At 65.3% G+C, this 229,615-nt stretch carries 202 protein-coding genes, 5 tRNA genes and 3 pseudogenes (1 of these 210 cut by a window edge); 113 read left to right on the plus strand and 97 right to left on the minus strand.

From position 1 onward, the window contains the following. Positions 1 to 592, minus strand: a 592-nt coding sequence (locus GTZ99_RS04230) for a hypothetical protein (RefSeq protein WP_201742376.1), incomplete at its 3' end; no start/stop codon positions are given. Between the two features lie 352 nt (positions 593 to 944). Here GTZ99_RS04230 and GTZ99_RS04235 point away from each other — a divergent pair. Continuing rightward, entirely contained in the window at positions 945 to 1,520 is a 576-nt protein-coding gene (locus GTZ99_RS04235; protein WP_161717070.1) for a response regulator, read from the plus strand. A gap of 31 nt (positions 1,521 to 1,551) precedes the next feature. Then, positions 1,552 to 3,336, plus strand: coding sequence for a hybrid sensor histidine kinase/response regulator (locus GTZ99_RS04240; protein WP_161717071.1), 1,785 nt, complete (start codon positions 1,552 to 1,554; stop codon positions 3,334 to 3,336). A gap of 39 nt (positions 3,337 to 3,375) precedes the next feature. Here the strand turns inward: GTZ99_RS04240 and GTZ99_RS04245 are convergent. Together GTZ99_RS04245 and GTZ99_RS04250 are read right to left on the minus strand one after the other, a co-directional pair. Continuing rightward, positions 3,376 to 3,451: transfer RNA gene (locus GTZ99_RS04245), tRNA-Thr, on the minus strand. Between the two features lie 68 nt (positions 3,452 to 3,519). Then, on the minus strand, positions 3,520 to 4,860 hold the full coding sequence (locus GTZ99_RS04250) for a replication-associated recombination protein A (RefSeq protein ID WP_161717072.1): 1,341 nt from the start codon (positions 4,858 to 4,860) through the stop codon (positions 3,520 to 3,522). 186 nt (positions 4,861 to 5,046) lie between these two features. Here GTZ99_RS04250 and GTZ99_RS04255 point away from each other — a divergent pair, with 186 nt between their 5' ends. Then, positions 5,047 to 5,427 carry a hypothetical protein gene (locus tag GTZ99_RS04255; protein ID WP_161717073.1) on the plus strand — a complete coding sequence of 127 codons (381 nt, stop codon included), beginning with the start codon at positions 5,047 to 5,049 and terminating at the stop codon, positions 5,425 to 5,427. Between the two features lie 11 nt (positions 5,428 to 5,438). Here GTZ99_RS04255 and GTZ99_RS04260 read toward each other — a convergent pair whose 3' ends face one another. Next, entirely contained in the window at positions 5,439 to 6,605 is a 1,167-nt protein-coding gene (locus GTZ99_RS04260; RefSeq protein WP_161717074.1) for a glycosyltransferase family 4 protein, read from the minus strand. Between the two features lie 193 nt (positions 6,606 to 6,798). Between GTZ99_RS04260 and GTZ99_RS04265 the strand changes: the two genes are divergently transcribed. Continuing rightward, positions 6,799 to 7,740, plus strand: a complete 942-nt coding sequence (locus tag GTZ99_RS04265; protein WP_161717075.1) for a DUF808 domain-containing protein — start codon at positions 6,799 to 6,801, stop codon at positions 7,738 to 7,740. Positions 7,741 to 7,759: 19 nt separating this feature from the next. Here the strand turns inward: GTZ99_RS04265 and GTZ99_RS04270 are convergent, their stop codons facing one another. Then, complete coding sequence (locus tag GTZ99_RS04270; protein ID WP_161717076.1) at positions 7,760 to 8,158, minus strand: PilZ domain-containing protein; 399 nt, start codon at positions 8,156 to 8,158, stop codon at positions 7,760 to 7,762. Positions 8,159 to 8,650: 492 nt separating this feature from the next. On the opposite strand from GTZ99_RS04270, the gene GTZ99_RS04280 reads away from it, so the two are divergent. After that, a complete protein-coding gene (locus tag GTZ99_RS04280) occupies positions 8,651 to 9,664 on the plus strand; it encodes a DUF6976 family protein (RefSeq protein ID WP_161717078.1) in 1,014 nt (337 codons plus the stop codon). A gap of 198 nt (positions 9,665 to 9,862) precedes the next feature. Here GTZ99_RS04280 and GTZ99_RS04285 read toward each other — a convergent pair whose 3' ends face one another. Beyond that, a complete protein-coding gene (locus GTZ99_RS04285; protein ID WP_161717079.1) occupies positions 9,863 to 11,284 on the minus strand; it encodes a glutamate ligase domain-containing protein in 1,422 nt (473 codons plus the stop codon). 54 nt (positions 11,285 to 11,338) lie between these two features. Between GTZ99_RS04285 and GTZ99_RS04290 the strand changes: the two genes are divergently transcribed. The 5 genes from GTZ99_RS04290 (at position 11,339) to GTZ99_RS04310 (ending at position 16,072) form a co-directional block, all read left to right on the plus strand. Then, the gene (locus GTZ99_RS04290) at positions 11,339 to 12,172 is read left to right on the plus strand and encodes an LD-carboxypeptidase (protein ID WP_161717080.1); all 834 of its coding nucleotides are present in this window, start codon (positions 11,339 to 11,341) and stop codon (positions 12,170 to 12,172) included. A 47-nt stretch (positions 12,173 to 12,219) separates the two neighbouring features. Next, positions 12,220 to 13,155, plus strand: coding sequence for an ACP S-malonyltransferase (fabD, locus tag GTZ99_RS04295; protein WP_161717081.1), 936 nt, complete (start codon positions 12,220 to 12,222; stop codon positions 13,153 to 13,155). 3 nt (positions 13,156 to 13,158) lie between these two features. Next, positions 13,159 to 13,899, plus strand: coding sequence for a 3-oxoacyl-[acyl-carrier-protein] reductase (gene fabG, locus GTZ99_RS04300; RefSeq protein ID WP_161717082.1), 741 nt, complete (start codon positions 13,159 to 13,161; stop codon positions 13,897 to 13,899). A 384-nt stretch (positions 13,900 to 14,283) separates the two neighbouring features. Next, positions 14,284 to 15,402, plus strand: a complete 1,119-nt coding sequence (dnaN, locus tag GTZ99_RS04305; protein WP_161717083.1) for a DNA polymerase III subunit beta — start codon at positions 14,284 to 14,286, stop codon at positions 15,400 to 15,402. A 385-nt stretch (positions 15,403 to 15,787) separates the two neighbouring features. Further along, positions 15,788 to 16,072 carry a hypothetical protein gene (locus GTZ99_RS04310; RefSeq protein WP_161717084.1) on the plus strand — a complete coding sequence of 95 codons (285 nt, stop codon included), beginning with the start codon at positions 15,788 to 15,790 and terminating at the stop codon, positions 16,070 to 16,072. Between the two features lie 233 nt (positions 16,073 to 16,305). On the opposite strand, the gene GTZ99_RS04315 is transcribed toward GTZ99_RS04310, so the two are convergent. The 4 genes from GTZ99_RS04315 to GTZ99_RS04330 form a co-directional block, all read right to left on the minus strand. After that, positions 16,306 to 17,517 (minus strand): argininosuccinate synthase, encoded by a 1,212-nt coding sequence (locus GTZ99_RS04315; protein ID WP_161717085.1) that lies wholly within the window; start codon positions 17,515 to 17,517, stop codon positions 16,306 to 16,308. Between the two features lie 84 nt (positions 17,518 to 17,601). After that, positions 17,602 to 18,216, minus strand: coding sequence for a TMEM165/GDT1 family protein (locus GTZ99_RS04320; RefSeq protein WP_406818578.1), 615 nt, complete (start codon positions 18,214 to 18,216; stop codon positions 17,602 to 17,604). Then, positions 18,213 to 18,995, minus strand: coding sequence for an SDR family oxidoreductase (locus GTZ99_RS04325; protein WP_161717086.1), 783 nt, complete (start codon positions 18,993 to 18,995; stop codon positions 18,213 to 18,215). Before GTZ99_RS04325 ends, GTZ99_RS04320 begins: the two co-directional genes overlap by 4 nt. A gap of 66 nt (positions 18,996 to 19,061) precedes the next feature. Then, positions 19,062 to 19,715 (minus strand): hypothetical protein, encoded by a 654-nt coding sequence (locus GTZ99_RS04330; protein ID WP_161717087.1) that lies wholly within the window; start codon positions 19,713 to 19,715, stop codon positions 19,062 to 19,064. Positions 19,716 to 19,941: 226 nt separating this feature from the next. Here GTZ99_RS04330 and topA point away from each other — a divergent pair, with 226 nt between their 5' ends. Continuing rightward, complete coding sequence (topA, locus tag GTZ99_RS04335) at positions 19,942 to 22,578, plus strand: type I DNA topoisomerase (RefSeq protein ID WP_161717088.1); 2,637 nt, start codon at positions 19,942 to 19,944, stop codon at positions 22,576 to 22,578. A gap of 60 nt (positions 22,579 to 22,638) precedes the next feature. On the opposite strand, the gene GTZ99_RS04340 is transcribed toward topA, so the two are convergent. The 6 genes from GTZ99_RS04340 to lepB all read right to left on the minus strand — a co-directional run bounded on the left by GTZ99_RS04340 (position 22,639) and on the right by lepB (position 29,132). Beyond that, a complete protein-coding gene (locus tag GTZ99_RS04340) occupies positions 22,639 to 23,265 on the minus strand; it encodes an SEL1-like repeat protein (RefSeq protein ID WP_161717089.1) in 627 nt (208 codons plus the stop codon). A gap of 4 nt (positions 23,266 to 23,269) precedes the next feature. Continuing rightward, entirely contained in the window at positions 23,270 to 24,781 is a 1,512-nt protein-coding gene (locus GTZ99_RS04345) for a glycosyltransferase family protein (RefSeq protein ID WP_161717090.1), read from the minus strand. Between the two features lie 17 nt (positions 24,782 to 24,798). Continuing rightward, positions 24,799 to 26,241 (minus strand): ArnT family glycosyltransferase, encoded by a 1,443-nt coding sequence (locus GTZ99_RS04350; protein WP_227711100.1) that lies wholly within the window; start codon positions 26,239 to 26,241, stop codon positions 24,799 to 24,801. A 337-nt stretch (positions 26,242 to 26,578) separates the two neighbouring features. Next, positions 26,579 to 27,529: a GTPase Era gene (gene era, locus GTZ99_RS04355; RefSeq protein ID WP_161717092.1), complete on the minus strand. Its 951-nt coding sequence runs from the start codon at positions 27,527 to 27,529 to the stop codon at positions 26,579 to 26,581. Between the two features lie 14 nt (positions 27,530 to 27,543). Beyond that, the gene (gene rnc, locus GTZ99_RS04360; protein ID WP_227711154.1) at positions 27,544 to 28,203 is read right to left on the minus strand and encodes a ribonuclease III; all 660 of its coding nucleotides are present in this window, start codon (positions 28,201 to 28,203) and stop codon (positions 27,544 to 27,546) included. 74 nt (positions 28,204 to 28,277) lie between these two features. Continuing rightward, complete coding sequence (lepB, locus tag GTZ99_RS04365; RefSeq protein ID WP_161717094.1) at positions 28,278 to 29,132, minus strand: signal peptidase I; 855 nt, start codon at positions 29,130 to 29,132, stop codon at positions 28,278 to 28,280. A 300-nt stretch (positions 29,133 to 29,432) separates the two neighbouring features. Here lepB and pgi point away from each other — a divergent pair, with 300 nt between their 5' ends. The 8 genes from pgi to GTZ99_RS04410 all read left to right on the plus strand — a co-directional run bounded on the left by pgi (position 29,433) and on the right by GTZ99_RS04410 (position 42,462). After that, positions 29,433 to 30,971, plus strand: coding sequence for a glucose-6-phosphate isomerase (gene pgi, locus GTZ99_RS04370; protein WP_320076630.1), 1,539 nt, complete (start codon positions 29,433 to 29,435; stop codon positions 30,969 to 30,971). Between the two features lie 120 nt (positions 30,972 to 31,091). Beyond that, positions 31,092 to 33,062, plus strand: a complete 1,971-nt coding sequence (locus GTZ99_RS04375) for an alpha/beta hydrolase family protein (RefSeq protein WP_227711101.1) — start codon at positions 31,092 to 31,094, stop codon at positions 33,060 to 33,062. Between the two features lie 119 nt (positions 33,063 to 33,181). Beyond that, positions 33,182 to 34,528, plus strand: a complete 1,347-nt coding sequence (gene gorA, locus GTZ99_RS04380) for a glutathione-disulfide reductase (RefSeq protein WP_161717097.1) — start codon at positions 33,182 to 33,184, stop codon at positions 34,526 to 34,528. A 235-nt stretch (positions 34,529 to 34,763) separates the two neighbouring features. Continuing rightward, the gene (locus GTZ99_RS04385; protein ID WP_161717098.1) at positions 34,764 to 36,290 is read left to right on the plus strand and encodes an acyl-CoA carboxylase subunit beta; all 1,527 of its coding nucleotides are present in this window, start codon (positions 34,764 to 34,766) and stop codon (positions 36,288 to 36,290) included. A gap of 268 nt (positions 36,291 to 36,558) precedes the next feature. Next, a complete protein-coding gene (mce, locus tag GTZ99_RS04395) occupies positions 36,559 to 37,011 on the plus strand; it encodes a methylmalonyl-CoA epimerase (RefSeq protein ID WP_161717100.1) in 453 nt (150 codons plus the stop codon). A 1-nt stretch (position 37,012) separates the two neighbouring features. Next, positions 37,013 to 39,142 carry a methylmalonyl-CoA mutase gene (gene scpA, locus GTZ99_RS04400; RefSeq protein WP_161717101.1) on the plus strand — a complete coding sequence of 710 codons (2,130 nt, stop codon included), beginning with the start codon at positions 37,013 to 37,015 and terminating at the stop codon, positions 39,140 to 39,142. A 57-nt stretch (positions 39,143 to 39,199) separates the two neighbouring features. Further along, the gene (gene bioB, locus GTZ99_RS04405) at positions 39,200 to 40,303 is read left to right on the plus strand and encodes a biotin synthase BioB (RefSeq protein WP_161717102.1); all 1,104 of its coding nucleotides are present in this window, start codon (positions 39,200 to 39,202) and stop codon (positions 40,301 to 40,303) included. Positions 40,304 to 40,440: 137 nt separating this feature from the next. Next, positions 40,441 to 42,462 carry an acetyl-CoA carboxylase biotin carboxylase subunit gene (locus tag GTZ99_RS04410; protein WP_161717103.1) on the plus strand — a complete coding sequence of 674 codons (2,022 nt, stop codon included), beginning with the start codon at positions 40,441 to 40,443 and terminating at the stop codon, positions 42,460 to 42,462. Between the two features lie 76 nt (positions 42,463 to 42,538). On the opposite strand, the gene aroB is transcribed toward GTZ99_RS04410, so the two are convergent. Together aroB and GTZ99_RS04420 are read right to left on the minus strand one after the other, a co-directional pair. Next, positions 42,539 to 43,660 (minus strand): 3-dehydroquinate synthase, encoded by a 1,122-nt coding sequence (aroB, locus tag GTZ99_RS04415; protein ID WP_161717104.1) that lies wholly within the window; start codon positions 43,658 to 43,660, stop codon positions 42,539 to 42,541. After that, positions 43,657 to 44,301 carry a shikimate kinase gene (locus GTZ99_RS04420; protein WP_161717105.1) on the minus strand — a complete coding sequence of 215 codons (645 nt, stop codon included), beginning with the start codon at positions 44,299 to 44,301 and terminating at the stop codon, positions 43,657 to 43,659. Before GTZ99_RS04420 ends, aroB begins: the two co-directional genes overlap by 4 nt. Before the next feature lie 94 nt (positions 44,302 to 44,395). Here GTZ99_RS04420 and GTZ99_RS04425 point away from each other — a divergent pair, with 94 nt between their 5' ends. From GTZ99_RS04425 to GTZ99_RS04440, 4 genes are all read left to right on the plus strand, one after another. Next, entirely contained in the window at positions 44,396 to 44,599 is a 204-nt protein-coding gene (locus tag GTZ99_RS04425) for a hypothetical protein (protein WP_161717106.1), read from the plus strand. Then, on the plus strand, positions 44,596 to 46,518 hold the full coding sequence (locus tag GTZ99_RS04430; protein ID WP_227711102.1) for a hypothetical protein: 1,923 nt from the start codon (positions 44,596 to 44,598) through the stop codon (positions 46,516 to 46,518). The genes GTZ99_RS04425 and GTZ99_RS04430 overlap by 4 nt, the downstream gene beginning before the upstream one ends. Before the next feature lie 38 nt (positions 46,519 to 46,556). Then, positions 46,557 to 47,453, plus strand: coding sequence for a tyrosine recombinase (locus GTZ99_RS04435; protein WP_320076632.1), 897 nt, complete (start codon positions 46,557 to 46,559; stop codon positions 47,451 to 47,453). Between the two features lie 62 nt (positions 47,454 to 47,515). After that, complete coding sequence (locus GTZ99_RS04440) at positions 47,516 to 48,481, plus strand: acetyl-CoA carboxylase carboxyltransferase subunit alpha (protein ID WP_161717107.1); 966 nt, start codon at positions 47,516 to 47,518, stop codon at positions 48,479 to 48,481. A 183-nt stretch (positions 48,482 to 48,664) separates the two neighbouring features. Here GTZ99_RS04440 and GTZ99_RS04445 read toward each other — a convergent pair whose 3' ends face one another. Both GTZ99_RS04445 and GTZ99_RS04450 read right to left on the minus strand, forming a co-directional pair. Continuing rightward, the gene (locus tag GTZ99_RS04445) at positions 48,665 to 48,844 is read right to left on the minus strand and encodes a Flp family type IVb pilin (RefSeq protein ID WP_161717108.1); all 180 of its coding nucleotides are present in this window, start codon (positions 48,842 to 48,844) and stop codon (positions 48,665 to 48,667) included. Between the two features lie 510 nt (positions 48,845 to 49,354). Beyond that, complete coding sequence (locus GTZ99_RS04450) at positions 49,355 to 49,549, minus strand: Flp family type IVb pilin (protein WP_161717109.1); 195 nt, start codon at positions 49,547 to 49,549, stop codon at positions 49,355 to 49,357. Between GTZ99_RS04450 and GTZ99_RS04455 the strand changes: the two genes are divergently transcribed. From GTZ99_RS04455 to GTZ99_RS04465, 3 genes are all read left to right on the plus strand, one after another. Continuing rightward, entirely contained in the window at positions 49,548 to 50,084 is a 537-nt protein-coding gene (locus tag GTZ99_RS04455; protein ID WP_320076633.1) for a (deoxy)nucleoside triphosphate pyrophosphohydrolase, read from the plus strand. The genes GTZ99_RS04450 and GTZ99_RS04455 overlap by 2 nt on opposite strands. 123 nt (positions 50,085 to 50,207) lie before the next feature. Continuing rightward, positions 50,208 to 50,284: transfer RNA gene (locus GTZ99_RS04460), tRNA-Arg, on the plus strand. Positions 50,285 to 50,327: 43 nt separating this feature from the next. Next, positions 50,328 to 50,404 (plus strand) — tRNA-Arg (locus tag GTZ99_RS04465). Between the two features lie 201 nt (positions 50,405 to 50,605). Here GTZ99_RS04465 and GTZ99_RS04470 read toward each other — a convergent pair. Both GTZ99_RS04470 and GTZ99_RS04475 read right to left on the minus strand, forming a co-directional pair. After that, positions 50,606 to 52,378 carry an IlvD/Edd family dehydratase gene (locus GTZ99_RS04470; RefSeq protein WP_161717110.1) on the minus strand — a complete coding sequence of 591 codons (1,773 nt, stop codon included), beginning with the start codon at positions 52,376 to 52,378 and terminating at the stop codon, positions 50,606 to 50,608. Between the two features lie 10 nt (positions 52,379 to 52,388). After that, positions 52,389 to 53,960, minus strand: coding sequence for an aldehyde dehydrogenase (NADP(+)) (locus tag GTZ99_RS04475; protein WP_161717111.1), 1,572 nt, complete (start codon positions 53,958 to 53,960; stop codon positions 52,389 to 52,391). A gap of 140 nt (positions 53,961 to 54,100) precedes the next feature. On the opposite strand from GTZ99_RS04475, the gene GTZ99_RS04480 reads away from it, so the two are divergent. From GTZ99_RS04480 to GTZ99_RS04495, 4 genes are read left to right on the plus strand one after another with little or no spacing between them, the layout of a single operon-like run. Further along, positions 54,101 to 55,231 (plus strand): fumarylacetoacetate hydrolase family protein, encoded by a 1,131-nt coding sequence (locus GTZ99_RS04480; RefSeq protein ID WP_161717112.1) that lies wholly within the window; start codon positions 54,101 to 54,103, stop codon positions 55,229 to 55,231. After that, positions 55,228 to 55,977 carry an SDR family NAD(P)-dependent oxidoreductase gene (locus GTZ99_RS04485; RefSeq protein WP_161717113.1) on the plus strand — a complete coding sequence of 250 codons (750 nt, stop codon included), beginning with the start codon at positions 55,228 to 55,230 and terminating at the stop codon, positions 55,975 to 55,977. Before GTZ99_RS04480 ends, GTZ99_RS04485 begins: the two co-directional genes overlap by 4 nt. 5 nt (positions 55,978 to 55,982) lie before the next feature. Next, complete coding sequence (locus GTZ99_RS04490; RefSeq protein ID WP_406818579.1) at positions 55,983 to 56,840, plus strand: SMP-30/gluconolactonase/LRE family protein; 858 nt, start codon at positions 55,983 to 55,985, stop codon at positions 56,838 to 56,840. A gap of 23 nt (positions 56,841 to 56,863) precedes the next feature. Continuing rightward, positions 56,864 to 58,273, plus strand: coding sequence for a sugar porter family MFS transporter (locus GTZ99_RS04495; RefSeq protein WP_161717115.1), 1,410 nt, complete (start codon positions 56,864 to 56,866; stop codon positions 58,271 to 58,273). A gap of 12 nt (positions 58,274 to 58,285) precedes the next feature. On the opposite strand, the gene GTZ99_RS04500 is transcribed toward GTZ99_RS04495, so the two are convergent. Both GTZ99_RS04500 and GTZ99_RS04505 read right to left on the minus strand, forming a co-directional pair. After that, positions 58,286 to 59,347 carry a LacI family DNA-binding transcriptional regulator gene (locus GTZ99_RS04500; RefSeq protein WP_161717116.1) on the minus strand — a complete coding sequence of 354 codons (1,062 nt, stop codon included), beginning with the start codon at positions 59,345 to 59,347 and terminating at the stop codon, positions 58,286 to 58,288. 50 nt (positions 59,348 to 59,397) lie between these two features. After that, positions 59,398 to 61,488: a beta-glucosidase gene (locus GTZ99_RS04505; RefSeq protein ID WP_161717117.1), complete on the minus strand. Its 2,091-nt coding sequence runs from the start codon at positions 61,486 to 61,488 to the stop codon at positions 59,398 to 59,400. A 251-nt stretch (positions 61,489 to 61,739) separates the two neighbouring features. Between GTZ99_RS04505 and GTZ99_RS04510 the strand changes: the two genes are divergently transcribed. Next, positions 61,740 to 63,083, plus strand: coding sequence for a spinster family MFS transporter (locus tag GTZ99_RS04510; RefSeq protein ID WP_161717118.1), 1,344 nt, complete (start codon positions 61,740 to 61,742; stop codon positions 63,081 to 63,083). Positions 63,084 to 63,095: 12 nt separating this feature from the next. On the opposite strand, the gene GTZ99_RS04515 is transcribed toward GTZ99_RS04510, so the two are convergent. Together GTZ99_RS04515 and GTZ99_RS04520 are read right to left on the minus strand one after the other, a co-directional pair. Next, on the minus strand, positions 63,096 to 64,124 hold the full coding sequence (locus GTZ99_RS04515; RefSeq protein WP_161717119.1) for a LacI family DNA-binding transcriptional regulator: 1,029 nt from the start codon (positions 64,122 to 64,124) through the stop codon (positions 63,096 to 63,098). 86 nt (positions 64,125 to 64,210) lie between these two features. Further along, positions 64,211 to 65,803, minus strand: coding sequence for a carboxylesterase/lipase family protein (locus GTZ99_RS04520; protein ID WP_161717120.1), 1,593 nt, complete (start codon positions 65,801 to 65,803; stop codon positions 64,211 to 64,213). A gap of 250 nt (positions 65,804 to 66,053) precedes the next feature. Between GTZ99_RS04520 and GTZ99_RS04525 the strand changes: the two genes are divergently transcribed. Beyond that, entirely contained in the window at positions 66,054 to 67,676 is a 1,623-nt protein-coding gene (locus GTZ99_RS04525) for a DUF1593 domain-containing protein (protein ID WP_201742377.1), read from the plus strand. A 4-nt stretch (positions 67,677 to 67,680) separates the two neighbouring features. On the opposite strand, the gene GTZ99_RS04530 is transcribed toward GTZ99_RS04525, so the two are convergent. The 3 genes from GTZ99_RS04530 to GTZ99_RS04540 are packed head-to-tail and all read right to left on the minus strand — an operon-like array spanning position 67,681 to position 71,010. After that, the gene (locus GTZ99_RS04530; RefSeq protein ID WP_161717121.1) at positions 67,681 to 69,162 is read right to left on the minus strand and encodes an FGGY family carbohydrate kinase; all 1,482 of its coding nucleotides are present in this window, start codon (positions 69,160 to 69,162) and stop codon (positions 67,681 to 67,683) included. Positions 69,163 to 69,169: 7 nt separating this feature from the next. Further along, entirely contained in the window at positions 69,170 to 70,123 is a 954-nt protein-coding gene (locus tag GTZ99_RS04535; protein WP_161717122.1) for a transketolase family protein, read from the minus strand. Then, entirely contained in the window at positions 70,120 to 71,010 is an 891-nt protein-coding gene (locus tag GTZ99_RS04540) for a transketolase (RefSeq protein WP_161717123.1), read from the minus strand. Before GTZ99_RS04540 ends, GTZ99_RS04535 begins: the two co-directional genes overlap by 4 nt. A gap of 185 nt (positions 71,011 to 71,195) precedes the next feature. On the opposite strand from GTZ99_RS04540, the gene GTZ99_RS04545 reads away from it, so the two are divergent. From GTZ99_RS04545 to GTZ99_RS04570, 6 genes are read left to right on the plus strand one after another with little or no spacing between them, the layout of a single operon-like run. Further along, positions 71,196 to 71,858 (plus strand): DUF2291 family protein, encoded by a 663-nt coding sequence (locus tag GTZ99_RS04545; protein WP_161717124.1) that lies wholly within the window; start codon positions 71,196 to 71,198, stop codon positions 71,856 to 71,858. Beyond that, entirely contained in the window at positions 71,858 to 73,375 is a 1,518-nt protein-coding gene (locus GTZ99_RS04550) for a sugar ABC transporter ATP-binding protein (RefSeq protein ID WP_227711159.1), read from the plus strand. The genes GTZ99_RS04545 and GTZ99_RS04550 overlap by 1 nt, the downstream gene beginning before the upstream one ends. Positions 73,376 to 73,415: 40 nt before the next feature. Further along, positions 73,416 to 74,465, plus strand: coding sequence for an ABC transporter permease (locus tag GTZ99_RS04555; protein WP_201742378.1), 1,050 nt, complete (start codon positions 73,416 to 73,418; stop codon positions 74,463 to 74,465). A 5-nt stretch (positions 74,466 to 74,470) separates the two neighbouring features. After that, positions 74,471 to 75,298: a DeoR/GlpR family DNA-binding transcription regulator gene (locus GTZ99_RS04560; protein WP_161717634.1), complete on the plus strand. Its 828-nt coding sequence runs from the start codon at positions 74,471 to 74,473 to the stop codon at positions 75,296 to 75,298. A gap of 20 nt (positions 75,299 to 75,318) precedes the next feature. Beyond that, entirely contained in the window at positions 75,319 to 76,269 is a 951-nt protein-coding gene (locus GTZ99_RS04565) for a D-ribose ABC transporter substrate-binding protein (RefSeq protein WP_161717126.1), read from the plus strand. Between the two features lie 39 nt (positions 76,270 to 76,308). Next, positions 76,309 to 77,283, plus strand: coding sequence for a sugar phosphate isomerase/epimerase family protein (locus GTZ99_RS04570; RefSeq protein WP_161717127.1), 975 nt, complete (start codon positions 76,309 to 76,311; stop codon positions 77,281 to 77,283). A gap of 65 nt (positions 77,284 to 77,348) precedes the next feature. Here GTZ99_RS04570 and GTZ99_RS04575 read toward each other — a convergent pair whose 3' ends face one another. Then, positions 77,349 to 78,419: a 3,4-dihydroxy-2-butanone-4-phosphate synthase gene (locus GTZ99_RS04575; protein WP_227711103.1), complete on the minus strand. Its 1,071-nt coding sequence runs from the start codon at positions 78,417 to 78,419 to the stop codon at positions 77,349 to 77,351. 234 nt (positions 78,420 to 78,653) lie between these two features. On the opposite strand from GTZ99_RS04575, the gene GTZ99_RS04580 reads away from it, so the two are divergent. The 5 genes from GTZ99_RS04580 (at position 78,654) to maiA (ending at position 84,367) form a co-directional block, all read left to right on the plus strand. Next, positions 78,654 to 80,927: a TonB-dependent receptor gene (locus tag GTZ99_RS04580; RefSeq protein ID WP_161717129.1), complete on the plus strand. Its 2,274-nt coding sequence runs from the start codon at positions 78,654 to 78,656 to the stop codon at positions 80,925 to 80,927. A 162-nt stretch (positions 80,928 to 81,089) separates the two neighbouring features. Beyond that, positions 81,090 to 81,890 (plus strand): IclR family transcriptional regulator, encoded by an 801-nt coding sequence (locus GTZ99_RS04585; protein WP_161717130.1) that lies wholly within the window; start codon positions 81,090 to 81,092, stop codon positions 81,888 to 81,890. 103 nt (positions 81,891 to 81,993) lie between these two features. Next, positions 81,994 to 83,040 (plus strand): gentisate 1,2-dioxygenase, encoded by a 1,047-nt coding sequence (gene gtdA / locus GTZ99_RS04590; protein ID WP_161717131.1) that lies wholly within the window; start codon positions 81,994 to 81,996, stop codon positions 83,038 to 83,040. Beyond that, positions 83,037 to 83,729, plus strand: coding sequence for a fumarylacetoacetate hydrolase family protein (locus GTZ99_RS04595; protein WP_161717132.1), 693 nt, complete (start codon positions 83,037 to 83,039; stop codon positions 83,727 to 83,729). The genes gtdA and GTZ99_RS04595 overlap by 4 nt, the downstream gene beginning before the upstream one ends. A 5-nt stretch (positions 83,730 to 83,734) precedes the next feature. Next, a complete protein-coding gene (gene maiA, locus GTZ99_RS04600) occupies positions 83,735 to 84,367 on the plus strand; it encodes a maleylacetoacetate isomerase (RefSeq protein ID WP_161717133.1) in 633 nt (210 codons plus the stop codon). A 72-nt stretch (positions 84,368 to 84,439) separates the two neighbouring features. On the opposite strand, the gene GTZ99_RS04605 is transcribed toward maiA, so the two are convergent. Next, positions 84,440 to 85,930 (minus strand): carotenoid oxygenase family protein, encoded by a 1,491-nt coding sequence (locus tag GTZ99_RS04605; RefSeq protein WP_161717134.1) that lies wholly within the window; start codon positions 85,928 to 85,930, stop codon positions 84,440 to 84,442. A gap of 299 nt (positions 85,931 to 86,229) precedes the next feature. On the opposite strand from GTZ99_RS04605, the gene clpP reads away from it, so the two are divergent. Continuing rightward, positions 86,230 to 86,913 carry an ATP-dependent Clp endopeptidase proteolytic subunit ClpP gene (gene clpP / locus GTZ99_RS04610; protein ID WP_161717135.1) on the plus strand — a complete coding sequence of 228 codons (684 nt, stop codon included), beginning with the start codon at positions 86,230 to 86,232 and terminating at the stop codon, positions 86,911 to 86,913. 111 nt (positions 86,914 to 87,024) lie between these two features. Further along, entirely contained in the window at positions 87,025 to 88,278 is a 1,254-nt protein-coding gene (gene clpX / locus GTZ99_RS04615) for an ATP-dependent Clp protease ATP-binding subunit ClpX (protein WP_161717136.1), read from the plus strand. Positions 88,279 to 88,366: 88 nt separating this feature from the next. Here the strand turns inward: clpX and rarD are convergent, their stop codons facing one another. The 3 genes from rarD to GTZ99_RS04630 form a co-directional block, all read right to left on the minus strand. Then, on the minus strand, positions 88,367 to 89,248 hold the full coding sequence (rarD, locus tag GTZ99_RS04620) for an EamA family transporter RarD (RefSeq protein WP_161717137.1): 882 nt from the start codon (positions 89,246 to 89,248) through the stop codon (positions 88,367 to 88,369). A gap of 87 nt (positions 89,249 to 89,335) precedes the next feature. Continuing rightward, positions 89,336 to 90,799 (minus strand): aldehyde dehydrogenase family protein, encoded by a 1,464-nt coding sequence (locus GTZ99_RS04625; RefSeq protein ID WP_406818580.1) that lies wholly within the window; start codon positions 90,797 to 90,799, stop codon positions 89,336 to 89,338. Positions 90,800 to 90,880: 81 nt separating this feature from the next. Then, the gene (locus tag GTZ99_RS04630; RefSeq protein WP_161717138.1) at positions 90,881 to 92,323 is read right to left on the minus strand and encodes a protein adenylyltransferase SelO family protein; all 1,443 of its coding nucleotides are present in this window, start codon (positions 92,321 to 92,323) and stop codon (positions 90,881 to 90,883) included. Positions 92,324 to 92,407: 84 nt separating this feature from the next. On the opposite strand from GTZ99_RS04630, the gene GTZ99_RS04635 reads away from it, so the two are divergent. The 5 genes from GTZ99_RS04635 (at position 92,408) to GTZ99_RS04655 (ending at position 98,364) form a co-directional block, all read left to right on the plus strand. Then, positions 92,408 to 93,280: an alpha/beta fold hydrolase gene (locus tag GTZ99_RS04635; RefSeq protein WP_161717139.1), complete on the plus strand. Its 873-nt coding sequence runs from the start codon at positions 92,408 to 92,410 to the stop codon at positions 93,278 to 93,280. Between the two features lie 5 nt (positions 93,281 to 93,285). Continuing rightward, on the plus strand, positions 93,286 to 94,458 hold the full coding sequence (locus GTZ99_RS04640; RefSeq protein WP_161717140.1) for a glycosyltransferase family 4 protein: 1,173 nt from the start codon (positions 93,286 to 93,288) through the stop codon (positions 94,456 to 94,458). 120 nt (positions 94,459 to 94,578) lie between these two features. Continuing rightward, positions 94,579 to 95,550 carry a tetratricopeptide repeat protein gene (locus GTZ99_RS04645; RefSeq protein WP_227711104.1) on the plus strand — a complete coding sequence of 324 codons (972 nt, stop codon included), beginning with the start codon at positions 94,579 to 94,581 and terminating at the stop codon, positions 95,548 to 95,550. Between the two features lie 28 nt (positions 95,551 to 95,578). After that, entirely contained in the window at positions 95,579 to 96,940 is a 1,362-nt protein-coding gene (locus tag GTZ99_RS04650; protein ID WP_161717141.1) for an outer membrane protein assembly factor BamB family protein, read from the plus strand. Positions 96,941 to 97,014: 74 nt separating this feature from the next. Beyond that, on the plus strand, positions 97,015 to 98,364 hold the full coding sequence (locus GTZ99_RS04655; protein ID WP_227711105.1) for a methyltransferase family protein: 1,350 nt from the start codon (positions 97,015 to 97,017) through the stop codon (positions 98,362 to 98,364). Between the two features lie 12 nt (positions 98,365 to 98,376). On the opposite strand, the gene GTZ99_RS04660 is transcribed toward GTZ99_RS04655, so the two are convergent. From GTZ99_RS04660 to GTZ99_RS04670, 3 genes are all read right to left on the minus strand, one after another. Continuing rightward, the gene (locus GTZ99_RS04660) at positions 98,377 to 98,676 is read right to left on the minus strand and encodes a putative quinol monooxygenase (protein WP_161717142.1); all 300 of its coding nucleotides are present in this window, start codon (positions 98,674 to 98,676) and stop codon (positions 98,377 to 98,379) included. A 3-nt stretch (positions 98,677 to 98,679) separates the two neighbouring features. Next, entirely contained in the window at positions 98,680 to 100,068 is a 1,389-nt protein-coding gene (locus tag GTZ99_RS04665; RefSeq protein WP_161717143.1) for a glutamate--cysteine ligase, read from the minus strand. Between the two features lie 129 nt (positions 100,069 to 100,197). Further along, on the minus strand, positions 100,198 to 100,968 hold the full coding sequence (locus GTZ99_RS04670) for a 16S rRNA (uracil(1498)-N(3))-methyltransferase (protein ID WP_161717144.1): 771 nt from the start codon (positions 100,966 to 100,968) through the stop codon (positions 100,198 to 100,200). 47 nt (positions 100,969 to 101,015) lie between these two features. Here GTZ99_RS04670 and ubiA point away from each other — a divergent pair, with 47 nt between their 5' ends. After that, the gene (gene ubiA, locus GTZ99_RS04675; protein WP_161717145.1) at positions 101,016 to 101,927 is read left to right on the plus strand and encodes a 4-hydroxybenzoate octaprenyltransferase; all 912 of its coding nucleotides are present in this window, start codon (positions 101,016 to 101,018) and stop codon (positions 101,925 to 101,927) included. 67 nt (positions 101,928 to 101,994) lie between these two features. Here ubiA and GTZ99_RS04680 read toward each other — a convergent pair whose 3' ends face one another. The 4 genes from GTZ99_RS04680 to GTZ99_RS04695 form a co-directional block, all read right to left on the minus strand. Next, positions 101,995 to 105,438: a chromosome segregation SMC family protein gene (locus GTZ99_RS04680; RefSeq protein ID WP_161717146.1), complete on the minus strand. Its 3,444-nt coding sequence runs from the start codon at positions 105,436 to 105,438 to the stop codon at positions 101,995 to 101,997. A gap of 10 nt (positions 105,439 to 105,448) precedes the next feature. After that, positions 105,449 to 106,207 carry a thioredoxin domain-containing protein gene (locus tag GTZ99_RS04685; protein ID WP_161717147.1) on the minus strand — a complete coding sequence of 253 codons (759 nt, stop codon included), beginning with the start codon at positions 106,205 to 106,207 and terminating at the stop codon, positions 105,449 to 105,451. Positions 106,208 to 106,309: 102 nt separating this feature from the next. After that, a complete protein-coding gene (locus GTZ99_RS04690) occupies positions 106,310 to 107,062 on the minus strand; it encodes a DsbA family protein (RefSeq protein WP_161717148.1) in 753 nt (250 codons plus the stop codon). Then, the gene (locus tag GTZ99_RS04695; RefSeq protein ID WP_161717637.1) at positions 107,059 to 107,685 is read right to left on the minus strand and encodes a DUF721 domain-containing protein; all 627 of its coding nucleotides are present in this window, start codon (positions 107,683 to 107,685) and stop codon (positions 107,059 to 107,061) included. Before GTZ99_RS04695 ends, GTZ99_RS04690 begins: the two co-directional genes overlap by 4 nt. A gap of 29 nt (positions 107,686 to 107,714) precedes the next feature. On the opposite strand from GTZ99_RS04695, the gene GTZ99_RS04700 reads away from it, so the two are divergent. The 3 genes from GTZ99_RS04700 (at position 107,715) to GTZ99_RS04710 (ending at position 110,453) form a co-directional block, all read left to right on the plus strand. Then, complete coding sequence (locus GTZ99_RS04700) at positions 107,715 to 108,803, plus strand: A/G-specific adenine glycosylase (RefSeq protein ID WP_161717149.1); 1,089 nt, start codon at positions 107,715 to 107,717, stop codon at positions 108,801 to 108,803. A 15-nt stretch (positions 108,804 to 108,818) separates the two neighbouring features. Beyond that, positions 108,819 to 109,724: an NAD(+) diphosphatase gene (nudC, locus tag GTZ99_RS04705; protein WP_161717150.1), complete on the plus strand. Its 906-nt coding sequence runs from the start codon at positions 108,819 to 108,821 to the stop codon at positions 109,722 to 109,724. Between the two features lie 99 nt (positions 109,725 to 109,823). Further along, positions 109,824 to 110,453: a hypothetical protein gene (locus tag GTZ99_RS04710; protein ID WP_161717151.1), complete on the plus strand. Its 630-nt coding sequence runs from the start codon at positions 109,824 to 109,826 to the stop codon at positions 110,451 to 110,453. A 9-nt stretch (positions 110,454 to 110,462) separates the two neighbouring features. Here GTZ99_RS04710 and GTZ99_RS04715 read toward each other — a convergent pair whose 3' ends face one another. Further along, on the minus strand, positions 110,463 to 110,897 hold the full coding sequence (locus tag GTZ99_RS04715; RefSeq protein ID WP_227711106.1) for a DUF1489 family protein: 435 nt from the start codon (positions 110,895 to 110,897) through the stop codon (positions 110,463 to 110,465). Positions 110,898 to 110,907: 10 nt separating this feature from the next. Further along, a complete protein-coding gene (gene mgtE, locus GTZ99_RS04720; protein WP_161717152.1) occupies positions 110,908 to 112,356 on the minus strand; it encodes a magnesium transporter in 1,449 nt (482 codons plus the stop codon). Between the two features lie 147 nt (positions 112,357 to 112,503). Between mgtE and GTZ99_RS04725 the strand changes: the two genes are divergently transcribed. After that, positions 112,504 to 112,971, plus strand: a complete 468-nt coding sequence (locus GTZ99_RS04725) for a peptidylprolyl isomerase (protein ID WP_161717153.1) — start codon at positions 112,504 to 112,506, stop codon at positions 112,969 to 112,971. 324 nt (positions 112,972 to 113,295) lie between these two features. Then, the gene (locus tag GTZ99_RS04730; protein WP_161717154.1) at positions 113,296 to 115,203 is read left to right on the plus strand and encodes a methyl-accepting chemotaxis protein; all 1,908 of its coding nucleotides are present in this window, start codon (positions 113,296 to 113,298) and stop codon (positions 115,201 to 115,203) included. A 148-nt stretch (positions 115,204 to 115,351) separates the two neighbouring features. Here the strand turns inward: GTZ99_RS04730 and GTZ99_RS04735 are convergent, their stop codons facing one another. The 5 genes from GTZ99_RS04735 to GTZ99_RS04755 form a co-directional block, all read right to left on the minus strand. Beyond that, on the minus strand, positions 115,352 to 116,239 hold the full coding sequence (locus tag GTZ99_RS04735; protein ID WP_161717155.1) for a LysR substrate-binding domain-containing protein: 888 nt from the start codon (positions 116,237 to 116,239) through the stop codon (positions 115,352 to 115,354). Between the two features lie 4 nt (positions 116,240 to 116,243). Further along, entirely contained in the window at positions 116,244 to 117,164 is a 921-nt protein-coding gene (locus tag GTZ99_RS04740; RefSeq protein ID WP_161717156.1) for a hemolysin family protein, read from the minus strand. Positions 117,165 to 117,228: 64 nt separating this feature from the next. Further along, positions 117,229 to 117,732, minus strand: coding sequence for an rRNA maturation RNase YbeY (gene ybeY / locus GTZ99_RS04745; RefSeq protein ID WP_161717157.1), 504 nt, complete (start codon positions 117,730 to 117,732; stop codon positions 117,229 to 117,231). A 36-nt stretch (positions 117,733 to 117,768) separates the two neighbouring features. Beyond that, a complete protein-coding gene (locus GTZ99_RS04750; protein WP_161717158.1) occupies positions 117,769 to 118,140 on the minus strand; it encodes a hypothetical protein in 372 nt (123 codons plus the stop codon). A gap of 22 nt (positions 118,141 to 118,162) precedes the next feature. Continuing rightward, the gene (locus GTZ99_RS04755; protein ID WP_161717159.1) at positions 118,163 to 119,197 is read right to left on the minus strand and encodes a PhoH family protein; all 1,035 of its coding nucleotides are present in this window, start codon (positions 119,195 to 119,197) and stop codon (positions 118,163 to 118,165) included. 243 nt (positions 119,198 to 119,440) lie between these two features. Here GTZ99_RS04755 and GTZ99_RS04760 point away from each other — a divergent pair, with 243 nt between their 5' ends. Continuing rightward, positions 119,441 to 119,938: an RcnB family protein gene (locus tag GTZ99_RS04760; protein WP_161717160.1), complete on the plus strand. Its 498-nt coding sequence runs from the start codon at positions 119,441 to 119,443 to the stop codon at positions 119,936 to 119,938. Positions 119,939 to 120,026: 88 nt separating this feature from the next. On the opposite strand, the gene miaB is transcribed toward GTZ99_RS04760, so the two are convergent. After that, positions 120,027 to 121,373 (minus strand): tRNA (N6-isopentenyl adenosine(37)-C2)-methylthiotransferase MiaB, encoded by a 1,347-nt coding sequence (gene miaB, locus GTZ99_RS04765; RefSeq protein WP_161717639.1) that lies wholly within the window; start codon positions 121,371 to 121,373, stop codon positions 120,027 to 120,029. A gap of 126 nt (positions 121,374 to 121,499) precedes the next feature. On the opposite strand from miaB, the gene GTZ99_RS04770 reads away from it, so the two are divergent. Then, complete coding sequence (locus tag GTZ99_RS04770) at positions 121,500 to 122,105, plus strand: YiiX/YebB-like N1pC/P60 family cysteine hydrolase (RefSeq protein WP_161717161.1); 606 nt, start codon at positions 121,500 to 121,502, stop codon at positions 122,103 to 122,105. Between the two features lie 39 nt (positions 122,106 to 122,144). On the opposite strand, the gene GTZ99_RS04775 is transcribed toward GTZ99_RS04770, so the two are convergent. The 5 genes from GTZ99_RS04775 to GTZ99_RS04795 form a co-directional block, all read right to left on the minus strand. Beyond that, complete coding sequence (locus GTZ99_RS04775) at positions 122,145 to 122,570, minus strand: Fur family transcriptional regulator (protein WP_161717162.1); 426 nt, start codon at positions 122,568 to 122,570, stop codon at positions 122,145 to 122,147. 166 nt (positions 122,571 to 122,736) lie between these two features. Then, positions 122,737 to 123,177 carry a MucR family transcriptional regulator gene (locus GTZ99_RS04780; protein WP_161717163.1) on the minus strand — a complete coding sequence of 147 codons (441 nt, stop codon included), beginning with the start codon at positions 123,175 to 123,177 and terminating at the stop codon, positions 122,737 to 122,739. 169 nt (positions 123,178 to 123,346) lie between these two features. After that, positions 123,347 to 123,820 (minus strand): GNAT family N-acetyltransferase, encoded by a 474-nt coding sequence (locus GTZ99_RS04785; protein WP_320076634.1) that lies wholly within the window; start codon positions 123,818 to 123,820, stop codon positions 123,347 to 123,349. Between the two features lie 10 nt (positions 123,821 to 123,830). Then, positions 123,831 to 124,496 (minus strand): tRNA (adenosine(37)-N6)-threonylcarbamoyltransferase complex dimerization subunit type 1 TsaB, encoded by a 666-nt coding sequence (gene tsaB / locus GTZ99_RS04790; protein ID WP_161717164.1) that lies wholly within the window; start codon positions 124,494 to 124,496, stop codon positions 123,831 to 123,833. Between the two features lie 113 nt (positions 124,497 to 124,609). After that, a complete protein-coding gene (locus GTZ99_RS04795; RefSeq protein WP_161717165.1) occupies positions 124,610 to 125,197 on the minus strand; it encodes a NifU family protein in 588 nt (195 codons plus the stop codon). A 156-nt stretch (positions 125,198 to 125,353) separates the two neighbouring features. Between GTZ99_RS04795 and GTZ99_RS04800 the strand changes: the two genes are divergently transcribed. Together GTZ99_RS04800 and GTZ99_RS04805 are read left to right on the plus strand one after the other, a co-directional pair. Next, positions 125,354 to 128,296, plus strand: coding sequence for a M16 family metallopeptidase (locus GTZ99_RS04800; RefSeq protein ID WP_161717166.1), 2,943 nt, complete (start codon positions 125,354 to 125,356; stop codon positions 128,294 to 128,296). 338 nt (positions 128,297 to 128,634) lie between these two features. Continuing rightward, complete coding sequence (locus GTZ99_RS04805; protein WP_161717167.1) at positions 128,635 to 130,005, plus strand: class II 3-deoxy-7-phosphoheptulonate synthase; 1,371 nt, start codon at positions 128,635 to 128,637, stop codon at positions 130,003 to 130,005. A 66-nt stretch (positions 130,006 to 130,071) separates the two neighbouring features. Here the strand turns inward: GTZ99_RS04805 and GTZ99_RS04810 are convergent, their stop codons facing one another. Both GTZ99_RS04810 and GTZ99_RS04815 read right to left on the minus strand, forming a co-directional pair. Beyond that, on the minus strand, positions 130,072 to 131,049 hold the full coding sequence (locus GTZ99_RS04810; RefSeq protein ID WP_161717168.1) for a quinone oxidoreductase family protein: 978 nt from the start codon (positions 131,047 to 131,049) through the stop codon (positions 130,072 to 130,074). Positions 131,050 to 131,112: 63 nt separating this feature from the next. Further along, positions 131,113 to 132,156 (minus strand): Gfo/Idh/MocA family oxidoreductase, encoded by a 1,044-nt coding sequence (locus tag GTZ99_RS04815; protein WP_161717169.1) that lies wholly within the window; start codon positions 132,154 to 132,156, stop codon positions 131,113 to 131,115. A gap of 198 nt (positions 132,157 to 132,354) precedes the next feature. Between GTZ99_RS04815 and GTZ99_RS04820 the strand changes: the two genes are divergently transcribed. Next, positions 132,355 to 133,968: a long-chain fatty acid--CoA ligase gene (locus GTZ99_RS04820; RefSeq protein WP_161717170.1), complete on the plus strand. Its 1,614-nt coding sequence runs from the start codon at positions 132,355 to 132,357 to the stop codon at positions 133,966 to 133,968. Between the two features lie 42 nt (positions 133,969 to 134,010). On the opposite strand, the gene GTZ99_RS04825 is transcribed toward GTZ99_RS04820, so the two are convergent. From GTZ99_RS04825 to GTZ99_RS04845, 5 genes are all read right to left on the minus strand, one after another. Then, positions 134,011 to 134,907: an HpcH/HpaI aldolase/citrate lyase family protein gene (locus GTZ99_RS04825; protein WP_227711107.1), complete on the minus strand. Its 897-nt coding sequence runs from the start codon at positions 134,905 to 134,907 to the stop codon at positions 134,011 to 134,013. 174 nt (positions 134,908 to 135,081) lie between these two features. Beyond that, the gene (locus GTZ99_RS04830) at positions 135,082 to 135,513 is read right to left on the minus strand and encodes a chemotaxis protein CheW (protein ID WP_161717171.1); all 432 of its coding nucleotides are present in this window, start codon (positions 135,511 to 135,513) and stop codon (positions 135,082 to 135,084) included. Positions 135,514 to 135,631: 118 nt separating this feature from the next. Continuing rightward, the gene (locus tag GTZ99_RS04835; RefSeq protein ID WP_161717642.1) at positions 135,632 to 136,081 is read right to left on the minus strand and encodes a flavin reductase family protein; all 450 of its coding nucleotides are present in this window, start codon (positions 136,079 to 136,081) and stop codon (positions 135,632 to 135,634) included. A gap of 176 nt (positions 136,082 to 136,257) precedes the next feature. After that, complete coding sequence (locus GTZ99_RS04840; protein ID WP_161717172.1) at positions 136,258 to 137,319, minus strand: carbonic anhydrase family protein; 1,062 nt, start codon at positions 137,317 to 137,319, stop codon at positions 136,258 to 136,260. Positions 137,320 to 137,429: 110 nt separating this feature from the next. Beyond that, on the minus strand, positions 137,430 to 139,754 hold the full coding sequence (locus GTZ99_RS04845; RefSeq protein ID WP_161717173.1) for an ATP-dependent helicase: 2,325 nt from the start codon (positions 139,752 to 139,754) through the stop codon (positions 137,430 to 137,432). 122 nt (positions 139,755 to 139,876) lie between these two features. Here GTZ99_RS04845 and GTZ99_RS04850 point away from each other — a divergent pair, with 122 nt between their 5' ends. Further along, positions 139,877 to 141,169, plus strand: coding sequence for an MFS transporter (locus GTZ99_RS04850; RefSeq protein ID WP_161717174.1), 1,293 nt, complete (start codon positions 139,877 to 139,879; stop codon positions 141,167 to 141,169). A 32-nt stretch (positions 141,170 to 141,201) separates the two neighbouring features. Here the strand turns inward: GTZ99_RS04850 and rsmD are convergent, their stop codons facing one another. Next, on the minus strand, positions 141,202 to 141,765 hold the full coding sequence (rsmD, locus tag GTZ99_RS04855) for a 16S rRNA (guanine(966)-N(2))-methyltransferase RsmD (protein WP_161717643.1): 564 nt from the start codon (positions 141,763 to 141,765) through the stop codon (positions 141,202 to 141,204). Then, on the minus strand, positions 141,765 to 143,414 hold the full coding sequence (locus GTZ99_RS04860) for a pseudouridine synthase (protein ID WP_161717175.1): 1,650 nt from the start codon (positions 143,412 to 143,414) through the stop codon (positions 141,765 to 141,767). The genes rsmD and GTZ99_RS04860 overlap by 1 nt, the downstream gene beginning before the upstream one ends. Before the next feature lie 323 nt (positions 143,415 to 143,737). Between GTZ99_RS04860 and GTZ99_RS04865 the strand changes: the two genes are divergently transcribed. Next, entirely contained in the window at positions 143,738 to 145,456 is a 1,719-nt protein-coding gene (locus GTZ99_RS04865; RefSeq protein WP_227711108.1) for an AmpG family muropeptide MFS transporter, read from the plus strand. On the opposite strand, the gene GTZ99_RS04870 is transcribed toward GTZ99_RS04865, so the two are convergent. Genes GTZ99_RS04870 through trpB form a run of 4 tightly spaced genes read right to left on the minus strand, consistent with a single transcriptional unit; the run spans position 145,453 to position 149,678 of the window. Beyond that, positions 145,453 to 146,781, minus strand: coding sequence for a bifunctional folylpolyglutamate synthase/dihydrofolate synthase (locus GTZ99_RS04870; RefSeq protein WP_161717176.1), 1,329 nt, complete (start codon positions 146,779 to 146,781; stop codon positions 145,453 to 145,455). The two genes, GTZ99_RS04865 and GTZ99_RS04870, sit on opposite strands and share 4 nt — an antisense overlap. 22 nt (positions 146,782 to 146,803) lie before the next feature. Then, the gene (gene accD / locus GTZ99_RS04875; protein WP_161717177.1) at positions 146,804 to 147,664 is read right to left on the minus strand and encodes an acetyl-CoA carboxylase, carboxyltransferase subunit beta; all 861 of its coding nucleotides are present in this window, start codon (positions 147,662 to 147,664) and stop codon (positions 146,804 to 146,806) included. Further along, a complete protein-coding gene (trpA, locus tag GTZ99_RS04880) occupies positions 147,661 to 148,461 on the minus strand; it encodes a tryptophan synthase subunit alpha (protein WP_161717178.1) in 801 nt (266 codons plus the stop codon). Before trpA ends, accD begins: the two co-directional genes overlap by 4 nt. Beyond that, on the minus strand, positions 148,458 to 149,678 hold the full coding sequence (trpB, locus tag GTZ99_RS04885; protein ID WP_161717179.1) for a tryptophan synthase subunit beta: 1,221 nt from the start codon (positions 149,676 to 149,678) through the stop codon (positions 148,458 to 148,460). Before trpB ends, trpA begins: the two co-directional genes overlap by 4 nt. A gap of 302 nt (positions 149,679 to 149,980) precedes the next feature. On the opposite strand from trpB, the gene GTZ99_RS04890 reads away from it, so the two are divergent. Further along, positions 149,981 to 150,451: an outer membrane protein gene (locus GTZ99_RS04890; RefSeq protein WP_161717180.1), complete on the plus strand. Its 471-nt coding sequence runs from the start codon at positions 149,981 to 149,983 to the stop codon at positions 150,449 to 150,451. A 60-nt stretch (positions 150,452 to 150,511) separates the two neighbouring features. On the opposite strand, the gene GTZ99_RS04895 is transcribed toward GTZ99_RS04890, so the two are convergent. The 7 genes from GTZ99_RS04895 to radC all read right to left on the minus strand — a co-directional run bounded on the left by GTZ99_RS04895 (position 150,512) and on the right by radC (position 156,472). Then, entirely contained in the window at positions 150,512 to 151,150 is a 639-nt protein-coding gene (locus GTZ99_RS04895) for a phosphoribosylanthranilate isomerase (RefSeq protein WP_161717181.1), read from the minus strand. Between the two features lie 10 nt (positions 151,151 to 151,160). After that, positions 151,161 to 151,652 carry a GNAT family N-acetyltransferase gene (locus tag GTZ99_RS04900; protein WP_227711109.1) on the minus strand — a complete coding sequence of 164 codons (492 nt, stop codon included), beginning with the start codon at positions 151,650 to 151,652 and terminating at the stop codon, positions 151,161 to 151,163. A 17-nt stretch (positions 151,653 to 151,669) separates the two neighbouring features. Next, entirely contained in the window at positions 151,670 to 152,347 is a 678-nt protein-coding gene (gene pyrF, locus GTZ99_RS04905; protein ID WP_161717183.1) for an orotidine-5'-phosphate decarboxylase, read from the minus strand. A gap of 2 nt (positions 152,348 to 152,349) precedes the next feature. Then, complete coding sequence (locus tag GTZ99_RS04910; protein WP_161717184.1) at positions 152,350 to 152,676, minus strand: LapA family protein; 327 nt, start codon at positions 152,674 to 152,676, stop codon at positions 152,350 to 152,352. Between the two features lie 183 nt (positions 152,677 to 152,859). Then, positions 152,860 to 154,173: an adenylosuccinate lyase gene (gene purB, locus GTZ99_RS04915; RefSeq protein ID WP_161717185.1), complete on the minus strand. Its 1,314-nt coding sequence runs from the start codon at positions 154,171 to 154,173 to the stop codon at positions 152,860 to 152,862. A 217-nt stretch (positions 154,174 to 154,390) separates the two neighbouring features. Next, positions 154,391 to 155,374, minus strand: coding sequence for a division plane positioning ATPase MipZ (locus GTZ99_RS04920; protein WP_161717186.1), 984 nt, complete (start codon positions 155,372 to 155,374; stop codon positions 154,391 to 154,393). 243 nt (positions 155,375 to 155,617) lie between these two features. Further along, positions 155,618 to 156,472 (minus strand): RadC family protein, encoded by an 855-nt coding sequence (gene radC, locus GTZ99_RS04925; RefSeq protein WP_161717187.1) that lies wholly within the window; start codon positions 156,470 to 156,472, stop codon positions 155,618 to 155,620. Positions 156,473 to 156,606: 134 nt separating this feature from the next. Between radC and GTZ99_RS04930 the strand changes: the two genes are divergently transcribed. The 8 genes from GTZ99_RS04930 to GTZ99_RS04965 all read left to right on the plus strand — a co-directional run bounded on the left by GTZ99_RS04930 (position 156,607) and on the right by GTZ99_RS04965 (position 163,546). Then, entirely contained in the window at positions 156,607 to 159,834 is a 3,228-nt protein-coding gene (locus GTZ99_RS04930) for a YdbH domain-containing protein (RefSeq protein WP_161717188.1), read from the plus strand. 47 nt (positions 159,835 to 159,881) lie between these two features. Then, on the plus strand, positions 159,882 to 160,088 hold the full coding sequence (locus GTZ99_RS04935; RefSeq protein WP_227711111.1) for a YnbE family lipoprotein: 207 nt from the start codon (positions 159,882 to 159,884) through the stop codon (positions 160,086 to 160,088). After that, positions 160,088 to 160,483, plus strand: a complete 396-nt coding sequence (locus tag GTZ99_RS04940; RefSeq protein WP_161717189.1) for a YdbL family protein — start codon at positions 160,088 to 160,090, stop codon at positions 160,481 to 160,483. The genes GTZ99_RS04935 and GTZ99_RS04940 overlap by 1 nt, the downstream gene beginning before the upstream one ends. 400 nt (positions 160,484 to 160,883) lie before the next feature. Next, positions 160,884 to 161,204 carry an AtpZ/AtpI family protein gene (locus tag GTZ99_RS04945; RefSeq protein ID WP_161717190.1) on the plus strand — a complete coding sequence of 107 codons (321 nt, stop codon included), beginning with the start codon at positions 160,884 to 160,886 and terminating at the stop codon, positions 161,202 to 161,204. A gap of 102 nt (positions 161,205 to 161,306) precedes the next feature. After that, positions 161,307 to 162,065, plus strand: coding sequence for a F0F1 ATP synthase subunit A (locus GTZ99_RS04950; RefSeq protein ID WP_161717646.1), 759 nt, complete (start codon positions 161,307 to 161,309; stop codon positions 162,063 to 162,065). A gap of 43 nt (positions 162,066 to 162,108) precedes the next feature. Then, on the plus strand, positions 162,109 to 162,336 hold the full coding sequence (locus GTZ99_RS04955; RefSeq protein WP_161717191.1) for a F0F1 ATP synthase subunit C: 228 nt from the start codon (positions 162,109 to 162,111) through the stop codon (positions 162,334 to 162,336). 168 nt (positions 162,337 to 162,504) lie between these two features. Next, a complete protein-coding gene (locus tag GTZ99_RS04960) occupies positions 162,505 to 162,996 on the plus strand; it encodes a F0F1 ATP synthase subunit B family protein (protein ID WP_161717647.1) in 492 nt (163 codons plus the stop codon). Then, positions 162,989 to 163,546, plus strand: coding sequence for a F0F1 ATP synthase subunit B family protein (locus GTZ99_RS04965; RefSeq protein ID WP_161717192.1), 558 nt, complete (start codon positions 162,989 to 162,991; stop codon positions 163,544 to 163,546). The genes GTZ99_RS04960 and GTZ99_RS04965 overlap by 8 nt, the downstream gene beginning before the upstream one ends. Before the next feature lie 76 nt (positions 163,547 to 163,622). On the opposite strand, the gene gloB is transcribed toward GTZ99_RS04965, so the two are convergent. The 6 genes from gloB to aroA all read right to left on the minus strand — a co-directional run bounded on the left by gloB (position 163,623) and on the right by aroA (position 169,814). Continuing rightward, the gene (gene gloB / locus GTZ99_RS04970) at positions 163,623 to 164,381 is read right to left on the minus strand and encodes a hydroxyacylglutathione hydrolase (protein ID WP_161717193.1); all 759 of its coding nucleotides are present in this window, start codon (positions 164,379 to 164,381) and stop codon (positions 163,623 to 163,625) included. 392 nt (positions 164,382 to 164,773) lie between these two features. Then, positions 164,774 to 165,445: an EcsC family protein gene (locus tag GTZ99_RS04975; protein WP_161717194.1), complete on the minus strand. Its 672-nt coding sequence runs from the start codon at positions 165,443 to 165,445 to the stop codon at positions 164,774 to 164,776. 168 nt (positions 165,446 to 165,613) lie between these two features. After that, positions 165,614 to 167,317, minus strand: a complete 1,704-nt coding sequence (gene rpsA / locus GTZ99_RS04980; RefSeq protein ID WP_161717195.1) for a 30S ribosomal protein S1 — start codon at positions 167,315 to 167,317, stop codon at positions 165,614 to 165,616. Positions 167,318 to 167,593: 276 nt separating this feature from the next. Then, positions 167,594 to 168,214, minus strand: a complete 621-nt coding sequence (locus GTZ99_RS04985; RefSeq protein WP_161717196.1) for a (d)CMP kinase — start codon at positions 168,212 to 168,214, stop codon at positions 167,594 to 167,596. Further along, positions 168,211 to 168,477, minus strand: coding sequence for a CBU_0592 family membrane protein (locus GTZ99_RS04990; protein WP_161717197.1), 267 nt, complete (start codon positions 168,475 to 168,477; stop codon positions 168,211 to 168,213). The genes GTZ99_RS04985 and GTZ99_RS04990 overlap by 4 nt, the downstream gene beginning before the upstream one ends. Further along, complete coding sequence (gene aroA, locus GTZ99_RS04995) at positions 168,474 to 169,814, minus strand: 3-phosphoshikimate 1-carboxyvinyltransferase (RefSeq protein ID WP_320076635.1); 1,341 nt, start codon at positions 169,812 to 169,814, stop codon at positions 168,474 to 168,476. The genes GTZ99_RS04990 and aroA overlap by 4 nt, the downstream gene beginning before the upstream one ends. A gap of 233 nt (positions 169,815 to 170,047) precedes the next feature. Between aroA and GTZ99_RS05000 the strand changes: the two genes are divergently transcribed. From GTZ99_RS05000 to GTZ99_RS05070, 15 genes and pseudogenes are all read left to right on the plus strand, one after another. Beyond that, positions 170,048 to 170,365, plus strand: coding sequence for an FYDLN acid domain-containing protein (locus tag GTZ99_RS05000; protein WP_161717199.1), 318 nt, complete (start codon positions 170,048 to 170,050; stop codon positions 170,363 to 170,365). A gap of 278 nt (positions 170,366 to 170,643) precedes the next feature. Continuing rightward, positions 170,644 to 170,719, plus strand: a tRNA-Ala gene (locus GTZ99_RS05005). Between the two features lie 23 nt (positions 170,720 to 170,742). After that, a tRNA-Ala gene (locus tag GTZ99_RS05010) sits at positions 170,743 to 170,818 on the plus strand. 206 nt (positions 170,819 to 171,024) lie between these two features. Continuing rightward, positions 171,025 to 172,545: a signal recognition particle protein gene (gene ffh, locus GTZ99_RS05015; protein ID WP_161717200.1), complete on the plus strand. Its 1,521-nt coding sequence runs from the start codon at positions 171,025 to 171,027 to the stop codon at positions 172,543 to 172,545. 26 nt (positions 172,546 to 172,571) lie between these two features. Then, positions 172,572 to 172,931, plus strand: a pseudogene (rpsP, locus tag GTZ99_RS05020) (30S ribosomal protein S16); the annotation flags it as partial. Positions 172,932 to 172,936: 5 nt separating this feature from the next. Then, a complete protein-coding gene (gene rimM, locus GTZ99_RS05025) occupies positions 172,937 to 173,443 on the plus strand; it encodes a ribosome maturation factor RimM (RefSeq protein WP_161717202.1) in 507 nt (168 codons plus the stop codon). 4 nt (positions 173,444 to 173,447) lie between these two features. Further along, a complete protein-coding gene (locus GTZ99_RS05030) occupies positions 173,448 to 173,762 on the plus strand; it encodes a hypothetical protein (RefSeq protein WP_161717203.1) in 315 nt (104 codons plus the stop codon). Positions 173,763 to 173,821: 59 nt separating this feature from the next. Then, positions 173,822 to 174,400 (plus strand): glycine-rich domain-containing protein, encoded by a 579-nt coding sequence (locus tag GTZ99_RS05035; RefSeq protein WP_161717204.1) that lies wholly within the window; start codon positions 173,822 to 173,824, stop codon positions 174,398 to 174,400. A gap of 37 nt (positions 174,401 to 174,437) precedes the next feature. Continuing rightward, the gene (locus GTZ99_RS05040; RefSeq protein WP_161717205.1) at positions 174,438 to 175,256 is read left to right on the plus strand and encodes a TIGR04222 domain-containing membrane protein; all 819 of its coding nucleotides are present in this window, start codon (positions 174,438 to 174,440) and stop codon (positions 175,254 to 175,256) included. Between the two features lie 64 nt (positions 175,257 to 175,320). Further along, positions 175,321 to 176,055, plus strand: coding sequence for a tRNA (guanosine(37)-N1)-methyltransferase TrmD (gene trmD, locus GTZ99_RS05045; RefSeq protein ID WP_161717206.1), 735 nt, complete (start codon positions 175,321 to 175,323; stop codon positions 176,053 to 176,055). A gap of 13 nt (positions 176,056 to 176,068) precedes the next feature. Then, positions 176,069 to 176,437 (plus strand): 50S ribosomal protein L19, encoded by a 369-nt coding sequence (rplS, locus tag GTZ99_RS05050; RefSeq protein ID WP_161717207.1) that lies wholly within the window; start codon positions 176,069 to 176,071, stop codon positions 176,435 to 176,437. 190 nt (positions 176,438 to 176,627) lie between these two features. Beyond that, positions 176,628 to 178,910: a S9 family peptidase gene (locus GTZ99_RS05055; RefSeq protein WP_201742381.1), complete on the plus strand. Its 2,283-nt coding sequence runs from the start codon at positions 176,628 to 176,630 to the stop codon at positions 178,908 to 178,910. Between the two features lie 85 nt (positions 178,911 to 178,995). Continuing rightward, entirely contained in the window at positions 178,996 to 180,021 is a 1,026-nt protein-coding gene (locus GTZ99_RS05060) for an aspartate-semialdehyde dehydrogenase (protein ID WP_161717209.1), read from the plus strand. 3 nt (positions 180,022 to 180,024) lie between these two features. After that, complete coding sequence (locus GTZ99_RS05065) at positions 180,025 to 180,639, plus strand: DUF2238 domain-containing protein (RefSeq protein ID WP_161717210.1); 615 nt, start codon at positions 180,025 to 180,027, stop codon at positions 180,637 to 180,639. Next, on the plus strand, positions 180,639 to 181,406 hold the full coding sequence (locus tag GTZ99_RS05070) for an alpha/beta fold hydrolase (RefSeq protein ID WP_161717648.1): 768 nt from the start codon (positions 180,639 to 180,641) through the stop codon (positions 181,404 to 181,406). Before GTZ99_RS05065 ends, GTZ99_RS05070 begins: the two co-directional genes overlap by 1 nt. 14 nt (positions 181,407 to 181,420) lie before the next feature. On the opposite strand, the gene GTZ99_RS05075 is transcribed toward GTZ99_RS05070, so the two are convergent. Next, positions 181,421 to 182,854, minus strand: a complete 1,434-nt coding sequence (locus GTZ99_RS05075) for an AMP nucleosidase (protein ID WP_161717211.1) — start codon at positions 182,852 to 182,854, stop codon at positions 181,421 to 181,423. A 207-nt stretch (positions 182,855 to 183,061) separates the two neighbouring features. Between GTZ99_RS05075 and GTZ99_RS05080 the strand changes: the two genes are divergently transcribed. Continuing rightward, the gene (locus GTZ99_RS05080) at positions 183,062 to 184,099 is read left to right on the plus strand and encodes an amidohydrolase family protein (protein ID WP_161717212.1); all 1,038 of its coding nucleotides are present in this window, start codon (positions 183,062 to 183,064) and stop codon (positions 184,097 to 184,099) included. 158 nt (positions 184,100 to 184,257) lie between these two features. Here GTZ99_RS05080 and rplI read toward each other — a convergent pair whose 3' ends face one another. From rplI to rpsF, 3 genes are read right to left on the minus strand one after another with little or no spacing between them, the layout of a single operon-like run. Next, complete coding sequence (rplI, locus tag GTZ99_RS05085) at positions 184,258 to 184,857, minus strand: 50S ribosomal protein L9 (RefSeq protein ID WP_161717213.1); 600 nt, start codon at positions 184,855 to 184,857, stop codon at positions 184,258 to 184,260. A gap of 12 nt (positions 184,858 to 184,869) precedes the next feature. Next, a complete protein-coding gene (rpsR, locus tag GTZ99_RS05090; protein WP_161717214.1) occupies positions 184,870 to 185,094 on the minus strand; it encodes a 30S ribosomal protein S18 in 225 nt (74 codons plus the stop codon). A gap of 3 nt (positions 185,095 to 185,097) precedes the next feature. Beyond that, entirely contained in the window at positions 185,098 to 185,460 is a 363-nt protein-coding gene (gene rpsF / locus GTZ99_RS05095; protein ID WP_161717649.1) for a 30S ribosomal protein S6, read from the minus strand. Positions 185,461 to 186,070: 610 nt separating this feature from the next. On the opposite strand from rpsF, the gene GTZ99_RS05100 reads away from it, so the two are divergent. Next, positions 186,071 to 187,456: a pentapeptide repeat-containing protein gene (locus GTZ99_RS05100; protein ID WP_161717215.1), complete on the plus strand. Its 1,386-nt coding sequence runs from the start codon at positions 186,071 to 186,073 to the stop codon at positions 187,454 to 187,456. Positions 187,457 to 187,533: 77 nt separating this feature from the next. On the opposite strand, the gene GTZ99_RS05105 is transcribed toward GTZ99_RS05100, so the two are convergent. After that, complete coding sequence (locus tag GTZ99_RS05105) at positions 187,534 to 188,499, minus strand: class I SAM-dependent methyltransferase (protein ID WP_161717216.1); 966 nt, start codon at positions 188,497 to 188,499, stop codon at positions 187,534 to 187,536. Between the two features lie 179 nt (positions 188,500 to 188,678). Here GTZ99_RS05105 and GTZ99_RS05110 point away from each other — a divergent pair, with 179 nt between their 5' ends. The 3 genes and pseudogenes from GTZ99_RS05110 to GTZ99_RS05120 all read left to right on the plus strand — a co-directional run. Continuing rightward, a complete protein-coding gene (locus GTZ99_RS05110) occupies positions 188,679 to 189,107 on the plus strand; it encodes a hypothetical protein (protein ID WP_161717217.1) in 429 nt (142 codons plus the stop codon). 110 nt (positions 189,108 to 189,217) lie between these two features. Beyond that, positions 189,218 to 190,696, plus strand: a complete 1,479-nt coding sequence (locus GTZ99_RS05115; RefSeq protein WP_227711112.1) for a cryptochrome/photolyase family protein — start codon at positions 189,218 to 189,220, stop codon at positions 190,694 to 190,696. 46 nt (positions 190,697 to 190,742) lie between these two features. After that, positions 190,743 to 191,259, plus strand: a pseudogene (locus GTZ99_RS05120) (AraC family transcriptional regulator); the annotation flags it as partial. Positions 191,260 to 191,472: 213 nt separating this feature from the next. Here GTZ99_RS05120 and GTZ99_RS05125 read toward each other — a convergent pair. From GTZ99_RS05125 to GTZ99_RS05135, 3 genes are all read right to left on the minus strand, one after another. Further along, positions 191,473 to 192,195: an SDR family NAD(P)-dependent oxidoreductase gene (locus tag GTZ99_RS05125; protein WP_161717218.1), complete on the minus strand. Its 723-nt coding sequence runs from the start codon at positions 192,193 to 192,195 to the stop codon at positions 191,473 to 191,475. A 1-nt stretch (position 192,196) separates the two neighbouring features. Further along, the gene (gene purF, locus GTZ99_RS05130; protein ID WP_161717219.1) at positions 192,197 to 193,669 is read right to left on the minus strand and encodes an amidophosphoribosyltransferase; all 1,473 of its coding nucleotides are present in this window, start codon (positions 193,667 to 193,669) and stop codon (positions 192,197 to 192,199) included. 274 nt (positions 193,670 to 193,943) lie between these two features. Then, positions 193,944 to 195,722, minus strand: coding sequence for a sensor domain-containing diguanylate cyclase (locus GTZ99_RS05135; RefSeq protein WP_161717220.1), 1,779 nt, complete (start codon positions 195,720 to 195,722; stop codon positions 193,944 to 193,946). Between the two features lie 221 nt (positions 195,723 to 195,943). Here GTZ99_RS05135 and GTZ99_RS05140 point away from each other — a divergent pair, with 221 nt between their 5' ends. From GTZ99_RS05140 to GTZ99_RS05165, 6 genes are all read left to right on the plus strand, one after another. Beyond that, positions 195,944 to 197,185, plus strand: a complete 1,242-nt coding sequence (locus GTZ99_RS05140) for a lipoprotein-releasing ABC transporter permease subunit (RefSeq protein ID WP_161717221.1) — start codon at positions 195,944 to 195,946, stop codon at positions 197,183 to 197,185. Positions 197,186 to 197,192: 7 nt separating this feature from the next. Then, positions 197,193 to 197,870, plus strand: coding sequence for an ABC transporter ATP-binding protein (locus tag GTZ99_RS05145; RefSeq protein ID WP_161717651.1), 678 nt, complete (start codon positions 197,193 to 197,195; stop codon positions 197,868 to 197,870). Between the two features lie 110 nt (positions 197,871 to 197,980). Next, positions 197,981 to 198,223 carry a hypothetical protein gene (locus tag GTZ99_RS05150; RefSeq protein WP_161717222.1) on the plus strand — a complete coding sequence of 81 codons (243 nt, stop codon included), beginning with the start codon at positions 197,981 to 197,983 and terminating at the stop codon, positions 198,221 to 198,223. Between the two features lie 5 nt (positions 198,224 to 198,228). After that, positions 198,229 to 198,720: a glutathione peroxidase gene (locus tag GTZ99_RS05155; RefSeq protein ID WP_161717223.1), complete on the plus strand. Its 492-nt coding sequence runs from the start codon at positions 198,229 to 198,231 to the stop codon at positions 198,718 to 198,720. A gap of 85 nt (positions 198,721 to 198,805) precedes the next feature. After that, positions 198,806 to 202,381 (plus strand): DNA polymerase III subunit alpha, encoded by a 3,576-nt coding sequence (gene dnaE, locus GTZ99_RS05160; protein WP_161717224.1) that lies wholly within the window; start codon positions 198,806 to 198,808, stop codon positions 202,379 to 202,381. 172 nt (positions 202,382 to 202,553) lie between these two features. Then, on the plus strand, positions 202,554 to 203,210 hold the full coding sequence (locus tag GTZ99_RS05165) for a TetR/AcrR family transcriptional regulator (protein ID WP_161717225.1): 657 nt from the start codon (positions 202,554 to 202,556) through the stop codon (positions 203,208 to 203,210). An 87-nt stretch (positions 203,211 to 203,297) separates the two neighbouring features. Here the strand turns inward: GTZ99_RS05165 and GTZ99_RS05170 are convergent, their stop codons facing one another. From GTZ99_RS05170 to GTZ99_RS05195, 6 genes are read right to left on the minus strand one after another with little or no spacing between them, the layout of a single operon-like run. After that, positions 203,298 to 204,650: a glycoside hydrolase family 1 protein gene (locus tag GTZ99_RS05170; RefSeq protein WP_161717226.1), complete on the minus strand. Its 1,353-nt coding sequence runs from the start codon at positions 204,648 to 204,650 to the stop codon at positions 203,298 to 203,300. Positions 204,651 to 204,677: 27 nt separating this feature from the next. Next, a complete protein-coding gene (locus GTZ99_RS05175) occupies positions 204,678 to 205,151 on the minus strand; it encodes a nuclear transport factor 2 family protein (protein ID WP_320076636.1) in 474 nt (157 codons plus the stop codon). Next, positions 205,148 to 205,534, minus strand: coding sequence for a C-glycoside deglycosidase beta subunit domain-containing protein (locus GTZ99_RS05180; RefSeq protein WP_161717227.1), 387 nt, complete (start codon positions 205,532 to 205,534; stop codon positions 205,148 to 205,150). Before GTZ99_RS05180 ends, GTZ99_RS05175 begins: the two co-directional genes overlap by 4 nt. A gap of 5 nt (positions 205,535 to 205,539) precedes the next feature. Beyond that, positions 205,540 to 206,442 (minus strand): alpha/beta hydrolase, encoded by a 903-nt coding sequence (locus GTZ99_RS05185; protein ID WP_320076637.1) that lies wholly within the window; start codon positions 206,440 to 206,442, stop codon positions 205,540 to 205,542. Continuing rightward, complete coding sequence (locus GTZ99_RS05190) at positions 206,439 to 207,452, minus strand: sugar phosphate isomerase/epimerase family protein (protein ID WP_161717228.1); 1,014 nt, start codon at positions 207,450 to 207,452, stop codon at positions 206,439 to 206,441. The genes GTZ99_RS05185 and GTZ99_RS05190 overlap by 4 nt, the downstream gene beginning before the upstream one ends. Before the next feature lie 25 nt (positions 207,453 to 207,477). Next, positions 207,478 to 208,683, minus strand: a complete 1,206-nt coding sequence (locus GTZ99_RS05195; protein WP_161717229.1) for an MFS transporter — start codon at positions 208,681 to 208,683, stop codon at positions 207,478 to 207,480. A gap of 611 nt (positions 208,684 to 209,294) precedes the next feature. Between GTZ99_RS05195 and GTZ99_RS05200 the strand changes: the two genes are divergently transcribed. The 8 genes from GTZ99_RS05200 to GTZ99_RS05235 all read left to right on the plus strand — a co-directional run bounded on the left by GTZ99_RS05200 (position 209,295) and on the right by GTZ99_RS05235 (position 218,209). Next, positions 209,295 to 211,475: a TonB-dependent receptor gene (locus GTZ99_RS05200; RefSeq protein ID WP_161717230.1), complete on the plus strand. Its 2,181-nt coding sequence runs from the start codon at positions 209,295 to 209,297 to the stop codon at positions 211,473 to 211,475. A 149-nt stretch (positions 211,476 to 211,624) separates the two neighbouring features. Continuing rightward, complete coding sequence (locus GTZ99_RS05205; RefSeq protein ID WP_161717231.1) at positions 211,625 to 212,536, plus strand: LysR family transcriptional regulator; 912 nt, start codon at positions 211,625 to 211,627, stop codon at positions 212,534 to 212,536. 144 nt (positions 212,537 to 212,680) lie between these two features. Then, positions 212,681 to 213,796, plus strand: a complete 1,116-nt coding sequence (locus tag GTZ99_RS05210) for an FAD-dependent oxidoreductase (RefSeq protein ID WP_161717232.1) — start codon at positions 212,681 to 212,683, stop codon at positions 213,794 to 213,796. A 75-nt stretch (positions 213,797 to 213,871) separates the two neighbouring features. Continuing rightward, positions 213,872 to 214,774 (plus strand): VOC family protein, encoded by a 903-nt coding sequence (locus GTZ99_RS05215; protein ID WP_161717233.1) that lies wholly within the window; start codon positions 213,872 to 213,874, stop codon positions 214,772 to 214,774. 4 nt (positions 214,775 to 214,778) lie between these two features. Next, positions 214,779 to 215,954: an alpha/beta hydrolase family protein gene (locus GTZ99_RS05220; protein ID WP_161717654.1), complete on the plus strand. Its 1,176-nt coding sequence runs from the start codon at positions 214,779 to 214,781 to the stop codon at positions 215,952 to 215,954. A gap of 24 nt (positions 215,955 to 215,978) precedes the next feature. Further along, complete coding sequence (locus GTZ99_RS05225; protein ID WP_161717655.1) at positions 215,979 to 216,434, plus strand: hypothetical protein; 456 nt, start codon at positions 215,979 to 215,981, stop codon at positions 216,432 to 216,434. A gap of 18 nt (positions 216,435 to 216,452) precedes the next feature. Further along, on the plus strand, positions 216,453 to 217,244 hold the full coding sequence (locus GTZ99_RS05230) for a cyclase family protein (protein WP_161717234.1): 792 nt from the start codon (positions 216,453 to 216,455) through the stop codon (positions 217,242 to 217,244). Between the two features lie 5 nt (positions 217,245 to 217,249). Further along, positions 217,250 to 218,209 (plus strand): fumarylacetoacetate hydrolase family protein, encoded by a 960-nt coding sequence (locus tag GTZ99_RS05235; protein WP_161717235.1) that lies wholly within the window; start codon positions 217,250 to 217,252, stop codon positions 218,207 to 218,209. Between the two features lie 60 nt (positions 218,210 to 218,269). Here GTZ99_RS05235 and GTZ99_RS17105 read toward each other — a convergent pair whose 3' ends face one another. From GTZ99_RS17105 to GTZ99_RS05245, 3 genes and pseudogenes are all read right to left on the minus strand, one after another. Next, entirely contained in the window at positions 218,270 to 218,659 is a 390-nt protein-coding gene (locus GTZ99_RS17105; protein WP_406818583.1) for a tannase/feruloyl esterase family alpha/beta hydrolase, read from the minus strand. A 156-nt stretch (positions 218,660 to 218,815) separates the two neighbouring features. After that, positions 218,816 to 219,901 (minus strand): annotated as a pseudogene (locus GTZ99_RS05240) (tannase/feruloyl esterase family alpha/beta hydrolase); the annotation flags it as partial. A gap of 166 nt (positions 219,902 to 220,067) precedes the next feature. Continuing rightward, entirely contained in the window at positions 220,068 to 220,925 is an 858-nt protein-coding gene (locus GTZ99_RS05245) for a cupin domain-containing protein (RefSeq protein WP_161717237.1), read from the minus strand. 361 nt (positions 220,926 to 221,286) lie between these two features. On the opposite strand from GTZ99_RS05245, the gene GTZ99_RS05250 reads away from it, so the two are divergent. The 7 genes from GTZ99_RS05250 to GTZ99_RS05280 form a co-directional block, all read left to right on the plus strand. Beyond that, positions 221,287 to 222,375, plus strand: a complete 1,089-nt coding sequence (locus GTZ99_RS05250; RefSeq protein ID WP_161717238.1) for an HlyD family secretion protein — start codon at positions 221,287 to 221,289, stop codon at positions 222,373 to 222,375. Beyond that, the gene (locus GTZ99_RS05255; RefSeq protein WP_320076638.1) at positions 222,372 to 223,934 is read left to right on the plus strand and encodes a DHA2 family efflux MFS transporter permease subunit; all 1,563 of its coding nucleotides are present in this window, start codon (positions 222,372 to 222,374) and stop codon (positions 223,932 to 223,934) included. Before GTZ99_RS05250 ends, GTZ99_RS05255 begins: the two co-directional genes overlap by 4 nt. Continuing rightward, positions 223,934 to 225,343: an efflux transporter outer membrane subunit gene (locus GTZ99_RS05260; protein ID WP_161717239.1), complete on the plus strand. Its 1,410-nt coding sequence runs from the start codon at positions 223,934 to 223,936 to the stop codon at positions 225,341 to 225,343. The genes GTZ99_RS05255 and GTZ99_RS05260 overlap by 1 nt, the downstream gene beginning before the upstream one ends. A 506-nt stretch (positions 225,344 to 225,849) precedes the next feature. Beyond that, complete coding sequence (locus GTZ99_RS05265; protein ID WP_161717240.1) at positions 225,850 to 227,334, plus strand: flavin monoamine oxidase family protein; 1,485 nt, start codon at positions 225,850 to 225,852, stop codon at positions 227,332 to 227,334. After that, a complete protein-coding gene (locus GTZ99_RS05270; protein WP_161717241.1) occupies positions 227,334 to 228,200 on the plus strand; it encodes a DUF1838 family protein in 867 nt (288 codons plus the stop codon). The genes GTZ99_RS05265 and GTZ99_RS05270 overlap by 1 nt, the downstream gene beginning before the upstream one ends. Before the next feature lie 118 nt (positions 228,201 to 228,318). Further along, entirely contained in the window at positions 228,319 to 229,476 is a 1,158-nt protein-coding gene (locus GTZ99_RS05275; protein ID WP_161717242.1) for a DUF3089 domain-containing protein, read from the plus strand. After that, on the plus strand, positions 229,476 to 229,615 hold the 5' end (the start) of the coding sequence (locus GTZ99_RS05280) for an alpha/beta fold hydrolase (RefSeq protein ID WP_161717243.1). It continues 850 nt past the right edge of the window; 140 of the gene's 990 nt are visible here — the first part of the coding sequence; the start codon lies at positions 229,476 to 229,478; the stop codon falls past the right edge of the window. The genes GTZ99_RS05275 and GTZ99_RS05280 overlap by 1 nt, the downstream gene beginning before the upstream one ends.

Genomic DNA, 229,615 nt, shown 5'->3' on the forward strand with positions numbered 1-229,615 from the left:
CGGCCGAGACCGAAGCAGCCGTCACCGCGTTCGTGACCGAGACCGAGCCAGCGTTGACGGTCGTGCTGGACACCGTGCTTGCCGACAGCGATACGGTGTTGACGGAGGCGGCCACCACGCCGTTGGTATAGACGTTGTTGCTGGCGGTGACGTCAAAGGTGTTGACGAAGCCGGTCGTGACGGTGTTCGACGAAACCGTGCCGGCCGAGACCGAAGCAGCCGTCACCGCGTTCGTGACCGAGACCGAGCCAGCGTTGACGGTCGTGCTGGACACCGTGCTTGCCGACAGCGATACGGTGTTGACGGAGGCGGCCACCACGCCGTTGGTGTAGACGTTGTTGGTGGCCGAGATGTCAAAGGTGTTGACGCGGCCGGTCGTGACGGTGTTCGACGAAACCGTGCCGGCCGACACGGTACCGACATTGGTGATGTTGCCGCCGCCCATGTTCAGCGGATCACCGGCCGTGCTGGGCCCGGTGGTGGTCTGGACGGCATCGCCGCCCACGGTGACTTGCGCCTGTGCAGTCGGGACCAGCACCGAGAAGCTGATCGCCGTGCTCGTCAAGATCAAATGCTTAAATTTCAATTTCATGCCCCTAAACCCCACGGTCAGAAATTTGACGCGCGCCCGGACTCGACGCGCGCGCAAACGCGACCAGCGGTGCTGATCAGGCGGCATGCATCGAATATAGACCTATGTGGATTGCCAGATCCTGTTAACCATTCAATCCGACAGAGGGACCGGTTGGCGGTCAAACGCCGGTCAAAATTGACCGCAATAAGGATATTCAATGCGGCCATATTGCGAATCATTTTCGTAATGATGCAAAGCGGTTATCGGGCACGGTCGATCGAGTAGTGCGGTTTTTGGGGGGTAAGTCTCTTTTTCCGCTCGCTAATTTGCCGATTGAAAAATGGGGGTTGTTTCCCTCTAAGGGTAGTCAATGGCTATTGTTATTGTTGATGACCATCATCTATTTAGATCAGGCATTTCGCATATCATCCAAAGTGATATGCCGAACATGCGGATTTTTACGGTAGATTCGATTAGCGCGCTGCTGCAGATTAACGAATTCACACCATTGTTAATTATCATGGATCTGCATTTGCCCGATGGCGATGCCTTGGGCGCGATGCCCACCATCCGCATGCGCTGGCCCGATTGCCGCTTGATGGCGGTAACCTCTGATGGTGATCCAACCCGAATGCAGCAGGCATCGCAATGCGGGATGGAGGGCTATGTCGTCAAATCCGAACCGCCCGAGCGCCTGTTGCAGGTGATCCGTTACCTGTTGCCTGATGCCGGTGAACAGGCCGATGGCGGGCAATTGACGCGCCGCCAATTGGAAATCCTGCGGTTGATGGCGCAGGGCCTGTCGAACAAGGCGGTCGGACGCGCGCTGGATATCTCTGAATTCACCGTGCGCGGCCATGTGCAGGCCCTGTTCAAGGCATTGCAGGTCACGCGCCGGGGCGAGGCGGTGCATGTCGCGCAAAAAGCCGGGTTGTTGCAGGTTTGACCCGCGATCCCGGCCTGATCGGCCCCGCCCGATGAGCAGCGCCCCGGTCGACACGCCCGATTATGCCCGCCGCATGTTGATCGCCCAGTTGCGGCTGATCCATGACATGCTCTCGGGGGCGTCGTTCTCGACGTTGCTGTTGTCCTGCTTCATGGCTTGGGCGCTGCGCGATATCGGGCTGGCGATCTGGCTGTGGCTGTTCAGCCAGACGGCGCTCAAATGCGCCGAAATTGTCGCTATGCGGCAGCCGATCGACGATGCGGCGCTGCAGCGCCACCCGCGACGCTATCTGACGCGGCTGATCGCCGGGCAATCGGTGCACGCGCTGGGCTGGGCCAGCCTGATCTGGATCACCGCCCATTATGGCACCCTGACGCATTTCACGCTCAGCCTGCTGGTGCTGGGCGGATTGCTGGGGGCATCGGTCACCACCTATGCGCCGCATCTGGGGGTGTTCAGCGCCTATGTCGGGGTCTATGCGATGATGGGCGTGGTGACCTTCCTGTCGCTGAAATTGCCGCCTGATTCCAGCCCCTTCCTGCGCTATGCGCCGATCGAGATCCTGTTCTATTGTGGGGCGATCTGGCTGAATGCGCGGGCGTGTGACCGCTGGCACCGACAGATGATCGAGCTGGGCTTTGTCAATGCGCAGCTGGCCGATGATCTGCGTCAGGAAGTGGCGCGCACCGCCATCGCCCACCAAAGCGCGGTGGACGCCAACAATGCCAAGTCACGTTTTCTGGCGGCGGCCAGCCATGACCTGCGACAGCCGATCCATGCGCTGGGGCTGTTTCTGGCGCTGTTGCGGCGCAGCAAGTTGACCCAGGATCAGCAGGCGATGCTGACCGATGCCCAATCGGCGCTGACGGCCTCCAGCGGCATGCTGGACACGTTGCTGGACTTTTCCCGCGCCGAGGCGGGCGTCATCCGTCCCCATATCGCGCCGTGCCGGGTGCAGGATGTGTTCAACGATCTGGAAGACACGCTGGCGATCGAGGCTGACGCGGCTGGACTGGTCTATCGCGCCAGTGAATGCCCGGCGGTCATCGCCACCGATGCCAATCTCTTGCGCATCATCCTGAGCAATCTGGTGACCAATGCCTTGCGCTATACCCGGCAGGGGGGCGTGCTGGTGGGCAGTCGGCGGCGCGGCGACCAATTGGTGATCGAGGTGTGGGACACCGGAATCGGCATCCCGCCCGAACGCTGGGACGACATTTTCGAAGAGTTCTATCAGTTGGGCAACCCCGAGCGTGACCGCAACAAGGGGCTGGGGTTGGGGCTGTCGATCTCGCGGCGGTTGGCCGATCTGATCGGCGGGCGGATCACGCTGGCCTCGCGGCCGGGGCGGGGCAGTGTGTTTCGCCTCAGCCTGCCCGGAGCGGCGCCACACGACGCGCCACAGACTTTGGCTGCGGTGGCCGCATTGCCGCCCCTGGCGGTGCCTGCGCGGCCGCGCCGCATCCTGATCCTGGACGATGATGATGATATCTGCCGCGCCATGGCGGGCCTGTTGCGGCAGGATGGCTATGTGGTGGATATCGCCAATACGATCGCCCAGATGGAGGCGTGTGCCCGGCTGGCGCCCCCCGATTTGCTGGTGTGCGATTTCCGGCTGCGGGACCATGAAACGGGCCTTGAGGCGTTGCGCCGATTGCGCGCGATGCGGGGCGCGGACCTGCCGGCGTTGATGGTGACCGGCGACACCCACCCTGACCGCCTGATAGAAGCCAGCAGGGAAGGGGTCGCCCTGTTGCACAAGCCGATCAGGTTCGAGGTGTTCGTGCAGGCGGTGTCGCAAATGTTGCGCAGGTAGCGGCCGCTGTGGCCGTCACGTGTACGGTTGCGGCGAAAATGGTGCCGGCTACAGGATTCGAACCCGTGGCCCCCTGATTACAAATCAGGTGCTCTACCAACTGAGCTAAGCCGGCATGGGGCGCTGGTGTGGCGTCCTCTTTGCCGCCCATAGCGGCAAGCGGGCCCCGCCGTCCAGCCCCCTTCAACCGTCGCGACGTTCTTGACGTTTCTTGTCCCACCATTCCAGACGGCGCAACACCTCGCGTTCGAAACCGCGTTCGACGGGGCGGTAAAAATTCTGTGGTCGCATGCCCTCTGGCCAGTAATCCGCACCGGAAAAGCCATCCTGCGTGTCATGGTCATAGGCGTAATTCTTGCCATAGCCGATGTCTTTCATCAGCTTGGTCGGGGCGTTCAGGATGTTGGCGGGCGGCATCAGCGATCCGGTCTCGCGCGCGCTGGAAAAACTTTCCTTCATTGCCATATAGGCCGCGTTTGATTTGGGCGCCGTGGCGCAATAGAGGCACGCCTGCACGATCGCCAATTCGCCTTCCGGGCTGCCCAGAAAGTCATAGGCGTCCTTGGCCGCCAGGCATTGGATCAGCGCCTGCGGATCGGCCAAGCCAATGTCTTCGCTGGCAAAACGCACCAGACGGCGCAGGACATACAGCGGTTCCTCGCCCGCCGTCAGCATCCGCGCCAGATAATACAGCGCGGCCTGTGGGTCCGATCCGCGCAGCGATTTGTGCAGCGCGCTGATCAGGTTGTAATGGCCATCGCGGTCCTTGTCATAGACGGCCACGCGCCGTTGCAGGAACGCGCCCAATTCGGCCGGGCCCAGAACGGCGGGGATTTGCGCGGTGTACAGCGTTTCGATCTGGCCCAGCAGGAACCGCCCGTCGCCATCGGCAGAGGCGATCAGCGCCTCGCGCGCGTCCTTGGTCAGGGGCAGGGGCAGGCCCTCGGCGTCCTCGGCGCGGGTCAGCAACTGGCCCAGTGCGTCTGCCGACAGGCGGTGCAGGATCAGCACCTGCGCGCGCGAGAGCAGTGCCGCGTTCAGCGCGAAGGACGGGTTTTCGGTCGTGGCGCCCACCAGAGTCACCGTGCCCTTTTCCACAAAGGGCAGGAAACCGTCCTGCTGTGCCCGGTTGAAGCGGTGGATTTCGTCCACAAACAACAGGGTGGGGCGGCCGTGCAGGCTCAGCGCGCCCTCGGCCTCGGCAAAGGCCTTTTTCAGATCGGCGACGCCCGAAAAGACCGCTGAAATGCTGGTGAAACGCATCCCCACGCTGGCGGCCAGCAGGCGGGCGATGCTGGTTTTGCCGGTGCCGGGCGGGCCCCACAGGATCATGCTGGACAATCGCCCAGCGGCCACCATCCGGCCGATCGCGCCCTCGGGGCCGGTCAGGTGTTCCTGCCCGATGATCTGGTCCAGACTGGCCGGGCGCAGTCTTTCGGCCAGCGGCATTGATCCCAGCCTGCGCGGATCGGGTTGGGCGGGGGCCGTGGGCGGCGGGTCGTCATGGGCGAAAAGGTCTGCCATCGCCCCCTTGTACCGGGCTTGCTGGGCGTTTGCATCCCCCCGCGTAAATGCTTAGAAGGCGATGTTGAAGATAAGATGTCACGAGGGTCAGAGGTGCGCGAGCAAGGCGGGCAAGAGGTCGGTGCGCGATCGTCCGATGATGAGGGGGTGATTCCCTCGGCGCGGCGTCTGCGTCAATTCTATGCGATGACTGCGCTTTTTCTGTTGTGGAACCTGTATGCCGCAGCCGAATTTCTGGCGCATTGCCGGGACGCGCAACTGAACGCCACCGATACGCCGCAGGGCGCGTTTCTGACCGCCTGCCCGACTTGGGCGTTGCTGGGCTGGGGATTGGGGGCGCTGATGGGGGTGGGCGGATCGATGCTGATGGCGCTGCGCCGCCGTGTCGCCGCGCTGGCCTTTGCGCTCGGCTTTGTCGGCTATCTGGTGCATGGGCTGTGGCGCTTTGACGCGACGCCCGCGCATGCGCTGCAGACCAGCGCGCTGTCTGTCGCGCTGGTGCTGGCCATGGCGCTGGCACAGATGGGGCTGGCCCGGCGCCTGTTCTGGGCGGGTCTGTTGCGCTGATCGGCGGTGGGTTAGCGCCGCGCGCCCTTTTGCCGGATCAGCCGCAGATAGGTATCGGCCACCGACTGGTTGATCCGGTCCCACGAAAAATCGCGCGCCCGCATTTCGCCCGCCGCGCCATGGGCAACGCGCATCTCGGGATTTTCGACATAGGCCTGCAGCGCCTTGGCAAAGGCGTGGATCGCGCCGGGGCGGATCAGCCGCCCGGTCACGCCATCCTCGACCAGACTTTCGCTGCCGGTGGCCTCGGCACAGACGGCGGGCAGCGAACTGGCCATCGCCTCCAGCGTGACATTGCCAAAGGTTTCGGTGATCGAGGGGAAGAACAGCACATCCATGCTGGCCACCGCCCGGCCCAGATCCTGCCCCGCCTGATGCCCGGCAAACACCGCCTGCGGCAGGCGCGCCTCGAACCAGTGGCGGGCCGGGCCATCGCCCACGATCAGCACCCGGTGCGGCACGCCACTGGCGACCAGTTCGTCGATCGTGTCGGCGAATACGTCCAGCCCCTTTTCCATGACCAGCCGGCTGAACAGGCCGATCACCACCTCGTCATCGGCAATGCCCAGATCGCGCCGCCAGCCCATGTCGCGGTGGCTGGCGTCAAAGATCGTGCGGTCCACCCCGCGCGACCAAAGCGAGATGTCATAATTCATCCGCTGATCACGCAGCACCTGCGCAAAGCTTTCCGATGGGGCGACCAGCGCGTCACAGCGGCGGTACAGGCGGCGCAGGATCGCCGTCAGCAAAGGTTCGGCCCAGGCCATGTTGTAATAGCGCGGATAGGTGTCAAACCGGGTGTGGACGCTGCCCAGCACCGGAATGCCGTGTTGCCGCGCCCAGGTGACCGCACGATGCGCCCCCGGATCGGGCGAGGAGATATGCACGATATTGGGCGCGAAAGCCTCCAGATCGCGCCGGACGCGCGCGGGCAGGCCGGTCGCCACGCGGTATTCCTGACGCCCGGGAATGGCAAAACTGGGCAGGCTGACCAGATCGCCCGCCGGTTCAAAGGCGGGGTTTTCAATGGTCGGCGAATAGACGCGCACCTTGACACCCTGACGCAGCAAATAGCCGACCAGTCGGTTGAGCGCCTTGTTGGCGCCATCGGTGACCATGTTGTAGTTGCCGCTGAACAGCGCGACGCGCAGGCCCTGATTAAGATCGGATGCAGACATGGCCCGCCAATAGCCCGCGTTTCCCCCTTTGGCGAGGGGGCACAGTGCCCTGTTGCCCGCTGCGCCCGGCAAATGTCTGCCTGATCGGATAAAAGGCGCATAAAACCGGGGGCGGCGGGGTGGCTTGGCGCTTGATCGGCGGCGCGGCTTGGCCCACATCGGGCGCGTTGCGGTGCAATGCAAAGGGGTGGCGATGTCTTCGGGTCTGGTGGCACTATTTGATGACGTGGCGGTGATCGCCCGGATGGCGGCGGCCTCGCTGGACGACATCGGCAGCGGCGTGGCCACCGCCGGGACCAAGGCGGCCGGCGTGGTGATCGATGATGCGGCGGTGACGCCCGCCTATGTCAACGCCTTTACCCCCGACCGCGAATTGCCGGTGATAGCCCGCATCGCGCGCGGCAGCCTGTTCAACAAGCTGGTGATTCTGTTGCCGCTGGCGCTGGCGCTTTCGGCGTTTCTGCCGTGGGCGATCACGCCGCTGTTGATGCTGGGCGGTCTGTTCCTGTGCTATGAAGGCGCGGAAAAGATCATGGAAAAGCTGGGCGGGGAACAGCATGGCGACACGCTGGACGATCCGATCACTGATCTGGCCGCCTTTGAGGCCGAGCGCGTGTCGGGTGCGGTGCGCACCGATCTGATCCTCTCGGCCGAGATCATGGCGATCGCGCTGGCCGATGTCGCGGCGCGCCCGCTGGTGGAACGCGCGGTGGTGCTGGCGATTGTCGCGGTGGCGATCACGGTGCTGGTCTATGGCGCGGTGGCGCTGATTGTAAAGGCGGATGATATCGGCCTGCATCTGGCCAAGGGGCGCAGCGCAGTGATGCGCGCGTTTGGCCGCGGGCTGGTGCTGGGGACACCCAAAGTGCTGACGGTGCTGGCCGGTGTCGGCACGGCGGCAATGCTGTGGGTGGGCGGCGGCATCCTGCTGCATGGCGCGGATGTGCTGGGCTGGCACGCGCCCTATGGTTTTGCGCATCACCTGTCGGATGCCGCCGCCGCGCTGGTACCGGCGCTGGCGGGGTTTGTCGGCTGGCTGACGGGGGCGGTGGTGGCCGGCATTGCCGGTCTGGCGGTTGGTGTGGCGGTGGCCTTTGCCCTGCACACCGTGCCGGGGTGGTTCCGCCGGGGCTGATCGCCCGGCGTATCAGGCATTAGTGGCGGCGGCCGTATTCCACCGGGTCATTGTTGACGCGGCCATCGACATGCAGCAGGCGGTCGGTGTCGGTGCGTTCGCGGCGGCGGCCGTGATGCAGCACCAGCTCTTCAAAGATGTCGGGGTGCAGCGGGCGCTCGAACTCCAGCCCGGCGGCGTGGCCCATCGTCCACACCACGGTGGCCTCCTTGGGCTTGAGCGAGGGCAGGTTCAGCGTCACCATGTCGCCCACCCGCAGACCGTCGATCCCCTCGACGCGGGCGCCGCCGCAGGTGAGGTTCTTGAGCAGCACCGTGGCACGCAGACCTTCAAACCGGTAGCGGACCATCATGTCAAAGCTGACACGTTCGGCGCGGGGTACATAGACAACCGAATCGTTGAAGGAATTCAGGAACATGCTTCGTCTCCGCTGGTCATCGGCGAGTACCTGAATGAACGGTTGGCGCGCGGCGGTTTTAAGCCTTTGGCAGGATTTTGGCGGCGTAAAAAAATCTTTTCGCCCGGCCCGTTCCCACCCCTTTACTGCGGCCAGATCCTGCCGTTCTGATGCGCCTGTCTTCCGGGAAAATGCCGGGGTCGGCCGCAAAGCTTTGGTACGGCAACAGGCGTATGACAGCCTTGGGACCAACAGGAAAGTCTTGCGGCCTGTGCGCTTCGCGACGCGGACCTCAAGGGGGCCCGCCAAAGCACGCGAGGCAGACAATGTCGTTACCACCCCGTACCGCCACATGCTGGCAAAGGCTGGCCACTGGCGGACTTAAGCAATTGAAGACAAGCAATCTTGGCGCACAGATGTTGGGCCAGCGGCTGGAGATGAGCAAGCTTTCGGCCGCGCAGAAGGCCGATGAGATCTATGCCTTCTTCGTGAAATGGGAAAGGGGCCTGACCAATGAAATCAGTCAACTTGCAGGCCTGTGACGGCGCGCGGCTAAGCGCGCTGATGCAGATTGCCGATGCTGCCGCATTGATCGCGGCGGGCGCGCCGCTGGGCATCGCGGGCCGGGCCGAGGCGCTGGACCAACTGCCTGCGGGCAATTGGGTCGGCGGCACCACCCCCTACTTCATGACCGAGGCGGGCGGGCGGATCATCGGCGAAGATCAGGTGTGGGTGCGCGATTTCTCGGGCCTGGGCGCGGTGCGCTTTGCCGCCTATGACGTCGATCATCTGGAGCAGATCACGCAGGAAGCCCCCGAAAACGGCTTTTCGCTGACGATCATTCCCTTTCAGTCGGAATGCCATCAGCGCTTTGCCCATGATGCGGCCACCTATCCGCTGGCGTTTTTGCGCCCGACGGTGGGGTGGATCGCCGGGTTTGATCTGGGGCAGGCGGGCGGCAAGGCCTATGTCTATGACGGCCGCACCGCCACGCGCCATGCCGACCGCGCCGTCGTCGCCCATATCGAACTGCCCGCCGACCAGATGGCCAGTGTCGAGATCGTCAACCTGTTTGCGCCCGATGGCGTCGACACCATTCGTTTCGATACCGAAGGCTTTGCCATTACCCACGCCATCGTCAACGGCGCGCGGGTGCCTTTTGCCGATTACGTCAACGCGCGCGGCATGGCCGATGGCCGCCTGCCACTGGTGGGCGATTACTCGGGCGCGTATGTCAATGCCTCGATCAAGCGGGTCGATGGCGAGACGGTCCATCTGTATGCCCCGGTGTTTCCGGGGGTGGACTATGCCTTTGCCGCGCCGGTGGCCGATTTTGCCGCCGCTTTCCGCGACCGTCTGGACGGCGTGTCGCAGGAAGGCGCGGCCTGGTCGTGCAATTGCATCCTCAACTTCCTGTACGGCGATCTGGAAGGCAAGACCATCGGAGGGGTTGCCGGTCCGGTCACCTTCGGCGAAATCGCCTACCAGCTGGTGAACCAGACGTTGGTACAAGTTCGCGTCCAGTGAGGCGAGAGTACCAGGAATTGCGCGCCTGATAGCGGCGCGTGGCAGGGTGTGCCGGGACGGGCGCGGGCGGCTTTGGCCATCCGCGCCCGTTCTTTGTGTTAGAGCGTTTTCCGATCATTCAGGATCGAAAAACGCGACCAGCCCGCGCGGCGATTGAGCGTCGCTTTTCCGTTCGCGTCAGCTTGAACGGAAAACGCTCTAGGCCAGCGCCGCCAGCAGATCGCGCGCGAACAGCGAGAGCGTGTCGTCCCGCGCGCCCATCACCGCGATGCGGTCGCCCGGCTGGGCCATGGCGGCGATGGCGGCGGCGCAATCGGCGCGGGCGGGGATGTAATGGGTCTGCGGGCCCTTGCGCTTGGCAGCGATCAGGTTGATGATCCGCTCGCTGCCCTCTGACCGGTCGACCGTGCCACCGAAATAGACCGGATCGCACAGCATCACCACATCCTCTGGCCCCAGCAATTTGGCAAAGGTCTGGGCCAGTTCGGCCCCCATCTGGCGCAGCGGACCATATCCGTGCGGCTGGAAAAAGGCGATGACGCGGCCCTCGTGGCTTTTCAGCGTTTTGAGCGTGGCGGCCACCTTGTCCGGATTGTGGCCGAAATCGTCGATCACGGTGATCCCGCCCGCGCTGGTGCCGACAATGTCAAACCGCCGCGCCAATCCGGCAAAGCTGTCCAGCGCCGCCACCGCATCGCCCAGCGAGACGCCCGCCGCCTCGGCCGCCGCCACGGCTGCCAGCGCGTTTGACAGATTGTGCCGCCCCGGCTGATTCAGATGCAGCGCATGGGTGGCGCCGTGCCGCCGGTCGATCAGCGTGGCCGCGATGCTGGTGGGGGTTTCAACGATGCTTTTGGGGACGATGCCGATCATCGCCTTTTTCGCGGTGATGCCAAATGTCACCAGCTCCAGCGCGCGCGGGGCCAGCGCGGCGGCTTCGGCATCATCCAGATTGACCACGCCCACATCGGCCCGGCGCAGGAAATCGCCAAACAACGCGCGCAGTTCCTCCAGACTCTTGTGGTCCAGACTGACGTTGTTCAACACCGCCACGCCCGGCTGATACAGCGCGATGGAACCATCGCTCTCGTCCACCTCGGAGACAAACAGCCCGCCCGCGCCCACCTTGGCGCTGGCAAAGGGGGCGTCGGGGGTGGCGTAATTCTTCATCACCGCGCCGTTCATGATGGTCGGGCGCTTGCCCACGCGGTCCATGATCCAGCCGATCATGCCCGTGACCGTGCTTTTGCCGCTGGTGCCGCCGATGGCGATCGACTGGGGCGCGGCGTTGAACAGGCGCGAAAGCAGCTCGGCGCGGCTCATGCGGGCACAGCCCAGTTCGGTCGCGCGCACCACCTCTGGCACGGTGTCCTCGACCGCGGCGCTGGCCACCAGTGTCTGGGCCGCGCTGGTGATGCCGCTGCCGTCCTGCGGGTGCAGGGTAAAGCCAAGCCCTTCGAGCCATGCGAATTTTTCGGGCGTGCGGCCTTGGTCCCGGCTGCGGTCGGAACCGGCCACCTGCGCCCCCATGCCCCGCAGGATCAGCGCCAGCGGCAACATGCCAGAGCCGCCAATGCCGCAAAAGAACCAGGGGTGCGAGGTCAGCGAAGTATCGGTCATGGCTATGGGGTTAGGATGTGGCGCGGCGTCGTGCAAGCGGCTATGCCTCCACCCATGACCATTCGCATCGCCATTTGCGCGCCGGCCACCCCCATCCTGCCACAGGACGAGGCGCGGTTGCGCGCGATTGCCGCCGGCTTTGACGTGGACCTGCACCTGCATCCGCAATGCTTTGTCAGCGAAGGACATTTCGCCGGAAGCGACGATGTCCGGCTGGCGGCTTTGCTGGATTGCGCCAATGATCCGGGGTTTGACGCGGTGTGGTTTGCGCGCGGGGGCTATGGCAGCAACCGCATCGCCGCGCGGGCGGTGGCGGGCATGAACGCGCTGGCCGGGGCCAAGGCCTATCTGGGCTATTCGGACATGGGCTATCTGCTGGGGGCGCTGTATGGCGCGCGGATTGGCCGGGTGGCGCATGGGCCGATGGTGGCCGATGGCCGCCGCGCCGCGGGCGAGGCGGCGCTGGCGCGCGCGCTGGGCTGGCTGACGGGGGCAGGGGACGGGCTGGAGCCTTCGCTGGCGGGGGAAAGCCATCCGGTGGTGGCGTTCAACCTGTGCACGCTGGCGATGCTGTGCGGCACGCCCATGATGCCGGGGCTGGCCGGCCATGTGGTGATGGTCGAGGAGGTGAGCGAGCATCTGTACGCCATCGACCGGTTGATGTTCCATGCGACCGCGCATCTGGCCAGCCTGCCTGAGCCCATTGCGGGGCTGCGGCTGGGGCGCGTGTCCGATGTGCCGGAAAACGACCGCCCCTTTGGCAGCGATGTCACGGCCATCGCCCGCGATTGGTGCGCGCGCCACGCCATCCCCTTTCTGGGTGCGGCCGACATCGGCCATGATGCGGACAACAAGATCGTGCCCTTTGGTCTTGCCACGCGCGGATAACCGCAATAGTCCGACCCGCCAAAGCCATTGGATGGGGTAATCGATTTATGCGGGCTTTCGTTTTTCCGGGGCAGGGCAGCCAAAAGGTGGGCATGGGTGTGGAACTGGCGCAGGCCAGCCCCATCGCCCGCGAGGTGTTTCAGGAAGTGGACGATGCGCTGGGCCAGAACCTGTTCGCCATCATGGCGGAAGGGCCCGAGGACGCCCTGACCCTGACCGAGAACGCCCAGCCCGCGATCATGGCCAATGCCATCGCCACGCTGCGCGTGCTGGAAAAGGAAGGCGGCATCAGCCTGGCTGACAAGGCCGATTTTGTCGCGGGCCATTCGCTGGGCGAATATACGGCGCTGTGCGCGGCGGGAGCGTTTTCGTTGGCTGATACGGCGCGCTTGCTGAAACTGCGCGGGCAATCGATGCAGGCCGCCGTGCCGGTGGGCGTGGGCGCGATGGCCGCCCTGCTGGGCGCCGACATCGACAAGGCCACCGCGCTGGCCGACGCCGCCGCGCAGGGCGAGGTCTGCACCGTTGCCAATGACAATGACCCCGGTCAGGTCGTGCTGTCGGGCCACAAGGGCGCGATTGACCGCGCCATCGCGCTGGTCAAGGAACACGGGATCAAGCGCGGCGTGGCGCTGCCGGTGTCGGCCCCGTTCCATTGCCCGCTGATGCAGCCGGCTGCTGACGCCATGGCCGCAGCCTTGGCCCAGACGGCGCCGGGCGCGCTGTCGGTGGCGCTGTTTGCCAATGTCACCGCCGCCGTGGTGACCGATCCCGAACTGGTGCGGGCGCAACTGGTCGAACAGGTGTGCGGCCGCGTCCGCTGGCGCGAAAGCGTGATCGCCATGCAGGCGGCCGGCGTTGCCGAATTCGTCGAACTGGGCGGCAAGGTGCTGGGCCCGATGATCGGCCGCACCGTCAAGGACGTCAAGGTAACCAGCGTTGTGTCGATGGCCGACATCGAAGCGCTGTTGAAGGAGATCTGAGCGATGTTTTCACTGGAAGGTATGACCGCGCTGGTAACGGGCGCGAGCGGTGGCATCGGGTCGTCGGTGGCGCGGGCTTTGGCGGCGCAGGGCGCGCGGCTGGCGCTCTCGGGCAGCAATGCGGCCAAGCTGGAGGCCTTTGCGGCGGAACTGGGCGGTGACCACGTCTGTGTCGTCGCCGATCTGTCGGACGCGGCCAGCGTCGAGGCGCTGATCCCCGCGGCCATTGAAAAGCTGGGTAAGCTGGACATTCTGGTCAACAACGCCGGCATCACCCGCGACAATCTGATGATGCGCATGAAGGACGAAGAGTTCGAGGCCGTCATCCGCATCAATCTGGAAGGCGCGTTCCGCCTGATGCGCGCCGCGACCAAGCCGATGATGAAGGCCCGTTTTGGCCGCATCATCAACATCACATCCGTGGTGGGCGCGACCGGCAATCCGGGGCAGGTGAACTATGCCGCCGCCAAGGCCGGTCTGGTGGGCGCGTCCAAGTCTTTGGCGCAGGAACTGGCCAGCCGCAACGTGACGGTCAATTGCGTTGCGCCCGGCTTTATCCGCACCGCCATGACCGACGTGCTGCCCGATGCGCAGAAGGACGCGCTCAACAGCCGCATCCCGATGGGCCGCATGGGCGAGGGCGAGGACATCGGCGCTGCCGTTGCCTATCTGGCGTCAAAGGAAGCCGGCTATGTCACCGGCCAGACGCTGCATGTGAACGGCGGCATGGCGATGTTCAGCTAAGGCTGGGCTTTGCGATGCAAAGGAGGGCTGGCGCTGGCGCGCTGGCCCTTTTTTGTGTCCGGGCGGGGGATTGGCAAGTTCTCCACCAACTTGTCCACAGGCATCAAGAAAGCCTTAACCATTTGGCAATCGCCGTCCCATATCGGGAAAGCAAGTCAGCGGCTGTTCGGCGTCCGTTATCCGATCTGCCACCGGCGAGTTTGGAAAAATACCGGAATTATCCCCAGTTTCGCCCTGTGCGTGGGCTAAAGCGCTTGCCGCCGCGCATCGGTGCGTTAATGAAGATGGTCCGAATTCGCCGCGCAAGGCACCGACTCTGGTGCTTTGTCGGCAAGACAGCGAAAATCCTCTGGGGCGATATCAGGCACGGGATCGGATACAGCAATGAAAGCCACCATTGAACGCTCGACGCTGCTGCGTTGCCTCAGCCACGTCCAATCGGTGGTCGAGCGGCGCAACACCATCCCCATCCTCTCCAACGTCCTGATCGAGGCGAGCAGCGATGGGCTGCTGCGAGTCATGGCCACCGACCTGGACTTGCAGGTGGTCGAACATATGGCCGCCGTCAGTGTCGAGGCGCCCGGCGCCATCACCGTGTCGGCCCATCTGTTGTTCGACATCGCGCGCAAGCTGCCCGATGGGTCGCAGGTCAGCCTGCAAACCACCGAAAACCGCATGGTGGTCAAGGCCGGGCGCAGCCGCTTCCAGCTGCCCACGCTGCCGCGCGATGACTTCCCCGTGATTGTCGAGGGCGATCTGCCCACCAGTTTCGAGGTGCCCGGCAAGGTGCTGGCCGAGCTGATCGACCGCACGCGCTTTGCCATTTCCACCGAGGAAACGCGCTACTACCTCAACGGCATCTTCCTGCACGTGACCGAGGAAGAGTTGAAGGCGGCGGCGACCGATGGCCACCGTCTGGCCCGCTTTACCCTGGCCAAGCCCGAGGGCGCCGAGGGCATGCCCGATGTCATCGTGCCGCGCAAATGCGTCGCCGAGCTGCGCAAGCTGCTGGAAGAGGCGCTGGACACCAGTGTTCTGGTTGACCTGTCGGCCAGCAAGATCCGCTTCTCGCTGGGGGGGGAGAATGGCGTGGTGCTGACCAGCAAGCTGATCGACGGCACGTTCCCCGATTACAACCGCGTCATCCCCACCGGCAATGACAAGCTGCTGCGGCTGGACCCCAAGAGCTTTTACGAGGCGGTCGACCGCGTCGCCACCATCGCCACCGAAAAGACCCGCGCGGTCAAGATGGCGCTGGAAACCGACCGCGTGACGCTGTCCGTAACCTCGCCCGACAACGGCACCGCCGCCGAGGAACTGCCCGCCGACTATGGCGCGACCGGCTTCGAGATCGGCTTTAACGCCAATTACCTGAAAGACATTCTGGGCCAGATCGATGGCGACAATGTCGAACTGCATCTGGCGGACGCCGGCGCGCCGACGCTGATCCGCCAAAGCGAAAAGGCCCCGGCGCTCTACGTGCTGATGCCGATGCGCGTGTGATGGGCTGACACAATTTCTGAAACTGGCGGAACGGGTTGGGCCGAACCGCCGGCGCCGGATTGGAAAGGGCGGGGGCGCTGATGCGCTGTCCCGCCCTTTTTGCGTGTTTGGTGTGTGGGGTGGGGAAGGGGAGGAGGTGCCTCCGGCGGGCAAAGGGAGGCGGCCCTTTGCAATCCCGGTACTGGCGGCGTGGCGTCTTGCTTTCGGCGGTGCGGAAGGTTGTGGGGCTTATGGTTAAGCCGCTTCGCGGGAAGAAATGTGCAGGTTCGGATATGGCGCTGTTGGGGCCGTTGTCCAAAGGTGCTAATCTTCGCCAATGAAGTTCCTATGCCTATTGGCTGTGTGCATTGTTCTGGCGGGATGCAGCAATACGTCTTGCTACGGAATGACGGACGCCGAAGTTTTTGCCGACATTCAGCACGCTTATGCGGATGCCCGAATGACGCCCGAGATGGCGAGAGTCTCTCGCCTTGACCGGGAACGACTGGTCGGCGTGGAGAGGTATGGCGAAAAGGGACAAGATGCGTTTGTCGGAATGGTCTTTCGTCAAGATAACGGAACGCTGCTGAGCATCCGTCTCTTTGAGGATTGCACGTATCAAACGTCTGGCGATATTCCGCTGTCGGATTTAAGGACTTGGGCGTATCCTTTGGCACGGCCTCGCTTCTGAACAGTGATCGATCGGGCCCCTTGATTTTTCCGCATTCCCCGCCGCGAAGCGGCATTTTAAACCAGCCACGCGGCATCATGGCGCAAGCTGTCCGCCGTGACGCCGCCACCTATTAACGGGATTGCAAAGGGCCGCCGCCCTTTGCCCGCCGGAGGCAAATCCCCCTCAACCCCAAACACAAAAAAGGGCGCCAGCCGCAGCCAGCGCCCCATTTCTAACGCAAAGCCAAAAGCTTACTTCTGGTTCGCCAGCAGCTTCAGGCGCAGGGCGTTCAGCTTGATGAAGCCGGCGGCGTCCTTTTGGTCATAGGCGCCCGCATCGTCCTCGAACGTCACGTGGCGTTCGGAATAGAGCGAGTAGGGCGACTTGCGGCCCACGACATAGGCGCCGCCCTTGTAGAGCTTGAGGCGGACGGTGCCGGTGACCTTGGCCTGGCTGTGGTCGATGGCGGCCTGCAGCATCTCGCGCTCGGGCGCGAACCAGAAGCCGTTGTAGATCAGTTCGGCATAGCGGGGCATCAGCTCATCCTTCAGGTGAGCCGCGCCGCGGTCCAGCGTGATCGATTCGATGCCGCGGTGCGCGCGGGCATAGATTTCGCCGCCCGGCGTTTCGTACATGCCGCGCGACTTCATGCCGACAAAGCGGTTTTCGACCAGATCCAGACGGCCGATGCCATGCTTGCGGCCCAGATCGTTCAGTGCCGCCAGCAGCGTTGCGGGCGACATGGCCACGCCGTTCAGGGCAACGCCATCGCCGCGCTCGAAATCGATCTCGATATATTCGGGCTGGTCGGGGGCGTCCTCGGGGTTGACGGTGCGGCTGTAGACGTAATCGGGCACTTCGCCCCACGGGTCTTCCAGCACCTTGCCCTCAGAGCTGGTGTGCAGCAGGTTGGCGTCGGTGCTGAACGGGCTTTCGCCGCGCTTGTCCTTGGGGACGGGGATCTGGTGCTGTTCGGCCCACGCGATCAGCGCGGTGCGGCTGGTCAGGTCCCATTCGCGCCACGGGGCGATGACCTTGATGTTGGGCTCCAGCGCATAGGCCGACAGTTCGAAACGGACCTGGTCGTTGCCCTTGCCGGTGGCGCCATGTGACACGGCGTCCGCGCCGGTTTCGCGGGCGATCTCGATCAGGCGCTTGGAAATCAGCGGGCGGGCGATTGAGGTGCCCAGCAGATAGTCGCCCTCATACCGGGCATTGGCGCGCATCATCGGGAAGACGAAATCGCGCACGAATTCCTCGCGCAGGTCGTCGATATAGATGTGCTCGGGCTTGATGCCCATCAGCTCGGCCTTGGCGCGGGCCGGTTCCAGCTCCTCGCCCTGACCCAGATCGGCGGTGAAGGTCACCACTTCGCAGTTATAGGTGACTTGCAGCCACTTGAGGATGACCGAGGTGTCGAGGCCGCCCGAATAGGCGAGAACGACGCGCTTGATGTCCGACATGATGCGCTCCGTAGAAGAACAGGGATTTGGCGCCGCGCCTAGCAGGCGGGCGGGCATTTGCAAAGGGGGCGGGGGCTGGCGCGCTTAGATCCAGCCCAGCGTTACCGCCAATTGCCACAGGCCGATCACCGCAAACAGCCCGGCCGCCACAATGCGCGCCACCGACAGCGGCACAATCCGCACCAGCTTGTCGCCCAGAAACACGGCCGGGGCGTCCGCGATCATCATGCCCAGCGTCGTGCCGGCGGCCACGGCAAACACCTGCGCGGGGAATTGCGCGCCCAGCGCAATGGTGGCGATCTGCGTCTTGTCGCCGATCTCGACCAGAAAGAACGACACCAGCGTGGTCAGGAACGCGCCCATTGCGCCCTTGCCACCCTTGCCCTTGACGGCTTGGGCGGCCTCGTCCTCGTCCAGCTTGTCGGGGACCAGCGTCCATGCCGCCATCGCCAGAAAGCCGATGGCCACCGCCACGCGGAACCACAGCGCTTCGAGCAGGCCCGCCACCTGCGCGCCGATAAAGGCCGAGATCAGGTGATTGACGACCGTTGCGGCAAAGATGCCTGCCACAATCGCCCAAGGGCGGCGCAGGCGGGCGGCCAGAATGATGGCCAGCAGCATGGTTTTGTCACCAATTTCGGCAAGCGTGACAACGGCGGTGGACGACAGCAGGGGCGTCAGAAAGGCAGGCAGGATCATGACCGCGCCAGATAGAGGACATCTCGCGGTTGCGAAAGCAAATGTTGGCCGGAATCGACGAATACGGTTTCGCCACTGGCCAGCCAGCCCTGCGACAGGAACAGCGCGGTGCTGGCCAGATCGTCCAGTTCGGTCAACCGGCCCAGCAGGTTCATCCGGCCCGAGGTCTGGTGTTCGTGCGGGGCCTGATCCCAACTGGGCAGCATCGCGCCCGGCGCCAAGCCATAGACCCGGTCGTCCGGCCTGCGGGCCCCGCCATCCTGCGCCGCCATCGCTAGCATCCGTACCGTCGCGCCCAGCGCGTGCTTGGCCATGGTATAGCTGAAGAAATCGGGGTTGGGGTTGGCCAGTTTCATGTCCAGCAGGTTGATCACCCGCCGCCCGCCCCGGCTTTGCGCGCCACCCTGATCGGCCGGCGCCAGAAAGGCCTGTGCCAGACGGGTGGGGGTGATGGCGTTGACGGCCATCGCCTCGGCCATGACGGAGGGGTCGATGCCCGCCGCGCCATCGTAACGGAACACCGCCGCGCAATTGATCAACACCCGCCAATCGTCCAGCCGCTGTGCCAGCGCATGGGCCATTTCGACCGCCGCATCGCCATCGGCCAGATCGCAGCGGGCGATTTCGGCGCTGGGCAGGCTGGCGGCCAGCGCCTGCGCCGCGTCACGCGATTGGCCGTAATGGATCACCACATGCCACCCCGCGTCGCCAAAGGCGCGGGCCAGATGCGCGCCAATCCGTTTGGCGCCGCCGGTGATCAGAACACTGGGTCGGGTCATTGGCCTTCTAACAGCACAGACCGCTTGCAGAGGAAAGGGCACAAAAGGGCAGGATCCCCGCCGCCCCTATCCCAGCGCGATGTCGTCCACCCCGTCGCCAAACGCCGCGCCACCTGCCGCATCGGCGATGAACAGGCGGAAAAAGCGGCCCGCGTGGAACACCCATACCTCGTCAAATACCCCGCGCGCCGGGGCGCAGGCAGCCTCCCACCAGTCCAGCGGGGGATCGGCCAGCCCGATGATCCATGCCGCGTTGGACCGCAGGATGATCCCGTCACAGCGCGGATAGTCCTTGGCCGCCTTTTTCCGCATCAGCCGGGCGATTTCGGCGGCATAGACATCCGGTTCGACCGAGGCCCCGGCATCGCTTAACGGATCGCCGCCATGGGTGAACCGGCGGCAGAAGGCCTCATAGCTCTCGTTGCGGCGGTGTTCGGGGGCGTCGGCCTCGGTGTTTTCAAAGATCAGTTCGGCCCCATCGACGCGGATGGCGAAATCGGGCGTGTCATGCGCGGTTTCCGACAACAGCCGCACCGCCTCTGCCCCGCGCACAAGGGCGAAACGGGCGGCCATGTAGCCTTCGCGAAAGGGCTTGCCACGCTGGCTGCGCACTTCGCATTCGCGGTCCAGCGCTTCGCCCACCTGCTGTGCCAGCGCCAACAGTGCGGATGGGCTGAACCATGTGTCATAGGGGATGGTGGCGGGCAGGCTGGGGGTCATGGGTGGCGAGGTGTGGCACGATCACGGGCGGCTTGCCAAGGGGGGACGCAAGGGGGACGCCCTGCGCGCCTGTTCACCTTTCGTCGGAGGCGTGGCGAGGGGGGTTGACGAAGGGGGGCATGCCGCCCCACCCTCGCACGCACGTATGAGGCATGGGCCGGGGGGCAGCCGAAACGCGGCGCACCCCATGGCCTGTCGCCCGCGCATTTGGGTAAAGCGTCCGAACATGCAGCTAGTTATTGTCGAATCCCCCGCCAAGGCGAAGACGATCGAGAAGTACCTTGGTAAGGATTTCAAGGTTTTGGCCAGCTATGGCCACGTCCGCGATCTGCCGGCCAAGGATGGCTCGGTGCGCCCGGACGAGGACTTTGCGATGGACTGGGAACTGTATGGCGACAAGCAGTCCCGCGTGCGCGAAATCGCCGATCTGGCCAAGCAGGCCGACCGTCTGATTCTGGCGACTGACCCTGATCGTGAGGGGGAGGCCATCAGCTGGCACGTGCGCGAACTGTTGCAAAAGCGCCGCGCGCTGCCCAAATTGGTGTCGCGCGTGACGTTCAACGCCATCACCAAGGACGCGGTCACCACCGCGATGCAGCACCCGCGCGAGCTGGATCAGGACCTGATCGACGCCTATCTGGCGCGCCGCGCGCTGGACTATCTGTTCGGCTTCACGCTCTCGCCGGTGCTGTGGCGCAAGCTGCCGGGGGCCAAATCGGCAGGCCGTGTGCAGTCGGTGGCGCTGCGCCTGATTGTTGAGCGCGAGCGCGAGATCGAGGCCTTTACCCCGCAGGAATATTGGCAGGTCGTGGCCAAGATGCTGCATGATGGCACCGGCTTTGCCGCGCGTCTGGTCAAGTTTGAGGGGCAAAAGCTGGACAAGCTGAGCCTGGGCGATGCCGGCACCGCCGCCCGCGCCAAGGCGGCGGTAGAAGGCGGCGCCTTCCGCGTGGAAGAGGTGGAGACCAAGCCGGTCCGCCGCAATCCCTATCCGCCCTTTACCACCAGCACTCTGCAACAGGAGGCCGCGCGCAAGCTGGGCTTTTCGGCCAGCCACACGATGCGCGTGGCCCAAACGCTGTATGAGGCGGGCGCGATCACCTATATGCGTACCGATGGCGTGCAGATGGACCCCAGCGCCATCAGTGCCGCGCGGGTGGAAATCACCAACCGTTTTTCCGGGCATTTCGTGCCTGAAAAGCCCCGCCATTACGAGACCAAGGCCAAGAACGCGCAGGAGGCCCACGAGGCCATCCGCCCGACCGAGTTCAGCCGCGACCGTTACGGCAGCGGCGATGAAGGCCGCCTGTATGACCTGATCTGGAAGCGCGCGCTGGCCAGCCAGATGGCCACCGCGCAACTGGAGCGCACCACGGTCACGCTGCGCGATGGTACCGGCATGCATGAGCTGCGCGCCACCGGCCAGGTGGTGAAATTCCCCGGCTTCATGGCCGTGTATGACGAAAGCCGCGACCAAAAGCCCGACAGCGACGAGGAGGACGCGAACCTGCTGCCGCTGATGTCCAAGGGCGACATGCCGGTCAAACAGGACGTCGAGGCGACCCAGCACTTTACCCAGCCCCCGCCGCGCTTTTCCGAGGCTTCGCTGGTCAAGCGGTTGGAGGAGCTGGGCATCGGCCGCCCGTCGACCTATGCCGCGACGTTGCAGGTGCTCAAGGACCGCGCCTATGTCCGCACCGAGAAAAACCGTTTCTTTGCCGAGGAATCGGGCCGCCTGTTGACGGCCTTTCTGGAACGCTTCTTCCCGCGCTATGTCGCCTATGAGTTCACCGCCGGGATGGAGGACGAGCTTGACGATGTGTCGGGCGGGCGCGCCGGATGGAAGGCCTTGCTTGAGGCCTTCTGGAAGGACTTCAAGCCCAAGTCTGACGAGGTGATGGAGAAGAAGCCCTCGGAAGTGACCGAGGCGCTGGACGAATTCCTGTCCGACTATCTGTTCCCTGCCAAGGAAGACGGGTCCGACCCGCGCAAATGCCCCCAGTGCGAGGCGGGCCGTCTGGCGCTGCGCGGTGGCCGCTATGGCGCGTTCATCGCCTGCAACAATTACCCGGAATGCAAATTCACCCGCAAATTCGCCCAGCCCGGCGGCAGCGCCGATGCGGGCGAAGAGGGCGAATTGGGCAAGCACCCCGAAACGGGTGAGCCGATCCTGCGCAAGGTGGGCCGTTTTGGCCCCTATGTGCAGATGGGCGAGGGCGAGACCAGAAAAATGGCCAGCATCCCCAAGGACATCGGGGAAATGACGCTGGACTGGGCGGTCAAGCTGCTCAGCCTGCCGCGTGCCATCGGCCCGCATCCCGAAAGCGGCGAGCCGATCACCGCCAGCATTGGCCGCTATGGCCCCTATCTGGCGCATAATGGCAAATACGCCCGGCTGAAATCCACAGCAGAGGTGTTCGAGACCGGCATGAACATGGCCGTGTCGAAACTGGCCGAGGCGGCGGCGGGTGGTGGGCGTGGCCGCGCCAGCGCCGAGCCGTTGAAGGTTCTGGGCGCACATCCCACCAGCGGGGGCGAGATGAAGGTGATGGCGGGCCGTTTTGGCCCCTATGTCACCGATGGCACCACCAACGCCACGCTGCCCAAGGGCACCGAACCGGCCGATCTGACCGCCGAGCAGGCCGCCACCTTGATCGATGAGCGCGCCGCCAAGGGCCCGGCCAAGGGCAAGAAAAAGGCGCCCGCGAAAAAGGCCGCGCCGAAAAAGGCCGCCAAAACCGAGGCCAAGGCCGACGATGGCGCGGAGGCCAAGCCGAGGAAGGCTCCGGCCAAGAAGGCGGCGGCGAAAAAGCCCGCCGCCAAGAAAGCGCCCGCGAAAAAAGCCGCCACACCGGGCGGTTGACCTTCAAGCTCTTGCTTGAGCCTTGGGGCGATTTACTGACCACCCGAGCACGAAATCGCCCTAATGCTGCATAAGTTCGGGTTTTGGGGCCTGGTCGATCATGGCCAAGGCCTGCGCCATGGCGGGATCGTCCTCCTTTTTTGAGTCCAGCCATGCGCGGAAGTCGGTGATATTTTCCGGCGGGACGCGGCCACCCACCCATGCCGTGGCGATGATTTTGGCCGCCTGCGCGCTGCCATGGTGTGCGGCGCGGATGAAGTAGGCCAGCGCCTCATCGGGCATCAGCAGGCCTGCATCATAGTCCAGCGCACGAGCCAGACGCATTTCCGCGATTGGCTGGCCGCTGCTCACCGCTTGACGATACCAATGGATCTGGCGCACAAACAAGTCGGTAGCGCCCGCTTTGCCCAGCTTGGCTTCGCGGATCAGGGCTTGTCCATAAGCATCGCCTAAGGCCATGGCAGCGGCCTGATTGCCCGCATTGGCGGCCTTTTCCAAACATCTGGCCACTGCGCTTTCCAGAGCAACACTTGCGCCTTGCGAACAATCAGGCAGGTGCAGCCCCTGTCTGATCTGTTGTGCCGATGGCTCGGCTGGTGGACCAGCGGAGGGGGCATAGGACAACGCCATCGGCTTGCAGGCCCATAGCGCAAAAAGGGGAGCGAAGAGAAGAGCGGGCCTTTTCATGAATTCAGTGCCCCAGCCTGCTCAAAGATGCGTTATAGTCGAAATCCCTGCTGACGCCCGGGCAAAGGCCGGGGCGTTTGAAGATGCAGTAATATTGGTCCTTGGCACGTTTGTGGGGAAATTCGCATCGTACCAGGCGATAGGAGTTGGGCAATTCGGTTTCGGCGTAACGCGGCGCAAAAGCCATGTTGAAGGAGGAGGCATTGGCCGCGGCAACCAGTTTGGCATTAGGCCCATCGATCAGCAAAATCGGGACTGATCGCCCCAACAGCGCATAGGACGCCGTGGGATGATGCGGCGCGCGATAGATGGCCAAGCCGCACAGGGCAGGGTCGCCGCTCGCCAAGGCCATCGAATGAAACAGGGCGCGCCCCTTGCCCCAATTGTCGACGAAAGGCGTGATCAGCGATGTCGTCATGGCCAGAGCAAACCACAGGGGCATGACGATAGCGTAAATCCGGCTGCTTTCGAAAGAGCTCCAGCGGATCTTTTGAAAGATATCGACCGTCCCGATGGCGGCAAGAAAGATCAGCTGAAGCTGGCCCAAGAGGATGAAGCGATATTCCTTGTGCGGGATCAGGCTATGCGTGACGATGGTAATCAGGCCAATCGCCAGCAGCAGCGGAAACCTCCTTGCCGCGATGACGATGGCGGGAATGAAGACAATCGTCCCAATCGACCATGTACGGATGATCTGATCGCCATACCACCATGCAGGCTGCGTCCCGAAAAATGCGCTGCGATTCTGGCTCAGATTCATCGAGAAATTGGTCATCAGCCAGCCAAAGGGCGGTTGGCCAGCGGCCAGATCCGCTGCCGCGCTCAAAGCGAGACCGGCCGCCGCGCCGATGAACATGCGCGCGCTCTTCTGCACAGAGCACTGTGCATAAAGCGCGGCAAGACCAAGGACGCCGATCGCGGGCAAATACTGGAAGCGAATGGCCGCGGCCAAGGCAAGCGAAAAGCCGATCCAGATGGTTCTGAAGGTTTCCTTGCGCGGGTTTGCATAGAAGGCAAGAATGGCCGACATTATCAGGATGGTGGCGAGATTTTCGCCCGAAGGCCTTGTGCTGAAATAGAAAACCTCCGGCCAGATGGCGCCCACCCATCCCGCGACAATCGCGTGAGAGGCGCTGATTTTGGCGCCAAGCCGCCAAAATGTGTAAGGAATGACCAAGGAGATGAGGCCGATAACCAGCCGCAACAGCGCAAGATCGATCTGCGCGCCGGGCGCAATGGCCTGCGCGGTGGCCAAGATCGGGCGAAACATCATCGGCACAAGCCAGCCACGCAGCCCGACATGGAATTCCCATGTCGCAATCCAATGACCTGTTATCCAGCCCCATGCCGGCTCGACATACTGCCAGATTTCGTCAGGCTGGTGAAAGCCAGGTTGGCAAGCCATGGCCACGCGAAACAGGATTGCGGCCAGGGCGACAAGGCCGACAAGCCGGTTTTTGGACAGCCAAAAACCACGGCTGCGCAGCGACATTCGCGCCGCTTGAATAAAAGTCATAAAAAATATGGCCTGTATTAGGGGCGCGTTACCATAGGCAGTACCGGCTTGTTCGGAGCCGCTTGCTGATATCGGTAGACGAGGAGATTTCTCCAGCCGACATTGACCGATCCCACCAATTGGTAATCGCGCTTCATATGCTGGAAGAGCATCGCACGGGTTTTCCAATTGACTGGTAAGGCGGAAGGGACAGCCGAGGTTATGACGACCGAAGGATGGCGTGCCAAGGTTCGCGCAAATTCTCCGGCGGCATCGACGCCCAAGGCCTCTTCATCAACCATCCCGTTCAAATGGTTGGGAAAGATATAGGGCGTCACGAAACAGGCATTGGTCAGGTAATAGAGGATCGGGTCGCCCTCGTTGATATAGACGCAACCGTTTTCGCCACGCGCCTGATCGATCAGCGCGGCGGCCTTGTAAACCTGTTGGGCGGTACCGTGGTGGCGCACATTGAACTGCATCACCATGCCGGCCGCGATTGCGCCCAGGCCGATCATTAGCCGCGTATACCACCGCCACGGCGCCGCCTGGCCCAGCGCGGGCGCGGCGCAGATCATCAGCGGCACCAGCAGCGGCGCGACATAATGGTCATACCATGTGCCAAAAATCAGGAAGCCGACCACCGCCGCCCCCGCCCAATAACGCAGGAACAGCAGCGCCTGGGGGTTGACGCCGGTGAACAGGCCGGGGATGCGGCGCGGCGCCAGGAAAACCGCGCACCACACCGGGGTCAACAGCGCGACCTCCTTGGTCAGGCGCCACAGCGATCCGCCCAATGCCTCGTGTCGGCCAAAGATCGACAGGAAATTGGCCTGAACAAAGGCATCGGCATGGCCCATCGCGGCATACCAACCCAGCGCCGCCGCCGTCGGCAAGAGGGCCAGCCCCGCCCACAGCAGCCCGGCCAGCGCCATCCGCCCACGGTGCCATCCATGCGCATGGCCACGTGCCAGCAGTGCCAGCCCAAAGGCGCCACCCTCGAACACCACGGTATATTTGATCTGCATCGCGATGCCGGTGATCAGCATGATCACCGCGCCCCGGCGCAACAGCGCACCGGCGTCCGGCGCGGTATAGATGCGTAGCATGTACAGCCCCGCCAGCGCCACCAGCGGGTTGTAATAGACCGGCGCCTGTCCGCCAAAACAGAACACCGCCGCCAGCGCCAATTGATACGCCACGCCCGCCCAGAACGCCCCCAGCGGTGAGGCGATTTCACGCGCGGCGCGATAGATCAGCAGCGAGGTCAGTGCCGTGCAGCCCATCGCCACCAATTGATAGGTCACGATGCCATCGCCGCCCAGCATGCGGATGCCAGCGAACACGGCAAACAGGCCCAGCGGCTTGCGGTCCCAGATGTCGACAAAGGGCAGTTGGCCCTGCAACATGCGGTCACCCACCAGCAGGTAGAATTGCTCGTCGATGTGGATCACCGGATAGCCCAGAATGGGCAGGCGCATCGCCATTGCAAGCAGCAGGAACAACGCGGCGGCCAAAGCGGTGCGACTGGCCAATGCGGCCTCGGCCCATCCCCAAAAACCCGGGGATTGCCGAGGAAATGCCGTCCGCAGCCGACCTGGCAGCGTCGCGATGAATTCCACCATTCAACAGAACTCCGAATTCAGACCCAATTGCTGCAACATCCCTGTCCGGAAACAGGGTTCAGCGGTACGATTTTCCGGGTAAGCCCATTGGGTTGCTCCTGAATTTCGACCGTATGGCGTCCAGATTGCAGACGGTTGCGCTGCGTCCCAACGCGCTTGCCGAGCGCGAACATGCCTTAAGGGGCGCTTACCGTCAACGCACCCATTCCAGTCCGATTTCCTCGTAGATTTCGCGCGTTTCGGCCCATTTTTCGTCCACCTTCACATGCAGGAACAGATGAACCTTCTGACCCAGGATCTCGGCCAGCTCCTTGCGGGCGGCTTCGCCGATGGCCTTGATGCGCGCGCCGCCCTTGCCCAGCACGATGCTCTTCTGGCTGTCGCGGGCGATGACGATCTGTTGGCGGATCTCGACGCTGCCGTCCTTGCGCTGGGTATAGCTTTCGGGGCGGACGGTGCTGTCATAGGGCAGCTCGTCGTTCAACTGGCGGTACAATTGCTCGCGGGTGATTTCGGCGGCCAGCAGGCGCTCGCTGGCGTCCGACACCTGATCCTCGGGGAAGTTCCAGGGACCTTGCGGCATCATGCTGGCCAGATGGGCCTTCAACTGCGCCACGCCATCCCCGGTCGAGGCGGACACGAAATAGACCTCGGCAAAATCGACCAGTCCCGTCAGTTCCTGCGCCAGCACCAGCAGCGGCTCCTTGGCGATCAGGTCGACCTTGTTCAGCACCAACAGCTTGCGCTCGGGCCGGTCCTTCAGCGTTTCAAGGATCTCGAACAGCGCCTCACGCTTTTTGCGGGCGGCGTCGACCACCAGCAGGATGGCGTCGGCCTCGCTCGCGCCTTCCCATGCGGCGGCGACCATGGCGCGGTCCAGCCGGCGGCGCGGGGCAAAGATGCCCGGCGTGTCGGCCAGAATGATCTGGGCGTTGTGCGTGTCCGACTGCTCCAGCGCGATGCCCATCAGGCGCGCGCGCGTGGTCTGCGCCTTGGAAGAAACGATCGCCACCTTCTGCCCGACCAGCGCGTTGACCAGCGTCGATTTGCCCGCATTGGGCGCGCCGATCACGGCCACCAAGCCACAGCTTTCAGGGATGCCCGCGGCGTTGGTGGGGGTGGGCAGGGGAGGTAGATCGTTCATTCAGGGCGTGTCTTTCAACCAAAGGTGGAGAGGAATTGCGCGGCGGCCAGGGTTTCGGCCTCTTGCTTGCTGCTGGCGGTGGCCTGTGCCTCGCCCACGCCCTTGATCGCCACGCCCACGGTAAAGCGCAGCGCGTGATCGGGGCCGGACCGGTCGATCAGGCGGTATTCGGGGGTCTTGCGCCGGTTGGCGGCGGCCCATTCCTGCAGGGCGGACTTGGGATGCTTGACCTGACCGGTGCGCCCGGCGACCAGATCGGCCCACAGCCCGCGCACCATCGCACGCGTGGGCGCAAACCCGCGCAGGACAAAGCTGGCGCCGATCAGCGCCTCGGTCACATCGCCCAGAATGTTGTCCGAATCCGACCCGCCGTCATCGCGGGCCTGTTTGCCCATGCGGATATGCGGGCCCAGCGCCTGCGTGCGGGCGATGTCGGCGCAGATCGGCCGCGCCACCAGCGCGTTCAGCCGCTGAGACAGGCGGCCTTCGCTATCGCCGCCCAATTCGTGCAGCCATTCGGCAATCACCAGCCCCAGCACCCGGTCGCCCAGAAACTCCAGCCGCTGATAGTCGGGCAGGGCGGTGCCGGGGGCATAGCTGCCATGGGTCAGCGCCTCGGCCCATTGGGGGGCGTCGAACAGGTCGGCCGGGTCCTTGGGCCCGGCCAGCGTCATGGCGCGCAACAGCGCCACCGTGTCATCAGGCAGCGGCGCCGGTTTGGGCGCCACCTTGCCCAGTTTCGCTCGGCTCAAAACGTGCCCCCGATGCGGTTCCACCGCGCCGATGTCAGCCATGTCCAAGGCTTGTACCACACCACGCCGCCATCGGTCGACCACATCAGGATCGTCGCGCGGCCCACCAGATTGTCCTGCGGCACCAGATCGATCCCGCCCTCGAACGTGGAAAAGCGGCTGTCCATCGAATTGTCGCGGTCATCGCCCATCAGGAACAGGTGGCCTTCGGGCACCTTGACCGGGGGGGTGGTGTCCTGCGGCGTCAGGCCGAAATCCAGCACGTTATAGCTCTTGCCCGGCTGTCCGTTTTCACCCGGCAGGGTTTCGCGGAACTGGGGATAGCGGCAGACGTGGACGCCATTGGGCTTGACCACCTCGAACGGGCTGGCCTCACCCCCGCCAAAGCGGTAGCAGCCGGTGTTGTCCGACACGGCGATCTCGAAATCCTCGATCCGCACCTTGGGCACGGCCTGACCGTTCAGATAGAGCACGCCCTGACGCATCTCGACCGTGTCGCCGGGCAGGCCGATGGTGCGCTTGATCCAGTCCTGCTCGGTCCGGCCCGGCGCGCGAAAGATTACCACGTCGCCACGCTTGGGCTGGCTGGCCCAGATGCGTTCACGCGGCATGATCGGCAGGTCGAACGGCACCGAAAACCGCGAAAAGCCATAGGACCACTTGGCCGCCAGCAAATAGTCCCCGTTCACCAGCCGCGGCAGCATCGATTCGCTGGGGATGTTGAACGGCGAGAAGAAGAAGCTGCGGAAGATCCCGACGATCAGCACCAGCTTGATCAGAAAGACGAAGAAATTCTCTTCCTTGGGCTGCGGCTTGCCGTTGGGCGCGGGCGAGGAGGCGGGCTGGGTCATTGCGCATGTCCATGGTTGGGCGGTTGGTTCACGTCAAGGGGGCATCGCACGCCCGCCTGCCCCGCAATGAGGCGATATATCCGGTGTGTTATGCCTGTAATACGCTATGCCGCGACAATACTTGCCGCAGGATGAATGGCGCGCATTCCCGCCTGAAACCGTATGCGTTCATGCCGCGCCGCGCCCATCATGCTGCGATGCACCCTTGGCCCGCGCGCCGGCCCGGTGCATAGGGGGCGACAGATATCGACACGGGGCAGGCCCGGCCCGCCCCGGTTCCAACGCGGGAGTTGCGCAAACGTGTCCACCAATTCAACCGTTCAGGCCGCATGGGATCATCTCAAATCCCTGCCCAAGCCGACGCTGGCCGACCTGTTCGCCGCCGATCCGGCCCGGCTGGAGACGTTCTCGACCCGGCTGGAACTGGGCGAGGAGGCCGGTGGTGACGGCATCCGTTTTGACTGGTCCAAGACGCATCTGGACGCGGCGCATATCGCCGGGTTTGACGCGCTGGCCGCCGCGCGCGACTTTGCCGGGCGCCGCGCCGCGCTGTTGAACGGCGAAAAGATCAACAACACCGAAGGCCGCGCCGCCGAACACACCGCCCAGCGCGGCGTCGGGCGTGAAAGCAGCGTCGAGGAAGCCATGGCGCTGCATGGCCGCACCAAGGCGTTGGTCGAGGCGATCCACGAGGGCGCCCTGGGTCCGATCCACCACCTGATCCACATCGGCATTGGCGGCAGCGCGCTGGGCCCGGCGCTGGCGATTGACGCGCTGGCCCGGCACGGTGCCCACGTCCACGTCCATGTTGTCGCCAATATCGACGGCTGCGCGCTGGAAGCGGCGCTGGCCAAGGCGGACCCGGAAACCACCCTGATCGCGGTGGCATCCAAGACGTTCACCACCATCGAGACCATGACCAACGCCCATTCGGCGCTGAACTGGCTGAAGGAAGCGGGCGTCGAGGACCCCTATGGCCGCGTCGTCGCCCTGACCGCCAGCCCGGACAAGGCGGTGGAATGGGGCGTGGATGAAACCCGCGTCCTGCCTTTCCCTGAAAGCGTGGGCGGGCGTTATTCGCTGTGGTCCTCGATCGGTTTCCCGGTGGCGCTGGCGCTGGGCTGGGACGGGTTTACCGAATTTCTGGAGGGCGCGGCCGCCATCGACCGCCATTTCGCCAGTGCCGAGGGCGCCGAGAACCTGCCTTTGCGCGCGGCCTATGGCGATCAGTTCTACAGCCGCCTGATGGGCTGCCAGACCCGCGCCTGCTTTGCCTATGACGAGCGTTTGGCGCTTTTGCCCGACTACCTGCAACAGCTGGAAATGGAATCAAACGGCAAGGCGGTGACGTTTGACGGCGCGCCGGTCGACGGGCCGACCTCGGCGATCACCTGGGGCGGGGTGGGGACGGATGCTCAGCACGCCGTGTTCCAGTTGCTGCATCAGGGCACCCATGTCGTGCCGGTGGATTTCATCACCAGCATCGCCCCCGGCCATGATCTGGACCCGGCCCATCACCGCATCCTGCTGATGAACTGCTTTGCCCAAGGGGCCGCGCTGATGGCGGGGCGGCATTCGGACGATGGCGCGCGGTCCTACCCCGGCAACCGGCCCAGCGCGACGATGCTGATCGACGATCTCTCGCCCGGGACGCTGGGGGCGCTGATCGCGTTCCATGAACACCGCACCTTTGCCAATGCGGTGCTGCTGGGCATCAACCCGTTTGACCAGTTCGGCGTCGAGCTGGGCAAGGAAATCGCCAAGTCGATCGAGAAGGGCGGCGCCCAATTCGACCCCAGCACCACCGCGTTGCTGGCCGAAGCGGGGCTGTCGGCCTGATTGGACACAGCATTGGCCTAAGTACAAAAAGCGCCGCACGGGAAACTGTGCGGCGTTTTTCTTTGCCTGTTTTCACACATGCCCCTAATCCATCGCCAAACAGTTGGGGCGATGGTGATGATGGGTAAGGCGTTCGGGATGCGCATGGTGGTGGTATGCGCGCTGTTGGGGGCGGCCCCGGCTGCACTGCTGGCGCAAACACCAGCCCCCGCCCCCGCCGCGCCAGCACCCGCCGCGCCGCCCCCGGTCGAGGCCTTTGCCCAATTGCCCTTTGTCGCGCACATCGCGATGTCGCCCGATGGTCAGCGCATGGCGGGCATCTTCAATCTGGATGGCAAGGCATCGATGTGCATGATCAGCATCGCCGCCACCGCCGAGCCGCCACGCTGTTTGCCGGTGGATGCCAAGGGCGTGGTCCACTGGATCCAATGGGTCAACAATGACAACATCGTCGTGCGCGTTGGCGTGCAGATCCCGGTGGGCGAGCGGCTGTGGTATGTCGAGCGCCTGTTCGCCGTCAATCGCAAGACCGCCGCCGTGCAGCGCCTGTTGTGGGATCACGGCGGACAGCATGGCGCGGACCTGTTGTGGGTGGCCAACGATGGCTCACCGGACATCGTCATGGCAACGCAAAGCTCGGTCTATTCCGACGAGATCGGCTTTTTCCCGGCGGCGCATCGCGTCAATGTCGAAACCGGCGCGCACAAGGTGGTGCGCGCCTCGCAGGTGGATGTGTTCGACTGGGTGGCTGATGGCAGCGGTCAGGTGCGGGCCGGCTATGCCCTGGACGACCGCACCGGCACGGCGCGGGTCTTTTACCGCAGCGAGACGGGCGGATTGCGGGTGATCGATCGCGCCAATGTCCGCGCGCGCGAAAGCGTCGAGATGCCGGTGGCCTTTATTCCGGGCGGCGAGGGCGCGGTGGTGATCCGCAACGCCACGGACAAGCCCGCGCGGTTGGTGCAGGTGGACATGGCCACGCAAAAGGACACCGCCACCCTGTACACCGCGCCCGAGGGCAGCCGCATCGCCGCCGTGCAGACGGGCCGCGATGGCGCGGTGCTGGGCGTGCGGCTGGAGGGGGCGCAGGCTGGCTTGCGCTGGCTGGACCCGACGCTGGCCGAGGCGCAGGCGCTGTTTGCCAAGGTGCTGGGCGACCGGCGCGCGACGATCCTGAGCCATAGCGATGACCGGAAAAAGATGCTGGTGCGGGTGGACCGGGCCGATTCCCCCGGCGCGCTGTATTATTATGACTCGGGTGAAGGCGTGCTACGCCGCGTTGCCTGGTTCAACGAGCAATTGCAGAACCGCCGATTGGCCGATGTCTCGCTGGCCCGGTACAAGGCGCGCGACGGGCTGGAGATCGAGGCGGTGCTGACCCGCCCGCAAGGCACCGAGGGCAAGCGGTTGCCGGTGGTGGTGATGCCCCATGGCGGGCCTTGGGCGCATGACAGCAATAACTATGACTATTGGGCGCAATATGTCGCCTCGCTGGGCTATCTGGTGATCCAGCCCAATTTTCGCGGCTCCACCGGCTATGGCGAGGCGTTCGAGCGCAAGGGCGAGGGCCAGTTGGGGCTGGCGATGCAGGACGATCTGAACGATGCGCTGAACTGGGCCGTGGCGCAGGGCATGGCCGATGGCAAGCGCGCCTGTCTGGTGGGGGCGTCCTATGGCGGCTATGCCAGCCTGTGGGGCGTGGTGCGCGACCCGGGGGTGTGGCGCTGTGCGGTGGCGGTGGCGCCGGTTACCTCGTTGCGGCGCGATGTCAACGATATGGCCGATGGCAATTATCAGGCCAACCAGTCGCGCATCGCGTGGGAGCGGATGACGCCCGATTTCGGCGCGGTCTCGCCAGCCAACGGGGTGGCGCGCATCACCGCGCCGGTGCTGTTCATCCATGGGCGGCATGACACCACCGTGATGCCCAATCAGTCCGACATGATGGTGGGCCGGATGCGCGGCGCGGGCAAACAGGTGGACTATGTGCAACTGCCCGAGGCCGACCACTACTTTGCCCGTCAGGCCGACCGGCTGAGCCTGTTGCAGGCCACCGGGGCGTTCCTGCAAAAGCATAATCCGGTGCCATGAGGCGGCCCGCCATCCGGCGCAAACTTTGTCAGTAACGCATACAGTCGCTTGGCAAACGGGCATGGCTTCGCCATATCGGCCCACAACAGCGCGCAGGTGCGCAGCGGAGACTTTGGGCAATGGCTGAGTTTGATTATGACCTGTTTGTGATTGGCGCGGGGTCGGGCGGCGTGCGCGCCAGCCGGATCGCGGCCAGCCATGGCGCGCGCGTGGCCGTGGCCGAAGAGTTCCGCGTGGGCGGCACCTGCGTCATCCGTGGCTGCGTGCCCAAAAAGCTGCTGGTCTATGCCAGCCAGTTTGCCGAGGAACTGCACGATACGGCCAAGCTGGGCTGGACCTTTGGCGAAAAGACGTTCGACTGGGCGGCCTTGCGCGATTTCGTCGCCAGCGACGTTGACCGGCTGGAGCGCGCCTATACCAGCACGCTGGCCAACAATAAGGTTGAGCATTTCGCCGCCCGCGCCACCGTCACCGGGCCGAACAGTGTGGCGCTGTCGGATGGGCGGACGATCACCGCCAAATATATCCTGATCGCCGTGGGTGCATGGCCCGTGATGCCCGCCTTCCCCGGCAACGAACACGCCATCACCAGCAACGAGGTGTTCCATCTGCCCACCCTGCCGCGCCGTGTGGTGGTGCAGGGGGCGGGCTATATCGCGCTGGAATTCGCGGGCATCTTCAACGCGCTGGGCTGTGAGGTGACGGTCGTCAACCGTTCGGACAAGATCCTGCGCGGCTATGAGGAGGCGATGACCGAGCGCCTGTTGAAGATCACGGCTGAGCGCGGCATCCAATACCGTCTGGGCCACCCGATCACCGGCATTGAAAAGCACGCCGATGGCTCCATGACCGTCAGCCTGTCGGGCGCGGACCCGATCGAGGCTGATTGCGTGCTGGTCGCCACCGGCCGCAAGCCCAAGACCGATGGGCTGGGGCTGGAAACGGCGGGGATCACGCTGGGCGCCAATGGCGAGGTGCCGGTGGACGCCTATAACGCCACCGCCTGCCCCAGCATCTATGCCGTGGGCGATGTGACCGACCGTGTGCAACTGACCCCGGTGGCCATCCGCGAAGGCCATGCCTTTGCCGACACGGTGTTTGGTGGCGCGCCGCGCACCATCGCCTATGACCACATCCCCAGCGCGGTGTTCAGTCAGCCCCCCCTGGCGGGCGTTGGCCTGACCGAGGCACAGGCCCGTGCCGAAGGGCGCGAGATCAAGGTCTTTACCAGCGATTTCCGCCCGATGAAGAACATGTTCTTTGCCCGCGCGGAACGTGGGTTTTACAAGCTGATCGTGGATGCCGCGTCCGACAAGGTGATCGGCGTCCATATGATCGGCCCCGACAGCCCCGAAATCCTGCAGGCCGTGGCCATCGCGGTCAAGGCGGGCCTGACCAAGGCCGATTTCGACGCAACCGTGGCCCTGCACCCCAGCATGGCCGAGGAACTGGTGCTGATGCGCTAAGGCGCGCTGTGCCATTACGCGGGCAACAGGGGGCGTCGGGGCGATCCGGCGCCCCTTTTGCGTGGGTGGGGCCGGTGTTCGGCTGGCGGACAATCGCGCCAACCTGCGACTAAAGACAGTTTAACCGACCGATTAAAATTGTTGACGCGGCGGCCCCGGCGTGGTTTTGACGCGGCTGTCAACCGTGGCCCGCAACCCGTGGCCACGCGCCATTGTCAAAGGGATGTTTCGGGCCATGTCAGCCAATATCGCCGAAATGGAAAAGCGCCGCGCCGCCGCCAAGGCCGGTGGTGGCCAGCGCCGCATCGACGCGCAGCACGCCAAGGGCAAGCTGACCGCGCGTGAGCGTCTGGACGTCTTGCTGGACGCGGGCAGTTTTGAAGAAGTCGACATGTATGTCGAGCATAACTGCGTCGATTTTGGCATGCCGGGCAACACCATTCCGGGGGACGGCGTGGTCACCGGCAGCGGGACGATCAACGGCCGTCTGGTCTTTGTCTTCAGCCAGGACTTCACGGTGTTTGGTGGCGCGGTGTCGGAACGCCACGCGATGAAGATCTGCAAGATCATGGACATGGCGATGAAGGTGGGCGCACCGGTCATCGGCCTGAACGATTCGGGCGGCGCGCGCATTCAGGAAGGCGTTGCCTCGCTGGGCGGCTATGCCGAGATTTTCCAGCGCAACGTGCTGGCCAGCGGCGTGGTGCCGCAGCTCTCGCTGATCATGGGGCCTTGCGCGGGCGGCGCGGTCTATTCGCCCGCCATGACCGACTTCATCTTCATGGTGAAGGACAGCAGTTATATGTTTGTCACTGGCCCCGATGTGGTGAAAACCGTGACGAACGAGATCGTCACGCAGGAGGAACTGGGCGGCGCGGTCACCCACACCACCAAGACCAGCGTGGCCGATCTGGCGCTGGAAAACGACATCGAGGCGCTGCTCGCTGCCCGCGATTTCTTTGACTATCTGCCGCTGTCGAACCGCCATGACGCGCCCGAGCGCCCGACCAACGATCCGTGGAACCGCGAGGACATGAGCCTCGACACGCTGATCCCGGCCAGCGCCACGCAGCCCTATGACATGCACGAAGTCATCCGCAAGGTGGTGGACGAGGGCGAGTTCTTTGAGATCCAGCCCGGCCATGCCGGCAATATCCTCTGCGGTTTTGGCCGTATCGAGGGTAAGACCGTGGGTGTTGTTGCCAATCAGCCAATGGTGCTGGCGGGCGTTCTGGATATCAACAGCTCGAAGAAGGCCGCGCGTTTCGTGCGCTTCTGCGATTGCTTCAACATTCCCATCGTGACCTTTGTGGACGTTCCCGGCTTCCTGCCCGGCACCGCCCAAGAGCACAATGGTATCATCAAGCACGGCGCCAAGCTGCTGTTCGCCTATGCCGAAGCAACCGTTCCCAAGATCACCGTCATCACCCGCAAGGCCTATGGCGGCGCCTATGACGTTATGGCCTCGAAGCACCTGCGCGGCGACTTGAACTATGCGTGGCCGACCGCCGAAATCGCGGTGATGGGCGCCAAGGGCGCGGTCGAGATCATCTTCCGTGGGCTGTCGGCCGAGGAACAGGCCGAAAAGACCAAGGAATACGAAGACCGCTTCGCCAATCCGTTTGTTGCGGCCTCCAAGGGCTTTATCGACAATGTGATCTATCCGCATTCGACGCGGCGCCGGATCGCCTTGGGCTTGCGCAAGCTACGCAACAAGAGCCTCGAGAACCCTTGGAAGAAGCACGATAATATTCCGTTGTGAGGTGATGGGTGAATTTGTTTTCCGCCCTCTTTGCAATTGTCTGGACAGTTGCCGCTTATGGCATCGCGATGTCTGGGTGGCGGCAGGCAAGAAAATGGTGTGCAGACGGTGTGATTGATAACGGCGTGGGGGTCCGCATTCGTCGGGATGAGCGTCCGGTCGCTTTCGCGCTAGCATATCGAGGTGCGCAGGCTATTTCTTTGTTTGGGTTTGCATTTTTCCTTCCTGCCGGCGTTGTCGCCACATTCATTTGTATTGTGAGGCTGATATGAAACTCGGACGTTTGAACCATATCGGCGTGGCGGTGCCCTCGATGGCGGACGCCATTGCTTATTACCGCGATGTGATGGGCGCGCAGCTGATCACCGAGCCTTTCGACATGCCCGCACAGGGCGTGAAGGTGGCCTTTGTGAACACGCCTGACGCCCATGGCGAATTGTCCGGCACGCAGATCGAGCTGATCGAGGCGATCCCGCTGCCCGATGGTTCGGCCAGTCCGATCGCTGGTTTCATCGCCAAGAACCCCGCCGGTGGCCAGCACCACCTGTGTTACGAGGTCGAGGATATCGAGGCCGCCCGCGAATGGTTCACCGCACAGGGCAAGCGCATCCTTGGCCCCACGCGCATTGGCGCGCATGGCACGCCGATCTTTTTCCTGCACCCCAAGGACATGCTGGGGCAGCTGACCGAAATCATGGAAACGCCGAAGGGGCATCACTGACATGGCCGATATCAACGACTGGCAGGCGCTGGCGACCAAGGAGGTCAAGGGCCGCGATCTGAACTGGCAGACGCCCGAAGGCATCACGGTCAAGCCGCTGTACACGGCCGATGACGTCAGCGTTGATCCGGGCCTGCCGGGCTTTGCCCCGTTCACGCGCGGCGTGCGCGCATCGATGTATGCCGGGCGCCCCTGGACGATCCGCCAATACGCGGGCTTCTCCACCGCCGAGGAATCGAACGCCTTTTACCGCCGCAATCTGGCGGCGGGGCAAAAGGGCCTCTCGGTCGCCTTCGACCTTGCCACGCATCGCGGTTATGACAGCGACCACCCCCGCGTGGTGGGCGACGTGGGCAAGGCGGGCGTCGCCATCGACAGCGTCGAGGACATGAAGATCCTGTTCGACGGCATCCCGCTGGACCAGATGTCGGTCAGCATGACGATGAACGGCGCGGTGATTCCGATCCTCGCCTTCTTCATCGTGGCCGGTGAGGAGCAGGGCGTTGACCGCAAATTGCTGGACGGGACCATTCAGAATGACATTCTGAAGGAGTTCATGGTCCGCAACACCTATATCTATCCGCCCGAACCCAGCATGCGGATCATTTCGGACATTTTCGGCTATACCAGCCGCGAAATGCCCAAATTCAACAGCATTTCCATCTCCGGCTATCACATGCAGGAAGCTGGCGCGACGCAGGTGCAGGAACTGGCCTTCACCATCGCGGACGGCATGGAATATGTGAAATATGGCGTGGCTTCGGGCCTCGACATTGACAAGTTCGCGGGGCGTCTGTCGTTCTTCTTTGCCATCGGCATGAACTTCTTCATGGAAGTGGCCAAGCTGCGCGCCGCCCGCGTGCTGTGGCACCGCGTGATGACCAAGCTGGGCGCCAAGGACGAGCGCTCCAAGATGCTGCGCACGCACTGCCAGACCTCGGGCGTGTCGTTGCAGGAGCAGGACCCCTACAACAACGTCATCCGCACCACGATCGAGGCGATGGCCGCGATGCTGGGGGGCACGCAGTCGCTGCACACTAACGCGCTGGACGAAGCCATCGCGCTGCCCACCGATTTTTCGGCCCGCATCGCCCGCAACACGCAGATCATCATCCAGGAAGAGACCGGCATGTGCAATGTCGTCGATCCGCTGGGTGGCAGCTATTACATTGAATCGCTGACGCAAAATCTGGTCGACCGGGCGTGGGAAATCATCGAGCGCGTGGAAAGCGAAGGCGGCATGGCCAAGGCCGTGGCTGCTGGCTGGCCCAAGGCGATGATCGAGGAAGCTGCCGCTGGCCGTCAGGCCCGTGTGGACCGTGGCGAGGATGTCATCGTTGGCGTCAACAAGTACCGTCTGGCCAACGAGGACCTGCTGGAAACGCTGGAAGTCGACAATGTCGCCGTGCGCGAAGGCCAGATCGCCCGCATCAAGGCGGTGAAGGCTTCGCGCGATGAGGGCAAGTGTCAGGCCGCCTTGGCCGCGCTGACCGAGGGCGCGCGTGGCAATGGCAACCTGCTGGAACTGGCCGTAGAGGCCGCCCGTCACCGCGCCACGCTGGGCGAAATTTCCGACGCGATGGAGGCGGTGTTTGGCCGCCATGGCACCGTGCCGACCCCGGTCAAGGGCGTCTATGGCGCGGCCTATGCGGGCGACAGCCGCTACCAGCAGGTGCTGGATGGCGTGGCCGCCGTCACCCGCCGGTTGGACCGCGCGCCGCGCATGCTGGTGGCCAAGATGGGGCAGGACGGCCACGACCGTGGCGCCAATGTCATCGCCAGCGCCTTTACCGACATGGGCTTTGACGTGACCAGCGGGCCGCTGTTCCAGACGCCCGAGGAAGCGTGCAAGCTGGCGCTGGAAAAGGACGTTGACGCGGTCGGGGCCAGTTCGTTGGCTGCGGGTCACAAGACGCTGATCCCGGCGCTGATCGGCCTGTTGCGTGAGGCGGGCCGCCCCGACATCAAGGTGGTCGCCGGTGGTGTCATCCCGCCGCAGGACTATGACTACCTGCGTGAGGCCGGCGTGCAGGGCATCTATGGTCCGGGCAGCAATGTGGTGGAATGTGCCGCCGACATGTTGCGCCTGCTGGGCCACAACATGCCGCCGCTGGGTGAAACCACGGAATGATCCGTCCAAATGAAACGGGGGCCGGGCGGGGCTTGATGCAGATGGGCACACACGCCTATGCGGCGCAATCCTTCCCCCTCCCGGATTCTGGAGTACCCCACCGTGTCTGACACCCCCGCCACCGCCACCGCCCCGCGCAACGACTGGACGCGCGAGGAAATCGCCGCCCTGTTCGACCTGCCGTTCACCGAGCTGGTGTTCCGCGCGGCGCAGGTGCACCGGGACAACCACCCGGCCAACGAGGTGCAGCTCTCGACGCTGCTGTCGATCAAGACCGGCGGCTGTGCCGAGGATTGCGGCTATTGCAGCCAGTCGGCATCGGCCAACAGCGGGGTCAAGGCGACCAAGCTGCTGGAAGTGCAAAGCGTGTTGCAGGCCGCCGCCCGCGCCAAGGATCAGGGCAGCACCCGGTTCTGCATGGGCGCGGCCTGGCGCAACCCCAAGGACCGCGACATGCCCGCCATCATCGAGATGGTAAAGGGCGTGCGGTCGATGGGGCTGGAAACCTGCATGACTCTGGGCATGCTGGAGCCGCATCAGGCCGAGATGCTGGCGCAGGCGGGGCTGGATTACTACAACCACAATATCGACACCTCGCCTGAAAAGTATGAGGAAATCACCAGCACCCGCACCATGGGTGACCGTCTGGACACGCTGGCCAATGTGCGCTCTGCCGGGCTGAACGTGTGCAGCGGCGGGATCGTGGGCATGGGCGAAACGCGCGCCGACCGCGTGGGTTTCATCCACACGCTGGCGACGTTGCCGGGCCATCCGCAATCGGTGCCGGTCAACGCGCTGGTCCCGGTCAAGGGCACGGTGCTGGGCGATATGCTGGCCGATACGCCGCTGGCCCGGATTGATGACGTGGAATTCGTGCGCACCGTGGCGGTCGCGCGCATCACCATGCCGCAATCGATGGTGCGCCTGTCGGCGGGCCGCGAAAGCATGTCCGAAATGACGCAGGCCATGTGCTTTATGGCAGGTGCCAACTCGATCTTTACCGGCGACAAGCTGCTGACCGCGCCCAATGCGGGCGATGACAATGACGCGGCGATGTTTGCCCGGCTGGGGCTGAAGGCGATGGCCCTGACCCAGACTCAGGCCGAGGTCGAGGCGCTGAACATGCCCAAGGGCTGTGTGAAGCTGGAACAGGTGATCTGATTTTCCCTTGGGGCGCGCGCCGCCGCAAAGGGGTTCGAATGCGCCGGGGACATGCCCCGGCAACAGGGTTTGACAGTTTGGCAGCGGGCGGCGCGTTACAGGGCGCTCACCGCTGTGACCTTTGAGGAATGTGCGTGATGTTCAAGAAAATCCTCATCGCCAATCGTGGCGAAATTGCTTGCCGCGTGATCAAGACGGCGCGCCGCATGGGTATTGCAACGGTTGCGGTCTATTCCGACGCCGATGCCCGCGCGCCTTTTGTACAGATGGCCGATGAGGCGGTGCATATCGGCCCTTCGCCCGCCGCGCAGTCCTACCTGATCGCCGACAAGATCATCGCCGCGTGCAAGGCCACCGGCGCGGACGCGGTGCATCCGGGCTATGGCTTCCTGTCGGAACGCACCAGCTTTGCCGAGCAACTGGCCGCCGAGGGCATCGCCTTTGTCGGGCCGCCGGTGAACGCGATTGCCGCCATGGGCGACAAGATCGAGTCCAAGAAGCTGGCCAAGGCGGCGGGCGTCAATGTCGTCCCCGGCTTTGTGGGCGAGATCGAGGACACCGACCACGCCGTGCGCATCTCGGACGAGATCGGCTATCCGGTGATGATGAAGGCATCGGCCGGCGGCGGCGGCAAGGGCATGCGTCTGGCCTATAACGAGCAGGACGTGCGCGAGGGCTTCCCCGCCGTCAAGCGCGAGGGGCTGAACAGCTTTGGCGATGACCGCGTGTTCATCGAGAAGTTCATCCTGAACCCGCGCCACATCGAGATCCAGATTCTGGGCGATCAGCACGGCAATGTGCTGTATCTGAACGAGCGCGAATGCTCCATCCAGCGCCGCCACCAGAAGGTGGTCGAAGAGGCCCCGTCGCCCTTTGTCACGCCCAAGATGCGCAAGGCCATGGGCGAACAATGCGTCGCCCTGTCCAAGGCGGTGGGCTATTACAGCGCGGGCACGGTCGAACTGATCGTGTCGGGCGCGGACCCCAGCGGCGAATCGTTCTATTTCCTGGAAATGAACACCCGCCTGCAGGTCGAACACCCCGTGACCGAGGCGATCACCGGCATCGATCTGGTCGAACAGATGATCCGCGTGGCCGCTGGCGAAAAGCTGTCGATGACGCAGGATGACATCAAGATCGACGGCTGGGCGATTGAAAACCGCGTCTATGCCGAGGATCCCTATCGCGGCTTCCTGCCCTCGACCGGGCGCCTGACGCGCTATCAGCCGCCGGTGCAGGGCTGGGCCGATGACGGCGCCGAGAATGGCCGCCGCGGCATTGACGGCGTGCGCGTCGACGATGGCGTGTACGAGGGCGGCGAGGTCTCCATGTTCTATGACCCGATGATCGCCAAGCTGATCACTTGGGGCGAAACCCGCGACGAGGCGGCGGACAAGCAGATCGCGGCGCTGGACGCGTTCGAGATCGAGGGCCTTGGCCACAACATCGATTTCGTCAGCGCGATCATGCAGCACCCGCGCTTCCGCAGCGGCGAACTGACCACCGGCTTCATCGCCGAGGAATATCCCGAAGGCTTTACGGGCGCTGCCACCAGCGACGCGCTCAAGGCCGATCTGGCGGCCATTGCCGGCTTCATCGCCACCGCGCGGGCCGATCGCGCGCTGCAGGTCAGCGACCAATTGGCCAACACGCTGGCCCCCAATGGCGCGTGGGCGGTCACCATCGATGGCGTGAGCCATGACGTGGTGGTGGACGCCGATGGCGTGGCGGTGGACGGCACCGACATTGATCTGGCGATGGAATACACCCCGGGCGACCGCTTGGTCGAGGCCGAGATTGGCGATGAGATCATCACCATCAAGGTCGAGCCGATCCGCGCCGGTCTGAAGATGACCACGCGCGGCGCGATCCACAAGGTGTCGATCCTGCCCGCCCATGTCGCGCCGCTGGCCAAGCACATGATCGAGAAGATCCCGCCCGATCTGTCCAAGTTCCTGATCTGCCCGATGCCGGGCCTGCTGGTCGCGCTGAACGTGGCCGAGGGCGACAAGGTGGAGGCGGGTCAGCCGCTGGCCGTGGTCGAGGCGATGAAGATGGAAAACATCCTGCGCGCCGAAAAATCGGCCACGGTCAAGAAGATCAACGCCAAGGCGGGCGAAAGCCTGGCCGTCGACGCGATCATTCTGGAACTGGAATAAGGGGTGCGCGCGGCGGGGCCATCACGCCCCGCCGCGCCCCTGTCTCAACCCGCCCCTGTCTCAACCCGCCAATGTCTTAACCCGCCAATTGCCCGGCCAGAAACGCCGATACCTCGTCCAGAGTGACGTCCTTGGTCAGGAAGGTCTGGCCTATGCCGCGCAGCAGCAGGAAGGCCAGACGGCCCGCGTCGACCTTTTTGTCGTGCAGCATATGCGCCGCCAGTTCCTCGCCCGACACGTTCAGCCCCAGCGCCCGCACGTCAGCAGGCAGGCCCACAGCGGCGACATGGGCGGCGATGCGTGTCGCCTCATCGGCCCCCATCAGCCCGCGTGCGGCTGAAAAGCGCGCCGCCAGCACCATGCCCAGCGCCACCGCCTCACCATGCAACAGCCGCTCGCCAAAGCCGGTTTCGGCCTCCAGCGCGTGGCCGAACGTGTGGCCCAGATTGAGCAGCGCCCGCAGGCCGGTCGTCTCGAATTCGTCCTGGGCGACAATGTTCGCCTTGGCCGCCACGGAATAGGCCACCGCATGGGCGCGCGCCGCCACATCGCCCGCCAACAGCGCCGCGCCGTTCGCCTCGCACCAGGCAAAGAACGCCGCGTCATTGATCAGGCCATATTTCACCACCTCGGCATAGCCAGAGGCCAGTTCGCGCGGGGGCAATGTGGCCAGCGCGTCCAGATCGGCCAGCACAAGGCTGGGCTGATGGAACGCGCCCACCAGATTCTTGCCCGCGGGCGTGTTGATCGCGGTCTTGCCGCCCACGCTCGAATCGACCTGCGCCAACAGGCTGGTTGGCACCTGCACGAAATGGCACCCGCGTTTCAGCACACTGGCGGCAAAGCCCGTCAGATCTCCGATCACCCCGCCGCCCAGCGCGATGATGTGGTCGCCGCGTTCCACCTCCAGCCCCAGCAGCCAGTCGACCACCGCCACCAGATTGGCCCAGCATTTGGTCGCTTCACCGGCGGGCAGGATCTGCCACGCGGCCTGCTTGCCCGCTGCCTGCAATGACGCTTCGACCGCGCCGCCCCATGCGGCATGGACATTGGCGTCGGTGACAATCGGCACAACGGGCTTGCGCAGCCGCGCGCCGCATTGCCCCGCGATGTCCGCGATCAAGCCATGGCCCACGCGCACCTCATACGGGCGGCCGGCGATGTCGACGGGGATGGTGGCGGTGATCTGCGCGCTCATGCGATGGGTTCCTGCGTGTCCAGCCATGCGCCAACCGCGCTCAGCAATTTGGCCAAAGTCTTGGCATGGGGGGTGTTGCCGCTGATCACATGGATCGGCGCCTGCGCGTAAAACGGCGCGCGGGTGGTTTTCAGATTGGCCAGAATCTCGCGCGGGTTGCCCTGTTTCAGCAGGGGGCGGTTGTCCTTGCGGGCTGTGCGTTCGACCAGCGTGTCCAGATCCGCGTCCAGCCACACCGCGATTCCCCGGCGCAGGATCAGGGCGCGGGTTTCCTCGTTGATGAAGGCGCCGCCGCCGGTGGAAATCACCCGCACATCGCCCTTGGCCGGCGAGACGGGCGGCAGGGACAATTCCTTGAGCGCGGGGGCGGGCTCACCCAGCAGGCGGGCGATGACTCGCCGCTCGCCATCGCGGAAAAACGCTTCGCCATAGGTGGCAAAGATGTCGGGGATCGACATCCGCGCGGCCTTCTCGATCTCGTCGTCGGCGTCCAGAAAAGGCGCGTTCAACAAGGCCGCCAGACGCTTGCCCACGCTGGTCTTGCCCACGCCCATCATCCCCACCAGAACGATCGGGCGGTCAATGCGGGCGATGATGTCGGCCTGCGCCGCCAATTCGGGATTTGGTTGTTCGTGCTCCATTGCGGGCATGCCTATACTTTTGCTAACCGGCGGCGCAAGCGCGGGTGTGCATCGGGGTGTGTTTGCCCCATGTCCCGCCGCAATGGAGTGTTGGGTGAAAACGGTCCTCAGGCGCAGTAACCGGACGGCGGGCGGCAATGGCACGGGCGCGATGCGCGGCTGGGCGCTGGGATTGGGCGTGGCGGCCTTGGTTGCGGTTGGCCTGACGGGTCTGGCGTGGCACAAGGGCGCGGTGCAACCGGTGCATGAAATGTCCGTGGCCCTGCCCACGATCGAGGTCGGAGCCAGCGCGCAATGAGCCTGAAACACCCTATCCGCCGCCCGCTGCTGCTGGCTGGGCTGATGGCCACGGCCGCGTTTGGCGCATCGGGCTGGGCCCCCGGCGCGGCCATCGCGCAACAGGGGCCGGAGTCGCTGTTGCCGCCCGGCTATGACCGGCCCGCGCGTGCCCGCCCCACCGCCAGCCCGGCGCCGGTGCGCGCCGCGCCCGCCGCCGCGCCCGCCGTCCCCCGGATCGAGGCCGCCCCGGTGATCGCCCCCATGCCGCTGTTGCCCGAAGGCGGCGCGGCGGTCGAGCATGCCGCGCCCGTGGTCTCCGGGCCGGTGAGCCTGCCCAATGGCATCACCAGCTTTGACCAATTGCTGGCGCTGCCCGCGGCGCAGCTGGACCAATTATTGGGCCTGACGCCAAAATATGACATTCCCCCGGCCGCCCAGCGCAGCCTGCGCCATGTCGGCATCATCGCCGCCAGCGAGGGCGGCATGGGCCCCTATGCGCTGGTCAATCAGCCGGGCGCTTTGGTGCGGGCGGCGCTGGCGGGCAACAGCGGGCATCTGGTGTCGCGCTGGGGCCATATCCTGTTGCGCCGCGCGCTGGCCAGCCGGATGGATGCGCCGCAGGACATGAATCCGGCCGAATTCGTGGCTTTGCGCGCGGCTCTGCTGGTGCGCATGGGCGAGGGCGATGCCGCCCGCGCGCTGGTGCAGGACGTGGACCCCGGCAATTACGATGCCACGCTGACCCAGGCCGCGATGGAGGCCTATGTCGCCACGGCCGATCTGACCGGGTTCTGCCCGGTGATGGCGTTGCAGGGCTATAACCGGCGCGATGCGCAATGGATGGCGTTGCAGGGCATCTGCATGGCCTTTACCGGGCAGGCGGCGCAGGGGCTGGCGCAATTGGACGGTATGACGGCCAAGGGCGCGATGACCAAGATCGACATGCTGCTGGCCCAGAAATACGCGGGCGCGGCCGGTATGGCGGGCAAGGGTGGCCGCCGCGCGGTCAAGATCGAGTGGGAGGGCATCAGCGATATGTCGCCGTGGCGCTATGCCTTGGCGATTGGCGTGGGGCTGACCCCGCCCGCCAGCCTGATGGCCGATACCCATGGCCGCTATGACGCGATGACGGCGCTGGCGCCGATGGTCGGGCTGGGCTTGCGCGCCGATGCGTCCGACCGGGCCGGGGCGTGGGGCATCCTGTCGGCTGGCGCGATGGTCGATCTCTACAGCCAGATTTATTTGCAGGACGATATCACCGGCGGCCCGGCCGACCGCGCGCTGTTGCTGCGCGACGCCTATGTCGGGGATAGCCCCGAGGCCCGCGCCGATGCCATGCGCAAGCTGTGGGAGGGGGCAGGGGACGCCAATGCCCGTTATGGCCGGATGGTGCTGACCGCCTATGCCGCCGCGCGCCTGCCCGCCAGCGGCAATCTGGCATCAGGCGCGGGCGATGTGCTGGCCTCGATGCTGGCGGCGGGGCTGGACGCCAATGCGGCGCGCTGGTGGACGGTGGTGGATAAGGGCTCGGACGGCTGGGCGCAGTTGGCGCTGGCCATGCCACAGGCGGGCGCGGTGGATGGCGGCGCGATCGACAGCTTTCGTTCGGCCGACAAAAGCGACAAGCAGCACCGCACCGCCATGCTGGTGGCGGGGCTGGCGGGGCTGGGCCGGATCAGCGACTCAACTCGCCGCGATTATGAATCCAAGCTGGAGATGCGGCTGGACGGCAATTCGCGCTGGATCGCCGCCATCGATCAGGCAGCGGCAGTGAACAACGCGCCGCTGGTGGCGATGCTGGCCGGTCTGGGCATGCAGGGCGACAGCTGGGCCAAGATGACGCCGCGTTTCCTGTACCACATGGTCGCCGCGCTCAACCGTGTGGGCCTGAACGCCGAGGCGCGGATGATCGCCGCCGAGGCCGTGGCGCGGGGGTAAGGGGCATCGCCCGGCAGCCCGCCACCCTGCCGCCACAGGTGGAGGCCTTTCTGGCGGCCATGGCGGCAGAGCGGGGCGCGGCGGCCAATACGCTGGCGGCCTATGCCCGTGATTTGCGTGGGGCCGCCGATGCTCTGGCGCGTGCGGGTGTGGCCGATCTGGTGCGCGCCGGGCCGGACGATCTGGCGGCGCTGGGCGCGGGGTGGGGCGATCTGGCGCCTGCTTCCCTCGCGCGCAAATGCTCGGCGCTGCGGCAGTTCTATGGCTTTCTGGTGGACGAGGGGCTCCGCGCCGACGATCCCTCGCCCGCGCTGCCGCGCGTTTCGCCCCGGCGGCCATTGCCGCGATTGCTGGACCACGCCGACATCGCCACCCTGTTCACCCGTGCCGAGGAGGAGGCCAGCGGCGACCGGCGCGAGGCGCTGCGCACGCTGGCCTGTCTGGAATTGCTGTACGGATCGGGCCTGCGCGCGACCGAGCTGGTCAGCCTGACCATCGCCAGCCTGCCGCGCGACGCGCCATTCCTGACCATCACCGGCAAGGGCGGACGGCAAAGGCTGGTGCCGGTCAGTACCCGCGCGGTGCAGGTGTTGCGCCGCTATGCCGCGATAAGGGGTGCGGAAAAGGGGCCGGACAGCCGGTTCCTGTTCCCCTCCACCGGCAAGGATGGCCATCTGACGCGGGTGCGCCTGTTCCAATTGCTGCGCGAACTGGGCGCGCGGGCGGGGCTGGACCCAACGCGGCTGTCGCCCCATGTGTTGCGCCACGCCTTTGCCACGCATCTGTTGCAGGGGGGCGCGGATCTGCGCGTGTTGCAGATGCTGCTGGGCCATGCCGACATCGCCACGACGCAGATCTATACCCATGTCGATTCGGCCCGGCTGGTCGAACTGGTCAACGCGCGCCATCCGCTGGGCGGTGGTTCAGGGGCCTGAGCGCTCGTCCGATTTATACAAAGACTTGCCCTGATCGGCGCAGATGATTAGGGCCATGCGCCATGATCTCCTATCTCGAATTCGAAAAGCCGGTCGCCGCCCTCAAATCGCGCATTGCCGAATTGCGCGCCACCGCGCAGGAGGGCGACCTTGACATCTCGGCCGAGATCGGCCGGTTGGAGCGCAAGAGTGCCGACCTGCTGGAGAGCACGTACAAGGCGCTGACGCCGTGGCAGAAGACGCAGGTCGCCCGCCACCCTTCGCGTCCGCATTTCGTCGATTACGTTGCCGAGATTTTCACCGATTTCGTGCCGTTGGGCGGTGACCGCCTGTATGGTGAGGACCACGCCATCATCGGCGGCTTTGCCACGCTCAAGGGCCTGCCGGGGCAGCCGGGCCGCAAGGTGATGTTGATCGGCCATGAAAAGGGCCATGACACCGCCACCCGCATCAAGCACAATTTCGGCATGGGCAAGCCTGAGGGCTATCGCAAGGCGATCCGCCTGATGGAGCTGGCCGGGCGCTTTGGCCTGCCGGTGGTGACGCTGGTGGATACCTCGGGCGCGTTTCCGGGCGTGGAGGCCGAAGAGCGCGGTCAGGCCGAGGCCATTGCGCGTGCGACCGAGGCCTGTTTGGCTCTGCCGGTGCCGATGGTGGCGGTGATCGTGGGTGAAGGCGGCAGCGGCGGCGCGGTGGCTTTGGCCAGCGCCGAGCGCGTGCTTATGCTGGAACATGCCGTCTATTCGGTCATCAGTCCCGAGGGTTGCGCCTCGATCCTGTGGCGCACCGCCGAAAAGGCGGCTGATGCGGCCGAGGCGATGCGCGTGACGGCGCAGCATCTGCTGGACCTGAAGGTGATCGACCGCATCGTCCCCGAACCCGTGGGCGGCGCGCACCGCGACCCCGTGGCCGCCGCCAAGGCGCTGGGTCGCGTGCTGGGCGAGGAACTGGCCGCGCTCTCCAAGCTGAACGCGGGCGAGATCATCACCCGCCGCGAAGAACGCTTTCTGGCGATCGGCGGCGAATAAGCCGCCCTTAGCGCCGGCGAATAGGCCGCCACAGCGCCTTTCAGGCACAACAAAGGCCCCGCGAGCATCCCACTCGCGGGGCCTTTGCTTTGCGCGTCCTGCGGGGCGCGTTCAGCGCGCAAAAGGAAGGGGCGGCAGGTTGCCCTGCCGCCCCTCTTACCTCTTGCGTTAACGCGGCGGCGATTACGCGCCGGCGTTGGCGCCCGACATGGCCGACGAGGTGTTGTTGAACGTGGTCTTCAGCTGGTTGCCCAGACCGTTCATGGCGGTGATGGCGGCAACGGCGATCAGAGCGGCAATCAGACCGTATTCGATGGCGGTCGCACCAGCTTCGTCGCGGATCAGCTTGTTGATGAACTTCATGGTCAGTCTCCGTGTAGCAGTCGTTTCCGCCGGACCAATTTCCCGTCTCGGCTGGCGGTGATCCCTCTCTAGGCTGCAAGTCTTAACAATCCGTCAGCGCGGCGGCCTTTTCGCAAAGCGCTGAATTGCGGGAGAGGGGCGCGTGACAGGTTGTGGGGTGGGGGCAGGGGGCGGGTTTTTGCCGCCCGCCGGTCGCGTGAATCTGCGTATTTCCGCCCTATGGCAAAGTTAACGCCACCTTGCCGTCCGTGGTCGGCGGAGGCAGGCGGCCGGATCGGCCGGAAGATGTGGGTGCTGTCAATTTTCATTTTTTGTGACGGGGGCGGGCGCTGCCCTGTGCGGCCGATGGGCCCGAATCAGCCTGTGACAGAGAATCACCCTTTGCGGGCAAGGCCATGATTCGCGGAATTTTTCCTTGGCGCTGCCGAATCGCCGCGCGTGACGCCCATGAAAAAAGCCCGCCTCTGGTCAGGGGCGGGCGCAAAAGCCATCGGCGATGTTGGGGCGCGATCAGGGTGCCGATTGCGACACCGCGTTTTGCACCTGCGTCGACACATTGTTCCATGTCGTCGTGGCCGAACCGGCAAAGCCTTTGAGCCCGGCCACCATCACCACCACGATCAAACAGCACAGGAACGCATATTCCATCGCCGACGCGCCGCGCTGACAGCGCAGCAGGCGTTTGAGGATGGAGGGCAGGCGCATGAATCAGTCCGATCAGTTGGCGGCGATGGTCTTCCATGCCAAATCAGTCTTAAGGAATGATGTGGCGGGCAGTGGGTATCACGCAGGTGCCCGGCAAGGCGGTGATAGGGAGGCAGCCATGTTGGCGGTGGTGGCGGTGGCGTTGATTGGGGCGGACGGACAGGTGCTGATGCAGCGCCGCCCGGAAGGGCGCCAGCACGGCGGCCTATGGGAATTTCCCGGAGGCAAGGTGGAGCCGGGCGAATCGCCCCATCAGGCCGCCGCGCGCGAATTGACCGAGGAGTTGGGCGTGAGCGTGCCGCTGGCCGCGCTGGCCCCGGTGACCTTTGCCGCGCATCCTGAGCCGCCGGCAGGTGGGCGGGCGGTGACGCTGATGCTGTTTGCCGCGCGCGACTGGCAGGGCGTGCCGCGCGCGATCGATGCGGCCGAAATCGGCTGGTTTGCGCCCCATGATGTACCTGCGTTGACGATGCCGCCGCTGGATTATCCGCTGGCCGATGGGTTGATCGCCTGGCTGGGGCGTGGGGCGGCATAGCCTGTTCGCGAAAAAAGCGACTTATGCACAGGTACTTGCGCGTGAATGTGGGGCGTGTGGCAAAAAGTTGAAATTGGTGCTTGCCAACCCCGCCAATGAATCCTAAAGGCGCGTCTCCCAAGCGCACCCGTAGCTCAGCTGGATAGAGCATCAGACTACGAATCTGAGGGTCGGACGTTCGAATCGTTCCGGGTGCGCCAATTTCCCCACCGGGGTTGTTGGCTTGGGAGACATGATTGGTATGCACCCGTAGCTCAGCTGGATAGAGCATCAGACTACGAATCTGAGGGTCGGACGTTCGAATCGTTCCGGGTGCGCCATTCCCCAATCATCGTTGCAAACAGGCTCGCCGCGGCGGGCCTTTTTTGTGCGTGTTGGTCGCGCGCGGCGGTGGCGCGCGCGGTGGCGTGTTGATGGCGCGTAACGCGGTCCTTATTGCTATCATTGACAACAAAAAGGCCCGCGCCGGGTGGGCACGGGCCGTTTCGTCGCCATGGGTGGGTGTCAGTGGTTGTGCCCCCTTAGTGGTTATGTCGGGGCGTCTTGGCCGACAGGCCGCGATATTTCACCGCCATCTCCAGCACCGCGCCATCGGCCATCTGGCCGGTCTTTTCGCGATAGATCTCCTCCCACGGGGTTTCGCTGACCGGCACGGGGGGGATGCCTTCCGCCCGGCGGCGGGCGATTTCCTCGTTATCGACCAAGGCGTTACAGGTGCCGTTGGTGATGTCGATGCGGATGATGTCGCCATCGCGCAGCCACGACAGCCCGCCACCCACCGCGCTTTCGGGTGAGCAATTCAGGATCGAGGGGCTGTCCGATGTCCCCGATTGCCGCCCATCGCCCAGCGTTGGCAGCCATTGAATGCCGCGCTGGATCATGGCGGTGGGGGGCTGCATATTGACCACCTCGGCGCTGCCGGGCCAGCCCTGAGGACCAGCGCCACGCATCACCAAAATGCAATCTTCATCGATATTTAGCGCAGGGTCATCGATGCGGTGGTGGTAATCGTCACCGCCCTCAAAGATCACCGCGCGGCCCTCGAACACCCCTTGCGCGCCGGGGCGCGAGAGGTAGCGGGAACGGAAATCCTCGCTGATGACGCTGGTTTTCATGATGCCGAAATCGAACAAATTGCCCGAAAGCACCAGAAAACCGGCCTTTTCCTTCAACGGTTCGGCAAAGGGGCGGATCACTTCGCGGTCGCGCGCGGCCCGGCCATCGACGTTTTCGGCCAAAGTCCGCCCCGTCACCGTCAGGCAATCGCCGTCCAGCTTGCCCGCCTGCCACAGCTCCCACACCACCGCCGGAACGCCGCCCGCGCGGTGGAAACGCTCACCCAGAAAGCGCCCGGCCGGCTGCATGTCGACGATCAGCGGCAGGTCATAGCCATGCTCGGTCCAATCCGCATTGGTGATCTCCACCCCGGCGTGACGAGCCATGGCGACGATGTGCGGCTGGGCGTTGCTGGACCCGCCGATCGCCGTCACCAACCGGATCGCGTTCAGGAAACTGTTGCGAGTCAGGATCTTGGACGGGCGCAGGTCTTCGTAGGCCATCTCCACGATGCGCCGCCCGGTGGTGTACGCAATCTGCCCGCGCTCACGATAGGGGGCGGGAATCGCCGCGCATCCGGGCAGCGACAGGCCCAGTACCTCGGCCACGGCGTTCATGGTCGAGGCGGTGCCCATCGTGTTGCAATGCCCGGCCGAGGGCGCTGAATCGCAGGCGCGCTCCAGGAACTCGTCCTCGGTGATCTCGCCCGCGGCCAGTTTGCGGCGGCTGCGCCAGATGATCGTGCCCGATCCCACCAGTTCATCGCCGTTCCACCCGTCCAGCATCGGCCCGCCCGACAGCACGATGGCGGGGATGTCTACCGTGCTGGCGGCCATCACCTGACTGGGCGTGGTCTTGTCACAGCCGGTGGTTAACACAACGGCATCAATGGGATAGCCGTGCAGGATCTCGACCAGGCCCAGATAGGCCAGATTGCGGTCCAGCGCGGCCGTCGGGCGGCGGCAGTTTTCAAAGATCGGGTGGAGCGGAAACTCGATCGGGATGCCGCCCGCATCGCGGATGCCGTCCCGCACCCGCTTGGCCAGATCCAGATGGATGCGGTTGCACGGGGACAGGTCGCTGCCCGATTGGGCGATGCCGATGATCGGCTTGCCGCTGCGTAGTTCCTCTGGCGTCACGCCATAGTTCATGAAGCGCTCAAGATAGAGCGCCACCATGTCGGAGCGGGCCGGATCAGCGAACCAGTCCTGAGAGCGAAAACGGCGGGTTTCAGACATTGTCGCGTCCTTATGCCAGGCTCAACGTGCCATCGATGCGGCGCGGCGCGCCCCACGGATTGGCATCGGCCAGCGCGTCCGGCAACAGGCTGGCGGGCAGGTTCTGATAGCAGACTGGGCGCAGGAAACGCTCGATCGCGGCAGCCCCGACCGAGGTTGTGCGCCCGTCCGATGTTGCCGGGAAAGGTCCGCCGTGGACCATGGCGTGGCACACCTCGACCCCGGTGGGCCAGCCATTGACCAGAATGCGGCCCACCTTGCGCTCCAGAATGGGCAGCAGGGCGGCGGCGGCCGGTTCGTCGGCGGCGTCGATATGCAGCGTGGCGGTCAATTGCCCTTCCAGCGCGGCCAGAACGGTGGCGGCTTCGCCCATGTCGGAGACGGTCACGACCAGCCCTGCCGCGCCAAACACCTCATGCCCCAGCGCCTTGTCCGCCAGAAACGCCTGCGCACTGGTGACAAACACCGCGCCTTGCGCCTGATGCGGGCCGGTGGGGGTGGTGCCGCGCGCCAGCGTGGTGACGGCCGCGTGCCCATCCAATGCGGCAACGCCCGCCTGATAGGCGGCGTGGATGCCCGGCGTCAGCATGTCCTGCGGCGCGTTGACCGCCATGGCGGCGGCGGCGGCGGTCAGGAAGGTGTCCAGATCAGCCCCCGCCGGCGCGATCACCAGCCCCGGATTGGTGCAGAACTGGCCCGCGCCCATCGTCAGCGACCCGACATAGGCCGCGCCCAATGCCTCTGCCCGCGCGGCCAGAGCGGCGGGGAACAGCAGCACCGGGTTCACCGCCGACATTTCGGCATAGACCGGGATCGGTTGCGTGCGGGCGGCGGCGGCCTGCATCAGCGCCAGCCCGCCCACGCGGCTGCCGGTAAAGCCCACGGCCTGCACGCGCGGATCGGCCACCAGCAGGCCCGCAACGTCATTGGTGGCGTTGAGGTAAGAGAAGGTGCCTTCGGGCAGGCCGTGCGCTGCAACAGCGCGGCGGATGGCGCGGGCCATCAGCTCACCCGTGCCGGGGTGGGCGGGGTGGCCCTTGGCAATGACGGGGCAGCCGGCCGCCAGCGCGCTGGCGGTGTCGCCGCCCGCCACGCTGAAGGCCAGCGGAAAGTTCGACGCGCCAAACACCGCCACCGGGCCCAGCGCCACATGGCGGCGGCGCAGGTCGGGTCGGGGCAGGGGGGCGCGTTCGGGCAGGGCGGGGTCGATGGTGATCTGCGCCCAGCTGCCTTCGCGCAGCACGCTGGCGAACAGGCGCAACTGGCCCATGGTGCGGCCACGCTCACCCTCCAGGCGGGCGCGGGGCAGGCCGCTTTCGGCCATGGCGCGGGTGATCAGATCATCGCCGATGGCGGCGATTTCCTCGGCGATGCTTTCCAGAAAGGCGGCGCGCGCATCGGGCGAGAGCGCGGCAAAGGGCACGGCGGCAGCGTCCGCCAGCGCGGCGGCATCGGCCACATCCTGGGCCGTTGCCAGCGCGAAGGCGCCCTCCAGCGCGGCGCCGGTGGCCGGGTTGGTCGCGGCAAAGGTCTGGGCGCGCGCGACATCGGCGCTGCCAATCAAAAGCGTTCCGTGGATCATGTCTCTCTCCTGCGCACGGCGGCGCCGTATGGTTCGTAAAATGGGCTTATCAAAATCGCTTGACAGCGAGGCGACATTCATCATGTTAGCGTTAACAATATTTGTCAACGCCGCGCGTCGCGGCTTGAGAGGACTTTTGCATGCCGCTGAACATTCCCATGGGCGATCTGCTGCCCGCCGATTGGCGTGAGGGCCGGTTTCTGGGCCGTCTGGACCTGCCGGCCGGGCCGACCCCCATTCTGGTGGAGGGCGGGATCGCCCATGACATGAGCCGCGTGGCCCCGACCGTGTCGCAATTGGTGGAGATGCTGCCGCTGAACGCCGGGGATGGCGTGGCGCTGGGCGCGCTGGACGCGATTGACGCGCCGTTGCTGGCGCCGGTGGACCTGCAATGCGTCAAGGCCTGCGGCGTGACCTTTGCCACCAGCACGCTGGAGCGCGTGATCGAGGAGCGCGCCCGTGGCGATGCGGCGCAGGCCGCCGCCATCCGCGCCCGGATCGAGGAACGCGTGGGCGGTTCGATCCGCACGGTCGTCCCCGGTTCCGCCGAGGCCGAGGCCTTGAAGGCGCTGCTCATCGCCGAGGGGTTGTGGTCGCAATATCTGGAAGTCGCCATCGGCCCCTATGCCGAGGTGTTCACCAAGGTGCCGGTGCTGGCCAGTGTGGGCGCGTTGGCCGATATCGGCGTGCGCAGCGACAGCACATGGAACAATCCCGAGCCGGAGGTCGTCCTGCTGGTCAATGCCAGCGGCGCGGCGGTGGGCGCGACTTTGGGCAATGACGTCAACCTGCGCGACATCGAGGGCCGCAGCGCCCTGTTGCTGGGCAAGGCCAAGGACAACAACGCCTCCTGCGCGCTGGGGCCGCTGGTGCGCCTGTTTGACGATGGCTTTACCATTGATGACGTGCGCAATGCCGAACTGACGCTGACCATCGAGGGGCCCGAGGGCTATCGGCTGGAGGGCCATTCCAGCATGAACCAGATCAGCCGCGATCCGCTGGAACTGGTCCGCCAGACCTTGAGCGAGCATCAGTATCCCGACGGTTTCGCGCTCTTTCTGGGCACTCTGTTCGCCCCCACGCAGGACCGTGACGAGCCGCAGCGCGGGTTCACCCACAAGGTGGGCGATGTGGTGACGATCGCCACGCCGCGTTTGGGCGCGCTGATCAACCGCGTCACCACCAGCAAGGACGCCGCCCCCTGGACGCAGGGGATCGCCGCGCTATACGCCAATCTGGCCGCGCGCGGCCTGATCGGAGGCGCGGCATGAGCGGCAATCGCGCCATTTACCCCAGCCTGCGAGGCAAGCGGGTGTTCATCAGCGGTGGCGCCAGCGGCATCGGCGAAGGCTTTGTCGAGGCCTTTGCCGCGCAAGGCGCGCAGGTGGCTTTTTGCGATGTGGCGGTGGCGGCGGGCAGCGCGGTGGCGCTGCGCACCGGATCGCGCTTTTTTGCCTGTGACCTGACCGATGTGGCCGCGGTGCAGAGCATGATGGCGCAGGTTGAGGAGGCGCTGGGCGGGATCGATGTGGTGGTGAACAATGCCGCCAATGATGATCGCCACAGCGTCGCCGATGTCACGCCCGACTATTGGGATCAGCGCATGGCGGTGAACCTGCGCCACCTGTTCTTTGTCGCACAGGCCGCTGTGCCCGCGATGCAGCGTGCAGGTGGCGGGGCGATCATCAACCTCGGCTCGATCAGCTGGCATCTGGGCCTGCCCGATCTGGTGATCTATCAGACGGCAAAGGCCGCGATCGAGGGGCTGACGCGCGGATTGGCGCGCGAGTTGGGGCCGGACAACATTCGCGTCACCAGCATCATCCCCGGCAATGTCAAAACCCCGCGTCAGGAGCAATGGTACACCCCAGAGGGCGAGGCCGAGATCGTTGCGGCGCAATGCCTGAAGGGGCGGTTGCTGCCTGCGGATGTGGCGGCGCTGGCGCTGTTTCTGGCCAGTGACGATGCGCGGCTGATTACGGGGCATGAATATTGGGTCGACGCGGGGTGGCGCTGATGAGCATGACTGCTGTTTGGGAACTGGGCGCAACGCTGGGCGAAGGCCCGGTGTGGGTTGCGCGTGATGCGGCGCTGTGGTTCGTCGATATCAAGGCGCCGGCCATCCACCGCTTTACCCCTGCCACGGGCGAGACGCGCAGCTGGCCCGCCCCGGCGCAGGTCGGCTGGGTGCTGCCCAGCGCGCGCGGCGACATGATCGCCGGATTGCAGACGGGCATCTGCCGCTTTGACCCGGTGACTGGCTTATTCACCCCCATCGCCGCGCCAGAGGCGCATCTGCCTACCAACCGACTGAACGATGCGACCGTGGCGAGCGATGGCGCGATCTGGTGCGGGTCGATGGATGACGGCGAAGAGGCCGATACGGGGCGGTTTTACCGCATGGATGGCGCCGGATGCCTCGACGCCGGTCTGCCGCCGATCTGCATCACCAATGGTCCGGCTTTTTCGCCCGATGGGACGGTGATGTACCACAACGACACGCTGGGCCGCAGGTTGTGGGCCAGCGATGTGGTGGATGGCCGCATCACCGCCACCCGCCTGTTCGCCACCATCGAGGACGGCGCTGGCTATCCCGATGGTCCCACGGTCGATGCCGAGGGCTGCGTCTGGGTGGGCCTGTTCTGCGGCTGGGGCGTGCGGCGTTATGCGCCTGATGGGCGGTTGCTGACCACGGTGTCTTTGCCGGTGGCCAATGTGACCAAGGTGGCCTTTGGCGGGCCGGACCTGCGCACGGCATACGCCACCACCGCGGCCAAGGGATTGACGGCAGAGGAACGCGCGGCGCAACCTTTGGCGGGCGCGCTGTTTGCCTTTGACGCGGGCGTGGCGGGGCTGGCCGGAACGCTGGCCAACATCTGATAACAAGAACGGGAGTACGGGGCATGCAAAGCGGCGCAGCGCGCGCCAATATGGGGCTGATCGGCATGATCGTCGCGGTGGCAACGATTGGCGGCTTCATGTTTGGCTATGATTCGGGCGTGATCAACGGCACGCAAAAAGGGCTGGAGGCGGCCTTTGATCTGGGCAGTCTGGGCATCGGCATCAATGTCGGCGCGATCCTGCTGGGCAGCGCGATCGGTGCGTTTGGCGCGGGGCGTCTGGCCGATGCCATCGGCCGCCGCGCGGTGATGAAGCTGGCCGCGGTGCTGTTTCTGGTCAGCGCGTTGCTGGCGGGTTTTGCCGACACATCGGCGGTGTTCATTGTCGCGCGCATCATCGGCGGGCTGGGCGTGGGCGCGGCCAGCGTCATCTCGCCGGTCTATATCTCCGAAGTCGTCCCCGCCGCTGTGCGTGGCCGCCTGTCCAGCGTGCAACAGGTGATGATCATCACCGGGCTGACGGGGGCTTTCGTGGTGAACTATGTGCTGGCCTCCTATGCTGGCGGATCAACCGCGCCGCTGTGGGGCGGGATCGTCGCGTGGCGCTGGATGTTCTGGCTGCAAGCTGTTCCGGCGGCGGTCTATTTTGTGGCCCTGCAATTCATTCCCGAAAGCCCGCGCTATCTGGTGGCGCGCGGGGACCACGATGGCGCGGCCGCTGTGCTGACGCGGCTGTTTGACGCCGATACGGCGCGCGCCATGGTGGCCGACATCGCCGCCAGTCTGGCAGCCGACCACCACCGGCCCAGCCTGTCCGACCTGATCGACAAGGCGACCGGCCGCATCCGCCCGATTGTCTGGACCGGCATTGGCCTTGCGGTGTTTCAGCAATTCGTCGGCATCAATGTGGTGTTCTATTACGGCGCGACCTTGTGGCAGGCGGTCGGCTTTTCCGAGGATCACGCGTTGCAGGTCAACATCCTGTCGGGAGCGGTCTCGATTGCGGGGTGCATCGCCACGCTGTTGCTGGTTGATCGCGTCGGGCGGCGGCCGTTGCTGCTGATCGGCTCGGCCGGGATGGCGGTGACGCTGGGGACGGTGGCATGGGCGTTCTCGACGGCGGTGACGGGCGCGGATGGCGCGGTCAGCCTGCCGGGGCATAACGGGGTGATCGCGCTGATCGCGGCCAATGCCTATGTCGTGCTGTTCAACATGAGCTGGGGCCCGATCATGTGGGTCATGCTGGGCGAGATGTTCCCCAACCAGATCCGGGGATCGGGTCTGGCGGTGGCCGGCTTTGCCCAATGGATCGCCAATGCGGTGATCTCGGTCAGCTTTCCCGCGCTGGTGGTCTCGCCCGGACTGGCGGTGGCCTATGCCGGCTATACGCTGGCGGCGGCGGCATCGTTCCTGTTTGTGCGCGCCATGGTGCGCGAAACCAACGGCAAGACGCTGGAGGCAATGGAAGGGTAGGCGCCCGCGCGTTTAAGACTTGGGTGCGCCGTCGGACTGGCGGCGCACCAGCGCGTGATCCATCAGCGTGTGCTGTACCGGCCACGGCGCGTCAGGCTCGGCCCGGCGGGCGCGCAGCATGGTGGTCAGCATCTCGACCGCAGAGCGCGCCATGTCGCGGATCGGCTGGCGGATGGTGGTCAGTTCGGGCCAGATGGTGGTGGCCATTGGCGTGTCGTCAAAGCCGCAGACGGTCAGATCGCGCGGCACCATCAGCCCGCGCGCATGGGCCATCGCCAATGTCGCGGCAGCCATGTCATCGTTGCAGGCAAAGATCGCCGAGGGTGGGTTGGCCGCGTCCAGCAGCCGCGCCGATGCCGCCAGCCCCGAGCGATAGGTAAAGTCGCCCTGCGCCTCCAGCGTGGGGTCCACCGCCAGCCCCGCCTGCGCCAGCGCCGCGCGATAACCGGCCAGGCGCTGTTCGCTGGCGCTTTGGTCCGGGCTGCCGATGATGATGCCGATGCGCCGGTGGCCCAGATCGATCAGGTGGCGCGTCATGGTCTGCGCCGCGGCATAGTCATCAATGCCCAGCGCCGGCACCGTTTCGGGCATCATCCCCGCCGCCACCGCCACCACCGGCCATCCCGGCGCGCGCAGGGCGTCCAGCACCTGCGCATTGTTGCAGAGCGGCGCGGGCAGGATGATGCCGTTGACGCGGCCTGCCTGCATATGCGCCACCAGAGCGGCCGGGCTGCCCCCGCGCGGGAAATGCTCGATCGACAATTGGGCGTTCAGCGCGCTGGCGCCTTCCAATGCGCCCATCAGCAATTCGGACAAATAGGCCGCCGACGGGTTGGCATAGATCAGCGCCAGCCGCAGTTCCTCACCCCCCGCCAGCGTGCGGGCCGCCGCGCTGGGGGAATAGTCCAGCGCGGCAATCGCGGCGGTGACTTTGGCGCGGGTGGCGTCGCGCACGGCGCCATCGCCGTTGATCACGCGCGACACCGTCATGGGCGACACACCGGCGGCCTGCGCCACATCATTGATCGTCGGCCGGCCGCGTTGACGCCGGCTGCGGGGAGGAGTGGAGGCCATCACCTGTCTTTAGGCCGTGAGACGGGGTAAGGGCAAGAGCGCGGCACCGGTCAGCCGCGCGCCGAAACCCGCACGCCCGTTTCCAGCCCCGCGTCCGATGCGCCGCCCACCACCACGCGATAGACGCCGTCCTCCAGCCGCCAGCCATGCGCCGCCGGATCGCGCCAGCGCAGGCTGTCATAGGGCACATGCAGCCGCACAATCCGCGTCTCGCCCGGCGCCAGCTCCACCCGGTCAAAAGCGCGCAGCAGCTTTTTGGGCTGCTCGGCCGCGATGCCCGGCGCGCCGACATAGCATTGCACCACCTCGGCCCCGGCGACATCGCCCGCGTTGGTGACGGCCACCTGCACCGCAATGCCATCGGGCGCGGCCCGCGCGGTCAGCGCGGCATAGGTAAAGCGGGTGTAAGACAGCCCATGGCCAAAGGCATAGCGGGGCATGACGCCATCGCGCTCCAATTTGGTATAGCCGTGCCACAGGTCATAGGTGATCGCATCGGCGTCGCGGTCGAAATAGGGGTAATGCGCCGCATCGCGCGCCACGGTGAACGGCAGCTTGCCCGAGGGATTGACCGCCCCCAGCACCAGCCGCGCCAGCGCCGTGCCGCCTTCCATCCCGGCGTAAAAGCTGAACAGGATGGCGTTGGCCGCCGCGCGCCATTCCTCGACCAGCACGGCCGAGCCGGCGACGATCGCCACCACCACCGGCGTGCCCGACGCGGCGGCGGCGTGGATCAGCGCCACCTGATCGGCGGGCAGGGACAGGCTGTCGCGGTCGCCACCAATGGGCGTGGGGGACAGGCTGGGGCGGCCCGGCACCTTTTTCTGGTCGGCGCCCAGGGCGATGTCGCCCATGATATATTCGCCTTCCTCCTTGGCGGTATAGCCCACCACCACCAGCGCGACATCAGCGGCGGCAGCGGCGGCCGTGGCGGCGTCCAGATCGCTTTCGTCGGCATGCAGGATGGCCTCATCGCCCAGCGCCGCGCGCATCCCCTGCAAGGCCGTCACGACATAGGGTGCGCGCACCCGGCTGGAGCCATTGTCGCCGGTGTTTTCCAGCGCGGCCAGACGGCCCAGCACGGCCACCTTGTGCGGCGCGCGCAGCGGCAGCGTGCCATCGTTTTCCAGCAATACGGCGCATTTCTCCGCCGCCTCCAGCGCCAGCGCGCGGTGGGCCTCGCACGCGATCAACTCGGGGCCATAGGCGGGCAGGGGGTCTTGCCGCGCGGCAAAGGTCAGCTGTGTGGTCAGGATGCGCGTGACGGCGCGGTCGATCACGGCGGGTTCGATCGTGCCAGCCTCGACCGCGGCGATCAGGTGCTCGCCAAAGATCAGCGGTTCTGGGTTTTCTATGTCCAGCCCCGCCGCTGCGCCATAGACCTGATGCACGCCGCGCACCCAATCGGAATGGACAAAGCCGGTAAAGCCCCATTCGCCACGCAGGATATCGGTCAACAGCGCGCGGTCCTGACCGCAGAATTCGCCGTTCACCTTGTTATAGGCGGTCATCACGCTGGCGATCCCTGCGTCCAGACAATGCTTGAAATGCGGCAGGTACACCTCGTGCAGGGCGCGTTCGTCGGCGGTGACGTTCACCTTGAACCGGGCGTTCTCCATCGAGTTCAGGGCGAAATGCTTGACCGTGGCGATGATGTTGTGCGCCTGAATGCCGGTGCCCATAGCCGCGCCCATCACGCCCAGGTGATGCGGGTCCTCGCCATAGGTTTCCTGCGCGCGGCCCCATGCCGGGTGGCGCAGCAGGTTGATGCACACCGCGCCGGAAAAGTTGCAGCCCTGCGCACGGGCCTCGATCCCCATGACTTGCCCCACGCGCCATTCCAGATCGACGTCAAACGTCGCCCCGCGCGCCATGGTGCAGGGAAAGCAGGTGGAATTGCCCCGCGTCACTCCGCGCGGCCCATCGGTGAACCACAAAGGCGAAAGGCCGAGCCGTTCGTTGCCACCACCCGCGCGATAGGGGCGGGCGCCCCACACGCGGTCATCCTGCGCCAATGCCTCGAAAAAGCCCTTGCCCGACATCATCTCGACCTTTTCGGCCAAGGTCAGTTCCGCCAGCAATTGGGCGACCTGCGCCGCGATCTGGTCCTGCGGGGCGGGGGTGGGGGCGGGCGTGGTCATGAAAAGGCGCAATCCTGCATCGGTGGAACGGGTAATTGGATTATCGGTAAACTCAACCGCGCGACCTGTCGAGACGGATTGCGCCGAACCCCGCCATTTTCTGGGGGCGGTGCCGTAATTTTCCGCATGAATGGCGGATGTCGTGTTGACAATCGGTCGGGGCGGAGCGAGAAGTTGTGCCAGTTTAGGATAACGCTAAAATTGCCAAGAGTGCGCCGGGTATCCCCTGCCGCGCCCGGCAGGGAGCCGAGATGTCGCAAGCCCATACCGCAGAGCCTACCGCCGCACCCGAAACGCAACCGACCGGTGGCTTTGCCGCGTGGTGGGTGGCGATTGTGCTGATGCTGGCCAATACGCTGGCCTTTGTCGACCGTCAGGCGCTGGCGCTGCTGGTCCAGCCGATCAAGCGTGATCTGGCGATTTCGGACACGGCGATCAGCCTGCTCTATGGCCTCTCGTTCACGCTGTTTTATGTCGCGGTGGGCATTCCGATCGCGCGGCTGGCCGATCGCACCAACCGGCGCAATATCATTGCCGCCTCGGTCTTTGTCTGGAGCATCGCCACCAGCCTGTGCGGTCTGGCGCGCGGCTTTGCCTCGCTGTTTGCCGCCCGCGTGATGGTGGGCGCCGGTGAGGGCGGGTTGACGCCATCGGCCTATTCGTTGCTGTCCGATACCTTTCCCAAACAGCGCCTGCCGCTGGCGATGGGGATCTATCAGGTGGGGATCTATCTGGGCAGCGCGCTGGCGCTGGTGATCGGCGGGCTGATCTCGACGGTGATTCCGCCCAGCGAAACGGTGCTGCTGCCGGTGCTGGGCGCGCTAAAGGGGGGGCAGATCGTGTTCCTGCTGCTGGGCCTGCCGGGGCTGGTGCTGGCGCTGGTGATCCTGACCTTGCGCGAACCGGCGCGGGCCGGGGCCAGCGCCGGTGGTAAGGTCGAAAGCGTGCCCTTGGCCCAGTTCCTTGGTCATATGCGCGGTCGCTGGCAGGCCTATAGTGGGATCATGCTGGGCTTTGCGCTGATGATTTTGGTCGGCAATGGCACGGCGGTGTGGATCCCGGCCTTTTTCGAACGCAAATTCGGCTGGACCACGGCACAGGTCGGTTCGCTGTATGGCCCGGTGGTGTTCTTTTGCGGTACGGGCGGCGCGCTGATTGGCGGCTTTGTCGCTTCGTGGCTGCGGGCGCGCTGGGCGGCGCATGGCAATCTGGTCGCCTCGCTGGGCGGGCTGATCGCGCTGGTGCCGGTGACGATCGCCTTTCCGCTGATGTCGACGGCCTCATCCGCGCTGGCGCTGATCGGGCTGATGAATTTTCTGGCCGGGTTCAACTATGGCGGCGGGCTGTCCTCGTTGCAGGAACTGACGCCCAACCGGATGCGCGCGCAGGTGTCGGCCACCTATATGCTGGTGATCAACCTGATCGGCGCGGCGCTGGGGCCGACGCTGATGGCGCTGGTGACCGACTATTGGTTCCGCGATCCGCAGGCGCTGCCCTATGCGATTTCGATCGTGTCCTGCGTGGCTTCGCCGCTGGCGGTGGTGATGCTGTGGCTGGGCTTGCGCGATTATCGCCGCCATCAGGCGCAGGGCTGACCTGCCCCCAGGTCAGGCGCTTTCGCGCACCACCAGTTCGAACGGCATGCGCAACGCCTCTGCCGGGCCGGAAATGATGCCGCGCTGACGCTCGATCAGACGGCGGGTGGCAGCCTCGGCCATGGCCTCGACATCCTGCCGGATAGTGGTCAGCGGCGGCCAGATTTTCACCGCGATGGGCGCGTCATCAATCCCCACCACCGCCAGATCGGCGGGCATGCGCAGGCCGCGGCGGTGCGCCTGGGCGATCACGCCGGCGGCCATGTCGTCATTGCTGGCCAGAATGGCGGTGGGGGGCGTGGCGGCCGCCAACAGCACATCGGCCGCCGTCAGCCCGGAATCGAACGTGAAATCGCCCAGCGCCACCAGCGCGGGATCAATCGCCAAGCCCGCCTCGGCCAGCGCCGCGCCATAGCCTTCGAACCGCACGCGGCTGACCGAATGGGTGGCTGGCCCCATGACAAAGCCGATGCGGCGATGTCCGCGTGCCAGCAGATGGCGGGTGGCGGTGGCGGCGGCGGCTTTCTCGTCGATGCCGATGCTGTCCATGCCGGGCAGCGGGCGGTCACAGGCCATGGCCACCGCCGGCAGGTTCAGCCCGGCAAAGCCCGCATGGCCCGCCAGCAGATCATCATAGGGCGGTGCCAGCAGGATGGCGTTCGCGCCGCCCTTTTTCAGCTTGTCCACCGCGTCCAGCGCCTGTTCCACGGTGGGGGCGTCGCATTTGCGCAGGATCACCTGTGCCCCCGCGCGCGACGCGGCATTCAGCGCGCCCACCAGCATCGCCGACAGGAAGGCGTTGGAAGCATTGCGATAGACGATCCCCACCCGGCTGGCCTGCGCCGAGGCCAGCGAGCGCGCCGCCGTGTTCGGAACATAGCCCAGCTCCTCGACCGCGCGCAGCACGGCCTCGCGCGTTTCGGGGCGGACGTTTTTGGTGCCGTTCAGCGTGTGCGACACGGTCATCGCCGACACGCCGGCACGCTCTGCCACCGAACGGATGGTGACAGCAGCGGCGCTGCGTCTGGAACTACGGGTCATGGCCGGAAAAATGCCCCCTGCTGGCACGGATTGGGCGCAGCTAGGCCGCGCGCGCCCCGCTTGGCAAGAGGCATTTGGCCAAGCGGTCAGCCGCCTTGCAGAATGCGGCGCATCTGGCTGAGCGGATCGTTCTCGACATGGCTGGTCAGGTTGAAGATCATCGTCGCGCGGGTGGAGGCGTTATAGCGCGGCCATGGGGGAATAGCGGCGTGATCGGGCCGCCCCGTCCGGGCAAAGGCCACCCATGCCGGGTGCATCTGTGCCGAGAGCCGCGCCGGACCATCGCTGGGCCCGACGAAATTGCGCACATTGTCATAGGTGCCAAAGACAAAGGACAGTTCCAGCGCGTGGCTGGCCTTGAACGAACCGCCGCGCTCGGGCAGTTCCCAGTCCATGCGGTACATCCAGACCGGCGCGCCCTGCGGCAGCTTGCGCTCGGCCAGAGTGATCGCGTTCATCCAGAAGCTGCGCGCGCCCGCCACGATGACCGAGCGATAGCCGGGCGTATAATCCGGGTAGGCCGCCCGCACCGCCGGGATCAGCGCCTCTGCCTGCGCGGGATAGATGTCGCGGACATAGGCGGCGTGCTCGTCCTCGGTCTGGTTGCGGATCTTGGGATCGCCGATCAGGAACATGGTCATCTCGTCCTTGTTCGTGCCGATGATCAGCGGCACCGGGGCGGCCATGGCCTGCGCCACCGGGCTGAATGGCCCGCGCGGCAATTCGCGCCCGTCGATGCTGGGGACGAAACCGTCGATCAGGAAGCCCTTGGTCGCGGTGGATTTGACGGCGGCAATGGCCGCGTCCTGCGCGGCATAGACCTTGTCTGTGGGGACGGCGGCCAGCGCCGCGACATCGCCCGGCTTAACGCCCAGCTCTTGCGTCAGCGCCGCGCCCAGCCCCTGCGCATAGGCGCGCGGGGCGGCCTCCAGCATCGCGCCGCTCTGGATGATCGCCTTGTGGTACAGCCCCTTGGCCGAAGGCATCCCCAGCAGCAGCGACACCTTGGCCCCGCCGCCGCTTTCGCCAAAGATCGTCACATTGGCCGGATCGCCGCCAAAGCGGTCGATGTTGTCCCGCACCCAGCGCAGCGCCGCGACAATGTCCAGCATCCCGGCCAGCCCCGAGGAGGCATAATCCGGCCCCCAGCTGTCGGGCAGTTGGGTATAGCCAAAGACGTTCAGCCGGTGGTTGACCGACACCAGCACCACCCCGTCGCGGGCAAAGGCATCGCCCCAATAGGTCGGCCGGCTGGCCGCGCCGCCCGAAAAGCCGCCACCGTGCAGCCACACCATCACCGGCGCCTTTTTGGCGGCGGGCGGGGTCCATACGTTCAGGAACAGACAGTCTTCGCCATGGGTTTCATCGGCGGGCATGTCGGGCTGGCCGGGGGCCTGAATGGCGGCATTGCCAAATGTGCCCGCGTCCATGATGGCGCGGCTGGGGCGCAGCGGCTGGGGCGCGCGGAAACGCAGCCGCCCAACCGGCGGCGCGGCATAGCGCAGCCCCTTGAACACGCGCACGCCGCCCGCCAGCATCCGCCCACGCACCGGGCCCAGCCGGGTGGCCACCACCGGATCGGGTGCGACACCGGCCGCCAGCGCCGCGCGCGCGGCCAGTGTGGATGCGGCAGCGCCCGCCATCAGGGCGCGGCGGCTCAGGGAAAATCCGTTGCTCATGAATGCCTCTCCAATACATGTTGAGCGGGAAATGGGGGCATGGAGGCCGCGTGTGTCCGGGCGGATGCCGGGGTGGGCGGGCAGGACCTCTCCATGCGTTTATTATCGATTTCGGGTGGGATACGAAGCAAAACGAAATTCGTCAATTGTGTTTCATTGCCCGATTGTTTACGGATTGGCCCATGGATAACGCGGGGCCGCCGATGGCGCGGCCGGTGACGGGAGAGCGATTTTGGCACGGATGCAGGCGATGGCCGCAGGTTTGGCCGGTGTGGCCGTGGCGGGGCTGATGATGGGCCATGGCGCGATGGCGGGCGCAGCAACGCCCGCGCCCCAAACCGCGCCCAAGATGGCCGCGCCGATCTATCACCAGACCCCGCCGGGCGCGAAACCGCGCGTGGTGATCACCACCGATCCGGAACTGGATGACTTCAACTCGCTGCTGCGGTTTCTGCTCTATACGCCTGATTTCCGGGTCGAAGGGCTGATCTATGCCAGCAGCCAGTACCACTGGAAGGGCGATGGCAAGGGCACGCCGTTCGCGGTCAAGGGCCGCGAATATAACAGCGGCGGGGTGAACCTGTGCCCCTGTACCTCGTGGCGCTGGGCGCCGGGGGACCGGTTTATCGATGATGCGCTGGACGCCTATGCCCGCGCCTATCCCAACCTGCGCCTGCATGACCGTGCCTATCCCAGCCCGCAGGCGCTGCGGGCGCGGGTGCGCTGGGGCAATGTGGCGTTTGATGGCGACATCAGCGCCGATACCCCCGGCAGCCGCCTGATCGAGCGCCTGTTGCTGGATGCTGACCCCGCGCCGGTGTATCTGCACGCATGGGGTGGGCATTCGACCATTGCCCGCGCGTTGAAGGCGATCGAGGAGCGTTATCAGCACACCCCTCAATGGCCCGCCATCCGCGCCAAGGTGGTGGCCAAGGCGGTGATCCAGCCTTCGGGCGATCAGGATGATACCTATGCCACCTATATCAAGCCGCACTGGCCCGAGATCCGCTTCATGAAGCAGGAGGGTGCGGTCAGCCTGGGCTATCTCTCGCAACTGACACAGCACCCGCAGGATGCGGCGTTGTTGGGGGCGGATTGGACGCGGGCCAATATCTCGGCGCGCGGGGCGATGGGGGCGGCCTATCGCGTGTGGGGCGATGGGCGGCAAATGGTGCCGGGCGACACGTTCGACTATTTCGGCATCCCGGGCAAAACGGCCAAGCAACTGATCGCCGAAGGATATCACGTCTGGTCGCCAGTCTTTGCCCCCGGATCATTCATCAGCGAGGGCGATACGCCCACCTTCCTCAACCTGATCGACAATGGCCTGCGCGCCTATCGCCCCGACAGCTTTGGCGGCTGGGGCGGGACTTTGGTGCCGGGGGACGAATACAAGCCGTTTGGCGCGCCGCCCGCCGTGCGCGCGGCCGTGCGCGCCTTGATCGAGGACCCGGCCGCCCATGTGGAACTGCCGCCCGTGCCGCGCCATCCGTTCATGGCGGCGGCGCAGAATGACTTTGCCGCGCGTCTGGCGTGGAGTGTCACCCCGCGTTACGCCGGGGCCAACCATGCTCCGCGTGTGGCGGTACAGGGCGCGCGGGCGATGACGGTGCGCGCCGGGCAGGCGTTGCCTTTGCGCGCGACCACCAGCGATCCTGACGGCAACCGTGTGGCTTTGCGCTGGTGGCCCTATGCGGCGGCGGGCAGCTATCGCGGCGATGGCGCGGGGTTGAGCGGTGAGGGCGCCGCGCCCGCCCTGCGCGTGCCGCAGGACGCCAAGCCGGGCCAGACGATCCACCTGATCGTCGAGGCCACCGACAATGGCGTGCCCGCGATGACCCGCTATGACCGGGTGGTGTTGACGGTGCGGTAAGCGTTCAGCGGCGGGCGCGGGCGATGGCCTGCGCCCATTGCGTGCGGGCGGCCTGACGTGCGGCATCGGGCAGGGCGGGGGAGAACACGCGCTCCTTGGCCACGGCGCTGGCGGCAATGGGCTGGCCGCAGCCTTGGGCCGCCATCATCGCCGCGCCCAAGGCGCTGAGCTCCGTCTGCGAGGGGCGTTCGACCACCCGGCCGGTGACATCGGCCAGCATCTGCATCAAGGCGTCATTGCGCGCCGCGCTGCCATCGACACAGATCGCGGCGATGGGATGGCCCAGATCGGCCTCGATCGCGGCGACGACATCGCCGATCTGATGGGCGATGGCCTCCAGAATGGCGCGGGCGATATGGGCGGGGGTGGAGCCCAGCGACAGGCCGCACAGCATCCCGCGCGCATCGGCATCCCAATGCGGCGCACCCAGACCCGCCAGCGCGGGGACAAATACCACGCCATCGCTGTCGGCAACGCTCATCGCCAGATCGCTGAGCGCCTCTGGCCCCGACAGGCCCAGCATCCGCGCGCCAAAGGCGGCGGCATGGCCCGACACGGTGATATTGCCTTCCAGCGCATAGGTGGTGGCATTGCCCTGCCGCCAAGCCACCGTGCCCGACAGGCCATGGGTGGAATGTGCCCGCGTGGCCGTGGGGCACATTAGCGACGATCCGGTGCCCAGCGTCACCTTGACCCGGCCGGGGGCGGTGATGGCGTGGCCAAACAATGCGGCGTGGCTGTCGCCCATCATCGCGTGGATGGGGATGCCATCGGGCAACCCGGCAAAACCGCCCGCGGTATCGCCAAACAGCGCGTCACTGGCGCGGATCTGGGGCAGGATGGCACGCGGCACGCCAAACAGGGCGCACAGTTCATCGCTCCATTCGCCGCGATCCAGATCGCACAATTGCGTGCGCGCGGCGTTGCTGGTGTCGGTGGCGTGGGATGCGCCGCCCGTCAGGTGCCACAACAGCCAGCTGTCGATGGTGCCCGCGCGCAAATGGCCGGCCGCCAACAGATCACCCGCGCCCGTCACATGGTCGATCAGCCAGCGCAGCTTTCCGGCGGAAAACAGTGGGTCCAGGCCAAGGCCACTGAGCGTCTCGATCCGGGCAGCGTGGCCATCGGCCTGCAACGTGGCGCACAAAGGCGCGCTGCGGCGGCATTGCCAGATGGGGGCGGGGGCAATCGGCGCGCCGTCGCGCGCGTCCCATGCCACCACGGTTTCGCGCTGGTTTGAAATGCCGATGGCGCGGATATCGGCCTGTGGCGCGGCGGAGGTGGCGGCGCGAATGGCCGCCGCCACGCTGTCGCGGATCGCGGTGGCGTCACTCTCCGCCCAGCCGGGGCGGGGGTGACTGACCCCGGTGGGTACCGATCCGCTGGACAGGATCACCCCGTCCAGCGCCACGATCAGCGCCTTGGTATTGGTCGTGCCCTGATCGATGGTCAGGATCGCGGGAACCGTCACCGCCGGGGTCGCCATGTGCCGATCAGCCCTGCACCAGCGCGCGCACGCTGGCGGCGATGTTGCTGGCACTCAGCCCGGCGCGCTCCATCAGGAATTCGGCCGAACCGGTGGGCTGGAACCCGGCAAAGCCCAGGATCTTCATCCGGCAGGGGGTGTTCTGGCTGACGATCTCGGCCACCGCGCTGCCCAGACCGCCGCGCACGGAATGCTCTTCGGCGGTGACGATGGCGCCGGTCTTGGCGGCTTCCAGAATGGCGGCCTCGTCGATGGGGGACATCGAGGCCATGTTGATCACGCGGGCGTTGATGCCCTGCGCGGCCAGTTCGGCGGCCGCCTCCAGCGCGCGGCACACCACGGTGCCATTGGCGATGATCGCGGCGTCATTGCCCTGATGCAGCACCTCGGCCTTGCCGATTTCGAACACGGCGTCGGCGGGGCGGGGCAGGGCGGGGACGCCCATGCGGCTGATGCGGACGAACACCGGGCCGTCCATGGCGGCGGCGGCGCGGATCGCCTGCTCGGTTTCCCACGGGTCGGCGGGGACCAGCACGGTGATGTCGCCCATGGTGCGCAACCACGCCACATCCTCGATCGAATGGTGCGTCGGGCCCAATTCGCCATAGGCCACGCCGCTGGAAATGCCGCAAAGCTTGACGTTGGCCTGCGAATAGGCGCAGTCCGCCTTGACCTGCTCCAGCGAGCGGCCCGTCAGGAAGCATGAGGCGCCCGAGACAAAGGCGATCTTGCCGCCATTGGCCAGACCCGCGCCCACGCCCACCATGTTCTGTTCGGCGATGCCGACATTGATCAGGCGGGTGGGGAATTTGTCACGGAAACCGCCCAGCTTGCTGGAGCCAACGCTGTCGTTGACCACGGCGACGATGCGGTCGTCATCGGCGCCCAGCGCTTCGAGCGTTTTGACATAGGCGTCGCGGCAATCAAACAGGCCCTGTGCCTGGGGTGCGGGGCTGCTCATGCCTCCAGTTCCTTCATCGCTTGTTCGAATTGTTCGGCATTGGGCACACCATGGTGCCAGCTGGCCTTGTTTTCCATATAGGAAACGCCCTTGCCCTTGACCGTGTTGGCGATGATGCACAGCGGCCGGTCGCGGCTGATCGAGCCGTCCAGCAGCGGCAACAGCGCTTCGATGTCATGGCCATCCACCTCGACCACGTCCCAGCCAAAGGCGCGCCATTTGGCGTCCAGCGGGTCCAGCGCCACGGTGTCCTCGGTCGAGGCGCCCTGTTGCAGGCGGTTGCGATCGACGATCAGCGTCAGGTTCGACAGCTTGCGGTGGCCGGCGGTCATGGCCGCTTCCCAATTGCTGCCTTCCTGCAATTCGCCATCGCCCGTGATGACAAACACGCGGTAATCGGCCGCGTCGATCTGTCCGGCAATGGCGATGCCCACCGCCACGGGCAGACCATGGCCCAGCGGGCCGGTGTTGGTCTCGACGCCGGGGATCTTGTTGCGGTTGGGGTGGCCGTTCAGCGCCGAGAGCGGCTGCATATAGGTGGAGAGCTGTTCTTCCGGGAAGTAGCCCGCCTTGGCCAGCGTGCTGTAAAGTGCGCCGGTGGCATGGCCCTTGGACAGGATGAAGCGGTCGCGGGTGGGCAGGCGCGGGTTGGCCGGATCATAGCGCATCGCGTCGAAATACAGCGTGGCCAGCACATCGGTGGCCGACAGATCGCCGCCGGGGTGGCCCTGACGGGCTTCGAACACCATGCGCAACGCGCGGCGGCGCACCCAACGGGCCATGTCGCGGACATGCGCGGCGCGCTCGGCCAATGGTGCGGCGCGCTCGGCCAATGGTGCGGCGCGCTCGGCCAGGCTGGTGGAGGGGCGCTCCTGGGCATCAGACATGAGGATGGTTCTCCCTTTCTTGCCGCGCGCCTTACGTCAAACGAAAGGTCGCGGCAAGCGTGCTGCTTTCGATTTTTTCGTTTTACTTTCTTTTTTGCGCAATCGCCCTTGTGGGGGCGGCGCAAACGCGCTAGTCGCCACACAGAGAGAAGCGATAACGGCAATATATCGCAAGGAGAGGCAGTGTGTCTGGCAAAAAGCGCAGGGTTTGGCATGGCTTGCGTTGCGCGGTGCTGGTGGCGGGCGTGGGCCTGCTGGGCGGCTGCAAGATCCTGACAATCGAGGAAGATCGCGCCCGCAAGGCGCAGGTGGGCGGTACGTTTGACGCGGCCGCGCAGGTGGATGCGGCTTGGGCGGCCAAGGTGCTGCCCGCGTTGCAGGCCGCCGCCGTGCCCTTGCGCGATGTACAGGCGCAGGCCGCCGCCGGAACGCTGGACGCCTATGGTGCGGCGCATGGGCGGCGCGGGATGGATGACGCGCCCTACAGTTTTGCCGTCACGGGTGAGGGGCAGGTGGTCTCGATCGATCGGGTCAATCCCAATGGCGTGATGGTGTTGCGCGTGGATGGCGTGGGCGATGTGCGGCTGATGCTTGGCCCGGTGCTGCTGAGCACGGCGGTGCGCGATGCGGTGCCGATGTTTGATTTCAACAGCCTGCCCGATCAGATGGCCTATGGCGCGGTGGCGCGGGCGATGAACCTGCGGGCGATGGCGGGGATTGCCCCGGCCTTGCAGGGCGTGGTGCCGGGGGCAAGGGTAAGCTTTACCGGGGCGGTGCAGGCATCGGGCGATCAAGGCGCGTGGCAGGTGGTGCCGGTGCAACTGGCCCGCGCACGGGGCGGCGCGTGATGCGCCCGCTGATGCGCGCGGCGGGCGTGGTCAAACGCTATGGCGCGGTGACCGCGCTGCATGGCGTGGATTTTGACCTGATGCCCGGTGAGGTGCATGTCCTAATTGGTGAGAATGGCGCGGGCAAATCGACGCTGATGCGCATTCTGGCCGGCATTGAATCCCCGACCGAGGGCGCGTTGTATCTGGACGAAGCCCCCGTGCGGCTGAACGGCGTGCGCGATGCGGCCGCGCGCGGGATCGGCATGGTGCACCAGGAATTGAACCTGTGCCCGAACCTGAGTGTGGCGGAAAACATCTTTCTGTGCGGCACGGGCGCGGAAAAAGGCGGCGTGCTGAACCGCGCGCATGAGCGGGAGCTGGCCGCGCGGGTGCTGGCGCGGCTGCGGCAGAACATCGACCCGGATCGCCGTGTCGATACGCTGAGCATCGGTGAGCAGCAGATCGTCGAGATCGCCAAGGCGCTGGCCGAGGATTGCCGCGTGCTGATTCTGGATGAACCGACATCGGCGTTGAGCGAGGCCGAGGTCGAGGTCTTGTTCGAGGTCATCGCCGACCTGAAGGCGGCGGGTGTCGGGCTGGTCTATATCTCGCACCGGCTGGAGGAATTGCTGCGCGTGGGCGACCGCATCACCGTCATGCGCGATGGCCAGGTGGTGGCGCGCACCGATGTGGCGCAGGCCTCGGTGGCGTGGATTGTCGAACAGATGCTGGGCGAGGAGGGCCGGTTGGCCCGCGCGCCGGCCAAGGCTGATGATGGCCCGGTGGTGCTGGAACTGTCGGGCATCGCGCGGCGGCGCGACCGGGTGTCGGCGGCGCTGGAGGGCGTGGATCTGACGGCGCGGGCGGGCACGATCCTGTGCCTGTACGGCCTGCTGGGGTCTGGCCGGACGGAACTGCTGGAGGTCGCGTTTGGTGCGCGCCGGGCCGATGCTGGGCAGGTGCGTCTGGCGGGGCAGGACATCACCGCCCTGCCGCTGGACCGGCGGGTGGAACGCGGCCTGTTGTTCGTGTCCGAGGACCGCAAGGCGCAGGGCATTTTCGCCAATCTGGATGTGGGGCAGAATATCTCGCTGTCCGATCTGGCGCGGATGGCGCGGCGCGGGGTGATCGCCCCGGCGCAGGAAGCGGGCGTGGTGCAACGCATGATCGCCCGGTTGGGGGTGAAAACTGCCTCTGCCGCGTCGCCGATTACCGCGCTGTCGGGCGGCAATCAGCAAAAGGCGCTGATCGGGCGGGCGCTGTTGCCCGGTCCTGTGGCGCTGTTGCTGGATGAGCCAACGCGCGGCATTGATGTGGGCGCGCGGGCCGAAATTTTTGCCACGATCCGCCAATTGGCGGCCGATGGGCTGGCGGTGGTGTTCACCTCGTCCGACGTACAGGAAGCGCTGGCCATCGCCGACCGCATCGTCGTCATGTCGCGCGGGCAGATCACGCTGGATGCGCCGGCCGATGCCTGTGACGAGGGCGCGCTGTACACGGCGGCCAATCGCGCCAATCCGGGAGTGGCCGCATGACCCCCCGTTTCTCCATTCATTTCATCAGGATGATCGCATCGTGACGCAGGCTGCGCAGAACATCGGAACCGCAGGGGCGGGGCAGGCCACCGCCGGGCAGGTTACGCCGGGCATGGCGCTGTTGCTGCAATTCCGCACGCTGGTGGCGCTGGCGCTGGTGATCGGCATCTTTGCCGTGCTGGCGCCCAACTTCCTGACGCTGGCCAATGCGTTGATCATGCTGAAGCATATCGCGATCATCGCCATTCTGGCGATCGGCATGACCTTTGTCATCCTGACTGGCGGGATTGACCTGTCGGTGGGATCGGTGGCGGGGCTGGCCGGGATGGTGGCTGGCGCGCTGATCCTCAACGGCCTGCCGCTGACGGCGCTGGGCTATGTCATCTATCCCTCGGTGCCGCTGGTGGTGGGGATGGTGCTGGTGCTGGGCGTGGGGCTGGGGCTGTTCAATGGCCTGCTGGTCACGCGGTTTCAGGTCGCGCCGTTTATCGCCACGCTGGGCACGCTGTATATCGCGCGCGGGGCGGCGATGCTGATGTCGGACGGGGCAACATTCCCCAATCTGGTGGGCAGCGCGGATCTGGGCAATCTGGGCTTTGGCTGGCTGGGCGCGGGGCGGATGCTGGGCGTGCCGGTGCCGGTGTGGATTTTGGCCGGGCTGGCCGCGGCTGCGGCGTGGGTGGCGGGTGCCACCACCTTTGGCCGCCGCGTCTATGCCGTGGGCGGCAGCGAGCGCGCCGCGCTGTTGTCGGGCGTGCGGGTGCCGCGCATCAAATATGCCGTTTACGCGATTTCGGGCGGGATGGCGGCGCTGGTGGGGATGCTGGTGGCGTCCGATCTGGTGGCGGCGCATCCCGCGTCGGGGGAATCGTTTGAACTGTCGGCGATTGCCGCCGTGGTGCTGGGCGGTACCTCGCTGGCCGGAGGGCGCGGGACGATTGGCGGCACGCTGATCGGCGCCTGTGTGATTGGTGTGCTGGGCGATGGGATGGTCATGGTCGGAATCAGCGAATTCTGGCAGATGGTGATCAAGGGCGCGGTGATTATCGCCGCGGTGGTACTTGATCGTCTGCAGGAAAGGCTTGGTTGAAGACTATGGCGCAGGACAAGCGTGGCGAAGGTGTGAGCGCGGACAATGCGCGGCGGCAGGACGGCAGCGCCCGTTTTGCCGAAGGGCGCCGCGCCGAAATTCTGGAATGGATCCGCGAGGAAGGCAGCGCCCGTGTGCGCGATCTGGCCAAGGCCTTTGCCGTGTCCGAAGTGACCATTCGGCAGGATCTGGAGCGGCTGGAGACCGATGGCCAGATCGAGCGTGTGCATGGCGGGGCTTTTCTGAAATCCGTGCCGCAACAGGTGCGCGCCATGGCGTTGCAGCACCACGAGAACATGGAGGCCAAGCACCGCATCGGGCAGGCTGGCGCCGCGCTGGTGCAGGATGGCGAGACGATCATTCTGGATTCGGGCTCGACCACCACGCAGGTTGCCGCCCATCTGCTGGAGCGGCGCGACCTGACGGTGATCACCAATGGGCTGAACATGGCGCTGTTGCTGGGCGCGCAGCCTTCGATCACGGTGCATATGCCCGGCGGTCAGTTCAAGGCGCCCACCCTGTCGGTCAGCGGCGAGGGCTCGGCGGACTATTTCCACGGCCTGTTTGTCAAACGGCTGTTTCTGGCGGCGGCGGCTGTCTCGATTGAGGAGGGGATGACCATTCCCTCGCTGGCCGACATTCCGATCAAGCGGGCGATGATCGCCAGCGCGGAAAAGGTCTATCTGGTGGTCGACAGCAGCAAGATCGGCCGCCGTTCGTTTTCATCGGTCGGGCCGATCAGTCTGATCCACGCCCTGATCACCGACAATGGCATCTCGGCCGAGGACAAGGCCCGGTTCGAGGATGCTGGGATAGAGGTCATCATTGCATGAATGTCTGGGCTGGCGCGAAGATGAAGCTGTGGGCCTTGCTGGCCGCTGTGGTGGCGGTGGCAGGCTTTGCCCTGTGGGGCGGCGGCGGGCAGGCTGGCTCGCGGTTGATCGTCATCATCACGCCATCGCTGGACAATCCCTTTTTCGGGCAGGAAGCCGCCGGCGCCGAGGCGCGGGCCAAGCAATTGGGCTATGAAACGCTGACCTTTTCGCACGGGGATGACGCGTTCAAGCAGAGCGAGTTGATCGACACCGCCATCGCCCGCAATGCGGCCGCGATCGTTCTGGACAACGCCGGGGCCGAAGCCAGCGTGGCCGCCGTGCAAAAGGCCCGCAATGCCGGTATCGCCGTCATCCTGATCGACCGCGAAATCGCCGCGCGCGGCATCGCCACCGCCCAGATCGTCTCGAACAATTATCAGGGCGCGATGCTGGGCGGGCAGGCCTTTGCCGAGGCGATGGGCGGCAAGGGCCCCTATGTCGAGCTGGTCGGCAAGGAGAGCGACACCAACGCCAACGTCCGTTCGCGCGGGTTCCACGAGGTGCTGGACCAATATCCCGGCCTGAAGCTGACCGCGCGCCAATCGGCCAATTGGAGCCAGTCCGAAGCCTTTACCAAGGTGCAGTCGATCCTGCAGGCCCACCCCGAGATCAAGGGCGTGATCGCGGGCAATGACACCATGGCGATGGGCGCTGTGGCGGCGTTGCAGGGGGCGGGACGTGCCGATGTGGTGGTCGTGGGCTTTGACGGGTCGAACGACGTGCGCGACGCGATCCGCGATGGCAAAGCGGTCGCCACCGTGCTGCAACCGGCCTATCGTCAGGCCCAATATGCCGTCGAACTGGCCGACCGTTTCCTGAAAACCGGCAGCACCGGCATGCCTGAAAAGCTGATCATGGACTGCATCCTGATCACCCGCGCCAATGCCGCCCGGCTCAAGGATTTTGCCCTGCAACCGGGCGCGCGCTGAACCTTTCCCTTCCTTCCTTTCCCCCCAATGAGGACCGCAATGAGCAAGCTGACTTTTGGTGCCGGCATCTGGCACTTTGCCACCTATGTCGACCGTTACGCCACCGATGGCTATGGTCCGGCCAAGTCGTTGATCGAGATGATCGATCTGGCGGGGCAGGTGCGGGATCTGTCGGTCGTGGACATCAACGCCCCGTGGAGCTCGGATGTCTCGGTCGAGGCGGTCGAGCAGGCGCTGGCCCGCAACAACCTGTCGGTGATCGGCATCACGCCCGAAATCTATACCCGTCAATTTGCCAAGGGCGCCTTTACCAATCCGGACGCGGGCGTGCGCCGCGCCGCCAACGAATTGTGCAACGATGCGGCCAATCTGGTCCGCCGTCTTGGCGCCAGCTATGTGAAGCTGTGGCCGGGGCAGGATGGCTGGGACTACCCGTTCCAGGTTGACCACCGCACCCAATGGCGCCGCTCGATCGAGGGTATCGCCGAACTGGCCAGCCAGAACCCCGATCTGAAATTCGTGATCGAATACAAGCCGCGCGAGCCGCGCGTGCATATGAGCTATTCCTCGGTCGCGCGCACGCTGCTGGGGATCGAGGCGATGGGCCTGCCTAATGTCGGCATCCTGCTGGACTTTGGCCATGCGCTGTTTGGCGGGGAAAGTCCGGCCGATTCGGCGCAATTGGCGATCGACCATGGCCGCCTGTTCGGCATGGACGTGAACGACAATCTGAGAAGCTGGGACGATGACATGGTGGCCGGCACCGTCCATCCGATCGAGCTGTTCGAGTTCTTCTACACCCTGCGCAAGAACAATTGGGAAGGCGTGTGGCAGCTGGACCAGTTCCCCTTCCGCGAGGATTGCGTCGAGGCGGCCGACATGGCGATCGACTTCCTGAAACATATTGATGCCGCGCTCGACCGTCTGGACTTTGCCGAGATGCAGGACGCGCAGGACCGCCATGATGCGCTGACGGCGCAAAAATTGGCGCGCAAGGCGTTGTTTGGCGTCTAAACGGGCGAGAAATCGCAAATAAACGAAAGGGCGGGCCGGTTGGCTCGCCCTTTTGCCTGTGGCGGTCAGGCGCTCGTGCGCAGCCCCTGTTGCCCGACAATCCGCAGCCCATAGGCAGCCAGCGCCAGCGGATCGACCGCCCGGTCGCTGAGCAAGGTCAGTGCCTGCACCCCCAGATCGGCCAACACTTCGGCGCCGATGCCATGATCGCGCAGGGCGGTGACGGGCAGGGTGGGAGCGGCGGGCAGATCGGGATGGATCAGCACGATCACGCCGCCACCGGCCGCCGCAATCGCTGCCATGGCCATCGGGATCAGCCCCTGACGCGGGCCGCATTCGTGCAACATGTCGGCCAGTGGATCGGCCACGTGGATGCGCACCAGCGTGGGGTGATCGGGCGCAACCCGCCCCTTGATCAGCGCGGTGGCGTGCGGATGGCCGGTGCGGTTACGGTATTGGCGCAAGGTCCAAACGCCGTGCCCGGCGCTTTCCATCCGCCGTTCCTCGACGCAATCCAGCAGGCGGTCGTGCTGACGGCGATAGGCGATCAGGCTGCGGATCGACACCAGCGGCAGGCCATGCAAACGCGCGAATGCGTCCAATTCCAGCCGGTTGGCGACATTGCCCTGCGCGTTCAATATCTGGCAGGTGACAGCCGCTTCGCCGCCGGCCCAACTGGCCAGATCAACCGCCGCCTCGGCCAGGCCAGCGCGGGCCAGCACTCCGCCCGGCCGCGCCAACAGCGGCGTGACATGGCCGGGCATCCGTACAGCAAAGGCATCAGCATCGGGCGCGATCGCGGCGGCGATGGTTTGCGCGCGCCCCTGCGCCGAAACGGGATGCGCGGTCAACGTCGCGCCGTCGATCGGCGGCAGGAACGCCGTGCCATGGCGGGCGCCATTGCCACCCGGAATGGGTTGCAGCCCCAACCGGGCCGCCCGCGCCGCGCTGATGCACAGGCATGGCAATCCGCGCGCCTGACGCAGCATCAGGTTGACCGCCGCATCATCGGCATGCTGGGCCGCGATCACCATATGGCCGCCGCTTTCGCGTGCTTCGTCATCGATCAGGATGGCCATGCGTCCGTCCAGCAACAGGCGTGCGACATGGTTATCCGGGGCATGCGGTGCGGGCATCATCGGCCATCCCATCCAACGCGCGGGGCCAGTGTGCGGGGAGATCCGCCGCTGCCTTCGTTTGCGCAAGTTAATGGGGTCATAGTCATGTGATACATAAAGGCAACAGCTTTCGCTTTCTTTCGATTGCCCATTGTGGATTGCGATAGCGGATGTATAACGCCGGCCAATTGCCGTGACCTCGTATGATTGCGGGGTATAGCGGTAACCAACCCTTCAGGAGGAGAGGATCTGATGCATTCCTGCAAGTTGCTTGTTGGCGCCAGCGTTCTGGCATTTGCCGTGTCGGCTTCGGTCGCGCAGGCCGCTGACGCGCCCGCCAATGGTGAGACCGAAATCGTCGTCACCGCGCAGAAGCGTACCGAAAATCTGCGCGACACGCCTTCGGCTGTGGCTGTGGTCGCCCCGGTCCAGCTGACCAAGAGCGGCGTCACCACCATCGATGATCTGGGCAAGGCGGTGCCTTCGCTGGTGGCGCAGCCCGCGACCAGCACGCTGCGTCCCTTCTATACCCTGCGCGGCGTCAGCACCGCCGTGGTCACCGTGGGTTCGCCCAGCGGCGTGGCCGTGATGCTGGATGGCGTCACGCTGGCCCCTGAATCGCTGGCCGCGCGCCAGCTGTCCGATATCGCCAGTGTTGAAGTGCTGCGCGGGCCGCAGTCGACGCTGGGTGGCCGCGCCGCCTCGATCGGCGTGGTCAACATCGTCACGCGCAAGCCGACCAGCACCCTGCAGGGGCAGGCCAGCGCCACCATCACCACCGACAACGAATATCGCGCGCAGGCTTTTGTTTCGGGTCCGCTCAGCGATACGATCGGTTTCACGGTCTCGGCATTCGGGTCGCACACCGAATTCCTCTCGCGCAACCTGACGACTGGCAAGCATGACTATGCCGACAACTATGGCATCCGTGGCAAGTTGCAGTTCACCCCGTTTGACGGGCTGAAGGTGACGCTGTCGGGCAATTATGTCGACACGCGCGATGTAGGTGCCTTCCAGGCCTATACCTATGTCGACAGCAGCGCGCTGTTCCGTGGCACCTATACGCAGGGCGCCGCTTTGCCGGGCATCACGCCCAAGGCCCAGAACGCCGATTACGCGACGATCCATACCCCCGGTCAGCGCTCCAAGGACCAGCTCTACAGCCTGACCGCCGAATATCGCGTGGGCAAGTTCACGCTGACCTCGCTGAGCGCCTATTCCAAGGAAAAGCGCGACCTGCGTTATGACGTCTATCTGCAGATGGTGGACTGGGCCTCGTTGCGCACGGCGGGCGCCAACAGCTGGGACAACACGCAGCGGTCGCAGCTGGACATCACCGGCTTCAATCAGGAATTCCGTTTCGCCTCGGATGATCTTGGCTTTGTCCGGGTGCTGGGCGGCGTCTATTACGACTATAGCAAGACCGCGTTCCAGTTTGACCGCCCCGCCTTTGGCACGCCGATCCCGTTTGGCGCCTATCGCGTGGCGGAAAACAACTCCTATGCCGCCTATATCCGCGCCGACTGGAAGCTGACGCCCTCGACCACGGTGATCACCGGCCTGCGCTATAACCATGACAAGGTCGGCTATCTGTACCAGTTGCAGTATAACACCACGCCGGCCTCCTCGACCGTCGGGTTCACCCGCGCCGGTTCGGAGTCGTTCAACACGCTGGTGGGCGACATCACGGTCAAGCAGGACATCGCCGACCGCGTGAACGTCTATGCCAAATATTCGCGCGGCTATAAGCCCAAGGTGTACAATCTGGACGGCACCTTCACCGCGTCGAACACCATCACGCCGGTGAACAAGGAGCAGGTTGACGGCTTTGAACTGGGCCTCAAGGGCGACTTCCTTGACCGCCGCCTGACGCTGGCGGTGGCCGGTTTCTACACCGTCTATCGCAACTTCCAGGTGCAGAGCGTTGACCCGACCGCCTCGGTCCCCACCTTCCAGATGACCAATGCGGGCAAGGCCAGCACGCGCGGCGTCGAGGTTGACGCCACCATCCGTCCGGGCGCGGGCTTTACCGTGAATTTTGCCGGGGCCTACACCGATGCGCGTTACGACAGCTTTGTGGGCGCCAACTGCTATTCGGGCCAGACCGCCGCGCAGGGCTGCGTCACAGTTGGCAGCTCCAGCTTCCAGGACCTGTCGGGCAAGCGTTTGCCCACCGCGCCGATGTGGAAGTTCACCGCTGGCGTCGACAAGCGGATCGCGCTGGATGACGAGCTGAACCTGACGCTGGGCGGGGTGATGACCTATCAGTCCTCGATCGCCTATAGCTCGAACTGGAACCCTGGCTCGGTGCAGACGGCCTATGCCTTGCTGAACCTGTCGGTGGGCGTGGCCAGCAAGTCCGAGCGTTGGAGCGTGACCGCCTTTGTCAACAACGTCACCGATCAGCACTACCTGTCCAATATCTCGGACGTGGGCGGGCGCTGGGGCAACAAGCCGGTGTTCACCGGCTGGTACGGCCGTGACGCCGCGCGCTATGCGGGGCTGCGTCTGGAAAGCAAGTTCTAAAACGCCCCACACGGCCTAGGCTGTGTGACATGACGGGGCCGGGTGGCGATGTGCCATCCGGCCCTGTTTTGCGTGTGGTGATACCGATTGCACGGGCAGGGGGAACGGGTTTAGGCAAGGCGCGCGCGCCGATGGGGCGTGCATGGGAACGGGATGCGGGTGGTGGAGCAGGAAGAGGCGGCGACAGGCGGGCAGGGCGGAGCCAAACGGCGCGGCATCCAGTCGGTCGAGATCGGGTTGCACGTGCTGGAGGCGGTGGCGGCGATGGATGGCCCGGCGCCTTTGGGCCAGATCGCGGCGGCCTGCGCCATGCCTTCGCCACAGGTGCACCGCTATTTGCAAAGCCTGATCGCCGCCGGTTTCGCCCATCAACAGGCCGACACCGGCCGGTATGAGCTGGGTCCGGGGGCGCTGCGCATGGGGCTGGTGGCATTGGCGCGGGTGGATGCGTTTCACCACATCGACGCGATGCTGCCCGATCTGGTGCGGCGCACGGGCCTGACGGTGCAGGTGGCGGCGCTGGGGCCTATGGGGCCGACGATTGTACGCTGGGCGATGGGGCGTCCGGCGGTGATGACCTCGTTCAGCGTGGGCTCGGTGCTGCCGCTGGCGGGATCGGCCACCGGGCGGGTGTTTCTGGCCTGGATGCCAGAGGCCGAGACCGAGGCGCTGATCCGCGCCGAGATCCGCCGGGGCGCGGTGCGCGCTGCCGAAGTTGCCGCGATGCGCGCCGCTGTGCGCGCGGCGGGCCGGGCGCAGGTGGAGGGCACCATGGCGCCGGGGCTGCGGGCGGTGGCCTTTCCGATTTTTGACCTGCAGGGCCGCGTGGCGCTGAGCGCGACCGCTGTGCGTCTGGCGGCGGGGGATGATCCAACAGGCGACGCCGCGACCGAGGAACTGGGCCAGATGTGTGCCGAGATCAGCGCCCATCTGGGCTGGCGGGAAAAACAGGATTACCGCTAAACATTTCGGATTGGCAAACCCGTTTGCCCATGTATAACGCCTGCATGCCCGGCGGAAGGTGTCCGCTCGCCCTGCGTCCGGGCCGGACAAAAGGATACACGTCATGGAACCCGGAGAGGCGCAGCAGGCCGCATTGCGCGCTTTGTATGCAGAGATGGACCCGGCGCATCTGGCGCCGCTGTGGGAAAGCCTGTCGCAACTGGTGCGCCCGGTGCCCGCCCCCGGCATGGTGGCGCATCGCTGGGAATATGCCCCCACGCGCGACTATCTGATGCGCGCGGGCGATCTGATCAGCGCCGAACAGGCCGAGCGCCGCGTGCTGATTCTGGAAAACCCGGTGCTGCGCGGCACGGCGGCGATCACCACCTCGCTGTATGCTGGGCTGCAACTGATCCTGCCCGGCGAAATCGCGCCCTGCCACCGCCATTCGCAATGCGCTCTGCGCTTTGTCATGGAGGGCGAGGGGGCCTATACCAGCGTCGATGGCGAAAAGGCGGTGATGCGCCCGTTCGATCTGGTGCTGACGCCCAATTGGCAATGGCACGACCATGGCAATGACACCGATCATCCGATGATCTGGCTGGACGGTCTGGATATCCCCATTGTCCGCCTGTTCGACACCACCTTTGCCGAACATTACGATGGCAAGGTACACCCCGAAACCGCCCCTGCGGGCGTGTCGCAGGCGGTCTATGGCCGTAATCTGCGCCCGCTGGATGGTTCGGTGGCGGCGCGCCGCCCGGCGGAGCGGCCCTTGTTCCATTACCCCTATGCCGATTGGCGCGACGCGCTGGGCCGGATGGCGGCGATGGCGCAGATCGACCCCCATGTCGGCCATGCGCTGGAATTCCTGAACCCGGCCGATGGCGGGCCGATCATGCCGACGATCTCGGCCCATGTCCGCCTGTTGCCCGCCGGGTTCCAGACGCTGGCCCGCCGCTCCAGCGACGCGATGGTGTTTGTCGTGGTCGAGGGCGAAGGCACGATCTGCATCGATGGCGTCGACATGCCGCTGGCCCCGCGCGATCTGGTGGCGGTGCCGTCATGGGCCAAGGTTGAATTGCAGGCCAGCAGTGAGCTGGTCCTGTTTGCCTATTCTGACAAGGCCGCGCAGCAAAAGCTGGGCCTTTATAGGGAGAAATGTGAGTGACCCTGGTTTTCGAACCCTCGGCCCCGGTGTTGGCGCCGGTCAGCGATGGCCGGTCCTATCCGGTGGAACGCCTGTTCTGCATCGGCCGCAACTATGCCGCGCATGCCCGCGAAATGGGCAAGGACCCCACGCGTGAGGCGCCGTTCTTCTTCACCAAATGGGCCAGCACCGTGGTGCCCACCGGCACCGCAATCGCCTATCCGCCCGAAACGGCCAATTTCCATTACGAGGCCGAACTGGTGATCGCCATCGCCAAGGGGGGCCGCGACATCGCCGAGGCTGACGCGCTTTCCCATGTGTTCGGCTATGCCACGGGTCTGGACATGACGCGCCGCGACCTGCAACTGGAAGCGCGCGACAAGGGCCGCCCTTGGGACACCGGCAAGAATGTCGAGCAGTCCTCGCCGCTGGGCCTGATCCATCCGGTGGCTGAAGTGGGTCATCCGGCCACTGGCCGCATCGCCCTGACGGTGAATGGCGAGGTGAAGCAGGACGCCGATCTGGCCGATCTGATCTGGTCGGCAGATGAGGTGATCGCCTATGTCTCGCGCTTTTACGAACTGCGCGCGGGCGACCTGATCTATACCGGCACGCCCGCCGGTGTGGGCGCGGTGGTGCCGGGCGACGCGGTGGTGGTGAGCGTTGCGGGCCTTAGCGATTGCGCCGTCACCATCGGCGAAAAGGCGTAAGCGCTGTGCGGCTGCATGGCTTCTTCCGCTCCTCGGCCTCGTACCGGCTGCGGATCGCGCTGAACCTCAAGGGGCTGGCCCATGACAGCGCCTATTACCGCCTGCGGGCGGGGGAACAGCGCGCGCCTGCCTATCTGGCGCTCAACCCGCAAGGGCTGGTGCCCGCGCTGGAGCTGGACGAGGGCGGCGTGCTGACCCAGTCGCTGGCGATCTGCGAATATCTGGACGAGGTCTGTCCCGATCCGGCGCTGTTGCCCGCAGATCCGCTGGCCCGAGCCAAGGTGCGGGCCTTTGCGCAGGTGATTGCCTGTGACATCCACCCGATCCAGAACCTCAAGATCCTGCGCCGTCTGGCGGGCCTGGGCCTGTCCGAAGAGCAGGTGAACGATTGGGCCGTCACCACCATCGAGGAAGGCTTTGACGCCTGCGAGACGCTGTTGGCGGAGCAGGACGGGCGGTTCTGTTTTGGCGATACGCCGGGGCTGGCCGACATCTGTCTGGTGCCGCAACTGTCGAACGCGCGGCGCTTTGGCGTGGATCTGCGTTGGCCACGGTTGCAGGCGGTTGAGGCGGCCTGCATGGCGCTGGACGCCTTTGCCAGCGCCGCGCCAGAGGTGCAGCCGGACGCCGCAGGCTAACAGCGGCCGATACACGAAAGGCGCGGGAGGGGTGTGTTCCTCCCGCGCCTTTTGCTTTATCAGGTGGCGCGCTTACGCCGTGGCAAAGCTGGCATAGCGCGTGGCGTCACACCAATTGCCATGCAGCCCGCTGCGCAGGCGGAAGGGCAGCTTGGCACGGCCGACCGGGCCAGCTTCCAGATCCTGTGCGTCCAGCACCACCAGATCGGAATAGTTGGTCACCAGATTGTCGACCACCGCGATGATCCAGCCATCGCCTTCGGGGCTGTCGGGCGAACGCGGGACAAAGCATGGCTCCTGAATCATGCAATGCGGCCCCGCCCACCAGCTGTCCTGCGCGCCTGTGGCGTGGTTGATGTGGCCGATCCGGTTCATGCGGAAGCCCGAGGCCCGCGCGCCCGGGAAATCCACCGGCATGTCCAGATCCATCACCAGCATATAGCCATGGGTATAGGGCTGACCGACATAGCGTTCGTCCAGACGCGGGAATTCGTCGATCCACGTCGACAATTGCTGGACGTTCGAGAAGTCTTCGGACGTGCTGGCCAGATCGACCGTCCAGCGCGTCAGAAAGGGCCGCCCCTTGACCGGATCGAACGGCGCGCCGTGGATGTCGGGGAAGAAGGGGAAGCAATTGCCCTCGGCCTCGCAGGTGTCAAAGTGGATCTTGGTCCCATCCTCGAAGGCGTTCATGACGTGGCTGGCAAAGATCGTCTTGGGCGCCTTGAACCAGCGCATGTCCTTGGCCGTGACGCCCGGCCCGCGCGGCAGAATGCCCAGATAGACCGGCAGCGTCGTGTCAAAGCCGAAATGCGGCAGGCCCGCCTTCAGCCGGTCCCAATTGCCGGTCGAGGGCACGATGTGGAACACAGCGTAATGCTCGGTCAGGCCGAAGTCGTGCATCATGCAGTAGTACGGCACCTCGAAGAAGGTTTCGTAGAGCACGCGCCCCTGCGGATCGATCTCAAAGAACGAGCAGTCCTTGGTCAGCAGGCCCGTCGCGGCATAGCCAAAGTTGCAGAAATTGCCCGTTACCGGATCAATCTTGGCATGGGCGCTGAAGGTCTGGTTCTTCAGCGTCTCACCGCCGGTATCGGCAAAATGGGTGAAGCCTGTGGTTTCCAGGCTCAGCGGGTCCATGACCAGACAGGGGCCATCTTCCTTCATCGCGAACAGCTTGCCCGCGTGGACCATGACATTGGTGTTGGTGGTCGAACGGATCTGGCCCTTGACCGATTCGTCGTCGGTCAGCGGGTTGCGATAGGCGCCAAACAGCGATTTGCCCGCCGCGCGCTCCAGCTTGAACTTGTCGGTGTGGGCATAGCGCTGCTTGAAATGCACCTTGCCGTTTTCAAAACGGAACAGGCTGACCATGCCATCGCCGTTGAAGAACTGGTCATCTGCAAACTTGGGCGGGAACTGGGCATCGGGGTGGACGCGGTGGAAAGTGCCGTTCATGCTGGCCGGGATCTCGCCCTCGACCTCCATGTCCAGAATGTCGCATTCGAGTCGCACCGGGCGTAAAATGCCGGTAAAACCGCGGGTGTCCGGGTAATGTGCCATTGTGACGTCCTCTCCTTTGTATGTGATACATATAATATCGGATGTGAACGTCAAACTTGATCTGGCGCAAGCGGTGGGCGGCCTGTCGCGATGGACATCGGGCCGAATCAATCCCCGCGCCAAAGCCTGTCTGATCGCGCCATCTTGCGCGCAGGTGGCCGTGGTTGCCATGCCCATGGGGGAACCTCCGGGAAAATTGTGCCGTTTTGCACGGAATGTGACAAGGATTGTTGGGTTAATGCCCTTGAACATCGCGGGAAGGCACGCGACATAGGTTGGCCAAGCATACGAGGACTTTCATGATCGATCTGTTCGGACACGGCAGCAGCAACAGCCAGGGCAAGTTCACCGTTGATCCGGTCACCGGATCGCTGATCCCGGTGGTGGTGGAACAGTCGAGCCGCGGTGAGCGCAGCTTTGACATCTATTCGCGCCTGCTGCGTGAGCGCATCATTTTCGTGACCGGTCAGGTCGAGGACCACATGGCCGCGACCATCGTCGCCCAGTTGCTGTTTCTGGAATCGGAGAACCCGAGCAAGGACATCAGCATGTACATCAACTCGCCCGGTGGCGTGGTGACGGCGGGTCTGGCGATTTACGACACGATGCAGTATATCAAGCCCAAGGTATCGACCGTGTGCATCGGTCAGGCCTGCTCGATGGGGTCGTTCCTGCTGGCCGCTGGTGAGCCGGGGATGCGTGTGGCGCTGCCCAGCGCCCGCATCATGATCCACCAGCCCAGCGGCGGCGCACAGGGCATGGCCAGCGACATCGAGATTCAGGCCCGTGAAATCCTGCGTATTCGCAAGCGGATGAACGACCTGTATGTCAAGTTCACCGGCCGCACGCTGGAAGAGATCGAGTCCGCCATGGACCGCGACACCTTCCTGGAGGCGGACGAGGCGCTGAAGTTCGGCCTGATCGACAAGGTCGTCGATCGCCGCGCCGACGCGGACAATGCCGAAGGCGCCGGCAAGGAATAAGTAACGCTGCCGGTTCAGCGTGGTGCAAGCAGCCCATGCTATATCGGCAGGCCAAGACAGGGCCCGCGTCATGGCAATCAGGCCGATGGCGCGGGACAGTTGGGAAAAAGCATGACGAAACTGAGCGGATCCGACGCGAAAAGCACCCTCTACTGCAGCTTCTGCGGCAAATCGCAGCATGAGGTGCGCAAGCTGATCGCCGGGCCGACCGTGTTCATCTGTGATGAATGCGTCGAACTGTGCAACGACATCATCCGCGAGGAAACCAAGAGCGGCATCGCCGGCAAGAAGGATGGCGGCGTTCCCACGCCCAAGGACATCTTTGAAACGCTGAACGATTACGTGATCGGTCAAGACCGCGCCAAGCGCGTGCTGTCGGTGGCGGTGCACAACCATTACAAGCGCTTGAAGCACAGCGGCAAGGGCGGCGAGGTTGAGCTGTCGAAGTCGAACATCCTGCTGGTGGGCCCGACGGGCTCGGGCAAGACGCTGCTGGCGCAGACGCTGGCCAAGACGTTTGACGTGCCCTTCACCATGGCCGACGCGACGACCCTGACCGAGGCTGGCTATGTGGGTGAGGATGTCGAGAACATCATCCTCAAGCTGTTGCAGGCCAGCGACTATAACGTCGAGAAGGCGCAGCACGGCATCGTCTATATCGACGAGATCGACAAGATCAGCCGCAAGGCCGAAAACCCCAGCATCACCCGCGATGTGTCGGGTGAGGGCGTGCAGCAGGCCTTGCTCAAGCTGATGGAGGGCACCACCGCCAGCGTGCCGCCGCAAGGCGGGCGCAAGCATCCGCAGCAGGAATTCCTGCAGGTCGACACGACGAACATCTTGTTCATCTGTGGCGGCGCCTTTGCCGGTCTGGAAAAGATCATTGCTGATCGCCTGCAAAAGCGCTCTATCGGTTTTGGCGCCCATGTCGCCGACCCGGACAAGCGCCGCGTGGGCGAATTGCTGCAAAAGGCCGAGCCGGAAGATCTGCTGAAGTTCGGCCTGATCCCCGAATTCGTCGGCCGTCTGCCGGTGATCGCCACGTTGCAGGATCTGGACATCCCGGCGCTGGTGCGCATCCTGCGTGAGCCCAAGAACGCGCTGATCAAGCAATATGCCAAGCTGTTCGAGCTGGAAGACGTTGCGCTGACCTTTACCGAGGAAGCGCTGGAGGCGATCGCCCAGAAGGCGATCGAGCGCAAGACCGGCGCGCGCGGCCTGCGTTCCATCGTCGAGGGCATGTTGCTGGACACCATGTTCGACCTGCCGACCGAGCAGGACATCGCCGAGGTGGTGGTGGACAAGGACGTGGTCGAGGGCCGCAAGGAACCGATGCGCGTGTTGAAGAACAAGGAAGCGGCGTAAGCCGAACCGGGCGCTGGCCCCATGCGGGCTGGCGTTGCCACATCACGGGGCGGAAAGCTTGGCTTTCCGCCCCGTTTTGCGTCTGGCCTCAGCCGCTGCGCCGGACCCACAGATCGCGGCAATAAACGCCAATCGCCGCCCAGATCAGGGCAAAGCTGATGGCTTGCGCCGGTTTCAACGCTTCGCCAAACAGCGTCAGGCTGGTGACGAAGACGATCGTCGGCGCCAGAAACTGGACAAAGCCCAGCGTCGAATAGGGCATATGCCGCGCGGCATGGGCAAACAGCATCAGCGGGATCGCGGTGATCAGCCCGGTCAGCGCCAACAGCGCGCTTTGCCCCGGATTTGCCCCGAAATGGTGGCCGCCATCGGGCGCCAGCCACAACAGCGCGGTGGCGGGCAGCAGCAGCACCATGACCTCGACCGTCAGGCCGGGCAGGGGCCCCACCGCCACCAGTTTGCGCACCAGCCCATAGAACGCGAAAGTGAACGCCAGCCCCAGCGAGATCGCCAGCGTGTCCAGCGCCTGAAACGCCAGCACCGCCACTCCGGCACCGGCCAGCGCGACCGCCGCCCATTGCGCCCGGCGCAAACGCTCGCCCAGGAACAGCGTGCCCATGACGATGTTCATCAACGGATTGATGTAATAGCCCAGACTGGCCGCCAGCACATGCCCCTGTTGAATGGCGATGATATAGATCAGCCAATTGCCCCCGATCATCAGGGATGACAGCGCCAGCGCGCACAGCGTGCGGCGGTTGGTCAGCGCGGTGACCAGCGCGGGGCCTTGGCGGGCAGCGATGATCGCCACCACGCAGACCGGCACCGTCCAGATCGTCCGCCACGCCAGAAAGGGAAAGGGCGGCACCGCATGCAGCAGTCGGAAATACAGCGGCAGCAGCCCCCACATCAAATAGGCCACCACCGCATAGGGTAGGCCATTGGGGGCGGGATCGGCGTTACGGTTCATGTCGGCGGCCTGTTTTGCGTGCCCGCCTGCGGTTAGCGGTCCGGGCGGCAACAGGCAACCTTGCGCCCGGTGTTAAAGCGGGGGGCGCTACACCTCTGGCCCAAAACCGGCGCCGATCCCGGCGCGCGGCTGCTCCATTTCGGCAGACGCCACCGGCACGGCGCAGCCATCGACCGTGTAATAGCCACCCGGCCGCAGATTGCCCGACAGGCCCAGCCCGCCCAGCGGTGCCATCGGCAGATCGGTGGTGGTCGGGCGGTTCCAATGGATGGCGCCCGCCCGCACATGCGACCAGAAACGGTTGTATTCCTGCGGGCTGCCGCCAATCAGACCGGCGGCCAGCCCATATTGGGTGGCGTTCGCCTCGGCGATGGCGGCGTCAAAATCGGCGACGCGGACCACTTGCAACAGCGGCCCGTACAGTTCCACATCCGGGCGGTCAGCCACATCGGTGACATCGATGATTGCCGGGCTGACAAAGGGCAGGCGGTCATGCAGGCGCTGCATATGCTTGATCGGACGGCCGCCATGGCTCATCAGCCAGATAAAGCTTTGCGTCAGGCCATCGGCCGCATCATGGCTGATCACCGGGCCCATGAAGGGCACCGGCTCGGCGTCCGGCGCACCCACGATGATGCGGTCGGCCAGACGTTTGACCGCGGCCAACAATGGTTCGGCCATGGCGTCGGCCACGATCAACCGCCGCGCGGCGGTGGCGCGCTGCCCCGCACAGGCAAAGGCCGATTGCACCACCAATACGGCGGCGTCCTCGATCAGTGGCGTGTCCCACACCACCAGCGGCGTGTTGCCCCCCAGATTCAGCGACATCAGCCGGTCGGGGCGGGCGGCCATGCGGCGCGCGACCATCTGGCCCACATGGCTGGAGCCGGTAAACAGCACGCCATGGATATTGCCATCGGCCACCAGCGCGGCGCCTGCCGTGCCATCGCCCAGCACCAGATTGACCACGCCCGCCGGATAGCCCGCCCGTGTCGCGCATTCGGCGATCAGGCTGCCACAGGCACTGGCGCGCTCGGACGGTTTGAACAGCACCGTGTTGCCCGCGATCAGTGCCGGGATACACTGGCTGATCGGCGATTCGACCGGCTGACAAAAGGGAGAGATGACCGCGATCACCCCAAGCGGCTTGTGCCGCACGGCGGTCGCGCCCAGCAAGGCGCTATCATGCTTGCGCTGGCTGGCGCGTTCGGCATGGGCCTTGGTCGCCTGATCGATACGGGCCAGCGCGTTCTCGATTTCCTTGTGCGCCTCCCACAGGGGCTTGCCGGTTTCGGCGGCGCAGGTGGTGGCCAGGCTCGGGCTGACGCGGCGCAATTCATTGCTGAAACGGCGGGCCAGTTCAACGCGGTTGGCCAGCGGCATCGCCGCCCAGCGCGGCCATGCGGCGCGCGCGGCGGCAATCGCGCCGGCAACATCGGTGGTATGGCCGTGCCAGATCGCTTCGCCCGTGGCGGGCGCGATCGATACGATCTCTTCACTGCGAGGCAGGGGGATGGTTTCGGGTTTCATATCGCCAATCAAAGCACCCATGCCACCCCTAGGCCGGAAAGAATGAACAAAGCCTTGCCGGTCGGGCCACATCTGGTCGGCACATACTATGCCGCAAATGCGTTAAGGATCGCTTGTGACGGGGCCTGTGGCGATATGCCCCGATGGCGCGGGCGGCGTGCCCAACCCATCGCCCAGCGCCCGGATGGCCGCGACATGGGCCATTAACGGTTGCCAGTCGTCGTGGGTATCGATCGCGGCCCAGATCCGCTCCACCTCATCGATGTGGTTCGAGGGCGGCGGGCCATGCCATGCCGCGCCCTCCAGCGCGCCGGGCAGCGGGGCATAGGCGAAGAGCGCCTCGGCCAGCGGCGATCCGGCCTCGGCCCGGCCGCCGCGCGCGGCGTGGAAAAAGGTGTCGGGACCGATGCCATTGTCCTTCATTGCAGCGCCACAGGCCGCCATCAGCGCGGCGTCAGTGTCGGGTGTGGCATATCCTTCGCGGCCCACAACGCCCAGCCGCCAGCACAGCCGCCGTGCCAGATGGGCGTGGTATAGCCCGTCAAACCGGTCCAGCGCGGCGATCAGCGGTGGCGCATCGGTCAGCGCCCGCAGCGCCACGGCCAATTGCCCGCAGTTCCATTTGATCGCACCGGCCTGCTGGCCAAAGGCATAGCGGCCCGCATGGTCGAAATAGGCCGCCGTGAAGCCCGCCTCCCAGCGCGGCAGCCAGCGCCACGGGCCATAGTCAAAGCTTTCGCCGGTGATGTTCATATTGTCGGTGTTCAGCACGCCGTGGACAAAGCCGGCCACCACATAGGAAGCGGCCATGTCGGCCAGACGGTCAACCACCTGATGCAGCAGGATGACCGCCGGTTCATCGCGCCCCGGCGCGTCATCGGGGGGCGGCGGGCCGGGGTAATGTGCCAGGCAATAGTCGACCAGCTCGGCCATGTGCCCGGCTTCCTCCAGCACCAGCAGGCGCTGGAACGTGCCGATGCGGATGTGGCCGTGGGACAGGCGCACCATGACCGCGCTGCGCGTGGGGGAGGGTTCGTCACCGCGCCACAATGCCTCGCCGGTTTCGATCAGGCTGAACGTGCGCGAGGTGTTGGCGCCCAGCGCCTCCAGCATCTCGGTCGCCAGAATTTCACGCACCCCGCCCTTCAGTGTCAGGCGGCCGTCACCCTGCCGACTCCATGGAGTCGTGCCCGACCCCTTGGTCCCCAGATCCATCAGCCGCGCGCCGCATCCGCGCATCTGGGCAAACAGAAACCCGCGCCCATCGCCCAGATCGGGGTTGAACACGCCAAACTGATGCCCGTGATAACGCAGCGCCAAAGGCTGCTCCAGATTGCCGGGCAGGGGGGCAAACCGGCCGAAATGCGCGGTCCATTGGGCATCGGTCAGGGCGTCCAGCCCGATACCCCGCGCCCAGCGGTCATTGCGCCAGCGCAGTGTCGCTTGCGGGAAGGTGGCGGGGGCAACCTGATCGCCCAGCCAATCGGCCAGAGACAGGATTTGCGGCTCGGGGGCGTAAGCCTCTGCTTGCGGTTCTGCGCGCATGGGGCAATAAGTGGGGCAGGAGCGGGGGCAGCGCAAGGGCGCATGGACCACGCGCAACGCTGATACAGGATTGCCAGACGGGCGATGAGCCAATTTACCGACCAATTCTGGGATAGCCCCGATGGGCTGCGTCTGCATTACCGCGACTATGCGGCCGCGCCTGATGCGCCCGACGGGCGGCCGCCGGTGCTGTGCCTGCCGGGGCTGACGCGCAATGCGCGCGACTTTGCGACCTTGGCCGAACATCTGTGCGCGCGGGGGTGGCGGGTGATCTGCCCGGACATGCGCGGGCGGGGCGATTCGGCCTATTCCAAGAATTCGGCCACCTATAACCCGATGCAATATGTGGCCGACGTCAACGCCTTGCTGGAACAGGCGGGGGTGGATCGGTTTGTCGCCATCGGCACCTCGCTGGGCGGGTTGATGACGATGGTGCTGGCGATGATCGACGCCAAACGGGTGGTCGCCGCCGTGCTGAACGACATTGGCCCGGTGATCGAACCTTCCGGGCTGGCCCGCATCCGCGAATATGTCGGGCAGGGGCGCAATTTCCCCACATGGATGCACGCCGCCCGCGCGCTGGAGGAAGACCATGGCGCGGCTTTCCCCGATTATGAGACGGCCGACTGGCTGGCCATGGCAAAACGGGTGATGACGCTGGGGCAGAATGGCCGCATCGTCTATGATTACGACATGAAGATCGCCGAACCCTTTGACCAGCCCGGTGGCGAGGCGGGCGTCGACATGTGGCCGGGCGTGGACGCGCTGGCCGGGCGGCCGATCCTGTTGCTGCGGGGCGAATTGTCCGACCTGCTCTCGGCCGAAACGCTGGGCGAAATGTTGCGCCGCCTGCCCGGCGCGCAGGCGGTGACGATTGCCCGCACCGGCCATGCCCCGACGCTGGATGAACCGCCCGCCGTGGCCGCGATCGAGCAATTGCTGGCGCAGGTCGGTTGAACGGCATGAGCGTGGAGGACAAAACCGGGCCCCAACCAGCGCGCCCGCGCATTCTGCACCTGCATTCCAGCTTTAACCCCGGTGGCAAGGAATTGCGCTGTGTCCAGCTGATCAACGCCTTTGGTCCGGGGGTGGAGCACCGCATCATCTCGGCCATGGCCGGGGCGATGGAGGCGATGGCGCGGATCGACCCGGCAATCCCGATCCTGCCGGGCGACGATTTCCCCGCGCTGCAGGGCCGCCCCACACCCGCCCGACTGTTGCGCCTTGCCCGCGCGATGGCGGGGCATGATCTGGTGCTGACCTATAATTTCGGCGCGATGGACGCGGTGCTGGCGCATACGCTGTTCGGCGCGCTGCTGAACCTGCCGCCGCTGATCCACCACGAGGATGGGTTTAATCAGGACGAGGCTGTCACGCGCAAGCCGCTGCGCAACTGGTATCGCCGCATCGCGCTGGCGCGGGCCGAGGGGCTGGTGGTGTGCTCGACACAGTTGCAGGCAATCGCGCGGGCCGAGTGGGGGCAGCCGGACGCGCGCCTCCACCGCATTCCCAATGGCATCCCGACACCCGCCTTTGCGCTCCCTTGCGCGCCCGATGCCATCCCCGGCCTGACCAAGGGCCCCGGTGACCTGTGGGTGGGGACGATGGCGGGGCTGCGCGTGGTCAAGGACCTGCCGCGCATGGTGCGCGCCTTTGCCGATCTGCCCGCGCCATGGCGTCTGGTGATCGTGGGCGAGGGGCCGGAACGGGCCACCATTCTGGCCGAGGCCGCGCGGCTGGGCATAGCTGACCGCGTGCATCTGCCCGGTTTTGCCAGCAATCCGGCCGCGGTGATGGGGCTGTTCGACATCTTTGCCCTGTCATCGCAATCCGAACAATTCCCGATCAGCGTGGTCGAGGCGATGGCGGCGGGCCTCCCCGTCGTCAGCCCCGATGTGGGCGATGTGCTGGCCATGGTGGCGGGGGACAACACGCCGTTCATCACCCCCGTCGGCAACGAGATCGAGATGGCGGGCGCGCTGCAAACACTGGCCGCGTCGCCCGATTTGCGCGCTGCCGTGGGCGCCGCCAACCGCGCGCGCGCCACCGCCGACTATGACGAAGGCGCGATGATCGCCACCTATGCCGCGCTGTATGGGCGGGCGATGGGGCGCGCACTGGGGGCTTTCCCGTAAATACCGCGATTCATCATGGGTACAGATCGTTCACCACAGGTTGAAAAGCCCGGCCCATCCGCTAAACAGGCGCGCCGGAATGTCCGGTTCTTGTTTCGTTGACTATCAGGATCATTTGCCTTGGCCTTGCGTCCCACCCGTCCCCAGACCCGCGCCGAACAGCTGGCCTCGCGCGCCGCAGAGCGTGACGCCGCGCAGCAGGAAGCGTTCATGCGCGAGGTGGATGACGCCCTGCGTGAAGACCAGTTCATGACCCTGTTGCGCCGTTATGGCAAACCGGCGGCAGGCGCGGTGGTGCTGGGGCTGGCGGGGCTGGGCGGCTTTTTGGGCTGGCAGCACTATCAACAGACCCAGGCCGAAAAGCGGGCCGAGCAATTGACGCTGGCGCTGGACGACATGGATGCGGGCAAGCTGGGCGCGGCCGGGCTGTCGCTGGCCCAGATCGCCAAGGATGGCGGCGATGGCAGCCGCGCGGTCGCGCAATTGACCGCCGCGGGCATTGCGGTGCAGCAGAACAAGATTGACGATGCCGCGCGCCAGTTTGCCGCCGTGGCCGCCGATGCCGGCGCGCCGCAGCCGTTGCGCGATCTGGCCAGCCTGCGCGAGGTCTCGCTGCGCTTTGACAAGATGCCTCCGCAAGAGGTGATCGCCCGGATGCAGCCGCTGGCCGTGGCTGGCAATCCGTGGTTTGGCCCGGCGGGCGAACTGGTGGGCATGGCCTATCTGAAACAGGGCCAGAACGCCAAGGCCGCCGCCCTGTTTGGCGCGATTGCCAAGGACAAGGATATCCCCGATTCGCTGCGCAGCCGTGTGCGGCAAATGGCCGGGTTCCTGGGCTTTGACGCGGTGGAGGATGTCTCGCGCGTGCCCGCGATGGCCGCGCCCGCCGCTGGTGGCGCGCCTGCTGCGGGCCCGGCGCCTGCTGGCGCGGCCGCGCCGCAACCCGCGCCCCAGCCTGCCGCCACCCGCGTGCCCGCGCGTGCCACGCCGCGCCCCGTCGCGCCCGATCCGAACAAGATCTATGTCGCGCCGGCCAAGCCTGCGCCCGCACCCGCTCCTGCCGCGCCGGCGCCTGCCGCTCCGCAGCCATAATACCCGCTGACAGAGGATACACACGCGCATGACGCCTAACCCTTCCTCCCGCCGTCTGACCCGTGGCCGCGCGGCTGTGGCTGCGCTGCTGCTGACGGCCGGACTGTCGGCCTGTGGCCATAGCCCGATCCGCCCGAAAAAGGCGCCGCCCACCCCGACGATGGGCAACCGCGAACCGATCCTGTCGCGCATCGAATCGGCGGCCACGCCCGATTCCGATCTGTCCAGCGTTGCGGTGGTCGTGCCGTTGCAGCGCCTGAACGAGGAATGGGTCCAGCCCGGCGGCAACGCGGGCAAGTCCTATGGCAACCTGACGCTGTCGGCCCAGCCGAAAAAGCTGTGGGAGGCGCGCATCGCCGGTTCGTCCGAGCGCCGCCGTCTGGCGTCTGCCCCGGTGGTGGGCGGTGGTCTGCTGTATGCCTATGACACCAATGGTGTGCTGCATGCGATGGACGCGGCGACCGGCGCGGAAAAGTGGACGCACAGCTTCACCGTCGGCGGCAGCCTGTCCGAAGTCGTGTTTGGCGGCGGCGCCAGCTATGACAAGGGCGTGCTCTATGTCACCAGCGGCGTGGGCGAAGTGGCGGCTCTGGACGCCAAGACCGGCGCGCAAAAGTGGAAGGTCAAGCCTGCGGGGCCGCTGCGTGGATCGCCCACGGTGGCCTTCGGCTCGGTTTTCGTGATGACGCAAAGCAACGGGATTTTCGCCCTGAACGCGGCCGATGGCGTGTTGCAGTGGCAGGAATCGGCCTCGGTCGGCATCACCAGCGTGTTCGGCGTGGCAGCGCCTGCCGCTGGCCAAGGCTCGGTCGTGGCGGGGTTCTCGACCGGGGAGCTGATCGCCTACCGCTATGAAAATGGCCGCACGCTGTGGAATGACGCGCTCTCGCGCACGTCGCTGTCCACCTCGGTCGGCGCGCTGACCGATATCGATGCCGATCCGATCATCGACAATGGCCGCGTCTATGCGCTGGGACAGGGGGGGCGCATGGCCGCCTATGACCTGTTCACCGGCATGCGCATCTGGGAACTGAATCTGGCAGGCATTTCCACCCCGGCGATTGCGGGGGAGTGGATCTTTACCCTGACCGACGAGGCCAAGCTGCTGTGCATCGCCCGTTCGACCGGCAAGGTGCGCTGGGTGGCCCAACTGGCGCGGTACAAGAACGTCAAGAAGAAGGAAGGCATGATCTATTGGACCGGCCCGGTGCTGGCTGGGGATCGCCTGTGGGTGACCAACTCGCAGGGTGAGGTCCACATGATCAGCGCCATGGACGGCGTCGACGCCAAATATGGCGAGGTGAGCGCGCCCGTGTCGCTGGCGCCGATCGTGGCCAATGGCATCATGTATATTCTGGACGACAGCGGCCGCATCACGGCGTTCAAGTAAGTTGGTGGGCCAGCAACGCGTGCATTGGCTGCGCGTTGTCAGGGACTTAACCGATGATGCTGTATGGGGCGGGCATGGCTGACATGTCCGCCCCTGCTGTTTGCGCGACCCCCGCGCCTGATCACCCGCCCGCCAGTGACGTGTCGGCGGGCGTGGGGCTGGTGGGCTTGGCCGTGCTGGTTCTGTGGATCGCGCTTTGCCGCCATTGGGGCTGGGTGGTGGCGGTGCTGGACCTGCCGGGGCCGCGCGCGCCGCTGGCCGGGCCGTTTGCCGCGCTGGCCGGGCTGGGCCTGTCGGCGGCGGCGATGATGGCATGGTCGCTGTGGGTCGATGGCGTGCATCGGCGGCCTTCGACCGGCATTGATTGGGCCAACCCCCGCCCATGGGGCGCGCATTGGCACGAGAGCGCCATCAAGCTGTTCGGCCTGTGGGCGACATGGGGCATCATCGCGCTGTTCTATGGCCTGTGCCGTTGGTACTGGCAGGGGCCTTGGCTGTTTGCGATGCAGGTGATGGGCGTGCTGGCGCTGCCGTTGGCCTTGGTGTCGGTGCCCTATGTGCTGTGGCTGGACCGGGTGCTGGTGCAACCGCGTGACGGAGCATGGCATTTTGGCGCATGGCTGGCGGGGCGGCGCGATGCGGATGTGGGGGCGATCCTGATCCATTGGCGGGCATGGGCGGTCAAAGGGTTCTTTACCGCCTTCATGCTGTCGATCGTGCCGGGCGGGTTTGCCCATGTCGTGCGGTTTGACTGGGCGCAGTCAGGTGACCCGGCAGCGCTGGCCAATTGGTTGATCGACCTGTTGTTTGTGGTCGACGTGCAGATCGGCACGGTCGGCTATGTGCTGACGCTGCGCCCGCTGGATGCGCATATCCGCAGCGCCAATCCCTATCTGGACGGCTGGCTGGCGGCGCTGGTGTGCTATCCGCCCTTTGTGCTGATGTCGGCGGGCGGGCCGCTGGACTATCAACAGGGGGGGATGGAGTGGTCGGGCTGGATCGCGGGACATCCGGCGCTGTTGTGGGGCTGGGGTGCGGTACTGGTGTGCCTGACGGCGTGCTATGCTTGGGCGACAGTGGCGTTTGGCGTGCGCTTTTCCAACCTGACCTATCGCGGAGTGATCACCACCGGGCCATACCGTTGGACGCGCCATCCGGCCTATCTGGCGAAGAACCTGTTCTGGTGGGGAGCCAGCCTGCCGATGCTGCCGGCCACGGGGCTGGTGTCGGACGCATTGCGCAACACCGCCATTCTGGCCAGCGTCAGCGCGGTCTATTGGTGGCGCGCCCGGACCGAGGAGCGCCACCTGTTGGCGCAAGACGCGAAATACCGCGAATATCACGCATGGGCCGGCGCACATGCGCCGGTGACGCGGGGGATTGGTGCGGTGCTGCGCTGGCTGGGGTTCACGGCCGGGCGGTAACCCGGCGCGCGGTTACAGATCCTTGGCGCTGGCGATGTCGAACACGGTGACGGCGCGCTCGGTCATGCCCATTTCTGCCCGCGCGGCGCCCCATGCGGCCATGTGCGCTGCGGCCAGATGGGCCTTCAACGCGGCCTCGCTTGCCCAGCGTTCCGACACGCGGAACAGGCCCGGCGAGAGCACATCCTCGGCCACGTCATAGGCGATGCAGCCATCCTCTGCCCGCGTCTCGGCCACCACCGCGGGGATCAGGTCACGCGCACGCGCGATATGTTCGGCCGGGATGCGAAAGCTGGCAAGGACAAGGATCATCGGTCAAAAGCTCTTTTCGTCATAGACATGCGACAGGTCGCCGCCCCATGCCCCGTGATACAGGTCCAGCAGGCGCTGTGCCGGCACCGTACCGGTTTTGACGATCTCGTCCAATGGATCGAGGTAATGCGTTTCATCCTGTCCCATCGAATTGACGCGGGCGCGCGCCTTCAAACCGGCGCGGGCGATGGAGAGCACCTCGGGCGCGATGTCGCGCAGCGTCTTGCCGCCATCGATCGGCGCGTCCAGCGCCAGACGCGGCACGGCATTGCGCAAAGCCTCGCGGCTTTCCATGCTCCAGCCCTTGACCAGATCCCACGCCGCATCCAGCGCGCTCTGGTCATACAACAGACCCACCCACAGCGCGGGCAGGGCGATGATCCGGGGCGTGGGGCCACCATCGGCGCCGCGCATTTCCAGGAACGACTTCAGCCGCACTTCGGGGAAGGCGGTCGAGAGGTGGTCATTCCAGTCGCCAATCGTGGGCACTTCGCCTGGCAGCGCGGGCAGTTCGCCCTTCAGGAAATCGCGGAAAGACTGCCCCGCCGCGTCGATATAGCGCCCATCGCGATAGACAAAATACATCGGCACATCGAGCATGTAGTCGACGTAACGCTCGTAGCCAAAGCCGTCCTCGAACACGAAGGGCAGCATGCCGGTGCGCGCCGGATCGGTGTCGGACCAGATGTGGCTGCGATAGGACAGCATCCCGTTGGGCCGCCCCTCGGTAAAGGGCGAATTGGCGAACAGCGCGGTCGCCAGCGGTTGCAGCGCAAGGCTCACGCGGAATTTCTGCACCATGTCGGCTTCGCTGCTGTAATCCAGATTGGTCTGGATGGTGCAGGTGCGCAGCATCATGTCCAGCCCCATCGACCCCACGCGCGGCATATGGCGCAGCATGATGTCATAGCGGCCCTTGGGCATGATGGGCAGGTCTTCGCGGGTCTTGTCCGGCCACATGCCCAGACCCAGATAGCCCAGACCCAGCTTTTCGCCCACGGCCTTGACCTCGTCGACGTGGCGGATGGTTTCGTCCGCCGTCTGGTGCAGATCCTCCAGCGGCGCGCCCGACAGTTCCAACTGCCCGGCCGGTTCCAGACTGATCGTGCCATCATCGCCCTTCATCGCGATGACATTTTGCGTGCCGTCCTTGCCGGTCTCGAAAATCTCTTCCCAGCCATAGGCGCGCATGCCCAGCAACAGGTCGCGGATGCCCCCGGTTTCGGCATAGGAGGGCGCGCCCCGGTCCGACAGGCGATAGACGCCCTTTTCATGCTCGGTGCCGATGCGCCAGTTTTCGCGCGGCTTTTCGCCCGCAGCCATGGGGCCGGCCAGTTGGTCGATGCTGGTGATGACCGGATCGTGCGACCCGGAGTCCTGCCGTGTGCTCATGGCGCTCTCCCTAATGGCGCGGTTGGGATTGCGCCAGAGCAATTGTCTTTTTACAGATTCGCCTATGTGAAAACTTCGCGTTTTTGTAAAGATGACTGACAAAAGCGCATGGCCCCGCGATGGAGCGTTTCACTCTGTGGTGTCGGCCCAATCCCCGCGCGTGCCCATCCACAATGCGGTGGCGGCGATGGCGGCGGTTTCGCCCCGCAGAATGCGCGGGCCCAGCGTGATGGCGCGGGCCTGTGGCAGAGCGCGGATGGCGGCGCGTTCCTCGGCAGTAAAGCCGCCTTCCGGGCCGATGATCAGGCCCACCGGGCCGGTTGTCGCGGCAAAGGCGGCAGCGGCGGGCGCGCCCCCCGTCTCGTCGGCAAAGAACAGGGTGCGGGCCGGGTCCCAATCGCGCAACACCGCCTCCAGCTTTACCGGATCGGTGATGGCGGGCAGGGCGGTGCGCGCGCATTGCTCGGCCGCTTCGGTCAGGGTGGCGCGGGCGCGGTCCAAATTCAATTTATCCGCCACGCAACGACGCGTCAGCACCGGGGCGATGCGCGCGACACCCAATTCACACGCCTTTTCCAGCACCAGATCGAATCGGTCCTTTTTCAACAGCGCGGGATAGAGCGTGAAATCAGGCACATCCTCACGCCCGCGCTGCAGCGTCACGCATTCCAGAGTCAGGTCGCGTTTGCCCACGGCCACCGCGCGGGTGGCCCATTCGCCGGTCACATCGTCGCAACAAATCACCGCGTCACCCACGCCAACGCGCATCACGCGGGCCAGATAATGCGCCTGAGGGCCATCAATGGCGATGATCGCGCCCGTCGCCAAAGGGCCGGGGACAAACAGGCGCGGCGCCGAACGCGGCGGCCAGGCGGGAGTAGCGGGCAGGTGGTCTGACATGCTCCGCGCTCTAGCCGATTGCGGCGGCGGACGCTATGGCGGGCGGCATGAGTGATGCTCCGCAGATCGTTGCCGATACCCAATATCGCGGCCTGATGGCGCTGTTGCCGGAACGCGCGCGTGATTACGCCTCTTTGGCGCGACTGGACCGGCCGATTGGCTGGTGGCTGCTGTTCTGGCCCTGTGCGTGGGGCGTGCTGTTGGCGGGTGGCGCGGCGCGGTGGGGCCTGTTGCTGTGGCTGCTGCTGGGCAGTGTGGTGATGCGCGGGGCGGGCTGTGTGTTCAACGACATCGTTGACGCCGACATCGACCGCCGCGTTGCCCGCACCGCCTTGCGCCCCGTGGCCAGCGGGCGGGTCAGCAAAAAGGCGGCGTGGAGCTGGACCATCGGCCTGTGCCTGTTCGGCCTGATTGTCCTGTTGCAATTGCGCTGGCAGGCGCAGGTGGTGGCGTTGGCCAGCCTCGCGCTGGTGGCCGCCTATCCCTTCATGAAACGCATCACCGGCTGGCCGCAGGCGTGGCTGGGGCTGGTGTTCACATGGGGCGCGCCCGTCGGCTGGGTAGAGATCCGTGGCTTTGCCGATCTGCCGGTGCTGGGCGCGCTTTATGCCGGGTGCTGGGCGTGGTGCATGGCTTATGACACGATCTATGCCCTGCAGGACCGCGAGGATGACGCGCTGGTGGGGGTGGGCTCATCGGCGCTCTCGTTTGGGCGCTATGCGCGGGCGGGCGTGGCGGGGCTGTATGGGCTGGCGGTTGTATGCTGGGGCGCGGCGGTGTGGGCGGTGCGGCCCGATCCACTGGCGCTGTTGGCGCTGGTGCCGGTAGCGCTGCATTTCGGCTGGCAGGTCACCACCCTGCGGACCGAGGACGGCGAGAACGCGCTGGCCCGTTTCCGCGCCAACCGCTTTGCCGGATTGCTGATGGCGCTGGCCTGTCTGGTGGTGGGGGCGGCCTGATGCGATGTCCGTTCAGGCTGACGCGAACGGACATGCAACGCTCAAGCGCCGCGCGGGCTGATCCGCGCTAAACCGCCTGCTCCAGCAACGCCTCTGCGGCCACCAGATCGACGCTGACCAGCCGCGACACACCCTTTTCCACCATGGTCACGCCAAACAGCCGGTGCATGCGCGCCATCGTCACGGCGTTGTGGGTGACGATCAGGTATCGCGTGTCGGTCTCCTGCGTCATCGCCACCAGCATGTCGCAGAACCGTTCGACATTGGCATCGTCCAGCGGCGCGTCCACCTCGTCCAGCACGCAGATGGGCGAAGGGTTGGTCAGGAACAGCGCGAATATCAGCGCCACGGCCGTCAACGCCTGCTCCCCGCCCGACAGCAAAGTCAGCGATTGCAGGCGTTTGCCCGGCGGCTGGGCATAGATTTCCAGCCCAGCCTCCAGCGGGTCGTCCGAATCGACCAGCGCCAGATGGGCCATCCCCGTGTCCTGTGGCCCGCCATTGAACAGCCGCGCGAACAATTGCCGGAAATGGCCGTCCACTGCCTCGAACGCGGCGCGCAAACGCTCGCGCCCCTCGCGGTTCAGGCTGCCGATCGAGCCGCGCAACCGGTTCACCGCCTCGGCCAGCTCGGCCTTCTCGCGCTCGGACTCGGCGGCGCGGGATTCCAGTTCGGCCAGCTCGTCCGCCGCCACCAGATTGACCGGGCCCAGCCGCTCACGCTCGGCCACCAGCCGGTCGTGGTCGGCCCCTTCCGCGCTGGCATCGCCCACATCGCTCTCGGCAAAGCCAAAGCGGTCGACCAACAACGGCGGCGGGCATTGAAAGCGTTCGCCGCAAAGCCGGTTCATTTCCTGACGGCGGGCGTCCTCGGCCTCGGCGCGGGCGGCGGCCCCGGCGCGGGTCTCGCGGGCCACGGCCAATGCCTCCTGCGCGGCTGCCAGGGCGCGCTCGGCGGTGGAGGCGGCCTGTTCGGCCTGTTTCAGCGCGGCGTCGGCGGCCTGTGCCTGCGCGGTCAAATCCTGTGCCTGCGCGCGCGCGGTGTCCAGATCGCGGCGCAAGCCTTCGGGCCGGGCGGCGACGATCGCGCGCTCCTCTTCGATCTCGTCAAAGCGGCGGCCCATTTCGGCCAAGCGCCGCCCGGCGTCCCCGGCGCGGGTCTGCCAATTGCGCGCCTCGGCGGCGTGGGCGGCGGCGCGTTCGCGGGCAACGGCAATCGCCTGATCCTGCGCCGCCAATTGCGCGGCGGCGGTGGCGACACGGGCGCGGGCGGCTTCGTTCTGGGCTCTTGCGGCGATGACCAGCGCGCGCCCCGCATCCGGCGCGGGCAAAGCGGCACGGCGGGCCTCTGCCGCCTGCGCGTCCTGTGCCGCGCTTTGGGCCTGCGCGGCCAGATCGGCGGCGCTGGCCTCCAGTTCGGCGCGGCGGGTGGCCAGACGCTCACGCGCTGCCTCTGCCGCATCCATGGCGCGCAAAGCGGCGCGTTCGGCATCCGCCGCGCCCGCCACCGCGCGTTCGGCGGCAACGGCGGCGGTTTGCGCGGCGATCAGTTCGGCCGAAATCCGCGCCGCCGCCGCCTCTGCTGCCGCCACCGCCGCGCGCAACGGCGGCAATTGCCCCTCCAGCGCAGCAAAGCGGTTGTCCGCCTCCAGCCGCGCCGCCTCGGCCGCGCCTTCGCCCCGCGCGACAAAGCCGTCCCAGCGGCGCACATGGCCCGCCCGCGTCACCAGCCAGTCCCCGACCGCCAGCGCGCGGCCATCGTCCGCCTCCACCACCTGCACCCGCGCCAGTCGCGCCGCCAGTTCGGGCGGGCAATCGGGGATGTGGTGGATCAGGGCGCCGGGCGCGGGGGCGGGCGCATCGGCCCCGGTCCAGAACCGGCCCTCCTGCCCGGCGGGCGCTTCACCCAAAGGTGCCCGGGCATCGCGGCCCAGAACGGCCGCCAGCGCGCGTTCATAGCCGGGCGCCGCGCGCACATGGTCCAGCGCCAGACGGCGCCCCGCCGCGCCTTGCTGCGCCTTCGCACGTGCCTCACGGTCGCGCAGCAGGGCCTGAAATTCGCGGTCCACGCCCGCCAGATCGGCCCGCGCCGCCGCCAGTTGGGCGGACGCCGCATCGCGTTCCCCCGCCAGCCTTGTGCGGTCGGCCTGTGCGCCCTCTACCCCGGCGCGGGCGCGCTCCAGTTCGGCGGCGGCGGCATCGCGCGCGGCCTGCGCGCGGGCCAGATCGCCCTCCACCTGCGCCAGTGGCACCAGCGCGGCCAGCGCCTGCGCGGCGCGCGCCACATCGGCATTCACCCGCTGTAGCCGGGCGGCAGCCTGCGCCACTTCGGCCTCGGCGATGCGCCATTCGGCTTCGACGCCGGCCTGATCGGCGGTCGCCTTGGCAAAGGCAACCTCGGCCGCGTTCGCTCCGCGCTCGGCGTCCTCCTGCATGGCGATCAGGCGCGGGCGGGCGGCCTCTGCCGCGGCCAAGGCGGCCTTGCCCTGCGCCACCTCGTCCTGCAACCGCGCGATCGCCTCTGCCGCGTCACGGGTCATGCGGTCAGCCTCGCCCCGGTCGGCCTCCAGCCTCGCGCGCTGACGGTCCAGATCGGCCAGCCGCTGCTCGGCCGCCTCCAACTGGCTGGAGAGCGTGGTGATGCGGTGAGCCTGCTCGCTGGCGGCCTCACGCGCCAGCACCTGCGTATCGCGGGCGCGGGCCAGTGTGATCGCCGCCTGCGTTTGCGCGGTCTGCGCGGCCTCGGCCTGCTCCTGCGTTTGCGCCACGCGGGCCTGCGCAGTGGCGGCCTGATCGCGCGCCGTCTGTGCCGCCTGCGCCGCATCGCGCCATCGAGCGAACAGGCTGCGCGCCTCACCCACGCGGATACGTTCGGACAGGGCACGGTATTTCTCGGCGGTGCGGGCCTGTCGGCGCAGGCCCGACAGCTGGCTTTCCATGCCCGCCATCAGATCGTCCAGCCGGGCCAGATTGGCCTCGGTCGCGCGCAGACGCTGTTCGGCATCCTTGCGCCGGACATGCAGCCCGGCAATGCCCGCCGCCTCCTCCAGCATGGCGCGGCGTTCGGCGGGGCGGGCGGCGATCACGGCGGCAATCCGCCCCTGGCTGACCAGCGCGGGTGAATGCGCCCCTGTTGCCGCGTCGGCAAAGGTCAGTGCCACATCCTTGGCCCGCGCGTCGCGGCCATTGATGCGATAGGCGCTGCCCGCGCCGCGCTCGATCCGGCGGACGACCTCCAGCTCCTCACCGTTGGCGTCCTGCGCGCTCAACACCACCTCGGCAAAGTCGCGCGCCGGGCGGGTGGCGGTCCCGGCAAAGATCACATCCTCCATCCCCCCGCCGCGCAGGGATTTGGGGCTGCTTTCGCCCATGACCCAGCGGATCGCCTCCAGCAGGTTCGATTTGCCGCAGCCGTTGGGGCCGACAACCCCCGTCAGCCCCGGTTCAATGCGCAGTTCCGCCGGCTCGACAAAGCTTTTGAAGCCCGAGAGTTTGAGGCGGCGGAACTGCATCGCGTGGTCGTTACGCCCCCGCAGCCTTCAACGCGGCCTCCAGCGCCTGCCATTCGGCGCCGTCCACCTTGTTGCCGTTGATGAACAGCGTGGGCGTGGAATTGATCCCGGCGGCAGAGTAATTTTCCGAATGCTTGGCCACCTCGGCCAGTGCGGGCAGATTGGCCAGACACTTCTTCTGCTGGTCAACCGGCAGGCCGCGCGCGCTGAAGAATTCGGTATAGCCCAGCGCCTCGCTCAACGCGGCATAGCGCTGTTCGGGGGGCAGTTTTTGCGCGGCATTGGCGGCCTCGATCCCCTTGGTGAAACGCTCGTTCATGGCGTCGAAATTGCCGAACACCTGCTCGACCAGACCAATATACGCCTCATCTCCGCCGCAGCGGGCCAGCACGGTCAAGGGAATGTCCTGCGGGTGGATGGCAAAGCTGCGGAACTCCAGCGAGACGCGGCCCGATTTGATATACTTTTCCATCAAGGTCGCCATCCCATCCTGCGCCAGTTTGGCGCAATGCGGGCACGAGAGCGAGGCATATTCGACCAGTTTGATCGGGGCATTGGGATTGCCTACCAAGAGGCCACCTTCGGCATTGGCCGCGACGATGTCGGGCCACTGCTTGCCAGCGGGCGGGGCGATCGGGCCTGCGGGGATGTCGGCCTTGGTGGCGCTCTCGCCGCCCTTGTTGCAGGCGGCCAGCCCCAGCGCCAGCGGCAATGCCATCGCCCCCAGCAGCACGCGGGACAAGCGGTTCGAACGGGCGGTGTCAGTCATTGTGGCATATCCTTTGATATCGACCGGCGCGGGGCGGGGCAGCGCCCATGGCTGGTCACACGAATGGTTTGCGGTTAACTTTGCGGCAAAAGCCGGGCGATCTCAATCCTGCGCTTTCAACAGCGGCTCCAGCGTCCCCCAGTCATAGACATTGGCCGCCACCTGACCGTTGATCAGAAAGCCGGGCGTGCCGGTGATGTTCAGCGCGATCGCCTGCTTGGTCTGGGCGATCAGCTTTTGTTGCAGGGCATTGTCGGCCAGGCAGCGGTCGGCCCCGGCGCGGGTGACGCCATAACGGGCGATGGTGTCATAGAATTTCAGATCGCTGGCGATGGCGCGCAGGCGCTGGGCGGTCTCGCCATTTTCCCAGCGGCTCATCTGCGCCTTGGACAACAGCCGGATCGCTTCCAGCCATTTGTCCTGGCTGGCCAGAAAACGGTTGTGCGCGTCAAAGAATTTGGCCGGAGGGGCGCAATGCACCAACAGCGCCACGGTCAGATCCACCGGATCACGCAGCAGATGGCGCACTTCGTATGATACGCGGCCGGTGGGGATGTAATTCAGCTTCAGCGCGGTGGCGCCCTCGGCCTCGAAATGGGCGCAGTGGGGGCAGGTATAGCTCATGAACTCGGCCAGTTTGACCGGGGCCTGCGGGTTGCCCAGCACATGCGTGCCAGCAGGCGTCATCGCGGAAACGGTCAGCCATTTGCCCGGTCGTGGCGTTGACGCACCGGGCTTGGCTGGCGCGGGCTTGGCGGGCGCAGGCTTGGCGGGGGCCGCGGGCGCGGGGGTGGCCATCGTCAGGCCCAGCGCGATCATCGCGCCGCCAAGGCCAAAGCCGATCATGCGGGTCATTTCTGCTTCTCCTCTTGGGCCACCATGCTGCGCGCCAGCGATTCCAGCACGGCCTTTAATTCGGGGTCGCCAATATCGCGCAGCGAATCGCCCAGTTCGATCGGGATCGGCTTCAGGCTGGGCGGCGCGGTAGGGGACGGGCGGGCCGGGTCCACCTCGGGCCGCAATTCCACCTGCCCCTGCCGCATCTTCACCTTGGCCACGGCGTTATAGCCGAAAAAGCGGTTCACCCGGTCGATGATCTCGGGGATGATGCAGCTGATCATCGGCGCATGGGCAGGCGCCACCACCAGTTGCAGGATGCCATCGCTCTTTTCGCCGGGGGGGAAGCGGATGGCCTCGGGCATGCAATGGCGCGAATGGGTGGGGCCGATGATCTCGGGCCAGCGGGTGACAACGCTGCTTTGCACAAAGCCAAAGCGGCGAAAGGCGCTGCGGCCAATGTCGGGCATCAGATCGGCAATCGCGCGGGCCTGCCCGCCACGCGGGCGCTCATACAGCTTGGGCGCTGCCTTCTTGGCGGGCGCTGCGGGTACGGCGGTGTCGTCCGCGCTGGCCTTGGCGGCGCGCGGTTTGCCCGAACGGGCGGTTTTGCCGGGGCGGGGGGAGGTGTCCCTTTCCATCATGCCATTGGCCATGCCATAGCCGCCGCATGGATGCCATAGCCCACAGCGCCCTATCCCATGCCGCGTCGCGCGGGACGATCGCCGCCGATCTGCTGGCGTGGTATGACACCCATGCCCGCGCCCTGCCGTGGCGGGTGAGACCGGGTGGCAATGCGGCCGATCCCTATCGCGTCTGGCTGTCCGAAGTGATGCTGCAACAGACCACCGTTGCCGCCGTCATTCCCTATTTCGCCGCCTTTACCGCGCGTTGGCCGACCGTGGCCGATCTGGCCGCCGCGCCGGAGGAAGACGTGATGGCCGCATGGGCGGGGCTGGGCTATTACAGCCGCGCGCGCAAATTGGTGGAATGCGCCCGCGCGGTGGCGGCCATGGGCGGTTTTCCGGGGACGGAGGCGGAACTGCGCGCCCTGCCCGGATTGGGGCCATATACGGCCGCCGCCGTGGCCGCGATCGCCTTTGGCCAACGCGCGGTGGTGGTGGACGCCAATGTGGAACGGGTGGTCGCCCGCCTGTTTGCGATTGATGATCCGTTGCCCGGTGGGCGCGCCGCGATCCGCGCCGCCACCGATGCCATCACCCCGGACGCGCGTTGTGGAGATTTTGCGCAAGGCGTGATGGATCTGGGGGCCAGCATCTGCCGCGCGCGCGATGCGCAATGCCTGATCTGCCCGCTCTCGGCCCATTGCGCGGCGCGGGTTGCGGGTGATCCGCTGACCTATCCGGTCAAACCGGCCAAAGTGGCCAAGCCCGAACGGCAGGGCCGCGCCTATGCCCTGATCCGCGATGCGGGGGCTGGGGCGCAGGTCTGGCTGGTGCGCCGCGCTGGCAAAGGGCTGCTGGGGGGGATGCGCGCGCTGCCCGATGATGGCTGGACCGCGCGCGCCGATGGGAGTGCCACGCCGCCGATGCCCGGTGATTGGCGCGCGGGCGGGCGGCTGCGCCATGTCTTTACCCATTTCGCCCTGGCCCTGGAATTGCAGGTGTATTTGGCGCCGCCATCGGCTACCCCTCCCTCTGGCGAGGGGGAATGGTGGCCGCTGGCGCAGATCGAACAGGCAGGATTGCCCACGGTCTTTGCCCGCGCGGCGGCGCTGATCCCGCGCGCCCCGGACTGATCACAGGAGCCGCCGATGCCCACCACCACCCGCCCGATCATCGCTTTTTCCGGCAGTGTGCTGGACCGCGCCGATGCGCTGCGGTCTGACCCGGTGGCGCTGGCCGCGCTGCGGGGCCGGGGGGACGCGCGGCTGCTGGGCATGGACGGGCTGGAACCGGTGGTGAGCGCGGCCGGCGCGCTGGTCTGGCAGGCGATGACCGCCGCCCCCGATGCCGAGCTGTTGTTTCTGGGGCTGGACGGCGATGGCGCGCCCCATTTTGCCCCGGTGCCGCAGGCGGGCAGCACCGCGCCTGCCGCCTCCACCCTGTGGAGCGCGGTGGAGGCGATGGCAGCGCCCGATCTGGCCGCCTATGCCGCCGCGCGCGCGCTGGGCGGGTGGCATGCGCGGCATCGGTTCTGCGCGGTATGCGGCGCGCCCACCGTGCTGGCCAAGGGCGGTTGGCAGCGCTCCTGCACCTCTGACACCTGCCGCGCCGAACATTTCCCCCGCACCGATCCCGTTGTCATCATGACGGTTGAGCATCAGGGCCGCCTGTTGCTGGGCCGTCAGCCGCGTTTCCCGGCGCACCGCTATTCGGCGCTGGCGGGCTTTGTCGAACCGGGCGAAACGCTGGAGGAGGCCGTCACCCGCGAGATCCGCGAGGAAGCGGGCCTGACCATCCGCGACGTGCGCTATGTCGCCAGCCAGCCCTGGCCGTTCCCGGCGTCACTGATGTTCGCCTGCCACGCGTATACCGATGACCCGGCGATCACCATCGACACCAACGAGCTGGAAGACGCCCGCTGGTTCACCCGCGATGAAGTGGCCGAGGCGATGGACGCCCGCGCGCAGGGCCGCGATGGCATCGCCTTTTCAGCGCCGACACAGGTGGCGGTGGCGTGGCATCTGCTGGACATCTGGCTGCACGGCGCCGGATAGGGATTGCCGCATAGATGGCCGGGCACGGGTGGCTAACCACACTTGGCCCATAAGCGCCCTGTCTGGCCCGCCAATCACGCGGGCGCAGGGGGAATGTCGATGCCTCGGCCCAAATCGTCCAGCCGCAAAAGCGAGCCCATCCGGCCACCCGAGCCGACGCCGATGGCTGTGCCGGCGGTGGTCGATCCGCGCATCCATCTGACGCTGCCCTTTACCCCGCGCCAATTGGTGATCGGGCTGATCGTGCTGGCGCTGGCGGCGGTGGGGGGCGGCGGGGGCTGGTGGCTGATGCGCCACAACGCCGCGATCCGCGCCAATTTCGTCGAAGGCAGCGTCACGCTGGATACCAGCGGCAGCAAGGGCACCATCAAAGGCGACCAGATGACATTGCACCTGTCGGTCGGGGTGTTCAACGGGCTGGAGACGCAATTGCGCGCCGTCACCATCTGGACCACCGCCTATGTCTGTCCCACGCGTCAGACGCCGCTGAGCGGGTGTCTGCGCGCCTTTTCGGCTGGCCAGACACAGGCCATGGCGCTGGAACCGGGCGACCACGCCTATTTCGACCGCACCATCGTGCAGGGCCTGCCCGAGGAAGTGCCCGGCAATGTCGTGCGGATCGACCGGCGGATCGAGGGCACCCGCACCGCCGATGACGACCAGATGGACGCCCGCGCTCAGATGATCGAGGACAAGGCCAACGCGGCCGCCGGCAAACCGATCAATTAAGCGCCTGCCTCAAAGTCCCAGCCGCGCCAGTTCGGCGGCCAGATGGGCGGGCATGACATCGCCCGTGCCGCCCACGCCATGCAGATCGGGCGGCGCGTCGGCGGCTTCCAGATAGCGCCAGCCCTGATGCGCGCGGCGCGGCCGGGGCTGTACGTCAACCAACTGGCGCGCAATCAGGATGGCGGTGCGGCCATTCTCGGCCTCGGCAAAACCGATGATTTCGCTGCGGGCGACCAATTGGTGCTTCAGGATCCAGAACACCGATCCGCCGATCATTTCCTCGGCGCGCTTTGGCTTGTTGCGGGTGGTGATCTGCACCACCTCCTTGCCATGGCCGGGCAGGGGCGGGCGCGCGTCCGGCGCGAACCAGCCGTGGATTTCCTCCAGCGATGTCGCGCCATAGGCGACCTTTGTCATGTTCAGCGGGGTCATGTTCAGCGGCATTGGCGCTGCCTTACATCAACAGCGCCGAGGCAAGGCCAAGGAAGAAGAAAAAGCCCAGCGTGTCGGTCATCGTCGTCACGAACACGGTGGACACCACGGCAGGATCGATCTTCAGCTTGTCCAGCCCCAGCGGGATCAGCACCCCCGACAGCCCGGCGTTCAGCGAATTGAGCACCATCGCCAGCACCACCACCAGACTGAGCCACCAGTCGTGATAGATCAGCTGACAGGTTGCCGCCATCAGCATCCCCAGACCCAGCCCATTGGCGCTGGCGATCCACCATTCGCGCATGATCATGCGCCAGGTGTTGCTGCTGGTCAGCTGATTTGTGGCCAGCGCGCGCACCGTCACCGCCATGGTTTGGGTTGCCGCATTGCCGCCCATGCCCGAAATGATCGGCATGATGACGGCCAGCGTCACCAGCTTGGCAATGGTCTGTTCAAACGCGGCGACCACGCTGGAGGCCAGAATCGCCGTCCCCAGATTGATGAACAGCCACCACATGCGGCTGCGGATGGTCATGTGCAGCGGTTCGTTGATGTCGCCATCGCCCGCGCCCGACAGCGCCAGCGCGTCCTCGCCCGCTTCTTCCTGAATGATGTGGACCACGTCATCGACCGTGATCTGGCCCACCAGACGCCCGCTTTCATCCACCACGGCCGCCGAAATCAGCGCGTATTTCTGGAAACGCAGCGCGACCTCTTCCTGATCCATGGTCACCGGGATCAGCGTCTGGTCACGCTTCATCACATCGGTCAGCGGCACATGGCGCGGCGCGCGCAAAATCCACGAGAGTTGGCAGGTGCCGACCGGGTGGTGGCGCGCGTCAACGATGAACACTTCCCAGAATTCGGTCGCCAGTTCGCGGTCATCGCGCAGGAAATCGATCAGATCGCCCACGCTCATATGCTCGCCCACCGCGATCACCTCGCGGCTCATCAGGCGGCCGGCGGTTTCCTCGGGATAGGACAGCGCCGAGACGATGGCGGCCCGGTCCTCGGGCTCCATCTCGGCCAGAACGGCCTGCTGCTCGTCCTCGTCCAGGTCCTCGATCAGGGCGACCGCGTCGTCGGTCTCCATCTCTTCGGCAAGGTCGGCGATGTCCTCGGCGGACAATTCATCGACCAGCCCTTCGCGGACGTGGTCGTTCAATTCGGCAAAGACCTCGCCGCCCATCAGGTCGCTGATGGCGCGCGAGAGAGCCAGGCGTTCGTCCGCGTCCACCGCTTCGAACAGGTCGGCGATGTCGGCCGGGTGCAGCGGCTCGACCAGCGTATAGACCTGATCGACCTCGCCGGCCTCCAGCGCGTCCTGAACGCGGCGCACAAAGCCACTGCGCAACTGGTTGTCCTCGTCCAGCCGTTCGCTTTGCGGCGAACATGTCTCGTCCGCCACCGTCAGGTCAGCGGGCGGGCAATCGGCATCGGCAAAGGCAGGGTCGCGGGGCTTTTCGCTCATGCGGGAGGGGATTAGGCATCCCGACAGCAAAAGCAACCGCGCAGCCGCCTATGGGCGTGACTTTATGGTGCATCACCCTATATCAGCGGCCAGTGACGTCCGGGCCGGGGCGCAAGCCATCGGCCAAACCAGTAAAGGGAGCCTGTCATGGCTGATGAATTCCTGAATTTTTCGATCGACACCGGCAACGGCACTGGTGAAGTCAAGATCCGCCTGCGCCCCGATCTGGCCCCCGGCCATGTCGAGCGAATCAAGGAGCTGACCAATGAGGGCTTCTATGACGGCATCATCTTCCACCGCGTGATCCCCGGCTTCATGGCGCAGGGCGGCTGCCCCAACGGCACCGGCATGGGCGGCTCGTCCAAGCCCGACCTCAAGGCCGAATTCAACGCCGAGCCGCATGTGCGCGGCGTGTGCTCGATGGCGCGTACCAGCGCGCCGCATTCGGCCAACAGCCAGTTCTTCATCTGCTTTGACGATGCGACCTTCCTGGATCGTCAGTACACGGTGTGGGGCGTGGTCGAATCCGGCATGGACACGATCGACGCCTTGCCCAAAGGGGAACCGCCCCGCTCGCCCGGCAAGATCGTCAAGGCGACCATCACCGCCGAGTGATCATAGCCACTGATTCTGGCCAGTGATTCCCGGCCCAGCATGGCCTGATCCGTGCCGGGCCGGTGACGCAAAAGCGCCGCTTTCCAGCCGTTTTCCGGCCTGTGAAGGCGGCGTTTTTGTTTATGCGGGAAAATGCCGGGGCGTGGTGGGCGCTGTTCCCCCGTTCCGCCGCGCCCAAATCCAGCGATCCCGCGCCCTGCAATCCTTACCGCGCGGTTAAGCCTGACTCCGTGCTGGGCCAAGGGGTGGGTGTGACCGCCTCCTTGACATATCCTGCCTATAGCCGAACCCTCAATTACGAAGAGGGTCGCCATGTTTGGCCGCATGAAAATCAGCTCGCTCATCACCATCGGCGCGCTATTGCTGGGCGCAATCATTGCCGCTGGGGCCGTGATGGGGGTCCGTTCCGTCAGTTTGATCAGCAGCGATCTGGTGCAGGTGAATGACAACACCGTGCCCAGCGTTGTGATGCTGGGCCGCACCAACACCGAAATGGAGGTCGCGCGGGTCCGGTTGGCACGGGTCATCCTGTCCAGCACGCCCGAGGAGCTGAAAAAGGCCGATGCCGACCTGACCAAGGGCATCGCCGTGGTCGACAAATATTATCAGCAATATGATGGGCTGATTTCCGACGCGCAGGACCGCGCGCTGCATGAGGAATCGACCCGCCTGTGGGATGCGGTGCGCACCGACATGTTGCGCATGCGCGACCTGATGGTGGCGGGAAAAGCGGCTGAGGCGGCGGCGGTCTATCGTGGTCCCTATGTCGAAACCTCGCGCGCGTTGAAGCTGGCGATTGACAAGAACGCGCAGTACAACATCGACCTGGCCAGCAAATCGGGCCGCCATGCCGAGGATGAGGCCGCCCAGAGCAAGATGCTGAACATCGTGCTGGGCGGTGGCGGTGTGCTGATCGCGCTGGCGGTGCTGCTGATGTTCCGCTCGCGGGTGATTGTGCCGCTCAACCGTCTGCGCGACACGATGAGCGATATGTCGGCTGGCCATCTGGATGTGGCGATCCCCGGATCGGACAAGGAAGACGAGCTGGGCGAGATCGCCCGCGCGCTGGAAGGGATCAAGACCAGCATTTCCGACCGCGCCCAGCGCGAGGCGCAGGTGCAACTGGATGTCCAGCGCCGCGTCACCACCGCGCTGGAAGAAGCATTGGGGGCGTTGAAGGCAGGCCGCCTGAACCACCGCATTACCGCGCAGTTTCCGCCCGAATATGCGCAATTGCGCAATGATTTCAACGCCACGATTGAATCGCTGGGTGAACAGATGGCCGAAGTGGCGCGTTCGTCGACGGCCGTGCGCACCGGCGCGAACGAGATTTCGGCCGCCGCGCAGGATCTGGCCCGCCGTACCGAAGGGCAGGCAGCAAGCCTGGGCAACACATCGGTCACGGTACGCGAATTGACCGAATCGGTGGGCGAGGCGCGCCATTCGGCCGTCACCGCCGCATCGGCCGCGCAGGACGCCGAAAAGGAAGCCAGCACCAGCGGCCAGTTGATGCAGGAGGCGGTCGCTGCGATGAACTCGATCGCCCAGACCTCGGAAAAGATGCGCTCGATCGTCGAGATCATCGACGGGATTTCGTTCCAGACCAACCTGTTGGCGCTGAACGCCGGGGTCGAGGCCGCCCGCGCCGGGGACGCTGGCAAAGGCTTTGCCGTGGTCGCCACCGAAGTGCGCAATCTGGCCGAACGCAGCGCCGAGGCCGCCAAGGAGATCGGCGCGCTGATCGTCAATTCCGGGCAGGAGGTGCACCATGGCGTGCAGATGGTCAGCCAGACCCAGTCCAGCCTGCAACGCATCGTGCAAAAGGCCGCCGATCTGGCGGGCATGATCGGCGGCATCGCCGAAGGGGCCAACCGTCAGGCCGACTCGATCGCGCAGGTCAACAGCGTCATTTCCGAACTGGACAAGGCCACCCAGCAGAACGCCGCGCTGGTTGAGGAATCGACCGCCGCCTCGCATTCGCTGGCCAATGAATCGGAACGCCTGTCACAGGTCGTCGACCGCTTTACGCTGGATGGCGCGGGCGGTGGCGGCGGCTATCGCGGCGCGACCTTTGGCGGCGGCGCGGGTGGCTATGCCAGCGCCCCGGCGGCGGCTGAACCGGTGATCGAACTGCCCCGCACCCGCGCCTCGCGCCGGCCCGCGGCCAGCGCGCCGGTCAGCGTCGGCAACACCGCCATCGCCAGCCATGGCGAGGACTGGTCCGAGTTCTGATACACCCCTACGGCCGCCCGGTAGCGGGCGTTCATGCGAGACGGGGGCCTGTGGTGGATGCCGCAGGCCCCCGTTTGGCGTCTCAGGTGGGGTTTGGCGCGTCCTTATTGTAGTCAATGACAACAAAATCGCGCCGGACGAAGGGGCGTTACAGCTCCGCCTTGATCAGCCAGTCATGGAACAATCGCACCGGCCGCGCCTCCAACGCGCGGGGGCGGCAGACGAACCAATAGGAGTAGGGGCTCTCGACCTCGGCATTATAGAGCGGCACCAGACTGGTGTCGCCTTCACGCAAAAAGTGGTCATCATGCAGGATCGCAATGCCCAGCCCTGCCTGCGCCCCCGCGATCAACAATTGCGCGGTGCTGAAATGATCGATCGCGGCTGGCTCCAGCTTTTCCAGCCCAAGGGCGGCCTTCCACGTGTCAAAGCTTTCAGGTAAATCGGCTGAAATCAGGAACGTATGCTTGGCCAGACGGGCAAGGTCGGGCGTTTCGCCAATCTCGGCCGCCAGCTCGGGCGAGGCAAAGGCGAACACCTTGTTGTGGTCCAACTGTACGTGATAGAGCGCGTCATCCGGCTCCTTGGCCAGCACGATCGCCGCGTCCAGACTGTCGCCCAGCCGCGTTTCCAATTGCGCCCCGGTGTCGATGTCGATGTGCAAACGCGGGTGCAGCTTGCGCAATTCGGGCAGGCGGGGGAACAATCGCTCACCCGCATAGAGCGGCGGCACGCCCAGATGCAGGCGCATGACATTGGCCGCCTCCATCTGGCTTTCCACCGCCTCGGCCAGCTCCTCCAGCTTGGGACTGACGGCGTTATAGAACGCCTGCCCCTCGTCGGTCAGCTTCATCGACTGATGCTGGCGCGTAAAAAGTCGTTTGCCGACAAAGTCTTCCAGATTGCCGACGCGGCGCGACAGGGCCGATGGCGACAGGCCCAATTCATGCGCGGCGGCCTTGGCCGAGCCAAGGCGCACGATACGGACAAAGGCTTCGAGCGCGCGCAGTGGGGGCAATCTGCGAAAGGCGGGCATCGGGTCAGTCCTTTGGCGCGGGGTCTTCAGGAGGAAGCAGGCGCAACGTGGTGATGTGGCGTTCGTCAGCGCCGGTCACCTCGATCGTCCAGCCGCTGCCATGCGGGATGGTGGTGCCCACCGGCGGCACATGGCCCGCCAGCAAAAACGCCAATCCGCCCAGCGTATCAATATCTTCGTCGGTATCGGCCAGATCGGGATCGATGCGCTGGGCCACCTCGTCCAGTTCGACGCGGGCGTCGGCCTCCCAACTGCCGTCGGGCAGGGCGCGCAGGCGCTCGACCGGGGCGTCGTCATGCTCGTCCTCGATTTCGCCGACGATTTCCTCGACCAGATCCTCGATCGTGATGATGCCTTCGGTGCCGGAATATTCGTCCACCACCACGGCCAGATGCACCCGGCTGCCGCGCATGTCGGCCAGCACGTCAATCGCGCGGCGGGGGCAGGGCACGAACAAGGGTTGGCGCATCAGACGCGTCCAGTGGGTGGCGGGCACCTCACCCTTGGCCAGAAAGGGAAAAACGTCCTTGATCAACATCATGCCGATGATTTCGTCCATCGTTTCGCGATAGACCGGCAGGCGCGAATGGCCATGTTCGGCAAATGCCGCGACCAGTTCGACCCAACTGGCATTATGCGGCACGCCGATAATGCTACCCCGCGGGATCGCCACATCGGCGGCGTTCAACTCGCTGAAATGCAACAGGTTGCGCAGCATTTGCCGCTCAGAGCCGGACAGATCTCCGGCGGCATCGGCGGCGGCGGTGCCGCCATCCTCATGCTCGTCGATCACTTCTTCCAGATGGGCGCGCAACGACTGGTCCTGCAACCCGCCGTCAAACAGCCGCCTGACATAGCGCCAGAGGCTGCGTTTACTGTCCGGCTCAACGGCGCCGGATTCGCCCGATCGGCCCAATTCGGCCACAGTAATGTCACTCCATTCTTGTCAGACGCAACGCAACAATTCCCCGTGTTGCCCGCGCGCTGTGTCAGTTTTGTGTATCGTGATCGCCATATGGGTCGGCGATCCCCAATTGCGCAAGCGCCTTTATCTCCAGCTCTTCCATGACCCGCGCGTCCTGCGCCGAGATTTCGTGGTCATGGCCGGCCAGATGCAGCAACCCGTGGATGATCAGATGGGTGGCGTGGTGGTCCAGCGGGATGGCCTTTTCCGCCGCCTCACGCGCGCAGGTTTCATAGGCCAGCGCCAGATCGCCCAGCATTTCGGGCGGGCCATCCGCGTCCAGATCCAGCAATTCCGCGCGCTCCAGCATGGGAAAGGACAGCACGTTGGTCGGCTTGTCCTTGTCACGCCATTCGCGGTTAAGCGTATGCACCTCCTCGTCGCTGGTGAACAGCAGGCTGGCGCACAGGCGCGGATGGGCGATTTCGGGCGCCAGCGCGCCAATCGCCGTGGCGGCACGGGTGGCCAGCGCGTCCCAATCGGTGTGGTCGGGCCAGGGCGCTTCGATGTCGATTTCCAGCGTGAGCATGCAGCGGCCCTAGAGGCAAGTGGGGGGAATGTCGAATCAGGGGGCGGGGCTTTTTTTGCGCCGCAACCGCAAGGCCGACCAATCGGCGTCCAGCGCGATCTGGCTGACGGTGGACCAGCCCCATTCCTCGACCGCGGCGTGCAGGATGTCGCGCGACAGGTCGCGGGCCAGCGGACTGGTCAGCTTGGGATAGGCCAGCCACAGGATCACCCCATCGTCCAGCCCCGCCGCCGTATCGGCCATCGCGGCGGCAAAACCGGCGCGGTCAGGGGCGAACATCACCACCACCTGCGCTTGTTCCAGTGGGGCGGCGGGGGCCTCTATCGACATCCCCGCCGGCGCGCCCACCACGGCCAGCGCCCGCTCACGCTTGACCTGCAACCGTTCGGCCAACGGCTTGTCAGACATGGGCGGGGGCCGGTTGCCGCATTCAGTCGCCGTCCCGGCCCTCATAGGCCTCGACAATGCGGCCCACGATCGGGTGGCGCACCACGTCCGCGCTGGAAAAACGCACCGTCGCGATGCCGTCCAACCCCTCCAACCGGCCCACCGCATCGGCCAGCCCGCTCATCTGCGGGCCGCCGGGCAGGTCGACCTGTTTGGGGTCGCCGCACACCACCATCCGGCTGTTCATGCCAAAGCGGGTCAGGAACATCTTCATCTGGGCGGCGGTGGTGTTCTGCGCTTCGTCAAGGATAACAAAGGCATCGGCCAGCGTCCGCCCGCGCATGAAGGCGATGGGCGCGACCTCGATCTCGCCACTGGCCAGACGGCGCTCCACCTGTTCGGGCGGCATGCAGTCGAACAGCGCATCGTACAGCGGGCGCAGATAGGGGTCGACCTTGTCCTTCATGTCGCCGGGCAGGAAACCCAGCTTTTCCCCCGCCTCGACCGCCGGGCGCGAGAGGATCAGCCGCTTGACGCTGCCGTTGATCAATTGTGCCACGGCTTGGGCCACGGCGATATATGTCTTGCCCGTGCCCGCCGGGCCCAGCGCAAAGATCACGTCATGTTTGACCAGCGCGCGCATATATTCGATCTGGGTCGCACTGCGCGGCACGATCACCTTGTTGCGGGTGCGGATCATCACCGGGGGATGTTGTTGATCGCCCGAAATGATCCCCTCCAGCGTGGGTTCGACCGACATGGCGATCAGGCTTTCCACCGCGCCCGCGTCGATATCCTGACCCGCCAGAAGGCGGCGGTGCATGCCCTGCAACACCTCGCGCGCGCGCGCGACGCTGTCTTCGGACCCTTCGATCTGGATGCGGTTGCCACGGGCCGAGATATATACGCCCAGCCGGTTTTCGATCACCACCAGATTGGCGTCAAACTGCCCGAACAGGGCACCCAATATCGTGGGTTCGTCAAACTCCACCTCGGTGCGGGCGCGCCGGGATTGGGGGCGAAAAGGCGCCAGATCGTCCGATGGATCGGTGGCGCGGAACTGCTGCTTGCGGGCCATGCGCTCCTTTGCTGCGGGCCGGAGTCGCCGGATACCCGCGCCCCCAAGATAAGGTGTCTCTCCCCGCGCGCCAAGCACCCGCCCGACCTGGCCGTGGATAAAATGGTGCCGCTTGGGCCTGATACACTTTGTCGCAAACATGACGGCAATGTAACGCGATGGTTCCGCCCCCGTTCAGGCGGGGCGGGGCACAAGGGGGCATCGGGAAGGCAGTCAGCCCTCCCATCAGACAGGAGACACCCCATGCGTAAGACCCTGCTTGCCCTGATGGCCGCGACGACGATTGCCTCGGGTCTGGCCCCGGTGGCCGCATCGGCCCAGCCGCGTTTTGAACCCACCCGCGAGTTGCATCAGGACCGCCGCGAGATCCGTCAGGACCGCGAGGAGATCCGCCGCGACATCGCCCGTGGCGATTACCGCGAAGCGCGCGAGGACCGCCGCGAACTGCGCGAGGACCGCCGTGAATACCGCGAGGACTGGCGCGAGTACCGCCGCGCCCATGCCGACCGCTTTCGTGGTCCGGCCTATGCTGGCCCGCGCGGCTATGCCTATCGTCCGGTGAACCCCGGCTATCGTTTCGCGCCGGACTATTACAACCGCCGTTACTGGGTGGACCCGATGGCCTATCGGCTGCCGCGTGTCGGCGTGAACGAACGCTGGGTGCGTTATGGCCATGACGTGGTGCGGATCGACATCCGTTCCGGCCGCGTGCTGCAGGTCTACAGCAGCTTTTTCTTCTAAGCCGTTCGGGTCGCAACGTTAATACAACGAACGGTTGGGGGTGGCGGGTTTTGGCCCGTCACCCCTTTTCGCGTCAGGCCCGAATGGTTCAGCCCAGAATGCGCCCGGCCAGAGAGTTCGGCCCGGCCTGAACCAGTTCCACCCGCAAGATATCACCAATCGCCGGGGTGACGCCGTTTTCGGCCATGAAATGCACCGATTGCAACCACGGCGATTTGCCCAGCCATTGGCCTTCATGGCGGCCATGGCGTTCGACCAGTACATCGCAGGCGCGGCCAAGGCTGGCCTGATTGAACGCCAATTGGTGGCGGTTGAGCGCGTCCTGCAACCGCTTCAACCGGTCATCCATCACCTCGGCACTGATCTGATCGTCCATGGTGGCGGCGGGCGTGCCGGGGCGCGGCGAATATTTAAAGCTGAAGCATTGCGCATAGCCCACCGCGTCAACCAGCGACAGCGTGTCGGCAAAGTCGGCCTCGGTCTCACCGGGGAAGCCGACGATGAAATCGCCCGACAGTGCGATGTCGGGGCGGGCAGCGCGGACACGCTCCAGAATGCGCAAATAGCTGTCGGCGTCATGGCTGCGGTTCATTGCGCGCAGGATGCGGTTCGACCCCGATTGTACCGGCAAATGCAGGAAAGGCATCAGCTTTTCCACCTCGCCATGGGCGGCGATCAGGCCCTCGGTCATGTCGTTGGGGTGGCTAGTGGTGTAACGGATGCGGCGCAGATCGGGGATGGCTGCCAGCTCGCGGATCAGCCCGTCCAGCCCGATGGTCTGGCCCTTGGCGTTTTCGCCGGTCCACGCGTTGACGTTCTGGCCCAACAGGGTGATCTCGCGCGCGCCGGCCTCGATCAGGCGGTGCGCTTCCTCGATCAGGTCGGCGTGCGGGCGGCTGATTTCCGCGCCGCGCGTATAAGGCACCACGCAATAGGTGCAGAATTTGTCGCAGCCTTCCTGCACCGTCAGAAACGCCGTCGGGCCAGCGCGGCGGCGCTTGGGCAGGGCGGCGAATTTGGCATCGGCGGGCATGTCGGTGTCGGTCACGCGCGCGCCGGACGTTGCGGCCTTCAGCATGTCGGGCAAGCGGTGATAGGCCTGTGGGCCAACCACCATTTTCACCGCTGGCGCGCGGGCCATGATCTCCTCGCCCTCGGCCTGGGCAACGCAGCCCGCCACGGCGATCAGGGGCGCGCTGCCGCCCTCTTCGGTCGCATCCTTCACGATGCGGCCAATGTCGGAATAGACCTTCTCGACCGCCTTTTCCCGGATGTGGCAGGTGTTGAGCACCACCAGATCGGCCGCATCGCCATCAGCAGCCGCGGTCAGGCCCTGTTCGGCCAGCAATTCGGCCATCCGTTCGCCGTCATAGACATTCATCTGACAGCCAAAGGATTTGACGCGATAGGTTTGGGGCGTGTCGGTGTGGGGCATATCGGTGGGGCGCATGGGCGCCGCCCTTACGCCAGTTTCGCGCCGATTAGAAGGGGGCAGGGGGGGCGAGGTTGGACCGTTGGCGATTTGCGCCTAATGTCAAAGTCGTGATGGGGAGAGACTCGGATGAATATTGACGATTTTGGGCAAAATGGCCGTTCCTACGAAGATATTCGTGCCTCGATCAAGACGGGGGATGTCCTGTTCTGCTCGGGCAGCGCGCTGTTTTCGGATTTGATCAAGTTTGCCACCAAATCACCCATCAGCCACGTCGGGTTTGTCATCCGCTTTGACGCGATCGACCGTATCATGGTCATGGAAAGCGTTGAATCGATTGGCGTCCGCTCTGTGCCGCTCAGTTCCTATGTTCGCGATTACTGTGGCACCGGCAAACCCTATCCGGGCAAGCTGGCGATTGGCCGTCATGCTGCCTTTCCTGATGGTGATGCGGGCAAGATCAAGACCTTGATGACGCATTCGGTGGATTTGTTGGGGCATCGCTATGACAATGCCCAGATCGGCAAAATTGCCATGCGGATCATGGCTGGCGCGGCCGGGTTGCACATTGGTGACGTGATCAAGCCGGACAAGGATTTCATTTGTTCGGAATATGTCGCCGATGCCTATGCCAGTATCGACATCCATTTGCCCCGCAGCGCTGGCGGATTTGTCGCGCCTGCGGATGTGGCAAAGTGTGGCGATATCGCATTGCTGTCGGCTATTGCCATATAATCGGGGTATTTGGGCGGGGTGGTCAGCGCCCCGCCGGCCTTACTTCTTTTCCCGCTCCAGCTTGACGCCAAACAGTTCAAGCCGGTGGTCGACCAGACGATAGCCCAGACGTTCGGCGATCTGGCGCTGCAACGCTTCCAATTCGGGATCGACGAATTCGATCACCACGCCGGTTTCCACGTCAATCATGTGGTCATGGTGCGCCTCGGGCGCGGCCTCGTACCGGGCGCGGCCATCGCCAAAATCGTGGCGGTCCAGAATGCCCGCTTCCTCGAACAGGCGGACGGTGCGGTAAACCGTGGCGATAGAGATGCCCGGATCAATCGCCGAGGCGCGCGCGTGCAACTGGTCCACGTCGGGGTGGTCGCTGCTTTCCGACAGGACGCGGGCGATGACCCGGCGCTGTTCGGTGATGCGCAGGCCGCGTTGTTGGCAAAGGGCTTCGATGTCGATGTTCTGATGCACGTTGGTTCCGAAACGCTGGGGGCGCCGCGCAATGGGGTCCCATCATGATTTACCCCGCCGAGTATGGCCTCGGCGGGGTAAATCTGCAACCGTGTGATACCACATGGCATGGGCATAACCCCCCGTTTGCGGGGTGAATAGCGATGCACATGCGGCGATCGGGCGCTTAGGCAGCCTTGGGCTTGCGGCCGCGACGGGCGCCAGGCTTGCGGCCCAGGCCGATCTTCTTGGCCAGCTCGCGGCGCTTTTCGGCATAGTTGGGGGCGACCATCGGATAGTCGGCGGGCAGGTTCCAGCGCGCGCGATACTGTTCCGGCGTCAGATTGTAATGCGTCATCAGGTGGCGCTTGAGCATTTTCAGCTTCTTGCCATCTTCGAGGCAGACGATGTGATCAGGCTTGACCGAGGCGCGGATCGAGACGGCCGGTTCGGGCGGCATCTCTTCGCTGACGGTTTCCTTGCCCAGATTGGCCAGCGCGCCAAACACGTTGGTGATCAGGCTGGGCAGATCCTCCACCGCAACGGGGTTGTTGCTGACATGCGCGGCAACGATGTCCGAAGCCAGCGTGATCAGTGTTTCGTTGGCGATTCCCTGCGAATTGTCCATGGTTTTATCCTTGCTGTTCTGGTGCGACCCAGTTTGTGTGCTTTGCCAGTTCGGGCTTTGGCCTGCCATTGCTGTATGTCTGACAACAACTCCATAATCAAGTCTTGTTGTCTTTAACTTTGGTGAAAATGGAGTGAAATACAGCTATTCTTGCGGTTTTCTTGTGTATCTATGTCAGATCGCAGGCGAATGTCACTGCGTCACGCCGCTGCCCATCGGTGCCACGGTAATACTTTGGTCTTATCCCTATGCGGGTAAAGCCGTGGGCGGCGTATAGATGTTCAGCGCTATTGCCCGCGCGCATCTCCAAAAGAAAACGCGCAATACCTGATTCGCGTTGATCATGGATCACCGTTTGCAACAGGCGCGCGCCCAATCCCTTGCGGCGATGGTCGGGGTGGATGGCAAACAGCAACAGTTCCGCCTCGTCCAATACCTGCCGTGTCAGGGCAAAGCCGGCAGCCGCGCCGCCGGGGGTAGGGGCCGTGCCATCGGGGGCGATCAGCCAATAGCGGCAATTGCCCATCAACAGCGCGTGGTCCACCTGTGACCGGGTCCATGCCTCGCCATAGATGGGGTCGAACGCGGCCGCCATCACCACCATCAGTTGGTCCAGCGGGTCTTGCGCGGGGGCAAACATCATGCGGTGGCCATCATGCGGCGGTGGCCTGTCCCGGCAGCAGACCGCCCGGCAGGCGCGCGTCGGGCGCGCGGCCATACAGCGGGGTCAGATCGCCGGTCAGCAGCCCTTGGGGCAACAGGCCAAATTGGCGCGCGTCGGGCCAGATGGCTGCGGCGGTGGTGCCCTCGATCCGCGCCGTCAGCGCGCTGGCCTGGCTGCCCGCGATCAGCCCGATACCCAGATCGCTGGCCACCTGCGCCGCATCATCCGGGCGCAGACTGCGCAAATCGGTCAGCGGCAGGCCATCTGCGTCAAAGGGTTGGACGAACCATTCACCATGGCCGCCGGTGGTTGCGACCAGTACGCGGCCATCATCGGATTGTGCCCGCGCCATCGCCGCGATCAGCCCCAGCGTGGGATAGCCAGCCACGGGCACGTCCCACGCCACGCCCAGCGCGCGCGCCGCCGCCAGCCCGATCCGCACGCCGGTAAAGCTGCCCGGCCCCAGACCCACCGCGATCCGCCCCGCGCGTCCCGCATCAGGCAGAGCGGCGATCATCGGCACCAGCGCTTCGGCGTGGCCGCGGCCCAATTGGCGGAATTCCCCGGCCAACAGCGCGCCATCGACCGATAGCGCGACCGAACAGGCCTCGGTCGTGCATTCGATGGTCAGCACCCGGTCAGACGGCGCGCTCATGCGGCGGCCGCCAATGGAGGGGAAGGGAGCAAGGCGGGGGATGTGTGCATCGGGAAGAACGGTGTGGGGCGACTGTCTATGTTATCGGGAATAGTGTGATGGCGCTTGCCATTTCAGGCGGCGCGCACCTCGACGACTTCGGGAACGTAATATTTGATCAGGCTTTCGATGCCGTTCTTCAGCGTGGCCGAAGACGACGGACAGCCCGAACAGGCGCCCTGCATCTGCAGATAGACAATGCCTTCGCGATAGCCGCGATAGGCCACATCGCCGCCGTCATTGGCAACGGCCGGGCGGATGCGCGTTTCGATCAGGTCCAGGATCTGGTCGACGATGTCGGCATCGGCCGGGTCATGGCCGATGCCCGCGCTGTCCGATTCGCTGTCGGCGGGGACGCTGATGCCTGCCGCGCTGCCGGGGGCGAACAGCGGGGCTTCGGCGATGAAATGGTCCAGCAGCATGGCGACCACCTGCGGCTTGAGCTGGCCCCAATCGCTGCCGGGGCCGGCCGTTACCGAAATGAAATCGCGGCCAAAAAAGACGCCCGTGACATCGCCTAGCGAAAACAGCGCATTTGCCAGCGGCGAGGCCTGCGCGGCCTCGTCATCGGTGAAGTCGCGCGTGCCATCGGCCATCACGATGCGGCCGGGCAGGAATTTCAATGTTGCGGGATTGGGGGTGGTTTCGGTTTCTATGAACATACTTACCGCCATGTATATTCCGTGTCTGCTGGTCAAGTGGCTTGCGGTGACTTGTCGGGCAATTGTGGGCGAACTGGCGAACCACCGCATCAGATCGCTCCGGTTGGGCCGGTTGTTCACTGGCCTTTAATGTGATCGCCTTCTATACCTTGGGCCATGAACCGTTTTGTGCGCGTGCTTCGCCTTCCCGCCCTTGCCCTGATCATGGCTGTGCCGATGCTGGTGGTGGGGGCCGCGCCTGCCCCCGCAAGGCAAAGCGGCACTGCCGCCAGCCTGCCGCCCAGCGCCCTGCCGCCCCTGCCGCCGCAGACCGATCCGTGGCTGTATCGCGGCAGTGATGTACCGCATGACCGCGACTGGACCTTTGGCACGCTGCCCAATGGCTTGCGCTGGGCGGTGCGCAACAATCAGGTGCCGCCGGGGCAGGTGTCGATCCGCATCCGCATCGATGCGGGCGCAATGCACGAGCGCAAGGGCGAGGAAGGCTTTGCCCATTTGCTGGAGCATCTGGTGTTTCGTCAGTCGAAATATCTGGGCCAGGCGCAGGCGATCCCGACATGGCAGCGGCTGGGCGCGACATTCGGCAGCGACACCAATGCCGAGACGACGCCCACCCAGACGGTGTTCAAGATCGACCTGCCCGACGCCACGCCCCAGACGTTGGACGAGAGTTTCCAGCTGTTGTCGGGGATGATGATCGCCCCCGTCCTGTCCGAGGCCAACATCCGCGCCGAGGCGCCGATCGTGCTGGCTGAAAAGCGCGAGCGCGGCGGCGCGGCCGAGCGGGTGGTCGACGGGACGCGCTGGCTGATGGCGGCCGGGCAGCCGTTGGCCGACCACGCCACCATCGGCAGCGTGGAAAGCATTACCGGCGCGCATGAGGCCAGCGTCAATGGCTTTCACCAGCGCTGGTATCGGCCTGAAAACGCGGTGATTGTGGTGTCGGGCGATGCCGATCCGCGGCTGATGGCGGCCTTGATCCAGAAATGGTTTGGCGATTGGCCAGCGGTGGGGGCGCATACGCCCGCGCCTGACTTTGGCGCGCCCGTCACGCCGCCGGGGGGCGATCCGGCATGGCCCTTTGCCGGGGCGCGGGTGCTGGTTGAACCCACCCAATCGCGCAAGTTCATCTTTGGCGTGGTGCGCCCGTGGAAGGAAAAGCTGGACACCATCGTCTATAATCAGGGCCTGATGCTGGACATGCTGGCGCAGTTGGTGATTAACCGCAGGCTGGAGGCCAAGGCGCGCGCCGGGGGCAGTTTCCTGTCGGCCACGGTCGATCAGCAAAGCGAGAGCCGGTCGGTCGAGGGCACGTTTGTCCTGATCGCGCCGATGGATGGCGATTGGAAAAAGGCGCTGCACGATGTGCGCAGCGTCATTGCCGAGGCGCTGGACCGTCCCCCCACGACCGAGGAAGTCGCGCGCGAGGTGGCCGAAATCAACGTCATCTTTGAATCGCAGGTGCAGCAGCGCGCCTTGCTGCCCGGCGCGCGGGTGGCCGATGATCTGATTCAGGCGGTGGATATTCATGAAACGGTGGCCTCGCCCACGGCGGTGCTGGACATCTTCCGCCGCTCGGTGCCGCAGTTCACGCCCGCCGCCGTTCACGCCCATGCCAAGGCGCTGTTTACCGGCAAGGCGGTGCGCGCATTGTATATCACTCCGCAGGCTGGTGAGGCCGACGAGGCATCTTTGCGCGCCGCCATGCAGGAACGCGTCGCCGCCGACGCCCAGTCGCATGTTGCCGCACAGACGCTGAAATTCGCTGATCTGCCCGCGCTGGGCCAGCCCGGCCCCATGCCGCAGGTGGAACGCACCGGCTTGCTGGGGATCGAGCAGATGGATCTGGGCAATGGCGTGGCCGCGCAGATCTGGCCCACCCGCGATGATCCGGGCCGCGTCACGGTCAAGGTCCGCTTTGGCGCGGGCTATCGCGCGTTTACCCCGGCCACTGCGCCCTATGCGCAATTGGGCGACATGGCGCTGGTGCCTTCGGGCTTTGGCGTGGTGGGGCAGAACGACATCGACCGTCTGATGTCGGGCCGCAAGATGGGCTATGATTTCCGTATCGAGGACGGTTACTTCCAGTTCAGCGCCGATACGCGCGACGAGGATCTGGCCGATCAGCTGTACCTGTTCGCGGCCAAGCTGGCCCAGCCGCGCTGGGATGCCTCGCCCGTGGCGCGGGCCAAGGCGGCGGCCGTGGCGCAATATACCGGTTATGATGCCAGCCCCGGCGGCGTGCTGGCGCGCGATCTGCGCAGCCTGCAACGCGGTGGCGATCAGCGCTTTGCCCCGCCATCGCCCTCGCAGTTGCAGGCCACCAGCCTGGACGGCTTCCGCCAGGTGTGGGGACCGCTTCTGGCCAGTGGCCCGGTAGAGGTGCAGATCTTTGGCGACTTCGACCGGGCCAAGGGGATCGAGGCCTTGCGCCGCACATTTGGCGCGTTGCCACCGCGTGGGCCATTGGCGCCCGATGTGTTGGCCCGCGATGTGACGCTGGCCGCGCCGTCGGACACGCCGGTTGTGTTGCACCACAAGGGGGATGCCAATCAGGCCGCCGCCGTGATCAGCTGGCCCACCGGGGCCGGGGTGGCCAATATCACCGAATCGCGCCAGTTGGAGGTGCTTTCGCAGGTGTTCGCCAACCGCTTGATGGAGGCGCTGCGCGAAAAGGCCGGGGCCAGCTATGCGCCGCAGGTGGCGTCGGACTGGCCGCTGGACCTGCCATCGGGGGGCACGATCACCGCGCTGGCCCAGTTGCAGCCCGACATGGTGCCGCAATTCTTTGCCACTGCCGACAAGATCGCCCGCGATCTGGCCGCGCAACCACTGGGGCCGGACGAGATGGCCCGCGTGATGGAGCCGCTGCGCCAACAGATCAGCCGTGCCAGCAGCAGCACCGCCTTCTTCATGTCGCAGATCGAGGGGGCAACGCAGGAACGCGCCCGCTATGCCAAGCTGCGCAGCCTCTATCCCGACTATACGCAGGTGAGTCCGCAGGTGCTGCAACAATTGGCGCAGCGCTATCTGGTGGCGGGCCGGGCGTGGCGTCTGGCGGTGTTGCCGCAGGGCGGGGCGACGCCGGTGGGGCGTTGATCCGCGCCATAAGGGCAGGGGGCAGGTGGCAACATCGGCCCCTTTTGCCGCTGAGGGCGCGCCATTGGCCCTGTTTCAGCGCAAAATCGTCATTTGCGGTCAGGCTGATCGTAAACGGATGCTTTGCTAATCGGTCTGGCGCAGCTATGGCCGTGCCCCGCCCGAAGCCCGGGGAATCACGCAGGTAATCACCTGCGCCCCATACGCATATCGGGATAATGTGGTTGTGTACGGGACGGTACATGAAAAGGCAAGCCCTTTCATCCGCCCCTATGCCGCCGCCAAACACAAGCAGGTGGCCCAAACCCACCCGCATACGGACGAAGTGAGGAACGAAAGTGGCAAGCAACTGGACTCCCGGTAGCTGGAAGAATTCGCAAGCGTATGAAGCCCGGCACCTGCCGCGCTATGAGGACGCAGCGGCTCTGTCGCGCGTCGAGGAGACGCTGGCCACGTTTCCCCCCTTGGTTTTTGCGGGCGAAGTGCGTCAGCTAAAGGCCGATCTGGCCAAGGTGGCCGGTGGTCGCGGTTTCCTGCTGCAGGGCGGTGACTGCGCCGAAACCTTTGCCGATCTGACCGCCAACAACATTCGCGACAGCTTCCGCGTGATGCTGCAAATGGCCGTCGTGCTGACCTATGCCAGCAAGCAGCCGGTGGTGAAGGTGGGCCGCATGGCGGGCCAGTTCGCCAAGCCGCGCTCGTCAGATGTCGAGACGATCGATGGCGTGACGCTGCCCAGCTATTTCGGCGATATTGTCAATGACATCGCCTTCACGCCCGAATCGCGCCGCAACGATCCTGATCGCATGCTGCGCGGCTACAGCCTGTCGGCCGCGACGCTCAACCTGATCCGTGCGTTCTCCACCGGCGGCTATGCCAATCTGCGTCAGGTGCACAAATGGACGCTGGAGCACATCAACGACAGCCCGTGGGCCGCGCGTTTTGCCGAAACGGCCGACCGCATCTCCGAGGCGCTGGACTTCATGGCGGCCTGTGGCATCGACCCGGAAACCGTGCCCCAGTTCGAAGGCACCAGCTTCTATACCAGCCACGAGGCGCTGTTGCTGCCTTATGAGGAGGCGCTGACCCGTCAGGATTCGCTGACCGGCGACTGGTATGATTGCTCGGCGCATATGCTGTGGATTGGTGACCGCACGCGCTTTGAAAACTCGGCCCATGTCGAGTTCCTGCGCGGCGTGGGCAACCCCATCGGCATCAAGTGCGGCCCCAGCCTCAAGCCGGACGCGCTGCTGGGCATGCTGGACCTGCTGGACCCCACGCATGAGGCGGGCCGCATCACGCTGATCGCGCGCTTTGGCCATGACAAGGTGGTCGACGGTCTGGCCCCACTGGTCGAGGCGGTGAAGGCCAGCGGCCATCAGGTGGTGTGGAGCTGTGACCCGATGCACGGCAATGTGATCAAGACCGAGAGCGGGTTGAAGACCCGTCCGTTCGAACGCATCCGCGCCGAGATCGAGGGCTTCTTTGGCGTCCACCGCGCATTGGGCACGCATGCGGGCGGCATCCATCTGGAGATGACCGGCCGTAACGTCACCGAATGCACCGGCGGCGGCATCGACATCACCGACGAAGGTCTGGCCGAATGCTATGCCACCAATTGCGACCCGCGCCTGAACGCGGCGCAGTCGATCGAGCTGGCGTTTGAAATTGCCGACATGATCAATCTGGAAGCCTCGGCCAAGGGCTGAGCCCTTTCGCCGCTGCGACACAGCAAAGGGCGGTCCCATCCGGGGCCGCCCTTTTGGCATGCGGGCTCAGACCCGCAACAGTGTTGAACCCGTGGTGGCGCGCGCCTCCAGCGCGGTGTGGGCGGCGGCGGCTTGCGCCAGTGGCCACGTCTGGCCAATCGTCACCCGCAGTTTGCCGGTCAACAGCATGTCCCACAGCCGGGCGATGCCCGCTGCGCGTTCCTCGGGCGTGACGTAATAGTCGAACAGGCGGGGGCGGGTGACGAACAGCGATCCCGCGCCCGCCAGTTGCGTCAGCGCGACACCCGTTACCGGCCCGCTGGCATTGCCAAAGCTGACGATCGTGCCGCGCCGCGCCATCGCCCCCAGCGAGATCGGCCAACTGGACGCGCCAACCCCGTCATAGCTGATGGCAACGCCGGTGCCGCCGGTGGCGGCGCGGATCTGTTCCACCGCGTCGGGGGCATCGGCCAACACTACCACTTGCGCCCCACAGGCGCGGGCGATCTCGGCCTTGGGCGCGCTGCCGACGGTGGCGATCACCCGCGCGCCAATCGCGGTCAGCCATTGCACCAGCAATTGCCCCACGCCGCCCGCCGCCGCATGGACCAGCACCCAGTCACCGGGGGCGGCCCGCGCCGCGCGCTCGGCCAGAAATTCGGTGGTGCAGCCCTTGAGCATGACCGCCGCCGCCGTTTCATGGGCAATGCCATCGGGCAAACGGAACAATTCACGCGCCGGCACAATCCGCGCCGTGGCATAGGCGCCCAGTGTCGGGCCAAAGGTGGCAACGCGGTCGCCGGGAACGAAATCGGTGACGTCCGGCCCTACGGCTTCCACCACGCCCGAGGCTTCGCTGCCCAGACCGCAGGGCAGGGCAACCGGATAGAGGCCCGAGCGGTAATAGGTGTCGATGAAGTTCAACCCCACCGCCACATTGCGCATCAGCACTTCGCCCGGACCGGGGGCGGGCAGGGTGACGTCCTGCCAGGCGATGACATCGGGGCCGCCGTGGCGGGTGAACATGGCCGTGGTGGCGCGCATCGTGGTCTCCTGTGGCATATGCCTGTCGGGCGATGCCGCAGCCCGGCGCCAGAGGCAAGCCGATCAGTCGTCCAGCGCCACCACCCGCCCTTCGCGGGCCGAGGTAAAGGCGGCCTCGATCACTTGGCAAACGGCCAGCATTTCGGCAGGGGAGCAGGGCAGGGGGCCACCGTTCAACGCCCCCGCGACCAAGGCATAGAACCGCTCTTGCGATCCCATGGGGGCCGGGATCTGCGCCGTTGCACCTTCGCCATCGTGCCAGATCAGCGGATCACCATCCACCGCCCAACCAGCGTCACCGGGGCGCAGGCCAGCCACCAGCATGTCTTCCTGAGGGTCCAGCGCCGATTTTACCACTGCGCCCATCGTGCCATAGACGGCAAAGCGCGGATGGCCGCCCATCGGGCCATTGGGGGCGTTCAAACTGGCCTGCAAAACCACGCGCATGTCGGGGTAGCGCAGCACCACATGGGCAAAATCATCCGCCCGCCCGCCATGGCGCAGCGCCGCGATATCGGCCGACACCGCATCGGGCCGCCCGAACAGCACCAGCGCCTGATCCACCAGATGCGGCCCCAGATCATACCACACGCCTGATCCGGGGGCGCCATCTTCGCGCCAGCGGTCGCGGACGGTGGGGCGGAACCGGTCGAAATGCGATTCGAAATGCGTCACCCGCCCGATCTGCCCGCTGGCGATGGCATCGCGCACCGCCAGAAAGCAGGTGTCCCACCGCCGGTTGTGAAAGGTGATGAGATGCCGCCCGCAAGCCTTTGCCAGATCGACCAGTTCCACCGCCTGCGCGTGGGTCAGGGCCATGGGCTTGTCCACCACCACATGCTTGCCCGCGCGCAGGGCGCGGGCCGCGACATCGGCGTGGCTGGCGGTGGGGGTGGCGATCACCACCAGTTGCGTGGCCGGATCGGCCAGCGCGGCGTCCACATCGGGCTGTGCGCGGATCGCCGGGTCCAGCGCTGCGATCTCGTCCACCCGGCTGGAGACGATGGTGGTCAGCGCCAGCCCGGCGCAAGCCCGGATCAGCGGCGCGTGAAACACCCGCCCCGCCATGCCATAGCCGATCAGCGTTGTGGGGATGGGGGCGGTCATGGGGTGTCTCCGGCAAGGGGGTGTGGGCATGGCTGTATCGCGCGGGCCCGCCTCTGCCAAACCCCATACGTAGGCTTTGCGCAATCCGCCTGTCGGGCACAGATCGGGGCTGGCCGGGGCAAGGGCTTCATGCTTTTCTACACTGGGCGCCAAGCGGCGGGGGCATGCATGCCATCCCGCCACAACAGAGAGGATCACATGGGCACGGGGATGCAGGATTGGCCGCTGCGGATTGGCACGATCATTGACCATGCCGAACGGCAGCACGCCACGCGCGAAATCGTCAGCCGCAGTTGCGAAGGGCCGATCACCCGCACCACCTATGCGCAGGTGGCGCAGCGGTCGCGGCGGTTGGCGGGCGCGTTGATCGCCATGGGCATTCAGCCGGGCGACCGCGTGGCAACGCTGGCATGGAACAACGCCCGCCATCTGGAGTGCTGGTATGGCATTTCGGGCGCGGGGGCGGTGTGCCACACGGTCAATCCGCGCCTGTACGAGGAGCAGATCGCCTTTATCATCAATGATGCCGACGATCAGGTGATCTTTGCCGACCTGACCTTTGTGGCCTTGCTGGAAAAGGTGGCGGATCGTTGTCTGGCCGGGCGCAAGCTGGTGCTGTTGACCGACCGCGCGCATATGCCCACCGACACCACGCTGGACCTGATCTGTTACGAGGAACTGCTGGAAAGCGGCGACCCCGCGACATCATGGGTTGAGGTGGACGAGAACGCGCCCGCCGGGCTGTGCTATACCTCTGGCACCACCGGCGCGCCCAAGGGGGTGGTCTATACCCACCGGTCGAACATCCTGCATGCGCTGATGATGCATGGCGGCAATGCGCTGGCCCTGACCGAGCGCAGCGTGGTGATGCCGGTGGTGCCGATGTGCCATGCCAATGCCTGGACGCTGGCCTTTTCCGCGCCGATGACCGGGGCAAAGCTGGTGCTGCCGGGGCCAAAGATGGATGGCGGTTCGCTGGTCGAACTGATCCATGGCGAGGGCGTCACCATGTCGGCGGGTGTGCCCACGGTGTGGATCGATGTGGCCGCCCGGCTGAAGGAAAGCGGGCGCGGCACGTTGCGCCGGGTGATCACCGCTGGTTCGGCCTGTCCGCGCTGGATGATGGGGGCGTTCGATGATCTGGGGGTGGAACTGGTCCACGCCTGGGGCATGACCGAACTCTCGCCGCTGGGCAGCTTTGCCCCCTTGCGCGCCGAAATGGACGATTGGGACGACGAGGCCAAGCTGAACCAGAGGCTGAAGCAGGGCGCGGCGCCGTATGGTGTCGATCTGCGGCTGGTGGATGATGCGGGCACTGAGCTGCCGCGCGATGGCGTGACGGGTGGGCGGTTGCAGGCGCGCGGGCCGGCCGTGGTCAGCGAATATTTCAAGGGCGCCGGCGGTAAGGTGCTGGACGATGAGGGCTGGTTCAACACCGGCGACATTGCCACCATCGACGCCCACGGCTTTGTCCAGATCACCGACCGCACCAAGGACGTGATCAAGTCGGGCGGCGAATGGATCAGCTCGATCGAATTGGAGAACGAGGCGTCCAGCCATCCCGCCATCCGCGAGGCCGCCGCCATTGGCCTGCCACATGACCGTTGGGGCGAACGCCCGATGCTGGTTTGCGTCCGGCGCGAAGGCGCCCATGTCGAGGCGCATGAAGTGCTGGAATGGCTGCGCGACAAGGTGGCCAAATGGTGGCTGCCCGATGCCATCGTCTTTGCCGATGACCTGCCGCACACCGCCACGGGCAAGCTGGACAAGGTGACGCTGCGCAAGCGCTACGAGGGCTTTACCCTGTCGTGATCAGAGGCGGGGCGGCGCAAGGGCCGCCCCCTTTTGCCGCGTTCAGGCCGTGGCCTTGGCGATGCGCTGGGCCAGCGCCACCAGCCGCCGCGCATCGTCCAGATGCAACAGTTCGGCCATTTTGCCCGCGACCTGAATCGCGCCTTTGCCCGCGTTTTCGGGCAGCGCAAAGGCATCGATCACCGCCTGCGCCCAGGTCAGATCGGCCTGCGACGGCGAAAACACCGCGTTGCAGGGATCGACCTGCGCGGGATGGATCAACGTCTTGCCGTCAAAGCCAAAGATCGCGCCCTGTTCGGCCTCGGCGGAGAAGCGGGCCAGATCGCGGAATTCGTTGCACACCCCGTCCAGCACGCACAGCCCATGCGCGCGCGCCGCCGCCACGGCCAGCGCCAGCATCGGGGCAATCGCCATGCGGTCGGGGGTCTGGCGCGACCGCATCTCCTTGGCCAGATCGTTCGGCCCGATCACCCACGCCGACAGTCGCGTCGATTTGGCCAGCGCGCCAATCTCGTCCAGCCGCAGCACTGATCCGGCAGTTTCGATCATCGTCCACAATTGCAATTCGGTCGGCGCGCCGGTCAGCGCCTCATGGTAACGCAGCACGTCCCGCGGCGAGGCAACCTTTGGCACCAGAATGGCGTCCGCCCCGGCGCGGGCCAGCGCCTCCAGATCGTCGGCCCCCCATGGCGTGTCCAGCCCGTTGACGCGGATCACCAGCTCACGATGGCCAAAACCGCCGGTATAGGCCGCCTTCAACGCGCCCTCGCGGGCGTCCTCCTTGGCCTCGGGCGCGACGGCATCCTCCAGATCCAGGATGATGACATCGGCAGGCAGGGTGCGCGCCTTGGCGATGGCCTTGGCGTTGTTGGCGGGCATGAACAGGGCGCTGCGGCGCGGCCGGGTGGCCAGCATGGCAAGGCGGGCGGTATTGGGCATGAGGCGTATCCCTTTGCGGCGGCAGGCGTCCAGCCCTGCGCATCGCCGCGCACCCTGCCCAAAGAGCCACGCGGGAACAAGCCGCCTTCGCAAATGCACAGGGACTTTTCGCCCTATGGCAAAGCACAGGGGCAGCGAGGCACCGGGCGGCCCGCGGCGCGCCGCTGTTACGCGCTAAAAACCGCCGGCAAAGCTGTTCTCGTCGTTCAGCGCCGACAGATTGAGCACCAGCACCATCCGGTCACCAATCGGCGCCAGCCCCTCAATAAAGCTGTAGTCGCTGGCGTTGGGCGGTGGTTGCAGCGGGGCATCGCCCAGATCGATCAGATCGGACACCGATTCGACAATCAGCCCCGATGATTTGCCGGCAATGTCGACAACGATGATCGCGTGTCGCTCATCCGGGTCGGTGCCGCCCCAGCCCAGCCGCGTGGCCAGATCGATCACCGGCAGGATGCTGCCGCGCAGATTGGCCATGCCCGCCACGTAATGAGGCACCCCCGGCACCCGAGTCACGGGCGACCATGCGCGAATTTCCCGGATGGCGGTGATATCCAGCCCGAACAGCTGTCCACCCACCTCGAACGTGATCAGTTCACGTGCCATGCCGCACCGCACCCCAAAAAAATCAGAACAGGGCGGCATTGTCACCGCCCCGGCCGTGGGTGCAATCGTAACTGCATTCATTTCCGCGCCAATTGTGCCGATCTGGCACAGGGCAGGATCAGACCTGCGCGGTGAAGCCACCGAATTTGCCGCGCAGGAACAACATGGGGTTGCCTTCGCGGCGCACGGCCATCTCTTCGACGGCGCCCAGCACGAACACATGGTCGCCCGCGTCCTGCACCGATGCGATGGTGCATTCGATGGTCAGTAAACATCCGTCCAGCAGCGGCAGCCCGCGCCCCGAGAGGCTGTAGTCAACGCCGGCGAACTTGTCGCCCTTGCCCGCCAATTGCCCGCACAGCGCGGCCTGATCGGCGCCCAGCACGTTGACGGCAAAGCGGCCGGTTTGTTCGATCGCACCCCAACTGGCCGAACGGCGGTCGGGCAGAAAGCCCACCAGCGGCGGGTCCAGCGAGACGGAGGTGAAGGTGCCCACTACCAGCACCAGCGGCGACCCGTCCGCCGCGACAGAGGTGATGGCGGCCACGCCGGTGGGGTAGTGGCCCATCACCTGACGGAACAGGGCGGAATCAAAGGCGGTGGTGGCAGTGGCGCTCACGTGGATGGTCCCCGGTCTGATGCCGGTTGCCCCGGCCTTGATGCACAGCCGTGCCAGACCTTTTTCGATGCTGCAAGTGCGAGATGGCGAAATATCCGAATTCGCCAACCCCGCGCGGCGCGGCCCTATGGATGGGCCACCACCGTCCGCCCACGCAGCGGCAGCACGCCGCGCGCATTGCCATGCGGGAACAGCGCGCGGAACCGGGCGATCTGGTCGGACGAGGCGGTGATCGGTTGTTGCAGCACCACCCAGCGCACGTTTTTGGGGAAATCGCCGCTTTCCAATTGGGCGGCGATGTCGCCTTCGGGTTCGTCACAGGTGGCCCCGAACGAGGCGGGCGCTGTCAGCGACCCGGCATAGCGCCACGAGGGCGCTAGCGGCCCCAGCACTCGCCCGGGGGCAAAGCCGGGGACGCTAATCGCTCCGCCTTGGGTGCTGCGCGGCAGGTCGGCGCGGTTCAGGATCTTGGCCAGTTCGGGGTGCGGCGCGCCGGGCCGGATCAACGCCCCGATCACCAGCAATGGATCGGTCTGCGCCGAGGATGCGGCGCGATCACAAGGCTTTGCCCCTTCGCGCAGAAAGACGAAATGCACCTCCATCGGCGCCAGATCGCCATCGATGCTGTGTTCGGACGGGGTGTGGAAATGGAACTGCAGCAGGTTGTACCGCACGCCGCCCACCTGAATGCTGCTGCTGCCGGGCGGGACATTGGCCTTGAGCGTGGCCCATTCGGCGTCGATGCCGCTCGCCGGGTCATGGGTGTTGACCACCGACAGAGTCGTGCTGGGCGCCCAATTGGCGATGATTGGCACGGGATAGATCGCGCTGGCCATCTGATGCGTGGCAATGTCGATCGGCGATTGGCGCAGGGCGGGCGAGACCGGATGTTCGCCCCCTTCGGGTGCCGCGTGTCCGCCCCCGTGCGGGCCGCTCTGCGGGCCGCCATGCTCGGCGCCGTGGGCAGCAGGGGGGGCGGCATGATCGGCGTTGTGTTCGACCGGCATTGCCTTGATCGTGGGATGCGGGCGCGGCCGTACCGGCCGTCCGATCGATTGCGGCGCGGCACTGGGGGGCTGGAAACCGGGGCGAAACGCGGCGGCACTGGCCCCGCGCCCTTGCGCCAGCAAAGGCGCGGCCACCGCCAGAACCAACCCGGCGCTCACCAACACAACCTGCCGCTTCATCACCTGCACTCCACCCGAAAAACCTGCCTCATGCCTAACAGAGCGGCCCCAGAACGTGGTGAAGTGGTGGATATGTGATGGTGCGTAGTCAGGTGGGGCGGTGTGCCTGTTCAGGCCGGCTTTACAAAGCTGTCCAGCACCCGCTTGCGCCCGGCCGTGTCAAAGTCGATCTCCAGCTTGTTCCCATCCTGCACGGCGATGGTGCCAGATCCGAACTTTTCATGGAACACCCGGTCACCCTTGCGCAGGTCAAGCCGGGGCTTGGCGGCGGAACTGACTGCGCTGCGGGTGTTTTCGGCGATGCGGCGCGCGGGGGCCAGCGGCTGCGCGCTGGCCCGTTGCCAGCCCGGCCCACGATGGTCGGCGCGCTGTGGGCGGTCCTGCGCGACATGGGCAAAGGGATCGGCCCGGTCATTCCACCCCGCCCGCCACAGTGAAGCGCCTCCGCTCAGGCTGCTTTCCTCGGCCACATGGGCGGGGGGCATCTCGGCGATGAAGCGGCTGGGGATCGAACTGGTCCATTGGCCATAGATCCGTCGATTGGCCGCGTGGCTGATGGTGCACTGGCGCCGCGCGCGGGTGATCGCGACATAGGCCAGACGCCGTTCTTCCTCCAGACTGGCCAGCCCGCCCTCGTCCAGCGAGCGTTGCGAGGGGAACACGCCTTCCTCCCATCCGGGCAGGAAAACATGGCTGAATTCCAGCCCCTTGGCGGCGTGGATCGTCATGATCGTCACCTTTTCGGTGTCGTCATTGGCGTCATTGTCCATCACCAGACTGACGTGTTCCAGAAAACTGCCCAGCGATTCATAATCTTCCATCGCGCGGGCCAGTTCGGTCAGGTTTTCCAGTCGCCCGGCGCTCTCGGCGCTTTTCTCCGCCTGCAACGCCCCGGTATAGCCGCTTTCGTCCAGCACCACGCGCGCCAGTTCGGCCGGGCTGGAGGTGCGCTCCATATCGCGCCAGCGGGCAAAATCGCGCATCAGCGCCAACAAAGTGCCGCGCGCGCGCGCGGGCAGTTCATCGGTGTCGGCAATATGCAGCGCGGCGGCGGCCAGCGGCATCCCCTGCGCGCGGGCATAGCGGTGCAGCTTTTCCAGCGTCTTGTCGCCCAGCCCCCGCTTGGGCGTGTTATAGATCCGTTCAAACGCCAGATCGTCGGACGGCTGTGCGATCAACCGCAAATAGGCCAGGGCGTCGCGGATTTCGGCGCGTTCGTAAAAGCGAAAGCCGCCGATGATGCGATAGGCAAGGCCGATGCTGATGAAGCGGTCTTCAAACTCGCGCGTCTGGAACTGCGCGCGCACCAGAATGGCGATGTGGTCCAGCGGCAGGCCTTCGCGCTCCAGCCGCTCGATCTCCTCGCCCACGCGTCGCGCTTCTTCTGGCCCGTCCCACACGCCGATGACGCGCACCTTGTCGCCGCCGGTCGCCTCGGTCCACAACTGCTTGCCCAGACGCTCGCTGTTCTCGCGGATCAGGCCCGCCGCCGCGCCCAGAATATGCGGGGTCGAGCGATAGTTCTGCTCCAGCCGGATCACTTTGGCGCCGGGGAAATCCTGTTCAAACCGCAGGATATTGGCGACTTCGGCCCCGCGCCAGCTATAGATCGACTGATCATCATCGCCCACGACACAGATGTTGGCCGGCTGCCCTGCGCCCTTTTGCGCCATCAGCCGCAGCCACAGATACTGGACCGAGTTGGTGTCCTGATATTCGTCCACCATGATATATTTGAACCGCTGCTGATATTGCTCCAGCACGTCACGGTGGCGGCGCAGGATCGCCAGCACATGCAGCAACAGGTCGCCAAAATCACAGGCGTTCAGCGCCAGCATCCGCTGTTGGTACAGGCGATAGAAATGCTGCCCCTTGCCATTGGCATAGGCCTCGCTTTCGCCCGCATCCAGATCGTCGGGCAGGATGCCGCGGTTCTTCCAGCGGTCGATGCAACTGGCCAATTGCCGCGCGGGCCAGCGCTTTTCGTCCAGCCCCTCGGCGACGATCAACTGCTTCAGCAGGCGCAACTGGTCATCGGTGTCGATGATGGTGAAATTGTTTTGCAACCCCACCAGTTCGGCATGGCGGCGCAGCATCTTGGCCGCGATGGCGTGGAACGTGCCCAGCCATGGCATCCCCTCAACCGCCGGGCCGATCAGATGGCCCACACGCTCGCGCATTTCACGCGCGGCCTTATTGGTGAAGGTGACGCACAGGATTTCGGATGGCCAAGCCAGCCTTTGCCCGATGATATTGCCCAGACGCGCGGTCAGCGCCGCAGTTTTGCCCGTGCCGGCACCGGCCAGCATCAGCACCGGCCCCTGTGTGGTCAGCACCGCCTCGCGCTGGGGCGGGTTGAGGCGCGAAAGCCATTCAGGCTCCTGACCCAAGGGGAAGGGGGAGAGCGCGGCGGAATCGGGGGGCAATTGGTCCATGGCGGCGGAACGCTTAGAGAACAAATGTCCCGCGCACAAGTCATTGGCAAGTCCACGCTCGCGCTTTTCCCCGCTTTTAGGGGTTGACCCGCAGGCACCATTCGACGCACCCCCTGTGCCCCATGAGCCAGAGCAAGATTCACCCCGTCCGCCAGCATTCCCGCATTCTGACCGCCGCCTTGGTGGGGACATCGGTGGAATTTTATGACTTCTATATTTTCGCCACAGCGACGGCGCTGGTCTTTGGCCCGACCTTTTTTCCAGAGGCAGCGCCCGGACGGCAATTGCTGCTGGCGTTCCTGACCTTTGGCATCGCCTTTGTCGCGCGGCCGGTGGGGGCGATTGCCTTTGGCCATTTCGGTGACCGGGTGGGCCGCAAAAGCACGCTGGTTGCCTCGCTGATGCTGATGGGGGGCTCGACGCTGGCGGTGGCGTTTTTGCCGACGTATCAACAGGCGGGCATTCTGGCGCCGATCCTGCTGTGCATCTGCCGCTTTGGTCAGGGCTTTGGTCTGGGCGGCGAATGGGGCGGGGCGGCCTTGCTGGCGGTGGAAAACGCGCCCAAGGGCTGGGAAATGCGCTTTGGCAGCGCGCCGCAATTGGGCGCGCCGGTGGGCTTTCTGGCGGCCAATGGGCTGTTTCTGGCGCTGGGCCTCTCGATGCCGGATGCTGATTTCAAGGCGTGGGGTTGGCGTGTGCCGTTCCTGCTCTCGGTCGTTCTGGTGGGCGTGGGGCTGTGGGTGCGGGTGAAAATCACCGAAACCGCCGCCTTTGCCAAGGAACGCGCCGCGCATCACGCGCCGCCTGCCGTGCCTTTTGGCGAACTGGTGCGCAACCATCTGCCCGCGCTGGTCTGGGGCAGCGCCGGGGTGGTGGCATGTTTCGCTCTGTTTTATCTGTCGACCGCCTTTGCCTTGGCACAGGGGACGGGGGTGCTGAAATATGCCCGCACCGGGTTCCTGACCGCGCAGTTGGCGGCCAATGTGTTTCTGGCGGCGGGCATCATCATGGCGGCGATCTGGTCGGATCGCTATGGCGCGCATCGGGTGCTGGCATGGGGCGCAGGCGCAGGCGCGGTGATCGGCATGGTGTTCTGGTTCGGCCTGGCCAGCGGCAGCCTGTGGGTGGTGTTCGCCACGCTGTCTGCAGCGCTGTTTGCCATGGGCATGGCCTATGGCCCACTGGGTGGATGGCTGGCGACGTTGTTCCCGGTACAGGTGCGCTATTCGGGCGTGTCGATGGCGTTCAACGTGGGCGGGATCATCGGCGGCGCGTTTACGCCAATCATCGCGCAACAATTCGTGGATGCGGGCAAGGGGCCTTGGGTGGGCGTGTTGCCGCTGGCGGCGGCGATCATCACGCTGATCGGCATCGCCCAGACGCGCCGCCGGCCGGACCTGCGCCCGGCCGGCTGACGGCCCAACCATTTAAGCGCCGGCTGACGCGGTTATTCTTCGGCGGGGGCCGCCGGGATCTTGCGCAGCAGGGTGATCTTGGCCTTGCCCACCTTGCGGTCGGACTCGATGTCAAAGCCGCGCACGCGCGGTTCTTCATCGGCATGGGTTTCCAGCGCCACCCATGTGCCTTCGCCAATCCAGCCCAGCCGGGCCAGCTTGTCGATCGCCACCTGTCCTGCGCCCGTGCCATATGGCGGGTCCAGCAGCACCAGATCATAGGGCACCTTTGCCGGGCCCAGCGCCATCACCGAACCGGCGCGCACATCACAGCGTGGCTGTGCGCGCAGGGCGGCGATATTGGCGCGGATGGCGCGCACGGCGCCCGGTGCCATTTCGGCAAACAGACAGCTCTCGGCCCCGCGCGACAAGGCCTCCAGCCCCAGCGCGCCCGAGCCTGCGAACAGGTCGGCCACGCGCAGGCCCTCGAAATCGCCCAGCCGCGACATCAGCATCGAGAACAAGGTCTCACGCGTGCGGTCGGCGGTGGGGCGGGTGTCGTCGCCCTCTGGTGCCTGCAATTTGCGGCCGCGCCATTCGCCAGAGATGATGCGGATCATGCCTGCGAGCCCCCCTTGTCGATCTTCAGCCCCTTGCGGAAACGCTCGACCGCCTGCGGGTGGATCTGGATCGCCGCGCCACGCGGCAGGTCCAGCAGTTCGAACGGGCCGTAACGGATGCGCATCAACCGGCTGACCTGCAGGCCCAGATGCTCCAGCACACGGCGCACTTCGCGGTTCTTGCCCTCGGTCAGGGTCAGTTCGATCCACTGGTTGCGGCCGGTGCGGCGCTCCATGTTGGCGTCGATGCGGCTGTAACGCACGCCTTCGATTTCCACGCCCTCGATCAGCTCTTCCAACTGATCCTGGGTGATGTCGCCAAATGTGCGGGCGCGATAGGTGCGCGGGATGCCACTGGAAGGCAGCTCCATGGCGCGCTTCAACTCGCCATCATTGGTCAGCAGCAACAGGCCTTCGGTGTTGATGTCCAGACGGCCGACCGGCATCACGCGCGGCGCGCCCTCGGGCAGGGCATTGCGCAGCGCGGTATAGATGGTCGGGCGACCGGCCGGATCACGCTCGGCGGTGATCAGACCGTCCGGCTTGTGAAAGGCATAGATCACCGTGGCTTCTGGCGCGCTGACGGGTTGATCATCGACGGTGATGTCCTTCAGGCTGGTCAGCAACAGCGCGGGGGTGTCGATCACCACCTCGCCCTGCTTGACCCGGCCTTCGGCAATCAGCCGCTCGACATCGCGGCGCGAGGCGATACCGGCGCGGGCCAGCAGCTTGGCGATGCGTTCGCCTTCCTCACCCTCGGCGCGCAAAGGGTTGGCGCTGTGGGTGATGGCGCGCGTGATGTTGCGGCGGGGCCGCTCGGTCAGGCGCTGGTTAGGCTGGGCATAGCCGTGGCCGGCGACGCGGCCCGGTCGCTCGGGGCCGTCGTTGCGGGGGCCGCGTTCGCCACGCACCGGCCGCTCGCCACGGGGCGCGCGCTCGGGCCGGTCATTGCGCTGGGGGCGGTCGTTGCGCTGGGGCCGTTCGGCCCGCTGCGGGCGGTCACCATGGGGCCGATCCGAGCGTTGCGGCCGGTCGCCATAGGGCCGGTCACCATAGGGGCGATCACCACGCGGGGCGCGATCCGGGCGCGGGCCACGGTCATCGCGCGGGCCACGCTCAGGCCGGGGGCCGCGATCGCCATAGGGACGCTCACCGGGGCGGCCATCACGCTGGGGGCGATCACCATAGGGGCGATCCGAGCGCTGGGGGCGATCGCCAAAGCCGCGCTGGGGACGGTCACCCTGCGGGCGGTCGCCACGCGGCGCGCGGTCATCACGCACAGGGCGGTTTTCCCAAGGCGCGCGGATATCGCCGCGCGGGGCGCGCTCATCGCGGTCAAAGCGTTGCGGACGGCCGTCACGCTGCGGGCGATCACCATAGGGACGGGCAGGGCGTTCGCCGCGTTCGGCGCGATCCGGGCGCGGGCCGCGATCGGGGCGATCGCCATAGGGGCGGGCAGGGCGCTCACCGCGTTCGGCGCGATCCGGGCGCGGGCCGCGATCGGGGCGATCGCCATAGGGGCGGGCAGGACGCTCACCGCGTTCGGGACGATCGCCACGGTCGGGGCGCGGCGGGCGCGGACCTTTGCCACGGGCCTCACGCGGGTCGCCCAGCCATTCGGCGCGGCGACGGTCAGCGTCGGTCATGGGCCGGTCACGGCCAGCGTTGCGGCCGCCACGCGCAGGCTTTTTGGCGGGGGCGTCACCGGCCGGCGCGTCCGAAGCGCGGGGCGAGCGGGTCAGCACTTTGCGCGGGGCATCACCACGCGCGGACGAAGAACGAGGGGGCCGCGAAGGGCCACGGGGCGTTTTGGGAGGAAGAGCCATGGCGGCCCCTTACGCGCAATACGGGCATCCGTCAAAATCTGGCGGGCGGGCGGCAAATTCTATGGGCATAAGCGTCTCGTTGGGGGATGGCCTTCGCGGCAATACCGGCTAGTCTGGCAACAAAGTGCAAAGGATCAAGACACATGGCCGCCACCGCCGCGACTGCTGCGACCACTGATCAGCCCGCCCCGGCGCCCCGCCCGCGGCCAAAGGGGCTGGCGCTCGTGCGTGTGGCGCTCTCCACGCGCAAATCGGCCTGCATGCTGGGTTTCGGCTTTTCCAGCGGGCTGCCTTTTGCGCTGCTGATCGGCACGCTCAACGCCTGGCTGGGCGAGGTGGGGATCAAGCTGGCGACCATTGGCGTGCTGTCGTGGATCGGCCTGTCCTATTCGTTCAAATTCCTGTGGGCGCCGCTGGTCGATCGCCTGCCGCTGCCGGTGCTGGAGCGTCTGGGGCGGCGGCGCAGCTGGATCCTGCTGTGCCAGATCGTGCTGACGGCGGGGTTTGGCGGGCTGGCGCTGACCAATCCGGTGGCGGCGATCGGGCCGTTTGCGGTGCTGGCCTTCATCGCCGCCTTTGCCAGCGCAACACAGGATATCGCCATCGACGCATGGCGCATCGACGTTGCCGATGAGCAATCCTCGGTCGAGCTGCTCTCGGCCATCTCACAGTTTGGCTATCGCATTGCGTCCATCGTGGGCGGCGCGCTGGCGCTGATGCTGGCCGCGCGGATGAGCTGGCCTGCCGTGTTCGCGTTGATGGCGGTGGTGATGGCGGCGATCATGCTGGTGACGCTGGCCGCGCCCGACACGCCGCGCGGTGAACTGGGCCAGTTGCACGAAACGCTGGGCGCGGTGGGCGAATTGCGCCCCAATGCCCGCGCGGCGCTGTTGTTTGTGGTGCTGGCCAGTTGGACCTGGGCGGTGGTGACGGTGGGCAGCTTCATGATCCGCGTGCTCAGCCCCGCGCCGGGCAGCGCCAAACCGCCCAGCGTGGCCGAATTTACCAAGGGCAGCGGGCCGTGGATCGTGGTGGCGACGGTGGTGGTGCCCTTTGTCATGGCGGCCATCGCCAACGGGCTGAAGACGCGCGGGCGATACGTGTTGGCGCAGGCCGAAGGCGCGCCCTCGGCCGTGCGGGGCATTGCCAACCATGTGTACGCCGCGCTGGTGGCCCCCTTGGCCGAACTGGCGCAAAGGCTGGGCGCGGGCGTGGTGGTGGTGATGGGCTTCATCCTCACCTATGCGCTCTCGTATAATCTGTGGTCCAGCTTTGCCTTTCCGTTTTATCTCGATCACCTGCACTATACCAAGGATCAGGTGGCATTCGCCTCCAAGATTTTCGGCATTTTCATGACGATGCTGGGGATCAGCCTGGGGGGATACCTGTTCGCGCGGCTGGGGCGGTTTCCGACTGTTCTGCTGGGCGCGATCCTGCCGGCGTTCGGCAATCTGCTCTATGCCGATCTGGCCGATGGCGGGCATGTGATCGACGCCTTTGCGCGAGTGACCGGGATTGGTTTTGTCGCTGACGCGTTGGGATCAGATCTGCGCATGACACGGCTGTTGCTGGCGATCTGCTATGAAAACATCGCCACCGGCATCGCGGGGACGGCCTTTGTCGCCTATGTCTCCAGCGTGGTGTCGCGCCGGTTCACCGCGATCCAATACGCGCTGTTGTCATCCCTGACGTTTCTGGTGGGCACATTGGGGCGCGGTGTCGCGGGCGAGGCGTTTGACGCCTATGGCTATGGCCCGGTGTTTCGCGCGATGGCGCTGGCCGGCGTGGTCAGCGTGTCCTTCGTGGTGTTTGAATGGGCGCGCGTTGCCCGGATCGAGCGGCGCGCGGCCAAGCAGGCTTAATCCGGGAATTCCAGATTGCGGCGCAGCACGTCGCCCGCCAGATAAAGCGAGCCGCAGATCAGCACATCGCCCTGTTCGGGCAGGGCGGCGATGGCGGCTTCGACATCATCGCAGGGGCGTACAGGCAGCGGGGTGTGCGCGGCAAAATCCTCGGGCGTATGCGCGTCATGACCCGGCGCGGGCACGACCGAGACCGAGAGCAAACGATCCGTCAGCGGCGTGACAATCGCCGAAGGGTCCTTGTTCGCCAGCATGCCCATGATCAGATGCACCGGCGGGCGGGTGGCGAAATGGCGGGCGATGGCCGCGCCCGCATCAGGGTTGTGACCACCGTCCAGCCACACTTCGCGCGTGGGATTGGCGCGGCGGGCCAGCGCGACCAGCGGGCCTTCGTTCAGCAATTGCAGGCGCGCGGGCCAGCGGGCGGCGCGGATGCCCTGTGCCATCGCTTCTGGCGTTACCGTCAGGCGCGATTGCGCGCGCAACATGGCGACCGCCAGCGCGGCATTCTCGGCCTGATGGCGCCCGGCCAGCATCGGCAGCGGCAGGTCCAGCGTGCCGGCGGCATCGCGATAGGCGATGGTATCGCCAATCTGCGCCGACCAGTCACGCCCACGGCGCAGCCATGGCGCGCCCGATGCGGCCGTCAGCGCGGCGATCTGTTTCTCGGCACGGGGCGGGTAATCCAGCGTCACCAGCGGGGCGTGCGGCCGCGTGATCCCGGCCTTTTCCCAGGCGATGCGGGCCAGCGGGTCGGCAGGCGCGCCGTCTTCGGGGCGCAGCAGAAAGCCTTCGTGGTCAATGCCCAGCGTGGCGATGCCGGTGACCAGCGGGTCGGGGATGACATTGGTCGCGTCCAGCCGCCCGCCCAAACCCACCTCGATCACGCAGGCGTCGGCGGGCGTCTCGGCAAAGGCGAGGAAGATCGCGGCGGTTGTCACCTCGAAGAAGGACGGCCCCAGATCGCCGCCCGCCTCATTGGCGTCCAGCACGCGGGCCAGCAGATCGGCCAGATGATCGTCGGATATCAGCGCCCCGTTCAGCCGGATGCGCTCGTTATAGCGGACCAGATGCGGCTTGGTGGCGGAATGGACGCTCAGCCCCTGCGCCTCCAGCATGTGGCGCAAATAGGTACAGGTGCTGCCCTTGCCATTGGTGCCCGCGACATGGAACACCGGGGGCAGGCGGCGCTGGGGATTGCCCAGGCGGTCCAGCAGCCCCTCGATGATCTCCAGCCCCAAACGGCCCTGCGGCACCGACAATGCGCCCAGTCGCGCCAGTTGCGCGGCCACGCGCGGGTGGTCGGAAATGGCAAAGTCCTTCACCGCACCACCCTTGTCTGCGTCCTCAGGCGGCCCTGGCCGGGGTCAGGTAACCCAGCACCGTGGCCAGCGTTGCCTTCAGGTCGTGGCGCTTGACCACCATGTCGACCATGCCATGCGCGTGCAGATATTCGGCGCGCTGGAACCCTTCGGGCAGCTTTTCGCGGATGGTGTCCTGAATGACGCGCTGCCCGGCAAAGCCGATCAGACAGCCCGGTTCGGCAATATGCACATCGCCCAGCATCGCATAGGACGCCGTCACGCCGCCGGTCGTCGGATCGGTCAGAACGACGATATAGGGCAGGCCTGCCGCGTTCAGGCGACGCACCGCAACGGTGGTCTTGGGCATCTGCATCAGCGAGAGGATGCCCTCCTGCATGCGCGCGCCACCAGCGGCGGTGACGATGACATAGCCGCATTTTTCCTTGAGCGCGCGTTCGGCGCCCGCGACAAAGGCCGCGCCCACCGCCATGCCCATCGATCCACCCATGAAGTGGAAGTCCTGCACGCCCAGCACCACCTTGATGCCCTCGACCGTGCCGACCGCGTTGGTCAGCGCGTCAGGGTGCGGGTTGGCCGCGCGCGCCGCCTTCATCCGCGCCGGATAAGGCTTGGAGTCGCGGAATTTCAGCGGGTCTTCCTTGACCTTGGGCGTGGGCAGGACGGTAAAACCGGTGTCCAGCAGATGCGCCATGCGGGCGTCCGTGCCAATGCGGCCATGGTGTTCACACCGGGGGCAAACCGACAGATTTGCCTCATATTCCTTGGTGAACAGCATCTCGCCACAGTTGCGGCACTTCACCCACAGGTTGTCGGGGGTGCTGTCTTCCTCTTTCTTGGTGCCAAGCGAGGAGAGCGAATTGCGAACTTTGTTGAGCCAGCTCATGCGGTTGCCTTAGCGCCATGAACGGCGTCTGCCAAGGCGGCGGTGAGCGCGCGCACAGGTTCTGCCGCATCGGCGCCATGCGTGGCAACCAGATCAACCAGCGCGCTGCCCACCACCACGCCATCGGCATGGGCGGCAAAGGCGGCGGCCTGATCGGGTGTGCGCACGCCAAAGCCGACGACGACCGGGATGTCGGTGGCCGATTTGATGCGGTCCATGGCGTCCTTGATCGAATCGACGGCGGCCTGCTGCTTGCCCGTCACGCCCGCGACCGAGACGTAATACAGGAAGCCCGACGAACCGTTCAGCACCGCGGGCAAACGCGCCGTGTCAGTGGTGGGGGTGGCCAGGCGGATGAAGTCCACGCCCGCCGCGCGCAGGGCAGGACCGATTTCGCTGTCTTCCTCGGAGGGGATGTCGACGCAGATGATGCCATCGACGCCCGCATCCTGACATTGCGCGGCAAACCATTCCGGCCCGCGCGCGATCATCGGATTGGCATAGCCCATCAGCACCAGCGGCACATCGGGGTGCCGGGCGCGGAACGCCTTGGCGATGGCAAAGATCGTGGCGGTCTTGGTACCGGCGGCCAGCGCGCGCAGATTGGCGGCCTGAATCGCCGGGCCATCGGCCATGGGGTCGGTGAACGGCATGCCCAGCTCGATCACATCGGCGCCACCGGCCACCAGCGCGTCCAGAATGGCGGGCGTGGCGTCCGGCGTGGGATCACCCCCGGTGACAAAGGTCACAAGGGCAGGGCGGCCTTTGGCAAAGGCGGCGGAAAGACGGGCGCTCACAGTTCCACCCCCAGCTTGTCGGCAATGGTGAAGATGTCCTTGTCGCCGCGGCCGGACAGGTTGACGATGATGATCTTGTCCTTGTCCATTTGCGGGGCCAGCTTGGGCAGGGCGGCCAGCGCGTGGGCCGATTCCAGCGCCGGGATGATGCCCTCCAGCGAACAGCACAGCTGGAACGCCTCGACCGCTTCATCGTCGTTCACCGGCAGATATTTCACCCGCCCGATCTCGTGCAGCCAGCTATGCTCCGGCCCGATGCCGGGGTAATCCAGACCGGCGCTGATCGAATGCGCCTCGGTGATCTGGCCGTCCTCGTCCTGCAACAGATAGGTCTTATTGCCATGCAGGATGCCCGGCTTGCCCCCGGTCAGCGATGCGGCGTGGGCATTGGTATCAACGCCATGGCCACCGGCCTCGATCCCGACCATCGCCACATCGGCGTCATCCAGAAACGGATGGAACAGGCCGATGGCGTTGCTGCCACCGCCCACCGGCGCGATCAGCATATCGGGCAGGCGGCCCGTGCGCGCCAGCATCTGGGCGCGGGCTTCGCGGCCGATCACGCTTTGGAAATCGCGGACCAGTTCGGGATAGGGGTGCGGGCCGGCGGCGGTGCCGATGATGTAGAACGTGTCATGCACGTTCGCCACCCAATGGCGCAGCGCCTCGTTCATCGCGTCCTTCAGCGTGGCAGCGCCGCTGGTGACAGGCACCACCTCGGCGCCCAACAGCTTCATGCGGAAGACGTTGGGCTGTTGGCGGGCGACGTCGGTCGCGCCCATGAAGATCGTGCAGGACAGGCCAAAGCGGGCGCAGACGGTGGCGGTGGCCACGCCATGCTGGCCCGCGCCGGTTTCGGCGATGATCTTGGTCTTGCCCATGCGGATCGCCAGCAGGATCTGGCCGATGCAATTGTTGATCTTGTGCGCGCCGGTGTGGTTCAGCTCCTCGCGCTTGAACCAGATCTGCGCGCCGCCCCAATGCTCCGTCAGGCGGGGCGCGAAATACAGCGGGCTGGGACGGCCCACGTAATGCTCCAGCAGATCCTCGAACTCGGCCTTGAAGGCGGGGTCGGCCTTGGCGGCCTTGTACTCGCGCTCCAGATCCAGGATCAGCGGCATCAGCGTTTCGGCGACATAGCGCCCGCCGAACTGACCGAAGTGGCCATTTTCGTCCGGCAGATTGCGCAGCGAATTGGGAGCAAGGGGTGCGTTCATGATGGGTCAAGCGCCTGCCACGCCCGCGCGCCGCTGTCCAGAGGATGCGCGCATGTCCCATGGGGCGAATTATGCCTTTGGTCAGGGGCGGGAGGGCGGCATCGGTCTGTCGCGCCCACGCCACGGCGTACCTTTGACGACAATTAAGGCGTGGGCTGCCGCAATCGCGGTTTGCCGCGGGGTTGCGTCATAACCTGAAAGGTTTCTGACAATCGCCTGAAAATCGGGTTCATTTTCCCGACAGGCGGTGGCGCGCAATCCGGTTGTCGGGTGCTGAACCCCACAGCAACACGGAGATTTCTATGCGTCTGGTTCTTCTCACGCTCGGCCTGTCGATGGCGGCGGCCACGCCTGCCCTTGCCCAAAGCGGCAGCGGGGAATACGGGGCACGCGCCGAAGTGCGCAGCGGCCTTGGCTGGCAGGATGGGCAAAGTGCGCAAGCCACCCTGGGTGCGGCAATTGGCTATGACTTTGCCACGGGCGGCGGCACCTTTGTCGGTGTCGAACAGTCGGTGGACAAGGTGCTGACCAGTCAGGACAAGACTCGCTTTGCCACCACCGCGCGCTTTGGCACGGCCCTTACGCCCAAGGACAAGGTCTATGGCCTGGCCGGCTACCAGTATGGCGTGGGCCCCAATGCCACGCAGGTGGGTGCGGGTGTCGAGCACAATTTCGGCCCGGTCTATGGCAAGGTCGAATATCGCCACAATTTCAGTGAGGATCAGGCCCGCGACAGCAACGCCGCCCTTGTCGGCTTTGGCGTGCGGTTCTGACCTCTAACCGATCCCTCCCGGCAAAGGGGTGGTGGGCTTGCCTGCCACCCCTTTGTGGCGTCAGGATTCCCGCGCGGCGCGGCAGAATTGGGCGATTTTGGCCGCGTCCTTGATCCCGCGCCCGCTTTCCACGCCAGACGAGACATCGACGAAATCGGCGCCGGTGATGCGGATGGCTTCGGCCACATTGGTCGCGTCCAGCCCTCCGGCCAAAATCCACGGTAAGGGGTGGCGGCGACCAGCCAACAAGCTCCAGTCGATGCGCAGCCCTGTGCCGCCCCGCAGGTCGTGGTCTTCGGGCGGCTTAGCATCATATAAAACGCGATCGACGGCTCTAGCATAAATGTTGGCTTGGTTCAGACTTTCCCTGATGCCAATCGCCTTCCAAGTTTCCAGTCCATGCCGACTACGAATTTGTTCGGCCTGTTTATTGCTTTCTGTCCCATGCAATTGGATCACGTCCAGCGCCACAACGTTGCACGCATGGGTCAGGAAATCACCTGCAGGATTAACAAACAGCCCCACGACCTTGGCCCGGCCCGCCACATGCGCGGCCAGCGCGGCGGCCTGTTCCACGCTGACATTGCGCGGGCTTTTGGGAAAGAACACCAGCCCGACATGGGTCGCGCCAGCCGCCAGCGCGGCATCGACGCCCGCCCTGTCCGACAGGCCGCAAATCTTGATCGCCATCTTGGTCATGCCCGCGCCCTTACCCCAAAGCGCAGGCCAGCACCACCATCGAGAGATGATCGCCCCCAACGCCCGGGAACGGCCGTGTCTCACCCGTGCGGGCATAGCCGCGCCGCTGATAATAAGCGATCAGTTCGGGTCGGGCGGAAATGACCGTCATTTCCATTGTCTGCGCGGCAAAATGGTCGCGCGCGGCCTCATGCGCCGCGGCGATCAGCGCGCGGCCGATGCCTCCCGCCTGCAACGCGGGGTCAACGCAAAGCATCCCCAGATAGGCCACGCCCGCGCCCCGATCGGTGACGCACACGCATCCCGCCAGCGCGCCCGCAGCGCCATCGCGCACCAGCACGCGCACCGTGGAATCGGCCAACAGCGCCTGCAATTCGGCCAAGGTGATCCGCTCGTCCGACAACAGATCGGCCTCATGCGTCCAGCCGCGCCGGGCGCTGTCACCGCGATAGCCGCTTTCCACCAGCGCCTTGAGGGCGGCGGCATCACCGGGGTCAGCCATGCGGATCGGCATGGGAATTACAGCGTGCCCTCGATCGCGCGGGCGGCGGCCAGCGGGTCTTCGGCGCGGGTGATCGGGCGGCCAATGACCAGCACGCTGGCCCCGGCATCGCGCGCCATGCGCGGGCTGACCGAACGCTTTTGATCGCCCAGCGAGCCATCGGGCAAACGCAGCCCCGGCACGACGAAAAAGCCGTCCTTCCACTGCTTCTTGATCGCGCCCACCTCGTGGCCGGAACAGACGATGCCGTCCAGACCCGCGCTATGCGCCAGATCGGCCAGACGCAGCGCCTGATCGTGGGCGTTGGCCGACACGCCGATGCTGGTCAGATCATCATCGTCCAGACTGGTCAGCACCGTCACGGCCACCACCTTGGTGTTTTCGCCTGCGGCTGCCTTGGCGTCCTCCATCATGGCGCGGCCACCGGCAGCGTGGATCGTCACGATGCTGGGCTGCAGCACATGGATCGCCTGCATGGCGGCGGCCACCGTATTGGGAATATCGTGCAGTTTCAGATCCAGAAAGATCGGCAGGCCCACCTTGGCCAATTCATGCACGCCATGGTGCCCATGCGCGCAAAAGAATTCCAGCCCCAGCTTGATCCCGCCGACATGGTCCTTGACCTTGCGGGCCAGCGCCTCGGCGGCGTCCAGACGGGGCAGGTCCAATGCGACGTAGATGGGGTTGTGGTGCATGGTCACTTCTCTGTTCTGTGTCCGGCCTGTTCGGCGTCCAATTGTGTCTTTGTCGCCAGAGGCGGCGTGGGCGTGGATGCCCGAATGGTGTTTTCCAGCGTGGCGATGCGGCGTTTCAATCGCCAGCCAATCGCCTTTGCCCGAATCCACATCGGAACAAGGCCCGCCAGAAAGAATGCCAATGCGACAAACCCGACCGGCCAGTCCAGATGCAGATAGCCGCTATCGAGCGGCCACACGTTGACCGAGGCCAATTGCCAGTTCATCGCCACAAAGGCAGAAACCACCACCGCGATCAGCACCCAGATGATGGTGCGGATGATATCCATGGCCAAACGCCCCTTTGCGTACCCTTGCGGTCGATTGCGCCATGCCATGGCGGCGATGGCAATCCTCTGGGCACGCAACCTAGGGCGGTTTTGCCCCAAAGGGAAGGGGGCAAAGGGGGGATCAGCCCGGCAACGCCGGGGTCATGCCGCAGCATTTCCCCAAGCGCGCCAGACTGTTACCGATTATTCGCCGAACACGCGGGCGAAAATGGTGTCGATCCCCTTGAAGTGGTAATCAAGGTTGAACTTGTCTTCCAACTGCGCCGGGGTCAGCGCGGCGGCGACTTCGGGGTCGGCCTTCAACAGTTCAAGCAGCGAGAGCTGGCCATCGCTCTCCCACACCTTCATCGCGTTGCGCTGCACCAGACGGTAGGACGCGTCACGCTCCAGCCCCGCCTGCGTCAGCGCCAGCAGCACGCGCTGCGAGTGGACCAGACCGCCCATGCGGTCGAGGTTCTTCTGCATGCGTTCGGGATAGATCACCAGCTTGTCGACCACGCCGGTCAGGCGGGCCAGCGCAAAGTCCAGCGTGATGGTGGCGTCGGGGCCGATGAAACGCTCGACCGAGGAGTGCGAGATGTCGCGCTCGTGCCACAAGGCGACGTTTTCCAGCGCGGGGGTGACGGCGCTGCGCACCATGCGGGCCAGACCCGTCAGGTTTTCGGTCAGCACCGGGTTGCGCTTGTGCGGCATGGCCGACGAGCCCTTTTGGCCGGGCGAGAAATATTCCTCGGCCTCCAGCACTTCGGTGCGTTGCAGGTGGCGGATTTCCACGGCCAGACGCTCAATGCTGCTGGCGATGACGCCAAGGGTGGCAAAGAACATGGCGTGGCGGTCACGCGGGATGACCTGCGTGCTGACCGGCTCGACCGACAGGCCCATCTGCTCGGCGACATATTCCTCGACGCTGGGGTCGATATTGGCAAAGGTGCCGACCGCGCCCGAAATGGCGCAAGTGGCGATTTCGGCGCGCGCGGCGATCAGGCGCGTCTTGCAGCGGTCGAACTCGGCATAGGCCTCGGCCAGCTTCTTGCCAAAGGTGGTGGGTTCGGCGTGGATGCCGTGGCTGCGGCCGATGGTGGGCGTGTATTTGTGCTCCATCGCGCGGCGCTTGATCGCGGCCAGCAGCGCGTCGATATCGGCCAGCAGCAGATCGGCGGCGCGGGCCAACTGCACCGCCAGCGTCGTGTCCAGCACGTCCGACGACGTCATGCCCTGGTGCATGAAGCGCGCCTCGGGGCCGACCTGCTCTGCCACCCAGTCCAGGAACGCGATTACGTCATGCTTGAGGATGGCTTCCTTGGCGTCGATCGCGGCGACGTCGATGCCGGGGTTGGTCTGCCACCAGTCCCACAACGCCTTGGGGCCGCTCATCGGCACAACGCCCAGTTCGCCCAGCTTTTGCGTGGCGTGGGCTTCGATCTCGAACCAGATCTTGTAGCGGGCTTCGGGTTCCCAGATGGCGGTCATCGCCGGGCGGGCATAGCGGGGTACCATGGTGTCCTCCGTGTGCGGGTCTGTGGGTCAGGGGGCGCGGGATGCGCGCGTGTCTTGGCCGCGCCGCTAGGCCGGGACGCGCCCAAACGCAAGGGTTGAGGCCCCGAAAAGCGCCCAAGACGCAAATCACCCCCGCCACATCGCCCGGTTAGGGGGCGTGGCGGGGGCGGTGCGACCCGTCAGGCGGGGGTATAGGGGTGGGGCGGGCGGCGGACCGTCAGGCCGCGACCGAGCCTGCGGCCAGATCGGCGACAATATCGGGCATCGGCAGGTTTTCGGCGCGGGGCGCGTATTCCTCGATGTTCAGATCGGCCATCAGGGTGGTGATTTCATCACGGGCCTGCGCCTTCATGTGGTGCAGGCTGGGGATGTGGCGCAGGTCCAGATGGGTCAGGCCCAGCAGGAACAGCTCGCGGTAGGCAACGCGTTCGCTCATGCCCGATCCCACGCGGAAACCGACATTGGGGGCCAGGCGGGCCAGCGCCGCCTCGAACCGGGCCTGGTTGTGGCTGGAACCCGAACGCAGGCGGTTGGGCATCACCAGCCAGTCGAGGTCAGACAGGTTGCGGCGCAGGCGCTCCTCGCGCAACTCGCTGACCATGCGCGAGAAAAAGCCCGCGCTGACGACTTCGAGCGTGGTCGGGTTGAACCGGCCCAGCAGGTCCAGATCGACAAAGGAGCTGTTGATCGGCGTCAGCAGCGTGTCGGCCATGGCGATCGCCCGGCGGGCCAGCGGCGAATCCGAACCGGCAACGTCAATGATGATATAGTCGGATTTCCACCCGATGCGGGCAATTTCCTGACACAACAACGCGCCCGTGGTGTGGGCAACGGCGGTATAGGTCGGGCTGGGCAGATCGACATCCAGCCGGCGCGAGGTCGCCTCGCGGAAGGAGAGGGCGCGCGCCAGCGACTGCTGCCGGAAGTCCAGATCGATGGCCGATACCGAATAGCCCGCATCGCACAGCGCGATGCAGGTATGGAACGCCAGCGTCGACTTGCCAACGCCACCTTTTTCATTGGCGACCACGATGATCCGCCCATCGGGGCGCGGCCGCGAGGCAATATCATTGACCACGACCAGCGGATGTTCGCCCTCGTGATTGACATTGCGGCGCGGGGCCGACGCGCTGGGCGGCGGGGTGATGCGGATCGGTTTCGTATCGGCAGCCTGAGGCAGTCTGAACAAGCGCTTGAACACGCGGCGATCCATTCGTGGTAAGTGTTTCCCCGAGATTCGGAGGCGATGGATTTGAAGATCCAGATTCGTTCCGATTCCTGTGGAAATATACTTAAAATTTACGCGTTAGGAAGCGGTAATGCGTGGCGGTCACGTCAATCATTGCACTGCAAAATCGCCGGAAATGCAGCAGGGTACTTACGTCAAATTACGGATTTATGGCAATTTTGACCTTGGCATCCGGCATCGCCGCATTCTTGCGAATCAGACCAGCCCTCGCGATCGCAGCGATACATGGCCTTCCTTGCCGATGATCACATGATCATGGACCGCGATGTTCAACAGCCGCGCGGCTTCGGCGATTCGCACCGTCACTTGAATGTCGGCCTTGCTGGGTTCTGGCGAACCGGACGGGTGGTTGTGGACAATGATCAGCGAGGCCGCCCCCACATCCAGCGCCCGCCGCAACACTTCGCGCGGGTGGATCGCGGCTTCGTCCAGACTGCCATCGCAGACGTGTTCGTCGCGGATCAGGCGGAATTTTGTGTCCAGATACAGCACCCGCACCCGCTCGACCGTCAGATGCGCCATGTCGATCGTCAGATAGGCGATCAGGGCCGACCAACTGCTCAACACCGGGGCCTCGGTCGCCATGGTGCGGGCCAGACGGCGTGCCGTCACCGCCACGATGCGCAGCGCCGCCGCGCTGGTGTCGCCCATGCCGGGGTGCCCAGCCAGCGCGTCGACATCGGCGTTCAACGCCGCTGCCAATGATCCGTACCGCGCCAAAAGCGTGCGCGCGACCGGCTTTGTATCGCGGCGCGGAATGGCCAGCATCAGCAGATATTCCAGCAATTCGTGATCAGCCAGAGCGTCATCACCGCCATGCAACAGGCGCTGGCGCAACCGGGCGCGGTGGCCGGTGGGGTCATGTGCGGCCTGTGCCAGCGGCCGGTGCGCCGGCGCCGGGGTGGAGGGCGCGGCGGCGTTGCGCTTTGCGGGCCGGGAGGTGTGATGCGGGACGGTGGTGCGCGGTGGCTGAACCGGGGGCGCGTCGGAGTCGTCCAGCGCGTCAAAGGGGGTTGGCGGCACTTCCTGCAAAGACGATGCGTCTGGCATTGCGCCAGAAGGTGCCTTTGCCGTGCCAAACAGATCCCGTTCCCCCATGGCCGCCCCCATCGAATGGTCTTACGCTGACTGGCTCTATGCGAACAGCTTGCCGCCTTAGGGATTTTTGCGCAAGAGAGCGGGTGATGGCAGCCATGGACAACAGCACGGGGCCGACCCCGCCACAGGACGACAGCCCGTTGGCCGCCGCGCCGCAGCAAAGCCGCCCCTGGCGGTTGCGGCGGCGGTGGTGGGCGCTGGGCGTGGGGCTGGCGGCGCTGGGGCTGGGCTGGGCGGAACGGCTGACTATTGCCGATTCGCTGGTGGCCAATGGGCTGGCGCGGCTGCATTTGCCGGGGCGCTACCGGGTGGTGGAACTGGACGCGACGCGGGCGGTGCTGGCCGATGTGGTGCTGGGTGATCCGTCGCATCCCGATTTTATGTCCGAAATGGTGGAATTGCGCTGGGGCCTGTCGGGCGGCATGCCGCAATTGGCCAGTGTGCGGCTGGTGCGACCGCATCTGGTCGGGCGGATCGTCGATGGGCAATTCAGTCTGGGCAGTCTGGACCCTTTGTGGCGGACGCCCTCTGCCGCGCCGTTTCGGATGCCCGACATGGCGGTGGCGGTTGAACATGGAACTGCCGTGATTTCAGGGGATTACGGTCAGGTTGGCGTGGCTCTGGCGGGGGCTGGGGGCTTGCGCGGGGGCTTTGCCGGGGTGGTGGCGGTGGCCGCGCCCAAATTGCGCGCGGGCGACTGCACCGCGAGCGCCGGCCTGCGCGGATCGTTGACAATTTCACATGAAATTCCACGCTTTACGGGGCCTTTGCAGGTGGTGGACGGGCGCTGCGGCGGCTTGCGTCTGGGGCGTGCCGATCTGTCTTTGACGGCGGAACTGTCGGCCCCGCTGGACGCCGTCAAGGCGCGGGTGACCGGGCGGGCGGGGGCTGTTTCGGCAGGGGGTGGGTCGGCCCGGCAGGTGGGGGGCGATGTGCGCCTGTCGCTGGGCCAAGGGCGGCTGGACGCGGTGTGGAATGTTGTCGCTGACAACATTATGGTGGCAACTAAACCCGGTTATGGCGCAAACATCACCCGCCTGACCAGCACGGGCCGCGCGCGCGGTGCGTTGACTGCCGCCACATTGGAGGCCGAGGGCGATTGGCGCGCGCAGGGCGTGGCCGCTTTGCCGCAGACCTTGGCGGCGATGGCGCGCGCCGGGCAGGGCGGGGGCGGTGCGCTGACCGGCGTGATCACCCCGCTGACAACTGCTCTGCGGCGCGAGTTGTCGGGCGGCAGTGGCGAGGGGACCTTTACCCTGCGGCGGCGTGGCGAAGGCGTCAGCGTGATCGTGCCGCTTGCGCGTTGGAACGGGCGCAGCGGGCGGGCTTTGTTGCGGGCGGATCGGCTGTCCTATGTCCGTCGCGGCGCGGGCGCGGCGCGGATTGCGGGCACTTGGGCCAGTGCCGGGGCCGGTTTGCCGCAGATGCGGGGCATGTTCCAAAGCGCGCCTGCGGGCGGTGTTCGGGTCAGCGCCAGTGTGGCGCCCTATCGCGCCGGGGGCTGGCAACTGGGCGCGCCGGAATTGCGGCTGGATGTGGGCGTGGGCGGCGCGGTGGCGCTGTCGGGCCGGGCGGAGGTGTCGGGTGCGCTGGGCGATCTGCGCCTGACGGGCCTGAGCTTGCCGCTGAACGTCACCAGTCGGCGCGGGGGGTGGCAGGTCTTGCCCCAATGCGCCGACATCGGTTTTGACCGGATCGCGCGGGGCGACATGGCGCTGGACCATGGGCGGGTGCGATTGTGCCCCACAGGGCGCGCGGGCGGGGTGGCGATTGCGCCCGGAGACGCAGCGCAGGTCGGGCTGATGGTGCCCGCACTGACGCTGCGCGGCAGTGCCCAAGGCGCCCCGATTTCGCTGCGTTCCGGGCCGATCCGGCTGGAGGGGCCGGCCGATGGGTTGCGGTTGAACATGCGCGATCTGGCGCTGGCCTTGGGGGATCAGACGCGGTTGAGCATCGCCAGCCTGACCGGCGCCATGGCGCGTGGCGGGATGGTGCGCGCCGGTATTGGCGGCACGGTATCGGGCATCAGCGCCGATGTGGCAGGCCTGCCGGTGCAGCTGCGTCAGGGTGCGGCCGATTGGACGCTGGGCGGCGATGGCCCGGCGCTGACCCATCTGCGGGTGCTGCTGTCCGATCCACAGCCACTGGCCCGGTTTGAGCCGGTGGCGTTGCGCGATGGCGATATCCGCGTGGCGCAGGGCACGATCTTTGCCGAGGGGCGGTTGGTCGCCCCCGGGGCAGACCGCGAATTGGTACAGATTCGCGCGGTGCAGGACACCACCACCGGGCGCGGCAGCGCCGATCTGGCGGTCAATGCGCTGACCTTTGACGGGCGGATGCAGCCCGATACGCTCAGCGCTTTGGCCCGTGGCGTGGTGGCCAATGTGGCGGGCAGCGTGTCGGCCAAGGCGCGGATCGCGTGGGACGCGCGCGGCGTTACCCATTCCAGCGGCAGCGTGACCACTGACGGGCTGGACTTTGCCGCGCCCGTGGGGCCGGTGCGGGGCGTTGCCGGCACGGTGGCGTTCACCGATCTGCTGGGGCTGGTCACCGCGCCGCACCAGACCTTGCGCGTGGCCAGTATCAACCCCGGCATCGAGGTGACCAATGGCACCTTCCGCTTTGCCATGGAGCCGGGGCTGGTGCTCTCGGTCGAGGACGCGCGCTGGCCGTTTCTGGACGGCACGCTGGAGCTGTTGCCGACCCGGTTGCGGCTGGGCAATTCGGTCGAGCGGCGCTTTGCCCTGAAGGCGCAAGGCATTGATACCGCCAAGTTCCTGTTGCAGATGGAGGCGCAGAACATTGCCGCCACCGGCCATTTCGACGGGCTGTTGCCGTTGGTGTTTGACGCCAATGGTGGCCGGATCGAGGGTGGCGAATTGCGTTCGGCAGCGCCGGGCGGATCGGTCTCCTATCTGGGCGTGCTGACGTATAAAGACCTCTCGCCCATGGGGAATTACGCGTTCAAGGCGCTGCGCTCGCTGGCCTACCGCGAGATGGTGATCGGCATGGATGGCTCGATCGCGGGCGAGGTGGTGACCCGCGTGCGCCTGACCGGCGTGCGGCAGGGGCAGGGCACAACCCGCAATTTCATCACCCGCCAGTTGGCCGCGTTGCCGATCGAGTTCAACATCAATATCCGCGCGCCGTTCTATCAATTGTTCCGTTCGTTGCGGGCGACCTATGACACGGCCTTTGTTGTCGATCCGCGCGAACTGGGGCTGGTGGGGGCCGATGGCCGACCGATCGGCCAGCCCGCGCCCAAACCCGCAACCACTTCCATTCAGCCATCAGTCAGCGAGAAACGTCCATGAATGTCCCGGCATTGACCAAAGCCGCCCGGCTTGCGACAGTTTGCCCGATGAGGGAAGCAGGCAAGCGGGGGCGTCGTTGGGGCGCAATGATGGTGCTGATGGTGGGCGCCACGATGGCGGGAGGCTGCATTTCGGTGCAGGCGCCCGAAAAACCCATCGTGATCGAGCTGAACATCAACATCAAGCAGGAGGTGGCGTACAAATTGTCGAGCGACGCCACCAAGACGATCGAAACCAATCGGGACGTGTTCTGATGAGCAAGGTGAACGGGATCAGGATGGGTGTGATGGCGCTGGCGCTGGGCGCGGGCGTGATGGTGGCGGGGGCTGCGCAGGCGCAGGACCGCGACCCGGCCTATGCCGCCGCGCGCGCCGCCGGGCAGGTGGGCGAAAAGCCCGATGGCTATCTGGGCGTGGTGGGGGCGGCCCCGGCCGAGATCCAGCGCATGGTGGTGGACCTGAACATCCGGCGCAAGGCGATCTATGCCACCCGCGCGCAGGCCCAGAACAGCACCATCGACAAATATGCCGAGATCACCGGATGCAAGCTGATCGCCCAGACCGTGCCTGGCGAGAAATACATGGACCCGAGCGGGGCATGGCAGACTCGCGGTGGGGACGCGCCAGTGCGGCGGCCCGATTGCCCGTGATCGGGGCCTGGACGCATGTTGTCTGATGCGCGCGGCGCGAGGCGTTTGATGTATGGCGCGCGTTTCGCCTGATGAAACAGCGCGGTGCAATTGCTGATGCCTGCGCGCGGGCGGCGCATTCAATCGTGGATAACACCTGCACGCGGGCCCGGTAACGCGCATGTGATTCGCGCAAGGAAGGCCGTTCAGGGCCCAATTCCCCACCTTTCCCCCGCCAGACCCCGCATAGGAATGCAGTTTGGCCACGGGAAAATCCCGATTTTACGCATTCCTGTCCTTCTGGTTGACTTGGGTCCCCCCCCCGCTTAAGGGGTCCGCGCCCCTGGCGGGCGGCAAGACGTGCATGCGCACCCTTTGCACTGGGGCCGATATGGCGGCACAAGGGCACAAGGAGGCAAGCATGAGCGAGGAGCCAAACGCACGGGACCCTATCGGGGAGGTAGCGCGGATCGACGCACTGGACGAGCGGCTGAAGGCCGCCCGCGAGCGCGAAGAGGCACGCACCAAGCCGAGCGTGGGCGCAGAGGCCGATGCGAATTACCGCATGGGCAGCCGCGTCCTTGCCGAGCTGATCGGGGGGATCGGCGGTGGTGCGTTCATCGGCTGGGTCATTGACCATTTTGCCGGGACCACGCCCTGGGGACTGATGGTGGTGATGGCGCTGGGCATCATTGTCGCTTTCAGAAACATCATCCGGATTTCCAGCCATCCGCAAGGGTGACGGGTCCCGCAACGATGCGGGCGGTCATTCGGGCGGGCAGGTTCAACATACTAAAGGCAAGAGGGCTTAGACGTGGCAGCCGAACAGGGTTCCGTCGATCCGATGCACCAGTTCAAGATCGAGCCGCTTTTCGGCACCGATCACTTGAGCCTCTTCGGGCATAATATCGCCTTTACCAATTCCTCGCTGTGGATGCTGATCACCACTGTGGCGATCACCGTGTTCGTGGCCGGTGGCATGAAGCGCCAGCTGGTGCCGGGCCGTTGGCAGATGGCCGTGGAATCGATGACCGGGTTCATCGACAATCTGCTGGCCGCCAATGTTGGCCCCGCCGGCAAGAAGTATGTGCCTTACATCTTCTCGCTGTTCATGTTCATCCTGTTCGCCAACCTGCTGGGGCTGCTGCCCTTGGCGCTGGTGGGCGTGCATCCCTTTACCTTTACCAGCCACTTCTCGGTCACGGGCGTGCTGGCGATCCTGTCCTTCGCGATTGTGCTGATCGTCGGTTTTGCCCGCCATGGCCTGCATTTCTTCAGTCTGTTCGTGCCGCATGGCACGCCGGTGTGGCTGTTGTGGCTGATCCCCTTCATCGAACTGATCTCGTTCCTGGTTCGCCCGTTCAGCCTCGCGCTGCGACTGTTTGTGGCGATGATGGCCGGCCACGTGCTGCTTGAGGTGCTCTCGAGCTTCGTGATCACCTCGGCCAACTCGGGCGTGTTGTGGGGTTCGGTTGTGGGCATTCCCAGCTTCCTGCTGATGATTGCCATCTGCGCGCTGGAATTCCTGGTCGCCGGCATTCAGGCTTACGTTTTTGCGCTGTTGACGTCGCTGTACCTCAACGACGCCGAAAATCTGCACTAAGTTACATCGTTTCAACATAGAATTCGCAAAAGGAGTCATGGAAATGGACGCAACTGCCGCCAAGCTCATCGGTGCTGGTCTGGCCGCTATCGGTGCCGGCATGGCCGCCATCGGCGTGGGCAACGTCTTTGGTTCGTTCCTGGAAAGCGCGCTGCGCAACCCGGGCGCCGCTGACGGCCAGCAGGGCCGCCTGTTCATCGGCTTCGCCGCCGCCGAACTTCTGGGTCTGCTCTCGTTCGTCGTGGCGATGATCCTGATCTTCGTCGCCTGACGAAGTGTGGTGGATGGCCGGGGCGGGTTTTGGCCCGCCCGGCCGTTCGCTGTCTTGAATTGAACCGGCCTGTCTTTGCGTTGGGGAACCACGCGCGGAGGCACTGCCATCCAGCCGGGCGCCTGATTGGGCCTGCGCGGCGGGACGCAAACGAACCGGATACTTCCGATGCCTCAGATTTCGCAGTTATCCGAAACCTATGCCAGCCAGATCTTCTGGGCGCTGATCTTTTTTGGTTTCGTCTTCTTTGTCATCGGCCGCGGCATGGTGCCCAAGGTGATGGCGACGGTGGCAAGCCGCGACAAGCAGATCGCCGACGACCTGGCTGCCGCTGAGGCTGCTCGCCGGGCTGCGGATGAAGCGGATGCCAAGTGGAAGGGCGAAGCCGCCGACCAGCGCGCCAACGCGCAGGCCGTCATCGCCGCCGCCAAGGCCGATGCCGCCAAGGCTGCCGAAGCCCGTCTGGCTGCCGCTGGCGCCACCATCGACGCCCGTCTGGCCGAAGCCGACGCGCGCATTGCCACCGCTCGACAGGGCGCTCTGGCCGAAATCGAAACCGTGGCCAGCGAAGCGGCCGGCGATATCGTCGCCCGCCTGGCCGGGATTTCCGTTGATGCGGGCGCTGCCCGCGCGGCGGTGAAGGAGGTTCTCCATGGCTAACGCCACCAGCCTGATCCTGCTGGCCGCCGGTGCCGCCCACGAAGCGGGCGAAGCGGTCCACCACGCCGAACCGGCCGCCTTTGGCCTGACGCCCGGCATGTGGGTGGCGCTCTCGATGGCCACGCTGCTGGTCATCATGCTGATCCTCAAGGTGCCCGCCACCCTGGCCAAGGGTCTGGACAGCGGCATCGACGAGATCCGCAAGCAACTGGACGAAGCCAAGGCCCTGCGCGCCGAAGCCGAGGCGTTGAAGCAGCAGTATGCTGCGCGCATCGCCAACGCCGAAAAGGACGCGGTGGCTATGCTGGACCACGCCAAGACCGAAGCTCAGGCGATCATCGCCAAGGCTGAGGCCGACACCAGCGCGGTGATTGCGCGTCGTGAAAAGATGGCTGCCGACAAGATCGACGCAGCTGAACGCGCCGCCATTACCGAACTGCGCGTCAAGGCGGCCGATGCGGCTGCGGTCGCGGCCAAGGGTCTGATCGCCAGCCAGTACAGCGCTGCGGCCGATCAGACTCAGGTGGACGCGGCTATCGCCGGTCTGTGATCTGAGCCTTCGGTTCTGAAACAGAAAAAGCCCCGCCTCGGCGGGGCTTTTTTTATACGCGCGGGGCAGGGCGGGCTTAGAAGCTGTTCTTGGCCTCACGCAGGGCGGCAAAGGCGGTGACGGCGTCTGTCCCCCAACGGGCCTGAATGGCTGCCGTATCGGTCCGCAGGAAGGGGTTGGTGACCAGTTCGCGCGACAGCGGAAAGGGGACCGTGGGCGTTCCCGCCGCGCGTAGGGTGGTGATCTGCGCGGCGTAATCGGCCAGCGCCGCGTTGTCGGGATCGGCATGCAGCGCGAATCGCGCGTTGCTGGCGCTGTATTCATGCGCGCAATAGAGCATCGTGTCGGCCGGCAGCGCCCGCAGCCGCAGCAGTGAGGCCCAGAATTGCGGCGCGGTGCCTTCGAACATCCGCCCACAGCCCAGCGCGAACAGCGCGTCACCCACAAAGGCCACCGCCGCCTGTGGCAGGTGATAGGCGACATGGCCCAGCGTATGCCCGCCAACGTTCAGCACCTGCGCCGTATAGCCGCCCAGCGCCACCGTATCGCCCTGATCGACGGTGCGGTCCACGCCCTCGATCTTGTCCGCATCGCCAGCGGGAGCGGCGATGGCGCAGCCCGTTGCTGCCTTGATCGCCGCATTCCCGCCCGCGTGATCGGCGTGCCAATGGGTGTTCCAGATCTGCGTGATCGTCCACCCCATCGCCGCCGCTTGCCGCAGATATTCGTCGGCATCGGGGGTGTCGATGCAAGCCGTCTCGCCACTGTCGGGATCGTGGATCAGAAAGCCGTAATTGTCGGACAGGCAGGGGAATTGGTGGATGAGGAGGGGCATGTGTGAGGGCTGCCTTGCTTTGGCGTTTAGGTGGCTTTGTGTAGCCGTTTTGCCTCCGGCGGGCAAAGGGCTAGCCCTTTGCAATCCCGATAACCAATCAGCTTTCGGGATAAATTTGGGAAAGTGTTTTATTCATTGGGTTGCGATTCTGCGCTCAATGCAAGTTGATATAGTGCGAGCGCAGAGCCTGTTTTTTAGTCAACCAGTTCTAGCCATTAGAAAGAGCGTCACGAATGTGACGCCCCTTGGTTTTGTAGGTCAGTTAGGAAATCCTCCTGTAAGGAGGATTGCCAATTGGGTGAATGCGAGATTAATGTTTAGCTTTTTAATTATAACGCCGAGATCATAGAATATATTTACATTTGTAGCCAGGCGCATGGAAGATTGGCGGATCATCTATTTTTAATTTGCCATCGATCAAAGTAATCCGACTTGTAGTCATTCATCATTTTTTTAGACATTTGAGTTGAAAAATAATAATTCAAACTTGCGCCGATGACCCCGCCGATAATGGGGATGAGCTTTCCAGCCTGAATTTTAGTGATTTTCACGCCAATTATTTTGGCGATTTCCATAATCAAGCGGATCACGGGGGCGCTTGCTGGGCCCTTTTTGGCTAAATTTTCCGCAGCTACCTTTGCTACGGTCGCGCGGATTGCTGCTTGCGCGGTTTGCTCAATGCCAAGGGCAGTCATGAAGATCGCCTGTGACCGCTGATTGTGTAGGTCATTTTCTGGTTCGAAGCCATTCAGCAAGGCCAGTTTTTGATTCAGCCAATATAATTGGGCTGCCATATTCGCAATGTCGGCGCCAGCGAGGGTGATTGTTGTGGTAATGCCACCTACACCGCTGGTCAGTCCGCTTGCGGCGCAATATTTTGCACAGGTATCTGCGTATTTCTGGGATAAGCGTTCGATATATGTATAATTGTGTGCGTTATTTGCGAAGTCTGCGGGGCAGGTGATGTCCATGCCCATCAACTTGGCATCTCGAACGACTCCTTCCGGATCGACGTTGAGTACATAGTCCTTGATCTTTTCAAGGATAGACACATCTTCCGACATTCGCATCGCTCCTATATGGATCTGCGAAAAAGTTCGCTAATCAATATTTTCTTGAAGAGATGTTTATTGGCAGGTGATCTGCGCGTTGGTCAAGCAAACAAAAGCCCGCCCGGTGCGCACACCGAGCGGGCCTTTTCGTTCAGGCAAAGCCTTGAGGCGTGAAGAACCTTAGTTCTTGCTGGCCTTCAGGGCGGCGCCCAGGATGTCGCCCAGCGAGGCGCCGGCATCCGACGAACCGTACTGTTCGACGGCTTCCTTTTCCTCGTGCAGCTGACGCGCCTTGATCGAGAAGCTGGGCTTCTTCGAGCGGTCGAAACCGGTGACCATGGCGTCGATCTTCTGACCAACCTGGAAGCGGTCGGGGCGCTGCTCGTCGCGGTCGCGGCCCAGATCGCTGCGCTTGATGAAGCCGGTGGCGCCATCGTCGCCAGCCTGCACTTCCAGACCGCCGTCGCGCACTTCCAGAACCGTCACGGTGACGACTTCGTTGCGCTTGAGGTTCGAACCCGAAGCGGCCACGCCGCCAGCGGCAGGGGCGCCCTTTTCGAGCTGCTTCATGCCCAGGCTGATGCGCTCCTTCTCGACGTCAACGTCCAGAACGATCGCCTTGACCTGCTCACCCTTGCGGTGCAGCGCCAGCGCGTCTTCGCCCGAGATGCCCCAAGCGATGTCCGACATGTGAACCATGCCGTCGACTTCGCCATCCAGGCCGATGAACAGGCCGAATTCGGTGGCGTTCTTGACTTCGCCCTCGACGGTCGAACCAACCGGGTGCTTCTCGGCGAAGGCTTCCCAGGGGTTCTGCTGCGCCTGCTTCAGGCCCAGCGAGATGCGGCGCTTGTCGGAATCGACTTCCAGCACCAGCACGTCGACTTCCTGCGAGGTCGAAACGATCTTGCCGGGGTGGACGTTCTTCTTGGTCCACGACATTTCCGAAACGTGCACCAGACCTTCGATGCCCGGCTCCAGTTCGACGAAGGCACCATATTCGGTGATGTTCGTGACGGTGCCCGACAGCTTGGCGCCCACGGGGTACTTGGCGGCGACGCCATCCCACGGATCGCTTTCCAGCTGCTTCATGCCCAGCGAGATGCGCTGCGTCTCGTGGTTGATGCGCACGATCTGGACGCGCACGGTGTCGCCGATGGCGATCACTTCGCTCGGGTGGTTGACGCGCTTGTAGCTCATGTCGGTGACGTGCAGCAGGCCGTCGATGCCGCCCAGGTCAACGAACGCACCGTAATCGGTGATGTTCTTGACGACGCCGTCGATGATCTGGCCTTCGGTCAGGTTCTGGATCAGGCCCGAACGCTGTTCAGCGCGGGTTTCTTCCAGCACGGCGCGGCGCGACACGACGATGTTGCCACGGCGACGGTCCATCTTCAGGATCTGGAAGGGCTGCGGCACATCCATCAGCGGGGTGACGTCGCGCACGGGGCGGATGTCAACCTGCGAGCCGGGCAGGAACGCCACAGCGCCGTCGAGGTCGACGGTGAAGCCACCCTTGACGCGGCCAAAGATCACGCCTTCGACGCGCTTGCCTTCGCCAAATTCGTTTTCCAGCTTGTCCCAAGCGGCTTCGCGGCGAGCGCGGTCGCGCGACAGCATGGCTTCGCCGTCGGCGTTTTCAACGCGGTCGACGTAAACTTCGACTTCGTCACCAACCTTCAGACCGTGGGGCTGGCCAGCCATCGCGAATTCGCGCAGCGGCACGCGGCCTTCGCTCTTCAGGCCCACGTCGATGACGGCCTTGTCGTTTTCGATGGCGGTGACGGTGCCCTTGACCACGCGGCCTTCAAAGCCGCCGCCGGCGGCGCCGCCCAGCGATTCGTCAAGGAGAGCCGCGAAATCGTCGCGGGTCGGGGTGCTCATAAAAGAGTCCTTCAAATATAATTTTCCGGCCAGGCGGTTGTTTCCGCCGGTCTTTCCTCCGTTCCTGCACCATGCAGGCCCGGGCCAAAAAGGGCCGAACCGCCCGCGCCGCCGGATGCGAACGCAGGCATTCGCGCAAGGCAACCCCCACGCGAACCCGGCGCGCCTATGGCATACCTATCCAAAAAGCAAGGAAATTCGCCAGTTGGCGCTTACCCGCGCAGGGCCTCGACATTGGTGATGGTCAGGCCCGCAGGGCCTCGACAATGGCGTTGGTCAGGCCCGCAGGGCCTCGACAATGGCGATGGCGGCGGCGATGGCGGCGTTGCGGTCCAGATCAGAGGTGTCCAGCGTGACCGCGCCTTGCGCGGCGCGCAAGGGGGCTTGCGCGCGGTTGCGGTCACGCTCGTCACGGGCCGCCAGATCCGCCGCGATCCCCTCCAGCGAGGCCGCGCGGCCCTGAGCCAGCATTTCGGCATGCCGGCGCGCGGCGCGGGCGGCAACGCTGGCCACTACGAACAGCTTTACCGGCGTTTCAGGCGCAATCACCGTGCCGATGTCGCGGCCGTCCAGCACCGCGCCCCCGGCCTGCGTGGCAAAGGCCCGCTGCCGCTCGTACAGCGCCTGACGCACGCCCGCATGTACCGACACGCGACTGGCCAGCCCCCCAGTTGCCTCGGATCGCAGTTCGGGATCGTCCAGCAGGCTGTCGGCAAAGCCGCAGGCCGCCAGCGCGTCCATGGCGTCATCGGGATTACCCCCGTTCAGCGCCACCTGCCGCCCGACCGCGCGGTACAGCAAGCCGGTGTCCAGATGCGGCAGGCCGTAATGGGTGGCCAGTGCCTTGGCGATGGTGCCTTTGCCACTGGCGGTGGGGCCATCGACAGCGATGATCATTGCGCGTTCCTTTTGGCCAGCACGGCCTTGGTCAGGCCCCACAGGGCGATGGCGGCCCAGAATCCTTCCAGCACCAGACTGGCCCAATTGGTGTTGACCAGCAGCGATATGGTCAACAACCCCGCGCCCAGCAGGTTGACGCCATGCTGGACAAACGGGTTGGGCCGCGCGGCCCCCGTCATATAGGCATAGGCGCCGATGATGCAGCCCATGCCAACAAAGCCGCAGGCGTTGGCCAGCACCGGGTCGATCGCGGCAATCATGCCGTCAGGCTCTCCATCAGGGCGATGAAGTTGGGGAAGCTGGTGGCGATCGGGTTGATGTCGTCGATGGCCACGCCATTCATGCTGTTCAGCCCCGCGACGGCCATGCTCATGGCGATGCGGTGGTCCAGATGGGTGGCGACATGATGCGCGCCCGATGTGCCGGGCAGGGGGGCGCCATTGGTGCCGTCAATGATCATCCCGTCCTCGGTTTCCTGAACGGTCGCGCCGGCCAGTTCCAATGCCACGCGCATGACGGTGATGCGGTCGCTTTCCTTGACGCGCAGTTCCTCAAGGCCCGTGCAGACGGTGCGCCCATGGGCATAGGCGGCGGCCACGAACAGCACCGGGAATTCATCCACCATGCTGGGGACGATGGCCGGGTCGACATTGATGCCGCGCAGCGCGCTGTGCCGCACGCGCAGATCGGCCACGGGTTCGCCGCCGACTTCGCGCGGGTTTACCTCGGCGATGTCGCCGCCCATCTGGCGCAGAACATGGACGATGCCCGCGCGCGTGTCGTTCAGCCCGACATTCTGGATCAGCACATCGCTGCCCGGCACGATCAGCGCCGCCACAATAAAGAACGCCGCCGAGGACGGATCGCCCGGCACGACAATCGTCTGGCCGCGCAGCTCGGCCGGGCCGTGGACGCGAATCACCCGCGTGCCATCGCCCTCGACCTCTACGCTCAGATCCGCGCCAAAGCCGCGCAACATGCGTTCGGAATGGTCGCGGGTGGGGACAGGCTCGATCACGGTGGTGATGCCCGGCGTGTTGAGGCCCGCCAGCAATACCGCCGATTTGACCTGCGCGCTGGCCACCGGCAGGCGATAGGTGATCGGCACGGCGGGCTGTGTGCCCGTCATGGTCAGCGGCAGGCGGCCACCTTCGGCCGCGGCAAAAGTGGCGCCCATGGTCGAGAGCGGATCGATCACCCGCCCCATCGGCCGTTTGGACAGTGAGGCGTCACCGACAAAGGTGGCGGTGATGCCGTGGCTGGCGATCAGGCCCATCAACAGGCGGGTGGACGTGCCCGAATTGCCCATGTCCAGCGCGGTTTCCGGCGGCAAAAGGCCGCCCACGCCCACGCCTTGGATCACCCATTCGCCTTCGGGGGTTTTGGTGATCTGGGCGCCCATGGCGCGCATCGCGGCGGCGGTGGACATCACATCCTCGCCTTCCAGCAGGCCGGTCACCCGCGTTTCCCCCAGCGCCAGCGCCCCCAGCATGATCGAGCGGTGGCTGATCGATTTGTCGCCCGGCACGCGGATTGTCCCCGACAGCGGGCCGGTGGGCAGGAAACGGCGAGGGGTGGGGTTTGCGGAATGGCTCACGGTGACGACACGCTTTCTGTGGGCAATTGGGGCCTGAACGGGGCAAAAAGGGCTTGCACTGGGCGGGAACGACCGCCAGAAACGCGCGGCTTTTGACAGCGCCTGCCCGCTATGGCAAGGCGCGTCGGCGCGTTGCTGATGGGTCTGTGCCCTTCGGGTCATACGCATACGTAAGATTTTCGTATTGGAATGTCTGCCTGCCGGTGCGCTGGCGGGCCAAGATGAGGAACAGCATGGTCAAGCCAGAATGGGGCGCCAAGCACGGCTGCCCGAAATGCGGCACCCGCTTCTATGATCTGGGCAAGGGTGACCCGGTCACCTGCATCGAATGCGGCTATGCCTGGCATCCCGATCCGGTGCTCAAGTCGAAGCAGCCGATCCCGTTTGAGGAAATCCAGAAGAAGACCGACGACGAAGTGGCCGATGTCGATCTGGCCGATGAGGATCTGGACATCGATGATGACGGCGATTCGCCGGACAATGATGTCGATCTGGGTGGCGACGACGATCTGGGCGTTGCCGGCCATGACGAGGAACCGGACGAGGTCTGAGGTTCCCGCGCGCAGGCTCGCAAGGGCGCGTGTGACACGGAAATATGCCGCCTGCCCGGATGGGGGGGGCGGCATTTCCATAGGGGCGGCGGACGGGTTTGCGCTGTGCCGTCCTGACGAAACGGCGGTTTTTGCAAAAAAATTCGTCAAAAATTCCGGGCAGGTGAAAAAAGCTCTTGCCAATGTCCGCGCCCCGTCATAGTGGGGCGGCCCGGCCGGAAGGCAGGGCGGAAACATCAGCCACCCAGGGTGGTGTTTTCGGAATTTTGAATGGTTACGGGGCCTTAGCTCAGCTGGGAGAGCGCCTGCATGGCATGCAGGAGGTCAGCGGTTCGATCCCGCTAGGCTCCACCATTCGAAATGTCAGTTCCTTACGTGGGGCCTTAGCTCAGCTGGGAGAGCGCCTGCATGGCATGCAGGAGGTCAGCGGTTCGATCCCGCTAGGCTCCACCAAGGGAACCGACGATATATGGTTTCGCTTCCATCAGGGGCGACACGCTGGCCGACGAGTTTTCGTCCGCCGGCGTTTTTCGCTTGATGGTCGGTCGATCACGCTGGTCAGCGAGGTTTCGCTCACCGGCGTTTTTCGCGTGATGCGGGCCGGAAGGTTTTGGGGTTTTGGGCGGCGCTTTTCGCGCTCCGGCAAAAGGGTTTGATCGATGTTTGACAATCTGTCCGATCGCCTTGGCGGTGTGTTCGAGAAGCTGCGTGGGCGTGGCGCGCTGAAAGAGCAGGACGTCCGCGACGCGATGCGCGAAGTGCGAATCGCCCTGCTGGAAGCCGACGTTGCCCTGCCGGTCGTGCGCCGTTTTATCGATGACGTCACCGAAAAGGCCGTGGGCCAGTCGGTGCTGCGCTCGGTTACGCCGGGGCAGCAGGTGGTCAAGATCGTCAATGACGCGCTGGTCGAGATGCTGGGCGGCACGGATGTCCCCGGTCTGGACCTGAATGCGGCGCCCCCGGTGGTGATCATGATGGTCGGCCTGCAAGGTTCGGGCAAGACCACCAGCACGGCCAAGCTGGGCAAGCTGCTGAAGGAAAAGCAGGGCAAGAAGGTGTTGATGGCGTCGCTGGACGTCAACCGCCCGGCAGCTCAGGAGCAGTTGAAGGTATTGGGCGAGCAGGTGGGCGTGGCGACGCTGCCGATCGTCGCTGGCCAGATGCCGACCGATATTGCCGCCCGCGCGCTGGCTTCGGCCAAGTTGCAGGCGGTGGACGTGCTGCTGCTGGATACGGCGGGCCGTCTGCACGTCGACGCGCAGTTGATGGACGAGATGAAGGCGGTTGCCGCCACGACCTCGCCGCGCGAAACGCTGTTGGTGGTCGATTCGCTGACCGGTCAGGACGCGGTCAACGTCGCGCAAAGCTTTGCCGGTGAGGTGGACCTGACCGGCGTCATCCTGACCCGCATGGATGGCGACGCGCGTGGTGGTGCGGCGCTCTCGATGCGCCATGTCACGGGCAAGCCGATTAAATTTGCCGGTGTCGGCGAAAAGCTGGACGCGCTGGAGGTGTTCAACCCCGGCCGCGTGGCGGGCCGCATTCTGGGCATGGGCGACGTCGTCTCGCTGGTCGAGAAGGCTGCCGCTGCGGTCGAGGCGGAAGATGCCGAAAAGATGGCCGCCCGCATGGCCAAGGGTCAGTTCGACATGAACGACCTGCGCACCCAGCTGCGTCAGATGCAGAAGATGGGCGGGCTGGGCATGCTGGCGGGCATGCTGCCGGGCATGAAAAAGGCCAAGGCCGCCATGGACGCCAGCGGCATGAGCGATCGCACGCTGTTGCGCATGGACGCGATCATCGGTTCGATGACGCCCAAGGAGCGCGAAAAGCCCGACCTGTTGAACGCCAAGCGCAAGATCCGCATCGCCAAGGGCGCGGGCGTGCAGGTGCAGGACATCAACAAGCTCATCAAGATGCACCAGGAAATGGAGCGCGCGATGAAGCAAATCAAGAAGATGGGTGGCCTCAAGGGCCTTGCCGCGATGTTTGGCAAGGGCGGCTTGGGCGGCGCGCTGGGCGGCATGGGCATGGGGGGCGCTGGTGGCGCCGACATGCTGGGCGGTCCGGGCGCGGGCAATATTCCGGGCATGACCGGCGGCGCGGGTCTGGGCGGGCTGGGTGGCTTGCCGGGTCTGGGTGGCGGTGCGCCCGATCTGTCGAAACTGTTTAAGAAATAACGCTATTTCATTGGAAAGGTAACACAATGTCGGTTTCTATGCGTCTGTCGCGTGGCGGTTCCAAGAAGCGCCCCTATTACAAGATCGTCGTCGCCAACGCCACCGCCCCCCGCGATGGCAAGTTCCTGGAGCAGGTTGGCACCTACAACCCGATCCTGCCCAAGGATTCGGCTGACCGCGTGCGTCTGATCGAAGACCGCGTGAAGTACTGGCTGGGCGTTGGCGCGCAGCCGACCGACCGCGTTGCCCGCATTCTGGACAAGGCCGGTCTGAAGGAACGCGCCCCCACCAACAACCCGCAGAAGGCTGAGCCGGGCAAGAAGGCCAAGGAACGCGCCGAGGACAAGGCTGCCAAGGCTGCTGAAGCCGCTGAAGCTGCTGCTGCCGAATAATGGCGGTGGACCGGCCCGTGACGATGGCCGCTGTTGCGGCGGCGCATGGCATCACGGGTGAGCTCCGCCTCAAGCTGTTTGGGGAAGGCGCGGGGGCGTTGAAACGCTACCGCGCCTTCAACAACGGCACCTTGACGCTGAAATCGATCAAGGATGACGGCAAGGGGGGCGCGATTGCCCGCTTTGCCGAAGTCCCTGATCGGACAGCAGCGGAAAAGCTGCGGGGTACGGCTTTGACCGTCCCGCGCTCGGCCATGCCGCATCTGGCGCCGGGCGAATATTATTACGCCGACCTGCTGGGCCTGCCGGCGGTGTCGACCAGTGGCGATGCGCTGGGCACGGTCATCGCGGTCGACAATTTTGGCGCCGGCGACATTCTGGAAATTGAACGCCCGGTGGGCGAGGACGGCAAGAAGCATCGTTTCATGGTGCCAATGCGTGTCGAGGCGGTGCCCGAATGGGACGGCGCCCGTGTGGTGGTCGAGGACGCCTACGCGCAGGAGTGAGCCTATGGCCATGCTGATTTCATGCCTGCTGGCGCTGTTTTCGGCGGCGGTGCCTTATGCGCTGGCGCTGGTGTTGGCGCAGGCCTGCCCACAATGGGGGCGGGACAGAACGCGCTGGGTGGCGGCCGCGCCTTTGTCGCTGTTGGCGCTGGCGGTGTCGGGAGCGTTGTTGCTGGACGCCTTTACCACCCCGCTCGACGTGTGTGGCCCCGATTGCCGCGATTATGCGCTGTTGCTGGGCGGTGGCGGGCTGGTGCTGGCGGTGCTGCTGGGCCTGCTGGGTCTTGCCGCTGCTGGGGCTGCGTTGAAAAAGCGGTGAACGCGGTCAGGTGATCTCGATCTTGGCGGGACTGGCCTTGGCGTGATAGCCAGCGGCCGATGTCGCCCCAATTTTCCCATTCCGATCATGCCGCGCTGTGGGCGCGGCTGTGTGCGCATACCATCGGCCCTGCCGATGCGGCGCAGAGCTTTGCCGCGCGACTGGCTCATGAAAACGGCTGGGACGCGGCGTATGCCGACAGGGTGATACAGGAATACCGCCGCTTCTGCTTTCTGGCGGTGGCTTCGGGCCATCCGGTCACGCCCAGCGATGCGGTCGATCAGGTCTGGCACCTGCATCTGGCCTATACCCGCGATTATTGGGAGCGGTTCTGCCCCGATGTCCTGCGCCGTGCGCTGCACCATGGCCCGACAGCGGGCGGGGCGGTGGAACTGGCGCGTTATCACGAACAATATGGGCAAACCTTGCGCAGCTATGAGGCGGTGTTTGGCCCGGCGCCTGCCGATCTGTGGCCGGACGCGATGCAGCGGCTGGTGGTCGATCCCTTGGCCCGGCGGGTGCATCCCCGGCAAGGGATGGTGGTCCCCCGCGCGCGGTTGCGGCTGTGGCTGGCACTGGCCGGGGCGGGCGGCGGCGTTTTGGGGCTGGTCATCGGTTTCGCGCTGAGGCAGGTGTAAGGGCACGGGCGCGCATTGCAATTCGGGGGTGATTGTTATGGATGGTTCGGTGTTTGCCGGGGTGTTTGTGGGTTTGATGGTGGCCGCGATGGTGGCCAGTTGGTTGTTGCCGCGCATGTTCCGGCCCAGCGGGGCGGGTGGCGCTGTGACCGATCCGCTGGAACTGGCCTGTCTTGCGGGCGGCATCCCCCGCTATGTCGAGGCATTGGTGACGCGGCTGATGGCGCGCGGCTGTCTGGGCATGGATGAGGATCAGCGGTTCACGGTGCTGTTGCGCGATGGGCGCACGGGGGCGGAAAACGAGCTGTTGAACAACGCGCAGGGCGCGGATTTCGCCCAATTGCTCAAGGTGATGCGGCCCTATGGCCAGACGGTGGTCGATGGGCTGGTGGAACGCGGGTTGTGGGCCAATGAGGGCGCGCTGTGGCAGCAGCGCTTCTGGCGCACGGGGCCTTATGTGCTGGTGCTGTTGATTGGCGGCGCGCGCTGGGCGATCGGTTATCAGGCCGAGGAAGAGGTCGGCGGGCTGGGCATCCTGATGGCGCTGCTGGCGATCATTGCCTATTACAACTTCAAGGCCGGCGAGCGCCGCACCACTGGCGGTCAGGCCGCGCTGGAGGCAGCGCAAGCCAGCAGCGAGCGTCTGAAGCGCGCCCCCACGCAAGAGGAGGCCGCAACGGCCGTAGCGCTGTTTGGCACGGCGGTGCTGGCCGGATCGGCGCTGAACGGGCTGCACCTGCTGCGCACGGCCGGGGCCAGTGATGCCGAATATGACCACCACGATTCGTCCAATTTCTGGGGCGAGAACCATGTCGTGGGCGGTTGCGGCGGTTGCAGTTCGGACAGTTCGGACTGATCGCTGCAGGGGGCGGCGGCAAACGGGCTTGCAGGCGACCCATGTTGCGGGCAAGGGGCAGGGCATGAGTTTTGCCGCCACCGTTTGCACGCTGTACCCCGACATGTTCCCCGGCCCGCTGGGGATCAGCCTGGCTGGTCGCGCCCGAGACGAGGGCAAGTGGTCGATCGACACGGTGCAGATCCGCGACTTTGCGACTGACAAGCACCGCACGGTTGATGACACGCCCGCAGGCGGCGGCGCAGGTATGGTGCTCAAGGTTGACGTGCTGGCCCGCGCCATTGATCACGCGCGCGAAAACGGCCCCGCAGACCGCCCGGTGATCGCCATGACGCCGCGTGGAAAGCCGCTGACGCAGGCCCGCGTGCGCGAATTGGCGGACGGCCCCGGCGTCATCCTGCTGTGCGGCCGGTTCGAGGGTTATGATGAGCGGATTTTCGCCGGACGCGCGGTTGAAGAGGTATGCATTGGCGATATCGTGCTGTCGGGCGGCGAACCGGCGGCTTTGATGCTGCTTGATGCTTGCATTCGGCTGCTTCCCGGCGTAATGGGCGCGGCTTCTAGTGGGGATGAAGAGTCGTTCGAGTCCGGACTGCTTGAATACCCGCAATATACCCGACCCACCCAGTGGGAAGGGGCCACGATCCCCGAAGTGCTGCGATCAGGGGATCATGGTAAGATCGCCGCCTGGCGGAAACAACAGGCTGTGGATCATACTCGGTCACGCAGGCCGGACCTTTGGGAGCGTTATTGTGACGCTCGGGGCCTGTCTGCCTCTGATGCGCAGCGCGGAAAATGATAGGTAACGTCAAGTGAACCTGATTCAGCAGATCGAGGCCGAGGAAATCGCCAAGGCCGCCAAGGACATTCCGGAATTCCGCCCCGGTGACACGCTGCGCGTCGGCGTGAAGGTCGTCGAAGGCGACCGCACCCGCGTTCAGGCCTACGAAGGCGTGTGCATCGCGCGTTCGAACCGTGGCATCAACTCGAACTTCACCGTTCGCAAGATGTCGTTCGGTGAAGGCGTGGAGCGTGTGTTCCCGCTGTACTCGCCCAACGTCGAGAGCATCACTGTGGTGCGTCGTGGCGTCGTGCGTCGTGCCAAGCTGTACTATCTGCGTGGCCGCACCGGCAAACGCGCTCGTATTGCCGAGCGTCGCGACACCCGCGGCGAAGGCTGAGCCGGGAGGGCGTAACGCCCACACGCCGCGATACGGTCAACCGTGTAAGGGGCGTCCCGGCCAAAGCGCCGGGGCGCCCTTTTCGCATGCGCGCCACGTCGTGGTCTGATTTTTCCACCGCTTCCCTTGCGTAAAGGCCACTGTCCTTGCGATGCCTGTCCTCACGATGCCAGATTTGCCAACTGCCCGAATGGTCGCCCGCCTGTGCGCGGGGGTGTGGTTGTGTGCAGTGTCCGGCGTGGCGCTGGCCGCAGGCGTGCCCGCAGGTGGCGCTGTGACGGCGCCCGCCGCCGCTGGCCCCAGCGTGTCTGGCGCTGTGACGTTCGAGCGCGCCTTTGCCAGCCCGTCGCTCAATGGTGCCGCGCCGCGCGGGCTGAAGCTGTCGCCTGATGGCCGCTGGCTGACGGTGCTGCGCGGGCGCGCCAACGACCGCGAGCAGCAGGACCTGTGGGGCTATGACCGGCAGAGTGGCCAATGGAAGATGCTGGTCGATTCGACCAAGCTGTCGTCCGGCCGCGCCCTGACCGAGGCAGAGCGGATGCAGCGCGAGCGCGCCCGCATCGGCGATCTCAAGGGCATTGTCAGCTACCACTGGGCCACCGATGGGCAGAGCCTGCTGGTGCCGCTGGATGGCGAATTGTTTCTGGTGGCGCTGGATGGGACCGCCCATCGTATCGAGGGGGCAGGGGCCGATACGCTCAACCCCAGCCTCAGCCCCAAGGGGGGCTATCTCTCGTTCGTGCGCGACCGGCGGTTGTGGGTGCTGCCGCTGAAGGGCGGCGCAGCGCAGGCCGTCACGCCCGAGGAGCCGGCCGCCACCGTCCATTGGGGCGAGGCTGAGTTCGTCGCCCAAGAGGAAATGGCGCGCATGGCGGGCAGCTGGTGGTCGCCCGATGACCGCCGCATCGCCGTCGAGCGCTTTGACGATGCGGGCGTGGCGATTGTCACCCGCGCCGCGATCGGGGCGACCGGCACACAGGTCTATGCGCAGCCCTATCCGGCGGCGGGCACTCCCAATGCGCAGGTGTCGCTGTGGGTGATGGGGGCCGATGGTTCCGGCCGGGTGCGGGTGGATCTGGGGACGGACCCCGACATCTATCTGGCGCGGGTCGATTGGGCCCCGGACGGCAGCGCGCTGTATGTCCAGCGGCAGGACCGCGCCCAGACCCGGCTGGACATGCTCAAGGTCGATCCTGCCACCGGCGCTGCCACGCTGTTGTTCAGCGAAAAGGCGCGCGCGGGCCATTGGAGCAACCTGTCCGACAGCTACCGCTTCCTGCGCGATGGCAGCCTGATCTGGTGGTCGGAGCGCGATGGTTTCGGTCACCTCTATCACTATACCCCCGGCGCGGACGGCGGCCAGTGGCGGCAATTGACCCATGGCGAATGGGTGGTGACCGGGCTGGAAGGCGTCGACCAAAAGGCGCATCGCCTGATCTTTACCGGCACACGCGACGATGTGCTGGCGCCGCAGGTCTATGCGCTGGATTACGCGCATGCCGGTGCCACGCCGCGGCGGTTGACCGACCCGGCCTATGTCAACGCGGTCACCGTGGACAAGAGCGGGCAGACGCTGGTCATCACGCGCCAGGCGCAGGCACAGCCGCCCCAGACCTATCTGGCGGGGGCCGATGGTGCGCGTCTGGCCTGGGTCGAGGAAAACGCCGTGACCGGCGCGCACCCCTATGCACCCTATCTGGCGGCGCACCGCGCGCCCACATTCGGCACGATCCGCGCCGATGATGGCACGCTGTTGCATTGGAAAATGATCACGCCGGTGATGGAACCGGGCAAGCGCTATCCGGTGTTCTTTGAACATTACGGCGGCCCGCATGCGCAGGTGGTGAACCGGGGCTGGACCGGAGCGCTGGCGCAGGCGATCGTCGCCAAGGGTTATATCTATTTCGAGCTGGACAATCGCGGCAGCCCCAATCGCGGGGTGGACTTCGAACGCGCCATCCATCACGCCATGGGCAGTGTCGAGGTGGCCGACCAACTGGCCGGTGCGCGCCATCTGGCCAGCCTGCCCTTTGTCGATCCGGCCAAGATCGCCACCTATGGCTGGTCCTATGGCGGGTACATGACGCTGAAAATGCTGGCCGCCAATCCGGGCGTTTATGCCGCAGGGATCGCGGGCGCGCCGGTGACCAAGTGGGAGCTGTATGACACCCACTATACCGAGCGCTATCTGGGCGATCCGCGTGTGGTGCCGCAGGTCTATGCCCGCGCCAACGCGCTGGAAGGGGCCAGCAACATCAGTGATCCGCTGTTGCTGATCCACGGCATGGCGGATGACAATGTGGTGTTCGAACATGCCTCGGCGCTGATTGCGCGGATGCAGGGACAGGCCAAACCGTTTGAAATGATGCTCTACCCCGGCCATACGCACCGCGTGTCCGGCCCGCGTATCAGCGTCCATCTGTGGAACACGATTTTTGCGTTTCTGGCACGGCATGGAGTGACGCCGCCGTAACAAATGCCAGCTTGTCGTTATGCGGCTTTGCGTCTCAGGTCGCGTGCAACAGGTCCCTGCAACGGGGGCCGCAGGAGTGAGTACAATGGGTTATCGCGTAGTCGTCGTGGGCGCCACCGGCAATGTGGGCCGCGAAATGCTGAACATCCTGGCCGAGCGGGAATTCCCGATCGACGAGATCGCCGCTGTCGCTTCGGCCCGTTCGCAGGGCACCGAGATCGATTTTGGTGAAACCGGCAAGAAGCTGAAGGTGCAGAACGTCGAGCACTTTGACTTCACCGGCTGGGATATCGCGCTGTTTTCGGCCGGTTCCGGCCCGACGAAGATCTATGCCCCCAAGGCGGCGGCCGCTGGCTGCGTGGTGATCGATAACAGCTCGCTTTATCGCATGGACCCGGACGTGCCGCTGATCGTGCCCGAGGTGAACCCGGACGCCATCGATGGCTATACCAAGCGCAACATCATCGCCAACCCCAACTGCTCGACCGCGCAGATGGTCGTCGCGCTCAAGCCCCTGCACGACAAGGCCAAGATCAAGCGCGTCGTCGTCGCCACCTATCAGTCGGTGTCGGGCGCCGGCAAGGAAGGCATGGACGAGCTGTTCGAGCAGAGCCGCGCCATTTTCGTGGGCGATCCGGTCGAGCCCAAGAAGTTCACCAAGCAGATCGCCTTTAACGTGATCCCGCATATCGACGTCTTCCTGGATGATGGTTTCACCAAGGAAGAGTGGAAGATGGTGGCCGAGACCAAGAAGATCCTGGACCCCAAGATCAAGCTGACCGCCACCTGCGTGCGCGTGCCGGTGTTCATCGGCCACTCCGAAGCGCTGAACATCGAGTTCGAGAACGAAATCAGCGCCACCGAAGCACAGGACATCCTGCGTGAAGCGCCGGGCGTGATGCTGATCGACAAGCGTGAAGACGGCGGTTACGTGACGCCGGTGGAATGCGTGGGCGACTATGCCACCTTCATCAGCCGCGTGCGCGAGGACAGCACCGTGGACAACGGCCTGTCGCTGTGGTGCGTGTCGGACAACCTGCGCAAGGGTGCCGCGCTGAACGCGGTGCAGATCGCCGAACTGCTGGGCCGCCGCCACCTGAAGAAGGGCTGAGGCTTGAGCAAAGCTCAGGCGTGGATGCTGGTGGCGCTGGCCGCTGGCATCCCGCTCAGCATTCAGGGGGCGCTGTACCCGCAGAACACATGGTTGCAGGTGGGGCCGGTGATTGCCGCCCTGCCTGTTTTCCTGTGGGCCTTGCGCCGCTGCCCGGTCAGTGATGCCGCGGCGGGTGGTGCCTGCGTTTTCCTGCTGCTGCATCTGGTGGCGGCGCGCTGGTCCTATTCGTTCACGCCCTATCAGGACTGGGGGCGGGCGCTGGGGCTGGATGTGAACGCGGTGCTGGGGGCACAGCGCAACATGTTCGACCGGCTGATCCACATCAGCTTTGGCCTGCTGGTCAGCCCGTTGATCGCTGAATGCGCCGAGCGCTATGGCCGCCTGTCCCGGCGTTGGGCGGTGATGGTGGCGGTGCTGGGCGTGTTTGCGGTCAGTTCGCTGTATGAAATCTTTGAATGGTCGCTGACGATGACGCTCTCACCGGCAGAAGCGGGCGCCTATAATGGCGAGCAGGGCGATATCTATGACGGCCAAAAGGATATGGCCTGCGCCAATCTGGCGGCATTGCTGATGGTGCCGGTCCTGTTGTTCCGCCGCTTGCCAAGAGAGAGATGATGACCAACGTGACCACCCAATTCATCACCGGCTTTGGCGGGGCAAAGCTGGCTGTGCATGTGGCCGGGCCGCAGGATGGGTGGCCGTTGGTGCTGGTGCATGGGCTGTTTTCCAGCGCGGCAGTCAATTGGGTGAAATATGGCCATGCGGCGCGTCTGGCCGATGCCGGGTATCGGGTGATCATGCCCGATCTGCGCGCCCACGGGCACAGCGCCGCGCCACATGACCCGGCCGCCTATCCCGAGGACGTGCTGGTCGATGATCTGCTGGCGCTGATCGAGGCGTTCGGGCTGGAAGAGGGCGGCTATGACCTTGGCGGCTTTTCGCTGGGGGCGCGGACGGTAACGCGTGCCGTGCTGGCGGGGGCTGCGCCGCGTCGGCTGGTGCTGGGCGGCATGGGGCTGGAAGGGCTGGCCGGCTGGGCCAAGCGCAGCGCGTTCTTCATCGATGTGATCGACCGGTTCGGCACCATCAAGCAGGGCGACCCGGCCTATTACGCGCAACAATTCATGAAGGTGCAGGCGATCGACCCGGTTGCCGCGCGCCTGTTGCTGGGCAGCGTGGATGACACGCCGCCCGACGAATTGCTGCGCCTGACGCTGCCGGTGTTGGTGGTGTGCGGCGAGGAGGACATGGACAATGGCAGCGCCCCGCGTCTGGCCCGCCGCCTGCCCAATGCCCGCTATGTCGAGATCCCCGGCACCCACATGAGCAGCGTTACCCAGCGCCAGTTGAGCGAGGCCATTCTGGCGTTTGTCGCCGAATAACGCGGCCCTGCCACTTACCTGAACGGCGGTTCCTTGAACGCGCGCAGCTTGCGGCTGTGCAGGCGGTCGCCTTCGGCGCGCAACAGGTCCACCGCCGTGGTGCCAATCGCCAGATGGGCGGCAATCGCCTCCTCGTAAAAGCGGTTGGCCTGCCCCGGCAGCTTGATCTCGCCATGCAGTGGCTTGTCTGAAACGCACAGCAGCGTCCCATAGGGCACCCGGAAACGATAGCCTTGCGCCGCGATGGTGGCGCTTTCCATGTCGATCCCCACCGCCCGGCTGAGGCTGAAACGGTGGGCCGATTGGGTATAGCGCAACTCCCAATTGCGGTCGTCGGTGGTGACGACCGTGCCGGTGCGCATCCGCTTTTTCAGATTGGCGCCGGTCTGGCCGCTGATGATCTCGGCGGCGCGGGCCAATGCCACCTGCACCTCGGCGATGGCGGGGATGGGGATTTCGGGCGGCAGGACACAGTCCAGCACATGGTCATCGCGCAAATAGGCATGGGCCAGCACATAGTCGCCAATGCGTTGCGTATCGCGCAGGCCGCCGCAATGGCCGATCATCAGCCACGCCTCTGGGCGCAGCACGGCCAGATGGTCGCAGATGGTTTTGGCGTTGGACGGGCCCACGCCGATATTGACCAGTGTGATGCCCGAGCCATCCGCGCGGCACAGGTGATAGGCGGGCATCTGGTGCCGCCGCCATGCCGTGTCAGACAGTAGCGCGCGGGCATTATCCACAGGCTTTTCCACCAGTAATCCACCGGCACCCGACAGGGTTGTATACCCATCTGTCCCCAGCATGCCGCCCGCCCAATCGACGAATTCATCGACATAGCGGTGATAGTTGGTGAACAGGACAAAGCGTTGAAAATGCTCTGGCTTTGTCCCGGTGTAATGCGCCAGACGAGCAAGGCTGAAATCGGTGCGCAAACCATCGAACAGCGCCAGCGGGATCTGGCCGTTGCCGTCATCGTCGACCGACATCAGTCCATCGGCCAGTTCATCTCCAATCAGCGCCAGTTCGGTGGTGGGAAAATGCGCCGCCAGATCGGCCGGGCGCACGCGCAATCCCGCGCTGGCGTCATAGACATAGGGGAATGGGATCTGTTGCGTCGAGCGGCCCACCTCGATCTCGATATCGTAATCCTTGGCCAGCAGACCCAATTGTTCGGTCAGGTAATGGGCAAACAGCGCCGGGCGCGTGACGGTGGTGCAATATGTGCCCGCCGCGTTCAGCCGGCCAAAGGCGCGGCCACCGTCCGGGCTGGTTTCGCGCCCGGCATAATGCACCCGCAATTCGGGGTAGCACCAGGCGCGCTCGATCACGCGGTCTTCGGGGGGCAGCGTGCCGTGCCGTGCAAAGCTTTCGATATCGGCGCGCAGTGTGGCGACTGCGGCATCATGGATCCGCGTCAGATCGGCAATCACGGTTTCTGTTTTCATGGGCGTAAGCTAATCCGGATTGATGACAATGCCAATGCGGCCTGTGCGGATCACGTGGCGGGGCATTATCCGCGTGGTGAATGGGTGACAGGGGGCGCTTCGGTGGGGCCTTGACGGTGTAAGTGTGGCAGGGAATAGTGCGCGCCGGGGGGAAGGGCCGCGCCCGCGCCATGCGGGGGGCACCATTTGCACAAGAGGGACAAAACCATGACGATCAGGAGCATCCTGAAGGGCCGTATTCGCCGGTCGATTTCTGTCAGCGCTGTCATTGTTGGGGCCGCCGCCCTGACCGCGCCCGCTTTGGCCGCGCCCGCGGGTGATCCGCCGCCGGTGATCGACGTGCACGTCCACGCGGGCGAGTTTCCCGGTGGTGGCATGACGGTATGCCCCAACGCCGCGCAATTCCTGGCGTCCGATCCCAAAGGCCCCGAGGCGCCGTTCGGCTGGTCGGGCGAGGATTGCAGCCCGCGCCTGTATCCGTCCGCGCCGGGCCAGTATCTGAGCGATGTCGCGGCCGAGATGAAGCGGTTGAACGTCACCGCCGTGGTGTTTGGCAAGCCGGACGACGTCAAGAAGTTCATGGCCGCCGCCCCCGGCCGGGTGATCCCCGGTACCGGTTTCAACAGCGTGGCCAATGGCGCCGATCCGGCGCAGTTGAAGATGCTGGAACTGGCCTTTACCGAGGGCGGGTTCAAGGTGATGGGCGAGATCGGCCTGCAATATGAGGGCATTTCGCCCAGCGATGAGCGCGCCGAACCCTATTTCGCTCTGGCCGAAAAGCTGGACATTCCGGTTGCCATCCATATGGGCACGGGCGGTTCGGGGCGCGCCAATGTCGCCATGCCCAAATTCCGTGGCTCGATGGGCAATCCGCTGCTGCTGGAGGAACTGCTGGCACGCCACCCCAAGCTGCGGGTGTGGATCATGCATGCCGGCTATCCCATGGCCGAAAACCTGCTGACGCTGTTGCAGGCCAACAGCCATGTCCATGTCGATATCGCCGGTCTGGTCTGGTCGTATCCGCTGAAGGAAGTGAATGCCTATATCAAGCGGATCGTCGATGGCGGTTTTGGCGACCGCATCATGTTTGGTACCGATCAGATGATGTGGCCCAAGCTGATGGCCTATTCGATCAGCATCGTGCAGAACGCCGACTATCTGACGCCGCAGCAAAAGCGCGACATCCTGTATAACAACGCGGCGCGTTTCCTGCGTCTGCCGGCGGCCGCGCAGCCTGCCAAGTAAGCCAGCGCGTTGGCAAATGGGGCTGGTGCGTCAAACGGCGCGCCGGCCCTTTTTGTGTGCCCGCTGCTGTCGCGGCAGGCATGGAAAAAGGGCGCCGAGGTTTCCCCCGGCGCCCCAATTCTTGTGCCTTGCGGCAACCCGTTGACGCGGCGAACCGATTACTCGGCGTCGGCCTCGGCAGCGTCGTCCAGCAAGTCGGCCGGGATTTCGCCCGGTTCGGCATTGGGATCATACGCTTCGGTGAAGCCACCGGTTTCGGTGTCAAACATCGCGGCCATGACGTCCACGCCCTGCGACTGCAGTTCGGCTTCGTCGGGCGAACGGGCAACGTTCACCTTGACGTTCACCGACACTTCGGGGTGCAGAGCGACGCGAACGTCGAACACGCCGATGGTCTTGATCGGGCGTTCCAGCACGATCATCGCCTTGCTGACCTTGGCGCCATCGGCGTTCAGGGCATCGACGATGTCACGGACCGACACCGAACCATACAGGTGGCCAGCGTTCGAGGCGGCGCGGATCAGCACAGCCTGCTTGCCGTCAACGTCGCCCGACTGGGCAACAGCAGCCTCGCGGGCGGCTTCGTTGCGCTTCAGGATTTCTTCGCGCTGGGCTTCGAAAACCTTGCGGTTGGCTTCGTTGGCGCGCAGCGCCTTCTTGTTGGGCAGCAGGAAGTTGCGGGCGTAGCCGTCCTTGACGGACACGACATCGCCGATCTGGCCCAGCTTCTCGATGCGTTCGAGGAGAATGATCTGCATGGGTCTTCTCCCTTACTTGACGAGGTAGGGCAGCAGGCCCAGGTGACGGGCGCGCTTGATCGCCTGGCTCAGTTCGCGCTGCTTCTTGGCCGAAACGGCGGTGATGCGGCTGGGAACGATCTTGCCACGTTCAGACATGAAGCCCTGCAGCAGGCGGATGTCCTTGTAGTCGATCTTGGGCGAGTTCTTGCCCGAGAAGGGGCAGCTCTTGCGACGACGGAAAAATGCACGAGCCATGGATCAAGCCTCCTCGCGTTCGCGGCGACGGCTGCGCTCGCGGTCGTTCTTGCGCATCTGGACCGACGGGCCAGCTTCCAGCTCATCAACGCGGACGGTGATGAAGCGGATGATGTCTTCGTTGATGCCGATCTGGCGCTCCAGCTCGGCGGTGACGCCGGCGGGGGCTTCCACGTTCAGCATCACAAAGTGCGCCTTGCGATTGCGCTTGATCTTGTAGGCGAGGCTCTTGAGACCCCAGGTTTCGGTCTTGGTGACCTTGCCCCCGTTGGACTCGATGATCTCGGTGGCGGTGGCGGCCAGCGCATCAACTTGCGCTTGGCTCAGGTCCTGGCGGGCCAGGAACACGTGCTCATAAAGAGCCACGGCAGCTTCCTTCATCATGATAACCGATCGCTGGCTGATCCGCGGGATTGCGGGGCCCCTCCGGCTTTCTTCGCATAACCTGTGGCGCGGGCTGCGACATCCGCACTTGCAGTAGGTTGCGGCCCATAGCGATTTTGGCGGGCAAAGCAAGCGGATTTGCGCGGGTTTGGGCGGATTGCGGGGGGGCAAGTTGATGGTTGCGCCAAATGCAAGTTGATAAAACCCATGCGCGGGGGCGCTATGTACAAAAGCCAGAAAAAAACGCGCCGGATGCGCGTGGGCAATGCTGGACCAACGATGGCAAAGAGCGGGCAGGGGGGGCAGCATCATCGCGCGGCGATGGGCGGCAGCGCTGTGGTCAGCGTGGCGGCCCCATCGGCATGGCGCATAGGCGGCATCGCGGCGCGGCGGCGGCCCTGTGGGCGGCGCGCTTCGTGGCGGCTGCGGGCGCGATCATATCGCCGTGGGCGGGGTGTAGGACAGAGCCTGTCGTGGCGGGCGGTGCATGGGGGCTAAAGTGCTGATCTGCTGTGGGTAAGCGGGGCGATGCGCATGCTCTTCCACTTCCACCATCGCCCTGTCTGCCGTAATGTGCTGGGGGAGGGGCGTTATGGGTTTTGCTTTTACGTTTGTGGCGGTCGTTGGGGGTGCCCTTTATGCGTGGCCGTATCGGGCCGCGTTGTTTGCGCCCTGTGCCGAAGATGCGCGCTATTGTCGGCCATTGAAGCTGCTGTTTCTGGTCGCGGCGGTTTTTGCCGCACTCTTTTGTTTCGATCTTGTCGCGCGTTGGGATGTGCTGGCGCCTGTGCGCGATTGGGTGCGGCGCGGCCCGATTTTGGGGCCGCTGTTCTTCTATGATCTGGGGCAAGATCACGCGCCTGAATGGAAAGACCGCTTTGGCGCGCTGGGCGTTGTGCTGGCGGCGGTTGTCGGCTTGGCGTTCTGGCACTGGCGCGACGTAAATGTGCGGCGGGACCTGACGCTGAAGCGCGAGGATTTGGACAAAAAGGCCGAGGACTTGCGATTGAAAGAGCGCCAGCAACAGGGTGTGGATGCTGATCGGCACCTGAAGGAATACGCCGAAATCCAGTTGCAGGCGGCGGGGGACTTTGCTGCGGGCATCGATCCAGACGTGCGCAATGTGTTGCAGATCACCGCTCTACAGCGATTGCGCCCCTATTTGCGGGGTGAAAAGGGCGAAGAACTGAAACGCGCCGCGTTTGAACTGTTCATGACCGGGCATGCCGCCGCGATGGAGCGGAATGCGGCGTTGGCGGAATTGGTCAGCCAAATCCCTGAAAGGATGAGGCAAGGTGTGAAGGATTTGGACGAGTGGATTGATGGCGCGATTACTGATGCCCGAATACAGATGAATCGTGTTGATCGTGAACGGGCGGCCATTCTGCGCGAGGAATGGCGCGCCGTCCTGCGCAGCGGATATCCTTTGCAAAGGCGCCGGTTCGATCTTTTGGATTTTGAGTGGGTTGAACTGGATCAGGGGGCGACGCTGGCGCGAGGATCGTTCATCGGCACTAGCTTTGCCAAAGCCACGATGGTGGGCGTCGACCTGACTGGCGCAATGTTGATGGGGGCATGTTTTGCCGGCGCGCGGATGGAGGCGGCCCGTCTGCGTTTTGCAAAAGCGCAGGCATCTGACTGGTCTGAATCTGACTTGCGTCACGCCAAATGTAACGGCGCGTCCTTGGTTGGTGCAGTGATGGAAAAGGCGCAATTGCAAGGTAGCGATTTGGGGCGGGCAGATTTGCGTTACGCAACCGTCGATGGGGTCTCGTTGGACGGAGCCATCATGCCTTCGGCACGTCATTTGGTGAATGCGTCGTTTCAAAACGCCGTTTTCGACGATGACACCGTGTTGCGGGTTGGCTGGCAGGAGTTGGGCGATATTGCGCGTTATGAGGCCCGCGAAGCCTTCCGCCAGCGCGGCGCGCGGCATGTGGATGACGTGCGGCCTGTCGAAGATGCACCTCCGGTCTGATCCCTGCGGCGCCTATTTGCACAGTGCCTGTATTCCAAAGGCCCTGATACGCCGATCAGCGCGCGGCCATGACCTCATTACCGCGCATCGTAATAGGCGGGCATTTGGTTTGCCCGCAGTGGGCTTTGCGATTTTGTGCCCATAAAGAAAAAGCCGCTGGAAGCGTCATCGTTCTGCGGCGCATTTTGCCGTGACTGGATAAACCGGATCCAGAAAAAACAGGACGTGATCAGCGCCGTCAACTTTGCGCCAAAACCCAATGATCGCAGGAAATAGCGTATCGACCAAAGCAGCATGATGCCCGGGCCAAGCAGTGAGCCCGCGCGGATTTGCGTGAAGTTGCGGAAAAGCCATCGGTGGCCGGACCGGGTAAAGCGCGTGAAGTCATACGCGCCTTCATGGACATGCTGCATGAACGGCGTTTCGGCATAAACCACGCCATCATCCGCCAGCACGCGAAAGATCTCATGCACGACCAGGGCCGGGTCCAGCACGTGCTCCAAAACCGCCTGTATGACGACCGCATCAAACACGCCATCTTTGGACGGCATGTGATGGGCGTCGCAGGCAAGCGTGGTGATGTCCGATGCATAGACATCGGTTCCCACGATGTTGATCGCCTCGCGTCCATACAGCTCTGCCAGGGTGCCGACAGTTCCGCCGCCGATGATCAGCACTCTTGGGTTATTCCTGGCTTCGCAAATTTTGACCAGTGCATCGACATTGGCTTTGGATTGCTCTGATGGCCCGCCGTAGGTGATGTTTTGCAACAGGCGGCCGAGTGTGGATGACTTCATGCCGGATATGCGGTGTTCAAGATTTGGCACGATGCCGTCGCGCGTAAATATGCTTTTGTCAAAATTGAACATCGCGGGTTGATCATTCAGCACCGGAAAGGTTTTGCCGCAGTTCAGGCATGCCAGATTTGCGGAAATGTCCCCATTGCAAATGGGGCAGGACAGGATGGGTGCCAGATCTTTGGCGGAATTTACCGGCGTTGCAGTCCTCTTGTCATGATGTTCGTAAATGGCATATGCATTCATTAAGGTTGTAGGCCATTATTATCAGTAAAGGGGAGCCGTGTTGCGTCCGTTTTGGCGGTCTGAGGTGCCTGCCTTGCGGTGTTCATGCGCGAGCATATGGACAAATGCCTATGCCATGCTTATGATGCGGCGCAATAATGCATGCCGTTGCTGGCGCAAAGGCGTAAAAGGGACTTTTTATGTCACTGACTTTGTTTGCAATTTATGCCGCTGCTGCGACGGCTACGCCTGGGCCGCAGGGGATTCGTTCGGTTGACGCCTTGCCGCGGGCGGTCGTCTCCACTGCTCCTTGTGCGCGTCCGGCCAAGGGCCGCGTCTTGGGCTCGTCCAGCGCCTGCGCTGGTAAGCCGACCGCGCCCGGCACCGTTGATGGGCAGACGGTGACAGACGGTCCGACCGGTCAATCGTACAAGTGGAGCGCATTGCGCCAGCGGTGGGAAGGCGTGCACCCTGTGGGCGGTTCGGGCCTTGGCGGCGGTAGCGGTATGGGCGCTCGCCTCGGTTTGCAGCAAGTATTGAATATCGGTGGACCTATCATGTCGGCAGCCACCTTGGGGCTGGCCATCGATAACGCGACCAAGACGCCGCAGACTGTCTCGCCGAAATAAGCTGCGGCCAGCCGGTCTGGTTTTTCAAAACGGCGCTTCCGGTCTGACCGGGGGCGCCGTTTTTGCATTTATCCACGTATTTGCCCCAAAGGGCATGTGCCCCAAGGGTCATGGTGAGCGCCCGCCCGCGCGGGCGTATCGCCTGCGTGATGAAGGTCGCTCCTGTTATCCTGTGGCTGCGCCGCGATTTGCGGGTTGCGGATCAGGCCGCTTTGCTGGCGGCGGTGGACAGTGGGCGGCCGGTCATCCCGGTCTATGTGCTGGATGACGAAGGCGCGCGCCATCGCCGTTTGGGTGGGGCTTCGCGGTGGTGGTTGTATCACAGTCTGGCCGCGCTGGAGGCGGCACTGCAGCAGCGCGGCAGCCGGTTGATCCTGCGCCGGGGCCGGGCCGAGGTCGCGCTGGCCAGTCTGATGATCGAAACCCGCGCCCATGCCATCCACGCGTTGCACCATGTCGAACCGTGGTGGCAAAATGCCGAACGCGCCGTGCTGCGCGGGGGGCTGAACCTGTGCCTGCATCACGGCAATTATCTGGCGCCGCCCGGCAGTGTGCGCAGTGGCTCTGGCACGCCCTATCGCATTTACACGCCGTTCTGGCGGGCGCTGCGGGCGCAGATGCCGCCCGCGCTGCCGCGTCCCGCGCCAGATGTCATCCCCGCACCCACCCGCTGGCCGGCCAGCGAAACTCTGGACAGTTGGGGTCTGTTGCCCACCGCGCCCGATTGGGCAGGGGGCATGGCTGCGGAATGGACGCCCGGTGAGGCGGGCGCGCAGCAGCGCTTGGCCGATTTTCTGGACCACGCGCGGGTCTATGCCGAAACACGCAACCTGCCTTCGCAATCGGGCACCAGCCGGTTGTCGCCCCATCTGGCCTTTGGCGAGATCAGCCCGGCAACCCTGTGGCATGCAACGCAGGATCTGGGCGGTAGTACTGACACGTTCCTGTCCGAATTGGCGTGGCGCGATTATGCCGCCAACATCATCCACCAGATCCCCGATTACGGCAGCCGCCCGGCCAAGCCCGATTTCGAGAGCCTGCCGTGGCGCGATGATCCCGAAGGTCTGGCCGCGTGGCAGGGGGGGCGCACCGGCTACCCCATTGTGGACGCTGGCATGCGCGAGCTGTGGGTGTCGGGCTGGATGCACAACCGGGTGCGGATGATCGCGGCCAGTTTCCTGATCAAACATCTGTTGATCGATTGGCGCGCGGGGGAGCGCTGGTTCTGGGACACGTTGCTGGACGCCGATTACGCGCAGAACGCGGTGAACTGGCAATGGTCGGCGGGCAGCGGGGTGGACGCCAACCTGTTCGTGCGGATCATGGCGCCGCTGGTGCAATCGGAAAAGTTTGACGCAGGCGCCTATATCCGCCGCTGGGTGCCCGAACTGGCGGGGCTTGGCGATGATCAGATCCATGATCCCGACCCATTGACGCGCCGCCGCTGTGGCTATCCCATGCCGATCGTGGGGCACCGTGAAGGGCGCGAGCGGGCGCTGGCGGCTTGGGCGGCGATGAAGGCAAAGGACACGCCCCAGCCATCGCCCAGCGATCTGCGCGCATGGGAATGGGCGCAGGCCAAGGGGTGAGTGCCTTGTTGCGCGCCGCGCCGTCTGATCTGTGGTGCAGGGCAGGGCGCATATCACCGCGCCCACGCCGCAGGTGACATCGATGAACGGCGTGACGGTTACGCGCCAACGCGCCATAGATTTTGCCGCAGAGGCCGGCGGTGTTGATCGGCAGCGGCATATACACGCGCCAGATCGCGCAGGATCAGGGGTTGCTGAACCAATTGCGTCTGGACCCCGCCCGCCAGATCATCGGGGCGCAATGTTCGGGCACGCTGTTGCTGGCGCGGCTGGGGCTTATCGGCACGTTGCCCGCCTGCACGGATCTGACCACCAAGCCATGGGGGGCCGAGGCCGGGGTGCAGGTGCTGGACGCGCCCTTTGTTGCGCATGGGTCTGTGGCCAGTGCGGGCGGGTGTTTGGCGTCGATCTATCTGGCGGCGTGGATGATCGCGCGCGGCGACAGTTGGGCGGCGGCGGCAGACGCGCTGCATTATGTCGCGCCGGTGGGGGAAAAGGCGGAATGGATCGCCCGCGCCGAAGCGGTGGTGATGCCATTTGTGCCGATATCAGCCACCACCTGAAGCGGGCGCGATCGGCATGCGGGGGGTGTGCGTGGCGGGAGCCACCGATCGCGCCCCGGCCATCTGGCCGTTCAGGCGTTGGTGCCGGGGCATTGGGACACGCGGATCGATGGGTGGACCATGTTTGGCCCTATCACACCGACCATTCCCGGCATGTCGCCAGAGGGCGCTGGAGACAGAACCGTTCCTACACCATTGCCGGTGAAGAGCCGATTATACTTTCGGGTTAACGGTCAGGCGCGTGCCGCTAGGGAATTCCTGCAAAAGCAGGTCGACGATGGCATCGGCGACGACCTCGGGGGCCTTGACGCTCTTGGGGTCCTCGCCCGGATAGGCGCGGGCGCGCATGGCGGTGCGGGTGGCACCCGGATCAACGATCGCCACGCGTACCTTGCTGATATTGGCCGTTTCCTGCCCATAGCATTCGACCAGCATTTCCTGCGCGGCCTTGGTCGCGGCATAGCCGCTCCAAAAGGCGCGGGCGTTGCGGGCCAGATGGGTGGTCAGCGCAATCACCCGCCCGGATGGCGCCTTGCGCAACAGCGGGTCAAACCGCGACAACAGCGCCTGAGTCGCCAGCATGTTGGTGGCGATCGCCTTGTTCAAACCGGGCAGGTTCAGATCGGTCACGGGCGAGAGAGTCGGCAACACGCCCGCGTTGATCACCAGCACGTCCAGCTTGCCCCAACGCTCGGCCACGGCGGTGGCCAGACGGGCGATGGCGTCCTGTTCGGTCAGATCCATCGGCGCGATGGTGGCGGTGCCCCCGGCGGCGTGGATCGCCTCCTCGATGGCTTCCAGCGCCTTGGTGTCGCGGGCGGTCAGGATGACATGGGCGCCCTGCGCGGCCAGCGCCAGCGCGGTTGCCGCGCCGATCCCGCGGCTGGCCCCGGTGACCAGCGCCACCTGTCCGGCAAACGCGCCCGTATCGGTCATCTTACGCCTCCCGGCCGCTTTCGATCAGATCGGTCAGGCGGGTGGGATAGTCGCCGGTAAAGCAGGCGTCGCAGAATTGCGGGCAGGACGGCTTGCGCACATCTTCGCCCACGGCGCGGTAAAGGCCGTCGATGCTGACAAAGGCCAGACTGTCGGCCTGAATATAGTCCGCCATCGCCTCCAGATCCATGCGCGCGGCCAGCAGCTTTTCCCGCTCGGGCGTGTCGACGCCGTAAAAGCACGAGTGGCTGGTGGGCGGCGAGGCGATGCGCATGTGCACTTCGGCCGCGCCCGCGTCGCGCATCATCTGCACGATCTTGAGCGAAGTGGTGCCGCGCACGATCGAATCGTCGATCAGCACGATGCGCTTGCCCTCGACCAGCGCGCGGTTGGCGTTGTGCTTGCGCTTGACGTCGGCGTGGCGGGCGCCATCGCTGGGCTGGATAAAGGTGCGGCCGACATAGTGGCTGCGGATGATGCCCAGTTCGAACGGGATGCCGCTTTGCTGGGCATAGCCGATGGCGGCGGGCACGCCCGAATCGGGCACCGGCACCACCAGATCGGCGTCCGCGGGCGATTCCTTGGCCAGTTCCATGCCGATGGCGCGGCGCGCCTCGTACACGCTGCGGCCACCCATCACCGAATCCGGGCGGCTGAAATAGACGTGTTCAAAAATGCAGGGGCGGCCGGCAAAATCGCCAAACGGGCGATGCGACGAGATGATCCCCTGATGGTCCACCTGCACCAGTTCGCCCGGTTCGACCTCGCGGATGAATTCGGCGCCCACCACGTCCAGCGCGACCGTTTCGGACGCAAAGACGATGGCGTCCTTGATCCGGCCCATCACCAGCGGGCGGATGCCCAGCGGATCGCGGCAGGCGATCATGCCTTCCTTGGTCATGCAGATCAGCGAATAGGCACCCTCGACCAGACGCAGCGCGTCGACGAAACGGTCAAGCAGGGTGGGATAGCGGCTGGTGGCGACGAGGTGGATGATCACCTCGGTGTCGGAGGTCGACTGGAAGATCGAGCCCTTTTGCACCAGATCCAGCTTCAACGTCATCGCGTTCGACAGATTGCCGTTATGCGCGATGGAGAAACCGCCACCGGCCAGATCGGCAAACAGCGGCTGAATATTGCGCAGGCCAGACCCGCCCGTGGTGGAATAGCGCACATGGCCAGACGCCATGTTGCCCGGCAGTTCGGCAAACAGGTCGGCGCTGTTGAACACATGGGCCACATGGCCAATGCCGCGATGGGCAAAGAATTCGCCAGCGTCCGCATTGCCGTCATAGCTGGTGATGCCCACCGCTTCCTGACCGCGGTGTTGCAGCGCATGCAGGCCCAGCGCCACCATGGACGAGGCCGAGCGTGCGCCGATGACACCGAAGATGCCGCATTCCTCGTGCAGAGTGTCGCCATCGGCGCCAATGTCCCAGGGGGCGGTGTCTTGGATGTGATCGGTGGGGGTCATGCCGTGCAGCGACTCTGTTGTGGAACGGGAGGGGCCCGCCGGGGCAGGCGGGGCGCATTTGGCGCTTGTTGCCCCAGATGGCAAGAGGCGGAGCGGGCTTTTCGGTGGGAACCGGGCGCAAATGTTGCGTTGTCGTGACGATCCCGCCCGGCAACAGGGCGTTACTCCGTGATCGGCAGGCGATCGCCGGGGCAGATGCTATGCCGCGATCGACAGGCGATCGCGGGAGTCAGGCATCATGCCGCGATCGACAGGCGATCGCGAGAGTCAGGTATCATGCCGCGATCGACAGGCGATCGCGGCCGGCGGCCTTGGACTGGTACAGCGCTTCGTCGGCGGCGCGCATCGTGTCTTCGGGGTGCTGGCCCAGCCGCGCCAGCCCGATCGAGGTGGTGATGCTGATTTCCGCGTCGCCAAATTGCGTTACGGCCGCGCTAAGGCTCATGCCCAGGCGGGCGCAGATCATTTCTGCCACCTCGATACTGGCTCCCGGCAGCAAAAGGGCGAATTCCTCGCCGCCGATGCGCGCCAGCGTGTCGGTCGCGCGCAGCCCCTGCCGCGCCACCTCGGCAAAGGTCTTGAGCACCGCGTCGCCCGCCGCATGGCCGAAACGGTCATTCACCATCTTGAAGTGGTCCAGATCGATCAGCGCGACACAGCCCGGACGGCCGCGCGCGATGCACTCCTCCAAGGCTTTGAGGAACAGGCGGCGGTTGGGCAGACCGGTCAGCGGGTCGGTCATCGCCGCCAGCGCCAGCGCGGTCTCGTATTCCTTGCGTTCGGACATGTCGCGGATCACGCTGACAACGCATTCCACCTGACCGAAACGGTCGTGGACGGCGCGCATATGCGCCTCGAACCAGCGTTCCTCGGCAAAGCGGGGGATGCCCAGAAATTCGACCACCACCGTTTGGCCGGGGTTGCGGATTGCCTCCATATGCGCCTCGACCACCTTGCGGCGGAAACGCGGGGCGATCAGCCGCACCGCGTTCTGACCCATCAGCGCGTCAGGCTGATGCTGGGCCAGTTGCAGCACCGATGGCGAGGCATAGCGGATCGCGCCCTCGGGCGCGGTGCTCATGATGATATCGGTCGAATGGTCGGCCAGCAGCCGGTATCGGGCTTCGCTTTCGCGCAGGCGGATCAGCAATTGGCGCATCTGTTGCACCGCCGTGGCCACCGGCAGCACGCCCAGCGCGATCAGCCCCAGATAGAGCTGGAAATGAATGACCCGCGTTGCCTGATCGGGATAGGTGCGCGCCAGTTGGCCGATTTCATGCCCCGTTGCCCAGCCGCCGATCAGCGCCACCATCAGGAACATCAGCACCAGACCAATCGGCTCGGCCCAGACCATCGTGGCCACCATGACCAGCACCGGCAGGAACAGCAACGGCACGTTGGCGTTGACAAAACACAGGGCGCAGACACCGCCCATCACCGCCATCTGGCCCAACAGCGCGGCGGCGCGGCGCCAGCCTTGGGGGTGGCCGGTGCGGCGCTGGCCATGCAACAGCGTGACGACGCAGGGCAGGAAGACGATCAGCCCGAGCGCATGGCTGAGATACCAGTTGAAGAAGAACGTTGCGGGCGAGGTGGGGGCCATCAGCCCATCGGTGCCGAACATCAGCGTGAGCGTGGCAATCACCGCACTGATTATCGGCGTCGCGGCCGCGATCGACACCAGCAATTGCATCATCCACGTCACGCCGTCGGCCGGGTCGCGGCGATAGGTCAGTTGGCGCAGGATATGCGCCGCCAAGGCGGCCTCGGTGACGTTTGCCAGTGCCATGCCGATGCTGGAAATGATGCCGATGCCGAAATACAGCATGGCCGCGATTCCGCCGATCAGCCCGGCGGTCAGGATGCGGTGGCGGCAGGCGGGGTCAGCACGCAGCGACAGTCCCGCCACCAACAGCGCGTTGGCCGGCCACATAAAGCTCAGTCCGTTGGAAAAGCGCACCTGTCCCACGCCCACTGCCGTGCACAGCATATAGCCGGCCAGCACCAGCAGCGGCACGATCACCGGAGTAGATCGAGGGTGAAGTTTGTCCATGACGTTTGGCTAATCAAGCTTGGTTAATTTTTCTTGCCACGCACCCCCGGTTTGTGCGCTTTGGCGAGGGCTTTTCTGACCAACGCCAGTGGGATGGCGTGTCCGGCGCAGGCCGGGCGTGGTCTTGGCGGTTGCGTGGGCAGCGCGCCCGGCCTAAGGCCTTGGGCCAAAGAGGACCGCGCGCCCGCAGGGGCCGCGCCCATGGGTAAAAGGGCCTTGGCTTGATACTGTCTCCGTTTGAATGGACGATGGCGCGGCGTTACCTGCTGCCCGGCCGTGGCGAGGCGTTCATCGCGCTGGTTGCCGGGCTTAGCCTGGTGGCGGTGGCGCTGGGCGTGGCGGCGCTGGTCATCGTGATGAGCGTGATGAACGGCTTTCGCGCGGAATTGCTGGACAAGATCGTCGGCCTGAACGGCCATGCGATCATTCAGGCCTATGGCGGGCGGCTGGACAATTGGCAGGACGTATTGGCCCGCGCCCGCGCCACCCCCGGCGTGGTGCGCGCCAGCCCGTTGATCGAGCAGCCCTTGCTGGTGACGTACAACGGGCGGGTGGCGGCGATCCAGTTGCGCGGCCAGACCAGTGACGACATCGCCCGTCTGGCTCCAAAGGTGACCGAGGGCCGCATTGCCGACATCGCCCAAGGCGCCAATGCCGTGGCGATCGGCGCGCGGCTGGCCGAAAATCTGGGCGCGCGGGTGGGCGACACGATCACCGTCATCAACCCGGTGGGGCGCTCCACCCCGTTTGGCACGGTGCCGCGTCAGGTCGCCTATCGCATCGGCGCGGTGTTCGAGGTGGGGGTGTATGATTACGACAACGCCTTTGTCATCATGCCGATCCCGGATGCGCAGACTCTGTTGATGTCGGGCGACACCATCGGCATGATCGAGGTGACCACCATCGACCCCGACCGCGTGCAGGCCATTCTGGCCCCGTTGCAGCCCCAATTGCAGGGCCGCGCCAAAATCTATGACTGGGGCGAGATCAACGCCCAGTTGTTTCAGGCGCTGGCGGTGGAGCGGGTGGCGATGTTCACCGTGCTCTCGATCATCGTGCTGGTGGCGGTGTTCAACATCCTGTCCAGCCTGATCATGCTGGTGCGGGCCAAAACCCGCGACATCGCCATTTTGCGCACGATGGGGGCATCGCGCCGCTCGATCATGCGGATATTCATGGCGATTGGCGTGGTGATCGGGCTGGCCGGAACGGCGACCGGGCTGGCGCTGGGCTTTGTCTTTTTGTTCTTCCGACAAAGCGTTGTGAACGCTGTGCAATTTGTCACGGGGCAAAACCTGTGGGACCCCAAAATCCGCTTTCTGACAGAACTGCCCAGCCGGTCCGATCCGTGGGAAATTGCCGGCATCGCGGCGATGGCGCTGGGGCTGTCGTTTGTGTTCACGCTGTTCCCGGCGATGAAGGCGGCCAAAACTGATCCGGTGCAGGTGTTGCGGTATGAGTGAGGGGCAAATGCAGGCGGTTGTGCAACTGACCGGGGTGACCCGCGCCTTTGCCCAAGGGGACACGCGGATCGAGGTGTTGCGCGGGGTGGATCTGACGATCCGCGCTGGTGAGATCGTCGCGCTGTTGGGGCCATCGGGGTCGGGCAAGAGCACGCTGTTGCAGGCCGTTGGTCTGCTGGAGGGCGGCTTTGGCGGGCAGATTGCCATCGCCGGGCGCGATGCCAGCGCGCTGAATGGCGATGCGCGCACGGCCTTGCGGCGCGAGGCGATCGGTTTTGTCTATCAATTCCACCACCTGCTGCCCGATTTCACGGCTGTGGAAAATGTCATGCTGGCCGGATTGGTGGCCGACCGCCCGCAGGCAGAGGCCGAGGCGCGGGCGCGCGATGTGCTGAACGCTCTGGGCTTGGGCGGGCGGCTGAACCATCGGCCCAGCCAGTTGTCGGGCGGCGAGCAGCAGCGCGTGGCCGTGGCCCGCGCGCTGGCCAATCGCCCCCGGCTGGTGCTGGCCGATGAACCCACCGGCAATCTGGACGAGGCGACATCGGACAAGGTGTTGGCCGAAATGTTGCGTCTGGTGCGCGATACGGGCGCTTCGGCCTTGATCGCCACCCATAACGAGCGGCTGGCCGCCACGATGGACCGTGTACTGCGGTTGAAGGACGGGCGGTTGGTCGAGGGGTGATGGGGCGGGCCTGCCTTGCGGTGCAAAGGGGGCTTGAAACGGGGCGCGTTGCGTTCCACATCCTGTAGCACATCGTCTGGCCCAAGGCCTGAACAGGGAAGGATAAGATCATGACCACCACCATCGACTGGAGCGAAACGGTCGCGCTGCATCTGGCGGCGGACGGCGGCGGCCTGCTGGACGAGTTGAAGGCTGTGCGCCACGGGACGCTGGCTGATCTGGTGCGGTACATCGCACTGTTGAACGCGGATGAGCGGACCAAATACGAGATCGAGCGCATCGGTGATCACCGCATGAAGGCGGATGAGATCATGGAATTGTACGCGCGCGACGATTACCCCCACGCGGCCTGATCACCGTGGGCGCGCCGCAAACGATCGCCGATTTCACCGCGACCCTGCCCAATGGCGAGGCGGTCTCCTTGGCCGGGCATCTGGGCAAGGTGGTGCTGGTGGTCAACACCGCCAGCCATTGCGGCTTTACCCCGCAATATGACGGGCTGGAGGCGTTGTGGCGGCGGTTTGGGGCGCAGGGGTTTGCCGTGCTGGCGTTCCCCTGCAACCAGTTTGGCGGGCAGGAACCGGGCGATGCCGACGAGATCGCCCAGTTCTGTCGCGTCAACCACGGGGTGACATTCCCCTTGATGGCCAAGGTCGAGGTGAACGGAGCGGCCACGCCGCCGCTGTGGCAATGGCTGAAGGCCAATGCGCCCGGCATATTTGGCACGCAAAAGATCAAATGGAATTTCACCAAATTCCTGATTGACCGTGATGGCCGGGTGCTGCGCCGCTATGCCCCCACGGCAAAGCCAGAGCGCATTGCCGCCGACATCGCTCGCCTGCTGGCCTAATCCACAGCGTTACCCACAGGGCATCAACAGGCGCGGGCTGGCGCCTGATTGATCTGGCGCGCCGCTGCGCCATAGGCTGAACCCCATGCCCTATGCCCCCTTTGTCCCGCTGCGCGTCTTTTCCAGCTATACCATGCTGGACGGGGCCATCGATCCCAAAGCCATGGCCAAGCTGGCCAAATCGCGCGGCTTCCCGGCGATGGCGGTGACCGACCGCAACGGGTTGTATGTCGCGCCCGCCTATGCCGGAGCGTGCAAGGATGCCGGGGTTCAGCCGATCATCGGCACATTGCTGTCGGTGGCGCGGCCGGTGGAGATGGGCGGCAGCAGTGGCGGCGGGATGAATGCCGCCCCGGTGATCGACGCGCTGGCGCTGTTGGCCCAGAACGAGGCGGGCTGGCTGAACCTGTGCCATCTGGTCAGCGCCTCGCATCTGGACCGCCCGCTGGAGTTTGATCCCCACGTGCTGCTGGCTGACCTGGAGGGCCATACCGAAGGGCTGATCTGTCTGACCGGGGCCGGGCAGGGGGCATTGACCCGCCTGTTGGCCGAGGGGCAGCAGGAGGCCGCCGAGCGCTATGCCGATGTGTTGCAGGCCTGTTTCGGCGACCGTCTGTATGTCGAGGTGGCCCGCACCGGCGACCCGGCCGAGGATATGGCCGAGGACGCGCTGATCGATCTGGCCTATGCCCGCGACATTCCGCTGGTGGCCACCAATCAGGCCCATTTTGCCGAGGCCAAGGATACGCAGGCGCATGACGCGATGCTGTGCATCGCGGGCAGCACACATGTTGATGCGCCTGAACGCGCGCGGTCGAACCCGCAATGCTGGGTCAAGCCTGCCGAGGTGATGGCGGAACTGTTCGCCGACCTGCCCGAGGCATTGGCCAACACGCTGGTGGTGGCGCAGCGCTGTGCCTATGTCCCGCCCAAGCGCAAGCCTTTGCTGCCCAGTCTGGCCGGCGACAAGGAAGGCGAGGCGCGGATGATGGTCGATCTGGCGCGGCAGGGGTTGGCCAAGCGGCTGGCGCCCTATTGGCCGGGCGTGGACGAGGCCACCATCGATGCTGCCCTTGCCAAGCCAGAGGACGAGCGAACCGCCGCCTATGAGGCGCTGCGCCCGCTGGGCGTGACCGAGGATTTTCTGGAATATGCCCGGCGGCTGGATTTCGAAACCGGCATCATCATCCGCATGGGGTTCCCCGGCTATTTCCTGATCGTGGCCGATTTCATCCAATGGGCCAAACAGAACGACATTCCCGTCGGGCCGGGGCGCGGTTCGGGCGCGGGCAGTCTGGTGGCGTGGGCACTGACCATCACCGATCTGGACCCGCTCAAGCTGGGCCTGCTGTTCGAACGTTTCCTCAACCCCGAACGCGTGTCGATGCCCGACTTTGACATCGACTTTTGCGAAACGCGGCGGGGCGAGGTGATCCGCTATGTCCAGCGCAAATATGGCGCGGACCATGTGGCGCAGATCATCACCTTTGGTAAGCTGAAGGCGCGCGCGGTGCTGCGCGATACCGGCCGCATCCTGCAAATGTCCTATGGTCAGGTCGATCGTCTGACCAAGATGGTGCCCAACCATCCGACCGATCCATGGTCGCTGGAGCGTGCGCTGAATGGCGTGTCGGAACTGAAACGCGAATATGACAACGACCCCGAGGTCAAGCGCCTGATCGATCTGGCGATGCAGTTGGAGGGCATGCCGCGCAACAGTTCGACCCACGCGGCGGGCGTGGTGATCGGTGACCGCCCGCTGGAAAAGTTGATCCCGCTCTACCGCGATCCGCGTTCCGACATGCCGGTGACCCAATTCGACATGAAATATGTCGAGGACACGGGCCTGATCAAATTCGACTTTCTGGGGCTGAAGACGCTCTCGATCCTGCGCAAGGCGGTGGATCTGTTGGGGCGGCGGGGGATTTCGATCGATCTGTCGACGCTGCCGTGGGACGATGCCGATGTGTATGACCTGTTGAAGCGGGGCGATACCGTCGGCGTGTTCCAGCTGGAATCCGAAGGCATGCGGCGTACACTGGCGGCGGTGAAACCCACGAATTTTGGCGACATTATCGCGCTCGTCTCGCTGTATCGCCCCGGCCCGATGGACAACATCCCGCTGTTTGGTCAGCGCAAGAACGGGCTGGCCCCGATCGAGTACCCGCATGACAAGCTGTCGGGCATTCTGTCTGAAACCTATGGCATTTTCGTCTATCAGGAACAGGTGATGCAGGCGGCGCAGATTCTGGCGGGCTATTCGCTGGGGGACGCGGACCTGTTGCGGCGCGCCATGGGCAAAAAGGTGCAGGCCGAAATGGACGCCCAGCGCCTGCGCTTCGTCGAAGGCTGCGGCAAGCTGTCGGATATCCCGCCGGCCAAGGCCAACGAATTGTTCGACTTGATCGACAAGTTCGCAGGCTATGGCTTCAACAAGAGTCACGCGGCGGCCTATGCCTTGCTGGCCTACCAGACGGCTTGGTTCAAGGCGCATTACCCGCAGGAATTTTATGCCGCCGCGATGTGTTTCGATATGCATCAGTCGGAAAAGCTGGCGGTGTTTGTGGACGATATGCGGCGCAACGGCATCACCATCGCCGGGCCGTGCCTGAACCACTCCGAGGCCGAATTCACCGTCGAGCCCACGACCGAAAGCTATCAGGTACGCTATGCGCTGGCGGGCATCCGCAATGTCGGCGAAAAGGCGATGGAGCAGGTGGTGGCCGAGCGCGAGGCTAATGGCCGCTTTGCCAGTCTGGAGGACCTGTTCACCCGCGCGCCCTATGGCACGTTGAACCGCCGTATGCTGGAAGGGTTGGCGGCGGCGGGTGCGTTTGACGCGCTGGAGCCGAACCGGGCCAAGGTGATGGCCAATGCCGACATGTTGCTGGCCGCCGCCGAAGAGGCCGAGCGTGGGCGTACCAGTGGCCAGCACGGGCTGTTTGGCGGCGAGGACACGGCGGGCATCCGCCTGATCGACACGCCCGCGTGGAGCCGTCAGGAGCAGATGGCCAAGGAGCGCGAGAATTTCGGCTTTTACTTTGCCGCCCATCCGGTGGAGCAATGGCGCGCCGTGGCCAGCGCCAATGGCGCGCGCACCCATGCCAGCCTGATCGCCAGCCCGGTCGCGGGCCGCACGGGCGCGGTGATGGCCGCGATGGTGGAAAGCGTGAACAAGCGCAAGACCAAGCGCGGCAAGGACTTTGTCATGGCCGAATTTTCGGACCAGTCGGGCCAGTTTTCGGCAAGTTGTTTTGAGGAAACGCTGGTCGACAATTTCCTGACATGGGCCAAGGAAGGCGCCTGCATCCTGTTGCAGGTCGAACTGGACAGCCCCAGCCCCGAGGAACCGCCCCGTGTCACCGTGCGCGGCGCGCAGGCGTTGAGCGAGGTCAAGGCCAATGCGCGGATGACGCTGACGCTGGACGTGGCTTTGCCCGAGGTGTTTGGCGAGCTGGCCACGCTGTTGCCGCGCGGCGCGGGCACGGGGGAGGTGCTGGTGCGGTTGAAAACGGGAGGCCCGCGGGAACCTTTGCTGCGGTTGGGCCGCGATTTCGCGCTGGACGGTGATCTGGCCGAGGTGATCGCGGCGTTTGAAGGTGTGGCCAATGTCTCGTTGACCGCGCGGCGCGGGGGTGGGCATTTGCGGCTGGTAGCCTGAGCGACAGCTGGTGAGCGATCGCTGGCCCACGCGGGCGGTATATCATGCATTCCTGATCAATGTCGGCTTGCGAATTGGGCAGCAACGTGATCCCTTTATGGAAATCAGAACACTGATTCTGTAAAATAGGGAGAGTTGACGTGGTTGCAAAAAGCATGAAATGGTTTGCACCATGAAACAGGATATTGGCCTTGCCACGGCCCTGCGCGCGCCCGTTCAGGGGCGTTCGCGGGCTTCTTATGAGCGGATGTTGGCCGCCGCCGAAGCCTTGATGGTGGCGCAGGGGTCGGTCGATTTCACGCTGCAGGACGTCAGCCGCAAGGGCAAGGTGTCGATCGGGTCCATTTACAACCGGTTCGAAAGCAAGGATGCCTTGCTGCATGCGGTCCAGTTGCGCGTATTGGAACGCGTCGATCAACAAATGATGGAACAGCTGGGGGCCGCGCGTAACGGCGCGCAAAACCTGCAACATCTGGTGGTCGCGCTGATCAACGCCATGGCCGAAACCCTGCGCGAGCATGGAGAGGTGATGCGCCCGTTGATGCAGCGCGCGACCGATGATCCGCTGGTCGCGGCCACGGGCAAGGCGTCCTATGCCCGCACCGCCAATGCGATCAAGGAATCGCTGCTGCTGTTCTCGGCCGAGATTGCCCAGCCTGACGCGATGCGTGCGGTGGATTCGGCCTTTCGCATCATCTTTGCCACGATCGCCCGTTATCTGGGCTTTGGTTCGTCCACCACCGCCGCGTGGGAGGGCGATTGGGAGGTGTTGAAGGAAGATCTGGCACGCATGACATCGGCGTTTTTGACCACCAAGCCGGTTTTCTGATCGCCAGATGGCCGCCCCGGCGACAAGGCGGCCATCCATCCGATAGACGTGCAGCAGCGCGTTGGCCTGCGCGATGAGACGGCGCGATCAGGTCAGCGCGTTGGCTCGTGCGATGCGACCCAACACGGCGGCGCTGGGCTTGGGCTTGCGTTCGAAGGTCTGGCGGTTCAATTCGCACAGGCCAAAGCGGATGCGATAGCCGAACACCCATTCGAAATTGTCCACCAAGCTCCAGTGCAGATAGCCCAGCACCGGCACGCCATCGTCCATCGCCCGCTTGAGCTCGGTCAGCGCGGCCGGGATCAGGTTGGCGCGGATTTCGTCATGTTCGGACCCCACGCCATGTTCGGTCACCATGATCGGCAGGCCCGTTTGCGCATGGGCATAGCGCGCGACACCGGCCAGGGACGGGGGATAGACCTCTGCGCCCATGGTGTTGGTGACGGCGCCGGGCGGGTTGGGGCGCTTGCCCTTGTCGTCCCAGACGCTGCGTTCATAGTTCTGGATGCCCAGAAAATCGCAGCTGTCCTTGGCCAGACGCAGCCATTCGCCATAGTAATGCTCGCGCATTTTGGCCTGCAGGCTGACCTTGCCACGCGGCAGGTCGGGGGCGGCCTGTTCGTCCAGCATGGCCAGCGACACGCCCACCGGCAGGTCGCCGCGCACCGCCTTGATCGCGGCGCGGCCCAGACGGTGGCCTTCCAGCAGGTGGCGCTGGGTGCGCGCGCCGTCGGGGGTGTATAGCGGGTTGCCCGGTTGATAGATCGGCACGCCCAGCGCCTTGGCGGCGGCCTCGACCATGGCCTTGTCCGCGCCCAGCAGGTCACCGGGCAGCAATTCGCCCAGCTTGCCCGACAGGTTGGGCTCGTTCAACGTGGTGGCATAGGTGATGCCATCGGCCAGATGGCGCGCGGCCCGGTCGCAATAGCGGGCGAACAACGCGGGGGCATCATTGCCATGCCATCCGCCCAGCGCGGCAAACCAGCGCGGCGTGGTAAAGTGGTTGAACGTCACCACCGGCGTCAATCCGCGCGCGTGGCAGCCCGCGATCATCGCCTTGTAATGGTCCAGCATGGCGATGGAGAACTGGCCCTGTTCCGGCTCGATCCGCGCCCATTCAAGGCTGAAACGGTAGGAATTGAGGCCCAGGCTTTTGACCAGATCCAGATCGCGTTCCCACAGCAGGAAACTGTTGGCCGCATCGCCTGACGGCTCGGCATAGACGGTGGGGGTGGTGCGCTCCAGCAGCCAGATGTCAGAGGCGACATTGTTGCCTTCGACCTGATAGGCGGCCGTGGCCGCGCCCCACAAGAAGCCCTTGGGGAAGGCGGGGTTGACCGGCTTTGGCGCGATTTTGCGCGCGGCCTGTGCCGGGGTGGCGGCGGCCATGGCGCCAGCGGTCACCGCGCCGGTCAGGAATTGCCGACGGTCACTCGTCATCATTCTCTCTCCAAATTGTGTTTTGGTTCAGAACATCGGGTGGGGATTGGCCGATTGCGCCGGGATGGGTTGGATGATGTCCCAATGCTCGACGATTTTGCCGTCTTTCAGCCGATAGAAATCGGCCACCGCCGCGCCGCGCGCATCGGGCGTGGGGCGGACAAAGATGTGGATCGCGGCCAGATCGCCATCGACCACGATTCTGCGGATCTCAAAGCTTTTCTGGCGGTCGGCGAACATTGGGGCCAGCGCGGCAATGGCCGCCGCCCGGCCATCGGCCAGACCGGGGTTGTGCTGAATGTAATCGGGCGCGACATAGGTGTTGAACGCCTGTTCGACCGCCCGTTCGGTATAGAACAGGCGGGCGAAGTCGGACATGATCGCCCGGTTGCGGACGGTCAGCGCGGCGCTGTCGGGTGTGTGTGCCCCGGCCACGCAGGGCACGGCCAGTGCCATCCCCAGAGCGGCGGCGATGCCGCGCCGAACGCCCGCGCGCGTCACAGGCTGACGACCTTCTCGTCGTTGTTGAACGAGGGGAAGGGCATATACGAGATGCGCAGGCGCTGTTGCAGCGCCAGCTTGTGCTCACCAGCGGGGAAACCGCCGGGCAGCGCCACCGTCACGGTCGCGGGCGCGCCAAACACCCAGCGGCGGTCATAGGCGGTCTCCATCTCGTCAAGGCTGAGCGCGCCATTGCCATCGTCAAACGTGATGGCCTCACGCGGGAATGCCTCGCCGTCCAGTGACACCTTCAGGTCCTCGACCATGGAGAGGCCGAGGCCACGATAATAGCCCAGCTTGGTGGTGAAGGCAAAGCCGGTGGGGGCGTCCGCCGGGCCGACATTGGCAAGGCTGGCGGGATCGATGGTGTATTTGTCAAACATGGCAATCAGTCCTTGATAATGCCGCGCGTGCGCAGCCAGCGGTGCATCAGATCCAGCCAGCCTTCGGTGGGGCCGCCCACTTTGCCGGGGCCAAAGCCGTGGTCGCCTGCGGAAAACATGTGGAATTCAATCGATTTGCCCGCCTTGCGATAGGAATCGATCAGCATAGGCCCGCCAGAGCGCGCCAGCAGAAAGTCATCCGCCGCAATCGCCACGAACATCGGGGGCGCGTTGGCGGGCACCTCCATCGCGGCCATGTTGGGATAGATCGGCGCGGCAAAGGCGGGCATGTCAGCGCCCGCGTTCTGCACCACGCTGCGGGTCAGAAAGCCACCGGCCGAAAACCCCATGAAGCCGATCCGCGCGGGATCCACGCCATAGTCGGCCGCGTGGGCACGGACATAACGCAGCGCCGACAGGCCATCGGCCAGCGCTTCGGGCGGGGTATCGTTGGGCGGGGCGAAACTGGCCGCTTCGCCGCGCACGGCGCGTGACAATTGGTCGGCAAACTCAGCCTGCGAGGGCGGGGTTGGCAGCACCCGGTATTTCAGCACAAAGGCGGCAATGCCGTGATTGGCGAAATAGCGGGCGATGCGCCAGCCCTCGTTCTCGATCGCCAAGCCCAGAAAGCCGCCGCCCGGCGCGATGATCACCCCAGCCCCGGTGCCGCGCCCCACGGGCAGGAACGGCGTAAGCGTCGGGCGCGTGACATTGCGCACGGCGATATTGCCGTTGTCCAGGTGCCAGACCTCGCGGTCGGGGGCTGTGGGCAACAGCGCGATGGCGCCCGGCTGGGCCGGGGCGGGGAGCGCCTCGCGGCTGGGGGCGGGGCCTTGGGCGTGGGCGGCGGGCGCGACGACGCCCGCCAGACCCACCGCCATCAGGCCAATGGCCAGCGCCCGTTTCACGCGGCCGCTCCGGCCAGATCGGCCTCGGCCTTGGCGATCAGGCGTTCGAACATCACATGCTGGCGGCGGACCTGCTCGCGGCTGTCGACCTCCATCACGTCCTGAATCCAGCGGTTGCCTTCATATTCCGACGATAGCGTGCCGTCCCAGCCGGCGCGGACCAGTTCGGGGATCACCGCGTCATAGTCCAGCGCGGGATCGCGGCAGTCCTCGGTCATCTCATAGAACTTGGCCTGAATATGGCGGAAATAGGGGGCGTAGTCATAGATCCGCTTGGGGTTGGCATAGGGGTTGTGGCGCAGGCTTTCGGCCATGGCCACCTCGGCCTTGTTGCCCTGCATTTTTACCGCGACCTCAAAGATGGTGTATTCGCACATCACCTTTTGCTCGTGCTGGTCGACGATGAAGTCGCACACCTCGGGGCGGGCGCCCTGACGCTCGTAACGGGCGCGCATCACGGGCGGATAATGCTTCATGAAGATGCCCATGTCGGGCAGGATGCCCAGATGCCGGGTGTTCAGGCGATCGGCGACCTCGATCGTGCGCTGGATCCAGGCGTGTTCCAGATGCCACGGGGCATGGACCTCGACGCCCATGTGGACGTCCAGCTTTTCGGCCATCGGCACGCATTTTTCCAGAATGTCCGGGCGGACAAAGATAAGGATGCGCATGTTCCTGATACCCAGCCGGTTGCACAGGATCAGGTCGCGATGGATGCTTTCCACCTGCTCCTCGTCGCTCATCAGGCGGTCCTTGCGGCGCTTGGTGTCAAGGAACATGTCATAGGCGGTGAAATGCGCGCCATGGCGGGCCAGCATCGCGTGCAGTTCGGCGATTTGTGCGTCGGACACGTTGGGGAAGCTGGCGATGTTCTGTTCGGGCAGGATTTCGATGCCATTGGCGCCGATCCCGGCGGCAAAGCTGACACAATCCTCAAGGCTCAGCTGGCCCAGAAACAGCTCTTCCTGAAAACTGTAGAGGCTGACGCCGCGTTTGATTTGCGATTTCATGTCTTGGAACTCCGAGAAGGTGGGGTCAGGCGGCCGCGTTGGCGCCGCGCCCGGAAACGATAATCAGTGCTGCCACCGCGCAGACCAGCCCGGCGATACCAGCATAGAGGAACGCGCCCTGCATGCTGCCGGCGGCCACCCGCATCGCACTGACCAGCAGCGGCGAGGTGAATTGGCCCATGAAGAAGCAGGCGGTCCAGATGCCCATGCCGCGCCCGCGATGGGCAAAGGGCAGGTGGCTTTGCGCCCAGGCGATCAGGCAAGGGACCGCCATGCCCGCGCCGGTCTGTTGGATGGCCATCGCCACAACCATGCCGCGCCAGTCGTGGATCAGGCCCATCATTGCCAGACCTGTGCCCAGCAGCGCGAACAGCGCGAACAATTGCCAGCGCGGCCCCATCTTGCCCGTCAGCCAGAACACGCCCGCGCCCGCCATCACGAACAGGCTGGGGATGGTGGTCATCTTGCCGATCTCGGCCGGGTCCTTGACGCCGATTTCCGACCAGACGATCCCGCCATTGATGATGAAGACGTAATACAGCGCCCCGCCAAACAGCGTGATCAGGCCATAGGTGGCCACGCCCTTCCACGGGAAAGCGCTGGCGTCCTCGTCCATGCCCAGCATCTGGCGGGCGGTGTTGTCCTGTTCGGGTTCGAACAGGAACAGCGCGCAGGCCAGAAAGGCCGGCAGGCCAACCAGATAGACCAGAAAGATCGCGTTCCACTGGAAATGCGTCAGATAGCCCGACAGCAGGATCACCGCGCTGCCCAGAAATGGCCCGCAGATGCCCTGCACGGTCAGCCAGAAGCGGCGGCCCTTTTCATCCCAATAGTCGCCGATCAGCGTGTTCAGCGTGGTCAGGATGGCCGCTTCGGCCACGCCCAGCAGATAGCGCGAGAGGGTGATCGAATCGAGATTGTCGAGGAAGAACGGCGCGGCCCCGGCAAAGCCATAGATGAAGGTCGAGCCCAGCAGCAGGCGGCGGCGGCCGAACTTGTCGACAAAGAACCCCGCGAACAGCGAGAGCACCGCTATCGCCAGACCGGGGGCGGACACCATCGCTGGCACTTTGGCGATGGCCGAAGGGTCGCGGGCGGCGAAATGCTCGATAATGGCGGGCACGGCGGGGAACATCGACACGATGGCGACGATTGGCAAAAACGCCACCGTGACCAGCGTGATGCCCTGTGCTTTCCCCGCAATACGGGGAAGGGCGGCGGATTGGGTCATCTGGGTCTCTCTCCCCAAGGGCAAACGCATTCCGCCTGTCGTCGGCGGAGATGTAATTAGAACATTTGTTCTGAATAATGCCGCCTGCCGCGCGATTGTCAAGCGTCCGTCGCGCAAGGCGAGGGCAGGCGCGGATTGTCGCATAAATGCTAATGATCCATTGTCATTCAGTAGGTGAATTGATGGCGCGATTTTGCATCACGCGCGCCGTGATCGGGGCGTAGTTCGGGGCATGCGCGCGCCCAGATGTCGGGCAGGGCAAAAAAATGCATGCCCGCCGGACTGCGCCATTTTCGGCTGCGGGATGCCGGGGAAAAAGCGCTGATCTGCTATGTGTTTCCCGGCTCGCGGTGATCACTGCGGCGGATGGTAACGGGGCGGTGGTCCTTGGGAAATTGGCTCCGTGGGAAGGGCAGATGTGACCGAAATGTCACATTGTCGCACGGGGCTGGTGTTGACAGCCTCCGACCGGCTCCTCTATTCAGAACCAGTGTTTTGATTTTGCAAGGCTGTGGGCGGAACGCTTCAGCCTCATCTCAGGGAGAGTTGTCATGAACCGCGGATTTTCCGCAGCGCTTTGTGCGTCTGTCAGCCTTTTTGCCGTGCCCGCCGTGGCCCAGGCGCAGACCCAAGCCCAGCCCACCGGCGGCACTGCTCAGCCTGCCGGGGGCATCGCCGAGATCGTCGTCACCGCCAACCGCGTTGAGTCGTCGGCCCAGAAGACCCCGATCGCGCTGACTGTCTATTCGGGCGCGGAGCTGGCGACCAAGGGCGTCTCGAACGTTTCGGCGCTGGCCGCGATCGACCCCAGCGTCAACATCACCAGCAGCACGGGCGCGGCCTATGTCGCGGTGCGCGGCATCGCCTCGACCGATGTGACCGAAACGGGCGATCCCTCGGTGCCGATCGCGCGCGATGGTTTCTACACCAACCGCTCGTTCAACATTCAGTCCTCGATGTACGATCTGGCGCGCGTCGAAGTGCTCAAAGGTCCGCAGGGCACGCTGAACGGTCGCAACTCGACCGGCGGTCTGGTCTCGATCATCACCAACCGTCCCAGCAACAAGACCGGCGGTTATGCCGCGCTCGGCTATGGCAATTACAACGCGATCGACGCGGATCTGGGCTTTAACTATGCCGCCAGCGATGCGTTTCAGGTCCGCGCTTCGGGCACCTATCACCTGCGTGACGGCTATCGCAACCTGACGGGCATCTACAATGGTCAGGGCCTGCGTGGCGATGACAGCGATGTGCTCTCGGGCCGTATCCAGTTCGCGTGGAAGCCGGTCGATGGCCTGAAGATCTGGGCCTCGTACCAGCACGACAAGATCAACAATGTCGGCGATGTGACGATGGATTCGACGCTGGCGGTGCGCCCTGACTTTGGCGATGGCAAGACCTTTGCCAACACCACCGTCACCGCCACCAACCTGACCGCCGACCGGCTGCGTTGGGAAGTGTCCTATGACCGTCTGCCCGCCGATCTGACGCTGGTCTATGCCGGCGGCTATGACAATTCCAGCTATCGCCACCGCACGGACGCGACCGGCCCGGTTTACCCCGCCTATCGCCAGTTCATCCAGGGCGAGGACCCCAAGACCTGGAACCACGAAGTGCGCCTGTCCAATTCGGTCAACAGCCGCCTGTTCTTCCAGGTGGGCTGGTTCCATTTCCAGGAACGCAATACGATCAATTCGGGCCTGTATAACGTGGCGATGACCGGTGCCTACGCCACGGGCGGTGCCTCGGCGTTCCTGAGCCAGGCCGGGCAGTATGGCATCAAGTTTGACTATGACATCCTGACCAAGTCGGACGCGGTGTTTGGCCAGGTGGCTTTCCGCGTGAATGACCAGATCAAGCTGACGCTGGGCGCGCGCAACACCTGGGACAGCAAGCTGCGCACCGGTCAGGCAACGCTGAACTTCCCGGCGCTGGCTTTCCCGGAATGGGGCTTTGTCTTCCCCTTCACCACGGGCTCGACCCCCGGCAATGGCGCGATGAGCACCTCGCAGCCGACCTATCACGTGGGTCTGGACTATCAGGTTTCGCCGGCCAGCCTGATCTATGCCAAGTTCGACACCGGCTACAAGTCGGGCGGGTTCAACTCGAACGGTTCGGCCGCCTCGGTCTCCTATGCCCCGGAAAAGCTGTCGGCATGGGAAATCGGCACCAAGAACCGCTTCTTTGGCAACAAGTTGCAGGTGAATGCCTCGGCGTTCTACTTCGACTATCGCGGCTATCAGGCCTCGCGTTCGGAAGCCGCGCTCTCGGGCGGTGCGGGCATCTTTAACGTGGGTTCGGCCAAGATCTATGGCGCCGAATTGCAGACCATCGCGGCGCTGCCCGGTGGTGTGCGCGTGGACGCCAACATGGCCGTGCTGAAGACCGAGTTTGGTCAGGGCATCGTGGTGCGTGACGGCGCTGGCAACAACCGCGACATCAGCGGCCACCGCCTGCCCAACGCGCCCGGTTTCGTCGCCACCTTTGGCGTGGAAAAGGCGTTTAGCGTCGGCGGCGCAACCGTGACCCCGCGTCTGGATGGCAAGTATTCGTCGGACTTCTATTACGACGTGTTCAACGATTCCGACACGCGCTCGGCCCCGTATGTCACGGGCAATTTCCAGATCACCTATCGCCCTGACAACAGCGGGTGGCAGCTGGACGCCTATCTCCGCAACTTCACCGACAAGGTGGTGCTGGCCAATGCCGCGCGCAACTATGTCGCGGGCAAGAACACCTATCAGTTCCAGGCGCCGCGCACCTTTGGCGTGCGCGTGTCGACCAAGTTCTGATCTGAACATCACGTTCGTCGCAAGGGGGCGTTGGTCGCAAGGCCAGCGCCCCTTTTGCGTGGCGGACTTGCGCGGGGGCGGGGTGTGGCGTAGCTGTGATATCCGTTTATGCGAAGGGCAGGCGATGAAAAATCGTCTGTATGGATGGTATGCGCTTCAAAAACCTCGATCTGAACCTGTTGGTGGTGTTTGACGCGCTGATGGAAACGCGCAGCGTCACCCGCACGGCCGAGCGGTTGAGCCTGACCCAGCCAGCGGTCAGCGCGGCGCTGCGCCGGTTGCGCGCCTCGTTCGGGGACGAGATGCTGGTGCTGGTGGGCAAGCGGATGCACCCCACGCCATTTGCCGAGGCGTTGTACCCACAGATCCAGCGCTCGCTGCAAAGCGTCGAACTGGCCATTGCCACGCCGGCCGGTTTTGATCCGGCGATCTCGACCCGGCGGTTCCGGATCAACGCGTCGGACTATGTGATGGTGGCGGTGCTGGTGGGCCTGGCGGAACGGTTGCGGGTGGCAGCGCCGCAGGTGCAATTGGAGGTGGTGCTGCCAACAGAGCGCAACGCCGAGGCGCTGGACGGTGGTCGGATTGACCTGTTGGTGACGCCCGAACCCTTGCTTGCGCCGTGGCACCCTTCTGAATTCCTGTATGAAGAGGAGCAGGTGGTGGTGGGATGGGCGGGCAACCCGCTGTTCACCCGAGGCCTGAGCGCGGACGACTTTTTTGCCGCGGGCCATGTGGGCGTGGCGTTGGGGCCAGCGCGTTCGGCCACCTTTGCCGACACGCAATTGGCGCGCATGGGGCGGCCCCGCCGCATCGAGATCGAGGTCGGTTCCTTTGCCAGCGTGCCGTGGTTCCTGCAAAATACGCCACGTCTGGCGGTGTTGCACAAACGCTTGGTGCAGGCGATGTTGCCGCAATTCGACATTGCCTTTGCGCCGATGCCTTTCCCGTTCCCGCGTTTGCGTGAAATGGTGCAGTTCCACGAATCCCGCCGCGAGGATGCGGGCTTGTTGTGGCTGCGCGAACAGTTGCGCCTGGCGGCCAATGCGGCGGTGGGGTGAGTTGCAAAAGCATAACCAATATTGATCCATCTGGATCACAATAATGACTTTTACATATCCTGCCTGCCTCCCTTAGATGCCTGCCGAAACAGATCAACGGCAGTGCTGTGTCCCGCGTCGGGCGCCTGCCAAGGGAGCCTGATGATGAACAATCTGAACGTATTGGTGATCGGTGGCGGCATTGGCGGCCTGACCAGCGCCATCGCTCTGCGCAAGGCCGATCACACCGTTACAGTGATCGAACGCGACCCCAATTGGGCCGTCTATGGCGTGGGCATCATCCAGCAGTCGAACGTCCTGTCGGCGGCCAAGGAATTGGGCATTCTGGAGGGCTATCTGGCCGCGGGCGTCGGGTTTGACGCGGTGGAAATCTATCTTCCCAACGGCGACAAGATTGCCCGTATCCCCGGTCACCCGGTCGCGCCGGGCCTGCCCGCCAACATGGGCATCGGCCGTCCCGCCCTGCACAAGCTGTTGGGCGACACCGCCATTGCCGCAGGTGCGCAGATCCGTCTGGGTGTCACCGCCACGGCGATCGAGGATACCGGCGATGCGGTCAACGTCACCTTCTCTGACGGCAGTACCGGCTGCTATGACATCGTGGTGGGCGCAGATGGCGTGTTTTCGGCCACGCGTCAGGCGATCCTGCCCGATGCGCCAAAGCCGCAGTTCACTGGCCAGTCGGTGTGGCGCTACAACTTCAAGCGTCCGGCCGATCTGGACGCGCTGCATGTCTATAACGGCCCGACCGGCGTTGGCCTGGTGCCGATCAGCGAAGACCTGATGTACATGTATGTCACCACGCCCGAGCCCGGCAATCCGTGGTATGACACCGCCGGTATCGCCGCCAAAATGCGCGAAAAGCTGGCCAATACCGCGCCCGCCATTCAGGCGCTGGCCGAACAGATCACCGATGACGCTGGCGTCGTCTATCGCCCGCTGGAGGGCATGATGCTGTATGGCGACTGGCACAAGGGCCGCGTTGTGCTGCTGGGCGATGCGGTGCATGCCACCACCCCGCATCTGGGTCAGGGCGCGGGCATGGCGATCGAGGACAGCATCGTGCTGGCCGACGAGATCGCCAAGGCAGCTACCCCCCAGGAAGCCTTTGCCGCCTATCGCAACCGCCGGTTCGAGCGTTGCCGCTTTATCGTCGAGAAGAGCCTGGAGATCTGCCACGGCCAGATCGGCAAGGGCCCGCCCGTCGACAATGCCAAGGCAACGGCGGAAATGTTCGCCATCGTCTCGCAGCCGATCTGATCGCGTTTTCATGGACCGCCGCCGCCCCCTTTGCGGCGGTGGTTCGCCCCCATTCTTGCACACAGGATACCCCCAATGAGCCGCGTTACCGAAATCCGCTATGTGGGCTATGGCGTCACCGACATCGACGCCGAGGCCAATTATTACGCCAATGTCTGGGGTCTGGAGGCGGTGCCTTCGGATGATGACATGCGCTGGTTCAAGGCGCAGGGCCATGACGAACACCATGTCGTGCGTTTGCGCGCCGCCGATGAGGCCCGTGTTGATGTGATCGCGCTGGCCGCCGACAGCAACGCTGACGTCGACGCGCTGGCCGCCAAGGTTGAGGCCGCCGGTTGCCAGATCGTCCATGCGCCCCGCGACCTGACCACGCCGGGCGGCGGCTATGGCTTCCGCTTTTTCTCGCCCGATGGCATCCAGATGGAGATCAGCGCCGGTGTCGCGCGCGGAGCCAAGCGCGAGCTGGAACGCTGGGACGGCGTGCCGGTCAAGATCAGCCATATCGTGCTGCATTCGCCCAACCACCACGCGCTGGTGGCGTTCTTCTGCGACGTGCTGGGCTTCAAGGCTTCGGATTGGCTGGGCGATTTCATGTGCTTCCTGCGTTGCAATGATGCCCACCACCGTTTCGCCATCCTGCCGGGGCCGGCCTGTCTGAACCACGTGGCTTATGACATGCTGGGCGTGGACGATGTGATGCGCGGCATCCATCGCCTCAAGCAGCAGGGCGTCAACATCGGCTGGGGGCCGGGCCGTCACACGGCGGGCAACAACACCTTCAGCTATTTCGTCACGCCGGGTGGTTTCGTCACCGAATATACCAGCGATCTGGAAGTGGTGGATTTCGAAACCCGCGAGCCAACCGTCTATGCTCCCGCGCCGATGGTGATGGACCAGTGGGGCATTGGTGTGGGCGGGCCGCAGACGCTGCCGCATCCGCATGAAAATCCCGGCCTGTTCGTCGCGGTGGAGGGCTGATCCGGTGGCTCTGTATTCGCCTTTTCCAAACTATATCTGGAACCTGTCGGTCGCCATCGCGCTGGAAAGCGGTGGGCAGATCGGTGAAATCGTCGACATGTGTCAGCCGATCATCGAGGCTGCCGCTGGTGGCGGGGATGCTGGTACGCCCGCCTTTATGAAGCAGTGGGCGGCGATGGGTGACAAGCTGATCGAACTGGCCGCCGAGGATGAGGCCGATGGCCGCTTCTTCTCGGCCAGCGACAAGCTGGAACGCGCCTCGCTTTACCTGTTCGTGGCCGAGCGGATGCAGGGCCACGGCGCGCCGGGCCGGGCGCAAACCTATGCCCGCGCGCTGGCCACATTTGAGAAGTCGACCGAACTGGGCGGCATCAACCGTCAGCGGGTCGAGATCCCTCTGGGCGATGCCTATCCGGCCGGCGCGACGATGTCGGCGCTCTACACCCGTGGCGCTGGCGAAGGTCCGCGCCCGGTGGTGGTCTATTGCAACGGCCTCGATAGCTGCAAGGAACTGCTCTATTGGTCGCGCCTGCCCGAGGCGCTGGCCCGTCGCGGCATCTCGACCCTGTGTGTCGATCAGCCCGGTTCGGGTGAGGCGCTGCGGTTGCAGAACCTGCCCGTGGCGCCCGACAGCGAGCGCTGGGCAAGCCGCGCGGTCGACTGGCTGGAGACCCAGCCCGATGTTGACCCCAAGCGGATCGGCATGACCGGCATTTCACTGGGCGGCCATTTTGCCCCGCGCGCGGTGGCCTATGAGCCGCGCTTTGCCAGCGGCGCCTGCTGGGGCGCCAACCACAACTGGCGTGAGGTGCAGGACAAGCGGATGAAGCGCGAGGGCGAGAACCCCGTGCCGCATTACTGGGCGCATGTGATGTGGGCGTTTGGCGCGGACACCATGGAGGATTTCCTGGCCAAGTCCGAGGCGATGAACCTGAACGGTCACATGGACACCGTGCGCGTGCCGTTTCTGGTGACGCATGGGGCCGACGATCGCCAGATCAGCGTGGCCTATGCCCATGACTGCTACAACCAGCTGGTCAACAGCCCCCGGCGTGAGCTGAAGATCTTTACCGCGCGCGAAGGCGGGGTCGAACATGTCGGCGCTGACAACATGGCTTATGGCCGTGACTATATTGCTGATTGGTTTGCGCAGACGTTGGACGGTAAGACCCGGGGCTGATTTTCAACCTTTGGGAGAACCATGATGGACTGCGCCACCTATATTGCCCGCGAAACGCGGGTCAGCATCGCGATCAACACCGTGCTCAGCCTGGTGTTTTTTGTCGCGGTGTTTGGCCTGTCTGGGCCGGTGATGGTGTGGGGCGCAGGCCATTATGTGTTTGATTTCGGGCCTCAGGCCTTCATGATCGGGCTGATGGCCACGCTGGTGCCGGGCGCTTTGGCCGCCAAGGCGCGGCGCAGCGGCAACGTCGAGGCCTATCCCACGCCTTCACGCCTGCCACGCCTGCTGATGGTGCGGGCGCTGTTGCTGGGGGCGGCCTCGGCGGTGGCGGCTGTGGCTTTGGCGGCTGCGGTGCTGATGCTGGCGGGGGCCACCCAATTGCCGCTGATCCCGGCGCTGGCGGCCAAGCTGGTGTTTGGGGCCGCGTTGGCAGCCTATATCACGCCCATCGGGCTAAAGGCGGCATTGGCCGCATAAACATAAGGAATTGCAACGATGGCGCGTCGTTTTATCGATCTGTCGATCACGCTGTGCAACGATGTGGTGTCCGATCCGCCGTTCATGCGGCCCAAGATCGAATACCAGACCCACCATGAAACCGTGGTCGAGGCGGGCCATTTCTTTCCGGGCATCACCGCCGAGGCGATGCCGGGCGGTGAGGGCTTTGCCGCGTCCGAGACGATCACGCTGACCACGCATAACGGCACCCATCTGGACGCGCCGTGGCATTTCCACCCGACGATGGATGGCAAGGATGGCACGCCTGAACGGGCCATCACCATCGACGAGGTGCCGCTGGAATGGTGTTTCCAGAATGGGGTCAAGCTGGACTTCCGCCACTTCCCCGACGGCTATGTCGTGACGGCGCAGGATGTCGAGGACGAGCTGAAGCGTATCGGCCATGAGTTGCAACCGCTGGATATCGTGCTGGTCAACACGGCCGCGGGCATGGCGCTGGGCCGCCCGGATTTCGTCAATGTCGGTTGCGGCATGGGCTATGACGCGACGATGTATCTGACAGAGCGCGGCGTGCGCGTGACGGGCACCGATGCGTGGAGCTGGGACGCGCCGTTCAGCTATACCGCGGCAAAGGTCAAGGAAACGGGCGACACCAGCCTGATCTGGGAAGGCCACAAGGCGGGCCGCGACATCGGCTATTGCCATCTGGAAAAGCTGCATAATCTGGAGGCGCTGCCTGCCAACGGGTTCATCGTCTCGTGCTTCCCGCACAAGATCAAGGGCGCCTCGGCCGGCTGGACCCGCGCCGTCGCGATTCTAGAGGACTAAGCCTCATGCGTCTGGCAACTTTGCACAATGGCAAGCCTGATGGCGAACTGGTCGTGGTTTCGGATGATGGCGCGCGCTATCTGGCGGCCCCAGGCCTGACCCTGCTGTCGGCCATCGAGAACTGGGCCGATGCCGCCCCCGTGCTGGAGCGCCTGTCGGGCCTGTTGGCGCAGGGGCAGGGTGGGGCGCTGGACCCGGCGCGGATCATCGCGCCGATGCCGCGTTCTTGGCAATGGTTGGACGGCTCGGCGTTCAATCAGCATGGCGAACTGATGCAGGTGGCGTTCCACCTGCCGCCGGTGCCGACCGATCGCCCGCTGATGTATCAGGGGCTGTCCGACCGTTTCTATGCCCCCACCGCCAATGTGCCGTTCAACGATCCCGCGCTGGGCATCGATTTCGAGGGCGAGTTTGGCATCATCGTCGATGCCGTCCCCATGGGCGTCAGTGTCGAGGAGGCGGCCAGCCATATCAAGCTGATCGTTCAGATCAATGACTGGTCGCTGCGGGCGGTGGCGCCGGTGGAGATGAAGACCGGCTTTGGCTGGGTGCAGGCCAAGCCCCCCTGTGGCATGGCGCCCTTTGCCGTGACGCCCGATGTGCTGGGCGATCAATGGCGCGATGGCCGGGTGTGCGCCGATCTGTTTGTCGAATGGAACGGCGCGCAGTTTGGCCTCGTCAATGGCGAGGAAATGGCTTGGTCCTTCCCGCAGTTGGTGGCCCATGCCGCGCGGACGCGCGATCTGGTGGCGGGCACGATCATTGGCTCGGGCACGGTGTCGAACGCGGGCTATGCCACGCGCGGGTCGGCCTGTATCTCCGAACGCCGCGCGATCGAGATGATCGCCGATGGCAGCGCCACCACCGCCTTTATGGCCTATGGCGACCGGGTGCGGATGGAAGCGCGTCTGGCCGATGGCAGCACGCCGTTCGGCATGATCGATCAGACGGTGGTGCAGGCCTGACACGGGCCCGCATGGCAAAATCAGGGGGCTGCCCGGCGTGGGCGGCCCCCTTTTTGTGCGTCACTCGGCCTTGCGACAGGCATAGGAGGCGGCCAGCGCCGGATTGCCGCCCAGATAATGCGCATAGGCCGGATAGGGGCACAGCGGACGCTGTTCATCGCCCCCCGTGCTGCGGCTGGCAATGACGGCATCAGGGGCGGCGCCCTTTTCCACCCAGTCTACCACTGCACCCAGCAGGTCAAAGCTGTCAAACGCATCGCCGCCGCCGCAATGGCCCATGCCCGGCACCATATAGAACCGGCTGGCATCGGTGAAGGCCGCGCCATTGGCCACTGCCGCGCGCTGCCAATAATCCCACGTGTCAAATGCCGAGAACCACGGATCGGAGACGCCGTGATAGAACAAGACCTTGCCCGAATGGCCCAGGAAGGTGGAGAGGTTGGTCCACACATCGGTGTCGGTCAGGCGCTGGCCCGCGTCAGCGCGGATGGCGGCGATGCGGGCGTCAACATCGATGCTCAGCGTGTTGGTGGGCGGGCCGACCGGGTTCAGCCGCCCGCTGGACAGGAAGCCCGGAATGCCGCGCCCGGTAAAAGTGATCCCGGTGTCAAACGGATAACGGCTGTAGAGCGCATTGCCCGCCCGGTCACGAGGGGGTTGGAACGCGCGGTCAATGGCGTCGGACTGGGCCTGCGTGATGCAATTGGCGGTCTGGCCGGGGGCGCAGATCAGCTTTGCCGGGGAAAAGCGGCAGCCCGCGACATGCATGATCATCCCGTCCTTGCGCCCGTCCAGCCCATCGCATTGCTCCAGCAACCCGTTGAGAATGGTCTTGCGGTCGAGATCGGAAAAGATGCGGTCGAATTGGGGGGCGCCGCTGGCATCGCGGGGGGCGGCCTGATTGAATTGCACCGCCGCGTGCTGCATCGCCAGATTGGAGTTGCCGGTGCGCATCGCGGGCGCGCCCACCACCACGCCGTCGAACAATTCGGGGTAACGCTGGAACGCCAGCATCGATTCCCGCCCGCCGGTTGAACAGCCCGCCATATAGCTGTGTGCGATCGGCTTGGCGTAATAGGCGGCGGTGATGGCCTTGGCCGCTTCGGTCACGACGCGGACCGATGTTTCGGAAAAGTCCAGATTGGCGCGCTGATCGGCCATGAAGGCAGCGTCAAACACCGCGCCCTTGTGCCCGCTGTCGTGGCTGACCACGGCAAAGCCGCGCAGCAGGGCAGGCGTGCGTCCGGCCGCCGCGCCGCCGATGGGCGCGCGCACCATGCCGTTCAGCCCGCCGCCGCCCTGTGTCAGGAAACGCCCCGTCCACACGTCGGGCAGCGCCAGCGCAAAGCCGATGCCATAGGCTTTGCCGCCAAAGCCGGTGCGTTGGTTGATCACGCCTTCGACGCGGCAATGGGCGGGCAGGGTGATGGGGGCGGCGGGCGGCGCGCCCGGTTCGGCGGCCATCGGCCCTGCGGCGACATGTTTGGCATTGGTGATCACCACATTCGCGCCAAAGCCTGCACGCCCCACCAGCGCGGTGCAGCGCGCGTCGATGCTGGCCGGTTTGGGCGCGGGCCTGGCCGGGGCGGCATGAGCCAGCGCGGCGGGGCACAATGTGGCCAGCGCGACGCCATACAGCGCCGGGCGCTTCAGCAAGGCCTTGCCCCGCCGCGAAAAGGTGGTGTCAGACATCGGCAAATTCCCTCTCCATCGGGCGCGGCGCGCCGCCTCTTATGCAGGTGTAAGTTGCCGTGCTTGCCCCGCGTTATCAAGAGCGGAAAAGCGAAGCGGGGGCGGCGCCGTGCCAACAACACGCCGCCGCCCCCGACCCTGTCCCGCCTCCGGGTCCCAACGCGCCTTAATAGGCCGGGGGCGGGGTGTAGGGCCAATTCGTCAAATGCGCCAAACGCGGCGGCAGATCGGGCGCATAGGGCGCGGCCAGATCAAAGGGCGCCTCTTCGGGCGTCCAGACGTTCACATGCTTGCCCCCGACAAAGCGGATCAGCGAGACCGAGCCCCAGCGCGCGCCATAGGGGCCATGCTTGATATGCGGGGGGCGCCAGAAATAGGCGCCGGGGTGCATTGTCCCCTGCGGTCCGGTCAGTGATCCGGCGATCAAATAGGCTTCCTCGACGATCGGGTGGGTTTCCTGCGGGCCCTTGTTGCCCTGCGGGATGGCCTGCGGCAGCACCAGCGACAGGAAAGTGCGCTCTTGCGTTACCGGATCGGTGCGCAGGTTCTTGCGGCTGATACCCAGATGTTTGAGGTTGGGGTCGTTCAGCGTCATGTCCCACGGCATCGCTGCCGCATCCAGAAACGGAATGGCGCGCTCGGACGTTTCGGCGGTGCCGTCTCCGGCGGTGGCGATCAGTTTGGGATCGCGGTCGTAAAAAGCCAGCAACACGCAGCCTTTGGTCGAGCGCGTCGTGTGCCGCGTCCAGCCTGCGGGCAAAAAGGCATAGCAGTCCGGGCCATAGACCGCGCCGTTCAGTTCAATGTCGCCTTCCAGCACGTAGAATTCTTCGTCAGCCAGCAGGTGTTCGGGCCCCTCGCGGCTCCAACCTGGCGGGAAGCGCAGCAGCACCGAGCAGGCGCCATCGGCCTCATCGCGTGAGAGCAGCTTGATCTCGGCATCGGGGCGGGCCAGCCCCGCGCCAATGCGCAGCCACGGCAGCATCTGTGACTGCACGAATTCAATATGTTCACGTTCCAGCACGGCGGGGGTCCTGCATCTTGGGGCGGGCCGTTTGGCTTTGTACCAATTGGCTTAATTCTATGCCATATTGCAGGTTCTGACGGGGGCATCTTTGCGCCAGCGCAAATTTGCGGGGCCATGCCGGTCATTCGTCTTGTGCCTGTTGTCGCACCTGCCGGCAAGCCAGTGGTGCATTTTCGGCACGGTCATGTAAAAACGCTGTGCATTGGGCAAATGCGTTACGGATAGCATTAATAATTCATTGAAATCTGAAAGATTAACGCCTCTTGCGGGGGGCAGAGGAAATCCTTAGTACACCGATCCGATAACAGGGTGAGCGACAGAACTCGCGTGGGTAATACGCGGGCGGGGAAGGGCATCGATGGCTGTTGGGGTAAAGCAGATCGGCGCGGGCGTGGCGGCGTTGGCCCTCGTGGGGGCCGGGGCGGGCTATTATCGCTATGCCACGCATGGGCGCTATTTTGAATCGACCAATGACGCCACGATCCAGGCGGATTCCGTTGCCATCGCGGCCAAACTGGCCGGCTATGTCAAAGCGGTGCGGGTGGCTGACAATCAGGACGTGCATGCGGGCGCGGCGCTGGTGGATATTGATCCGGTGGATTACGCGACGCGGCTGTCGTCGGCGCAGGCCGATGTGGTGAACGCGCGCGCAGCAATCGGCGCCAGTGATGCCGCCGTTGCCGAGGCGCAAGCCGCCGTGGGGGTCGCTACCGCCGCGCTGACGGCCGCGCAAGCCGATCTGGACCATGCCAGCGCCGAGGTGAGGCGTTATCGCCCATTGGTGGCCGCAGGCGCGGAACCGGCGGAAAAGCTGTCGGGCCTGACCACGGCCGAGCAAAAGGCCCGCGCCGATGTCGCCGCCAAGGGCGCCGCGCTGGATCAGGCGCGGCTGCGCGTCGCCGCCTTGGGGGCGCAAACGCGTCAGGCCAGCGCGCGTGAACAGGCCGCCCAAGTGGCCGAGCGCGCCGCCACCAACGACCTTAACGCCACCCATCTGACCGCGCCTATGGCGGGCCGTGTCGCCAGCAGGGCGGTGCGGGTGGGTCAGTTTGTTCAGCCCGGCATGCGGCTGTTGACCCTTGTTCCGGCGGGCGATGTCTATGTCGTGGCCAATTTCAAGGAAACGCAGGTCGGGCTGATGCGCCCCGGTCAGCCGGTGGAGATCACCGCCGACGCGCTGCCGGGGATTACCTTTCATGGGGCGATCGAGAGTGTGACGCCGGGGACGGGGGCCAATTTCAGCCTTATCCCGCCGCAGAACGCCACGGGTAATTTTACCAAGATCGTTCAGCGCGTGCCGGTGCGCATCCGCATTCAGGCCGGGCCGCAGGCGCGCCGGGTGCTGGTGCCGGGGTTGTCGCTGAACGTGACGGTCGACACCCGCGCGGCCAAGGGCGAGTTGGACGCCATCGCGCGTGAGACCGAACGGCAGGCCGGCGCGCGGTGAGCGCGGTGAACGCCGAGGCCCCGCCCGAGCGCGCCGATCTGTCGGCTTGGCTGGCGGTGGCAGCGGGGACGCTCGGCGCGTTCATGGCGATGCTGGACATTTCGGTGGTCAATTCCGCGCTGCCGGTGATTCAGGGCGAAATCGGCGCCACCCAATCCGAAGGCACGTGGATCGGCACCGCCTATCTGACGGCAGAGATTGTGGTGATCCCGCTGACCGGCTGGTTTGACCGGATGCTGGGGTTGCGGCGGTTTTTGCTGATCGCCTCGATCTGGTTTGTCGGTTTTTCGATGCTGTGCGGGATTGCGCCTGATCTGAACACGATGATCCTGGGGCGCGTTGGACAGGGGCTGGCGGGCGGGGCCATGATCCCCACCGCGATGACGATCATGGCCACCCGCCTGCCACCCGCGCAACAGGCGATCGGCATGGCATGCTTTGCCGCGGCCGCGTTGCTGGGGCCGATTGTTGGCCCGTTGCTGGGCGGCTGGATGACGGAACATTACAGTTGGCGCTATGCGTTCTTCATGAACCTGCCGATTTGCGCCGGACTGGTGGTGCTGTTGCTGATGGGGCTGAAACATCGCGATGGCGATTGGCAGGAATTGCGCCGCGCCGACTGGGCCGGGATTGCCGGGATGGTGCTGGGACTGGGCGGCTTGACCGTGCTGCTGGAGGAAGGCCACCGCGAGCAGTGGTTCGACAGCGGCCTGATCCGGGCGCTGGCGCTGGTGTCGGTGACCGGCTTTGCGCTGGTGGCAGCGGGGCAGCGTCTGGCCTTGCGTCCGGTGATCCGGCTAAGCCTGTTGCGCAACCGGTCGCTGGCGGCGGTGGTGTGCCTGATGCTGGTGGCGGGCGGGTTGATGTTCTCGACCATGTTTGCCGTGCCACAGTTTCTGGCGACAATCGCGGGCAATAACGCCCTGCAATCGGGGCAAGTGATCGCGATGGCCGGGGGCACAGCGATTTTCGCGTCTGCGCTGTTTCCGGTGCTGGTGTCGCGGGTGGATGTCCGCTTGTTGGTGGGAGGCGCGTTTCTGGTGCAGGCCGGGGCTTCGTTGATGGCGACGCATTTGTCGCCGATGTCGGACGGGGCGACGTTTTCGATCACCATGGTGCTGCTGGGGCTGGGCTTGACGCTGGCGGCGCTGCCGTTGCAGCAGGTGGCGATCAGTTCCGTCCCGGCAGAGGACGCTGGTGAAGCCTCCAGCCTGTATGTCGTGGCGCGCAACATGGGGGCCTCGGTCGGGCTGGCGGCGGTGGCCAGTTTTCAGGACCAGCGGCTGGAACTGCACCACTGGCAGTTGCACGCCGGGCTGGCGGCAAATGATGGCGCTGTGCAGGGGCAATTGGCGCAATATGCCGGGCAATGGGGCGGCGGGCCCGAAGGTTTGGTTGCGGCCTATCGTCTGATCGACAACCAGGTGCTGCGCGAGGCGCTGGTGATGTCGTTCAATGATGTGTTCATGGCGCTGGCCACGGCAACGCTGCTGGTGATGCCGATGGTGCTGTTGTTGCGGCCGATATCCTCGGCGCGCGCTGGTGGGATGGGGCATTGATGCGGGGACGGATCGCCTGTTGGCTGGTGCTGGGCGCCGGGGTGCTGTTATCGGGATGCGCAGGCCGGCGCGATTATGCGCCACCGGCCGCGCTGGTGCCCCCTGTGCGCGCGCTGGTCCGGGCAGAGCCTGCGGGCGAGGGCGCGCTGGTGCCTTCGGCGCAATGGTGGGAAGCGTTGAACGACCCGCAACTGAACGGACTGATCGCACAGGGGTTGTTGAACGCGCCGCAGGTGGCGGTCGCGCAGGCGCGCTTGCAACAGGCGCGCGCGGGCGTGCTGGCGGCGCGCGCTGATGGGATGCCGGGCTTGCGCCCGGCGGCCGGGATGCTTCATGCCCAGTTGCCAGAGGGGCTGGGCAGCGCGACATTCTATAATCTGGGCTTTGACGCGCAGTGGGAGGCCGACATCTGGGGCGGCAAGCGCCAGCAGACCAGGCAGCGCCGCGCCGAGGCGCAGGTGGCGCAGGCGCGCGTGGCCGATGTGCAGGTGATGCTGGCCGCCGAGATCGCGCGCAGTTATGTCCTGATGCGCGGGCGGGAAACGGTGCTGGACCTGTTGCAAAAACGGGCCGAGGCCGAGCAGCGGATGCTGACATTGGCGCAGGCGCGGTTGGCGGGGGGCACCGGCACGGCGCAGGGTGTGCAGGCGGTACAGGCGCAGATCGCCGCGACGCAGGGCGCGCAGGCCGCCGCCATGGCTGACATCGTGACCTTGCGCGATGGGCTGGCGGTGCTGACCGGGCAGGCGCCCGGCGCGCTTGACGGTTTGAAGCCCGCGGTCATTCCACAGGCCCCGCCACAGGTGGTGACAGGCGCGGTGGGCGATATTCTGGCCCGCCGACCCGATATCCGCGCGGCCGAGCGCGCCTATGCCGCGGCCAGCGCGGGGGTGGGCGTGGCGTTGGCGCGGCGTTACCCTTCGGTTTCGGTGCTGGGTCTGGTGGGGCTGGGCGGGAGCAGTCCGGAAGCGATGTTTGACACCTCGGCTGGCGCGGCGGCTGTGTTGCCGCGACTGACATGGGATTTCCCCAATTTCGGTCGGGTAGAGGCAGGCGTGCGCGCCGCGCGTGGCGGGCAGGAAGCGGCGTTGGCGCAATATCGGCAGGCGGTGCTGGCCGCGTTACAGGACGCCGAAGGGGCCGTGACCCGGTTTGGCGCGGCGCGCGCTGTGGCCAGCCAATCGGCTGATCAGGTAAGCATGGCGGGCAAGACGATGGATCTGGAACTGATCCGCGCCGAGGCCGGCAGCACATCGCAATTGGCCGCCTATGAGGCGGTGGTACGGTTTTTGAACGCGCGTATCACGGCGGCGGGGGACCGGGCGCAGGTTAGCCTTGCCTATGTCGCGCTGGCCAAGGCGATGGGCCTGGGCTGGCAGGCTCCGCTGGATCAGGGCGCGGTGCGCTGATCGCCCTGCACAGGTGTGCAAAGGCATTGGTGCTTTTTGTGCACTAAGATTGATTCGCTTTTGCACGCCCTGGGCGTTCTTCGTGGACGCGTGGAAGGTGGCTTTGGTCCGGGTGGCCGTCATGTCGCGCGGATGCGTTGCCACCTGTTTTCAACCGCTGGTTGGCTGGCATAGGACCAGCGTTCTCCCTGTGCGTGGTGGCGCTTTAAACGGCGCGACAGGTGGTGGTTTGTCCCCCAACGGTTCATGCCTCGTGCCTGTGCGGGGCGCGGAAACATGCCACCGTTGTCACTGGCCTTGTGTGGTTGGGCGCTCTATCCGCCCTGCGGGGAATGCGCGGGCATCCCTCGTCAGCGGGGGGTGTGCACTCTCACCTTGGCTCGTGTGAAATGGATCAAGGTTCCGCGCGCCAACCGGCCTATGCTGGGGCGGCGCTGGCACGGCGGGGCCGTCGTGGCGCAGGACCGCGCCGGCTGCACGGCTGTGCAAATAGGGGATGATGTGAGATGTTGAATCGTCGCAATTTTCTGGGCACTGGTGCACTGGGCGCCGCCTCGCTGATGGCCAGCCCGTCACTGGCGGGCGTGACCAAGGCCGAAAAGGCCGATGTGGTGATCGTAGGCGCGGGCCTGTCGGGCATGAATGCGGCGATGCTGTTGCAGGATCTGGGCATGAAGGTGATCGTGCTGGACGCCAACGACAAGGTCGGCGGCCGCGTGCGCACGGTCGACACGCCCGATGGTCCGCTGGACGTGGGGGCCAGTCAGGTCGGGCGCGGCTATGCCCGCGTGATCGACGCCTGCCAGAAACTGGGCCTGAAGCTGATCCCCGAGGACCGCGACCTGCTGACTTTTGGCGTCCACATGTATGACCAGTGGATCGATCCCAAGACATGGGCGGCCAACCCGCTGAATCTGACCGTGGGCGAGGAGCGCAACATTCCTCCGCACCTGATGGGCTCGTCGATTGTCCATAAATACAATCCGCTCAAGGAACTGGACGAATGGCTGGACCCCAAATACGCCAGCATGGACATTTCGCTGCGCCAGTTGATGCAGCAAAAGGGCCATTCCGAGGCGGCGATCAAGCTGGCCGAATATTCCTCGCCGGGGATTGGTGTTGACCAGACCTCGATGCTGCGCATGTGGCAGGAAGAGACGCGCGGCGCGCTGGACCGCCGTCTGGGCACCGAGCCTTCGCGCCGCGACCACCCCTTTGGCGAGGCAAACGACCACAAGCTGATCAACGGTCTGGCCTCAATCTCGAACATCGAGGGCGGCACGTTCCAGTTGCCCAAGGCGATGGCCGCCCGCCTGGGCGATGCGGTGCGCCTGAAAAAGATGGTCAAGCAGATCGACCTGACCGACAAGTCGGGCACTGTCACCTGCGCGGATGGTTCGGTCTATGTCGGGCGCTTTGTGATTTCGGCGCTGCCTTTCACCATGCTGCGTGACGTGACGATCAACGGGCGTCCCAATCCCATCGCCCGCAAGGCGATTACCACCATGCCCTATGCCAACACGGCGCGTCTGTACCTGCATGTCGAACGGCCGTTCTGGAAGGACGACGGCATGGCGCCCAGCTTTTCCACCGACGGGCCGATCGGCATGTTCTGGGCAATCGACAACCACACCGGTGAAGGCCAGCACCGCGCGATGGTGGTGATGGTGGGCACCGTGGGGGCGGCGATTGCCCGCTATGGTCATGAAGAAGCGATCCAGTTCATTCTGGACGAGCTGGCCCGCCTGCGCCCCGCTTCCAAGGGGCTGGTCAAGGTGCGGACCTACAAGGATTGGGCGCGCGATCCGCTGCAGCGCGGCTGTGGCTTCAGCTTGGCGCCGGGGCATGTCAACGCCTATGCGCGCAAGATGAACACGCCGTGGCAGGTAATGCACTTTGCCGGCGAACACACCCGCCGCATCGATTATGGCATGGAAGCCGCGATGGAAAGCGGCGAGCGCGTGGCGATCGAAATCGCCGGCCGGGCCTGATGACGGGGGCGATCAACCGGCGCGGGGCGATCCGCGCCGGGCTGGGCGCGGGGGTGGGTGTGGCGGCGCTGGGGATGGCCCCGCGCGCGCTGGCCGCCACGCCCGATCTGACCGATCCGGCGGTGCGCCATCAGGTGATCCGCCGTATCCGCTATCGCACCGATGACGGCTTGGTGTTCTGGTGGATCAGGGGCGAATATTTCGCTGCCGTCAACAGCGTGCTGACGCCGCTTTACGGCATGTGCTTTGGCTCCATCCAGCAGGTGACGGGGCGGCCCGATGGCGGGTTTGACATCCGCCAGATCGAGATGGGCTTTCGCATGATGCCCGGCGGGCGCGAGCGGATGACCCAGTTCACCAACCCCTTTACCGGGGCACAGGTGCCGGTGCCCTTTGCGCCGGTGGGGCCGCAGGTGATCCATTATTCGGCCGATGGCGTGCCAACGGTGGCCAGCGAATTTGCCGGGTCGCGGCTGGAGTTTTCGCCCTATCCCGATCCGCCCTATGTCTCGGGGGACAAGGTGATGTTGCCCTATCGCGCGCAATCGCGGGTGGTGACGCCCAACGCCGCCGACCGGGTGGTGAATGACGTGGCGCTGTTTTACGCGCAGGCTGATGTGGCACTGGACCCGCGCGTGACCAGCGCGCCCGCGATGCTGCACCTGTCGGACGTGTCCAGCTGGTCGCGCTGGATGCAGATGGGCGAGCGCCCCGGCATGGTGGTGATGCGCGGCATCGGTGGCAAGGCGACCAGTCTGGCCGACATGCCGCAGGATTGGCGGGCGATGGTTGATGCCTATGATCCGGCGTTGCTGCGTGATCCGGTGGCGACCTTGGCGCGCGCGCCGTACCGTTACGGCGGATAGGCGCAACACCGCCTGTCGGACAGGCCCGCCACCGCGTTTGAGGTGGCGGCCCGGCCCGGCAGGATGCAGCATGGAAACAAGGCCGCGTGCGATAATGCGGCGCAGCGATTGGGGACAAATGATGAAGCTTTCGCGTCTGGCGATAGGACTGGCGATGTCTGCCTGTGCGGGGCAAGCGATCGCCCAGACGGCGCCGGTGGCCGCGCCCGCAGCCCCCGTGGTGGCCCCTGCCGTACCGCCAAAGCCCACCGTTGCCGATGTCGCCCGCAACGCGCCGCCCGCGCCTGATTATGCCGACCCGGCGATGTGGGCGGCAGGCTTTGGCGGGCTGAAGGCAGCGGCGACTTTGCCCGCAGGTGCCTCGCCCATCGCGCGCCATGCCAAGGTGGACGTGTTCTATATCCACCCCACCACTTTTCGCGGCGGGCCGCTGGACCTGAATCAGGATCCCCGCAACCCACAGGCGAACAAGTGGGCGGATGAAAGCGTTGTGGCGCGTCAGGGCGGCGTGTTCAGCGGTTGCTGCAACGTGTTCTCGCCGCGCTATCGGGCGGCGTCTTTTGCGGTGTTTGCCGATCCGGCGGTGCAGGCGGCGGCGTTTGAACTGGCCTATTCCGATATCGAGCGCGCCTTTGACGTATTCCTTAAACAGCTGAACGGGCGTCCCTTTATCATCGCGGGTCATTCGCAGGGGGCGTTCCACACCGCCACCCTGCTGGAACGGCGCGTCGATGGCACGCCGCTGCAAAAGCGGATGGTGGCGGCCTATATCATCGGTATCAACATCGGTGAGGGCGAGTTTGGCCGCCGGTTCAAGCATGTGCCGATCTGCGACAGGCCTGCCCAGACCGGCTGTGGCCTGCAATGGAACGCGATGATGGCAGGCACCGACCTGACCAAGGCGCGCGAGCGGGCGCAATCGACCTATGTCGCGAAATATGGCGACAATCCGGGCAAGCGGACCTTGTGCGTCAATCCGATCACCTTTGACCGCAAGCGTCCGGCGTCCACCATGGCACAGGCGCGTGGCGCGGTGCCAGGATCGCCCGGTTTCGGCGCGATGCAGCCGTTGAAGGCCAAGGCCGTTGCGGCGACCTGTGACGATGGCTATCTGGTGGTGACACTGGCGCCGGGGCTGGGGCTGGACCCGCTGCCCGGTGGCGTCATGCATTTCCATGATGTCGGGCTGTTCTATGCCGATATCCGCGCCAATGCGGCGGTGCGTGTGGCGGCCTATTTGCGCGCCCATCCTGCCGCGCGCCGGAGCGCCCGCTGATGGGCTGGGGACGCAAGCTGACGCTGGGCGTGGCCGCCTTGGCGCTGGGCGCGGGCGGCTTTGTGCTGGCGGCGCGCAGCGGGATGCTGAAACCCGACGAGGCGCAGATGCGCGCCCGCTATGGCTATCCCCAGTCGCA

It is taken from the genome of Novosphingobium ovatum (assembly GCF_009909235.1).
Taxonomy (GTDB): Bacteria; Pseudomonadota; Alphaproteobacteria; order Sphingomonadales; family Sphingomonadaceae; genus Novosphingobium; species Novosphingobium ovatum.

Coding starts and splice junctions, on each gene's coding strand:
- GTZ99_RS04270 (WP_161717076.1), bottom strand. CDS start 8,158: ATGTTCCTGAATTCCTTCAACGATTCGGTTGTCTATGTACCCCGCGCC.
- topA (WP_161717088.1), top strand. CDS start 19,942: ATGCAGCTAGTTATTGTCGAATCCCCCGCCAAGGCGAAGACGATCGAG.
- GTZ99_RS04575 (WP_227711103.1), bottom strand. CDS start 78,419: ATGCCCGCACCGCATGCCCCGGATAACCATGTCGCACGCCTGTTGCTG.
- fabG (WP_161717082.1), top strand. CDS start 13,159: ATGTTTTCACTGGAAGGTATGACCGCGCTGGTAACGGGCGCGAGCGGT.
- gorA (WP_161717097.1), top strand. CDS start 33,182: ATGGCTGAGTTTGATTATGACCTGTTTGTGATTGGCGCGGGGTCGGGC.
- GTZ99_RS04725 (WP_161717153.1), top strand. CDS start 112,504: ATGGCTGATGAATTCCTGAATTTTTCGATCGACACCGGCAACGGCACT.
- GTZ99_RS04535 (WP_161717122.1), bottom strand. CDS start 70,123: ATGAGCAGCCCCGCACCCCAGGCACAGGGCCTGTTTGATTGCCGCGAC.
- GTZ99_RS04265 (WP_161717075.1), top strand. CDS start 6,799: ATGTCTTCGGGTCTGGTGGCACTATTTGATGACGTGGCGGTGATCGCC.
- GTZ99_RS04495 (WP_161717115.1), top strand. CDS start 56,864: ATGCAAAGCGGCGCAGCGCGCGCCAATATGGGGCTGATCGGCATGATC.
- GTZ99_RS05205 (WP_161717231.1), top strand. CDS start 211,625: ATGCGCTTCAAAAACCTCGATCTGAACCTGTTGGTGGTGTTTGACGCG.
- GTZ99_RS04470 (WP_161717110.1), bottom strand. CDS start 52,378: ATGTCTGAAACCCGCCGTTTTCGCTCTCAGGACTGGTTCGCTGATCCG.
- GTZ99_RS04550 (WP_227711159.1), top strand. CDS start 71,858: ATGCGCCCGCTGATGCGCGCGGCGGGCGTGGTCAAACGCTATGGCGCG.
- GTZ99_RS04685 (WP_161717147.1), bottom strand. CDS start 106,207: ATGACTGACACCGCCCGTTCGAACCGCTTGTCCCGCGTGCTGCTGGGG.
- GTZ99_RS04490 (WP_406818579.1), top strand. CDS start 55,983: ATGACTGCTGTTTGGGAACTGGGCGCAACGCTGGGCGAAGGCCCGGTG.
- clpP (WP_161717135.1), top strand. CDS start 86,230: ATGATCGATCTGTTCGGACACGGCAGCAGCAACAGCCAGGGCAAGTTC.
- GTZ99_RS04630 (WP_161717138.1), bottom strand. CDS start 92,323: ATGCGCGCAGAACCGCAAGCAGAGGCTTACGCCCCCGAGCCGCAAATC.
- dnaE (WP_161717224.1), top strand. CDS start 198,806: ATGCCCTATGCCCCCTTTGTCCCGCTGCGCGTCTTTTCCAGCTATACC.
- GTZ99_RS05260 (WP_161717239.1), top strand. CDS start 223,934: ATGCGGGGACGGATCGCCTGTTGGCTGGTGCTGGGCGCCGGGGTGCTG.
- GTZ99_RS04445 (WP_161717108.1), bottom strand. CDS start 48,844: ATGAAGTTCATCAACAAGCTGATCCGCGACGAAGCTGGTGCGACCGCC.
- GTZ99_RS04770 (WP_161717161.1), top strand. CDS start 121,500: ATGAATATTGACGATTTTGGGCAAAATGGCCGTTCCTACGAAGATATT.
- GTZ99_RS04650 (WP_161717141.1), top strand. CDS start 95,579: ATGACGCCTAACCCTTCCTCCCGCCGTCTGACCCGTGGCCGCGCGGCT.
- GTZ99_RS04580 (WP_161717129.1), top strand. CDS start 78,654: ATGCATTCCTGCAAGTTGCTTGTTGGCGCCAGCGTTCTGGCATTTGCC.
- radC (WP_161717187.1), bottom strand. CDS start 156,472: ATGCCAGACGCATCGTCTTTGCAGGAAGTGCCGCCAACCCCCTTTGAC.
- gtdA (WP_161717131.1), top strand. CDS start 81,994: ATGGAACCCGGAGAGGCGCAGCAGGCCGCATTGCGCGCTTTGTATGCA.
- GTZ99_RS04455 (WP_320076633.1), top strand. CDS start 49,548: ATGAATCAGTCCGATCAGTTGGCGGCGATGGTCTTCCATGCCAAATCA.
- GTZ99_RS05170 (WP_161717226.1), bottom strand. CDS start 204,650: ATGACGAGTGACCGTCGGCAATTCCTGACCGGCGCGGTGACCGCTGGC.
- mce (WP_161717100.1), top strand. CDS start 36,559: ATGAAACTCGGACGTTTGAACCATATCGGCGTGGCGGTGCCCTCGATG.
- GTZ99_RS05250 (WP_161717238.1), top strand. CDS start 221,287: ATGGCTGTTGGGGTAAAGCAGATCGGCGCGGGCGTGGCGGCGTTGGCC.
- GTZ99_RS04835 (WP_161717642.1), bottom strand. CDS start 136,081: ATGGGCCACTACCCCACCGGCGTGGCCGCCATCACCTCTGTCGCGGCG.
- GTZ99_RS05135 (WP_161717220.1), bottom strand. CDS start 195,722: ATGGACAAACTTCACCCTCGATCTACTCCGGTGATCGTGCCGCTGCTG.
- GTZ99_RS04715 (WP_227711106.1), bottom strand. CDS start 110,897: ATGCCGCTGAACATGACCCCGCTGAACATGACAAAGGTCGCCTATGGC.
- GTZ99_RS04540 (WP_161717123.1), bottom strand. CDS start 71,010: ATGTCTGATGCCCAGGAGCGCCCCTCCACCAGCCTGGCCGAGCGCGCC.
- GTZ99_RS04255 (WP_161717073.1), top strand. CDS start 5,047: ATGACTGCGCTTTTTCTGTTGTGGAACCTGTATGCCGCAGCCGAATTT.
- GTZ99_RS04890 (WP_161717180.1), top strand. CDS start 149,981: ATGCGTCTGGTTCTTCTCACGCTCGGCCTGTCGATGGCGGCGGCCACG.
- miaB (WP_161717639.1), bottom strand. CDS start 121,373: ATGCCCCACACCGACACGCCCCAAACCTATCGCGTCAAATCCTTTGGC.
- GTZ99_RS05275 (WP_161717242.1), top strand. CDS start 228,319: ATGATGAAGCTTTCGCGTCTGGCGATAGGACTGGCGATGTCTGCCTGT.
- GTZ99_RS04760 (WP_161717160.1), top strand. CDS start 119,441: ATGCGTAAGACCCTGCTTGCCCTGATGGCCGCGACGACGATTGCCTCG.
- GTZ99_RS04530 (WP_161717121.1), bottom strand. CDS start 69,162: ATGGCGACCCCGGCGGTGACGGTTCCCGCGATCCTGACCATCGATCAG.
- GTZ99_RS04845 (WP_161717173.1), bottom strand. CDS start 139,754: ATGGACCAATTGCCCCCCGATTCCGCCGCGCTCTCCCCCTTCCCCTTG.
- GTZ99_RS04605 (WP_161717134.1), bottom strand. CDS start 85,930: ATGGCACATTACCCGGACACCCGCGGTTTTACCGGCATTTTACGCCCG.
- GTZ99_RS04280 (WP_161717078.1), top strand. CDS start 8,651: ATGAAATCAGTCAACTTGCAGGCCTGTGACGGCGCGCGGCTAAGCGCG.
- GTZ99_RS04480 (WP_161717112.1), top strand. CDS start 54,101: ATGCCGCTGAACATTCCCATGGGCGATCTGCTGCCCGCCGATTGGCGT.
- GTZ99_RS04235 (WP_161717070.1), top strand. CDS start 945: ATGGCTATTGTTATTGTTGATGACCATCATCTATTTAGATCAGGCATT.
- GTZ99_RS04700 (WP_161717149.1), top strand. CDS start 107,715: ATGGATGCCATAGCCCACAGCGCCCTATCCCATGCCGCGTCGCGCGGG.
- GTZ99_RS04990 (WP_161717197.1), bottom strand. CDS start 168,477: ATGATTGCCGCGATCGACCCGGTGCTGGCCAACGCCTGCGGCTTTGTT.
- nudC (WP_161717150.1), top strand. CDS start 108,819: ATGCCCACCACCACCCGCCCGATCATCGCTTTTTCCGGCAGTGTGCTG.
- GTZ99_RS04830 (WP_161717171.1), bottom strand. CDS start 135,513: ATGGCACGTGAACTGATCACGTTCGAGGTGGGTGGACAGCTGTTCGGG.
- GTZ99_RS05145 (WP_161717651.1), top strand. CDS start 197,193: ATGCAGGCGGTTGTGCAACTGACCGGGGTGACCCGCGCCTTTGCCCAA.
- GTZ99_RS04950 (WP_161717646.1), top strand. CDS start 161,307: ATGCACCAGTTCAAGATCGAGCCGCTTTTCGGCACCGATCACTTGAGC.
- GTZ99_RS05125 (WP_161717218.1), bottom strand. CDS start 192,195: ATGACCGATACGGGCGCGTTTGCCGGACAGGTGGCGCTGGTCACCGGG.
- GTZ99_RS04450 (WP_161717109.1), bottom strand. CDS start 49,549: ATGCGCCTGCCCTCCATCCTCAAACGCCTGCTGCGCTGTCAGCGCGGC.
- GTZ99_RS04515 (WP_161717119.1), bottom strand. CDS start 64,124: ATGACCCGTAGTTCCAGACGCAGCGCCGCTGCTGTCACCATCCGTTCG.
- GTZ99_RS04240 (WP_161717071.1), top strand. CDS start 1,552: ATGAGCAGCGCCCCGGTCGACACGCCCGATTATGCCCGCCGCATGTTG.
- GTZ99_RS04985 (WP_161717196.1), bottom strand. CDS start 168,214: ATGATCATCGCTGTCGATGGCCCCACCGCCAGTGGCAAAGGCACCATC.
- rpsA (WP_161717195.1), bottom strand. CDS start 167,317: ATGAGCACCCCGACCCGCGACGATTTCGCGGCTCTCCTTGACGAATCG.
- aroB (WP_161717104.1), bottom strand. CDS start 43,660: ATGAGCGCGCAGATCACCGCCACCATCCCCGTCGACATCGCCGGCCGC.
- GTZ99_RS04315 (WP_161717085.1), bottom strand. CDS start 17,517: ATGTCGGACATCAAGCGCGTCGTTCTCGCCTATTCGGGCGGCCTCGAC.
- ubiA (WP_161717145.1), top strand. CDS start 101,016: ATGAGTGATGCTCCGCAGATCGTTGCCGATACCCAATATCGCGGCCTG.
- GTZ99_RS04690 (WP_161717148.1), bottom strand. CDS start 107,062: ATGACCCGCATGATCGGCTTTGGCCTTGGCGGCGCGATGATCGCGCTG.
- GTZ99_RS04670 (WP_161717144.1), bottom strand. CDS start 100,968: ATGTCAGACCACCTGCCCGCTACTCCCGCCTGGCCGCCGCGTTCGGCG.
- GTZ99_RS04505 (WP_161717117.1), bottom strand. CDS start 61,488: ATGACCACGCCCGCCCCCACCCCCGCCCCGCAGGACCAGATCGCGGCG.
- GTZ99_RS04795 (WP_161717165.1), bottom strand. CDS start 125,197: ATGTTCATAGAAACCGAAACCACCCCCAATCCCGCAACATTGAAATTC.
- GTZ99_RS04250 (WP_161717072.1), bottom strand. CDS start 4,860: ATGGCAGACCTTTTCGCCCATGACGACCCGCCGCCCACGGCCCCCGCC.
- GTZ99_RS04945 (WP_161717190.1), top strand. CDS start 160,884: ATGAGCGAGGAGCCAAACGCACGGGACCCTATCGGGGAGGTAGCGCGG.
- GTZ99_RS04310 (WP_161717084.1), top strand. CDS start 15,788: ATGACGGACGCCGAAGTTTTTGCCGACATTCAGCACGCTTATGCGGAT.
- era (WP_161717092.1), bottom strand. CDS start 27,529: ATGAACGATCTACCTCCCCTGCCCACCCCCACCAACGCCGCGGGCATC.
- GTZ99_RS04810 (WP_161717168.1), bottom strand. CDS start 131,049: ATGCGCGCCACCACGGCCATGTTCACCCGCCACGGCGGCCCCGATGTC.
- GTZ99_RS04655 (WP_227711105.1), top strand. CDS start 97,015: ATGGCTGACATGTCCGCCCCTGCTGTTTGCGCGACCCCCGCGCCTGAT.
- GTZ99_RS04440 (WP_161717107.1), top strand. CDS start 47,516: ATGATCTCCTATCTCGAATTCGAAAAGCCGGTCGCCGCCCTCAAATCG.
- GTZ99_RS05225 (WP_161717655.1), top strand. CDS start 215,979: ATGGACTGCGCCACCTATATTGCCCGCGAAACGCGGGTCAGCATCGCG.
- GTZ99_RS05075 (WP_161717211.1), bottom strand. CDS start 182,854: ATGAAAACAGAAACCGTGATTGCCGATCTGACGCGGATCCATGATGCC.
- GTZ99_RS05035 (WP_161717204.1), top strand. CDS start 173,822: ATGTCGCCCCAATTTTCCCATTCCGATCATGCCGCGCTGTGGGCGCGG.
- GTZ99_RS04785 (WP_320076634.1), bottom strand. CDS start 123,820: ATGATGTTTGCCCCCGCGCAAGACCCGCTGGACCAACTGATGGTGGTG.
- trmD (WP_161717206.1), top strand. CDS start 175,321: ATGAGTTTTGCCGCCACCGTTTGCACGCTGTACCCCGACATGTTCCCC.
- GTZ99_RS05040 (WP_161717205.1), top strand. CDS start 174,438: ATGGATGGTTCGGTGTTTGCCGGGGTGTTTGTGGGTTTGATGGTGGCC.
- GTZ99_RS05115 (WP_227711112.1), top strand. CDS start 189,218: ATGGTGAGCGCCCGCCCGCGCGGGCGTATCGCCTGCGTGATGAAGGTC.
- GTZ99_RS04800 (WP_161717166.1), top strand. CDS start 125,354: ATGAACCGTTTTGTGCGCGTGCTTCGCCTTCCCGCCCTTGCCCTGATC.
- GTZ99_RS05030 (WP_161717203.1), top strand. CDS start 173,448: ATGGCCATGCTGATTTCATGCCTGCTGGCGCTGTTTTCGGCGGCGGTG.
- GTZ99_RS04900 (WP_227711109.1), bottom strand. CDS start 151,652: ATGGCTGACCCCGGTGATGCCGCCGCCCTCAAGGCGCTGGTGGAAAGC.
- GTZ99_RS04560 (WP_161717634.1), top strand. CDS start 74,471: ATGGCGCAGGACAAGCGTGGCGAAGGTGTGAGCGCGGACAATGCGCGG.
- GTZ99_RS04660 (WP_161717142.1), bottom strand. CDS start 98,676: ATGATCCTTGTCCTTGCCAGCTTTCGCATCCCGGCCGAACATATCGCG.
- GTZ99_RS05270 (WP_161717241.1), top strand. CDS start 227,334: ATGACGGGGGCGATCAACCGGCGCGGGGCGATCCGCGCCGGGCTGGGC.
- GTZ99_RS04385 (WP_161717098.1), top strand. CDS start 34,764: ATGTCAGCCAATATCGCCGAAATGGAAAAGCGCCGCGCCGCCGCCAAG.
- GTZ99_RS04260 (WP_161717074.1), bottom strand. CDS start 6,605: ATGTCTGCATCCGATCTTAATCAGGGCCTGCGCGTCGCGCTGTTCAGC.
- GTZ99_RS04285 (WP_161717079.1), bottom strand. CDS start 11,284: ATGACCGATACTTCGCTGACCTCGCACCCCTGGTTCTTTTGCGGCATT.
- GTZ99_RS04710 (WP_161717151.1), top strand. CDS start 109,824: ATGCCTCGGCCCAAATCGTCCAGCCGCAAAAGCGAGCCCATCCGGCCA.
- ffh (WP_161717200.1), top strand. CDS start 171,025: ATGTTTGACAATCTGTCCGATCGCCTTGGCGGTGTGTTCGAGAAGCTG.
- GTZ99_RS05080 (WP_161717212.1), top strand. CDS start 183,062: ATGACGATCAGGAGCATCCTGAAGGGCCGTATTCGCCGGTCGATTTCT.
- accD (WP_161717177.1), bottom strand. CDS start 147,664: ATGAGCTGGCTCAACAAAGTTCGCAATTCGCTCTCCTCGCTTGGCACC.
- GTZ99_RS04975 (WP_161717194.1), bottom strand. CDS start 165,445: ATGTCGGAAGATGTGTCTATCCTTGAAAAGATCAAGGACTATGTACTC.
- GTZ99_RS04695 (WP_161717637.1), bottom strand. CDS start 107,685: ATGGAAAGGGACACCTCCCCCCGCCCCGGCAAAACCGCCCGTTCGGGC.
- GTZ99_RS05100 (WP_161717215.1), top strand. CDS start 186,071: ATGGGTTTTGCTTTTACGTTTGTGGCGGTCGTTGGGGGTGCCCTTTAT.
- clpX (WP_161717136.1), top strand. CDS start 87,025: ATGACGAAACTGAGCGGATCCGACGCGAAAAGCACCCTCTACTGCAGC.
- GTZ99_RS04730 (WP_161717154.1), top strand. CDS start 113,296: ATGAAAATCAGCTCGCTCATCACCATCGGCGCGCTATTGCTGGGCGCA.
- GTZ99_RS04500 (WP_161717116.1), bottom strand. CDS start 59,347: ATGGCCTCCACTCCTCCCCGCAGCCGGCGTCAACGCGGCCGGCCGACG.
- GTZ99_RS05195 (WP_161717229.1), bottom strand. CDS start 208,683: ATGACCCAATCCGCCGCCCTTCCCCGTATTGCGGGGAAAGCACAGGGC.
- GTZ99_RS04635 (WP_161717139.1), top strand. CDS start 92,408: ATGAGCCAATTTACCGACCAATTCTGGGATAGCCCCGATGGGCTGCGT.
- GTZ99_RS04485 (WP_161717113.1), top strand. CDS start 55,228: ATGAGCGGCAATCGCGCCATTTACCCCAGCCTGCGAGGCAAGCGGGTG.
- GTZ99_RS04930 (WP_161717188.1), top strand. CDS start 156,607: ATGGCAGCCATGGACAACAGCACGGGGCCGACCCCGCCACAGGACGAC.
- GTZ99_RS04815 (WP_161717169.1), bottom strand. CDS start 132,156: ATGACCGCCCCCATCCCCACAACGCTGATCGGCTATGGCATGGCGGGG.
- GTZ99_RS04525 (WP_201742377.1), top strand. CDS start 66,054: ATGGCCGCAGGTTTGGCCGGTGTGGCCGTGGCGGGGCTGATGATGGGC.
- GTZ99_RS04820 (WP_161717170.1), top strand. CDS start 132,355: ATGGGCACGGGGATGCAGGATTGGCCGCTGCGGATTGGCACGATCATT.
- GTZ99_RS05190 (WP_161717228.1), bottom strand. CDS start 207,452: ATGAAATCGCAAATCAAACGCGGCGTCAGCCTCTACAGTTTTCAGGAA.
- GTZ99_RS05235 (WP_161717235.1), top strand. CDS start 217,250: ATGCGTCTGGCAACTTTGCACAATGGCAAGCCTGATGGCGAACTGGTC.
- rplI (WP_161717213.1), bottom strand. CDS start 184,857: ATGCAGATCATTCTCCTCGAACGCATCGAGAAGCTGGGCCAGATCGGC.
- GTZ99_RS05230 (WP_161717234.1), top strand. CDS start 216,453: ATGGCGCGTCGTTTTATCGATCTGTCGATCACGCTGTGCAACGATGTG.
- bioB (WP_161717102.1), top strand. CDS start 39,200: ATGCGGCGCAATCCTTCCCCCTCCCGGATTCTGGAGTACCCCACCGTG.
- gloB (WP_161717193.1), bottom strand. CDS start 164,381: ATGCCCCTCCTCATCCACCAATTCCCCTGCCTGTCCGACAATTACGGC.
- fabD (WP_161717081.1), top strand. CDS start 12,220: ATGCGGGCTTTCGTTTTTCCGGGGCAGGGCAGCCAAAAGGTGGGCATG.
- rpsR (WP_161717214.1), bottom strand. CDS start 185,094: ATGGCTCGTGCATTTTTCCGTCGTCGCAAGAGCTGCCCCTTCTCGGGC.
- GTZ99_RS04640 (WP_161717140.1), top strand. CDS start 93,286: ATGAGCGTGGAGGACAAAACCGGGCCCCAACCAGCGCGCCCGCGCATT.
- rimM (WP_161717202.1), top strand. CDS start 172,937: ATGGCGGTGGACCGGCCCGTGACGATGGCCGCTGTTGCGGCGGCGCAT.
- GTZ99_RS04625 (WP_406818580.1), bottom strand. CDS start 90,799: ATGGGTGCTTTGATTGGCGATATGAAACCCGAAACCATCCCCCTGCCT.
- GTZ99_RS05000 (WP_161717199.1), top strand. CDS start 170,048: ATGGTCAAGCCAGAATGGGGCGCCAAGCACGGCTGCCCGAAATGCGGC.
- GTZ99_RS04735 (WP_161717155.1), bottom strand. CDS start 116,239: ATGCCCGCCTTTCGCAGATTGCCCCCACTGCGCGCGCTCGAAGCCTTT.
- GTZ99_RS04320 (WP_406818578.1), bottom strand. CDS start 18,216: ATGATCCTGCCTGCCTTTCTGACGCCCCTGCTGTCGTCCACCGCCGTT.
- GTZ99_RS04965 (WP_161717192.1), top strand. CDS start 162,989: ATGGCTAACGCCACCAGCCTGATCCTGCTGGCCGCCGGTGCCGCCCAC.
- GTZ99_RS04420 (WP_161717105.1), bottom strand. CDS start 44,301: ATGGAGCACGAACAACCAAATCCCGAATTGGCGGCGCAGGCCGACATC.
- GTZ99_RS04940 (WP_161717189.1), top strand. CDS start 160,088: ATGAGCAAGGTGAACGGGATCAGGATGGGTGTGATGGCGCTGGCGCTG.
- GTZ99_RS05180 (WP_161717227.1), bottom strand. CDS start 205,534: ATGTTTGACAAATACACCATCGATCCCGCCAGCCTTGCCAATGTCGGC.
- GTZ99_RS05105 (WP_161717216.1), bottom strand. CDS start 188,499: ATGAATGCATATGCCATTTACGAACATCATGACAAGAGGACTGCAACG.
- GTZ99_RS04330 (WP_161717087.1), bottom strand. CDS start 19,715: ATGACCCCCAGCCTGCCCGCCACCATCCCCTATGACACATGGTTCAGC.
- GTZ99_RS05265 (WP_161717240.1), top strand. CDS start 225,850: ATGTTGAATCGTCGCAATTTTCTGGGCACTGGTGCACTGGGCGCCGCC.
- GTZ99_RS05060 (WP_161717209.1), top strand. CDS start 178,996: ATGGGTTATCGCGTAGTCGTCGTGGGCGCCACCGGCAATGTGGGCCGC.
- GTZ99_RS04850 (WP_161717174.1), top strand. CDS start 139,877: ATGAGCCAGAGCAAGATTCACCCCGTCCGCCAGCATTCCCGCATTCTG.
- GTZ99_RS04325 (WP_161717086.1), bottom strand. CDS start 18,995: ATGACCCGACCCAGTGTTCTGATCACCGGCGGCGCCAAACGGATTGGC.
- GTZ99_RS04750 (WP_161717158.1), bottom strand. CDS start 118,140: ATGTCTGACAAGCCGTTGGCCGAACGGTTGCAGGTCAAGCGTGAGCGG.
- GTZ99_RS04340 (WP_161717089.1), bottom strand. CDS start 23,265: ATGAAAAGGCCCGCTCTTCTCTTCGCTCCCCTTTTTGCGCTATGGGCC.
- GTZ99_RS05070 (WP_161717648.1), top strand. CDS start 180,639: ATGACCAACGTGACCACCCAATTCATCACCGGCTTTGGCGGGGCAAAG.
- GTZ99_RS04860 (WP_161717175.1), bottom strand. CDS start 143,414: ATGACCGACGCTGACCGTCGCCGCGCCGAATGGCTGGGCGACCCGCGT.
- mgtE (WP_161717152.1), bottom strand. CDS start 112,356: ATGAGCGAAAAGCCCCGCGACCCTGCCTTTGCCGATGCCGATTGCCCG.
- rnc (WP_227711154.1), bottom strand. CDS start 28,203: ATGACGCTGGCCGGGCCCAAGGACCCGGCCGACCTGTTCGACGCCCCC.
- GTZ99_RS05110 (WP_161717217.1), top strand. CDS start 188,679: ATGTCACTGACTTTGTTTGCAATTTATGCCGCTGCTGCGACGGCTACG.
- GTZ99_RS05165 (WP_161717225.1), top strand. CDS start 202,554: ATGAAACAGGATATTGGCCTTGCCACGGCCCTGCGCGCGCCCGTTCAG.
- GTZ99_RS04570 (WP_161717127.1), top strand. CDS start 76,309: ATGAGCAAGCTGACTTTTGGTGCCGGCATCTGGCACTTTGCCACCTAT.
- scpA (WP_161717101.1), top strand. CDS start 37,013: ATGGCCGATATCAACGACTGGCAGGCGCTGGCGACCAAGGAGGTCAAG.
- GTZ99_RS04825 (WP_227711107.1), bottom strand. CDS start 134,907: ATGCCCAATACCGCCCGCCTTGCCATGCTGGCCACCCGGCCGCGCCGC.
- purF (WP_161717219.1), bottom strand. CDS start 193,669: ATGACCCCCACCGATCACATCCAAGACACCGCCCCCTGGGACATTGGC.
- GTZ99_RS04960 (WP_161717647.1), top strand. CDS start 162,505: ATGCCTCAGATTTCGCAGTTATCCGAAACCTATGCCAGCCAGATCTTC.
- GTZ99_RS04895 (WP_161717181.1), bottom strand. CDS start 151,150: ATGACCAAGATGGCGATCAAGATTTGCGGCCTGTCGGACAGGGCGGGC.
- GTZ99_RS04430 (WP_227711102.1), top strand. CDS start 44,596: ATGAGCCTGAAACACCCTATCCGCCGCCCGCTGCTGCTGGCTGGGCTG.
- GTZ99_RS05055 (WP_201742381.1), top strand. CDS start 176,628: ATGGTCGCCCGCCTGTGCGCGGGGGTGTGGTTGTGTGCAGTGTCCGGC.
- GTZ99_RS04780 (WP_161717163.1), bottom strand. CDS start 123,177: ATGGACAATTCGCAGGGAATCGCCAACGAAACACTGATCACGCTGGCT.
- GTZ99_RS04840 (WP_161717172.1), bottom strand. CDS start 137,319: ATGAAGCGGCAGGTTGTGTTGGTGAGCGCCGGGTTGGTTCTGGCGGTG.
- GTZ99_RS05150 (WP_161717222.1), top strand. CDS start 197,981: ATGACCACCACCATCGACTGGAGCGAAACGGTCGCGCTGCATCTGGCG.
- GTZ99_RS04345 (WP_161717090.1), bottom strand. CDS start 24,781: ATGACTTTTATTCAAGCGGCGCGAATGTCGCTGCGCAGCCGTGGTTTT.
- dnaN (WP_161717083.1), top strand. CDS start 14,284: ATGAAAGCCACCATTGAACGCTCGACGCTGCTGCGTTGCCTCAGCCAC.
- GTZ99_RS05210 (WP_161717232.1), top strand. CDS start 212,681: ATGAACAATCTGAACGTATTGGTGATCGGTGGCGGCATTGGCGGCCTG.
- GTZ99_RS04955 (WP_161717191.1), top strand. CDS start 162,109: ATGGACGCAACTGCCGCCAAGCTCATCGGTGCTGGTCTGGCCGCTATC.
- tsaB (WP_161717164.1), bottom strand. CDS start 124,496: ATGAGCGCGCCGTCTGACCGGGTGCTGACCATCGAATGCACGACCGAG.
- GTZ99_RS04410 (WP_161717103.1), top strand. CDS start 40,441: ATGTTCAAGAAAATCCTCATCGCCAATCGTGGCGAAATTGCTTGCCGC.
- GTZ99_RS04935 (WP_227711111.1), top strand. CDS start 159,882: ATGAGGGAAGCAGGCAAGCGGGGGCGTCGTTGGGGCGCAATGATGGTG.
- GTZ99_RS04375 (WP_227711101.1), top strand. CDS start 31,092: ATGGGTAAGGCGTTCGGGATGCGCATGGTGGTGGTATGCGCGCTGTTG.
- GTZ99_RS04565 (WP_161717126.1), top strand. CDS start 75,319: ATGAAGCTGTGGGCCTTGCTGGCCGCTGTGGTGGCGGTGGCAGGCTTT.
- GTZ99_RS04680 (WP_161717146.1), bottom strand. CDS start 105,438: ATGCAGTTCCGCCGCCTCAAACTCTCGGGCTTCAAAAGCTTTGTCGAG.
- GTZ99_RS04910 (WP_161717184.1), bottom strand. CDS start 152,676: ATGGATATCATCCGCACCATCATCTGGGTGCTGATCGCGGTGGTGGTT.
- GTZ99_RS04865 (WP_227711108.1), top strand. CDS start 143,738: ATGGCCGCCACCGCCGCGACTGCTGCGACCACTGATCAGCCCGCCCCG.
- GTZ99_RS04475 (WP_161717111.1), bottom strand. CDS start 53,960: ATGATCCACGGAACGCTTTTGATTGGCAGCGCCGATGTCGCGCGCGCC.
- GTZ99_RS04755 (WP_161717159.1), bottom strand. CDS start 119,197: ATGGCCCGCAAGCAGCAGTTCCGCGCCACCGATCCATCGGACGATCTG.
- purB (WP_161717185.1), bottom strand. CDS start 154,173: ATGGTACCCCGCTATGCCCGCCCGGCGATGACCGCCATCTGGGAACCC.
- trpB (WP_161717179.1), bottom strand. CDS start 149,678: ATGAACGCACCCCTTGCTCCCAATTCGCTGCGCAATCTGCCGGACGAA.
- GTZ99_RS04510 (WP_161717118.1), top strand. CDS start 61,740: ATGTCGCAAGCCCATACCGCAGAGCCTACCGCCGCACCCGAAACGCAA.
- GTZ99_RS04665 (WP_161717143.1), bottom strand. CDS start 100,068: ATGAGCACACGGCAGGACTCCGGGTCGCACGATCCGGTCATCACCAGC.
- ybeY (WP_161717157.1), bottom strand. CDS start 117,732: ATGCTCACGCTGGAAATCGACATCGAAGCGCCCTGGCCCGACCACACC.
- GTZ99_RS05215 (WP_161717233.1), top strand. CDS start 213,872: ATGAGCCGCGTTACCGAAATCCGCTATGTGGGCTATGGCGTCACCGAC.
- GTZ99_RS04290 (WP_161717080.1), top strand. CDS start 11,339: ATGACCATTCGCATCGCCATTTGCGCGCCGGCCACCCCCATCCTGCCA.
- GTZ99_RS04350 (WP_227711100.1), bottom strand. CDS start 26,241: ATGCGCCTGCCCATTCTGGGCTATCCGGTGATCCACATCGACGAGCAA.
- lepB (WP_161717094.1), bottom strand. CDS start 29,132: ATGACCCAGCCCGCCTCCTCGCCCGCGCCCAACGGCAAGCCGCAGCCC.
- rarD (WP_161717137.1), bottom strand. CDS start 89,248: ATGAACCGTAACGCCGATCCCGCCCCCAATGGCCTACCCTATGCGGTG.
- GTZ99_RS04520 (WP_161717120.1), bottom strand. CDS start 65,803: ATGAGCAACGGATTTTCCCTGAGCCGCCGCGCCCTGATGGCGGGCGCT.
- pyrF (WP_161717183.1), bottom strand. CDS start 152,347: ATGCACCACAACCCCATCTACGTCGCATTGGACCTGCCCCGTCTGGAC.